The organism is Microcystis sp. BLCC-F210 (assembly GCF_042134685.1).
GTDB classification, from domain to species: Bacteria; Cyanobacteriota; Cyanobacteriia; order Cyanobacteriales; family Microcystaceae; genus Microcystis; species Microcystis aeruginosa_D.
Map to the genome: position 1 here is coordinate 1489616 of NZ_CP169647.1, position 230686 is coordinate 1720301.

The 230686-nt window shown below is 42.1% G+C and carries 196 protein-coding genes, 3 tRNA genes and 35 pseudogenes (2 of these 234 cut by a window edge); 106 read left to right on the forward strand and 128 right to left on the reverse strand.

The features are described from left to right. The 3 genes from ACE3JL_RS07100 to ACE3JL_RS07110 all read left to right on the forward strand — a co-directional run. Nucleotides 1-238: the 3' portion of a restriction endonuclease gene (locus ACE3JL_RS07100; RefSeq protein ID WP_375329163.1), read on the forward strand. It extends 863 nt beyond the left edge of the window; only the last 238 of its 1101 coding nucleotides appear in the window; the start codon falls outside the window, past its left edge; its stop codon occupies nucleotides 236-238. Next, nucleotides 222-1988: a DNA methyltransferase gene (locus ACE3JL_RS07105; RefSeq protein WP_375329164.1), complete on the forward strand. Its 1767-nt coding sequence runs from the start codon at nucleotides 222-224 to the stop codon at nucleotides 1986-1988. The genes ACE3JL_RS07100 and ACE3JL_RS07105 overlap by 17 nt, the downstream gene beginning before the upstream one ends. Nucleotides 1989-2103: 115 nt before the next feature. Beyond that, nucleotides 2104-2520 (forward strand): RidA family protein, encoded by a 417-nt coding sequence (locus ACE3JL_RS07110; RefSeq protein WP_002762767.1) that lies wholly within the window; start codon nucleotides 2104-2106, stop codon nucleotides 2518-2520. A 40-nt stretch (nucleotides 2521-2560) separates the two neighbouring features. Here ACE3JL_RS07110 and ACE3JL_RS07115 read toward each other — a convergent pair whose 3' ends face one another. The 3 genes from ACE3JL_RS07115 to ACE3JL_RS07125 all read right to left on the reverse strand — a co-directional run bounded on the left by ACE3JL_RS07115 (nucleotide 2561) and on the right by ACE3JL_RS07125 (nucleotide 7774). Then, on the reverse strand, nucleotides 2561-4441 hold the full coding sequence (locus ACE3JL_RS07115; RefSeq protein WP_271989172.1) for a DNA-directed RNA polymerase subunit gamma: 1881 nt from the start codon (nucleotides 4439-4441) through the stop codon (nucleotides 2561-2563). A 180-nt stretch (nucleotides 4442-4621) separates the two neighbouring features. Then, a complete protein-coding gene (locus ACE3JL_RS07120) occupies nucleotides 4622-6151 on the reverse strand; it encodes a hypothetical protein (RefSeq protein WP_375329165.1) in 1530 nt (509 codons plus the stop codon). Between the two features lie 42 nt (nucleotides 6152-6193). Further along, the gene (locus ACE3JL_RS07125; protein ID WP_271989175.1) at nucleotides 6194-7774 is read right to left on the reverse strand and encodes a photosystem II high light acclimation radical SAM protein; all 1581 of its coding nucleotides are present in this window, start codon (nucleotides 7772-7774) and stop codon (nucleotides 6194-6196) included. 309 nt (nucleotides 7775-8083) lie between these two features. Here ACE3JL_RS07125 and chlP point away from each other — a divergent pair, with 309 nt between their 5' ends. Both chlP and ACE3JL_RS07135 read left to right on the forward strand, forming a co-directional pair. Then, nucleotides 8084-9301 (forward strand): geranylgeranyl reductase, encoded by a 1218-nt coding sequence (chlP, locus tag ACE3JL_RS07130; RefSeq protein WP_002735532.1) that lies wholly within the window; start codon nucleotides 8084-8086, stop codon nucleotides 9299-9301. A 322-nt stretch (nucleotides 9302-9623) separates the two neighbouring features. Continuing rightward, complete coding sequence (locus ACE3JL_RS07135; RefSeq protein ID WP_375329166.1) at nucleotides 9624-10745, forward strand: three-Cys-motif partner protein TcmP; 1122 nt, start codon at nucleotides 9624-9626, stop codon at nucleotides 10743-10745. On the opposite strand, the gene ACE3JL_RS07140 is transcribed toward ACE3JL_RS07135, so the two are convergent. Together ACE3JL_RS07140 and ACE3JL_RS07145 are read right to left on the reverse strand one after the other, a co-directional pair. Next, the gene (locus ACE3JL_RS07140) at nucleotides 10735-11511 is read right to left on the reverse strand and encodes a DUF5131 family protein (RefSeq protein ID WP_375329167.1); all 777 of its coding nucleotides are present in this window, start codon (nucleotides 11509-11511) and stop codon (nucleotides 10735-10737) included. The genes ACE3JL_RS07135 and ACE3JL_RS07140 overlap by 11 nt on opposite strands. Before the next feature lie 256 nt (nucleotides 11512-11767). Beyond that, nucleotides 11768-12709: a hypothetical protein gene (locus ACE3JL_RS07145; RefSeq protein ID WP_375329168.1), complete on the reverse strand. Its 942-nt coding sequence runs from the start codon at nucleotides 12707-12709 to the stop codon at nucleotides 11768-11770. An 89-nt stretch (nucleotides 12710-12798) separates the two neighbouring features. Here ACE3JL_RS07145 and ACE3JL_RS07150 point away from each other — a divergent pair, with 89 nt between their 5' ends. After that, on the forward strand, nucleotides 12799-13620 hold the full coding sequence (locus ACE3JL_RS07150) for a sulfotransferase family protein (protein ID WP_375329169.1): 822 nt from the start codon (nucleotides 12799-12801) through the stop codon (nucleotides 13618-13620). Between the two features lie 90 nt (nucleotides 13621-13710). On the opposite strand, the gene ACE3JL_RS07155 is transcribed toward ACE3JL_RS07150, so the two are convergent. From ACE3JL_RS07155 to ACE3JL_RS07170, 4 genes and pseudogenes are all read right to left on the reverse strand, one after another. Beyond that, on the reverse strand, nucleotides 13711-13911 hold the full coding sequence (locus ACE3JL_RS07155; RefSeq protein WP_271989183.1) for a hypothetical protein: 201 nt from the start codon (nucleotides 13909-13911) through the stop codon (nucleotides 13711-13713). Nucleotides 13912-14306: 395 nt separating this feature from the next. Further along, nucleotides 14307-15305, reverse strand: coding sequence for an Npun_R2821/Npun_R2822 family protein (locus tag ACE3JL_RS07160; RefSeq protein WP_375329170.1), 999 nt, complete (start codon nucleotides 15303-15305; stop codon nucleotides 14307-14309). 201 nt (nucleotides 15306-15506) lie between these two features. Continuing rightward, nucleotides 15507-15713, reverse strand: a pseudogene (locus ACE3JL_RS07165) (transposase); the annotation flags it as partial. A 153-nt stretch (nucleotides 15714-15866) separates the two neighbouring features. Further along, complete coding sequence (locus ACE3JL_RS07170; protein WP_375329171.1) at nucleotides 15867-17372, reverse strand: hypothetical protein; 1506 nt, start codon at nucleotides 17370-17372, stop codon at nucleotides 15867-15869. A 128-nt stretch (nucleotides 17373-17500) separates the two neighbouring features. On the opposite strand from ACE3JL_RS07170, the gene ACE3JL_RS07175 reads away from it, so the two are divergent. Continuing rightward, a tRNA-Glu gene (locus tag ACE3JL_RS07175) sits at nucleotides 17501-17573 on the forward strand. Nucleotides 17574-17583: 10 nt separating this feature from the next. Here ACE3JL_RS07175 and ACE3JL_RS07180 read toward each other — a convergent pair. Continuing rightward, a complete protein-coding gene (locus ACE3JL_RS07180) occupies nucleotides 17584-18942 on the reverse strand; it encodes a cell wall metabolism sensor histidine kinase WalK (protein WP_271989789.1) in 1359 nt (452 codons plus the stop codon). Between the two features lie 533 nt (nucleotides 18943-19475). Here ACE3JL_RS07180 and ACE3JL_RS07185 point away from each other — a divergent pair. Continuing rightward, nucleotides 19476-19787 (forward strand): annotated as a pseudogene (locus ACE3JL_RS07185) (transposase family protein); the annotation flags it as partial. 4 nt (nucleotides 19788-19791) lie between these two features. Here ACE3JL_RS07185 and ACE3JL_RS07190 read toward each other — a convergent pair. Next, a pseudogene (locus ACE3JL_RS07190) lies at nucleotides 19792-20974 on the reverse strand (IS630 family transposase). Between the two features lie 60 nt (nucleotides 20975-21034). Here ACE3JL_RS07190 and ACE3JL_RS07195 point away from each other — a divergent pair. After that, a pseudogene (locus ACE3JL_RS07195) lies at nucleotides 21035-21521 on the forward strand (ISNCY family transposase); the annotation flags it as partial. 756 nt (nucleotides 21522-22277) lie between these two features. Here the strand turns inward: ACE3JL_RS07195 and ACE3JL_RS07200 are convergent. The 6 genes and pseudogenes from ACE3JL_RS07200 to ACE3JL_RS07225 form a co-directional block, all read right to left on the reverse strand. Then, on the reverse strand, nucleotides 22278-23075 hold the full coding sequence (locus ACE3JL_RS07200; protein ID WP_375329172.1) for a formylglycine-generating enzyme family protein: 798 nt from the start codon (nucleotides 23073-23075) through the stop codon (nucleotides 22278-22280). Nucleotides 23076-23507: 432 nt separating this feature from the next. Next, nucleotides 23508-24917 (reverse strand): IS4 family transposase, encoded by a 1410-nt coding sequence (locus ACE3JL_RS07205; RefSeq protein WP_375329566.1) that lies wholly within the window; start codon nucleotides 24915-24917, stop codon nucleotides 23508-23510. Between the two features lie 511 nt (nucleotides 24918-25428). After that, a pseudogene (locus ACE3JL_RS07210) lies at nucleotides 25429-27480 on the reverse strand (SUMF1/EgtB/PvdO family nonheme iron enzyme); the annotation flags it as partial. Between the two features lie 314 nt (nucleotides 27481-27794). After that, nucleotides 27795-29043 (reverse strand): annotated as a pseudogene (locus ACE3JL_RS07215) (ISNCY family transposase). A gap of 397 nt (nucleotides 29044-29440) precedes the next feature. Then, nucleotides 29441-30295: pseudogene (locus tag ACE3JL_RS07220) on the reverse strand (formylglycine-generating enzyme family protein); the annotation flags it as partial. Further along, nucleotides 30292-30693 (reverse strand): annotated as a pseudogene (locus tag ACE3JL_RS07225) (MoxR family ATPase); the annotation flags it as partial. The pseudogenes ACE3JL_RS07220 and ACE3JL_RS07225, both read right to left, overlap by 4 nt. Nucleotides 30694-31093: 400 nt before the next feature. Between ACE3JL_RS07225 and ACE3JL_RS07230 the strand changes: the two are divergent. After that, nucleotides 31094-32342, forward strand: a pseudogene (locus ACE3JL_RS07230) (ISNCY family transposase). 302 nt (nucleotides 32343-32644) lie between these two features. Here ACE3JL_RS07230 and ACE3JL_RS07235 read toward each other — a convergent pair. Both ACE3JL_RS07235 and ACE3JL_RS07240 read right to left on the reverse strand, forming a co-directional pair. Then, nucleotides 32645-33235: pseudogene (locus ACE3JL_RS07235) on the reverse strand (AAA family ATPase); the annotation flags it as partial. 6 nt (nucleotides 33236-33241) lie between these two features. Next, nucleotides 33242-34747, reverse strand: a complete 1506-nt coding sequence (locus ACE3JL_RS07240) for a hypothetical protein (protein ID WP_375329173.1) — start codon at nucleotides 34745-34747, stop codon at nucleotides 33242-33244. A gap of 158 nt (nucleotides 34748-34905) precedes the next feature. Here ACE3JL_RS07240 and ACE3JL_RS07245 point away from each other — a divergent pair, with 158 nt between their 5' ends. Together ACE3JL_RS07245 and ACE3JL_RS07250 are read left to right on the forward strand one after the other, a co-directional pair. Beyond that, the gene (locus tag ACE3JL_RS07245; protein WP_036400907.1) at nucleotides 34906-35088 is read left to right on the forward strand and encodes a hypothetical protein; all 183 of its coding nucleotides are present in this window, start codon (nucleotides 34906-34908) and stop codon (nucleotides 35086-35088) included. Between the two features lie 63 nt (nucleotides 35089-35151). Next, nucleotides 35152-36267 carry a fatty acid desaturase gene (locus ACE3JL_RS07250; RefSeq protein ID WP_375329174.1) on the forward strand — a complete coding sequence of 372 codons (1116 nt, stop codon included), beginning with the start codon at nucleotides 35152-35154 and terminating at the stop codon, nucleotides 36265-36267. Nucleotides 36268-36447: 180 nt separating this feature from the next. On the opposite strand, the gene ACE3JL_RS07255 is transcribed toward ACE3JL_RS07250, so the two are convergent. From ACE3JL_RS07255 to rpmI, 3 genes are read right to left on the reverse strand one after another with little or no spacing between them, the layout of a single operon-like run. Next, nucleotides 36448-37404, reverse strand: coding sequence for a PhoH family protein (locus ACE3JL_RS07255; protein ID WP_375329175.1), 957 nt, complete (start codon nucleotides 37402-37404; stop codon nucleotides 36448-36450). 13 nt (nucleotides 37405-37417) lie between these two features. Next, nucleotides 37418-37765 carry a 50S ribosomal protein L20 gene (gene rplT, locus ACE3JL_RS07260; RefSeq protein ID WP_002739593.1) on the reverse strand — a complete coding sequence of 116 codons (348 nt, stop codon included), beginning with the start codon at nucleotides 37763-37765 and terminating at the stop codon, nucleotides 37418-37420. Nucleotides 37766-37796: 31 nt separating this feature from the next. After that, nucleotides 37797-38000 (reverse strand): 50S ribosomal protein L35, encoded by a 204-nt coding sequence (rpmI, locus tag ACE3JL_RS07265; protein WP_002740108.1) that lies wholly within the window; start codon nucleotides 37998-38000, stop codon nucleotides 37797-37799. Nucleotides 38001-38208: 208 nt separating this feature from the next. On the opposite strand from rpmI, the gene ACE3JL_RS07270 reads away from it, so the two are divergent. Then, the gene (locus ACE3JL_RS07270; RefSeq protein ID WP_271988973.1) at nucleotides 38209-39384 is read left to right on the forward strand and encodes a transaldolase; all 1176 of its coding nucleotides are present in this window, start codon (nucleotides 38209-38211) and stop codon (nucleotides 39382-39384) included. A 129-nt stretch (nucleotides 39385-39513) separates the two neighbouring features. Here ACE3JL_RS07270 and prfA read toward each other — a convergent pair whose 3' ends face one another. Further along, on the reverse strand, nucleotides 39514-40614 hold the full coding sequence (gene prfA, locus ACE3JL_RS07275; RefSeq protein ID WP_375329176.1) for a peptide chain release factor 1: 1101 nt from the start codon (nucleotides 40612-40614) through the stop codon (nucleotides 39514-39516). Then, complete coding sequence (locus ACE3JL_RS07280) at nucleotides 40575-40772, reverse strand: hypothetical protein (RefSeq protein ID WP_375329177.1); 198 nt, start codon at nucleotides 40770-40772, stop codon at nucleotides 40575-40577. Before ACE3JL_RS07280 ends, prfA begins: the two co-directional genes overlap by 40 nt. A 381-nt stretch (nucleotides 40773-41153) precedes the next feature. Here ACE3JL_RS07280 and ACE3JL_RS07285 point away from each other — a divergent pair, with 381 nt between their 5' ends. Then, a complete protein-coding gene (locus ACE3JL_RS07285) occupies nucleotides 41154-43307 on the forward strand; it encodes a polyribonucleotide nucleotidyltransferase (protein WP_271988682.1) in 2154 nt (717 codons plus the stop codon). Between the two features lie 138 nt (nucleotides 43308-43445). Here ACE3JL_RS07285 and rpsN read toward each other — a convergent pair whose 3' ends face one another. After that, a complete protein-coding gene (gene rpsN / locus ACE3JL_RS07290; protein WP_271988681.1) occupies nucleotides 43446-43748 on the reverse strand; it encodes a 30S ribosomal protein S14 in 303 nt (100 codons plus the stop codon). A gap of 281 nt (nucleotides 43749-44029) precedes the next feature. On the opposite strand from rpsN, the gene ACE3JL_RS07295 reads away from it, so the two are divergent. Continuing rightward, a complete protein-coding gene (locus ACE3JL_RS07295; protein ID WP_375329178.1) occupies nucleotides 44030-44569 on the forward strand; it encodes an NUDIX hydrolase in 540 nt (179 codons plus the stop codon). Here the strand turns inward: ACE3JL_RS07295 and ACE3JL_RS07300 are convergent. Then, a complete protein-coding gene (locus tag ACE3JL_RS07300) occupies nucleotides 44562-44744 on the reverse strand; it encodes a hypothetical protein (RefSeq protein WP_002743955.1) in 183 nt (60 codons plus the stop codon). The two genes, ACE3JL_RS07295 and ACE3JL_RS07300, sit on opposite strands and share 8 nt — an antisense overlap. Nucleotides 44745-44930: 186 nt before the next feature. Here ACE3JL_RS07300 and ACE3JL_RS07305 point away from each other — a divergent pair, with 186 nt between their 5' ends. Together ACE3JL_RS07305 and ACE3JL_RS07310 are read left to right on the forward strand one after the other, a co-directional pair. Further along, nucleotides 44931-47156, forward strand: a complete 2226-nt coding sequence (locus ACE3JL_RS07305; protein WP_375329179.1) for a glycosyltransferase — start codon at nucleotides 44931-44933, stop codon at nucleotides 47154-47156. 170 nt (nucleotides 47157-47326) lie between these two features. Beyond that, nucleotides 47327-48907 carry a hypothetical protein gene (locus ACE3JL_RS07310; protein ID WP_375329180.1) on the forward strand — a complete coding sequence of 527 codons (1581 nt, stop codon included), beginning with the start codon at nucleotides 47327-47329 and terminating at the stop codon, nucleotides 48905-48907. Between the two features lie 6 nt (nucleotides 48908-48913). Here ACE3JL_RS07310 and ACE3JL_RS07315 read toward each other — a convergent pair whose 3' ends face one another. After that, nucleotides 48914-49660 carry a DUF4079 domain-containing protein gene (locus ACE3JL_RS07315; protein WP_271988676.1) on the reverse strand — a complete coding sequence of 249 codons (747 nt, stop codon included), beginning with the start codon at nucleotides 49658-49660 and terminating at the stop codon, nucleotides 48914-48916. Nucleotides 49661-49967: 307 nt separating this feature from the next. Between ACE3JL_RS07315 and ACE3JL_RS07320 the strand changes: the two genes are divergently transcribed. Then, nucleotides 49968-51464 (forward strand): UDP-N-acetylmuramoyl-L-alanyl-D-glutamate--2,6-diaminopimelate ligase, encoded by a 1497-nt coding sequence (locus ACE3JL_RS07320; RefSeq protein WP_271988675.1) that lies wholly within the window; start codon nucleotides 49968-49970, stop codon nucleotides 51462-51464. Nucleotides 51465-51801: 337 nt separating this feature from the next. Here the strand turns inward: ACE3JL_RS07320 and ACE3JL_RS07325 are convergent, their stop codons facing one another. From ACE3JL_RS07325 to ruvA, 5 genes are all read right to left on the reverse strand, one after another. Further along, complete coding sequence (locus ACE3JL_RS07325; protein WP_271988673.1) at nucleotides 51802-53463, reverse strand: NAD(P)H-quinone oxidoreductase subunit 4; 1662 nt, start codon at nucleotides 53461-53463, stop codon at nucleotides 51802-51804. A 124-nt stretch (nucleotides 53464-53587) separates the two neighbouring features. Continuing rightward, nucleotides 53588-54289, reverse strand: a complete 702-nt coding sequence (locus tag ACE3JL_RS07330) for an ABC transporter ATP-binding protein (RefSeq protein WP_271988672.1) — start codon at nucleotides 54287-54289, stop codon at nucleotides 53588-53590. A gap of 309 nt (nucleotides 54290-54598) precedes the next feature. After that, on the reverse strand, nucleotides 54599-55336 hold the full coding sequence (locus tag ACE3JL_RS07335) for a septal ring lytic transglycosylase RlpA family protein (RefSeq protein WP_271988671.1): 738 nt from the start codon (nucleotides 55334-55336) through the stop codon (nucleotides 54599-54601). A gap of 908 nt (nucleotides 55337-56244) precedes the next feature. Further along, nucleotides 56245-58599 (reverse strand): GH116 family glycosyl hydrolase, encoded by a 2355-nt coding sequence (locus ACE3JL_RS07340; RefSeq protein WP_375329181.1) that lies wholly within the window; start codon nucleotides 58597-58599, stop codon nucleotides 56245-56247. Nucleotides 58600-58826: 227 nt separating this feature from the next. Beyond that, nucleotides 58827-59456 (reverse strand): Holliday junction branch migration protein RuvA, encoded by a 630-nt coding sequence (gene ruvA, locus ACE3JL_RS07345; protein WP_271988667.1) that lies wholly within the window; start codon nucleotides 59454-59456, stop codon nucleotides 58827-58829. A 63-nt stretch (nucleotides 59457-59519) separates the two neighbouring features. On the opposite strand from ruvA, the gene ACE3JL_RS07350 reads away from it, so the two are divergent. Continuing rightward, nucleotides 59520-60749: a site-2 protease family protein gene (locus tag ACE3JL_RS07350; protein ID WP_375329182.1), complete on the forward strand. Its 1230-nt coding sequence runs from the start codon at nucleotides 59520-59522 to the stop codon at nucleotides 60747-60749. A gap of 184 nt (nucleotides 60750-60933) precedes the next feature. Here the strand turns inward: ACE3JL_RS07350 and ACE3JL_RS07355 are convergent, their stop codons facing one another. Next, nucleotides 60934-62082, reverse strand: coding sequence for a substrate-binding domain-containing protein (locus ACE3JL_RS07355; RefSeq protein WP_375329183.1), 1149 nt, complete (start codon nucleotides 62080-62082; stop codon nucleotides 60934-60936). A 238-nt stretch (nucleotides 62083-62320) separates the two neighbouring features. Between ACE3JL_RS07355 and ACE3JL_RS07360 the strand changes: the two genes are divergently transcribed. After that, nucleotides 62321-62923, forward strand: a complete 603-nt coding sequence (locus ACE3JL_RS07360) for a chromophore lyase CpcT/CpeT (protein ID WP_375329184.1) — start codon at nucleotides 62321-62323, stop codon at nucleotides 62921-62923. Nucleotides 62924-62934: 11 nt separating this feature from the next. Here the strand turns inward: ACE3JL_RS07360 and ACE3JL_RS07365 are convergent, their stop codons facing one another. Beyond that, nucleotides 62935-63108, reverse strand: coding sequence for a hypothetical protein (locus tag ACE3JL_RS07365; RefSeq protein WP_002739017.1), 174 nt, complete (start codon nucleotides 63106-63108; stop codon nucleotides 62935-62937). A 153-nt stretch (nucleotides 63109-63261) separates the two neighbouring features. Here ACE3JL_RS07365 and ACE3JL_RS07370 point away from each other — a divergent pair, with 153 nt between their 5' ends. Both ACE3JL_RS07370 and ACE3JL_RS07375 read left to right on the forward strand, forming a co-directional pair. After that, a complete protein-coding gene (locus tag ACE3JL_RS07370; protein WP_375329591.1) occupies nucleotides 63262-63630 on the forward strand; it encodes a hypothetical protein in 369 nt (122 codons plus the stop codon). Nucleotides 63631-63673: 43 nt separating this feature from the next. Then, nucleotides 63674-65485, forward strand: coding sequence for a sodium:solute symporter family protein (locus tag ACE3JL_RS07375; protein WP_375329185.1), 1812 nt, complete (start codon nucleotides 63674-63676; stop codon nucleotides 65483-65485). Between the two features lie 264 nt (nucleotides 65486-65749). Here the strand turns inward: ACE3JL_RS07375 and ACE3JL_RS07380 are convergent, their stop codons facing one another. Next, nucleotides 65750-67117: an ATPase gene (locus ACE3JL_RS07380; RefSeq protein ID WP_375329186.1), complete on the reverse strand. Its 1368-nt coding sequence runs from the start codon at nucleotides 67115-67117 to the stop codon at nucleotides 65750-65752. A gap of 446 nt (nucleotides 67118-67563) precedes the next feature. Here ACE3JL_RS07380 and ACE3JL_RS07385 point away from each other — a divergent pair, with 446 nt between their 5' ends. Next, entirely contained in the window at nucleotides 67564-67950 is a 387-nt protein-coding gene (locus ACE3JL_RS07385) for a hypothetical protein (protein WP_271988660.1), read from the forward strand. 717 nt (nucleotides 67951-68667) lie between these two features. After that, nucleotides 68668-69102, forward strand: coding sequence for a hypothetical protein (locus ACE3JL_RS07390; protein ID WP_052275445.1), 435 nt, complete (start codon nucleotides 68668-68670; stop codon nucleotides 69100-69102). 59 nt (nucleotides 69103-69161) lie between these two features. Here ACE3JL_RS07390 and ACE3JL_RS07395 read toward each other — a convergent pair whose 3' ends face one another. Together ACE3JL_RS07395 and cynS are read right to left on the reverse strand one after the other, a co-directional pair. Then, entirely contained in the window at nucleotides 69162-69359 is a 198-nt protein-coding gene (locus ACE3JL_RS07395) for a hypothetical protein (protein ID WP_002761095.1), read from the reverse strand. Between the two features lie 419 nt (nucleotides 69360-69778). After that, nucleotides 69779-70216 (reverse strand): cyanase, encoded by a 438-nt coding sequence (cynS, locus tag ACE3JL_RS07400; protein ID WP_002764858.1) that lies wholly within the window; start codon nucleotides 70214-70216, stop codon nucleotides 69779-69781. 185 nt (nucleotides 70217-70401) lie between these two features. Here cynS and psbA point away from each other — a divergent pair, with 185 nt between their 5' ends. From psbA to ACE3JL_RS07445, 9 genes and pseudogenes are all read left to right on the forward strand, one after another. Next, nucleotides 70402-71484: a photosystem II q(b) protein gene (psbA, locus tag ACE3JL_RS07405; RefSeq protein WP_012264511.1), complete on the forward strand. Its 1083-nt coding sequence runs from the start codon at nucleotides 70402-70404 to the stop codon at nucleotides 71482-71484. 89 nt (nucleotides 71485-71573) lie between these two features. Further along, complete coding sequence (locus ACE3JL_RS07410; RefSeq protein ID WP_002750830.1) at nucleotides 71574-71789, forward strand: hypothetical protein; 216 nt, start codon at nucleotides 71574-71576, stop codon at nucleotides 71787-71789. Between the two features lie 5 nt (nucleotides 71790-71794). Further along, nucleotides 71795-72076, forward strand: coding sequence for a type II toxin-antitoxin system YafQ family toxin (locus ACE3JL_RS07415; protein WP_375329187.1), 282 nt, complete (start codon nucleotides 71795-71797; stop codon nucleotides 72074-72076). Between the two features lie 37 nt (nucleotides 72077-72113). After that, nucleotides 72114-72347: pseudogene (locus ACE3JL_RS07420) on the forward strand (IS630 transposase-related protein); the annotation flags it as partial. Between the two features lie 190 nt (nucleotides 72348-72537). Beyond that, nucleotides 72538-72864: pseudogene (locus tag ACE3JL_RS07425) on the forward strand (IS630 transposase-related protein); the annotation flags it as partial. A gap of 288 nt (nucleotides 72865-73152) precedes the next feature. Continuing rightward, nucleotides 73153-74401, forward strand: a pseudogene (locus tag ACE3JL_RS07430) (ISNCY family transposase). Nucleotides 74402-74723: 322 nt separating this feature from the next. Then, a pseudogene (locus tag ACE3JL_RS07435) lies at nucleotides 74724-75026 on the forward strand (transposase); the annotation flags it as partial. 290 nt (nucleotides 75027-75316) lie between these two features. Further along, nucleotides 75317-75523 carry a hypothetical protein gene (locus ACE3JL_RS07440; protein ID WP_375329592.1) on the forward strand — a complete coding sequence of 69 codons (207 nt, stop codon included), beginning with the start codon at nucleotides 75317-75319 and terminating at the stop codon, nucleotides 75521-75523. A gap of 2 nt (nucleotides 75524-75525) precedes the next feature. Next, nucleotides 75526-75813, forward strand: coding sequence for a type II toxin-antitoxin system YafQ family toxin (locus ACE3JL_RS07445; protein WP_375329188.1), 288 nt, complete (start codon nucleotides 75526-75528; stop codon nucleotides 75811-75813). A 51-nt stretch (nucleotides 75814-75864) separates the two neighbouring features. Here ACE3JL_RS07445 and ACE3JL_RS07450 read toward each other — a convergent pair. Continuing rightward, a pseudogene (locus tag ACE3JL_RS07450) lies at nucleotides 75865-77362 on the reverse strand (AAA family ATPase). 419 nt (nucleotides 77363-77781) lie between these two features. Between ACE3JL_RS07450 and ACE3JL_RS07455 the strand changes: the two are divergent. Continuing rightward, nucleotides 77782-77961, forward strand: a pseudogene (locus ACE3JL_RS07455) (ISNCY family transposase); the annotation flags it as partial. Between the two features lie 16 nt (nucleotides 77962-77977). Here the strand turns inward: ACE3JL_RS07455 and ACE3JL_RS07460 are convergent. From ACE3JL_RS07460 to pheS, 5 genes and pseudogenes are all read right to left on the reverse strand, one after another. Next, nucleotides 77978-79196: pseudogene (locus tag ACE3JL_RS07460) on the reverse strand (ISAs1 family transposase). Nucleotides 79197-79582: 386 nt separating this feature from the next. After that, nucleotides 79583-80831 (reverse strand): annotated as a pseudogene (locus ACE3JL_RS07465) (ISNCY family transposase). Nucleotides 80832-81354: 523 nt separating this feature from the next. Next, nucleotides 81355-82482 (reverse strand): NAD(P)/FAD-dependent oxidoreductase, encoded by a 1128-nt coding sequence (locus ACE3JL_RS07470; RefSeq protein WP_375329189.1) that lies wholly within the window; start codon nucleotides 82480-82482, stop codon nucleotides 81355-81357. A 328-nt stretch (nucleotides 82483-82810) separates the two neighbouring features. Further along, on the reverse strand, nucleotides 82811-83155 hold the full coding sequence (locus ACE3JL_RS07475) for a DUF4870 domain-containing protein (protein ID WP_271990414.1): 345 nt from the start codon (nucleotides 83153-83155) through the stop codon (nucleotides 82811-82813). A 13-nt stretch (nucleotides 83156-83168) separates the two neighbouring features. Further along, a complete protein-coding gene (pheS, locus tag ACE3JL_RS07480) occupies nucleotides 83169-84173 on the reverse strand; it encodes a phenylalanine--tRNA ligase subunit alpha (protein ID WP_271990416.1) in 1005 nt (334 codons plus the stop codon). 241 nt (nucleotides 84174-84414) lie between these two features. On the opposite strand from pheS, the gene ACE3JL_RS07485 reads away from it, so the two are divergent. Together ACE3JL_RS07485 and ACE3JL_RS07490 are read left to right on the forward strand one after the other, a co-directional pair. Continuing rightward, nucleotides 84415-84708, forward strand: coding sequence for an RNA-binding protein (locus ACE3JL_RS07485; RefSeq protein WP_150978388.1), 294 nt, complete (start codon nucleotides 84415-84417; stop codon nucleotides 84706-84708). A 112-nt stretch (nucleotides 84709-84820) separates the two neighbouring features. Further along, complete coding sequence (locus ACE3JL_RS07490) at nucleotides 84821-84985, forward strand: hypothetical protein (protein WP_002733784.1); 165 nt, start codon at nucleotides 84821-84823, stop codon at nucleotides 84983-84985. A 204-nt stretch (nucleotides 84986-85189) separates the two neighbouring features. Here the strand turns inward: ACE3JL_RS07490 and ACE3JL_RS07495 are convergent, their stop codons facing one another. Continuing rightward, nucleotides 85190-87886 (reverse strand): CBS domain-containing protein, encoded by a 2697-nt coding sequence (locus ACE3JL_RS07495; protein WP_375329190.1) that lies wholly within the window; start codon nucleotides 87884-87886, stop codon nucleotides 85190-85192. 113 nt (nucleotides 87887-87999) lie between these two features. On the opposite strand from ACE3JL_RS07495, the gene ACE3JL_RS07500 reads away from it, so the two are divergent. Both ACE3JL_RS07500 and psbZ read left to right on the forward strand, forming a co-directional pair. Further along, complete coding sequence (locus ACE3JL_RS07500; RefSeq protein ID WP_375329191.1) at nucleotides 88000-88455, forward strand: CopD family protein; 456 nt, start codon at nucleotides 88000-88002, stop codon at nucleotides 88453-88455. 363 nt (nucleotides 88456-88818) lie between these two features. Then, the gene (gene psbZ / locus ACE3JL_RS07505) at nucleotides 88819-89007 is read left to right on the forward strand and encodes a photosystem II reaction center protein PsbZ (RefSeq protein WP_002732865.1); all 189 of its coding nucleotides are present in this window, start codon (nucleotides 88819-88821) and stop codon (nucleotides 89005-89007) included. 66 nt (nucleotides 89008-89073) lie between these two features. Here psbZ and ACE3JL_RS07510 read toward each other — a convergent pair whose 3' ends face one another. Then, nucleotides 89074-89247, reverse strand: a complete 174-nt coding sequence (locus ACE3JL_RS07510; RefSeq protein WP_375329192.1) for a hypothetical protein — start codon at nucleotides 89245-89247, stop codon at nucleotides 89074-89076. 27 nt (nucleotides 89248-89274) lie between these two features. Between ACE3JL_RS07510 and ribH the strand changes: the two genes are divergently transcribed. The 5 genes and pseudogenes from ribH to ACE3JL_RS07535 all read left to right on the forward strand — a co-directional run bounded on the left by ribH (nucleotide 89275) and on the right by ACE3JL_RS07535 (nucleotide 92241). Then, nucleotides 89275-89820 carry a 6,7-dimethyl-8-ribityllumazine synthase gene (ribH, locus tag ACE3JL_RS07515; protein WP_271988921.1) on the forward strand — a complete coding sequence of 182 codons (546 nt, stop codon included), beginning with the start codon at nucleotides 89275-89277 and terminating at the stop codon, nucleotides 89818-89820. Nucleotides 89821-89849: 29 nt separating this feature from the next. Continuing rightward, a pseudogene (locus tag ACE3JL_RS07520) lies at nucleotides 89850-90238 on the forward strand (hypothetical protein). Nucleotides 90239-90309: 71 nt separating this feature from the next. Beyond that, nucleotides 90310-90381 (forward strand) — tRNA-Gly (locus tag ACE3JL_RS07525). 170 nt (nucleotides 90382-90551) lie between these two features. Further along, complete coding sequence (locus tag ACE3JL_RS07530; RefSeq protein WP_271988919.1) at nucleotides 90552-90983, forward strand: hypothetical protein; 432 nt, start codon at nucleotides 90552-90554, stop codon at nucleotides 90981-90983. A gap of 10 nt (nucleotides 90984-90993) precedes the next feature. Continuing rightward, nucleotides 90994-92241, forward strand: coding sequence for a glutamate-5-semialdehyde dehydrogenase (locus ACE3JL_RS07535; protein WP_271988918.1), 1248 nt, complete (start codon nucleotides 90994-90996; stop codon nucleotides 92239-92241). Between the two features lie 86 nt (nucleotides 92242-92327). Here ACE3JL_RS07535 and ACE3JL_RS07540 read toward each other — a convergent pair whose 3' ends face one another. Then, nucleotides 92328-93611, reverse strand: a complete 1284-nt coding sequence (locus ACE3JL_RS07540; protein WP_271988917.1) for a flotillin family protein — start codon at nucleotides 93609-93611, stop codon at nucleotides 92328-92330. 264 nt (nucleotides 93612-93875) lie between these two features. On the opposite strand from ACE3JL_RS07540, the pseudogene ACE3JL_RS07545 reads away from it, so the two are divergent. Then, nucleotides 93876-93968: pseudogene (locus ACE3JL_RS07545) on the forward strand (PEP-CTERM sorting domain-containing protein); the annotation flags it as partial. Nucleotides 93969-94024: 56 nt separating this feature from the next. Here the strand turns inward: ACE3JL_RS07545 and ACE3JL_RS07550 are convergent. Then, nucleotides 94025-94819, reverse strand: coding sequence for a Uma2 family endonuclease (locus ACE3JL_RS07550; protein WP_375329193.1), 795 nt, complete (start codon nucleotides 94817-94819; stop codon nucleotides 94025-94027). A gap of 257 nt (nucleotides 94820-95076) precedes the next feature. Between ACE3JL_RS07550 and ACE3JL_RS07555 the strand changes: the two genes are divergently transcribed. Continuing rightward, on the forward strand, nucleotides 95077-95847 hold the full coding sequence (locus tag ACE3JL_RS07555; RefSeq protein ID WP_375329194.1) for a PEP-CTERM sorting domain-containing protein: 771 nt from the start codon (nucleotides 95077-95079) through the stop codon (nucleotides 95845-95847). Between the two features lie 110 nt (nucleotides 95848-95957). On the opposite strand, the pseudogene ACE3JL_RS07560 reads toward ACE3JL_RS07555, so the two are convergent. The 4 genes and pseudogenes from ACE3JL_RS07560 to ACE3JL_RS07575 all read right to left on the reverse strand — a co-directional run. After that, nucleotides 95958-96790 (reverse strand): annotated as a pseudogene (locus tag ACE3JL_RS07560) (Uma2 family endonuclease). 61 nt (nucleotides 96791-96851) lie between these two features. Beyond that, nucleotides 96852-97262, reverse strand: a complete 411-nt coding sequence (locus tag ACE3JL_RS07565; RefSeq protein WP_002749763.1) for a type II toxin-antitoxin system VapC family toxin — start codon at nucleotides 97260-97262, stop codon at nucleotides 96852-96854. Then, nucleotides 97259-97468, reverse strand: a complete 210-nt coding sequence (locus ACE3JL_RS07570; protein ID WP_002749765.1) for a hypothetical protein — start codon at nucleotides 97466-97468, stop codon at nucleotides 97259-97261. Before ACE3JL_RS07570 ends, ACE3JL_RS07565 begins: the two co-directional genes overlap by 4 nt. 46 nt (nucleotides 97469-97514) lie before the next feature. Next, nucleotides 97515-97940 (reverse strand): annotated as a pseudogene (locus tag ACE3JL_RS07575) (Uma2 family endonuclease); the annotation flags it as partial. Between the two features lie 597 nt (nucleotides 97941-98537). On the opposite strand from ACE3JL_RS07575, the gene ACE3JL_RS07580 reads away from it, so the two are divergent. Then, nucleotides 98538-100052, forward strand: a complete 1515-nt coding sequence (locus ACE3JL_RS07580) for a SagB/ThcOx family dehydrogenase (RefSeq protein ID WP_375329195.1) — start codon at nucleotides 98538-98540, stop codon at nucleotides 100050-100052. 94 nt (nucleotides 100053-100146) lie between these two features. On the opposite strand, the gene ACE3JL_RS07585 is transcribed toward ACE3JL_RS07580, so the two are convergent. The 9 genes and pseudogenes from ACE3JL_RS07585 to ACE3JL_RS07625 all read right to left on the reverse strand — a co-directional run bounded on the left by ACE3JL_RS07585 (nucleotide 100147) and on the right by ACE3JL_RS07625 (nucleotide 110640). Continuing rightward, nucleotides 100147-101064 (reverse strand): TauD/TfdA family dioxygenase, encoded by a 918-nt coding sequence (locus tag ACE3JL_RS07585; RefSeq protein ID WP_271992513.1) that lies wholly within the window; start codon nucleotides 101062-101064, stop codon nucleotides 100147-100149. Further along, nucleotides 101061-101822 (reverse strand): bifunctional 2-polyprenyl-6-hydroxyphenol methylase/3-demethylubiquinol 3-O-methyltransferase UbiG, encoded by a 762-nt coding sequence (locus tag ACE3JL_RS07590; RefSeq protein ID WP_271992512.1) that lies wholly within the window; start codon nucleotides 101820-101822, stop codon nucleotides 101061-101063. Before ACE3JL_RS07590 ends, ACE3JL_RS07585 begins: the two co-directional genes overlap by 4 nt. Before the next feature lie 26 nt (nucleotides 101823-101848). Beyond that, a pseudogene (locus tag ACE3JL_RS07595) lies at nucleotides 101849-103246 on the reverse strand (cupin domain-containing protein); the annotation flags it as partial. A gap of 154 nt (nucleotides 103247-103400) precedes the next feature. Next, the gene (locus tag ACE3JL_RS07600) at nucleotides 103401-103550 is read right to left on the reverse strand and encodes a hypothetical protein (protein WP_375329196.1); all 150 of its coding nucleotides are present in this window, start codon (nucleotides 103548-103550) and stop codon (nucleotides 103401-103403) included. 521 nt (nucleotides 103551-104071) lie between these two features. Next, the gene (gene dndE, locus ACE3JL_RS07605) at nucleotides 104072-104470 is read right to left on the reverse strand and encodes a DNA sulfur modification protein DndE (RefSeq protein ID WP_271992509.1); all 399 of its coding nucleotides are present in this window, start codon (nucleotides 104468-104470) and stop codon (nucleotides 104072-104074) included. Nucleotides 104471-104760: 290 nt separating this feature from the next. Then, nucleotides 104761-105198, reverse strand: a complete 438-nt coding sequence (locus tag ACE3JL_RS07610; RefSeq protein WP_271992506.1) for a pentapeptide repeat-containing protein — start codon at nucleotides 105196-105198, stop codon at nucleotides 104761-104763. A 114-nt stretch (nucleotides 105199-105312) separates the two neighbouring features. Next, nucleotides 105313-106785, reverse strand: a complete 1473-nt coding sequence (locus ACE3JL_RS07615; protein WP_375329197.1) for a BCD family MFS transporter — start codon at nucleotides 106783-106785, stop codon at nucleotides 105313-105315. A gap of 233 nt (nucleotides 106786-107018) precedes the next feature. Beyond that, a complete protein-coding gene (pyk, locus tag ACE3JL_RS07620; RefSeq protein WP_271992503.1) occupies nucleotides 107019-108794 on the reverse strand; it encodes a pyruvate kinase in 1776 nt (591 codons plus the stop codon). A 151-nt stretch (nucleotides 108795-108945) separates the two neighbouring features. After that, nucleotides 108946-110640, reverse strand: a complete 1695-nt coding sequence (locus tag ACE3JL_RS07625; RefSeq protein WP_271992501.1) for an iron uptake porin — start codon at nucleotides 110638-110640, stop codon at nucleotides 108946-108948. 635 nt (nucleotides 110641-111275) lie between these two features. Here ACE3JL_RS07625 and ACE3JL_RS07630 point away from each other — a divergent pair. The 3 genes from ACE3JL_RS07630 to ACE3JL_RS07640 are packed head-to-tail and all read left to right on the forward strand — an operon-like array spanning nucleotide 111276 to nucleotide 113161. Continuing rightward, nucleotides 111276-112097, forward strand: coding sequence for a Ycf66 family protein (locus ACE3JL_RS07630; protein ID WP_375329198.1), 822 nt, complete (start codon nucleotides 111276-111278; stop codon nucleotides 112095-112097). 12 nt (nucleotides 112098-112109) lie between these two features. After that, the gene (locus tag ACE3JL_RS07635) at nucleotides 112110-112646 is read left to right on the forward strand and encodes a biopolymer transporter Tol (protein ID WP_271992496.1); all 537 of its coding nucleotides are present in this window, start codon (nucleotides 112110-112112) and stop codon (nucleotides 112644-112646) included. Then, nucleotides 112643-113161 (forward strand): TolB family protein, encoded by a 519-nt coding sequence (locus tag ACE3JL_RS07640; RefSeq protein ID WP_002789939.1) that lies wholly within the window; start codon nucleotides 112643-112645, stop codon nucleotides 113159-113161. Before ACE3JL_RS07635 ends, ACE3JL_RS07640 begins: the two co-directional genes overlap by 4 nt. 339 nt (nucleotides 113162-113500) lie before the next feature. Here ACE3JL_RS07640 and ACE3JL_RS07645 read toward each other — a convergent pair whose 3' ends face one another. Beyond that, complete coding sequence (locus ACE3JL_RS07645; protein WP_271992848.1) at nucleotides 113501-114598, reverse strand: patatin-like phospholipase family protein; 1098 nt, start codon at nucleotides 114596-114598, stop codon at nucleotides 113501-113503. 263 nt (nucleotides 114599-114861) lie between these two features. After that, nucleotides 114862-116151: a glucose-1-phosphate adenylyltransferase gene (locus tag ACE3JL_RS07650; protein WP_271992849.1), complete on the reverse strand. Its 1290-nt coding sequence runs from the start codon at nucleotides 116149-116151 to the stop codon at nucleotides 114862-114864. A gap of 206 nt (nucleotides 116152-116357) precedes the next feature. On the opposite strand from ACE3JL_RS07650, the gene ACE3JL_RS07655 reads away from it, so the two are divergent. The 3 genes from ACE3JL_RS07655 to ACE3JL_RS07665 all read left to right on the forward strand — a co-directional run bounded on the left by ACE3JL_RS07655 (nucleotide 116358) and on the right by ACE3JL_RS07665 (nucleotide 119694). Then, nucleotides 116358-117722, forward strand: a complete 1365-nt coding sequence (locus tag ACE3JL_RS07655) for a collagen-like protein (RefSeq protein WP_375329593.1) — start codon at nucleotides 116358-116360, stop codon at nucleotides 117720-117722. Between the two features lie 157 nt (nucleotides 117723-117879). Further along, nucleotides 117880-118866: a tRNA dihydrouridine(20/20a) synthase DusA gene (gene dusA, locus ACE3JL_RS07660; protein WP_375329594.1), complete on the forward strand. Its 987-nt coding sequence runs from the start codon at nucleotides 117880-117882 to the stop codon at nucleotides 118864-118866. 15 nt (nucleotides 118867-118881) lie between these two features. Further along, on the forward strand, nucleotides 118882-119694 hold the full coding sequence (locus ACE3JL_RS07665; protein ID WP_375329199.1) for a DUF362 domain-containing protein: 813 nt from the start codon (nucleotides 118882-118884) through the stop codon (nucleotides 119692-119694). Nucleotides 119695-119950: 256 nt separating this feature from the next. Here ACE3JL_RS07665 and ACE3JL_RS07670 read toward each other — a convergent pair whose 3' ends face one another. From ACE3JL_RS07670 to ACE3JL_RS07695, 6 genes are all read right to left on the reverse strand, one after another. Next, a complete protein-coding gene (locus ACE3JL_RS07670) occupies nucleotides 119951-120301 on the reverse strand; it encodes a Rieske (2Fe-2S) protein (RefSeq protein WP_002731942.1) in 351 nt (116 codons plus the stop codon). Nucleotides 120302-120309: 8 nt separating this feature from the next. Continuing rightward, nucleotides 120310-120891 carry a DUF1997 domain-containing protein gene (locus ACE3JL_RS07675; protein WP_375329200.1) on the reverse strand — a complete coding sequence of 194 codons (582 nt, stop codon included), beginning with the start codon at nucleotides 120889-120891 and terminating at the stop codon, nucleotides 120310-120312. Between the two features lie 762 nt (nucleotides 120892-121653). Further along, on the reverse strand, nucleotides 121654-122826 hold the full coding sequence (locus ACE3JL_RS07680; RefSeq protein ID WP_375329201.1) for a hypothetical protein: 1173 nt from the start codon (nucleotides 122824-122826) through the stop codon (nucleotides 121654-121656). 764 nt (nucleotides 122827-123590) lie between these two features. Continuing rightward, nucleotides 123591-123986 (reverse strand): DUF5615 family PIN-like protein, encoded by a 396-nt coding sequence (locus ACE3JL_RS07685; protein WP_375329202.1) that lies wholly within the window; start codon nucleotides 123984-123986, stop codon nucleotides 123591-123593. Further along, on the reverse strand, nucleotides 123983-124357 hold the full coding sequence (locus ACE3JL_RS07690) for a DUF433 domain-containing protein (protein ID WP_375329203.1): 375 nt from the start codon (nucleotides 124355-124357) through the stop codon (nucleotides 123983-123985). The genes ACE3JL_RS07685 and ACE3JL_RS07690 overlap by 4 nt, the downstream gene beginning before the upstream one ends. A 199-nt stretch (nucleotides 124358-124556) precedes the next feature. Beyond that, nucleotides 124557-125024: a hypothetical protein gene (locus tag ACE3JL_RS07695; protein ID WP_375329204.1), complete on the reverse strand. Its 468-nt coding sequence runs from the start codon at nucleotides 125022-125024 to the stop codon at nucleotides 124557-124559. A gap of 71 nt (nucleotides 125025-125095) precedes the next feature. Between ACE3JL_RS07695 and ACE3JL_RS07700 the strand changes: the two genes are divergently transcribed. Then, a complete protein-coding gene (locus ACE3JL_RS07700) occupies nucleotides 125096-126094 on the forward strand; it encodes an IS630 family transposase (RefSeq protein WP_375329205.1) in 999 nt (332 codons plus the stop codon). A 382-nt stretch (nucleotides 126095-126476) separates the two neighbouring features. Continuing rightward, a pseudogene (locus tag ACE3JL_RS07705) lies at nucleotides 126477-126764 on the forward strand (response regulator); the annotation flags it as partial. Here the strand turns inward: ACE3JL_RS07705 and ACE3JL_RS07710 are convergent. After that, nucleotides 126765-126947, reverse strand: a complete 183-nt coding sequence (locus ACE3JL_RS07710; protein WP_002763844.1) for a hypothetical protein — start codon at nucleotides 126945-126947, stop codon at nucleotides 126765-126767. Nucleotides 126948-127125: 178 nt separating this feature from the next. Here ACE3JL_RS07710 and ACE3JL_RS07715 point away from each other — a divergent pair, with 178 nt between their 5' ends. The 6 genes and pseudogenes from ACE3JL_RS07715 to ACE3JL_RS07740 form a co-directional block, all read left to right on the forward strand. Further along, complete coding sequence (locus ACE3JL_RS07715; RefSeq protein WP_271992862.1) at nucleotides 127126-127881, forward strand: TVP38/TMEM64 family protein; 756 nt, start codon at nucleotides 127126-127128, stop codon at nucleotides 127879-127881. Nucleotides 127882-128223: 342 nt separating this feature from the next. After that, nucleotides 128224-129771: a mercuric reductase gene (locus tag ACE3JL_RS07720; protein ID WP_375329206.1), complete on the forward strand. Its 1548-nt coding sequence runs from the start codon at nucleotides 128224-128226 to the stop codon at nucleotides 129769-129771. 1 nt (nucleotide 129772) lies between these two features. Next, nucleotides 129773-129922, forward strand: a complete 150-nt coding sequence (locus ACE3JL_RS07725) for a hypothetical protein (protein ID WP_375329207.1) — start codon at nucleotides 129773-129775, stop codon at nucleotides 129920-129922. After that, nucleotides 129906-129992 (forward strand): annotated as a pseudogene (locus tag ACE3JL_RS07730) (DUF2887 domain-containing protein); the annotation flags it as partial. The gene ACE3JL_RS07725 and the pseudogene ACE3JL_RS07730, both read left to right, overlap by 17 nt. A 390-nt stretch (nucleotides 129993-130382) precedes the next feature. After that, the gene (locus ACE3JL_RS07735; RefSeq protein WP_271989103.1) at nucleotides 130383-130523 is read left to right on the forward strand and encodes a hypothetical protein; all 141 of its coding nucleotides are present in this window, start codon (nucleotides 130383-130385) and stop codon (nucleotides 130521-130523) included. A gap of 245 nt (nucleotides 130524-130768) precedes the next feature. Continuing rightward, a pseudogene (locus tag ACE3JL_RS07740) lies at nucleotides 130769-130954 on the forward strand (transposase); the annotation flags it as partial. Between the two features lie 278 nt (nucleotides 130955-131232). Here the strand turns inward: ACE3JL_RS07740 and grrA are convergent. The 7 genes and pseudogenes from grrA to ACE3JL_RS07775 form a co-directional block, all read right to left on the reverse strand. After that, complete coding sequence (gene grrA, locus ACE3JL_RS07745; RefSeq protein ID WP_375329595.1) at nucleotides 131233-131607, reverse strand: GrrA/OscA1 family cyclophane-containing rSAM-modified RiPP; 375 nt, start codon at nucleotides 131605-131607, stop codon at nucleotides 131233-131235. Nucleotides 131608-131621: 14 nt separating this feature from the next. Next, nucleotides 131622-132521 carry an extracellular substrate binding-like orphan protein GrrP gene (gene grrP / locus ACE3JL_RS07750; protein ID WP_079208976.1) on the reverse strand — a complete coding sequence of 300 codons (900 nt, stop codon included), beginning with the start codon at nucleotides 132519-132521 and terminating at the stop codon, nucleotides 131622-131624. A gap of 88 nt (nucleotides 132522-132609) precedes the next feature. Next, nucleotides 132610-133779, reverse strand: coding sequence for a PQQ-dependent sugar dehydrogenase (locus tag ACE3JL_RS07755; protein WP_375329208.1), 1170 nt, complete (start codon nucleotides 133777-133779; stop codon nucleotides 132610-132612). A 73-nt stretch (nucleotides 133780-133852) separates the two neighbouring features. Continuing rightward, complete coding sequence (locus ACE3JL_RS07760; RefSeq protein WP_375329209.1) at nucleotides 133853-134812, reverse strand: NodZ family protein; 960 nt, start codon at nucleotides 134810-134812, stop codon at nucleotides 133853-133855. Between the two features lie 24 nt (nucleotides 134813-134836). Next, entirely contained in the window at nucleotides 134837-135901 is a 1065-nt protein-coding gene (locus tag ACE3JL_RS07765; RefSeq protein ID WP_271989109.1) for a sugar transferase, read from the reverse strand. Nucleotides 135902-136199: 298 nt separating this feature from the next. Then, nucleotides 136200-136631 (reverse strand): annotated as a pseudogene (locus tag ACE3JL_RS07770) (restriction endonuclease); the annotation flags it as partial. A 168-nt stretch (nucleotides 136632-136799) separates the two neighbouring features. Next, nucleotides 136800-137471: pseudogene (locus ACE3JL_RS07775) on the reverse strand (type I restriction endonuclease); the annotation flags it as partial. Nucleotides 137472-137667: 196 nt separating this feature from the next. Here ACE3JL_RS07775 and ACE3JL_RS07780 point away from each other — a divergent pair. Both ACE3JL_RS07780 and ACE3JL_RS07785 read left to right on the forward strand, forming a co-directional pair. Next, nucleotides 137668-138117 carry a DUF29 domain-containing protein gene (locus ACE3JL_RS07780; RefSeq protein WP_375329210.1) on the forward strand — a complete coding sequence of 150 codons (450 nt, stop codon included), beginning with the start codon at nucleotides 137668-137670 and terminating at the stop codon, nucleotides 138115-138117. 12 nt (nucleotides 138118-138129) lie between these two features. Beyond that, the gene (locus tag ACE3JL_RS07785; protein ID WP_287673557.1) at nucleotides 138130-138879 is read left to right on the forward strand and encodes an amino acid ABC transporter ATP-binding protein; all 750 of its coding nucleotides are present in this window, start codon (nucleotides 138130-138132) and stop codon (nucleotides 138877-138879) included. Between the two features lie 196 nt (nucleotides 138880-139075). On the opposite strand, the gene ACE3JL_RS07790 is transcribed toward ACE3JL_RS07785, so the two are convergent. The 4 genes from ACE3JL_RS07790 to ACE3JL_RS07805 all read right to left on the reverse strand — a co-directional run bounded on the left by ACE3JL_RS07790 (nucleotide 139076) and on the right by ACE3JL_RS07805 (nucleotide 146694). Next, a complete protein-coding gene (locus tag ACE3JL_RS07790; RefSeq protein WP_375329211.1) occupies nucleotides 139076-140641 on the reverse strand; it encodes a cation:proton antiporter in 1566 nt (521 codons plus the stop codon). A 160-nt stretch (nucleotides 140642-140801) separates the two neighbouring features. Further along, complete coding sequence (locus ACE3JL_RS07795) at nucleotides 140802-144104, reverse strand: efflux RND transporter permease subunit (RefSeq protein WP_271989116.1); 3303 nt, start codon at nucleotides 144102-144104, stop codon at nucleotides 140802-140804. 6 nt (nucleotides 144105-144110) lie between these two features. Then, nucleotides 144111-145310 (reverse strand): proton extrusion protein PcxA, encoded by a 1200-nt coding sequence (locus ACE3JL_RS07800; RefSeq protein ID WP_271989117.1) that lies wholly within the window; start codon nucleotides 145308-145310, stop codon nucleotides 144111-144113. Between the two features lie 250 nt (nucleotides 145311-145560). Beyond that, nucleotides 145561-146694, reverse strand: coding sequence for a glycosyltransferase (locus tag ACE3JL_RS07805; RefSeq protein WP_375329212.1), 1134 nt, complete (start codon nucleotides 146692-146694; stop codon nucleotides 145561-145563). Nucleotides 146695-146992: 298 nt separating this feature from the next. On the opposite strand from ACE3JL_RS07805, the gene ACE3JL_RS07810 reads away from it, so the two are divergent. The 3 genes from ACE3JL_RS07810 (at nucleotide 146993) to nblS (ending at nucleotide 149670) form a co-directional block, all read left to right on the forward strand. After that, nucleotides 146993-147172, forward strand: coding sequence for a hypothetical protein (locus tag ACE3JL_RS07810; protein ID WP_002738058.1), 180 nt, complete (start codon nucleotides 146993-146995; stop codon nucleotides 147170-147172). 75 nt (nucleotides 147173-147247) lie between these two features. Further along, nucleotides 147248-147595, forward strand: coding sequence for a DUF4359 domain-containing protein (locus tag ACE3JL_RS07815; RefSeq protein ID WP_150977035.1), 348 nt, complete (start codon nucleotides 147248-147250; stop codon nucleotides 147593-147595). Between the two features lie 92 nt (nucleotides 147596-147687). Next, nucleotides 147688-149670 carry a two-component system sensor histidine kinase NblS gene (gene nblS, locus ACE3JL_RS07820; protein ID WP_375329213.1) on the forward strand — a complete coding sequence of 661 codons (1983 nt, stop codon included), beginning with the start codon at nucleotides 147688-147690 and terminating at the stop codon, nucleotides 149668-149670. Here the strand turns inward: nblS and ACE3JL_RS07825 are convergent. Together ACE3JL_RS07825 and ACE3JL_RS07830 are read right to left on the reverse strand one after the other, a co-directional pair. Continuing rightward, the gene (locus ACE3JL_RS07825) at nucleotides 149659-150018 is read right to left on the reverse strand and encodes a hypothetical protein (RefSeq protein ID WP_271989121.1); all 360 of its coding nucleotides are present in this window, start codon (nucleotides 150016-150018) and stop codon (nucleotides 149659-149661) included. The two genes, nblS and ACE3JL_RS07825, sit on opposite strands and share 12 nt — an antisense overlap. Before the next feature lie 149 nt (nucleotides 150019-150167). Continuing rightward, nucleotides 150168-150575, reverse strand: coding sequence for a hypothetical protein (locus tag ACE3JL_RS07830; RefSeq protein ID WP_150977029.1), 408 nt, complete (start codon nucleotides 150573-150575; stop codon nucleotides 150168-150170). Between the two features lie 44 nt (nucleotides 150576-150619). On the opposite strand from ACE3JL_RS07830, the gene ACE3JL_RS07835 reads away from it, so the two are divergent. From ACE3JL_RS07835 to folE, 3 genes are all read left to right on the forward strand, one after another. Then, nucleotides 150620-151525: a hypothetical protein gene (locus tag ACE3JL_RS07835; protein WP_375329214.1), complete on the forward strand. Its 906-nt coding sequence runs from the start codon at nucleotides 150620-150622 to the stop codon at nucleotides 151523-151525. Between the two features lie 335 nt (nucleotides 151526-151860). Continuing rightward, complete coding sequence (locus ACE3JL_RS07840; protein WP_271989125.1) at nucleotides 151861-152589, forward strand: SDR family oxidoreductase; 729 nt, start codon at nucleotides 151861-151863, stop codon at nucleotides 152587-152589. A 49-nt stretch (nucleotides 152590-152638) separates the two neighbouring features. Further along, on the forward strand, nucleotides 152639-153337 hold the full coding sequence (folE, locus tag ACE3JL_RS07845) for a GTP cyclohydrolase I FolE (RefSeq protein WP_271989126.1): 699 nt from the start codon (nucleotides 152639-152641) through the stop codon (nucleotides 153335-153337). Between the two features lie 146 nt (nucleotides 153338-153483). Here folE and ACE3JL_RS07850 read toward each other — a convergent pair whose 3' ends face one another. Continuing rightward, nucleotides 153484-154122: a phosphoribosylanthranilate isomerase gene (locus ACE3JL_RS07850; RefSeq protein ID WP_375329215.1), complete on the reverse strand. Its 639-nt coding sequence runs from the start codon at nucleotides 154120-154122 to the stop codon at nucleotides 153484-153486. A gap of 120 nt (nucleotides 154123-154242) precedes the next feature. Here ACE3JL_RS07850 and psaK point away from each other — a divergent pair, with 120 nt between their 5' ends. Then, nucleotides 154243-154509, forward strand: coding sequence for a photosystem I reaction center subunit PsaK (psaK, locus tag ACE3JL_RS07855; RefSeq protein WP_002736399.1), 267 nt, complete (start codon nucleotides 154243-154245; stop codon nucleotides 154507-154509). Between the two features lie 243 nt (nucleotides 154510-154752). Here the strand turns inward: psaK and ACE3JL_RS07860 are convergent. The 11 genes and pseudogenes from ACE3JL_RS07860 to psbD form a co-directional block, all read right to left on the reverse strand. After that, nucleotides 154753-155967, reverse strand: a pseudogene (locus tag ACE3JL_RS07860) (ISL3 family transposase). Between the two features lie 331 nt (nucleotides 155968-156298). Beyond that, nucleotides 156299-156601: a type II toxin-antitoxin system RelE/ParE family toxin gene (locus ACE3JL_RS07865; protein ID WP_002765934.1), complete on the reverse strand. Its 303-nt coding sequence runs from the start codon at nucleotides 156599-156601 to the stop codon at nucleotides 156299-156301. Then, nucleotides 156558-156785 carry a hypothetical protein gene (locus tag ACE3JL_RS07870; protein ID WP_002765933.1) on the reverse strand — a complete coding sequence of 76 codons (228 nt, stop codon included), beginning with the start codon at nucleotides 156783-156785 and terminating at the stop codon, nucleotides 156558-156560. Before ACE3JL_RS07870 ends, ACE3JL_RS07865 begins: the two co-directional genes overlap by 44 nt. Nucleotides 156786-157381: 596 nt before the next feature. Next, complete coding sequence (locus ACE3JL_RS07875) at nucleotides 157382-158344, reverse strand: hypothetical protein (protein WP_375329216.1); 963 nt, start codon at nucleotides 158342-158344, stop codon at nucleotides 157382-157384. Between the two features lie 19 nt (nucleotides 158345-158363). Further along, a complete protein-coding gene (locus tag ACE3JL_RS07880; RefSeq protein ID WP_375329217.1) occupies nucleotides 158364-159266 on the reverse strand; it encodes a hypothetical protein in 903 nt (300 codons plus the stop codon). A gap of 205 nt (nucleotides 159267-159471) precedes the next feature. Next, nucleotides 159472-159681 (reverse strand): DUF2283 domain-containing protein, encoded by a 210-nt coding sequence (locus tag ACE3JL_RS07885; protein WP_271989764.1) that lies wholly within the window; start codon nucleotides 159679-159681, stop codon nucleotides 159472-159474. After that, nucleotides 159678-160055 (reverse strand): DUF4258 domain-containing protein, encoded by a 378-nt coding sequence (locus ACE3JL_RS07890; RefSeq protein ID WP_271989765.1) that lies wholly within the window; start codon nucleotides 160053-160055, stop codon nucleotides 159678-159680. Before ACE3JL_RS07890 ends, ACE3JL_RS07885 begins: the two co-directional genes overlap by 4 nt. Before the next feature lie 108 nt (nucleotides 160056-160163). Next, nucleotides 160164-163019 (reverse strand): ATP-binding protein, encoded by a 2856-nt coding sequence (locus ACE3JL_RS07895; protein WP_375329218.1) that lies wholly within the window; start codon nucleotides 163017-163019, stop codon nucleotides 160164-160166. Nucleotides 163020-163388: 369 nt separating this feature from the next. Then, nucleotides 163389-163616: a hypothetical protein gene (locus ACE3JL_RS07900; protein ID WP_271989768.1), complete on the reverse strand. Its 228-nt coding sequence runs from the start codon at nucleotides 163614-163616 to the stop codon at nucleotides 163389-163391. Nucleotides 163617-163878: 262 nt separating this feature from the next. Next, nucleotides 163879-164406 carry a DUF3011 domain-containing protein gene (locus tag ACE3JL_RS07905; protein ID WP_271989769.1) on the reverse strand — a complete coding sequence of 176 codons (528 nt, stop codon included), beginning with the start codon at nucleotides 164404-164406 and terminating at the stop codon, nucleotides 163879-163881. A gap of 146 nt (nucleotides 164407-164552) precedes the next feature. Beyond that, nucleotides 164553-165608, reverse strand: a complete 1056-nt coding sequence (psbD, locus tag ACE3JL_RS07910; RefSeq protein WP_002737445.1) for a photosystem II D2 protein (photosystem q(a) protein) — start codon at nucleotides 165606-165608, stop codon at nucleotides 164553-164555. A gap of 672 nt (nucleotides 165609-166280) precedes the next feature. On the opposite strand from psbD, the gene ACE3JL_RS07915 reads away from it, so the two are divergent. The 4 genes from ACE3JL_RS07915 to ACE3JL_RS07930 all read left to right on the forward strand — a co-directional run bounded on the left by ACE3JL_RS07915 (nucleotide 166281) and on the right by ACE3JL_RS07930 (nucleotide 170824). Next, nucleotides 166281-167069, forward strand: coding sequence for a peptidoglycan-binding protein (locus ACE3JL_RS07915; RefSeq protein WP_375329219.1), 789 nt, complete (start codon nucleotides 166281-166283; stop codon nucleotides 167067-167069). Between the two features lie 64 nt (nucleotides 167070-167133). Further along, the gene (locus ACE3JL_RS07920; RefSeq protein ID WP_375329220.1) at nucleotides 167134-167904 is read left to right on the forward strand and encodes a peptidoglycan-binding protein; all 771 of its coding nucleotides are present in this window, start codon (nucleotides 167134-167136) and stop codon (nucleotides 167902-167904) included. Between the two features lie 278 nt (nucleotides 167905-168182). Continuing rightward, the gene (locus ACE3JL_RS07925; protein ID WP_375329221.1) at nucleotides 168183-169397 is read left to right on the forward strand and encodes an ISL3 family transposase; all 1215 of its coding nucleotides are present in this window, start codon (nucleotides 168183-168185) and stop codon (nucleotides 169395-169397) included. Between the two features lie 236 nt (nucleotides 169398-169633). Beyond that, on the forward strand, nucleotides 169634-170824 hold the full coding sequence (locus ACE3JL_RS07930; protein WP_375329222.1) for a hypothetical protein: 1191 nt from the start codon (nucleotides 169634-169636) through the stop codon (nucleotides 170822-170824). A 498-nt stretch (nucleotides 170825-171322) separates the two neighbouring features. Here the strand turns inward: ACE3JL_RS07930 and ACE3JL_RS07935 are convergent. Then, nucleotides 171323-171577: pseudogene (locus ACE3JL_RS07935) on the reverse strand (helix-turn-helix domain-containing protein); the annotation flags it as partial. Nucleotides 171578-171829: 252 nt separating this feature from the next. On the opposite strand from ACE3JL_RS07935, the gene ACE3JL_RS07940 reads away from it, so the two are divergent. From ACE3JL_RS07940 to ACE3JL_RS07950, 3 genes are all read left to right on the forward strand, one after another. Then, a complete protein-coding gene (locus tag ACE3JL_RS07940) occupies nucleotides 171830-172462 on the forward strand; it encodes a 2OG-Fe(II) oxygenase (protein ID WP_271989563.1) in 633 nt (210 codons plus the stop codon). 27 nt (nucleotides 172463-172489) lie between these two features. Next, nucleotides 172490-173269, forward strand: coding sequence for an ABC transporter ATP-binding protein (locus ACE3JL_RS07945; protein WP_375329223.1), 780 nt, complete (start codon nucleotides 172490-172492; stop codon nucleotides 173267-173269). A 142-nt stretch (nucleotides 173270-173411) separates the two neighbouring features. Further along, on the forward strand, nucleotides 173412-174803 hold the full coding sequence (locus tag ACE3JL_RS07950) for an MlaD family protein (protein ID WP_375329224.1): 1392 nt from the start codon (nucleotides 173412-173414) through the stop codon (nucleotides 174801-174803). Nucleotides 174804-174830: 27 nt separating this feature from the next. Here ACE3JL_RS07950 and ACE3JL_RS07955 read toward each other — a convergent pair whose 3' ends face one another. From ACE3JL_RS07955 to ACE3JL_RS07965, 3 genes are all read right to left on the reverse strand, one after another. Beyond that, entirely contained in the window at nucleotides 174831-175190 is a 360-nt protein-coding gene (locus tag ACE3JL_RS07955) for a DUF5615 family PIN-like protein (protein ID WP_103113049.1), read from the reverse strand. Next, a complete protein-coding gene (locus tag ACE3JL_RS07960; protein WP_002750711.1) occupies nucleotides 175187-175519 on the reverse strand; it encodes a DUF433 domain-containing protein in 333 nt (110 codons plus the stop codon). The genes ACE3JL_RS07955 and ACE3JL_RS07960 overlap by 4 nt, the downstream gene beginning before the upstream one ends. A 146-nt stretch (nucleotides 175520-175665) precedes the next feature. Next, nucleotides 175666-176256: a choice-of-anchor C family protein gene (locus tag ACE3JL_RS07965; protein ID WP_375329225.1), complete on the reverse strand. Its 591-nt coding sequence runs from the start codon at nucleotides 176254-176256 to the stop codon at nucleotides 175666-175668. A gap of 372 nt (nucleotides 176257-176628) precedes the next feature. Between ACE3JL_RS07965 and ACE3JL_RS07970 the strand changes: the two genes are divergently transcribed. From ACE3JL_RS07970 to ACE3JL_RS08005, 8 genes and pseudogenes are all read left to right on the forward strand, one after another. Beyond that, a complete protein-coding gene (locus ACE3JL_RS07970; RefSeq protein ID WP_375329226.1) occupies nucleotides 176629-177060 on the forward strand; it encodes a DUF29 family protein in 432 nt (143 codons plus the stop codon). Nucleotides 177061-177067: 7 nt separating this feature from the next. Then, nucleotides 177068-177304 (forward strand): annotated as a pseudogene (locus tag ACE3JL_RS07975) (DUF5678 domain-containing protein); the annotation flags it as partial. After that, complete coding sequence (locus tag ACE3JL_RS07980) at nucleotides 177290-177691, forward strand: retropepsin-like aspartic protease (RefSeq protein WP_371413478.1); 402 nt, start codon at nucleotides 177290-177292, stop codon at nucleotides 177689-177691. The pseudogene ACE3JL_RS07975 and the gene ACE3JL_RS07980, both read left to right, overlap by 15 nt. Before the next feature lie 117 nt (nucleotides 177692-177808). Next, a complete protein-coding gene (locus ACE3JL_RS07985; protein ID WP_375329227.1) occupies nucleotides 177809-178822 on the forward strand; it encodes a WD40 repeat domain-containing protein in 1014 nt (337 codons plus the stop codon). Nucleotides 178823-178868: 46 nt separating this feature from the next. Continuing rightward, nucleotides 178869-179441 (forward strand): Uma2 family endonuclease, encoded by a 573-nt coding sequence (locus ACE3JL_RS07990; RefSeq protein WP_185238150.1) that lies wholly within the window; start codon nucleotides 178869-178871, stop codon nucleotides 179439-179441. A 16-nt stretch (nucleotides 179442-179457) separates the two neighbouring features. Continuing rightward, complete coding sequence (locus tag ACE3JL_RS07995; protein ID WP_375329228.1) at nucleotides 179458-180273, forward strand: Rpn family recombination-promoting nuclease/putative transposase; 816 nt, start codon at nucleotides 179458-179460, stop codon at nucleotides 180271-180273. Between the two features lie 49 nt (nucleotides 180274-180322). Then, complete coding sequence (locus ACE3JL_RS08000; protein ID WP_185238151.1) at nucleotides 180323-180664, forward strand: hypothetical protein; 342 nt, start codon at nucleotides 180323-180325, stop codon at nucleotides 180662-180664. A gap of 33 nt (nucleotides 180665-180697) precedes the next feature. Beyond that, nucleotides 180698-180952 (forward strand): annotated as a pseudogene (locus ACE3JL_RS08005) (DUF4351 domain-containing protein); the annotation flags it as partial. A 6-nt stretch (nucleotides 180953-180958) separates the two neighbouring features. On the opposite strand, the gene ACE3JL_RS08010 reads toward ACE3JL_RS08005, so the two are convergent. After that, nucleotides 180959-181765 carry an MlaE family lipid ABC transporter permease subunit gene (locus ACE3JL_RS08010; RefSeq protein WP_271989569.1) on the reverse strand — a complete coding sequence of 269 codons (807 nt, stop codon included), beginning with the start codon at nucleotides 181763-181765 and terminating at the stop codon, nucleotides 180959-180961. A gap of 430 nt (nucleotides 181766-182195) precedes the next feature. On the opposite strand from ACE3JL_RS08010, the gene ACE3JL_RS08015 reads away from it, so the two are divergent. Continuing rightward, complete coding sequence (locus tag ACE3JL_RS08015; RefSeq protein ID WP_043998011.1) at nucleotides 182196-182474, forward strand: BrnT family toxin; 279 nt, start codon at nucleotides 182196-182198, stop codon at nucleotides 182472-182474. Continuing rightward, the gene (locus ACE3JL_RS08020) at nucleotides 182461-182742 is read left to right on the forward strand and encodes a BrnA antitoxin family protein (RefSeq protein ID WP_375329229.1); all 282 of its coding nucleotides are present in this window, start codon (nucleotides 182461-182463) and stop codon (nucleotides 182740-182742) included. Before ACE3JL_RS08015 ends, ACE3JL_RS08020 begins: the two co-directional genes overlap by 14 nt. A gap of 168 nt (nucleotides 182743-182910) precedes the next feature. On the opposite strand, the gene ACE3JL_RS08025 is transcribed toward ACE3JL_RS08020, so the two are convergent. The 3 genes from ACE3JL_RS08025 to ACE3JL_RS08035 form a co-directional block, all read right to left on the reverse strand. Continuing rightward, nucleotides 182911-183123, reverse strand: coding sequence for a type II toxin-antitoxin system HicB family antitoxin (locus ACE3JL_RS08025; RefSeq protein WP_002765615.1), 213 nt, complete (start codon nucleotides 183121-183123; stop codon nucleotides 182911-182913). Between the two features lie 236 nt (nucleotides 183124-183359). Then, nucleotides 183360-184808: a GUN4 domain-containing protein gene (locus ACE3JL_RS08030; RefSeq protein WP_375329230.1), complete on the reverse strand. Its 1449-nt coding sequence runs from the start codon at nucleotides 184806-184808 to the stop codon at nucleotides 183360-183362. 18 nt (nucleotides 184809-184826) lie between these two features. After that, on the reverse strand, nucleotides 184827-185303 hold the full coding sequence (locus ACE3JL_RS08035) for a hypothetical protein (RefSeq protein ID WP_375329231.1): 477 nt from the start codon (nucleotides 185301-185303) through the stop codon (nucleotides 184827-184829). Nucleotides 185304-185376: 73 nt separating this feature from the next. Here ACE3JL_RS08035 and ACE3JL_RS08040 point away from each other — a divergent pair, with 73 nt between their 5' ends. Beyond that, nucleotides 185377-185523 (forward strand): hypothetical protein, encoded by a 147-nt coding sequence (locus ACE3JL_RS08040; RefSeq protein WP_155726675.1) that lies wholly within the window; start codon nucleotides 185377-185379, stop codon nucleotides 185521-185523. 67 nt (nucleotides 185524-185590) lie between these two features. Here ACE3JL_RS08040 and ACE3JL_RS08045 read toward each other — a convergent pair whose 3' ends face one another. Beyond that, entirely contained in the window at nucleotides 185591-186568 is a 978-nt protein-coding gene (locus ACE3JL_RS08045; protein ID WP_375329232.1) for a phosphate ABC transporter substrate-binding protein, read from the reverse strand. Between the two features lie 106 nt (nucleotides 186569-186674). Here ACE3JL_RS08045 and gpmI point away from each other — a divergent pair, with 106 nt between their 5' ends. Together gpmI and ACE3JL_RS08055 are read left to right on the forward strand one after the other, a co-directional pair. After that, nucleotides 186675-188273 carry a 2,3-bisphosphoglycerate-independent phosphoglycerate mutase gene (gene gpmI, locus ACE3JL_RS08050; protein WP_375329233.1) on the forward strand — a complete coding sequence of 533 codons (1599 nt, stop codon included), beginning with the start codon at nucleotides 186675-186677 and terminating at the stop codon, nucleotides 188271-188273. Nucleotides 188274-188301: 28 nt separating this feature from the next. Next, nucleotides 188302-188502, forward strand: coding sequence for a hypothetical protein (locus ACE3JL_RS08055; RefSeq protein WP_150976985.1), 201 nt, complete (start codon nucleotides 188302-188304; stop codon nucleotides 188500-188502). Nucleotides 188503-189078: 576 nt separating this feature from the next. Here ACE3JL_RS08055 and ACE3JL_RS08060 read toward each other — a convergent pair. The 16 genes from ACE3JL_RS08060 to ACE3JL_RS08135 form a co-directional block, all read right to left on the reverse strand. Continuing rightward, nucleotides 189079-190710, reverse strand: a complete 1632-nt coding sequence (locus tag ACE3JL_RS08060; protein ID WP_375329234.1) for a metallophosphoesterase — start codon at nucleotides 190708-190710, stop codon at nucleotides 189079-189081. A 256-nt stretch (nucleotides 190711-190966) separates the two neighbouring features. Continuing rightward, nucleotides 190967-191449 (reverse strand): hypothetical protein, encoded by a 483-nt coding sequence (locus tag ACE3JL_RS08065; protein WP_271989544.1) that lies wholly within the window; start codon nucleotides 191447-191449, stop codon nucleotides 190967-190969. A gap of 200 nt (nucleotides 191450-191649) precedes the next feature. Continuing rightward, nucleotides 191650-193392: an ABC transporter ATP-binding protein gene (locus ACE3JL_RS08070; protein WP_271989543.1), complete on the reverse strand. Its 1743-nt coding sequence runs from the start codon at nucleotides 193390-193392 to the stop codon at nucleotides 191650-191652. 58 nt (nucleotides 193393-193450) lie between these two features. Then, entirely contained in the window at nucleotides 193451-193588 is a 138-nt protein-coding gene (locus ACE3JL_RS08075) for a hypothetical protein (protein WP_271989541.1), read from the reverse strand. After that, nucleotides 193589-194008: a DUF6338 family protein gene (locus ACE3JL_RS08080; protein WP_334311257.1), complete on the reverse strand. Its 420-nt coding sequence runs from the start codon at nucleotides 194006-194008 to the stop codon at nucleotides 193589-193591. Between the two features lie 609 nt (nucleotides 194009-194617). Continuing rightward, nucleotides 194618-195313 carry a phosphatase PAP2 family protein gene (locus ACE3JL_RS08085; RefSeq protein ID WP_375329235.1) on the reverse strand — a complete coding sequence of 232 codons (696 nt, stop codon included), beginning with the start codon at nucleotides 195311-195313 and terminating at the stop codon, nucleotides 194618-194620. Beyond that, complete coding sequence (locus tag ACE3JL_RS08090) at nucleotides 195310-195690, reverse strand: hypothetical protein (protein ID WP_271989538.1); 381 nt, start codon at nucleotides 195688-195690, stop codon at nucleotides 195310-195312. The genes ACE3JL_RS08085 and ACE3JL_RS08090 overlap by 4 nt, the downstream gene beginning before the upstream one ends. 409 nt (nucleotides 195691-196099) lie before the next feature. Next, the gene (locus ACE3JL_RS08095; protein WP_375329236.1) at nucleotides 196100-197182 is read right to left on the reverse strand and encodes a sulfate ABC transporter substrate-binding protein; all 1083 of its coding nucleotides are present in this window, start codon (nucleotides 197180-197182) and stop codon (nucleotides 196100-196102) included. 453 nt (nucleotides 197183-197635) lie between these two features. Next, nucleotides 197636-197875: a hypothetical protein gene (locus tag ACE3JL_RS08100; RefSeq protein ID WP_375329237.1), complete on the reverse strand. Its 240-nt coding sequence runs from the start codon at nucleotides 197873-197875 to the stop codon at nucleotides 197636-197638. Next, entirely contained in the window at nucleotides 197872-198156 is a 285-nt protein-coding gene (locus ACE3JL_RS08105; RefSeq protein ID WP_375329238.1) for a hypothetical protein, read from the reverse strand. The genes ACE3JL_RS08100 and ACE3JL_RS08105 overlap by 4 nt, the downstream gene beginning before the upstream one ends. A gap of 92 nt (nucleotides 198157-198248) precedes the next feature. Continuing rightward, nucleotides 198249-198422: a matrixin family metalloprotease gene (locus ACE3JL_RS08110; protein WP_375329239.1), complete on the reverse strand. Its 174-nt coding sequence runs from the start codon at nucleotides 198420-198422 to the stop codon at nucleotides 198249-198251. A 175-nt stretch (nucleotides 198423-198597) separates the two neighbouring features. After that, nucleotides 198598-198876 (reverse strand): YgiT-type zinc finger protein, encoded by a 279-nt coding sequence (locus tag ACE3JL_RS08115; RefSeq protein ID WP_002767595.1) that lies wholly within the window; start codon nucleotides 198874-198876, stop codon nucleotides 198598-198600. Next, nucleotides 198815-199132 (reverse strand): DUF4258 domain-containing protein, encoded by a 318-nt coding sequence (locus tag ACE3JL_RS08120; RefSeq protein WP_334311271.1) that lies wholly within the window; start codon nucleotides 199130-199132, stop codon nucleotides 198815-198817. Before ACE3JL_RS08120 ends, ACE3JL_RS08115 begins: the two co-directional genes overlap by 62 nt. After that, the gene (locus ACE3JL_RS08125) at nucleotides 199125-199349 is read right to left on the reverse strand and encodes a hypothetical protein (protein WP_271992812.1); all 225 of its coding nucleotides are present in this window, start codon (nucleotides 199347-199349) and stop codon (nucleotides 199125-199127) included. Before ACE3JL_RS08125 ends, ACE3JL_RS08120 begins: the two co-directional genes overlap by 8 nt. 93 nt (nucleotides 199350-199442) lie before the next feature. Next, on the reverse strand, nucleotides 199443-200336 hold the full coding sequence (locus ACE3JL_RS08130; RefSeq protein WP_271992814.1) for a prohibitin family protein: 894 nt from the start codon (nucleotides 200334-200336) through the stop codon (nucleotides 199443-199445). Nucleotides 200337-200576: 240 nt separating this feature from the next. Then, nucleotides 200577-201209 carry an HAD-IB family phosphatase gene (locus ACE3JL_RS08135; protein ID WP_271992816.1) on the reverse strand — a complete coding sequence of 211 codons (633 nt, stop codon included), beginning with the start codon at nucleotides 201207-201209 and terminating at the stop codon, nucleotides 200577-200579. Between the two features lie 86 nt (nucleotides 201210-201295). On the opposite strand from ACE3JL_RS08135, the gene ACE3JL_RS08140 reads away from it, so the two are divergent. Then, complete coding sequence (locus ACE3JL_RS08140; RefSeq protein WP_271992818.1) at nucleotides 201296-202114, forward strand: carbon-nitrogen hydrolase family protein; 819 nt, start codon at nucleotides 201296-201298, stop codon at nucleotides 202112-202114. Nucleotides 202115-202128: 14 nt separating this feature from the next. On the opposite strand, the gene ACE3JL_RS08145 is transcribed toward ACE3JL_RS08140, so the two are convergent. Both ACE3JL_RS08145 and secG read right to left on the reverse strand, forming a co-directional pair. Continuing rightward, nucleotides 202129-202887 (reverse strand): peptidase, encoded by a 759-nt coding sequence (locus ACE3JL_RS08145; protein WP_271992819.1) that lies wholly within the window; start codon nucleotides 202885-202887, stop codon nucleotides 202129-202131. Then, on the reverse strand, nucleotides 202888-203121 hold the full coding sequence (gene secG, locus ACE3JL_RS08150) for a preprotein translocase subunit SecG (protein WP_002736485.1): 234 nt from the start codon (nucleotides 203119-203121) through the stop codon (nucleotides 202888-202890). 204 nt (nucleotides 203122-203325) lie between these two features. Between secG and rpsD the strand changes: the two genes are divergently transcribed. The 4 genes and pseudogenes from rpsD to ACE3JL_RS08170 all read left to right on the forward strand — a co-directional run bounded on the left by rpsD (nucleotide 203326) and on the right by ACE3JL_RS08170 (nucleotide 208152). Further along, nucleotides 203326-203934: a 30S ribosomal protein S4 gene (gene rpsD / locus ACE3JL_RS08155; protein ID WP_002798058.1), complete on the forward strand. Its 609-nt coding sequence runs from the start codon at nucleotides 203326-203328 to the stop codon at nucleotides 203932-203934. A gap of 235 nt (nucleotides 203935-204169) precedes the next feature. Then, nucleotides 204170-204928: pseudogene (locus ACE3JL_RS08160) on the forward strand (RNA-guided endonuclease InsQ/TnpB family protein); the annotation flags it as partial. Nucleotides 204929-205309: 381 nt separating this feature from the next. Beyond that, entirely contained in the window at nucleotides 205310-206551 is a 1242-nt protein-coding gene (argJ, locus tag ACE3JL_RS08165; protein WP_271955332.1) for a bifunctional ornithine acetyltransferase/N-acetylglutamate synthase, read from the forward strand. A 266-nt stretch (nucleotides 206552-206817) separates the two neighbouring features. Next, nucleotides 206818-208152: a pentapeptide repeat-containing protein gene (locus ACE3JL_RS08170; protein ID WP_375329240.1), complete on the forward strand. Its 1335-nt coding sequence runs from the start codon at nucleotides 206818-206820 to the stop codon at nucleotides 208150-208152. A 336-nt stretch (nucleotides 208153-208488) separates the two neighbouring features. Here ACE3JL_RS08170 and psbM read toward each other — a convergent pair whose 3' ends face one another. From psbM to ACE3JL_RS08185, 3 genes and pseudogenes are all read right to left on the reverse strand, one after another. Then, on the reverse strand, nucleotides 208489-208596 hold the full coding sequence (psbM, locus tag ACE3JL_RS08175) for a photosystem II reaction center protein PsbM (protein ID WP_002745897.1): 108 nt from the start codon (nucleotides 208594-208596) through the stop codon (nucleotides 208489-208491). 113 nt (nucleotides 208597-208709) lie between these two features. Then, a pseudogene (locus ACE3JL_RS08180) lies at nucleotides 208710-209971 on the reverse strand (universal stress protein); the annotation flags it as partial. A gap of 186 nt (nucleotides 209972-210157) precedes the next feature. Then, a complete protein-coding gene (locus ACE3JL_RS08185; protein ID WP_375329241.1) occupies nucleotides 210158-212851 on the reverse strand; it encodes an efflux RND transporter permease subunit in 2694 nt (897 codons plus the stop codon). A gap of 913 nt (nucleotides 212852-213764) precedes the next feature. Here ACE3JL_RS08185 and ACE3JL_RS08190 point away from each other — a divergent pair. From ACE3JL_RS08190 to ACE3JL_RS08220, 7 genes and pseudogenes are all read left to right on the forward strand, one after another. Next, nucleotides 213765-214684 (forward strand): annotated as a pseudogene (locus ACE3JL_RS08190) (Rpn family recombination-promoting nuclease/putative transposase). A gap of 168 nt (nucleotides 214685-214852) precedes the next feature. Next, complete coding sequence (locus ACE3JL_RS08195) at nucleotides 214853-215098, forward strand: UPF0175 family protein (RefSeq protein WP_002770627.1); 246 nt, start codon at nucleotides 214853-214855, stop codon at nucleotides 215096-215098. Beyond that, nucleotides 215095-215592, forward strand: coding sequence for a DUF3368 domain-containing protein (locus tag ACE3JL_RS08200; RefSeq protein ID WP_375329242.1), 498 nt, complete (start codon nucleotides 215095-215097; stop codon nucleotides 215590-215592). The genes ACE3JL_RS08195 and ACE3JL_RS08200 overlap by 4 nt, the downstream gene beginning before the upstream one ends. Before the next feature lie 156 nt (nucleotides 215593-215748). Continuing rightward, a complete protein-coding gene (locus ACE3JL_RS08205) occupies nucleotides 215749-216039 on the forward strand; it encodes a DUF4347 domain-containing protein (protein ID WP_288140838.1) in 291 nt (96 codons plus the stop codon). A 233-nt stretch (nucleotides 216040-216272) separates the two neighbouring features. Beyond that, complete coding sequence (locus ACE3JL_RS08210; RefSeq protein ID WP_375329596.1) at nucleotides 216273-216479, forward strand: hypothetical protein; 207 nt, start codon at nucleotides 216273-216275, stop codon at nucleotides 216477-216479. 36 nt (nucleotides 216480-216515) lie between these two features. After that, nucleotides 216516-217043 (forward strand): hypothetical protein, encoded by a 528-nt coding sequence (locus ACE3JL_RS08215; RefSeq protein WP_375329243.1) that lies wholly within the window; start codon nucleotides 216516-216518, stop codon nucleotides 217041-217043. Nucleotides 217044-217165: 122 nt separating this feature from the next. Then, the gene (locus tag ACE3JL_RS08220) at nucleotides 217166-223819 is read left to right on the forward strand and encodes a Calx-beta domain-containing protein (protein WP_375329244.1); all 6654 of its coding nucleotides are present in this window, start codon (nucleotides 217166-217168) and stop codon (nucleotides 223817-223819) included. Between the two features lie 159 nt (nucleotides 223820-223978). Here the strand turns inward: ACE3JL_RS08220 and ACE3JL_RS08225 are convergent, their stop codons facing one another. Then, the gene (locus tag ACE3JL_RS08225; protein ID WP_375329245.1) at nucleotides 223979-224314 is read right to left on the reverse strand and encodes a hypothetical protein; all 336 of its coding nucleotides are present in this window, start codon (nucleotides 224312-224314) and stop codon (nucleotides 223979-223981) included. Nucleotides 224315-224448: 134 nt separating this feature from the next. On the opposite strand from ACE3JL_RS08225, the gene ACE3JL_RS08230 reads away from it, so the two are divergent. Further along, a tRNA-Cys gene (locus ACE3JL_RS08230) sits at nucleotides 224449-224519 on the forward strand. 49 nt (nucleotides 224520-224568) lie between these two features. Here the strand turns inward: ACE3JL_RS08230 and mtnB are convergent. Then, the gene (gene mtnB, locus ACE3JL_RS08235) at nucleotides 224569-225186 is read right to left on the reverse strand and encodes a methylthioribulose 1-phosphate dehydratase (RefSeq protein WP_375329246.1); all 618 of its coding nucleotides are present in this window, start codon (nucleotides 225184-225186) and stop codon (nucleotides 224569-224571) included. A 240-nt stretch (nucleotides 225187-225426) separates the two neighbouring features. Between mtnB and ACE3JL_RS08240 the strand changes: the two genes are divergently transcribed. Next, nucleotides 225427-225807 carry a hypothetical protein gene (locus ACE3JL_RS08240; protein WP_271990470.1) on the forward strand — a complete coding sequence of 127 codons (381 nt, stop codon included), beginning with the start codon at nucleotides 225427-225429 and terminating at the stop codon, nucleotides 225805-225807. A gap of 10 nt (nucleotides 225808-225817) precedes the next feature. On the opposite strand, the gene ACE3JL_RS08245 is transcribed toward ACE3JL_RS08240, so the two are convergent. Beyond that, nucleotides 225818-226060: a hypothetical protein gene (locus ACE3JL_RS08245; RefSeq protein ID WP_002738501.1), complete on the reverse strand. Its 243-nt coding sequence runs from the start codon at nucleotides 226058-226060 to the stop codon at nucleotides 225818-225820. 102 nt (nucleotides 226061-226162) lie between these two features. Then, on the reverse strand, nucleotides 226163-227596 hold the full coding sequence (locus tag ACE3JL_RS08250) for a TM0106 family RecB-like putative nuclease (RefSeq protein WP_271990468.1): 1434 nt from the start codon (nucleotides 227594-227596) through the stop codon (nucleotides 226163-226165). 571 nt (nucleotides 227597-228167) lie between these two features. Here ACE3JL_RS08250 and ACE3JL_RS08255 point away from each other — a divergent pair. The 3 genes from ACE3JL_RS08255 to ACE3JL_RS08265 all read left to right on the forward strand — a co-directional run. Continuing rightward, nucleotides 228168-228641 carry a tRNA (cytidine(34)-2'-O)-methyltransferase gene (locus tag ACE3JL_RS08255; RefSeq protein WP_375329597.1) on the forward strand — a complete coding sequence of 158 codons (474 nt, stop codon included), beginning with the start codon at nucleotides 228168-228170 and terminating at the stop codon, nucleotides 228639-228641. Between the two features lie 252 nt (nucleotides 228642-228893). Beyond that, nucleotides 228894-229481: a prepilin-type cleavage/methylation domain-containing protein gene (locus ACE3JL_RS08260; RefSeq protein ID WP_375329247.1), complete on the forward strand. Its 588-nt coding sequence runs from the start codon at nucleotides 228894-228896 to the stop codon at nucleotides 229479-229481. Between the two features lie 117 nt (nucleotides 229482-229598). Continuing rightward, nucleotides 229599-230686, forward strand: the 5' portion of a protein-coding gene (locus ACE3JL_RS08265; protein WP_375329598.1) for a TIGR03279 family radical SAM protein. It continues 265 nt past the right edge of the window; the window shows 1088 of its 1353 coding nt (coding positions 1-1088); the start codon lies at nucleotides 229599-229601; the stop codon falls past the right edge of the window.

Below are 230686 nucleotides of genomic sequence, written 5' to 3' on the forward strand. Positions count from 1 at the left end.
TACTACTAACAGTGTTGTAGAAAGGAAAGGAAAATTGGCTAGAGATAGACGAGAAATTTTAAACAGACAGCACCATAAGGTTGCTTATGTAGTTGATGGAGCGGGAAATTTTGACAGAAGTTCTTTTATACAAGACTTAATTGATTTTAGTGACTGTGTTGTTAACTTTAGTGAAAATGATCTTAAGCGTTTAGCTAAAACTATGGAGGATTCAATTAAAAATGAGCCACAAAAGTGAAAATTGTCTACCACTAAAAGTTATTGAAATACAGCCCTCTGCGTTAGAAGATAATTATCAAAATATAGGCAAAAACTCTAATGTCTATTTTCTTCATCTTCCGACTATTAAACAATGTAAAATTAAAGAAATATCTAATCTTAAAGATTACTTAATTAGTTTTGCAAATGAATTAGATGATAAAAGTGTATTGTGTATATTGTCCAATGCAGAAATTGCCTGTCAAGTCATATCGTTTTTAGAAAAATCTACATATTTTAAGCTATGGGTTGCTATCAAAAGAAGTCAAGCATTAATGGATGAGAGCTATATGTTAGACAACCATGTATCTTTGACGATGTTTACTAAATACCGTTCACCTTTAAAGCATAATAAAACTTTAATTCAGTATTCTTATTGTCCCTCCTGTAATAAAACGACAAAAGATTATGGAGGTAAAAAACATTTATATAGTCCATTGGGAACATTAATGTCAGATGTGTGGAGGGACATAAGTTATTCTCATCAAAAAATACCTCAAGATATTCTTGAAAGAATAAAGGATCTTTTTGGGTTAGAACCATATCAATTTGTGTACTATATAGATCTACAAAATTATTTTGCCACCATCGACAATAATCAAAAAATAAAACCTCTAGAAAATACAACTAATAATGTCATATACAAACAGCCAATTAATTTGATTAAAAGCAATCTACTAATTAATGATGATTGCTTAAATTATCTACGATTATTACCCAATAATTCAATAGATTTTGTTTTTGCCGATCCTCCTTACAATATCCAAAAAAAATATGATATATGGAATGATTGTCAGGATAATAATCAATACATAAAGTGGTGTATTGAATGGGTCAATGAACTGGCTAGAGTATTAAAGAATGGAAAAACTCTAGCACTCCTCAATATTCCTATATACTTGGCTAAATACTATGAATTTAGCCAAGGAGTTTTAGAATTTCAAAATTGGATAGTTTGGGAAAGTCTTAGTCTTCCTGTAAGACAAATAATGCCTTCACATTATGGTATTTTGTGCCTAGGCAAAGGTGAACCAGAAATTAAAAAAATTAGTAATGAAAGTATTTATGATTATAATTTTTCTTTAAAAGAATGGTATTGTATTAGAGAGCAATGTATCAAAAAAAGAAATAAAGATAAAACAGTAGATAGAGAACCGTTAACTAATATATGGTGGGACATTCATAGACTAAAGCATAATTCAAAACGTGTAGATCACCCATGTCAACTACCTCCAACACTAATGAAACGTATTCTCACTATATTTACCGAGGAAAATGATTTGGTATTAGACCCCTTTAATGGCTCTGGTACAACTACTCTGGTTGCCTCTATCATGAACAGACGATACATTGGCATTGAAATTTCTGAGCAGTATCATTCTTTAGCTGAACAAAGACATATAGAGTTAGAAAATGGTGTTGATCCATTTTCTAAAAGAGATATTATTCCTAAGGCTAAAAATAGTAGAGTTAATCGTATTAAAAAACAAAAATATGATGTTTCTAAAAAAACTTTACAGCTAGAAGTGAGAGATATAGCGGTAAAAATAGGACGAAAACCAACCAGAGAAGATATAGAAAAGTACAGCCAATATCCTTTCAGATACTTTGACGAATATTTTGCTGATTGGGGAGAAGTTTGTGGTGCTGTCGGTGATAAGGGTATGCAAGAAAACAAGGACATAGATAACTACCCAAACTTTAAGCAGCTTGAGCTACCATTTGAGTGATTCTTGATAATGTTGACTTATTTCTCAAACGATCGCTTAGTCAAAATTAAACCCCCTAACCGGTGAAAATTAACTACAAGCGATCGAAAAACTGGGAAAATATTCAATTAATTCAATGTCATCTTTTTTAACTATCCTGCCCATGAATAATCAGGTCATCCGTACTGATAAAGCTCCAGCCCCTGTGGGTCCCTATAATCAAGCGATCGCCGCTCCTGGTCCTTTTCTCTTTGTTGCGGGACAAATTCCCCTAGATCCCGTCACGGGTGAAATCGTCTCCGGGGAAATTAGCGCCCAAACCGAACAAGTTATGGCCAATCTAGAGGGCATTTTAACCGCTGCTGGGGCTAATTGGTCAAATGTGGTGAAAACTACCGTTTTTCTCTCGGATTTAGCCAATTTCGGGGCGATGAATCAAGTTTATGCCCGTTATTTCCCCCCGGAAACCGCCCCAGCCCGGGCCTGTGTGGAAGTGGCCCGTCTTCCCAAAGATGTCCTAGTGGAAATAGAATGTATTGCCGCTTTAGCCTAAAAATTAAGGTGGGCAATGCCCACCCTAACCTAATCTCTCTCTAGACCACCAAAGCTTCTAGAATCGTCTTATTGTAGATAATTCGCCCCACTGTAGTACGCACATACTGAGCAATTATCTGACCATCCTTCTCGCGGGTTTTGCGTTCCCGATAATATTTCCAGATGCTGCCATCGGGGAGAGTTTCCGTTTCCAGGACTTCCTCATCGGGTTTATTGGTTTTCACCTTTTCTCCCACCGGTAAACGCAACCACACAGAAGCGTGCAGATCCACCAATCCCTGATCAAAAGAGCGAATAGCGTCATCCATGCTGGCGAAATAACGACCCCCACCCTTTTGGGCCTTGGGATTTTCGGCCGTGAGATAATAACAACCCAAAACCATATCCTGAGAAGGGGCAACAATCGGGCGACCGGTCGCCGGTGAGAGAATATTATGACAAGCTAACATCAACAATCGCGCTTCCGATTGTGCTTCCAGGGAGAGGGGAATATGTACGGCCATTTGGTCCCCGTCAAAGTCAGCGTTAAAAGCGGGACAGACGAGGGGATGTAACTGAATCGCCCGGCCCTCCACTAGGATCGGTTCAAACGCTTGAATGCCCAAACGGTGCAGGGTAGGGGCGCGATTTAACATCACCGGGTGTCCCGTGATTACTTCATCCAAGACGTGCCAAACATTAGCATCCCCCCGTTGGATCATTTTCTTGGCTGCCTTGATATTATTGACGATGCCTAATTTAATTAAACGATGGATAACGAAGGGTTGGAACAATTCGATCGCCATTTCCCGGGGTAAACCGCATTGATAGATCTTCAATTTCGGACCGACAACGATAACCGAACGTCCCGAATAGTCCACCCGTTTGCCGAGGAGATTTTGACGGAAACGCCCCTGTTTACCCTCGATAATATCCGATAAAGACTTCAGGGCGCGATTATTGGCCCCCACCACCGTGCGACCGCGACGACCGTTATCAATTAAAGCATCGACGGCCTCCTGTAACATCCGTTTTTCGTTGCGGACGATAATTTCGGGAGCGAGAATTTCTTGCAGACGGGATAAACGGTTATTGCGGTTAATCACCCGACGGTAGAGATCGTTCAGGTCAGAGGTGGCAAAACGGCCGCCGTCCAACTGCACCATCGGGCGTAAATCGGGGGGAATCACGGGAATTACGGTTAAAACCATCCATTCTGCCTGAGAACCCGTGGCGACAAAGTTATCGATTACCCGGAGACGTTTAATTAATTTTGCCCGTTTTTGCCCTTTACTTTCGACAATTTCCGTCCGCAGTCTTTCCGCTTCTTCTTCCAGGTTAATTTCCTGTAAGAGTCTTTGGATAGCCTCGGCCCCGATACCCACTTCAATACCGACTAATTCCGAATCCTCCGCGTAGATTTCTTCTTCGATCTCTAACCATTGATCTTCGCTGAGGAGTTGTTTATAACTAAGATTGCCGGCATTGCCCGGATCGAGAACCACATAGGCATTAAAATAGACGATTTGCTCCACGTCCCGCAGGGGCATATCGAGCAGGATACTGAGATAACTGGGAATACCTTTGAGATACCAAACGTGGGTGACGGGGGCAGCCAGTTTGATAAAACCCATGCGATGACGACGTACCCGGGACTCGGTGACTTCCACCCCGCAACGTTCACAGACAATTCCCCGGTGACGGACGCGTTTGTATTTACCGCACCAACATTCCCAGTCCTTCGAGGGGCCAAAAATTTTCTCGCAGAATAACCCATCCATTTCCGGTTTGAGAGTCCGATAGTTGATCGTTTCTGGTTTGGTTACTTCTCCGACGACTTGACCGTTAGGCAGGTTTCTTTCTCCCCATTGCCGAATTCTTTCGGGGGACGCTAAACCGATTTTGACGTAATCAAATCTTTGATCTGTTGGAGTCTTCATTCTGAATTTTTTACTATGGGTAATGATTCTGGGATAAGCGATCGCTCGCGCGTTCTCGATGCCCCGATGACAACTATTAGGCAGAAACGACGGTTAACTCAGTCACTTTTTCTTGGGGTCAAACTGGCCCGATCGAGTCCGGGACATTACATTATACAATTTTTCCAGTTCGATCGACCATTAAGTGATATTTTCCCAGATGATGATGCTACCGTCGGCCGCAGCCGCTGCTAGGTGACAATAATCGGGGCTGAGAACTAAACTGGAGATCGGTGACGATCGCCCATTGTCGGTGCTAAGAGTTGCGATCGCCTGTTGAGAATTGGCTAACCAGATTTTAATCTCTCCGTCGGTTCCCCCGGTAAATAACCACTGACCCTCCTCTGCAAATACCAAGCTTGTCACCTGACCATTATGGGCATTGATCACCCGAATTGGCGCAAAATGACCGCTTTTCTCCGGGTCGTATTGCCAGATTTTCACCGTCCCATCCACACAACCGGCGGCAATAATCTGACTATCGGCAGCGATCGCCAGACTCTGCACCGAAGAAACGTTACCGGATAGGACGGCGATTTTTGCTCCCGATCCCAATTGCCAGAGGGTGACAGTGCCATCACCTCCAGCTGCGGCGATAAAATCTTGATTAGGAGCCACTGCTAGGGCATAAATTGCCCCTAGACTGTCATAGGAGCTAAATTCTTCGTTTTCCTGCTCTAAATTCCACTGTTTTAGGGTTTGATCGTAACTACCGCTCACCAAAAAATGCCAACGGGGGGCAAAATCCAGGCCATGAATCGAACCGAGATGACCGAGGAAAATTTGATTTAATTCCAGACTACTGCCATCGCTGGCTAAAGTCCATAATTTAACGGTTTGATCGAATCCTCCCGTCGCTAGATGATAATCGCCGTTTCCGGTCACTGCTAGGGCTAAAATGCCCTGATCATGAGCTTCAATCGTATTAATCAGGGTTCCTGTGGCAAAATCCCAGATTTTTAGGGTACGATCCCAACTAACGCTAATTAAAAACCGTTGATCCTCGGTAATTGCGATCGCTGTAATCATTTCCCGATGGGCGCTCAGACGGCGATAATAGTGCCAATGGGGGATAGGGGGGGAAGTGGGAGTTAAATTAAGGGTAGGTAGGGTGATTTGTGGCTCATTTTCCGCTTTTATGGGGTTAATATCCGCCGATTCTTCCTTAATCGGCAAAATTTCTCTTTGTAAGCGACTGTAGGATTTTTCCAGATGTTCGATGCGTTCGAGCAGGCCGTTACGGTTGATATATTGAATAATTTGATTGTAGGACTGTTCGAGGGCGAGAATATTTTCCTCTAATTCTGCGATCTCGCGTAGCGAGCGCGTTGCGACCGCACGATCATTACCCCTGGCCGCTGCGGGATCGAGGGACTGTATTTGGGCCGATAAAGCTTCTTTTTCTTCTTCCCACTGACTCTGTAAATTACCAGTTATCTCGGTTAAGCGTTGAAGTTGCCTAGTTCTTTCTCGGAGACGATTGAGAATATTCAACCCGAAAGTCACGACTAGGAGGAACAAAGGCAAAAACCCCGCACCCATGGCCATAAGGGTAAGCAGGGTTAATCCTAGGGCGATATATTCCGCTAATTCTAGCCAATGGGGGCGATGGTCGGTCATTTTGCAGTTACCGGTAAAGGGATTTTGATCATCTCCTGATTTCAGACTCATGGTAACGCTAATTGCTGCCTTGGGATTGACTAAAATGAATTTTTAAGCAGGAGTTAAGACTTTTCCCTTAGTTTCTATCGGTGCGGTTAAAGCGGATTCTAGATCGGCCTTCCCTAGTCTTGCTTCTAAAATTTTCAGCACTTCCCGTCCAAAATCATCGGGATTTTGTCGCCATGCTTGCAGACAAACTTCGCCAAAGAATGACCCCAAAGGTTCAGGATTCCAGAGCAATTTTTTGGCTGTCCAGGGCATTAAACTCATGGGATCATAGCTGGGTTTAATAATCTCTTTTTTGAAGGCGTATTCTTCTAGATGTGTGTGGGGTTGTAGTCCAATAAAAAAGATAGCTGGTTCCACTTTATCGACTCCAAAAATATTTTCTAATTCCCGATGATAGGTGATAGTTTGACGAATAGTTTCTAGGGTTTCATCAATGACATTAAAGGAATAATTTACCGAAACTAGATCATTAAAACCCGCCGCTTTTAAGTCTCGACAATTTTGCAAAACTGTCCGCAAATTATAGCCCATACGCATTTTTCGGACTAATTCCTGAGAACCACTGGTGATGCCAATTTCAAAGTAGTTCATGCCTGTTTTTACCATTAAATCGCACAGTTTCGGAGTAAGATTATCGGCACGAATATAGGCAGCCCAACGGATATCTTTCATCCCAGCATCGAGGACTTTTTCTAATAGTTCTTCCACATCATTGATAAATTTTCTGGTGGGGATAAATTGGGCATCGGTAAACCAAAAATTGCGAATGCCGCGGTCGTATAATTGGCGCATTTCCTTAACTACTTCATCTGCGGGATTAATGCGTACTTGTTTGCCTTCAACGACGGTATAGATGCAGTAGCAGCAGTTATGGGGACAGCCGCGCTTAGTTTGTACCCCGATATAAAAGTCGTTTTCTTGGAAATAGTAGGAAAATTCCGGCCAAATACTGGCGATGTAGTCGTAGTTACAAGCGGATTTTTCTAAGGGGGTGGGGGATTCGTGGATTAAACGCGGCCTGGGTGTGGTTTCTCCGACTACATAACAACGTTCATCGTTAAAGTCCCGGCCGGAGAGGAATTTTTCTAGCAGGGTTTCCCCTTCTCCCACTGATACAATTGTTCCTATGGGCAGTTTGGTTTTTAGTTGTTCGTAGAAAACACTGACGGCACCACCCCCGACGATAACTCGCGCTTCGGGATGGTATTTTCTGGCCCGCTGCAACCCGCGGCGAATTAGTCCCTGATTGCGCCATAATTCACCGTAGTAGGCGGTTGTCACCTTTAAACCTCCTAAAGCACCGCGCAGCTTGATTAGGGGGTTTTTGGCGTAGTAAAATTCAAAGGCGTTTTGTAGGGGATTACCACCGCGACCACCGACGGGAGCATATATTTGAATATCCCGCCAGGAGAATACTAGCAGGGTGGGCCGAAATTCGTCAACACAGCGATCGAGGGTCTGGTTAAAGTCTAAGGGGGGGACAGTCCCAAGGTCAAAAATCCTTTGTTCGATGTCGGGGAATAGTTTATGAACGTGGTCGGAAAGATAAACAACACCGATGGGGAAAATAGGGTTACAGGGGAGTCTAACGTAGAGGATGCGTTGCGCTTGCGGTTGAGTCATGAGATTTCTGAATGAGACGAGGACGCATTCTGAGTGATCTTAATATAACTTAACTTTGTCTGGCTTGTCTGGGAGAGGTGATAACCGTCTAGACTTACATTCATAAGTATTTTGACTTACCCCCTTTTTTTTTTGAGACTTTGTGACACCTAGGGTGCGGAATGTGGGATAAGATAAACTTTTGTAACAGAGGATGTTAAGCACTGTTGCAAGATCGGGCAGAATCGGAGAATCTCGTTCCTTTCGGCTAAACCCCTGTGGTACACTGCAAGGCGTACTCGCTCGTATAGTATGTAGGAGAAAACCTGAGTGTTAAGAGTCGCTGTTGTGGGTTCAGGGCCGGCCGGTTCTTCGGCGGCAGAAACATTAGCTAAAGCAGGCATTGAAACCTATTTATTTGAACGCAAATTAGATAATGCTAAACCCTGTGGTGGAGCGATTCCTCTCTGTATGGTGAGCGAATTTGACCTACCTCCTGAAATTATCGATCGCCGGGTGAGAAAAATGAAAATGATCTCCCCCTCTAACGTCGAAGTCGATATTAATCTCGATAATCAAGACGAATATATTGGTATGTGTCGTCGGGAAGTCCTCGACGGTTTTATGAGAGAACGCGCCCATAAATTAGGGGCGCATTTGATCAACGGAACCGTTTACGGTCTCGACATTCCCACCAATAGCACCGATCCCTATACCCTACACTACGCCGATCACTCCCACGGTAATTCCCAAGGGGAAATGAAATCTCTGAAGGTGGACGTGGTTATCGGTGCGGACGGTGCTAATTCTCGCATTGCCAAAGCTATTGATGCCGGGGATTACAACTATGCGATCGCTTTCCAAGAACGCATCCGTCTTCCCCAAGATAAAATGGCCTACTACGAAGACCTGGCGGAAATGTATGTAGGAAAAGACGTATCCCCCGACTTCTACGCTTGGGTATTCCCCAAATACGATCACGTCGCCGTCGGTACTGGCACAATGAAGGTCAATAAAGCCATGATTAAAGACCTACAGGCTGGTATTCGCGCTCGCGCGGCCCGTCGTCTGGAAGGTGGCGAAATCATCCGCGTGGAGGCTCACCCCATCCCCGAACATCCCCGTCCTCGTCGTGTAGTTGGTCGCGTGGCACTGGTGGGAGATGCTGCGGGAACCGTTACTAAGTCTTCGGGAGAGGGCATCTATTTCGCCGCTAAATCAGCGCGGATGTGTGCGGAAACCATTGTCGAAGTCACCAACGGTGGCCAACGTATTCCCACAGAGGACGAGTTAAAACTCTACCTCAAGCGTTGGGATAAGAAATACGGTATGACCTATCTGGTATTAGATATCCTGCAACGGGTTTTCTACCGTACCGATGCCACCCGGGAAGCTTTTGTGGAAATGTGTTCCGATAAGGACGTACAAAAGATGACTTTTGACAGTTATCTCTATAAAACCGTTGTTCCCGCTAATCCTCTCGTACAGATGAAGATTACTGCTAAAACTATCGGTTCTCTTCTGCGCGGTAACGCTTTAGCCCCTTAAAATCAATTGATAACCAGAAAACCCAATCTCCGGCGGTGGTTGGGTTTTCTTTTGGGTTGTTTCTTCCTGTCTTCTCTAATTGAAACAAAAATAAGGTATGTTACATTTGATTAACGCATCCGACGAGAGCGACTTGCTGCTACCTAGCGCCTTCGGCATCGTAACTATTGATATAGCTTATGACTGAAAATTCCTTCTTCAATGAGCAAAAAGCAGCAATTCTCATTTTAAGGTTTCATGACATTAAAACCCTTGCACCCAGAGGGGTTAATAATTCTTAACGAATCTCTAGATCGCTGAAACAACGCAAAATCGTTTCAAAATGAGAATTGCTGAGCAAAAAGAACAGTCCTTGATCAAAGCTAGGATTGTTGAGAAATATTTCTGGGCTTGGGCAAAAGTTATAATTTCAAAAGTTAAGAAGGGATCGTCTTCAAACCAGAAAATCGCTTATGTTGACCTTTTTGCTGGTGCAGGACGATATAAAGATGGCTCAAAATCAACCCCAGTAAAGGTTCTAGAAACTGCCATCGCCGATCCAGATATGCGAAATATGTTGGTATCGATCTTTAACGATGCCGATGTCGAAAATGTTAATTCTCTTCAACAAGCTATAGATTCAATTCCGGGCATAGAAAATTTAAAATACCGCCCTCAAATATCAAAATACGAGGTGGGAGAGGACATAGTTAAAACCTTCCAAAGCATGAAATTAGTTCCCACTTTATTTTTTGTTGATCCTTGGGGTTACAAGGGGCTATCTCTTCAACTTGTTAATTCGGTCGTCAAAGATTGGGGTTGTGATTGCATCTTCTTCTTCAATTACAATCGCATCAACATGGGTTTAAATAATGATGCAGTCAAAGAACACATAAATGCGCTATTCGGACAAGTAGGAGCAGATCAACTCCGCAAACGATTGAAAACATTTACACTTACTCCACAAGAGCGTGAGTTAACCGTTGTAGAATATATCTGTGAAGCCTTGAAAGAAATGGGGGGTAAATATGTTCTTCCATTTCGTTTCAGACATGAAATGGGAAATCGTACTAGCCATCACCTAATTTTTGTAAGCAAGCATCCTAAAGGCTATGAAATTATGAAAGAGATAATGGCTAAAGAGAGTTCTGAACAGACCCAGGGCGTACCATCTTTTGAGTATAATCCTGCAACTCTTCAACAACCATTACTCTTTGAGCTAACCCGTCCTCTCGATCAACTGGAATCTATGTTGTTGGACAATTTTTCAGGTAAAACTATGACGATGGCAGAGATTTACGACCAGCATCATCCGGGAAAACCGTACATTAAAAAGAATTACAAAACTGCCCTTAGCAATCTTGAATCTCAAGAAAAAATCACAGTACATTCACCCGAGGACAAAAAACGGCGAAAAGGAACGTTTGCGGATGGTTTAAAGGTTACATTTCCAGTTAAGCAATAAGCTCTAATTTTTCTGAACGCCTCGCTGATTTAAGTGGGACACTTCCCCATTTTTGGATATGCTGATTCCAGGCATTAGGCATCTCGTCCCAGATTTTATCATCAAGTAATCTACCCCCTGCTTTCGGTGTCCTTCCCCCAACTTGTTTGAAAAAAAATGCTACCCCTGAATTTTGACATTGATTGCGGATATCCCTTGCCCAGTCAAGTTTCATCTGGCGATGTTTTTGCCCGGATTCTCCGCCGACAATAACCCAATCAATGCCAGTTAAATTAAGTTCTAGGGGTCCTAAAAGTGGCTCACATGAAATGAAACGCACTGAAACAGGAACTGTCCGAAGATATTCAATCCGATCTATGTGGTTTTGGTTCTCGACAGATACACCTAGCCAAATGTTTTCTGGAAAATCTAATTTAGACGCTAAATCACCTAAACGGCTTTGTCGCTTTGTTAAAATCTGATATATATGCCAAGGTGTTGAATGAATAACTGAGAAAACTTGTCTGATAAAGTCGAGAGGCACATCATCATGAAAAAGGTCACTCATTGAGTTGACAAAAACTCGACTGGGAGTGCGCCAACGTAAGGGTTCTTCCAATCTTTCTGGATGCAAAGTTAAGCTGAATCCATTGGGAAAGTTTTTGGGAAAACGCTGTGTAATAGCTTCGGCATAACAATGCAGACAGCCAGTGCTAATTTTATCGCACCCGGTTGTTGGATTCCACGTTTTATCAGTCCACTCAATACCAGTGTTTATACTAGACATATTTTAACTCCACAATCTATACCTATGACAGACGCTACCTGCCGATAATTAGCAATTTACTTGTACTATATCATTGTTTGACAAGTACAATTGTCGCCGCACTCACTTTCTACATTACGCAATCGTCAATGAGTTGCGGTGTACACAAAATATTACATCGTTTAACGGAAACAACAGGTCCTTACGAGGTTATAACTGTTACTATGAAATCTAAGCAATGATCGCCTCACCTCAAATCTAGAGAACTAACGCTCTTTTAATACCATAATTCGGGTATCAGGTCATAATAACCAGCTTGGGGCGGTGGGTAAATACCCGCTTCGATTTTTTCGATAATAGTCGGCCAAGCTTGCCTAAAAGCTGCAGAGCGCTCGTTGGGGTGCAAAGTCCAACCCTTGGCATTGGTGAGAGTGGCGCGATAGTAGTTGCTTTGTTCTAGGGAGCGAGAAACCATAATTTCCCAAGAGTCGAGTTTTCCTTTCCCAGTCAAAATATTGCCCCAAGCTTTTAAAGCATCGGGTAGATAATCGAAAAAGGTATTTTTATAAGAGCGCCAGAGGGGGGTGATCGGTAAAAGGCGATCATAGCGACGACAATTAAGTAAATAGGCACGGCTGCCAAAAAATTTAAATTGATAGAATCCGTCGGGATTTTTCGTGTGGGGATGCTGAGAATCAATCTTACCATCGGGCCGGGGTGGACCGGACAAAGGACGCACAAACATCATTTCTGGATGGGTTTCCATTAACTCAATCCCTTCGCGGATCCAACTGTAATCCGGTTCTTGGTAGAGCATCATGTCACTGTCATAATGAACCATATAGTCGCTGCGACATGACTCGATTTTGAAGATCGAGCCAAAAATCGGATAACCTTTGTAGTTATGGGTGGAACGGAGGGGACTGCCGAAATGCTTTTGATAGATACGCTGACGATAGCTGGGATCATAGTTAAAATCCACTAGGCGATCGATTATGCCATCTTTAACTAATTTTTCAGCACAGGCTCTTAACTCCTCCATTGTACCCAGTCCGGGGCGATTAACCTTTTCCCCGCTTAAAGGGGCCGTGTCAATAGCGAGTACCTTTTCCTCGAAGGGAAACTGACTCATTTTGACTAGATGGGGGATAGTGTTGATCATAAACCACACATCGGTTCGCGCTGTAAAAAACCAGAGCGAACAACTTGGCAATCCCATTTTGTATAAACCTCACTTTTGTTTGGGTCTTAAATGGGATACATTATAAGGGAATCTTAGCGGCAAGTTGACACATTCTTTATTAACCTATGACTATAACCCTTGATCGTTTACCCCAATCTTGGCAGGGTTTAACCCATCGTTTAACTTATAAGTATTTTCAGGCACGCATTGATATACCCAAAGACCCCTATAAAATCCTCTTTCGTCCCCAACCCTATCAGGTTTTATTTATTCTTAGCCATATGCGATCGGGTTCGTCTTTATTGACCCATATCCTCAATTCTAACCCTGAAATTATCGGTTTTGGCGAAACTCATCTAGTTTATGAGAATGAACAGGATTTTAAAACTTTAATGTTTAAAATCTACTGGCGTTTGCAAGATTTAAACATGAATCATAAATATATTTTAGATAAAGTTCTTCACGATCAGAAGTTTTTAGATTACAGTTTTTTGCAAGCTGATGCAGTTAAGACCATATTTTTACTACGAGAACCCCAGCGCACGTTAGCTAGTATCCTAGATATTAAACCCCATCAAAATGAGCAACACGCTCTAGGCTATTACACTGGTCGTTTAGCCACCTTAGAAAGTTATGCTCGATTGATTAATAGCAAAGAAAAGAGTTTATTTATCACCCACGATCAGGTATTAAATCAAAGTCAATTGGTCTTTAATAGTTTGCAGAGTCATCTCGATACTAAAACGGGATTTTCTGAAGAATATCGAGTTTTAAAAACCACTGGCAGCCGTGGTATAGGAGATTCTTCCGAGAATATCAAAGCGGGTAAAATTATTAAACAAGCCAGAAAATTAAATATAGAAATTTCCGACACTGTTTTAATCCAAGCCCAAAAAGCCTACGATCAATGCTACGAAACCCTCAGCAATTATTGTCATTGTATCTAATTGGGGATTAGTAATAGCCTTGATTCTTTCCTCTGATTGCCAGGAAAATCCCCCTAACTCAACTCTAAGTTGAGCATTTAAAAGGTCTGATTAGCCTTCAATATTAGCAATTGTAAAGCCCATCTGACACTCGTAGAGATTGGGCTGTTGGCTTCCTCCTTTGCCCAAGGAGTGACCACAGCCTAGTTTACCCTCTCGCCACCGGGGTTGCCCCTGCTGGTTGGCTAAAAGACAGCCCTGACAGACAGAACTCGTATCGAGAATGTGTTCGTCGGTTAAAATCACTAACATGACGTTCACCCCCTTTGATCTCTGATTTGTCTCTATTGTAAGAGGTTTTTTCTGAGATGTAGTGGCGCGTTATACATTCCGCTACTTTTTCGCTTTTTTTCGCCTGGACTCTTCTTATGCAGAAGATTAGACCTTGAAAATGTATAGTCATTTCGGATAAGTCTGATACGATTCAATCTGGCTCTTCGTTACTTGTTATGGTTCGATAGGGGGGCATAAATCGACAAAATCTTTATCTGGTAAGGGATTTAATTGATTAGTTCGCTTTAGATAAAAAACAATTGACAAAAATCGCCCAATGTCTTTCTCTATAAGGGTTCCATCCCTTATAACCCCCGTCCATTGCATAAGACAAACCGAAGAACCTTCAATCTTAATTGAAATGACTATCATGATTATTTTCCTAGTCCGAGTTTTCTGGTTACTTTTTGCCAAAAGGTTGGGGTCGGTGGTTGATAGGGTTTGGGACTACCTGTAAATATAGGACGTTGACTAGGTTCGTAGAGATAACGATAGTGCAAAAAAATATCTCGATAGGGAAAATCGAGATTTTCACCGCTACAAAGTCGCGTGAATAGAGAGGAAGATAAACCAATGTAGTGAATGTATGTCAAGCGTTTGCCCTGATCGTAAAGAATATTATCTAAAGCCTGAAAATGGGGAGAGGTGACACAGCAGCCGGTGCGTTCTTCTTTAGGCAATTGAAGAGCTAGATTATATATAGAAAAATTTGAGCGCATCATCATATAATTTAACAGAGGTTGATCTACTGCCATAGGATAAACTATTTCTGCTTCTCCTGCTCGCAATTGTTCGATTAGCCAATTACGGCGTTCCCCGTCAAATAAACCTTTTTTTGAGCCATAAAAACCCGAACAGAAAATTTCTTGGTTAAGACGTTCTTGGGGAAAGATTTCTAATAATTTTGGGGAAGTAACTTCATAAATGTGGGTGATATCTTTGTGCTGAAAATCGTAAACCACACAATCATAATTATCTAACTGTGCAAAAACCCGATCTAAGGAACTCATCAAGAGGGTATCACCATCCATGTAGATAAAGCGATCGAAGGGCCCATCAAAGGCACAATAACGACGATGGGTACCAAAACGATGATAACCTCTACTACCAGCCTTTAACCAGCGTTCTTTAGCCGTAGGATGGGGTTCCCAAGCAGATTTAGCGAAATTATCCCAGAGATCGATCACTTCCCGATCATCAAATAACTCTACATTAGGACGTTGAGCAATTTCCGCCTTGATACGTTCGGTGTTGTCATCGTAGGGATAGACACAAACAGGAAGAGCTTTTCCTCCATTGACCTCGATGCTGTTGAGTAGGGCGACTAATTGATCGTAAATGCGATCGTTGGCTAAGGTACAGATACCGTCCATAAGTAATCCCAAGGAAAAAATCAAAACCTATTATCTTTGCCGTTAGTTTAGCTTATTTTTGTCGTTGACATCCTCACCGCCGTAAACGGACGGTGATTCCTCACCACGCCACCTTTTTAGGATGGTCGCGTCAATGGGGCTTCGGCCGTGAGCTCAGCCGAACGGTTGACGCTTCACAGGACGCTGCTTCTTTAACAGAAGTCTTATGCTGTAGTCTGATATGGCACGGGATAACTTACGATTTTTAACCATTCCTGATGTGTTTAAATCCCCTAAAATTATCGTTTGATTTTCACGCACAACTCTAGGGGATAGTTTATTCAAAAAATCAGTGCGATTGTCCTTAATCTTTGCGTGGATTTTAGCCACTCGTTTTCTGGCTTTTTCCCGTCGTTTACTTCCTTTTTCATCTGATAACTGATAACTTCCCCACTGATAACTTACCCACTGATAACTTACCCACTGATAATTTACCCACTGATAACTGATAACTGATAACTTACCCACTGATAACTGATAACTGATAACTTACCCACTGATAACTGATAACTGATAACTGATTTAGCGTTTGCGTTTGAGTAATTTAGAAATGCGTCGATCGTACCGCAACCAACGCCAAATTTTAATGACTAATTCCTCCACCCATAAAATAATCGCATCTAATCCCTCTAAAATCCGTTCTAAGGGGTGTTTAACGTAACCGACGGGGGTTGATTCGGTTTCTAACCATTCTTCGTTAATTGGTTGAATTATCTCCCTAGCATAGCGGGGATCTAATTGGGTGGCGGGGGGAGATTCTCTGGCAGTAATTTCAGCGGCAGCCGGGGGGATTTTTTGTAAAGATTTATTTTGTTTTTCTTGACTAAAAGCTCTTTTTGTGCTGTCAGACTCGGACGGAGTGACTAGGGATTGGGGAAGGGAATTAGCGGGGTTAAGGCGGGGCTTTTCGGAGTCTTGAGGAGAAATAGCCAATATATCGGCGGATTCTAGCCAAGGTTGCTCGCTGACGGCGGAAAATGTTAGGGATTGGCGAGAGGAAAAAAAGTGATTGATCGCCGCTTGGATGAGTTTGCCGAGCGTGAAGGGATCCGCTTGGGTTTGTTTTTCTAGCCAATCCTGGAGACGTTGCTTGAAGGTGATCAGCAGAGAATTAGGAAGACTTAGGGGATATTTTGCGGATAAAGCGGCTGAATCGGCACTATATTCTAAATTGTTCTTTTCTTTTACCCAGAAATGCTCGATCGCCGCATAAATTAACCAATAAAGTCGCCAGAGATAGGAGGAATTTTTCTCCAGATTCGGGGACTGGTTAAGGAGATCGGAAGGGGGGTTAGAGGTGTAGCTCAAACTGCTGGGGATCGCGGGGGAGACAGCGAGAAATTTAGCCTCGAAAATCGCTAATTTTTCGTCAATAACTTCTAAAATCCCTTGAGAATTTAAATTAGGCAGTGGTAAGGAGAGTGGTGTCGAGGTTTTGACGAGATGGGATTCCTGAAAGAGATTTATGGCGATCGCTATTTGTCCCTGTTGTTCCCAGCGTAGTAGGTCCCAAAACCAACGGATCGGAGGCAAGACAGAATTTTTATCGGTAAAATTTGGTAATAAAGGCGGATACTGAGGATTTAATCGCTTAATTCTCCGTTTTTCCAGGGCGTAGTTAGCCAGTGCCGTCCTAATTTGTTTTTCTATTTGTCTTTGGGTTTGATTATCGGTGATTTTAACAGTCTGGTGATCGTTAGTGACGAAAACAAAAGCTTGATCCTCTAGATCGGCTGCTATGCCAATAAATGCCGTTTCTTGGTCGGATAAGCTCTGGAGAAATTCTGCGATCGCATCCGTTCCATCCTTGCCGGGGGGTGATAATTGTTTCTGGAGACTGTTCCCCAATTGATTAGCCGTCACCCGCAGCGATTGTACCAGTAAATAGACGGGATAGATAGCTATTTGCAGGGCAAGAGCGATCGCATTTTGACCGCGACGGGAAACGCGGCCGAGGTTATCTTTCAGACGGATCAAACGACGGTTGATCAGGTTGAACAGTCGGCTTTTATAGGGATCGGCAGCCATGGATTTTGGGCGATAACATCTTCATTTAGACTATCCTATTGTGCAAGGGCGGGATAAAAAAAATTTTTTGCCAAAACCCTTGACTCCCAGAAAGATTATTGTTATATTTAAAAAGGTCTGAAATCCAAGCCCCCATCGTCTAGTGGCCTAGGACACCTCCCTTTCACGGAGGCGACAGGGATTCGAATTCCCTTGGGGGTATCAAAAAAGGTCAGAAGCTTAATGCTTCTGACTTTTCGGTTTTTTTCTCCCGTTGATGGCTTTTTGGTAGGGTGACGGTGAAAACTGTTCCTCGCTCGATCTGACTTTCGACGCTAATTTGTCCATGATGACTGAGGGTAATCGCTAAAGCGATCGCTAATCCTAATCCTGTTCCCCCGGAAGTGGCGGAATTTTGCCGTGCGGGATCGAGACGATAAAAGCGATCGAAAATATGGGACAAAGCAGCCTCGGGAATCCCGATTCCGTTATCTTTGATGCGTACCAGTAACACCGATTGTCGATCGCGTTTACTTTTTTCCAATTCCACTGCCACATTTTTAGGCTCAGATTCGGGCAAAAAAGCGTGTTTTAGGGCATTAGAAATTAAATTTGTGAATAAACGAGCTAATTGATCCCAATCTCCCTCCATAGTAAACATTTCATCGCTGTAGGAAAAATCCTCTTGGTCCGGTTCCACAATCGACAGAGAGAGGCAAATTCCCTGCTTATCGGCGATTAAACGCTGTTCTTCCACCACTTCCATCAATAAAGCATCCAAAGGTACAGCTTGCTCGATCGGTTGGACGATGCCACTATCAGAACGGGCTAAAAAGAGCAGATCATTGACTAAATTGCCCAATCTTTCCGTTAAACGCTCGATCACCCGCAAGCGTTGATCGCCAGTTTGGGGATAAGCGATCGCCATTTGCACGTTAGTTTGGATAGTGGCGATCGGATTGCGTAATTCATGGGAAGCATCGGCGGTAAATTGTTTTAAACTCTGATAGGACTCTTTTACTGGTTGAATGGCTAAACCGGACAAAAACCAACCAATCCCAGCGACACTGGCAATCATCAGGCAAATTCCGACGATTAAATCCAATAATAGCTGTCTAATTGGTTTTGTCACCTCAAACCAAGGATGACTTACCCGCAGATATCCCAAAACATAATGATCGATTTCCACCCTTTCGGTTATTTGTCGCAGCAGACGATCATCGGATAAGTGAATAGTTTCCCCCTGACGGTGGGGATGGAGGGGAATATCTAAGGATTCGGCCAGAGTTGACCAAACTAGATTACCTTGGGGATCAAACCATTCCAAATCTATATGATCGTCCTCCACGGATTTACCCTGACTGGGAAAACTTGCGAGGGGATCGACGCGATAACGTCCTTGGTTCGGGGGAATCGATTCGATCACGAGGGAACGATTTACCACCTCAATGATGTGTTTGAGGGTATCATCAATGCGATCCACTAGGGTATGGCGCACATAAAAATACATTCCCGTAGCGAGAAAAAGCAGTAGTATGGCAGTGACAACAGTGTACCATAAGGCTAAACGGCGGCGAGTGGCTTGGAACACCGATAATCTATGGATTGGCTAGAGATTTTTAGGGCAATGTATCCTATTTTACCGCTTATTTGAGCGATTTAATTTTTCTTATTGCGCTGACTAATTATTATAAAGGAAAACAGATTTCCATTCAATTAATTTCTAAGCGCAAGTAGAGATAGAAAAATAGTTTTAACTGAATTGTATGGCTAATTCATGAATTAGCCATACAATAATTTCTCATTCAATTAATTTCTAAGCACGAGTAGAGAGAAAACCGACTCTATGTCTGCGAACTATGCCCTGATCAGTTTCTAGCGAGTAGAAAGGCTATTGTTAGCAAGTAGAATGACAATTGTTATCACTTTAACAAAAAATTTAGGGCTTTTCGGGAATTGTTATGCAAATAATTAACTTAAAATAAAATTCGATGAGAGCAACTACGCTTAAAAGTAGCTGAAATTCATACAGGAAAGGACTTAAGGCACAAATAAATTAATACCAAAAGATAGACAATTGAGTTAAGATTTGATATAATAGCCAAAAACGAGATTATTTTACTTATGATACTGGACAAATTTTTGAACCTACAAGGAACCTGTATTCAAGGCTATCGACACCTAGAAAATATCGATATAGTTTGACCAGTCGAATCGAAAAATCAAAAAGCAATCTGTCCTCGTTGTGGGTTAGAGAGCGATAAACTCCACCAAAATCATCGACATTTAGTCAAAGATTTACCGCTCTCAGGTCAACCAGTGTACCTACAAGTTAATCGTCGTCAATTTAAGTGCGATAATTGTCGAAAACCCTTTAGCGAAGAGTTAGATTTTGTCGCCAAGAAACGAACCTATACAAAAAGACTAAGCTGTTCGTAATTTAAATTGCGTTAACAGAATTACCCTTGTTTTTCAACTTGCGATCCCACTTAATAATTAAACCTCCTTCATTTAAAAGTTGATGTAAAAGAGATTCTAACTCTTCAACTGATTTAAAAAGTCGATGAGCGATAAATTCTTTTGCCGAGTGCCAGACCAATTCAATAATATTTAAATCTGGGCTATAGGTGGGTAAATACTCTAAAATTAAGTTGGGCATATTTTCAGCAATTTTACCAACAACATCTGTTTTTTTGTGAATACTAGCATTATCGAGAATCAGGATAATCTTTGGACCCTTCTCTCGAAAATCCTCCTCTTTATTTCCCGCTTCCACCCATTCTTTTATGATTTCTGTATAAAAAACTTTTACCACTTCATAAAAAGTTTCTGAATTTCCTTTTTTTATGAATTCCACAAATCTTTTTTTATCGGAATATCTCACTCCTCCCATCGCATTTACTCGACCACTTCTTCTTTGTCCGCTAACTTTTTTTCTTTGGCTTTTTTTCCCCCATATTTTTCTTCTAATGACTCTTAAACTAAATCCACTTTCGTGAGGGGCTGTGTGGCGAACCTGCGTCGCCACCTTGAAAGCCCCGTCCCAAAATCATACCTGTAGCTTATTTGGCTCTTCTTTTGCTATTTTTAAGTATTCGGCTAATTTTTGTTTAAATTCTTTTCTTTTTTCAGGATCTTGTCGATATTCTAAACTATATTTAGCCCAAATATAAACATACTTCTTTTTTTTTTAAATGTTCGTAACTTGAGAACTACTTAATTCTATACCTGTCTGTTCTGTCAGACTTCGGCGTGAGCTCAGTCGAACGCTAAGTGGCTAATCTTTTGGCTGTCCAGCGGCCAAACTCATACCCCATTTCTTGAGGCTCTTTGTCAATTGTCTCTAACAATATTTTGATATACTCATCCGTCGCTTTTCGATAATTTCCCTCCATTCTCTTGTCTTTCAAGCTATCTAAATTATTGGCATCTCCATGAATACACCAATAAGAGACTGTTCGCAGTGAACACCCAATGAGTTTGGAGATTTGGACTTGAGTTTTCCCGTCATTTAACAACAACAATATCAAAACTCTTTCTCTAATGTAAGGATTTTCTTCTTTTTTTAGTGCTTTTTGTAACTTTTCTTTTTGTTCGGAATTCAAGTGATTAGGGGCTGGCATAGCTATTGATATTTGAATAGGTTACTGTTTCTATTATACGCTATTTAGATGCTGAACAGCTTAGAATTTTTAGAAAAAAGTGGCGAAGTTAAGACCGTTGAAAAGAAACAATGGGATGGACGAAAAAATCTAATTTATCGTTATCGTTATGCTTCTAGAGTTCCCTTAAGAGAGGGGGACTCAAGTCTCGAAGTTAATTGGTGTGAAGTGACTGTTATTAATGAAAAAACCCAGAAAACTATCTACCAAAATAATTGGATAACTAATCATAAAATCAAGGAAAATAATGTCGAAGAAATTGTCAAAGCTGGACGCAGCAGATGGAAAGTTGAAAATGAAGGCAATAACGTTCTTAAAAATCACGGTTATAATTTAGAGCATAACTTTGGTCATGATCAGAATCATTTGTGCGAGTTCTTATTGTCTTTGAATTTACTAGCTTTTTTATTTCATACCGTGTTGGATTTAGTTAATTACACCTATCAAAAGATTCGTGAGCTATTAGTAACTCGGACTTCTTTTTTTAATGATATTCGTACCCTATTAAAATTTATTTGGTTTAAGAATTGGTCGGAATTTTTCTCATTTATTCTGACCGAATATGTCCCATTTAAAAAAGTAAATTCTAGTTAAAAATGTCAGAACTCTTGAAGGAGAAAAAGAAAATTGTTTATAAAAAAACTAAAAATTTTGTTAGAATTTCATCCAGATTTATGAGTTGAAATCGATTTTTCGTGGACAAAGTTCTTAAAACCTGTCTATCTCCAGCGTTGGATGATAATTATCTGTCAAAAAATAATGCTTCTACACAAGTTCTCTATTTAAATAAGAGAATTTTATCTGATTTTTTTCAAAATGAGAATTGCTGCTATAACTCTCTTCTGTCAGTCTTGAAAATTTTAACGAATTTACGTCGTTTCAGGCTAGGAGAAATCAAGGTTGCAACCCACTTTGACAAAAGAGAGATAAGCTAAGACGCATTTAAACCGCTTATTCTTAAGATTAGCCGAACTTCCCCCAATCCCTTTACTATTGCCTCTTGTCTCGTCTCAACAAGCAATTTATACCCCACAGAAAAAGGGTTTCTCCGAGAAACCCTTTTTCTACTCATACTAAATCCAGTTATTAAAAACTGATTATTTATTCCCCCTTTTGCCTCTTGCCTTTTGCCTATCCTGATATGTTACCTATACTCAACGGATTTAGTATCAAGATAATTCTCTCAATCCTTTTATAGTACATATATAGTACATTTGCTCAAAAAAATCGAAAAAGGGTAAAAAGGGTAAAAAGAGAAAAAGGGTTACAAAGTCCTCCCAGCACCGCACACCACCCGAAAACCGTAGTCGTCGTAGTAGTCCCGGCGGTAGTAGTAGTAGCGGTAAGCAGAACGGCAGTAATCTGGATTGTTGTACCAAGAACCGCCCCGCAGAGCTTTATATGCTTGATTTTGCTGTTTTTTGCTCTTTTTTATCTCCTCATAATTTTCGCACCAATCATCTTGACACCACTCCCAGACATTTCCGTGCATATCATATAAACCAAAGTCGTTGGCGTAGAATTGCCCAACAGGGGTAGTTTTTTGGAGATTGCCATTATAGTTGGCTAAATCTGGGGTAAGAATTTCCCCAAAGTGGTAGGGGGGGTAGGTTTCTCCTTTATCGAGATTTAAGGGTTTGGTTTGCGCTCGACAAGCGTACTCCCACTCAGCTTCCGTTGGGAGCCTATATTTTCTTTTACTTAATTTAGATAGCCTTTGGCAAAATTCTACGGCATCTAACCAACTTACCATTTCAACGGGGTTTGTGCTGCCTTTAAAATGCGATGGCTCTGGTTCTAAATCTTGCTCTACTTTTAAATCTTCTCTTTGGGCAATATATAACCATTGAGCTTGGGTAATGGGATAAATACCCATCAAGAAGTTTTTCAGGGTGACGTTGTGTTGGGGCTTTTCACTTTTATTACTACTTTCTTGTTCTGAAGAACCCATTGTAAAGGTTCCCGATGGTATTTTGACTAATTCTATTTCTAGGTCATCGGTGAGTTTTTCTCTATAGATTAAAAGACGTTTTTGGGTCTTTTGGATGATTATTGTAGGCATAAGTAGGGTTGGCTGAATAAATGTGAAATATAGACGAGGTAAGGGTTTTAGTGTTCTGTATCGGCCCGCGTCCCGTAGGGGCGAAGCATTCGGGCATAACCTATCGGTGAAACCGTAGATTTTCTATCCGAATGCTTCGCCCGTACTTTTTCAGCAAGCCCTAAGTAAGTGATTATAATTAAATTAAAAATTGATTGTAGGGTTGATTCATGAATCAACCCTACCTTGATAAGGGGGGTTTTGATCCCCCCTGCCCCCCTTGATAAGGGGGGTTTGATCCCCCCTGCCCCCCTTGATAAGGGGGGTTTGATCCCCCCTGCCCCCCTTGATAAGGGGGGTTTTGATCCCCCCTACCCCCCTTGATAAGCTATCCATTAGTCACATCTTTCTTAACATAAAATTTGACAAAAAGAGAAAAGTGTGCAAGATGGCTCAAGGGGGTTCTATGGGGGGACCAATTTGATGAGATAGTTTCCAAGTCTGGCTGATATCATGTAACCTTCGCAGTCCCAACCAAATAGTTTTAACACCGGGTTCACCGTCACCTTTTCTACCTAAAAACCCCCCAAGAGAAGCAATCATTCTGACCGCTTCCCTAAAGGAGGGCGGCTTTTCAGGCGGCGGACTCTTTTTATGAATAGTGGCACACAAAGATTGCCATTCATGTTCTTCCAAAAAACTTTCACAACTCTCCTCTCCGTGTAAGCGTGCTTGATAAGTTAACCAGAGTAATCTCCAGGCTACAATTGAATAGGTAGCTAAAGCCATCTCAATTCTCCGACCCGTTTCTAATTGCAGTTTTTCTAATCCACAACCACTTTTTAAAACAAAATGATAGCGTTCTATCAACCAGCGATAACTATACCAGCGCACGCAGTTTATCGCTGATTCAAAGCTACTAATGTCTAGGCTAGTTAAGAGGAGCCAACTGATAGGATTAACCCCGGGAGGCGGATTTTCTTCTTCAGCTAAAATTACCTGTAATTTGACCGGTTGACGAGGGTTCGCTTTCGAGTGATGGCTAGGTACTTGTATTTCAAAACTGGCAAATCTAACTGTTAGTTTAGCTAGTCTAGCCTCGTGATTAGGATTGCGTTTTACTTGCACATCTAGGCTACCACAGGCTTTGATTTCTCTGATGGATTGATGTAAATATTTAGTCTCTGGATGCCCTGACCTTTGCTTGTCTTCGAGATAGTTAACTTTTCGGTTATGAGTTCCTCGAATTAATAAATGAGAGTTAGGACTTCTTGATTGGGCAAATAAATCAAATATGTCTGCCTCACAATCTCCGATTGTTACTACTTGAACATCTTCGGGTATTTGTTGTTGTGTTTCTGATACAGAATCTAACCATCTTTGACTTTCTTTTTCTTGGGTTTCTCTTTTTTTTCGCTGCTTGGCAATCCCTAAATTCTTTTCTTCTCTTGCCCAAACATATTGATTAATCAGTCCTAAAGGTATTCCTTGCGGTGACACTCCTAAGGTGGTATGAACTTTGAGTCCAAAGGATTTTTTATAATCTAGATAACCCATTCCTTTTTTGGCTTTTTGGGTCGTAAAGTCTAAACTTGTTGTGTCTTGCACTGCCAAAACTATTGGATGTTCTTTGATTCTTTCTACTGTACTTTTGGCCTGGGCGGCAATTATATCTGAGGGGTGAAAATAGGGGGAATTCCAAAAGTCGTAGGTGGCACTCGCTGCGGCTAGATTTCCCGAAGCTTGTGGCACACTTGTACTAGGTTGGCTGGCCAAGTTTTCCACGATACTGATTAACCTTTTCTTTCTTCTGGTGTCCCCTAGGTCTGCATACTGTAATTCTTGGGCTGCCCATTTCTCCATTTTTTTGCTTACCTCCACCTTAATTCCTTCTTTCAAAACTATACCTGTCAATCGTTTCCCCTTTTTTTAAGTTTCTTCTCTTTTTGTTAAGAAAGATCTGACTAATGGATAGCTTGATAAGGGGGGTTTGATCGGGAGCATCTCACCTTTGCAATAAGCATAAATACTTAGTATAAAAATAGGCTTTTCGAGGGTAATTCTTGTTTTAATTCTCCATGTACGCGGTCTTTAAAAGCCTCTATTTCGTTCCAAGACACGATTAAGAGTGGCTTTTAAGCTAAGTATAATTACTCATCGCGTAAGTGAGATGCTCCCGGTTTGATCCCCCTTGCCCCTAGGTTTGATTGTAGGGTTGATTCATGAATCAACCCTACCTTGATAAGGGGAAAACCTAAAACCCGTCTTCAATTTAATTATAACCAGCTACTGATCAGCCAACCTCATCTAGTACATTTGTTCAAAAAAATCGAAAAAGAGAAAAAGGGTAAAAAGGGAAAAAAGAGAAAAAGGGTTACAAAGTCCTCCCAGCACCGCACACCACCCGAAAACCGTAGCTGCGGTTGCTGACGCGGCGGCTGCTGCCGAAGCGGTAAGCGGAACGGCAGCCATACGGATCGTAGTACCAAGAACCGCCCCGCAGAGCTTTTTTTGCCTGATTTTGCTGTTTTTTGCTCTTTTCTTGCCAAGCACTACCATCCCTAGGTGCGCCTTGATAATTTTCCCAGAAGTCATCCTGACACCACTCCCAGACATTGCCGTGCATATCATACAAACCAAAACCATTGGGGGGAAATTGCCCAACGGGGGTGGTTTGCTGGCGATATTCTCCTGCTGGTTCCTTAGCAAAGCGTTGCGTACCATTGTAGTTAGCTAAATTTGAGGTGAGGGTTGCTCCGAAGTGGAAGGGGGTGGTGGTTCCAGCACGACAAGCATACTCCCATTCCGCCTCACTGGGTAGCCGATACTGTTTCTTGGTCATTTTAGAGAGCCTTTGGCAAAATTCTATGGCATCTAACCAAGATACATTTTCAACGGGGTTTGTGCTGCCTTTAAAATACGATGGCTCTGGTTTTAAATCTCGCTCTACTTTTAAATCTTCCCTTTCGGCAATATATAACCATTGAGCTTGGGTAATCGGAGTTTGACTTAGGTAAAACGGAGCGATTTTTACTAAATGTCTGGGGGATTCTCCTTTGAACCAATCCCCCCCCCCGTATTTTTCCCCTAGCCGCGCTATTTCCTCCGCTTCGGTTCCCATCCAAAACTCCCCCGAAGGAATATAGAGCATTTTTAAGCTAGGGGGATTTTCTTCAAAGTAGAAGGCTCTCACGGGTTCCTTGGCGGTAATTTGTCCCGTCTCATCCACAAAAACGGTTTCAGACTTGAACAGGGTTAGGTTAAATTTCTGGGTGATGATTTCTTCTTCTGTGTTATCCAAGACTTCCCTAAACTGGACTGGCATTGTCTCGGCGGTTATTTCTTCGCTTGCCAAAATTTTAAGCTGCTCAGGGGTTAAACGAAGGCGCTGATACAGTTCCCCATCTTCTACGCTGAAATCCTTAAGTCTATCCTTGAGCAGTTGAAACAATATTTCCTCTCCTCGCGTAAGCTCTTTTACCTTAGCTATGGTTACGGTTTTATATTTCCTCAGCCACTTTTCCTCAACCGGTGGGGGTGGAGGTGAGTCAACCATAGATTGCAGCTTTTGGCTAATTTCTTGGTACTTTGCTTCCCCTAGCTTTTGGAAAACCTTAGCAGACACCTTGGCAAAGGCGCGAACTAGATTAGCTGCTTCTTTGCCGAGGAGAACTTGGGGATTGGTAAGAATAAGACCAAAAAAGGTGGTGGTACTCAGGTTGAGTTTTTGGGCGATGTATTCCGAGAGGACAAAAATTACCTCTAAGGCGCGGCTATTCCCTAGTTCAGTGAGCAGAAGCTCTCTGTCCTCATCATCAAATTCAAAATCTAGGCTGTTGGGGGGAGTATGAAAGTTAAATTTACCTCCTTTGTCCCACTTCACTGGTTCCCCTCCTAGATAGACTTTAAGAAAACCGCTAAGGATGACTTCTGCTATGTTTAGGGGGTTAGAGGCGCTTAAAAGTTGGCTTTGGATAAGACGGATGATGGGAAGATTTACCGGGGCTGCGGCTAATTTTTTCAGTAATTCCCAAGCTAGAGGTGAGGCGGTACTAGCGAATAGTTCTAGAGCTTGTTTCCTAGACATCTCCGGAGAAATAGTTGCGGGTATTTCTCTGTTTTGGGGGGATTTTTCTAGTAGTACCCCCGCACAGGTGGCGTTGCTGTCACCACTGACAACGAGCGCCCAAGCTTTTAAGGATGAAGGGGTTAGGGAGATGGTGGGTAGGGGAAAGTAGGTTTTTTGGATTGTTTCTCTGAGAATATGTTGATTTTCCTCTTCGTTCTCAATTTGTAGTAGCAGGGGGATAGAGGTAAATCTCCAGTTTTGTGAAGGTTTCCGGGGGGTTTGGTTGACTAGGGAGACGAACCAACCTCGACTAAGGGCGGTTCTTTCCCACATTGCTTCCGGGAAGGGAGCAGCAATTCTCATTTTGAAAAAAATCAGATAAAATTCTCTTATTTAAATAGAGAACTTGTGTAGAAGCATTATTTTTTGACAGATAATTATCATCCAACGCTGGAGATATACAGGTTTTAAGAACTTTGTCCACGAAAAATCGATTTCAACTCATAAATCTGGATGAAATTCTAACAAAATTTTTAGTTTTTTTATAAACAATTTTCTTTTTCTCCTTCAAGAGTTCTGACATTTTCAACTAGAATTTACTTTTTTAAATGGGACATATTCGGTTAGAATAAATGAGAAAAATTCCGACCAATTCTTAAACCAAATAAATTTTAATAGGGTACGAATATCATTAAAGAAAGAAGTCCTAGTTACTAATAGCTCACGAATCTTTTGATAGGTGTAATTAACTAAATCCAACACGGTATGAAATAAAAAAGCTAGTAAATTTAAAGACAATAAGAACTCGCACAAATGATTCTGACCGTGACCAAAGTTATGCTCTAAATTATAACCGTGATTTTTAAGAACGTTATTGCCTTCATTTTCAACTTTCCATCTGCTACGTCCAGCTTTGACAATTTCTTCGACATTATTTTCCGTGATTTTATGATTAGTTATCCAATTATTTTGGTAGATAGTTTTCTGGGTTTTTTCATTGATAACAGTCACTTCACACCAATTAACTTCGAGACTTGAGTCCCCCTCTCTTAAGGGAACTCTAGAAGCATAACGATAACGATAAATTAGATTTTTTCGTCCATCCCATTGTTTCTTTTCAACGGTCCTAACTTCGCCACTTTTTTCTAAAAATTCTAGCCATTCATATAAAGTTTTATGCGACGTTTCCAAACAAACAAAAATAAAATTATAACCTTGTTTTATCGCTAATTCACAAACAGGTTCGTGAGAATATAAGTCGTCTCCTAAAAGAGTTACAGGATAACCATACTTATTTTTATGATTCCTATTTAACCATCTTTTAACGGCCGCATTTTCACAGTCTTGTTTTTGATGTCCATCTTGTTTTTTAATGAATTCTGGCTCTAAATTAATTACTTGTTTTTGCTTAGGAGAAACTACTATCGGTGTGACACAGCCATGAAAATAAGTTGTAGTTCCATTTCGATGATTACGACAGTTACAATGAGGGCAATTAATTTTCTTGGATGAGAAATATTCTGTGCCATCTAACGCCACTAATATTTCTCCATCTAAGTAGAGAAACTTTTTCAAAACTCCCTTTTCTTTTAACCATTCATAGACTTTTTGAAAAGTCCTAGAGATATTAGATGCTGGCACTGGATCTAGCAAATTTCTTATTTGATTATCCCCAGGAATTTTTTTAATTGAAAATAAACTTTCAGCATTATCTTTTCCCTTATTGCTTTTCATTAAACGTTGATGGTCTAAAAAAGACGGCGACTGAGTAAAAAAGACTGAAAATGCAGCCATCACGGCATCTTTTATCTCATATTTTCTATTATTTCCAGGTTTCCTCTCATCGGGTAAATCATCTAATTCTTGATGTAAAAATTGCATTAATTCCGAAATTTCTAGGGTTGCCGCTTTTTGAGCCATCTTGGAATAATTTGACGTGCTGGTGGATTTCTATCTCACCCATTTTACCTTAGCTGACAATAATTATAAATTTTTATTTCCCTTGAATTCTCTAAGTACCTAAGCAAAATTAATTACACATATCTAACCCCCTCTTGCCTTTTGCCTCTTGCCTTTTGCCTATCTTTACTAGGAAATTAATTTTGCACGACTACTTATTCTAAAAACAGAACTATCTTCCTGATTTAACCCCGTTCGTTCTCAGCCAACCTCTTTGATTGCTTGAGTATTTATACTTAATTTGTCTAGCCAATTGTTTTTTTTATTGTTCGCCTCTTCTAGAAAATAGTTGCTTTGTACTATATTTTCCCTGCCAAAATCGGGGTTAATGCTCTATTTATTTCAAAATGAGAATTGCTGGGAAGGGAGAAAGCAGGGTGACGATTTGGTGTTTTCCCCAGTCCTGAAGAGCTTGGTTATAGCGTCCTTGATACCAGTCTGGGGAAGTACAATCACTGTAGAAGAGGATAAGTCTTTCGCCGCGAGGATGGATGAGATCTTTTGGGTGAATTGAGCAAGTATCGTTAGAGTAGGTACGGATGGCTAAATTTTGCCTGTCTTCGTCCCATCCTATGCGGTAGAGTTTGACATCCCGAAAGGCCCCGATTTGTTCTAGCCAATCGCGGATTTCCCCGGCCATTTCTTTCCAAAAGACCATGGAGGCCCATTCTTCAATCAGTAAAACCACCTCTAGGGAACGGACTTTTTGGGCTTGGTAAACGGGTATTAGGGCTAAACTGCCATCTTTCTTGCCGATGCTATACTCGGCCGATTTCTGTACGGTGCTGTTTAGGTTTATTTGTCTTTGGGTGGCTGAGTCTATCTTTTGGATGAGGGGACGCACTGCCCGCCCTAATTTTAGGGTTTCTCGCCAGAATTTGGCATCGGGGATGCTAATGGGTAGGGTGTCTGCGCCTATCTTCTCCGGCTGTTTTTGTGCTTCTGTCTCGCGTATTAAGGGAACTTCATCGGATGGGGCTGCTGGCTCTTGGGTTTCGTTTTTACTCTCCTGGGGGGGGTTTTTAGCGGGAGGGGTTTCTTCCTTTTCTTCCCTAGGCTCTGGACGGGGTTGGGGTTTTCCTTCCTCTTCTTGGGTGAGAACATACCACCATAAACTATCAGCTATCTGGTAACTGTCTAGGTCCCATCCCCTGCCCTTGACAAAGGTGATAAATTTATCAATCAGTTCTGGTGTGGGAGGGGTTTGGGTCATGTATTGCCTGTGTCGGTGAGGTAGGTAAATAGTAGGTTGGTAAGGGACTTTAATTCTGCACCCGTGGGTTTATTTTCGCCCATGCTCATAAAGACGGCGTTTAAAAGCTGGTCCGTTGCTAGTTCCCCTTTTTCTCGTTTTTTAACATATTCTGCGATCGCGTCTTCTATTTTTTTACTTTCGGGACTGGCTTCTTTATAATCAAAATGGCTTTTTACTATCTTTTTTAGTTCCTCTGGGGTGGGGTCGGGAATTTCTAAGAGCAGACATCTACGTTTAAAGGGTAGGGGAAAATCCCTCTCGCCGTTGCTCGTCATAATCACTATGGGGAACTGGAACTGTTGGCAGCTTACCTTACCTTGGGGGATGGATTCCCATTCACCGTCATGGGTTTGTACTCAGCAATTCTCATTTTGAAATAAATAGAGCATTAACCCCGATTTTGGCAGGGAAAATATAGTACAAAGCAACTATTTTCTAGAAGAGGCGAACAATAAAAAAAACAATTGGCTAGACAAATTAAGTATAAATACTCAAGCAATCAAAGAGGTTGGCTGAGAACGAACGGGGTTAAATCAGGAAGATAGTTCTGTTTTTAGAATAAGTAGTCGTGCAAAATTAATTTCCTAGTAAAGATAGGCAAAAGGCAAGAGGCAAAAGGCAAGAGGGGGTTAGATATGTGTAATTAATTTTGCTTAGGTACTTAGAGAATTCAAGGGAAATAAAAATTTATAATTATTGTCAGCTAAGGTAAAATGGGTGAGATAGAAATCCACCAGCACGTCAAATTATTCCAAGATGGCTCAAAAAGCGGCAACCCTAGAAATTTCGGAATTAATGCAATTTTTACATCAAGAATTAGATGATTTACCCGATGAGAGGAAACCTGGAAATAATAGAAAATATGAGATAAAAGATGCCGTGATGGCTGCATTTTCAGTCTTTTTTACTCAGTCGCCGTCTTTTTTAGACCATCAACGTTTAATGAAAAGCAATAAGGGAAAAGATAATGCTGAAAGTTTATTTTCAATTAAAAAAATTCCTGGGGATAATCAAATAAGAAATTTGCTAGATCCAGTGCCAGCATCTAATATCTCTAGGACTTTTCAAAAAGTCTATGAATGGTTAAAAGAAAAGGGAGTTTTGAAAAAGTTTCTCTACTTAGATGGAGAAATATTAGTGGCGTTAGATGGCACAGAATATTTCTCATCCAAGAAAATTAATTGCCCTCATTGTAACTGTCGTAATCATCGAAATGGAACTACAACTTATTTTCATGGCTGTGTCACACCGATAGTAGTTTCTCCTAAGCAAAAACAAGTAATTAATTTAGAGCCAGAATTCATTAAAAAACAAGATGGACATCAAAAACAAGACTGTGAAAATGCGGCCGTTAAAAGATGGTTAAATAGGAATCATAAAAATAAGTATGGTTATCCTGTAACTCTTTTAGGAGACGACTTATATTCTCACGAACCTGTTTGTGAATTAGCGATAAAACAAGGTTATAATTTTATTTTTGTTTGTTTGGAAACGTCGCATAAAACTTTATATGAATGGCTAGAATTTTTAGAAAAAAGTGGCGAAGTTAGGACCGTTGAAAAGAAACAATGGGATGGACGAAAAAATCTAATTTATCGTTATCGTTATGCTTCTAGAGTTCCCTTAAGAGAGGGGGACTCAAGTCTCGAAGTTAATTGGTGTGAAGTGACTGTTATCAATGAAAAAACCCAGAAAACTATCTACCAAAATAATTGGATAACTAATCATAAAATCACGGAAAATAATGTCGAAGAAATTGTCAAAGCTGGACGTAGCAGATGGAAAGTTGAAAATGAAGGCAATAACGTTCTTAAAAATCACGGTTATAATTTAGAGCATAACTTTGGTCACGGTCAGAATCATTTGTGCGAGTTCTTATTGTCTTTAAATTTACTAGCTTTTTTATTTCATACCGTGTTGGATTTAGTTAATTACACCTATCAAAAGATTCGTGAGCTATTAGTAACTAGGACTTCTTTCTTTAATGATATTCGTACCCTATTAAAATTTATTTGGTTTAAGAATTGGTCGGAATTTTTCTCATTTATTCTAACCGAATATGTCCCATTTAAAAAAGTAAATTCTAGTTGAAAATGTCAGAACTCTTGAAGGAGAAAAAGAAAATTGTTTATAAAAAAACTAAAAATTTTGTTAGAATTTCATCCAGATTTATGAGTTGAAATCGATTTTTCGTGGACAAAGTTCTTAAAACCTGTATATCTCCAGCGTTGGATGATAATTATCTGTCAAAAAATAATGCTTCTACACAAGTTCTCTATTTAAATAAGAGAATTTTATCTGATTTTTTTCAAAATGAGAATTGCTGGTTTGTACTGGTATTGGTTGGTTTTTGGTATCTTTAGCGAGTCGGGAAAGTTCGGTGATTTCAAATCTTCCCTCTTCAAAAAGGTTTAAGAGGTCGTTGGGTAAGTCGATGTCACTTTTATCTATCTCATCGATAAGCAGTACCCGGGGATAATTTCTCGGACAGAGGGCTGTCCCCAAGGGACCCAAGCGGATATACTGCCCTATGTCTTTTTTTTCTTCTAATTGGTAATCTTGCAAACGTGCGATCGCGTCGTAGTAGTATAATCCCTCTTGTAGGGTAGTGCGGGTATTAATTGGCCAGACTAATACTTCTCCTAAGTCTAATTCGTAGGCGATTGCGTAGGCTAGGGAGGTTTTCCCTGTACCCGGTTTCCCTGTGACTAAAATAGGCCGGCGTAGGTGAATGGCTGCGTTTACGGTTTCGATGGTTTTATCGTTAACTATGAGTTGTTTTCCCCGCTCCTCGGATTTGTTGGTGGCGAAGCTTCGCCAAGGTGGGATTTCTGGCCAGGTAATCTTATCCCTTGAGCGTTTTTCATGATTGCCTTGAAAGATTTTCCATGAATTCATAGTTAGTTAACCTAGGTGCTGAGATGTTAAGTAGTGGAAGGGGGGCATCCGATTAGGGTCTTCTAAAAAGCATAATAGATGATGTCCTAGATGTTCTGGTTCATCTTCTAAATTATCTGATGATTGTCGCCTCACCTCTTGAACTTTTGTGGACAATTGATTGATTTGAATACCCTGTAAGAGTGTATTAATTTGTGTTCTGTGAATTGCTTCCTGAGCATGACAGCGCGACCCAACGGCTAAAGGTATTCCATATTTTAAGCTTCTTTTAAAGAATTGCTCTAAATCCTCTTGAGTTGAAGCGCAAAGATTGCTCCATAGAGTTGTTTCTTGGCATAAATAGGACTCGCTGTTAGTAACTGTTTGTGTATCTATAGAATTTGTTGTTAATCTCTCCCATCTACTTTTCCAATTTTTATAAACTGGTTGATTCCGATATCTATTCTCCAATCTCATAAGAGAGCGAACATTAACAAAATATACTCTCTTAAGTTGAGTTAGGCTATCAAAGCAATTGTATTCCCAAGATTCAAAGTTAGTATATAGTAGCTTACCATCGGTGAAAAATTCAATATTTAAGTTTGCACCTCCTCGCTCATGACAATCTTCAATAATTTTTGTTAAAATGTTCGTTATATCTTTTTGGGTATAAACATCTTTGCTAACGCTACTATCTACAGGAAGAGGTATATAATTATTTCCTTGACTTTGAGATATATTTAACTGTAGAAACCACGCAGCAAATTTATATTCAGGGGAAGTATTTACTTGACTTTTACTCTCATCTATTTTGATAATTAGATAGTTGTTAATATTTTCTCGATTGTCAGGTTCTGGATTAATTGCTGGTATCTCTGCTATCCAAGCATTGTAATCTGTGTCAGTAATATTTAATAGTTTCTTTAACTCCTGTATTGTTTGTTCAATGTATGAGCGATTGTAGCTATTAATTCTGCTATCTTGAGTAAGTCTAAAAAGTATTCTTAATAAATCTTTATCATCTCGAATATTTATGATTTTATCGATGATTTCTTCAAAATTAGCATTGTCATTATCTGGCAAGTACGACTTTATGATCCGATTCAGTTCTGATTGTTGTTGTCCAGACAATTTATTTTTAAGCTTTGTAAATATATCAATTTTTGTCTTGCTTTTAACAAAACTATTTTCTACAGAGATACCCTTGTTATCGATAGCATTCCAATGCTCAATTAATGTAATAAAATTGGTCTTTTGAACTTTTATAGGCGTTTTCATAGCTTCTGTGAGAGCTTTAGAAATCAAGGGAAATAATTTTTTATTTGCTTCTTTCCTAAGATTTTCTGAATTTAAGTAATTTTTCTCTGCTATATCATCATAAGTTAAACCTTGACGAAATCCATTTACTAAGATTTTTTGTATATCAGATAATCCCTTATTATCTACTTTTATAACTAACTGCATTACAATGCCCAAAAAATCTGATTCATTCAGATCACTTGGTTTTTTAGACTTAGGTTTTCTATTTCCCATTTGTACTTGTGGTTCTCCTTTTAAGAATACAATTCACAAAATGCTACTTTTAGCTACTTAATGATACTTTGGCAAATTGACTACTAAATGCTACAAAAACCACCTCGACAATTAAAAGGGCTAGAAATAAGCTAAAAGTGTAGTCTAATTCAGAGCTTATGTACATCTCAAACTACCAGATTAAATCACTAACCCAGAGGCTAAAAAATCGCTTGGGGTATGTACCCAAAGAAGCTTGGGTAATTAATCTCGCCATCGAGATAGAAATCTCTCCAAAGCCGTTTTTTAGTGATGGGCAATTAGTCCAGCACTATCGAGAAATCGAACAGCTGCACAGCTAATAAAACCGCCTGAATTTGGTTATTTAACCATTTTCAGGACAGTACAACTTATTTTCTACTGTCATGATACTCAAAAAAACCACCCCAACACAAGCATCGGCTTTAAGGGATAATCCACGCCTAGGGATGCTCCAAATCAGCGATAATCGTCTCGTACAAGCTTTCTTTGACTGGCTAACAGGCTACTACCTTGCTCCTCCTCTCTGGAAAAGCACCCCCTCCTTAGAGCTAATCTATGGCATACTCCAGTATATAGGCGGATTAGCGATCGCTCTTAGCCACTGGCAATTAATCCCCCTAGGATGGGTGTTATCCGTAGCTGGAGCGGCTCAATTGCAGGAAATAGCCCACTTTTGCGCCCACAATGCTTTTTTCCCTCAATATCCCACTTATAACCATCTTTTAGGTTGTTTACTTACCTTAATTACCGGGAAAAAGCCCTTTCCATTGTTCAAAAAAGATCACCTATTAATTCACCACCCGCCGAAAAACCTAGCTACCATGAATGACAAGGGGAACACCCCCTACCTAGTAGAAGAGTTAGGTTTTGAATTTGGGGAAGAAGAGGCCTTCTATTGGCAAAATTTGGGCAAGTTATTACTCTCTCCCAAGTTTTACGGAGAAACCTTCCTTTCTCGTCTGACTAATCTCCTTAAAGCTCCCATTAACTATCAAATAGCTACCCTGATTGTGCTTTTCTTGGCCTCTATTTGTGCGGGTTTAACCCATTCTTGTTTAAGCTGCTTACTCTGGGCGCTATTTACCCAACTCGGAACCTATGCAGCCGCACTCTTGCAACAGCTACCGGAGCATAATTGGGCCTATGAAACCGATGATAATGAGGGAGCGAAATCTCAGGTAATTGGTAAATCTTTTGCTCTATATCTGGGTGCTTACCCTCCGCGCTCAGACCACTGGTTAGAGTGGTTAAAGTGGTCCACGGAATTAGTGGGAGCAGTCTTTATTCGGGTCATCATCCTTCCAGTTAGCCTAGGGGCGCACTGTGTTCACCATGCTACACCAAACGATCACAACTGGGCTAATCAACTATACACCCTAAGAGCTTTTCAGACTGGCTCGGTGAAAGGATGGCAGCGTTATCAATTCCTTGAGGTTTGGGGATACCGAAACGCCTTAAACTACGTCTTTGTCGGTTTTAGTTTAAGGAGAAAAAGCTAAATTAAACTCGGTGTGCAACTATATTTTTACTCTTGATTTACAACAAGGCTTTCAGAAATCAGCAGAGATAAAGTATCCTCTGGAACCCTGATTCTGTCGTTTTTAGTTGCACATCGCGTTAAATTAACCTAATTCTATACTCTCTCGCAAGAGTACAAGAGCGACTATCTCAACAATCTGTTATTTTTCGTGCTGTTCGTAGGCTGAGACGATTTTTTGTACTAAGGGATGACGCACCACATCGGCCCGGGATAGGTAACAAAAAGCGATCCCTTCTACTGATTTGAGGATTTTTTGAGCGGCAATTAACCCCGATTCCTGTTGTTGCGGTAAATCGGTTTGGGTGACATCTCCAGTTACTACCATGCGCGAACCGAATCCCAAGCGTGTTAAGACCATTTTTAACTGTGCTGGGGTGGTATTTTGGGCCTCATCAACGATAACAAAAGCATTAGCTAGGGTTCGTCCCCGCATATAAGCTAAGGGAGCGATTTCGATTTTACCCCGTTCCATCAGGTCGGGAATTTTGGCCGCTTCGATAAATTCGTATAAAGCATCGTAGAGGGGACGCAAAAAAGGATCGACTTTTTGCTGTAAATCCCCCGGGAGAAAGCCTAATTTTTCCCCCGCTTCCACGGCCGGCCGGGTGAGGATAATCCGTTCTACTTTATCTTCTAATAGAGCTTGTACGGCTAAAACGGCGGCTAAAAAGGTTTTCCCCGTGCCGGCAGGTCCAATACAAAAGGTGATATCGTGACTTTGAATCGCTTGGATATATTGACGCTGACGGAAGGTTTTTGCCCGAATTAGCTCCCCGCGACGGGTACGAGCGAGAATATCCTGCTGTAGTTCTTTATACTCGCTAGAACGCCCCGTATCGAGGGCATGGATAGCCGTCATAATATCGGCTTCGGCGATTAACTTGGCCTCTTGCCATAAAATATTTAAGGAGCGCACAATCGCTGTGGCGCGCTCCACCGGGGTTGGTTGCCCCGCAATCCGCAATTCCATCCCTCGGAGGACTAAATTCGCCCCAGTTTGCTTGGCTATCAATTTGAGGTTAGTTTCTTGATGACCCGCTAAAGCGATCGCACTTTCTGAACTGGGGAATTGAATCGTTTGCCAAGTTTCCGTCATGCTTGGGGCTAAATTATCCTTTGGCTGTTTCTACCACTTTAGCAAAAGCGACGGGATCGAGGACAGCTAATTGGGCTAACATTTTCCGGTTGAGGAGAATATTAGCTTTCTTTAATTGTCCGGTCAGTTGGCTGTAACTGATGCCCTGTTGACGAGCAGCGGCATTAATGCGGGTAATCCAAAGACGACGAAAATCGCGTTTACGTTTGCGACGGTCTCTATAGGCATTCCGCAAGGCCTTCATTACCTGTTGGTTAGCGGTACGGAATAAGCGCGAGTGAGAACCGCGAAAACCTTTGGCTAATTTGAGAACTTTTTTGCGTCGCTTGCGGGCGACATTCCCCCGTTTTACTCTAGACATGATAATCCTTTAGACAATTTTTCTGGAAAACTTACAAATAGGGCAACATTAAGCGCACTTCCTTCTCGTCGCGCTCGTCCACTAGGGTAATCTGGGACAAACGACGGCGCTTGCGTTCGGCACTTTTATGATCGAGTAGGTGATTTTTGAAGGCTTTGCGACGTTTGATTTTTTTGCCGCTTCCCGTGGCCTCGAATCGTTTGGCCGCCGCCTTTCGCGTTTTTAGCTTGGGCATAAACTCCGTTTTGTTAAATCGACACAATCACTAATACTATCACAAATAAAGGACTTTGGGCAAGGAGTGGCCAAAAGATTCCCAGCTTATCCCGACTTTGGCCAGGTCTGTGGGTAGGAATTAAATCAATCGGGAATTTTCCCCTTCCTCTCGATCGAATCGCTAAGATGTGGATGAAGTCTCGTGTTAACACGCATCTGGAGAAGTCATGGCTAAAACCTTACTAGAACAATTACGCCAATTTACAGTGGTTGTTGCCGATACCGGCGATATCCAAGCGATCGAAGCTTTTACTCCCCAAGATACCACTACTAACCCCTCCCTGATCACGGCTGCGGCCCAAATGCCCCAATATCAGCCGATTGTCGATCAAACTCTGCAAGCGGCCAGAAAAGAATTAGGAGAACAGGCCACCCCGGAAGATGTGGCCAAATTAGCTTTCGATCGCCTAGCGATCAGTTTTGGACTACAAATCCTGCAAATCGTCCCTGGCCGCGTCTCCACCGAAGTGGATGCTCGTCTTTCCTACGATACCCAAGCTACTATCGACAAGGCCCGTTATTTGATTTCCCAGTATGAACAAACGGGGATATCTAGAGAAAGAGTCTTAATTAAAATTGCCTCAACTTGGGAAGGGATTAAAGCCGCAGAAGTCCTCGAAAAAGAGGGAATTCACTGTAATTTAACCCTATTATTCGGTTTTCATCAGGCGATCGCCTGTGCGGAAGCGGGAGTAACCTTAATTTCTCCCTTTGTCGGTCGGATTCTCGATTGGTATAAAAAAGAAACTGGTAAAGACTACGTTGGCGCTGAAGATCCCGGAGTCCAATCCGTTACCCAGATCTATAACTACTATAAAAAGTTTGGTTATAAAACCGAAGTTATGGGGGCAAGTTTCCGCAATATCGGTGAAATTTGCGAGTTAGCTGGTTGTGATCTTTTAACCATTTCTCCGAAACTGCTCGAACAATTACAAGAGACAGAAGCCGATTTACCCCGTAAGCTCGATCCAGCATTGGCTGCAACCCTTGATATTGTCAAAATTACCGTGGATAAAGCGACTTTTGAGAAAATGCACGCCGAAGATGCCATGGCTTCTGAAAAACTAGCGGAAGGTATTCAAGGTTTTACCAAAGCTTTAGAATTATTGGAACAATTGCTGATTCAACGTTTAACCCAGTTGGAAGGTCAGTCAACCCTAGAACACGCCGCCGAAGATATTTTCCGAGTCTATGATCATGATGGGGATGGTTTCATCACCCGGGAAGAATGGGCGGGAACCGATGCGGTATTCGATGCGATCGATATTAACCATGATGGGAAAATTTCTCCCGATGAGATCGCTGTCGGTTTAGGTGCGGCTTTTCGTTTAGTGGAAGCATAGAATTGGTTGTGAGTTGAAGGAACCAGCATCAGTCCCCACCCGCACTCACCCCTACCAGTGGGGAAAGTGTAGGGAGTGGGGAGTTTTTTACTGTTCACTGGTAACTGATCACTGACCACTGATCACTGATTAAGCTGTCTCTTGGGCAGCGGCTAATTCCTCCAGTTTTCCCTGTTGATCCTTGGCGATACAGGATTGGATCACCTCTTCGATGTCGCCGTCTAAAATGCGATCGAGGGAAAAATTCTGATTTAAGCGATGATCGGTGAGACGATTATCCTTATAGTTATAGGTGCGAATTTTTTCCGAACGGGAACCGGTTCCCACCTGAGAGCGCCGCATGGAACTGACCGCTTCCTGTTGTTCCTGTAACTTTATATCGTACAGTTTCGCCCGGAGAATCTGCATAGCTCGTTCCCGGTTTTGCAATTGCGATCGCTCTTCGGTGCAGAAAACCCGGATTCCCGTGGGTTTATGGATTAAATCGACGGCAGTTTCCACTTTATTGACATTTTGACCGCCTGCACCCCCGGATCTAGCCGTGGTTAACTCAATATCCTTGGGATCGATATGCACTTCCACATCGTCCACTTCTGGCATAATCGCTACGGTAGCGGTGGAAGTGTGAACGCGACCACTTGCTTCTGTCAGAGGAACCCGCTGCACCCGATGGACTCCCGCCTCAAATTTCAGCTTACTATAGACGTTATCGCCTTTAATCTCTAAAATTGCCTCTTTAAATCCTCCCATATCCGCCGGAGATTCACTCAAAAGGCTAACTTTCCAGTTTTGAGTTTCGGCATACTTTGAGTACAAACGCACTAAATCTCCCGCCCAAATACTGGCTTCATCACCGCCAGTGCCGGCGCGAATTTCTAGCATGATATTCTTTTCATCGAGAGGATCCCGGGGCAGCAGTAGAATGGTTAATTGGTCTTCCAAAGTGGCGATTTTTTCCTCTAATTCTGCCACTTCTAGGGCGGCGATTTCCCGTAATTCGGGATCGCTGGCGGATTCTTTGAAGATTTGTTTCGCACCGATTAAATCCTCTTGACTTTTTTGCCAAATTTCGTAGGTGTTGACCGTTTCCTCTAGGGAAGCGCGAGATTTGGCTAGACGATGCAATTCACCCGGATTACTGGTGACATCGGGATCTGCTAGACGACGGGTTAATTCTGTGTAGGTCTGTTCTACAGATTGCAGTTTGTTGAGTAAATAACTTTCAGCCATGATCGATAGCCACAAATAGGGGTAAACGGGGTTAATTTGAAGATAACCCGCAAATTCTTTGGATTAGAAGCGTCTGACAGATAATAGAGACGCAATCCTTTTAATTGTCTTAATTTTCTTTGTCTGGAGTTCTGCGAGCTAGGAAAAATCCCGCTCAACTGCTGACAGTCAGTCAGTTTTGCTAATACTTAGAAATATTTTTAGGCCAGCAAGCGGCAAGGGAAGACATTTTTTTCTTAACCAGATTATTCCTATATCTGAAAGTATCATTTTTTGGACGGTTTGAGCAAGTAATCTTAAATTCTGTTTAAAAGCAGGGAAGTGGGGAATTGGGGTGTGGGGTGTGGGGTGTGGGGTAGTGGGGTAGTGGGGTGTGGGGTGTGGGGAGTTTTCTCAGTGAACTGATCACTGATAACTGATAACTGATAACTGATAACTGATCACTGATCACTGAATGCTAAACCTTTCGGAAAGGGGGACAAAAAATGCTAGGATTGCCACAGCACAGAGAAAAGTGAAAGAAAGGAATATAACTTTACATGGAAGAGTTTGACAAGTCAATATCCTTTGATGGCAGGGATATTCGACTAAAAATAGGGCTTTTAGCCCCCCAAGCTGGCGGTAGTGTTCTGATCCAATCGGGAGAAACGGCGGTTTTAGTGACAGCAACCACAGCCAAAGCCAGAGAAGGAGTAGATTTCCTGCCCTTAACCGTTGATTACGAAGAAAGATTATATGCCGCCGGGCGCATCCCGGGAGGATTTTTGCGTCGTGAAGGTCGTCCCCCAGAAAAAGCAATTCTGACCGGTCGTTTGATCGATCGCCCCCTGCGGCCCCTATTCCCCAGTTGGCTACGGGATGATATTCAGGTGGTCGCTACGACCCTCTCGATGGATGAGGAAGTCCCCCCGGATGTTTTGGCCGTTACCGGGGCTTCTGTGGCGGTTTTGTTGGCGGGGATTCCCTTCCAAGGGCCGATGGCAGCGGTGCGCGTCGGTTTACTGGGGGATGAATTTATCATCAATCCCACCTACAAGGAAATCCATAACGGAGAATTGGATCTAGTGGTGGCCGGTAGTCCCGAAGGGGTGGTGATGATCGAAGCGGGAGCCAATCAGTTACCGGAACGGGATATTATTGAGGCGATCGATTTTGGTTATGAAGCAGTGCGCGACCTGATCACCGCTCAACGGGAATTGATCGATCAGTTGGGTATTCCCCTCGTCACCCGAGAAGCGCCGGTAGTAAACGAAACCGTGCATAATTTCCTGAAAGAACAAGCTAAAGAGGAAATTAAACAGATTCTCGGCCAGTTTACCCTCAGCAAAACCGAACGGGATGAGAAATTAGAGGCGATCGAAAATCGGATCAAGGAAACTATAACCGCTCTCCCCGATGAAGATACCTTAAAATCTCCAACGTTGGAAGAACCGAAGTTAATCGGTAATCTCTTTAAGGATCTGACCAAAAAACTGATGCGGGCCCAAATTATCGAGGATGGGGTGCGGGTTGATGGTCGTAAACTGGACGAAGTACGGCCGATTTCTTGCCGGGTGGGAGTTTTACCCCGTCGGGTTCACGGTAGCGGTTTGTTTAATCGCGGTTTAACCCAGGTGCTTTCGATCGCCACCCTTGGCACCCCCGGTGATGCTCAGGATTTGGGGGACGACCTCCATCCCGAAGACGAAAAACGCTATCTTCATCACTACAATTTTCCACCCTTTTCCGTCGGTGAAACCCGTCCCATGCGTTCTCCCGGCCGTCGAGAAATCGGTCACGGTGCTTTAGCGGAAAGGGCGATCGTACCTGTCCTTCCCCCCCAAGAGGAATTTCCCTATGTGCTGCGGGTGGTGTCGGAAGTCCTCTCTTCTAATGGTTCCACCTCCATGGGTTCCGTGTGCGGTTCTACCCTAGCGCTGATGGATGCCGGTGTTCCCCTGAAAAAACCCGTTAGCGGTGCGGCCATGGGTTTAATTAAAGAAGGGGAAGAAGTGCGGATTTTGACCGATATCCAGGGTATCGAGGATTTTCTGGGAGATATGGACTTTAAGGTGGCTGGTACTGATTCTGGCATCACCGCTCTCCAGATGGATATGAAAATCCCCGGTTTAACCATGGAAGTGGTGGCCAAGGCGATCGAACAAGCTTTACCGGCCCGCAAACATATCCTCGAGAAGATGTTAGCGACCCTAGAAAAACCCCGCACGGAATTATCTCCCCACGCACCCCGGTTATTGACGATCAAGATCGATCCGGATCTGATCGGGTTAGTCATCGGGCCAGGTGGTAAGACGGTTAAAGGGATTACTGAACAGACCGGCACGAAAATCGACATCGATGACGATGGGACTGTCACCATTTCCTCTACCGATGGGGAACAGGCCGAAAAAGCTAAACGACTGATCTACAATATGACCCGCAAACTTAATGAGGGTGAGGTCTATCTCGGTCGCGTGACTCGCATTATCCAAATCGGCGCTTTTGTGGAAGTTTTGCCGGGGAAAGAGGGAATGATCCATATTTCCCAATTGGCCGAGGGACGCGTCGGTAAGGTGGAAGATGAAGTGGCCGTAGGGGATGAGGTGTTAGTTAAGGTACGCGAGATCGATAGTAAAGGTCGTCTCAATCTCACCCGTCTCGGTATTCATCCCGATGAGGCTGCCGCTGCCCGTAAGGCTGCTACTGTAGTCTAGGTGAATTTTTTGTTCATGGTTAACTCTCGATCGCTCGATCGAGAGTTTTTATTTTATCGCTAAAATTACCTAAAAACGGCAATAGAGACGCAAAAAACACGCCTCTATCCCGGTATTTTCCCTAGATATTGTTTCTGACTACCAGCTAGACTTGACCACACCGGGTAAGAGTCCTTGGTGGGCCCATTCGCGTAAAACGTTGCGGGATAAACCAAAATCGCGATAGTATCCTCTCGGTCTGCCGGTCGTTAAACAACGGTTGCGGTGACGACTAGGTGCGCTATTGCGGGGTAATTCCTGTAATTTTTGGTGAATTGCCAGTTTTTCTTCAAAATCTTCGGCGGTGCGGAATTGTTCTTTTAGTTCCGCTCTTTTAACTTCGTATTTTTGTCTGAGACGAGCGCGTTTTTTCTCGCGTTCTACCATCGATTTTTTTGCCATGGGGTTTCTCGAAAAAGATTTAACCTGTAAAGACAGCATCTTTCATTATAATACTAAATCCGTTGAGTAACGCACAGAAAACGGGTTTCTCCGAGAAACCCGTTTTCTACTCATGCACTCATGCAAAAAGGGGAATGAATAATCAGTCTTTAATAACCAGATTTAGTATAACTTTAATCTCTCCTTGGCTATCAGACGATAATTCTGCCCGCTTCCTAACACTGGTGACAAAGGTGACATTTGTTGATATTAATTCTTAAAGTCCTAGTTGAAAATTTTCTATGTCTGAACCGCCTCAATTGCTCCAACAACGTCTTTTTTATCAAGGTCGCGTCTTTCAATTTGAAGTCTCGAAACTGCGTTTACCTAACGGTGTCGAGGGAGAATGGGAATGTGTGCGTCATCCGGGGGGTGCTTTAGCAGTTCCAATCACCAAGGAAGGTCAATTAGTTTTAGTACGTCAGTATCGATTTAGTTTGCAAGCTCGAATTTTGGAATTTCCCGCCGGAACGATTGATGAAGGAGAAGACCCTGCTACGACGGTAAAACGAGAATTAGAGGAAGAAGCGGGCTATCGGGCGCATAATTGGCAATCTTTGGGTAAATTTGCCCTGGCACCGGGTTATTCCGATGAATATATCTATGCTTTTCTGGCCCGGGATCTGGAAAAATTAAGCTTGCCCCCCGCTCAAGATGCCGATGAAGATATAGAAGTGGTTTTTATGAGTTTTGAGGAAATGGAATCAGCGATCGCCCGGGGAGAATCGATCGATGCTAAAACTATTACTAGCTTCTATCTGGCCCGTTTAGCTCTTAATTAATCTTTTCAATCACCGCTTGTCCTAGTTGAATCAACTCAAAACCGATAAAAAGGCTTAAAATCACAGTGACAGCCTGATTAAGTAGGGGTATATTGCCTTTGCCTAGAACAGAAGCGACGAATTTGACCACAACTAAAACGAGAGCGCTAACAATGGCGATTTTGACGGCTATCATAGATTAATTTTTCCTCACGGTTAACCGAATTATACTATTTCCAGACTTTTTCTGGCTAGTTTCATCTTGGGTTTGATACAAAATTTAGCATTTTGGTGGAGAGCGCTCCTGTCATTGCCAAAAATGCCCAGGTTTTTGTTAAGAATTGTAAAATGTAGTTAGATTTATTTACTCATAAGGGGATTCATGTCTAACCAAGAATCGATTTTTCTATTCCCTCAAAAACCAGTGTATTCCTCCCTATTCAAGTCTATTTTAGCGATAATATCAGTTATCTTAATTATGTTAGCAGTGATCGGCGGGCTAATGATGGTCAGTTTATCATTATGTTCGCCAGAAGACAATATTTATCGATTACTCCTTGGCTTAGTAGAAGATTTTTTTAACCCCTTTGCTTGGATCAAAGTTCCCACAGTTGCTCATAGCTATCAATTATTATTACCCACGGTTATCCTGCTAATTTTTACGCAGTTAATCATGTTCTTGTCTCCGCGTCCGCAAGTTTGGTCAAGATTAGTCATTATTTCTATCACTCTCGCTATCACCCTGCGCTATCTACTCTGGAGGATTCTGGAAACTTTAAATCTTTCTACTCCTCTCAATGGCTTTTTTAGTTTACTGCTTTTAGGCGTTGAGATGATAGTTTTAAGTGGTAGCATAATTCAGTTAGTTTTAGCCTTAACCACAAAAGATAGACGCAAAGAAGCTGATTTTTATAGCCAAGCGGTAATCGATAAACAGTATTTGCCCACGGTAGATATTCTGATTCCCACCTATAATGAGCCAGCCTTCATCTTAAAAAGAACTATTATCGGTTGTCAAGCCCTTAATTATCCCCATAAAAATATTTATATTCTCGATGATACCCAGAGGCCAGAAATTCATAAATTGGCAGAAGAATTAAATTGTCATTATCTGACTCGTGAGGATAGAAAAAATGCTAAAGCAGGTAATTTAAACCATGCTCTCAAACAAACCCAAGGGGAATTAGTGGTGGTTTTTGATGCAGATTTTATTCCTTGTCAGAACTTCCTAGAAAGAACTGTTGGCTGGTTTCAAAACCCTAAAATTGCCTTAGTGCAAACTCCCCAAAGCTTTTATAATGCCGATCCTATCGCTCATAACTTAGGTTTAGAAAATATCGTTACTCCCGACGAAGAATTATTTTATCGTCATATCGAACCAGCTAAAGATGGGGTGGGTAGTCCTGTTTGTGCTGGCACTTCTTTTATTGTCAGGAGAAAAGCCTTAGAGGAAGTGGGCTACTTTAATATAGAATCTATTAGTGAAGATTATTTCACTGGGATTGCTATATCTGCCAAAGGTTATGAAGTTATTTACTTAAATGAAAAACTCAGTGCTGGTTTATCTGCTGAAAGTTTATCAGCTTATTTACGGCAAAGATTGCGCTGGGCAAGGGGAACTTTACAGGCCTTTTTTATCAAAGCTAATCCCCTAAAAATTGCGGGACTAACCCTACCCCAAAGATTGGCACACTTAGAAGGAATATTATCTTGGTTTTCTCCCTTAGCTCGTTTATTTTCTCTGCTTATTCCTCTCCTTTATACCTTTGGTTATATAGTACCTTTGAACATTACTATCGATGAGACAATCTATATCTTTTTACCCTACATGATGCTGCAGTTAGCCACTTATCACTGGTTAAATTCTCGCTCGCGCTCAATTGTTTTTTCTGAAGTATTATCGATGATTATTTGTGTACCTACATCCCTAACAGTTCTCCATGTTCTTTGGAAACCCTTTGACAAAGGATTTCAGGTGACACCGAAGGGACTTGCTCGCCAAAATTATCAATATAATTGGCACTTATCCTACCCATTGCTGTTTTTTATCACTATTACCTTAATTAGTATTTTCTTTAATTTACACCATCACAATTATCAAGAAAGTCCCCTAAATTTTGGCTTGATTTTAGCTATATATAACGTGGTTATTATCATGACTGCTCTGGTGGCTTTATTGGAAGCTCCCCTCACCCTAGAAACTGAATACCAACTGCTGGAATCTCCTGTTAACTTGATCACAGAAGCGAATATAATTGTACAGGGCAATTTAAAAAAACTTTCGGAAATAGGAGCAGAAATTCACCTAAGGGAACCCATCTACTCAGAAAAGTTACTCCTAGATATTTTAGGAGAAGATTTGCGCTTATCCGCTCATCTAGTCAATCTAGAAAAACGAGGCAAAATCTGGCAAGCGACCCTTAAATTCCAGCCACTTACCCTATCAGAGCAGAGAAAGCTAATTACTTTTTTATTCTGTCGTCCCCAGCGCTGGCAACCGAAAAATACGGCAGGAGAATTACAATCTTTTTGGTTGTTAATTATCAGCTTTTTTCGGGGGATAGGCTTAATTTGGCAGGCAATTTTGAATCGAAAAACAGCCCTTTAGTTAAGTCAAAAGTCGAAAATACTTAAGTAGCTGGTTATAATTAAATTAAAAATAGATTTTAGGTTCGATCCCCCCTGCCCCCCTTGATAAGGGGGTATCCATCTTCAATTTAATTATGACCAGCTACTTGTTATTATAATAGAAGTAACCATTCTTAGATGAACTGGTCTATGAACAATCTTTTATACCTTCACCTGATGGCCAATAAGGAAAAAGGGTTTGCCTTGCCCCTTGCCTTGTTGATTGGACTTATCCTGATGGTGACAGGAATGACTATGATGATGCGCGCCCAAGGAGACCAATCGAAGGTAATTGCCCAAAGAGTCCGGTCTGATAGTTTAACCAGTTCCGAAACAGGGGTAACTCGCGTGCGGGATCTACTGAATAGCGTGCGAGTTATGGCGAGGTTTAATAGTAATTGTGAATCTGGGGAAGACTGCTGGCAGACCGCTGAAGTACCTAGTGGTAATCCCAGTACCAACTCTTTTTTACAAAGAGATTTAAAAAAATTAGCCATTGCCACCGCCTGTGGTAATCCCAGTCGTAATAACGAAATTGCCGACAAAATCCTCGCACCCACAGAACAACGAGCAGCAAATCCAGGATTAAGAGATTTGGCCAGTGGTCAATGGTTTGATCTCGGTAATAACCGTTATTATCGCGTGGTGGGATACAGGTTCGATCCTACCAATCCCCCCCCTGACGGTTTGGGTTGGGGAGTTCTCACCCTCGAAGGACTTTCCCGCACAAGTGCCGCAGAAGACCTAACTAACATTAATATCGATAGAGATACTGACGATAACGCCGCCTCCCGTAACCGCGTAGTGGTAACTGTCGGTATTTTTAATTCCCCTACCCCCGCATTTGACCGCAATACGGTTCCAGCTTTATGGATAAGTGAAGGAACGGCGGACGATGGTGCTAGATTTCAAGGGGATGTGGTGGAGGAGGTGGTGAGTCCAGAATGTGAGGCTGAACAAGATAAGATTCAACAGCCCACATCTGATGCACCCAATCCCCCCTATAAAGCGCAAGTGGGAAAGACACTCGGTGTGTCTTTCCCCGATCTACCGCCGATTCCCACTGGCCTTCCCTCTGGTCAGATAGACCTGGAACTTACCGATAGTCTTCCGCTTGCTCAGAGAACTTTTCCCAGAAGAGATCAGTATGGCGCAATTACTGATACCTCTTCTACCCGCACGATTAACGGTCAAAGCGTACAGGTGTACGAGTATATCGTTGATAATATCAACTTGAGTAGCGTTAACATCACCATTGCTGCGGGGCGACGAGTAGTTTTTTATGTTAAAGGTAATATTAACGGTGCGATCGAACACAATTGTGGTGCTGAAGCGGGCTGTAGATCGGGCAATCTACAGATTTATGCCTATAATCTATCAGGTTCCGCCAATCCGCAAATTTGTCTAAGAGGAAACCAAAGACTAGAAGCGTTTATCTTTGCTCCTGACTATTCCCTCGGTAAAACTGGTACTGGTATTTTCATCGGTGCTGCCTGGGGTAAAAATTGGGGTCAAATTACTACCTGTGACTCAAATAGCGGCGCAGTTGCTGTGACCCAAGGGGTACAATGGACTGAATTAATCCAAGACTTGAGACCCCAAAAACTTCCCCAACTTGGTAAGATTGCCAATTGGTGTCAGGAACCCATACCGGACGATGGTGATACCCCCACGGAGCCATCTAAGTGTGTACCCACTTTCTCAACTCCTTCACCCTCTCCCAGTCCCTAAAAAAGTTTAACTTATCGGGTTGATGAGAGGGGTTGAGGATTTCGGTTCAGGACAGGTTTTATTGGTGAAATCACAGCGATAAATTGCTGGTTTTTGCCAACTGAGGGGAATTTCCAGCAAATCCCTCGAACCGGTCATGGCTTGTCCCAGAAAGAGAGCCAGAGCGATACAATTGAGGACTGTATGGGCAATGCGCCAACGATGGGAACGGTCTTTATAGATATCTTCGACAATGGCCAGAGAGAAAATCATCAGTAATGATGCCGCCATGCCGATATAGTAGTGGGACCAGTACCATTGGGCCGAGAGTCGCCAGACCCCATCCTGAGAACCGATAATAATTAAACCGATGCCAGTCAAGGTGGCAAAAATTCCGCGCCAGAGAGCTTGTCTAGCGCGGTAGAGACAGACTAAAGATGCAATGGTGACAAAAAACATCAAAATCACAAAAATGACCTGAAAGGAGTCTAATTTTCCATCTTTTTGTTTATCGACAAAACCATTAAAACCGTAAACGACCGAGTAAGCTAGTGCTAACAGGTTCACCCCTACCACTGTACCCGTTAACCAGCGGCCTAAGCGTAGATGTTCTGGCCCGACCACTGGCGGAATTTTACTTTTATTTCCCGCAGCGGTTTCTAGACGACGTTGACGGGTTTGCCAAGCAAAGTTAACTACGAGGCCGATAATAGGGAAAACAAGCACTATCGCTAGGACAGGATGAATGAGAGTCAGAAAATCGACGAATTGCATATAAATATCCCGAAAATAGTCAGCAGAAAATCTTCAATAGTTGACAAGCTATAGCCTTGTTTTTTTAGCTTATCGCAGATATCAGGAGGCAAAAGGCAATAGGCAAAAGGTAGGAGATAGGGTTTTGGGGTGATGGGGTGATAGGGTTTTGGGGTGATAGGGTGATGAGACAGCTTCTCCACTCCCCAATTCATAATTCATAATTCATAATTTATAATTTCCATCTCCCCACTTCCCACTTCGGCCTAGGAACCTCTTTGATTATCGGCTAATCTAAAAGCAGCAATCCCTAGATTCAATCCTGACTATGAAACTGCAAGAACTTTTGACAAATATCACCCCGGTTTCCCCGATTTCCTCTCCTATCGCTTCTATTACCGAGATTACAGGAATTTCCACCAATTCCCATGCTTGTCAACCGGGAGATCTATTTATCGGTTTACCCGGTACTCGCGTCGATGGGGGCGAATTTTGGCGTTCTGCTTTGGAAAGCGGGGCCCTAGCGGCGATTATCTCCCCGGCAGCCGCAGCTAAATTTCCCCCCCCGGAGGATGCTTGCGTAATCGTTGTGGCAGATTTAGTTACTGCCACTGCTGCGATCGCTGCTAAATTCTATCATTATCCGGCCCAAACCCTAAAATTAATCGGTGTGACGGGAACCAACGGCAAAACCACCACCACCCATTTAATTGAATATTTTCTCAGTCAAGCAGGGATTTCCACCGCTTTATTCGGGACTCTTTACACCCGTTGGCAAGGATTCCAAGAAACTGCTAATCATACCACCCCTTTCGCTAACGAGTTACAAGCCAGTTTAGCCAAAGCAGTGAGCGCTGGCAATGAAATCGCCGTCATGGAAGTTAGTTCCCATGCACTGGCCCAGGGACGGGTACAGGGTTGTACTTTTCCGGTGACGGTGTTTACTAATCTCACCCGGGACCATCTCGATTATCACCTCGACATGGAGGATTATTTTGCCGCTAAAGCTAAATTATTTAGTCCCGATTATCTGCAAGGTAAGGCGATTATTAACGTTGATGATGCCTATGGTCAACGTTTAGCGGCCTCCCTCTCTCCCCAACAGGTTTTAACCTATAGTGTGTCCGATGCTCGTGCCGATTTTTATACTAAAGATTTACACTATCAACCCACGGGAGTGGAAGGGGTAATGGTGACTCCCCAAGGGGAAATAGCCTTTGCTTCCCCTCTGGTGGGTCAATATAATCTGGCTAACCTGTTAGCGGCGGTGGCGGCAGTGTTAGAATGTGGTGTAGATTTAGAGACAGTAATCGGTCAAATTCCCCAGTTTTCAGGAGTACCGGGACGGATGGAACGGGTTAGCATCGCTCCTGACCAAGATATCAGCGTTATTGTCGATTATGCCCATACTCCCGACAGTTTAGAGAATGTTTTAAAAGCAACACGTCCCTTTATTTCCGGTCGGATGATTTGTGTTTTTGGTTGTGGCGGCGATCGAGATCGGACAAAAAGACCATTAATGGGGAAAATAGCTGCAGAATTAGCAGATTTAGCCATAGTCACCTCGGATAATCCCCGCACAGAGTCTTCCGAACGAATCCTTGAGGATATTATCGCTGGCATTCCTCCAGAAATTACTGTTCAGGTAATTAGCGATCGCGCTTTGGCCATTGACACCGCTATTCAAGCAGCACAACCGGGAGACGGAGTAATTATTGCGGGTAAAGGTCACGAAGATTATCAAATTTTGGGGACGGAAAAAATCCATTTCGATGACCGCGAACAGGCCCGGGCTGCTTTGATGAAAGGGCAAGATGAGAAGTAGAAAGTCACCAAATTAGCTTACACTTAATCTTGATGAAAAAGGCTGTAATTAGGGTTTGCTGAATAATGGTAAAAACCTTTTAAAATAAGGCTTTTGACCTGTTAAAATCCGATGTTAGTGCCAGAAAATAGGATTAAGACCCTCAAAAACCCAGTATTATCCTTCTATTAGTACATAAATTGGTACAAAAAAGAAGGCAACAAAGACTGAAACAACCCACAGCCGAAGTCCAACCCCACCAACAAACTTTTTGCCGCAAACCCTAATTATCTCCTAGCAAAAAAATCAGGAGCAGAATTTCTACTCCTGATAACCTATTCACTTTAGACTTGCCGATTTATTGGAATATACTGGCAACTTTGGCGCTCACGTCCGGTTGAGTTTCAGCGTAGATATTTTGACGAGTAGCGGCGATTTCTGTGTAAGCTTGACGCACTTCCGAGTTAACTGCCACCGTTTTCACATCGTACATACGGGTAGCCAATTGGGGATAAAAACCGATAGAAACAATCAAAGCTAGGAAAGAGACAGCGATAAAAATTTCTCTGGGTTTAGCGTCAATATATTCTGATTCATGGGGGAGGACACAGCTAGTACCGAAACAAACTGCTTGTTCGTTGCCTTTGTTGGGGAGAATGTTAGTGATATCGCAGGAAGAACCATCTCCGTAGAAAACTTGACGAAGCATGGAGAGTAGATAAATCGGAGTCAGGATTAAACCAACGGAAGCGAGGAAGACAGTCACAACCCGGAAGGTTTGACTATAAACGTCACTGCTAGTGACCCCGATAAATACGGTAATTTCGCTGGCAAAACCGCTCATTCCGGGTAACGCTAGGGAAGCCATAGCACCAGCAGTAAAGAGAGCGAAGACTTTCGGCATCGCTTGGGCAATCCCACCCATCTCGTTTAAAGCTAAGGTATGGGTGCGGTCGTAGGTGACACCAGCAAGGAAGAATAAGACGGCGGCAATTAAACCATGGGAGAGCATTTGTAACATAGCGCCGCTAATACCCACATCGGTAAAGGAAGCAATCCCTAAAAGGACGAATCCCATGTGTGAAACCGAGGAATAGGCGAGACGGCGTTTCATGTTTTGTTGACCGAAGGAAGCGAAAGCACCGTAGATAATATTAACGACACCGAGAATCGCTAGAATCGGAGCAAAATAGATATGTGCATCGGGTAGAAGCCCCATATTAAGGCGGATTAAACCATAACCACCCATTTTGAGGAGAACACCAGCAAGAATCATCGATACAGGTGCAGAAGCTTCACCGTGGGCATCGGGGAGCCAAGTATGGAGGGGGAAGATGGCGAGTTTGACCCCGAAAGCGATTAATAAACCAGCGTAAAGGACTAATTCTAAAGCGAGGGGATAATCTTTAAATCCTAATTCCGCCATATCAAAGGTCATGGCACCACCACCGTAGAGGGCCATGGCTAGACCAGCAACGAGGATGAAGATAGAAGCGGCGGCGGTGTAGAGTAAGAATTTAGTGGCGGCATAACGACGTTTTTGACCACCCCAGATGGAAACAAGTAAATAAACGGGAATTAACTCGATTTCCCACATTAAAAAGAATAATAATAAATCTTGGGCAACGAAAACACCAATCTGAGCGGCGTAGAGCAACAGCATCAAGAAGTAGAATAAACGGGGTTTGCGGTCCACTTGCCACGCAGCCAAGATAGAAAGGGTTGTCACCAATCCTGCTAATAAAACTAACGGTGCCGAGATACCATCCACCGACACCGCCCAACTTAAACCAATTTGGGGAACCCAATCCATTTTTTCCACTAATTGTAGGTTGGGGTTGCTTAAATCATATTTTTGTAAAAAGACGTAGCACATTAATATAAAGTCTGCTAGTCCGACTCCAAGAGCGAACCAACGAACAGTTTTTCCTTCTTTATCGGGGATTACAGGGATTAGGAAGGAGGCAAGCAAGGGGAGCAAAATGATGGCAGTGAGCCAGGGGAAGTTAGCCGTTAGCATGGCAGTAAGAAAAAATACCTATTTCGTTATGTGTTCATTTTATGCGACTTTGTAAAATTTTGTGAATATTTTTTGGCCTACCTTTACCATAGAATTTTGTCTATAGTTGCCGTCGCATCATCGATTAACCTAAATAAGCTTGTTTGACTCGCTCATCCTTGAGTAAATCCCCTGCTTTTCCCGCAATAGTCAAGCGTCCCGCTGCCAAAACATAGCCGCGATTGGCAGTTTCTAGGGCTAAATTGGCGTTTTGTTCCACTAATAGGATAGTTACTCCCGATTCATTTAATTTACGGATAATGCTGAAGATTTCTCGCACTATCTGCGGCGCTAGTCCTAAACTGGGTTCGTCTAGTAACAATAACTTGGGACGACTCATTAAAGCTCTAGCGATCGCAAGCATCTGCTGTTCCCCACCGCTTAGGGTTCCCGCTAACTGCTCTCGGCGCTCCGATAGTCTGGGAAAAAGTTGCAACTGCTCTTCGATATCACTTTTTACCCCTAGGCGATCGCTCCTCGTATAAGCACCTAACTGCAAATTTATCAAGACTGTTTGACGAGCTAAGATTCTTCTCCCTTCCGGACTATGGGCAATTCCCCGTTTAACGATTTCATGGGGTGGTAAATGGGTAATGTCTTGACCCTGATAGATTATTCGCCCCGTCTTTGCCGTTAAAATCCGAGATATCGTCTTTAGAGTCGTCGTTTTTCCTGCTCCGTTCGCTCCAATCAGGGTGACAATTTCCCCCGTTTCTACCCTTAAACTAACCTGCTGTAATGCCTTTATTCCGCCATAATTAACCGATAAATCGCTAATTTCTAACATAAACCCCGTCAAATCCCAATAGGATCACTATAGCAGTTACCAGTTACCAGTTACCAGTTACCAGTGATCAGATGTGAGTTTTTAGTTAGGGATAAGGAATAATTCCGATCATTTGTACTAAATTTTCCAAGACGCATTATTGAGTGAGGGGTACTAAACAGCATTAACAGTGCTGTCTTTTCACTGCTTAGGGACTTGCCCTTTGATAATGTACCATCTGGCTGGTCTGGTTCTTCTACAGAGCGATTTTCTGGCTGGGATATTATTCCTACGCAAGTCCCTTACTGTTTACTGATAACTGATAACTGATTATCTGCCTAAAACTTCCAAGACCACTGGGGCAACTCCCGACTGGAAGACACCGATAATCGCTGCCGCACCTCTGGAGAGGTCGATGACGCGACCACCAGTAAACGGACCGCGATCGTTAATTCGCACCACCACCGAGCGCCCATTACGCAGATTAGTTACCCTAACCCTAGTGCCGAAAGGCAGATAGCGATGAGCAGCAGTTAAACCACCAGAGTTAAAAGTCTCACCACTAGCGGTGCGACGACCGTGGAAACCAGGACCATACCAAGAGGCCATTCCCTGTTTACGAGGCCGGCTGCTGGTTTTTGTCCCTTGGGTTGTTTTTGGCTTCTCTGGCGGTGTGACTGAAGCAGGATTGCTGGCCGGGACCGGTTTGACTTGATTGGGTTGTGATTGGGGTTGTATCGTCGAAGGAATGGCCTCTTGGGTTCGGGGTGTAACGCTTGCTGGGACGGTATTTTCTTTGTCCACTAGGGACTCCAAAGTTTTTAGAATTTCGTTAGCATTATCTTGAACCGAACGTGATACTTTAATATCTGAATCAGTTGTTCGACTATTAGAAAAAGCGGGCAGAATGGTTTGAGTAGTTGACTCGATGACAGTTTGACGAGCTACGCTAATATCCGTCAAGCTGTTGCTGTGTCCTGCTGTCTGGGAACAAATTATCGAGGCTGTAGTCCCCACTATGGTCAGCGCGGTTACGGCTTGTAATTTGTTGATCAGTTGTTTATTCATAGACTTTCTTATTGTGCGTTAGCAAGTTCCCAATGCAAAGCTGAAGGAATTTGCTAACATTCCTTTTTGCTTGCAGAGCTAACTTGACTGCGTTCTGTTCAACCGTATCACGGAAAATTGGTTGGTCATTACGAGAATTTATATCGTTATCGGGCAAGAGAATCAAAAATTTAAATAAAGGGTTGACGTGCGCTAAAAACCAGGTTAGGATAAAGGGTTTTTATTTTTTTGTGTCCTAGAGGGGGTCAAGGTTAGGAAAACTTGGGGAATTAGTGAAATGTCGAGAGGTAATAACGCTAGTATTGACAAGGCTTTCAAGGATCATCAGCCTCCCTCGATTTCCCTCTATAGCAGCAGATAATAGTTAATAAAACTGTTTTCTTCGCTACAAAAAACCAGATTTTTAATATCAATGTTAAATCGGACTACGAGTCAAAGATTAAAAATTATAATAGGGGCTTGACAAGGAACTAAAAATAGGTTGTTATTAGCCAAACTTAACAATGCAATCAGAAATGCTAATACAGGATAATAATAAATCCTGTTTAAAAGGGATAGGGAAGTGGGGAAGTGGGGAGTATTTTGCTGTAAACAGTGAACTGAAAACCCGCATCTGAATACTGAATACTCACTCCTAACCCCAGGAAAGGCTTTTTCGGCAAACCCTATATAACTGAACTTCCCCTATACATATATACCATAATAGCCGAAAACCCTTATCCATCAATGGATGCACCCCCTTAACTTTAGAGGAATTTTAACCAACTCGAAAATCAAGGAATTAGTAAAACCCATAGAAGGATTAGACTATATTACTGGTTTAACTAAGCCTCAAATTCGTAAAATGGCTGAGGTAGAAGTGATTCAATTAGGATTAGTTGAGAAAAGCAGGATATCTCTAAGAAAATTTATCCCTGAAATTCCGTTAAAACCCCATAGATAGCCCAGATAGCCATGGCGCGCAAATAATGACAGGCGCGAAAAGTTCCCACCGATGTTATTGCTTCTGGGGTGCGGAATTGTAGGCCATTTTCATAAATTTGTCGCACCACCGCTTCCGTAATTTGCCATCCTTGCTTTTCCATTCCCATTTGCAGTAAAAAAGCCACCAACCCAAAATTAATTCCTACCCAAACTTCTAAGGGATGAGTTGCCTGGGGATTTTCGGGAGTACCATCGGGTTTTAAACCATTGGCCGCCCCAAATTTTCCCCCATGAAACTTGAGAAAACAGGCCTCATAAATCTTACTTAAAGCTGATTGCGTGTATTGATTTTCTACCACATCTGGTAAACTCAATAAACGGGCATAAAATTGACCGCATAATTGGTCAGTCATCACCACATCGGAACCACTGCCACTATCTAAATTATAATATTTTCCATTCCAGAGAGTATCATGATAAATAGCGCGAGATTGCTGTAACCAACTGGTAAAAATTGCTGTATCTTCTCCAAGAATTGCTCCAATTTTAAGCGCCGCTTCTAGTGCTGCTATCCACAAACCACCACAATAGGCGCTAATCCCCTGCAAACGCCAATCATCAAAGGTTTGGTCCGGTGCGCCGGAATTTTCGGGGATGCCATCGTTATCAAGGTCAAAAGTTTTTAAATATTGCAAAGTCAGGACAATTGACGGCCAACATTCCCGCAGAAAATCCTCATCTTTAGCACCCGTTAATAAATAATCCCGATAGACTAATAAAACAAAATCACTGCCTAAATCTTTCCAGAGATTACAATCTTGATAACTAGTGTAATTACTCTTTTGCCAAGGGTGTTCATTGGGCGCACCTAAATCGTGGGGAGTGGCATTTTTAGCCTTACGAATGGCAGTAGCTTGATTATAACCGATAATCCGAGGAGTGTCGTCACTGCTGGGAATTGCCCTAGCAAAAGCTTCCATGACGGCCTTTTCTAAGCGCGGCCATAACATCAATAACCCAAAGGAACCATAGAGACGGACATCCAGACTTTCATACCAACGATAATCAATACATTCTAAGACCCCAAATTGACCGATAGGATCCTGTTCCGTGGCTGCTGTCCAGAGAGTGCCGCCGTCAGTTAGGAGGTATAATTCATTAAATAAAGCCATTTTAAACCAATCGGCCAGATCGCTGCGTTCTAGGATCGGTTTTTGCCAGTTAATAATATTTTCTCGCCATGTGTCGCCGTGTTTTAAAGCCGTGCGTACCATCGCCCAAGCATTTTGACCATTGCGACCGAAAAAGTCCGTATAACGACGATAATAGTTAATTGCTTGGGCAAATTCGGTGACGGGTAAATCCCAAGCTAGAATAAAAGGAATTTTGCGAGTTTTCCCCGGAGGAATGGTAAAACGAATCGCCATGGCCGTGGCCGTTTGTTCCCCTTTTTCGGCGGGGGTTTCGTCCTCAATATCCGGTAAAGAGCCATTCATGGCGAAATAATCCCAAACTTCGCCCCCATCGCCAGCAGGGTTCCATTTACCCAGATAGAATACCTCTAGACTCGGATTAGTAATACTGGCAATCGCCATCTGTCCATCTCCTTCCCCGGGGTTTTCGTAATCTCGACGCATCAGACAGCCAATGCGGAAATTATCGACAATCCATTGATTATAATTACCCTCACTTTCCCCCCATTTTGATTGATATTCATAGACGGGACTACCATCATCTCTCACTTTAACCACTGGGGATTTAATCGCGTTAGTAAACCAACCGATTGTATTTTGCCAAGTCAGCATAATACTAATAGTAATCGGTTTATCGGTGGGATTATGGGCTGTCCATTCAAATAGGGCAATAGGATAACTACTTTCTTGATAATTATGCGCCCAAACCGGTGAGAATTGTTCGCAAATTAATTGAGTCTGAAAAACATCTTTGTACTCGTACCAACTGCGGGGATAAAGGGCCGAATAGCTTCCCTTTTCGGCTGGATACCACGACCAGCGCGATAATGTTCCATCCGTGGGGCTTTCCGTCGCCATAGCGTAGGCTTGGGCGCTTCCGTCTTCTGTTTGTTCAAAAATGCTAAATTGACAGGCAGCAAGGCTATTAAAACTGTGTTCACCGCCGTCCAGATGCCAGAGGTTAAAGTCACCTTTGGGGGAACGTCCGATGCAACCGGCCCCAAATCCTCCCAGGGGCATCCCATGCCAAGGACCATCATCTAAATTGCTGGCATAGCGGACGCTGTAGGGTTTTTCCCAACCTTTGCCCAGAGGACGTTTCCAAGCAGCGGTGGGAATTTCTGGGAGGGAAACGAGATTAAGCATAGATGTTGTTAAGTGGGGATGGGGTATAGGTATTTTACACAGATGTGAGTAATCACCAACAGGGGCGAGAGAATCAAGATAAGGGATTTAGGGGAGCATCGTCAAAGACAAGGCTAAAGAACAAATATCTCAAGCAGTGATCTTGCATCGTGTCAGAGCATCTACCTAATTTGTCAACACCGCAAGCTATCGGATTGGCAACGGAGTGCCGGACTCTTGAGCTCTGTTTAACCTAGCCAATTAATTGCCCGTTTAATCCAGTCTTCTGGCTGAGTATTTTTACTAAATAAAGTATCTTGACTAAGGACTGCTATGGCTCGATCGATCTCCTCTTGGCTGTATCCTAAAGCTAAAAGGGTCATCTGCACATCTTCAAGGATTGCCGCTGCCGGTAGTATTGCCGTGGTTGTCGTCGTCGCTTCTCTTAGTTGTCGCCATGCTGCCAATTTAGTTTTTAACTCTAAAGCGATTCTTTCTGCTGTTTTTAAGCCGACTCCGGGGGTTTTGCTCAAAATTTTGGTATTTCCTGTCACTATCGCCACCACAAGTTCCTCAATCCCCAGGGTATCGATTAAAGCTAGGGCTAATTGCGCCCCAACTCCATTGACGGAAAGCAGTTGACGAAACAGATCTCGCTCTGGAGCCGTGCCGAAACCGTACAATAAAGGCTGATCCTCGCGAAGGAGTAGGTGAGTAAAAATCTGACGACTATCATTGTTATCTTTGCCGATGTCTAGGGCTAATCGTGAGGGAATTTGGATTTCGTAACCGATCTGGTTTACGTCTAAAATCAAGATCAGTCGGTTATTGGGGGTTTTGATCACCTCGATCGCTTGTCCCCGTAAATAATTAATCATTGATTTAATTCTCCCACGAAAATAACCGAACCACAGTGATGACGGTTTTTACTCCCTGAAGGAATGCCGGGGAGATTTTCAGTTTTGTTACAATTGTTAACAGAAGTGAATGGCGCAATTGATAACCTAATTTTCTTGGCGTTAGTCCCCCATAATTGGAGAAGATACAAAATGAATGGCAACATTAGAGTCGGGAATCTCTTTGGAATTCCCTTTTATATTAATCCTTCTTGGTTCTTTGTTCTGGGGTTAATTACCTTAACCTATGGGGGAGAATTAAGTCAGTTTCCCCAGTTAACGGGAATTATGCCCTGGCTCTTGGGATTTTTGGCCGCTATTCTCCTATTTGCCTCCGTGGTTGCCCACGAATTAGGTCATAGTTTTGTTGCCATCGCCCAAGGTATTGAAGTTAAATCAATTACCCTCTTTTTATTCGGTGGTTTGGCAACTCTCGGCAGAGAATCGAAAACTCCCCTAGAAGCTTTTCTAGTGGCAATTGCTGGCCCTTTAGTTAGTTTACTGCTTTTCGGTATCTTCCTAATTATTGGTCTTAATATTAGCTTAAATGCGCCCATGGCGGCGATTCTTTCTCTGCTTGCCTATATCAACCTCGCTCTGGGTTTATTTAACCTGATCCCCGGTTTACCTTTAGATGGTGGTAATATCCTTAAAGCTATCGTTTGGCAAGTAACGGGCAATCCTAATAAAGGGGTTTTATTCGCTAGTCGTTTCGGTCAATTTTTTGGTTGGTTAGCGATTGTCATCGGTGCGCTATCAATTCTCGGAATCACTCAATTTGGCAGTTTTTGGACGCTATTAATTGGCATTTTCCTCCTACAAAATGCTGGCTTTTCCGCTCAATCAGCTAAGGTTCAAGATTTCCTAAGTCGCTATACTGCTAAAGATGTTATCTCTCCTAATAGTCCTGTAGTGCCGATTAATTTAACCCTGCGGGATTTTGCTAATAATTATGTTATCGGTAAACAACAATGGTCTAAATTCCTAGTTACCGATAGCGAAGGTAAACTATTAGGGGTGGTTAATGTAGAGGATCTGAAAACGATTCCCACTTCCCAATGGACAGAGGTAAATATCGGCCGGTTATTACAAACTAGCGAAAGTCTTAAACTGGTTTTGTCTCATACTTCCCTCCTAGATGTGGTGAAAATTTTGGAAGGAGAAAATTTATCTCAAGTGACAGTGGTAGAAGAAAACGGCACGGTTTTGGGGTTAATTGAGAAAGCTTCTATCCTTACTTTTCTCTCCCAAAAAAATCAAAGTCAACCCGCTTAATCAGTTATCAGTGAGCAGTTATCAGTTATCAGTTATCAGTTAGGTAAATGTATTTTTAACCTCAATATTCTCACAGAATTTTTCTAGTATCTCCTGATACCAAATCCAGTTATTAAAGACTGATTATTTATTCCTCCTGTTGCCTGTCCTCATAAGTAGCCTGTACTCAACGAAGTTAGTATGACTATACTGACTGTCGCATTGCTTGCCACAACTGCTCGTATTCTTGCTCAGTTTCTGGCGATAAAGGGTTTAAAAAATCGCTTTTTTTGATCGCTTCCGGATTGACAAGTAAAGGATTATTTTTAATATCTGGGGAAATTTGGTCGGGATTTTCAGTGAGAATTAGGGGAGATAATCCGGAGGTAAATAAAGAAATTTTAGTAGCGGATTCTGGTTGCCAACAAAAATCAATCCATTGCTGGACAAGAGAATTAGGAGTAGTTAAAACTGGTTTTACCCACACATCTGACCAAAGAGAAGTTCCAGATTTGGGGACAACAACTTTAATTTTATTATAGCGATCACTCACTGGTAAAATATCATTAGACCAACCCACAGACAGCCAGGCATCACCGAGTATTAGGGGTTGTAAATAATGTTGAGAACTATAAAATCTTACCTGTTTTTGTAAAGCGAATAGCTCGTTTTTAAGTGCCGTCACTTGCTTTAAATCACTGGAATTATAAGAATAACCCAATTTTTTTAGGGTTAAACCGATGACTTCGCGACGATTATCAATTAGGGCAATTTTACCAGTTAATTCTGGTCGCCATAGATCAGACCAATCCTGTGGCCGCCAGTCAAATTGAGCGAATTTTTCCTCATTATAGGCAATTACTGTCATTCCCCAACGGTAGGGCGCACCCCAGACTTTACCCTCTGTTTGCGGTTGTCCTTGGCCATTGCGAGTCATATTTTCTTGCCAACGGGGGGGCAGTTTTGACCAATTAGAGAGTTGAGAAGTATCTAGGGGTTGAATTAAACCGTTAGTAATCGCTTTTCCTAGCCAAGCATCCCCTAGGGTGACTACATTACCCATCGCTGGGTTCTGTTCCCTAAAAGGGATAGGAATCGGAAATTGTGAGGCTGGTTGATCCTGATTTTTTAACCATTTTTCCAACAATTTTAATAGCTCTTTCAGCTGCCTTTCCGACTGAAAATTGACTTTTTTTTCGGCAATAGTTTTCCGAAAATCTGTTAGTAATCGCGGCGGAATCGAACCGGATAGGAGAAAAATGCTCAGATTGCCGCTTCCAGAAGCGCAGCCACTTAAACCTCCCGCTAAGGCGATTGTACCTAATCCTTGCAAAAAAGAACGTCTATTTAACATATCGCCCGCCGATTTTCAACTTCAACATTAATAATTGTCAGTTTCTAGCCTTAAATTATTATAGGACGATTTTTAACGGTAAATTTGACCTCAAGCGCTGGCTGGGAATCTTGGTACAATCAAGGGGAAATAACCCAGTTTAAGCGGGTTCCGGTGGACTGAAGGTTATTTTTGTCAAAAAAGTGATTTCTATGGGTGTTATGATTGATTTTGAGGCAATACGGAGATTTTTTTGGCTATGACCCCTGAATTAATCACTTTTGGTCGGTATCTCGCAGGTGAATTTGAAAATCAACGGCAAGCACAAGCAGAACCGGTGTGGTACGTTCACCTGCGTTTATGGTTGCGTCCGTTGCCTTTATTTCGGGAAGACAGCATCGCTCTTTTTGCCGAACAGGCCAGTATAATCAATTTAGACCAACCCTACCGACCGCGACTGTGGCGATTAACGCACTCGGAATCGGGAGGGTTAGAGGTTAGGCATTATATGTTTAATGACCTGAAATCCGTGCAAGGTGTGGGCAAAAATCCCGATATTCTGCGAAAAATTAGCTTAGAAGACCTAACTTTCCTGCCTACTTGCACTTTAGCGGTCAAAGTCCATACCCTCGCTGATCATCAATACCAGTTTATCGCCCAACCGCAACCAGAACAGCGCTGTCAATTCACCTATGAGGGTACAACCTATCAGGTGTCTTTAGGTTTCGAGGTGACGAGTCATAGCCTAAAAACCTACGATAAAGGTCTAGATCCCAGCACCGGTAAGGGAATTTGGGGCGCTCTGCTCGGTCCCTATCAATACGAGAAAAAACAGGATTTTTCGGCAGAATTGGAGGTGTGAGGAAGATTGCATCACATTAGATCAAAATGACGGCAGATAACACCGCAAACAGCCGCTAAAGCGGTAATTCCTAAAGCTGTACCGATGTCTTGTCCTTGATTGACAGCAAAGGAAGTGACGATTCCCGCACCTAAACCGGCTGTGATTGCCGCTCCGAGAAAATCTTTATCTGAGTTTTTATACATAGAGATAAGGCCAAATTTCCACAAAATCGTGTTTTTCACCTTATCATCCTCTTTTGAGCAACTAATCACCCGGGGGCGGAATTGCAATCAAGCTTTAGATTTAGCCACGTTTCTTAACATTAAGTCGGGTCAGATAGATAGGGGGTAAAATCGATTAAATTAGCTAAAATCTCTTTTTATGGCTTTTTAACCCTGATTATCTCCCTTTTGCTAATACTGAGTTTTGTTAATGCCAGCCAGGCCCAATCGGATACGGCGGTAAGATCGGAGTTAATTAGTCTCCGCAATCGCGTCGAGCGCCTTGAAAGTCAAGTCCGAGGAATAACCATCCGCGGGGAAAATGCCGATCCCATTCCCCAACGGCGATCGGGAACGGGTATAGTAAATGGGGAAGTAGTCGGGGAAACTGACCCACTGTTCCAGCGTTTGGCCACTTTAGTAATTGAATTAAAGGAAGATTTAAAAAAGCTGGAGCAACGGGTGCAAATCTTAGAAAAAGAAACCGTTAGCCAGAAATCGTAGTCAATTGATGCTATAACGATCGAAAGTTAAATTGATTTCAACTATGCAGTTAATTGATTATGTAATTGTGCTGCTCTATCTGGCAGGAACCCTAATAATCGGGATTATAGCCGAGAAAAAAGCTTCTCAAGGTCTAGAATCCTACTTTTTAGGTAATCGCAATTTGCCTTGGTGGATGTTAGGGGTGTCGGGAATGGCAGCTAACACCGATTTAGCGGGAACTATGGTCATTTCTGCCCTAATTTACGCTGTCGGCCCCAAAGGACTATTTATCGAAATCCGCGGCGGTGTCGTCCTAATTATGGCCTTTCTCATGGCTTTTATGGGCAAATGGAATCGCCGGGCCCAAGTTATGACCATGGCGGAATGGATGAAATTTCGCTTTGGACCGGGAAAACAGGGAAATTTTGCCCGAATTATTAGTGCCGTCGCCACTCTCTTATTCTCTATCGGTGCGATGAGTTATTTCTCCGTTGCGGGGGGGAAATTTTTAGGGCAGTTTTTGGGTATGGATGATCGTCTTGCTTCGGTGATATTAATTCTTTTAACCTTAATTTATACGGTGGCCAGTGGTTTTTATGGTGGGGTAATTACCGATTTATTTCAAGGGTTTCTGATTTTTGTGGCGGTAATTTATGTATCGACAGTGGCCTTTTTTACCGTTAATCTTCCCGATAGTTTCACGGTAGCAATTCCGGGGGCAGCAGAGCCAAAAACTTGGAATTTAAGCGACTGGTCTAGTATTTTCCCCTCCCTGACGTTGGATTTACCCGGAGATTATGCCATCTTTAATTTGTTTGGTGGGGTGATTTTCTTTTATTTAGTTAAAACCATCATCGAAGGTTGCAGCGGCAGCGGTGGTTATATGTTACAACGATATCTAGCCGCCAAAAGCGATCGAGATGCCGGTTTATTATCTTTATTCTGGATTATTTTGCTTTCTTTCCGTTGGCCTCTAGTCACAGCTTTTGCGGTTTTAGGTATTCACTACGGTTTAACTGAAGGCACGATCACAGATCCAGAAAGAATTCTGGCCACAGTGATTACTCAATATATTCCTGTGGGGATGAAAGGGTTATTAATTGCTTCTTTTTTAGCGGCAGCTATGTCCACTTTTAACGCAGTTATTAACGCTAGTGCTGCCTATTGGGTAAAAGATATCTATCAAGCTTTTTTGAAACCGAATGCGGGAGAACAGGAGTTAGTTTTTCAAGGTCGTTTAGCCTCGATTTTTGTGGTCGCAATTGGCTTAGTTTTGAGTTTTAATATTGAAAATGTCAATGATATTTGGGGTTGGTTAACCACGGGATTAGGGGTGGGATTAGCAGTTCCTCTCCTATTACGTTGGTATTGGTGGCGCTTTAATGGTTATGGTTTTGCTGTGGGAACTTTAGCGGGAATGATTGCGGCTATTGCCTCACAAGCGATAATTTTACCTTTCTTTCGTCACAGTCAATATCAGGAAATTATTCTCTTTCTTGTGCCGAGTTTGTTCGCTTTAGCTGGCTGTGTTATCGCTACTTTGTTAACTCCTCCCACCGATAGTTTAGTCATGGAAAATTTCTATAATGTTACCCGACCCTTTGGCTTTTGGGGAGAAGTCCGTCACAGTGTTAAACCTAACCTACAGGCAAAAATTAAAGCGGAAAATCAACGGGATATCATCGCCGCTTTTCTCACTGTTCCTTGGCAATTAGTCCTGTTTATGATGGGGATTGTTTTAATCATCAAGCAGTGGCAAAGTTTGAAGATTTTGGCTTTGGTTTTTCTTTTGCTTTCCATCGGTCTCTATTTTACTTGGTATCGACATTTATCTAAGGAAATTACCGTCACTAAAGACCGAGATTTAGGTTAGGCAGTTCAGGAGACAGGAGACAGGAGGCAGCTATCAGTTTTTTTCCTGCTCCCCCTGAATGGTTACTCTGTTTCTAGTTGATAATCCTGTCAATTTATGGAAAACCTGAAAATTTAAATTTTTGAATCGGAGAGTTATATTATGATTAAAATATCTATTTTAAATCTCAATATTATGTTAGGATTGTTAAATGCAAGTGTAACTATTTGACAGTCGTAGAATTTCGTAAACTATTATGATTGCGATAAAATTTTCGACTCAGCCCTAGATTTGATGATTAATTACATAAGCTTTAAAAACAGGATTCAAACATAATAAAGCGTTTTCATCTTTTGCCACTATTATTCGTCTGATTAGAGATTGAATGACTTTCAAAGAATCTGTATAAGCTAGAGAAGTTTGGTCGATCATTTCTTTAATAGAAATAGGTTGATTAAAATTTGCTAATTCTGTTAGCATTAGTTTCTCTGATTCTGTTAAATTTTGTAAAATACTTAATAAAGTCTGCTCTAAAGTTTCCTCGGCAATCGGGTATTTAATCTCCAAAAAGTCAGCCACCTTACCTAAAAATGTCTCTTGAATAAAACTAGCAACTAATTCTAACCAAAGAGGATGACCTTGATAACATTTAATTAAGGCTTCCCAACTGTCTTCATTTAATAGATTATGATGGCGCAAAATTTCTATGGCATCTTCTCCTAAACCTTCTATGATTAATGTTTTAATGAATTTATTTTTCTGCCCATAAAAAGTCGTATCAATAGGTTTTTCTTGACTCAACAACAGTAAACAGCCTTGATGATTGACTTCAGCAATGCTGTTAAACAATAGTTGATAATTTTGGTACTCTTTTTGATAATTACCTGCCAGTTTTTTAGAATCAAATAGACTTTGTAAATCATCAAGAATAATCAAGCATCGATGACTTTTCATTAATTGTAAGAACAAATTTAATTGCCTTTCAAGACTTTGAGAAAGCTTCAATTGAGGATTGATAGATTGTAAAATTTCACTTAAAAGTTCATCTAGTTTTGGACAAAAATACAAACTTCTGCGAATAACATAGTTAAAATTATCTTTGATTTTATCAACCAGTTTCAGAGAAAGTGTAGTTTTACCAATTTCTTTTAAACCTAACACATTAACCAAGCGGTATTTGTCTGCAACTATACAAGTTTGCAGGTTATTTAATTCGGTAATTCTTCCATAAAATTGAGTTATTTCAGGAGTATGACCTAAGTCTAAATAGGGTTGATCCTGCGTGATTTCAGACGGATGATTATTCTTGAGGGAGGATGGATTATGATCACAAATATGAACATTATTAAAAGAGACTAAATCTCGTCCCATATTATTATTTATGAAACTATGTTTCTTTAAAACTGCTCTAATATTTGATTTAGTAATATCTTCCCCTAAAACCTCTGACAAAATCTTCCATAATTCTGAAGCAGTATCTCGAACATGACCTTCACTAAGATGAGATTCTTTGGCAACTTCTGAGTATTTGTAACCTTCTAAAGTCGCTTCTAAGATAGTTTTTTGAAGATAGTCTAGATGTTGATCTGTTTTGGCAAAAACCAACTCATCTAAGAGATTTAACACCGTATTAGATAGATTAGCTTGAAACATGGACTATAGATTAGGTATGTGAAGGTAGAGCAGACAGTGATGCAATTCAGACTTGAATTGGCGAGTTTTTACGCGATGTGTAACTAAAAACGACAGAATCAGGGTTCCCGATGATACTTTATCACTGCTGATTTCTGAGAGCCTTGTAAATCAAGACTAAAAATATAGTTGCACACGGGGTAGTTTTTTACTTATTCTAGCTGACATTTCCGATATTTCAGATCAATTGTTTGGCTGTAAGTTCCGACTTTTCCGACTTACTAAACTCAAGACTGCGATGTATCCTAAGTAATTAAGCAGTTTCAAGGCTTTATTTAGCCAATCTAAAGAAAATGTGAAATAGTACAGGTTCTAGCATATCACAGTCAGGATGCTTAAGGTGGCTTTAGGCAATGTAGCCCGGGCCGCACGATCAACCAGTACACAAATCAAACGGGGAGGAAAAAATGACATCAAGTTCTAAAGAAAATGTCTTAGTTGACAACTGTTTTGGTATTGTAACGAACAAAAGACTTACCTATATGGCGAAGAAAAGCTGGTTTAGTGGTGGACGAAGAGAAGATGTTCCTCTCAAGCAAGTTGTTTCAGTTCGATATGAAATGGATAGGAAAGTTGTTGGGGGACTATTCCTTGTTGTTTTAGGAATTGTCTTGATAACTGTAGTAGTGGGTATTATTCCCTTGATTTTTGGTGTTCTATTGATGTGGGGATCTCCAACGGTAAGTGTGGTTACGGCCGGAGGAACAGCAACTCCTGTCACTGGATTGCCATGGCAAAAATCAGAAGCAGAGGCGTTTGTAAACGCTGTCCACAGTCAATTATTTGGTGAGTAAATCGAGGGACACAAATTGTTGAAATTTACTCAATCTTGCTGATACTTTTATAACTTCGGAAAATTAAAAAGTTAGCTGGAGAATTTTTTATGGATTTGGCAAATCGTTTGCTAATAATGCCTCATTACTTGAGTTGTTTAATTTCATATTTCTTTTTCGGCTCTTCTCGGCTTTGTGTGATAATTTTTGTTTATGGAATCGTGAAATGCTTACTGGACAAAACTTTTAAGACTATTTTACGGATATTCTATCAGTATAGACCTCGTTTTCACACAGAAACCAGAAGAGCCCTTTTTCTTCTATGGTGTATTACTTGCTGTTGTTGGGTTATTTGCACGGGAATTAGTTGCCCAAGTCTTTCTAAATTGGCATATACTTATAGTAATATTTTTTCAGTTTCTTTTACAGATGTTTTTAAACCAATCATCACAGGAACAACTTCTGATGACTTTGGCCAGAGACATTGCATTATTGGCTTTCGGAATGTTACCAAGTATAGTGCCTACCAGTAATTTTCAAGAGGGTCTTCTCGTTTTTGTAATTTCGGGATTTTTTATGGTCGGAATCCTTGACTCAGAAGTAGTTAAGAGTTGTGGTACTTTCGAGCAATTGCTTGAAATGTTTGGTCGCTAAATAATATAGATTTTTAAGATTTACTCAATCTTGCTGATACTTTCATGACTTTAGAGATTTACAAACTTAGCTGGAGAATTTTTTATGGATTGGGGAAATGCTTTGAGAAATGTTTACGATGGGATCGTAAAAGCTGTCTCTGTTGGGTTTTCATTGATGGCGATTTATTTGGGATTTTGGGGATTTTTTGCACAAGATGCTGGAGCAATATCCCTACTATTTATAGTAGGTACTAGCTTGACTATTCTAAGTTATGCTATAACACCTGTACTAGGCTTAAGTTTAGATATATCTGCAATTTTAACTGATTTATTGCTTGTTATAGTATCATATTTTGTGGCACATCTTTTTTTATCTGGTGCTTCTTCATATTTCGGAGTTCCCTATTCACCATTTCTTGTTAATATAATGTTTTTTGGAGCTATCGTTATGGTTAATCTTCGCCGAATAGCGGAGGTAACTTGTTTACCACAACTTGCACAAATATTCAGTTTTTCTATTAATCATTGCCTACGCTAATTTTTTTATGACGAATATTTATGTATTCTAATGATAATAAAAGCTCCATATTTAAGGCTTTAACTAAAGATTACTTTGTTATAAACATCTGCCATCTCTACCTCAATCCTCAAAGATTTTAAAGGAACAATAATGTTGGTTTCATAAGCGGTAAAAAAACAGCGATCTCGCAGAGATCCGCTTTGCGGTGCGCCTTCTTCTTGAAAATGTTCAATATAACATCGCCAATTGAAGTCTGAATTGGCAGTTATAGTCATTTCAATTAAGATTGAGAATATCAATGCTAGAGTTAATCAGGGTTTCATCGGTCTAGAGCGTATCAGACTTATCTGAATTGGCAGTTATCAGTTTACTGTCTTCCCACTCCCCAATTCATAATTCATAATTCATAATTCCCCAAACCCTCACCGCTCAAGGAATTAGAAGTTTCACAGCATAATTAGGAGAGATCCCTTGACTTTTGCGGCGGCTTGGCTTATGATTTTCTTATAATGGGACTTTTGTGATCACATTTAAGTTGTTATATTTCCATTATTAGTAAACTCTTTTAAAAATATTGTCCCAAAATCTGCCAAAAAAAGCAAGCAAAATTTTGCCGTCAATTGTTAAGTTTGGTTAAGAAAAATAGCAAGAGCGGCAAGGAATATAAATCCCTTACCGTTGACTTTGGCCGGACTCACCACTTCTTATAGGGTAAAAACTTACCCGACATGGTAATTTTAACGCGATCGCCTTTAGGGTCTTCCTCCTTATCCACGTCGAGGGTAAAATCGATCGCACTCATAATACCATCGCCGAATTTTTCATGAATTACCGATTTTAGGGGCATTCCATACACCTGCATGATCTCGTAGAAACGATAAATCAGGGGGTCAGTGGGGACAACCGGACCCAATCCCTTGACAGGATACTCGGTTAAGGAGGGGATGTAGGCTGGTCCCAGTCCCAAAGCTGCCACAATTTTCGTTGCTTCTTCTGGGGAAGCGCTCGCTTGCCGGTAAAAAACAGCGGCAATCCACACCTCATCTCGTCCTAGAATCGCTTCTAGGTCAGCGAAACTGAGGCCTTTTTCCTTCTTCGCTTCCAATAGTTTTGCGGTAATTTCGGGTATCATTGCTTATTTTTGCAGAATTTGTCTGCTTCTAGTTTACCTTAACATCAATTATATAAGTAAAAGTTATGACGTTGATAAAAAAACATTCCTTAAAACCCCTTTACATAACTATAAAAACCCGATAGTATTGATTCATGTCAAACAAAGAACCTTGACAATTAAATACATACAGAAATCATTCAACCATGACCACCACACTACAACAGCGCGAGAGCGCTTCCCTGTGGGAGCAGTTCTGCCAGTGGATCACCAGCACCAACAACCGTCTATACATCGGTTGGTTCGGTGTCATCATGATCCCCACCCTGCTCACCGCCACCACCTGCTTCATCATCGCCTTTATCGCCGCTCCTCCCGTAGATATCGACGGTATCCGCGAGCCTGTAGCTGGTTCTCTACTCTACGGAAACAACATCATCTCCGGTGCAGTTGTTCCCTCCTCCAACGCGATTGGACTCCACTTCTACCCCATCTGGGAAGCAGCTTCCTTAGATGAATGGTTATACAACGGTGGTCCTTACCAGTTAGTCATTTTCCACTTCTTACTAGGTGTCTTCTGCTACCTCGGTCGTCAGTGGGAACTGTCTTTCCGTTTAGGAATGCGTCCTTGGATTTGTGTAGCTTACTCTGCACCTGTATCCGCCGCTACTGCTGTATTCTTAATCTACCCCATCGGACAAGGTTCCTTCTCTGATGGTATGCCTTTAGGAATCTCTGGAACCTTTAACTTTATGTTCGTGTTCCAAGCAGAACATAACATCCTGATGCACCCCTTCCATATGTTAGGCGTTGCTGGTGTGTTCGGCGGTTCCTTGTTCAGTGCCATGCACGGTTCCCTAGTAACTTCTTCCTTAGTGCGTGAAACCACTGAAATCGAATCTCAGAACTACGGTTACAAATTCGGTCAAGAAGAAGAAACCTACAATATCGTTGCCGCTCACGGTTACTTCGGACGTTTAATCTTCCAATACGCTTCTTTCAACAACAGCCGTTCTCTGCACTTCTTCTTGGGTGCATGGCCGGTAATCGGTATCTGGTTTACGGCAATGGGTGTTAGCACCATGGCGTTTAACCTCAATGGTTTTAACTTCAACCAGTCGATTCTCGATTCTCAAGGTCGTGTAATCGGTACTTGGGCCGATGTGTTAAACCGCGCTGGTATCGGTATGGAAGTAATGCACGAGCGCAATGCTCACAACTTCCCCTTAGATTTGGCTAGTGGTGAACAGGCTCCTGTAGCTCTGATTGCTCCCGCTATCAATGGTTAATTCCTAGTCTGAACGAAAAGGCACTCCCGCAAGGGGGTGCTTTTTTGTTGTTAGAATAGAAGGTGGTTTTTTGGGTTTGAGGTTGAATTATGATTAGTTTAGAACAAGCTTTAAATACTGTTGAGCAACTATCTTTAGAACAACAGGAAATGTTATTAGAAATTTTACAAAATCGTTTACTTGATATTCGCCGTCAAGAAATTGCCAGAGATGCTAGGGAGTCAATTAATGCTTTTCATCAAGGAGAATTTAAACCTCAACCCCTAGAAATTATTCTGAGAGAATTGAGAGAAACTTTAGAATAGATATTATGAGAGAACTGGTTTTAACGCCTAAATTTAAGCGGACTTTCCATAAGTTTGTTCTCAGAAATCCTCAACGACAGAAAGCGATTGAGAAGACATTGGCACAAATGAGGGAAGATATTTATTTTTTGAGCTTGGGAACTCATTCATTAAGAGGGGAATTATCGGGACTTAAAGCTTGTTCTTGCGGTTATGATTGTCGGATTATTTTTTCTATAAAAATTGAGCCAGACACCCAGAAGGAAGTTATAGTCATTTCAAATAAGTGTGAGACGAGGGAAAAATAAGGTAAAATGAAGAGAAACGAGCAATCCATACAGAAAAATGTCTTATAGCCTAGACTTGAGAAAAAAAGTGATCGATTATGTAGAGAATGGGGGAAGCATAACCAAAGCCGCCGCTCTATTTAATATAGGAAGAGCGACGATATATAGATGGCTAGGTAGGGAAAAACTGGAAGCAACAAAGGTAAAACACCGTCAGAGAAAGCTGGACTGGAAAGCACTGTCAAAAGATGTCCAAGAAAATCCCGAGGCAAGATTAAGAGACAGAGCCGAGAAGTTTGGGAGCATCTCACTTACGCGATGAGTAATTATACTTAGCCTAAAAGCCACTCTTAATCGTGTCTTGGAACGAAATAGAGGCTTTTAAAGACCGCGTACATGGAGAATTAAAACAAGAATTACCCTCGAAAAGCCTATTTTTCTACTAAGTATTTATGCTTATTGCAAAGGTGAGATGCTCCCAGAAGTTTGGAGTGAGACCAAGTGCCATTTGCTATGCCTTAAAAAAAATGAAAATTACCAGAAAAAAGAAGGAACTTCGTTATAGAGAAAGAAACCGAGAAGAAAGAATGAAATACTACAGAGTGCTGAGAGAATTGATTAAAAAATATGGAAGTGAAAGCCTTGTATTTATTGATGAGTCAGGGTTTGAAGAATTTCAAGCCTGCCTTTATGCTTGGTCAAAAAAAGGTAAGAAAGTATTGGGAGATAGACAAGGAAAACGAGGAAAAAGAGAAAACCTTGTCGCCGGGAGAAGAAAGGGAAAAAAAGACTTTATTGCACCAGCAATTCTCATTTTGAAATAAATAGAGCATTAACCCCGATTTTGGCAGGGAAAATATAGTACGAAGCAACTATTTTCTAGAAGAGGCGAACAATAAAAAAAACAATTGGCTAGACAAATTAAGTATAAATACTCAAGCAATCAAAGAGGTTGGCTGAGAACGAACGGGGTTAAATCAGGAAGATAGTTCTGTTTTTAGAATAGGGAATTCAAGGGAAATAAAAATTTATAATTATTGTCAGCTAAGGTAAAATGGGTGAGATAGAAATCCACCAGCACGTCAAATTATTCCAAGATGGCTCAAAAAGCGGCAACCCTAGAAATTTCGGAATTAATGCAATTTTTCCATCAAGAATTAGATGATTTACCCGATGAGAGGAAACCTGGAAATAATAGAAAATATGAGATAAAAGATGCCGTGATGGCTGCATTTTCAGTCTTTTTTACTCAGTCGCCGTCTTTTTTAGACCATTAACGTTTAATGAAAAGCAATAAGGGAAAAGATAATGCTGAAAGTTTATTTTCAATTAAAAAAATTCCTGGGGATAATCAAATAAGAAATTTGTTAGATCCAGTGCCAGCATCTAATATCTCTAGGACTTTTCAAAAAGTCTATGAATGGTTAAAAGAAAAGGGAGTTTTGAAAAAGTTTCTCTACTTAGATGGAGAAATATTAGTGGCGTTAGATGGCACAGAATATTTCTCATCCAAGAAAATTAATTGCCCTCATTGTAACTGTCGTAATCATCGAAATGGAACTACAACTTATTTTCATGGCTGTGTCACACCGATAGTAGTTTCTCCTAAGCAAAAACAAGTAATTAATTTAGAGCCAGAATTCATTAAAAAACAAGATGGATATCAAAAACAAGACTGTGAAAATGCGGCCGTTAAAAGATGGTTAAATAGGAATCATAAAAATAAGTATGGTTATCCTGTAACTCTTTTAGGAGACGACTTATATTCTCACGAACCTGTTTGTGAATTAGCGATAAAACAAGGTTATAATTTTATTTTTGTTTGTTTGGAAACGTCGCATAAAACTTTATATGAATGGCTAGAATTTTTAGAAAAAAGTGGCGAAGTTAGGACCGTTGAAAAGAAACAATGGGATGGACGAAAAAATCTAATTTATCGTTATCGTTATGCTTCTAGAGTTCCCTTAAGAGAGGGGGACTCAAGTCTCGAAGTTAATTGGTGTGAAGTGACTGTTATTAATGAAAAAACCCAGAAAACTATCTACCAAAATAATTGGATAACTAATCATAAAATCAAGGAAAATAATGTCGAAGAAATTGTCAAAGCTGGACGTAGCAGATGGAAAGTTGAAAATGAAGGCAATAACGTTCTTAAAAATCACGGTTATAATTTAGAGCATAACTTTGGTCACGGTCAGAATCATTTGTGCGAGTTCTTATTGTCTTTGAATTTACTAGCTTTTTTATTTCATACCGTGTTGGATTTAGTTAATTACACCTATCAAAAGATTCGTGAGCTATTAGTAACTAGGACTTCTTTCTTTAATGATATTCGTACCCTATTAAAATTTATTTGGTTTAAGAATTGGTCGGAATTTTCTCATTTATTCTAACCGAATATGTCCCATTTAAAAAAGTAGATTCTAGTTGAAAATGTCAGAACTCTTGAAGGAGAAAAAGAAAATTGTTTATAAAAAAACTAAAAATTTTGTTAGAATTTCATCCAGATTTATGAGTTGAAATCGATTTTTCGTGGACAAAGTTCTTAAAACCTGTATATCTCCAGCGTTGGATGATAATTATCTGTCAAAAAATAATGCTTCTACACAAGTTCTCTATTTAAATAAGAGAATTTTATCTGATTTTTTTCAAAATGAGAATTGCTGTTATCGCACCGATGGTATTTACGAGAAGCCTGAATGCCGAAGGTTTTGAAGGGTGGTTATCTTTATATTTATTGCCCTCTCTAACCATAACATCAGTATTAATTATGGATAATGCACCAATTCATCGGAAGACAGTCATTAAACAACTGGTAGAAGAAGCAGGTCATCAGGTAGTGTTTTTGCCAAAATACTCTCCTGATTTAAATGATATCGAACATGATTTTAGTGCATTAAAGAGGGCAAGAATGTATGCTCCTGTGGGGACAACCCTTGATGAAATTATTCGTACTTATTGTGTCGCCTAGTGTCTCGTTCTTATTTGAAATAACTATATCATTTTACTTGACATTGGTACTCATGATGAAGTGTATTGATAAAATAGGAAAAACTAGAAAGCGATCCTGCGGGTTTCGGCGTTGCGGTACACATATATTTATAATAAGATAAATTTGGCTCTCTTAGGTTTGGTGGGTAAAATGTATTCTAAGATACAGTCCTGGTAGGACACAAAGATTGATCGCTCCTATATAAGTTAAACTGATCACACAAAGAATAAGAGATCCCAGGTTTTTATCGAGAGTTAAGAGGTAAAATGATGACTTTGCAAGAAATGATCAAATCTTTTGAGAATTTATCAGAGGATGAACAAGAGTCATTGTTAGAGATTTTGTGTCAATATAGAGCCAAAGCAAGAGAAAGAGAAATTTTAGCTAATTTTAAGGAATTGAAACAGGCGATCGCTGCTGGAACGGCCAGAAGGGGAACCGTAGAAGATTTGATTGCTGATTTGAATGAGGATTAACAATGGATCTAATATGGAGTGATGGGTTTAAGCGTTCGTTTAAGAAGCTAATCAAGAAAAATTCCCAGTTAAAACCTAAAATTTTCGATGTACTTAGAAAACTGGCAGAAGACCCATTTACACTGTCTTTAAAAACCCATAAGTTAAGTGGTAATTTAGAAGGGTTATGGTCTTGTACTGTAGCTTACGATTGTCGAATTATTTTTAGTTTTTCGGAAGATGGAGAATATTTAGAAGTTATCATCTTGTTAATTGATATTGGTAGTCACGATCAGGTGTATAGAAAATAGGATATACTGGAAAGCTATCCTGCGGTTTTCTGCGTTGCGGTACACATATATTTATAATAAGATAAATTTTTCCCAATCGTTAGGATTTATTTTAAGATAGGATTTAAACACAGGATTAATAGGAAAATAGGACGAGGTTTCTGATGGTAATTTATCCATTAAACAGCGTCTCATTAATGATTGAATAGCTGCCCAAAATTGGGATTGAGAAAGGTCAAGATTAGCAGTTTTGGGAAATTTTTCTACCGCTTCAGTTTGATTAGCTAACCAGTGCATCACCTTTTTTTCTGTTGCGGATAAACGCTGTAAATGACATTCGATCGAGTTTTCTATAAGTAGTCGTGCAAAATTAATTTCCTAGTCAAGATAGGCAAAAGGCAAGAGGCAGGAGGCAAGAGGTGGTTAGATATGTGTAATTAATTTTGCTTAGGTACTTATCCCCTAAATAAATTTCATTGTTCATTTGTTCTAAAAATAAGGATACTTCTCCATCAAATAGTTCAATAATGGTTGAGGAGATGATATTTAACCAGTTAGGATGACCTTGATAAAGTTCCCTCAGTTCTGTCCATTTATCCTCGTTTTTTAAACCGTATTCTTTGAAGATTTCTTCAAATTCTGTTATTAAACCTTGCAGGTATAAAGTTTTAATTTTATCGGATTTTAAGGTGACAAAATCTCTGGGAAGTTCCCAACTAATTAAAATTAAACAATTTTGATGAGATGTGGTAGCGATTTGCTGAAAAAATTTATGATAATCCTGACAGTCGCTTAAATATTTACCTGCTAATTCCCCCAGTTTAAAAATATTCTGCACATCATCAAGAATAATTAAACAACGATAGGAGCTTAGATAATCTATTATATCGGGTAAGGGGGTTGATAGAGATTGGTTGAAAAACTGTTTTAGATCATCTTTGAGAGCGATTAATTGAGGAATATTTTCCAGACTGCGATAAATAATATAATCAAATTGTGTGGCAATTTCTGAAATTAATTTAAAGGTTAAAGCTGTTTTTCCAATTCCAGTTAACCCATAAATAGTAATTAATCGAGTTTTATTATCTAGCCATTCTTTTAAGGTTGATATTTCTACCTTACGTCCATAGTTATACCTTAATTCTGAGGCTTTTGTTAGGTCAATTATTGGGTATTGATGATCATTATCTGGAAAATTTGAAGACTTTTTTAAGTTTTTTTCTGAGTAAGGGTTATTTTCTCTACAGATATTAATGCGACTGTTACTAATGTTATTACTGTTAGGAGAGTTAACAAAGTGATAAATAATAGATGAAGCTTTATTTTATAAAATAGAACGAACATTAGACTTTTTTATATCTTCTTCAAAAACATCTGATAGCAGTTGCCATAATTTCCATGCTTCTTTTTTTATATGGTCATAACTGCGCTGATTATCTTTGGCAATTTCTTCGTAATCTTGATGTTCCCAAATACCCTGTAAGATGGATTCTTGCAATGAATCAAGATGTTTACCGGTTTTCTCTAATACCTGTTTATCTGTCCATTCTAAAAGGGTTTGAATATCCATATAAGTAAGTGGTAGAACATTTATATTGCTGGTTGGTATAAGGGAACATATTTTAGGTTTCTTGTTTTTTTATCAGACTAATAATCATTTTACTTCCCTCTTGCAAGAGATCAATGTATTGCCCAGCAATTCTCATTTTGAAATAAATAGAGCATTAACCCCGATTTTGGCAGGGAAAATATAGTACGAAGCAACTATTTTCTAGAAGAGGCGAACAATAAAAAAAACAATTGGCTAGACAAATTAAGTATAAATACCCAAGCAATCAAAGAGGTTGGCTGAGAACGAACAGGGTTAAATCAGGAAGATAGTTCTGTTTTTAGAATAGAGAATTCAAGGGAAATAAAAATTTATAATTATTGTCAGCTAAGGTAAAATGGGTGAGATAGAAATCCACCAGCACGTCAAATTATTCCAAGATGGTTCAAAAAGCGGCAACCCTAGAAATTTCGGAATTAACGCAATTTTTACATCAAGAATTAGATGATTTACCCGATGAGAGGAAACCTGGAAATAATAGAAAATATGAGATAAAAGATGCCGTGATGGCTGCATTTTCAGTCTTTTTTACTCAGTCGCCGTCTTTTTTAGACCATCAGGGTAAGAGCATCTCAATTAGGCTTGACAAAAGGCTTTCAGCACAGCCATCATATAGTTATTATCCATGGCCGCCCGTTTACTTTTTTGTGCCAGACTACGTCGGTAAGTGGATTCCTGGTTAAGAGCGTTAAGTGCTACTCGTCTCAAGAAGGCTCCCATTACGAGGGCTGTGGCCCGAGCGAATCCGACATTTATCTTCATTAAAAGTAACATCTAAAATCCAATGAGCCTGATTTTCAATGCCCCAATGTTTACGAATAGCATTACCTATTTTTTGAGCATCAGCAGGGAGAGAACTGAGATAGAATTGGACTTCACAAGTGGTTTTATTCCAAAGATGACGAACTCGTTTAACCATGATAATACTTTGAAGTCCTTGCCATTGAGCCTGTTGATAAAGACCGCCGAAAGCTTCTAAGGGTACAGCCCAACACCAACATTTTTCGAGACGATGATGACCCTTTTCCAGACGGTAATCATAACTAAATTGAATACCATCAAATTGATGTGCTTGAGCTTGCTCAAACCAGTTTTTGACCTGAGTATAAAGAGTCGGATGATTAGCTTTAAGGGCGACAACGTAGTTAGCTTTTTTGGCTTGAATATGATTAATAATCGCCGTTTGAGTTCCCATAGCATCAAGGGTGATAATTGCCCCTTGAAGGTCTAATAGTTCTAATAAAGCGGGAATAGCGGTAATCTCATTGGATTTATCTTCCACCTTGACTTGTCCTAAAACTAATTTCTGCTCCCCCGCCCAAGCCGTCACTAAATGCAAGGCTTTAATTCCTTGATTACGGTCGTAAGAACCTCTGAGACTTTTCCCATCTATGGGAACTATTTCCCCCGAAAGAGAACCGATTAAATGGGGCAGCCATTGAGACAAAACTTTGGTCAAAGCTTCCGGGTTAATCCGTTCAAAAACCCGCCGAAAAGTATCATCAGAAGGAATGCCATTAGGTAATTCTAAAAACTCAGATAACCAAGACTGCTTACTGAGTCCATAATTTTCCATATCTTCCCAACCTTCGGCTCCTGCTATAACTGCTAAAATAGCAATGACTAAAATATCGGTTAATAAATGTTTTTGGGTTCGGGACACTCTCGGGTCAGGAATATCTTGAAGATAAGTCAATAAACTAGCTTGAATTTCATTGATTGATGTTAAAGGAAGCTCAGGTTTTAGTTGAGCTTTATTTCCGGTGGGAAGAACGGGAGCAAAACCTTTCCCCATGAGCTATTTCCTCGCTAATTTTCATGAACAACAGTGAGACTAAGGCTAATTATAAATTATACAGACAGCAATTCTCATTTTGAAAAAAATCAGATAAAATTCTCTTATTTAAATAAAGAACTTGTGTAGAAGCATTATTTTTTGACAGATAATTATCATCCAACGCTGGAGATATACAGGTTTTAAGAACTTTGTCCACGAAAAATCGATTTCAACTCATAAATCTGGATGAAATTCTAACAAAATTTTTAGTTTTTTTATAAACAATTTTCTTTTTCTCCTTCAAGAGTTCTGACATTTTTAACTAGAATTTACTTTTTTAAATGGGACATATTCGGTTAGAATAAATGAGAAAAATTCCGACCAATTCTTAAACCAAATAAATTTTAATAGGGTACGAATATCATTAAAGAAAGAAGTCCGAGTTACTAATAGCTCACGAATCTTTTGATAGGTGTAATTAACTAAATCCAACACGGTATGAAATAAAAAAGCTAGTAAATTCAAAGACAATAAGAACTCGCACAAATGATTCTGACCGTGACCAAAGTTATGCTCTAAATTATAACCGTGATTTTTAAGAACGTTATTGCCTTCATTTTCAACTTTCCATCTGCTACGTCCAGCTTTGACAATTTCTTCGACATTATTTTCCGTGATTTTATGATTAGTTATCCAATTATTTTGGTAGATAGTTTTCTGGGTTTTTTCATTAATAACAGTCACTTCACACCAATTAACTTCGAGACTTGAGTCCCCCTCTCTTAAGGGAACTCTAGAAGCATAACGATAACGATAAATTAGATTTTTTCGTCCATCCCATTGTTTCTTTTCAACGGTCCTAACTTCGCCACTTTTTTCTAAAAATTCTAGCCATTCATATAAAGTTTTATGCGACGTTTCCAAACAAACAAAAATAAAATTATAACCTTGTTTTACCGCTAATTTACAAACAGGTTCGTGAGAATATAAGTCGTCTCCTAAAAGAGTTACAGGATAACCATACTTATTTTTATGATTCCTATTTAACCATCTTTTAACGGCCGCATTTTCACAGTCTTGTTTTTGATGTCCATCTTGTTTTTTAATGAATTCTGGCTCTAAATTAATTACTTGTTTTTGCTTAGGAGAAACTACTATCGGTGTGACACAGCCATGAAAATAAGTTGTAGTTCCATTTCGATGATTACGACAGTTACAATGAGGGCAATTAATTTTCTTGGATGAGAAATATTCTGTGCCATCTAACGCCACTAATATTTCTCCATCTAAGTAGAGAAACTTTTTCAAAACTCCCTTTTCTTTTAACCATTCATAGACTTTTTGAAAAGTCCTAGAGATATTAGATGCTGGCACTGGATCTAGCAAATTTCTTATTTGATTATCCCCAGGAATTTTTTTAATTGAAAATAAACTTTCAGCATTATCTTTTCCCTTATTGCTTTTCATTAAACGTTGATGGTCTAAAAAAGACGGCGACTGAGTAAAAAAGACTGAAAATGCAGCCATCACGGCATCTTTTATCTCATATTTTCTATTATTTCCAGGTTTCCTCTCATCGGGTAAATCATCTAATTCTTGATGTAAAAATTGCGTTAATTCCGAAATTTCTAGGGTTGCCGCTTTTTGAGCCATCTTGGAATAATTTGACGTGCTGGTGGATTTCTATCTCACCCATTTTACCTTAGCTGACAATAATTATAAATTTTTATTTCCCTTGAATTCTCTATTCTAAAAACAGAACTATCTTCCTGATTTAACCCTGTTCGTTCTCAGCCAACCTCTTTGATTGCTTGGGTATTTATACTTAATTTGTCTAGCCAATTGTGGCTCTTCGGGACTTGGTATGGTTCGATATGGGAGCATAAATCGACTAAATCCTTATCTGGCAAGAGACTTAATTGATTAGTTCGCTCTAGATCAAAAATAATTGACAAAAATCACTAAATGCCTTTCTATATAAGGGTTCCATCCCTTATAACCCCTGTCCATTGCATAACAGAAACCCAAGAACCCCAATTGTTTTTTTTATTGTTCGCCTCTTCTAGAAAATAGTTGCTTCGTACTATATTTTCCTTGCCAAAATCGGGGTTAATGCTCTATTTATTTCAAAATGAGAATTGCTGAGAAAAAAGCCGAATACTGACTTCTAACCCCATCAACAAACTTTTTCAGCCAACCCTAACTTACCGCTTAACATTTCCCTGACCATTTGAGCGGTAGCAGGGGCCAATAAAACCCCGTTACGGTAGTGTCCCGTGGCCAGAATAACGTTATCGTATCCGGGCAAATATTCGATGATGGGAGCGGATTTTTTCTCCGGTCGCGGTCGCTTACCGGACCAAGTACGCACGATCGCCCCCCCGGCCAAAGAGGGACAAAAAGCGATCGCTTTTTGATACACTTGTTCTAACAGGGCAGTATCGGGGATAATTTCGCCCTTTTCGTCCATAAATTCCACCGTTGCCCCAATCCAGTATTCCGCTCCAGCCAAAGGCAGAATATGCAGGTCATTTCCCGTTAAAATCGGCTTAAAATCGGAACTTTCTAAAGCTTGCGTTAATTTTATCTGCAAAGCCTGCCCTAAAACCGGTCGGATCTCCACTGGATGGCTAAGAGTTTCGGTTAAAGCAGTGGAACCGATTCCCGCAGAAAGAATCAAAAAGTCGCTTTCCTCTATACCATTGAAAGTATAAACGTGGGTGCATTGCCTCAAATTAGAGCCTTGAAGCTCTGTTTTCCCCAAATTTTCAACTTTTAACCCAAATTGACATTTAACCCCCCTTCTTGCCGCAGCATCGACGAGAGCCTCCGTGAGCAGGGCCGGATTAATTTGATGATCCCTGGGAGAATAGATAGCACCATGGAGATGCTCGCTGGCCACTTGGGGACATTTTTGGTTTAAAGTCTCTTTATCCCAAATTTCTAGACAATATCCCTGTTCTTGGCGGATTTGCGCTAACTTGCGCCAATTTTCTTCGTCTTCAGCACTCGATCGCAGGAGGACAATGCCATCACGGTTACAAGGAATAGTCAGTCCGGTGAGGGATTCTAGCTCAGGAAGGAGGGTTTCGTAACGTTTTAAACTTTCTTGCCGCAGTTTCCAGGCTCTACCTTTAGTTTTATGGCTGATAATCCCCATTAAAATCCCTAAAGCTGCCCCGGTTGCTCCTTGTCCCGGTTTTTTTTCATCGATGAGGGTAATTTCTAATCCTTCGATGGCGCTTAATTCGTAGGCAATAGTGGCTCCTACTATCCCCGCACCGATGATGACAATTTTAGTCATAAACTCCAGAGGCTATTTTTCTAGCAGCAACAGGACTAAAAAAGGGTTGAGGCTGCATCTCATATTTGCAGAAATACGGACAATCAGCAATTATCAGTGATTCTTAAATTATCACAGATATATCAGCAGCTGCGTGTAAGCATCCCACCGAAAAACTAATGCGCTCCGGGGTTTGGGGGGTAGAACCACCCAAAGACTTGGATTGAGTGATAAAATCGGAAGTAATGACCAATTTTAGAAGACAGTTTACATTTAAAAATCCCAACTCAACAGATTGACAAAAATGAGATGCACCCAGGGTTGAACAGATTTCAACCCCGATAATTAATTACAGAACCCGGAAAATAAAAGGATAACGGAAAACCTTATAAGCATCGTTCCAGACTTGCAGGATAGCAAGAATGGGGAGAACAATATTCACCACAGCAAGAATCGCTAAGATCAAATAACCGATTAAAACCCAAAGTAGAATCCCAGCAATTAGGTAGTATAACCACATATTCAGGTGAAAGTTTAAAGCTTCTTTGGCGTTTTCCTTCACTGTTTCATCATCAGAAATGAAATAAATAGCTAAGGGAATTCCCACCGATACCAGCGTAGCACTCAAAAAGATCGAAGCATGACAAGCCACGGATAGGAGTCTTTTTTTGGTTAAATTTTCACTCATGACCATCGGGTTTATCCCCCTAAAATTGTCGTAGAAAGCGGATATCGCTATTATAACAACGGCGAATATCGTCTATCTCATGTAATACCATAGCAAATCTTTCCACGCCAAAACCAGCAGCAAAACCCGTATAGATTTGGGGGTCATAACCGACTGCTTTTAAAACATTGGGATCCACCATACCACAGCCCATCACCTCCAACCATTTGCCTTTCCACTGTACATCTACCTCGGCCGAGGGTTCGGTAAAAGGGAAGTAGGAAGCGCGGAATTTAACCGGTAAATCGGCCCCAAACATTTGCTTAAGAAATTCTTTAATTGTTCCTTTCAAATCCGTAAAAGTTAATCCCTTATCTACCGCTAATAATTCCACTTGATGGAAAACCGCAGAATGGGTTGCATCCACGGTATCACGACGATAAACCCGGCCCGGGGCCACAATCCGAATCGGGGGTTCGTGACTTTCCATGTAGCGAATCTGCACCGGGGAGGTATGGGTCCGCAATAAACGACCATCCCTCAAGAAAAAAGTATCCTGCATATCCCGGGCCGGATGGTCAGCAGGGATATTTAAAGCCTCAAAATTATAATAATCGCTTTCTACCTGTGGTCCAGTGGCGATGCTGTAACCCAGACCGACGAAAATATCGATCATGCGATCAACTGTGCTATTTAAGGGGTGAATTCGCCCTAAAGGACGGCTAAGAGCAGGTAGGGTGACATCGAGGGTTTCCGCCGCTAATTTCGCTTGAATTTGGGCATTATTTAGACTTTCTCGCCGGGATTCCAGCAGCGATTGTACTAATTCTTTGACCTCATTAGCGATTGCACCGAGGTGAGGTCTCTCTTCGGGGGTTAATTTGCCCATTTCGCGTAAAATCTGCGATAATTCTCCTTTCTTACCCAGATAATTCACCCTTAGCTGTTCTAAGTCTTCTAGGGTTGTTGTTTCTTCGATGGAATTTTCCGCTTTCCCGGCCAGGGTTTTTAGGGCAGTTTCGATCGGATGGGGGGATAAACTCATAATTAGGGCATTTTCTAGGGCAGCATTCTAGTCTAGTTTATCTGCTCCCGTGGCGAGACAGGCAGAATCGATCAAAGCTAATAGCTATGTGCTAGGATGGAGGTTGAGAATAAAAGTCGGCACTGCGGCTCGTTGTCAGTATTAATGGTCAAAGCGTTTCTGTTTAGTATTGGTTCAGCTAGTTCCCGAAATCTTGGTTCTCTACAAATCTGTTGTTTTTATCTGTGCAAGGATAGGTTTTATGTCAATTTATGTTGGTAATCTCCCCTTCGAGGTTGACCAAGACGACGTAGTTGAGGTTTTTAACGAATACGGTAAAATTAAGCGCGTTCACCTCCCCATGGATCGGGAAACGAAAAGAAAACGCGGGTTCGCTTTCGTGGAAATGGAAACCCCAGAGGAAGAAGCGAAGGCTATTGCTGCTCTTGACGGCGCTCAATGGATGGGACGAGAATTAAAAGTCAATCAAGCTCGTGAAAAAGAACCCAGATCTTCTTTCGCTGGTGGTGATCGCAATCGAGATCGTCGCTACTAATCCCTGATCGTAACCATTCTAGGCTATGATTACCTAACTTGTTTTCATTGTCAACAGGGGAAGCGATCGCTCGTTTCCCCGCTTGTCTATCTAATATCCCAAGGAGATTCTTGTGGCTAAACGTCGTAATTTGAAAAAAGAAAAAGCGGAACGCAACCGTGCCTACGCTCGTCAATTCCGGGCTGCTTCTAATCGTACCACCACCAGAGGAGGTAGAGGCGGTTATTCCAGCGATCAAAGACAATCTTCGGAAAATGAAGGGGCAGCCGATACCTAATCTGTTGACTTAGTTAGGGTCTGCGGCAAAAAGTTTTTCGTGGGGACAGGGTGTAGGGTGTGGGGTTTTACCGATTCTCATCTGGTCAATTACCTAATTTTCAGAGAAAAAGTCCCAGAATTTTCCCCCTATCTCTCCCACAACTGGTACTTTTTGATTGACAAAAAGTCTAAAAGTCTTACCCAATAAGGTTTTTAGATTTATTCAGCAAGCCCGAGTTAATCTAGCAATAAAAGCCATAGCTTCGCTTTTATTGCTGACTATTCCATCTAAAGTCGCCCCCAACACCGCCGCGAGTAACAATTTAAACTGGGGACCCGGTTGATAACCCAAAGCTTTTAGGTCATTGCCGTCGATAGGAGCCTCAATCTGCGACCATTTAGTTAAATATTGCCAGATTAAAGCCCGCATCCTAGTCTGACTCCTCACCGCCACCAATAACAAACTAGGAACCTGATAACCCTTGAAAAAGCTGACAATTTGACTAACGGGTTGATCATAAGCAAAATTATTGCTAATCTCCCTTTCCATAACTTCTAGTTTTTGTAAACGCTCCACACTATCTTTGGGCAATTGTAAATTATTAGCGATCGCTATTCTTTCCCCCACAGCCAGAGAAGCGATTAATAATTCCAACCGCATTAACCAGGCATTCACCGGCAATTCCAGACTTAAACAATCTAACCAACGACTGAGACAGCGCAATTGTCGCCATAAAGCCCGATTTAAACTTAAATCCCCGTGTAAACAGTGCAAAGCCCCCAAATCGGCCAACTTTTCTAAGGCACTTTCCCAGTAATCCGCCTCTAAAATATAATTCAACTCCGCTTTTAAACGGGACTGTAAAGCGGGTGCATTCTGATTTTCTTGCCGCGACCGATCATAAACCCCACTTTCGATCGCATACCTAATATAGTTTTCTGTCAAGGGTTCAATAACAAATCCTAACCGAGTAGCAAAACGCACCGCTCGATAGATGCGCGTCGGATCCTCGATAAAACTATTAGCGTGTAAAACCCGGATTTCTTGAGCGCGTAAATCCAACATACCGCCAAAAAAGTCGAGTAATTCCCCCTCTTTCGGCGAAGTTAGGCGAATTGCCAGAGCATTAATTGTAAAATCCCTTCTATACAAATCCTGTCGAATCGAACTAGCTTCCACTTGGGGATTACTGGCAGGATAGGGATAGAATTCCGTGCGTGCCGTGGCGATATCCACCCATAACGAGCCAAAACGCTCATCTTTGTGCCATAACAAAGCCGCCGTCTGAAATTCCCCGTGAATCGATAACCGGGCCTCCGGATAAATTTCCTGTAAACAATTAGCCAACTCTACCCCCGCACCCACACCGGCGGCACGATGGCAGCCATCCACCACTAAATCGATATCCTGTAACAATAAACTATCCCTTTCTGTGGCTAACAATAAATCCCGCACCGCACCCCCAACCAGATAGAGATGCCAACCGCCTTTTTGAGCGGCAGCGGCAGCAGCTTGCAGGAATGACCATAAAATCGGCTCTAAACGCTCTTTAATCGCCGGTAAAAGACAAGAAACCAAAGCAACCCCTTCAAAACGCACCCGCTCATTTTGATGAATCTGTCTTAATACATCTGTACGAGTGACGATACCGACTAACTGCCCATTTTCTAGTACAGGTAAACGCCCCAAATCATACGTTACCATCAGCGACTCGATTTCCTGAAGAGAAGTGTCGGGGGTAATAGTTTTCGGATTACAAGTCATGTATCCCTTCACGGGAGAGCGAGAAAAGCCGTGATGGAGAGCTAAATCGAGGTCACGACGAGAAATCACCCCAACTAAGCGATCCTGCTCATCTACCACCGATAACCCCGAATGGCCGTAACGGAAAAGGATGCGCTCGGCTTGAGATATGGAAGTATCGGGACGAATTGTCCGCACTGGAGAAGACATTAAATCCCTAGCAGTGGGAGAAGGGGGAATTTGAGCAATTAAGTCCCCCAGCAGTTGATTTAACTGTTGAACTGGCTGAACATTGCGAAAACTCACCGAAGCGGCCTGAGCATGACCACCACCGTTATAGGGGGAAAAAAGCTGATATAGATTCACCCCATCGATTCTAGAGCGACCAATCACAGTTAAACGCTGTCGGGATTTATCTTCCTCGTCTTTACTATAACTATGACCAAAAAGTAGCGCATCACTATCGGATAATTCCAGTAGGCGCTCGGCCACACTAGACAAACCCGGGATAAAATCGGCAGTATGGAGGAGAACGTGGGCGATTTTACGGTCATGGATCGTTTTAATCTCTAGATTTTCCCAAGCAAGGCTAAATAACTCCTGTAAGCGCGGAGAAAAACTCGGTTGACAGTATTGGGCGATCGTTTTAATGTTAGCAGCACAGGTCATTAACCAAGCCAAAGCATAGGCATCCCTGGGGGTACTACCGGCAAAAGTCAGGGAACCCGTGTCAACATGAATACCGAGCGCCATTACCGTCGCTGCCATCGAGTTTGGTTTAATCTGGGCTTTTTGTAAAGCTTCAACAATTAAAGTCGTGGTGGCTCCCACCGCTTCTAAATGGACGCTAGAGGCATGAATATCGCTTTCACTATCTAAATGATGATCATACAATTCGATCGCCTGTAAATGCCCTAAATCGAGCCACTGGGAGGCTTTTCCCAGACGCTCTCGCCACTGATTATCAACGATAATTAAAGAGCGAATACTGGCCAGATTGACACTACGCATTTCAATCAAAGCGAACTCATCCCGATGCAGGGCCAAAAATTCCCTCACCGTCGGGTGCGCTCCCCCCGTTAACACAATACGACTACCCGCTTTCAGCAACGATAAACCCACCGCTGCCCCCAAAGCGTCAAAATCCGCCGTTTGATGACATAAAATTAAATCCATGTTTTTTAGTAAGGAGAATACATCGAGATTTTTTCTGTATCTATTGTTACCGAATACTCGGAAATAGCCTAGTCAAGGACTATAAGTTAGCAAATCATGACCGAGAGAAACCCATGTTATTCAAAATTTTAGTAATTCTCCACACCCTAGGGGCGACCGTCTGGGCCGGTGGACATTTATTGTTGGCAGTCACCGTTCTACCCCAGGCCCTCAAAAACCGAGAAGCAGACCGAATTCGTCAATTTGAGCAATATTTTGAAGGTTTTGGGTTGTCTGCGCTATTGTTGCAGGTAATAACAGGCCTAGGACTGACTTGGATTTATTTGCCCAGTTTTCGTGATTTTTGGTCATTTGATAGTTTTTTGTCGGTTTATATAGGAATTAAGTTAGCTTTACTGCTATTAACTCTCATCTTGGCCCTTCATTCCCGCTTTTTTCTCCTTCCTCAACTGAGCGAGGAAAACTTAAATTTCCTCGCCCTGCACATAGTCGCCGTCACCACTCTAGCAGTATTACTCGTCATTTTCGGTGCCGGCATCCGTTTGGGGGGCTTGACCATTAGCTTTTAAGTAGTTTAGCAGTCTGGAGACCTTTCTAGGCTAGGTTTGGCGAAAACGCGAAAATAGGCTAATCTGGGAAAGGGATCACAGAGAGTCCCTTTCCCCACCTAACCCTTGCCCTGCTGCTGTTGGCAAGGATAGACAATGGAAAAAAGTTTTCAGCCCCCCTGCGGCTAGGTAGTCACTAGCAGTAAAATTAATATGCTCGAGGATTCGGTCTGACGGGCATATCTCCTTGTAAACCCTGATTCGGGGAGGACTTAGAGAAAGGATCGTCCAGTTAAGTTGAGTGGAAGCGAGTATCTTCCCTACAAGTATCAAATCTGGGAGAATTATCTAGATAAAGATCAACTGCTTTAGGAGAACCCAATCATGTCTATTGTTTTTCAATTTTTTCTCATTGCCCTAGTTTTATTTTCCTTGCTGATGGTGATTGGTGTCCCCGTTGCCTATGCTTCCCCCCAAAACTGGGATCAATCGAAACCTCTCCTCTATGTGGGTTCGGCAATTTGGGCGATTTTAGTCGTTGCCGTCGCTATTTTAAACTTTTTAGTGATTTAGTTTCGATCAGGGGAACGGGAGTCAGGAGGAGGTAGGGTGATAGGGTTTTGGGCTTCGGCCGTGAGCTCAGGCTTCGACGGTGAGACTTCGGCGTGAGCTCAGTAGTTCGACAGGCTCACTAACACGAACGCTCAGCCGAACCGCCGAACGGGTGATAGAGTGATGAGACAGCTTCCCCCACTTCCCCACTTCCCCACTTCCCCACTTCCCCACTTCCCCACTTCCCAATTCATAATTCATAATTCCCACTCCTAACCCCTTCTACCTATGACTGTTTTTGAGGGAAATTTTACCGAAGATATATCGTCCTTGCGCTTTGCGATCGTGATTGGTCGTTTTAATGATCTGGTCACTGATAAACTGTTATCAGGCTGTCAAGATTGTCTCAAGCGTCACGGGGTTGATGTCAATCCCGATGGCACGCAAGTGGATTATATCTGGGTACCCGGTAGCTTTGAAGTGCCAATGGTAGCCCGTCAAGTCGCCCTTTCCCACCGTTACGATGCCGTTATTTGTCTAGGGGCAATTATTCGCGGACAAACGCCCCATTTTGATTACGTTGCCGCCGAGGCCGCTAAGGGTATCGCCGCGGCCGCTTTTCAGACAGGTGTTCCCGTTGTCTTCGGTATTCTCACCACTGATACTCTACAACAGTCCCTCGAACGGGCCGGTATTAAAAGTAATTTGGGCTGGAATTATGGTCTATCTGCCCTAGAAATGGCTAGTCTCATGCGTCAATTGCGCCCCCGGAATGAAGATAAACCCCTAGAATTATTGCAAAATAATCCCCAACAGGCACTGATAGAAGGCTAAGAAAATTCCCCCGGCATTTGGAATTTTAGTTGTCCCCACTCCCCGCTCTCGAGAGAATCAAGACTCTGGAATTAGATTTAGAACCAGAGGGGCGGATTACGGCAGCTTTTGACGCTATGGAACCAGCAATTCTCATTTTGAAACGATTTTGCGTTGTTTCAGCGATCTAGAGATTCGTTAAGAATTATTAACCCCTCTAGGTGCAAGGGTTTTAATGTCATGAAACCTTAAAATGAGAACTGCTGCTATGGAACGGCATATAGATGAAAAATTCGCCGCAGTGGATGAAAAATTCGCCGCCATTGACAAGCGTTTTGATCGCTTGGAACATCAGTTCAACCGACTAGAGGCTAAGATAGAAGTGGTTATCGAGGCTATTACCGGTTTGGGGGATTGGCCAGAACATGAATTATTGTAAAAAAATGCTCCAAACCACTTGACAAATGTTCTGAGATTTGGCATGATTGGGGAAGTGTAAAAAAACGGCTTGCGGGCATAGCTCAGTGGTAGAGCGTCACCTTGCCAAGGTGAATGTCGCGCGTTCGAATCGCGTTGCCCGCTTAGAAAAATCATAAAATAGACCTTAAGATTGGGATGAATAACACAGGGATATCCTTTAAGATGAGAGTTATCCGTGGGCAATAGGGTTGAGGATTTTCTGCAACCGTTGAATCCCTTAGCTATTGACCACGCACGACTAAAAACAACTGTTTATAAACAAAATTTAGCTTGTGCGACCGCATAAATATACCAAAATCGACCAATACCAAGACTACCCGTGTCCCTGTCGTCGGAAAGGGACATTATGCCCGATTTTATTGACCGATGCCTTTGGTTGCGATCGCTGCCAACAGATATTTGTGCTACAGGAAAACGGTCAAATTATCGAACAGTTAGCCCCCCACTATCCCTACAAACGTAGTTGGCGCTGGACGGGATTTCGTTGGGTGAGTACCAATCAGCGCCTTGGACAAGAGGTGTTACCCCTGATGGTGGGGATAATTCTGTTATTATTGATCGTTTGGCTACCCTTAATTTTAAAATCACCGCCCCTTCGACTTGGCTCAGGGCAAGCGGGGGTAAGTGTGATTTTTGGGGCAATTCTAGTTATGCTATTAGTTGTTTTGCCCGCGTTAATCTTTTGGTTAGCCTATCGACGCTAGACAAGAATCTATGATCGAAAGTTCCCCGAAAAACCCCCTAACGATCTTTAAGCAAGCATATAATGCTTTTCTGGCTCTAGGTCAATTTAATGGCAACGAAAGAAATCGTGGAGTAATTGCGATCGCTAATGCCATTAAAACTGGCTTTGATCGTATTTTAGAAGCCAATACCCTCGATTTAGAAGTCAGTCGAGAGATGGCTGTCTCAGAACAAATGATTCGCTGGTTACGATTAACTCCCGAACGTTTAGAGACGACGGTGGAGGTATTACAACAACTAGCGGAAGCATCGGATCCGCTGCAACAGGTAATTAACGCGGCCTATCAACTTAATCCTTCCCAAACTTATTGTCAAAGGATGCCTTTAGGAGTGATTGCCTTCGTCTATGAAGGTTTTCCCGAATTAGCAATGGTAGCGGCGGGATTTTCCCTAAAAAGTGGCAATAGTTTGATTATTCGCGGTTCCAATGCCTCTAGTCATTCCGATGGGGTGATTACGGAAATTATCCAAGAAGCATTAGAAGATGTAGGTTTACCGGTGGATTGTGTCAGTGGTTTACCCTGTGATTCTAGTCCCTCCCTAGAGGAGTTGCTGACCCAGGAAAATTATGTTAATTTGATTATTCCCTACGGTCGGCCTAGTTTAATCGGTCGGGTGAGTCAATTGGCCACGGTTCCCGTTTTGCGTGCGGCCATGGGAAACTGTTATTTGTATTGGTCTCCTAGTGGCGATTTGGAGTTAGCTCGTCAGGTAATTATCGATAGTCATGGCAGCATACCGGATCCAGTTAACGCGATCGAAAAAGTTTTAATTAGTCCCCATCAGAATTCTTCGACTTTAAGTCGTTTGTTTAAAAGTTTGCAGGAAAAGGGCTTTAAATTGCGGGGAGATACCCGATTAGCGGCGGATTTTCCCGATCATTTAACCATTGCTACCGATAATGATTGGCAAAGACCCTATTTAGAAAAAACGGTGGCCTTTAGGTTAGTGGATACCCTTACTGATGCGATCGCTTGGATTAATAAGTATAGTAGCGGTCACGCGGATTGCATTGTCACCGAATCCTATCGAGAAAGTCGTCAATTCGCCATGGAGTCCGATAGTGCTTTAGTTTATATCAATTCTTCACCTCGATTTGATCGCAATCCCAAACAGGGAGAATCGGTATTTTTGGGCATTTCCAACCAAAAAGGCCAGCGCCGGGGGTTAATCAACCTAGAAACCTTTACCACCCTTAAACAGGTGGTGCAGGGCTAGTTTTTTTGAAGTTGGGGTGATGGGATGATGGGGAGAATAAATAAAATAATCTACTGAATCCTTACTCCTGTCTCCTGATCACTGCTTCAAGAGGGCAATTGTTTAAAATCAAAATTTGTCTCCTTACCCTTGACAGATGGCTCGGTTTGTGCTATGCGATTGGCCATTTGTACCAGATCCACTCCGGTAGCTTGACGCAATTGTTCAGCAAAGGCAGTCATTTTCGGGACAAGATTACTATCACCCCCGTCCACTACCGTCACCGTTTGCACCTGCACTTCTGGCACACTGGCGGCCATTAATTTCAGTAATAACTCCAATTTTTGATATAAAAAGATGTTTTTAGCGTTATTTCCTGCTCCTTGCCAAGAGGCTGCTAATTTTTTGGTTCCTTCCGCTTGCGCTTTCCCCTGTTCGATAATTTTGGCCGCTTCCCCCCGGGCTTTTGCGATCGCTTGTTGACATTCCGCTGCTGCCGGGGCGATCACATCTGCTTGTAATTGCTGTTTCACCTGCTTAATTCGGGCAGTTTGTACGGCCACTTCTGCCTGTACCTTAGCTAAATCGGACATAACCACCGATTCTACCTCAGCAATCATGGCGCCGCGTTTAGTTTGAGTGTCGCGCACCCGTTTTTCTGCGTCAGCTTTGGCTATTTCTAAATCTTTTTGGATACGACGCAAAGCGGTTAGACGTAGATTCTCGGAATCCTTGATAATCGATGTTTTTCGGGCTTTTGCTTCGGCTATCCGGGCATCTCTCTGTAATTCGGCTTTTTGCTTCCGTCCGATCGAATCCAGATAACGCACCTCATCGGAAATATTCTGGATCTGCAAACTATCCAAAACTAAACCCAATTTTTCCAGATCCTGTTCCGCTTCTTCTAGGAGACTTTTAGCGAAAGCAATCTGATCGGAGTTAGCTTGTTCTGGGGTTAAATTCGCCAAGACACCGCGCAAATTCCCTTCGAGGGTTTCTTTAGCCAATTGTTCAATTTCCTTGCGTTTCTTGCCCAATAAACGCTCGATCGCATTATGAATAATCGGTTCTTCCCCGGCAATTTTAATATTCGCCACCCCAGTGACGATCAACGGCACACCGCCCTTAGAATAGGCATTAACCACCCTGAGATCGATGATCATGTTGGTCAAGTCCATTCGATACACTTGTTCTAGCATCGGTAAACGAATACTGCTGCCCCCTTTTACCAAACGATAACCGATGGTTTTGCCCGTGGCCGTGGGACGACGACTACCGGCAAAAATTAAAACTTCACTCGGTTGACAGATGTGGTAGTAGTTACGGATGACTAATAAACCCGCACCTGTCCCTAAACCGAAAACTCCCAGTAAAACAGCGATAATTTCCATAGATTTTATTACGGTCGATGCTCGGATCAAATTAACTAAATTGTATCCGTCAATTTTCAACTTTGACAGACCAGTAGTCTAGTAGGGTGTAGGTACATCGAAAATTAAAGTAAGTTAATGATAGAGTAAAATCCCCTAGTTTTATCTTGAATTCAATCAAATTGCTTCTAAAATCCACACATAACTTTATTCGTAGAGCAAATTATTCAATGATATGAATAATCTCAAAAAATCTCTCGGCATTTGTTGACCGTCGCTTCTTCTGCTGTGGGTGTCCCTGAACCTACGAGTGTTCTTAGTTATATCCCACTGGGCGGTTTAATGCTAGGGGGTGCTGTCCGCAAAGCGAGAAAATAATGTCCCAGAGAGAGGAGGCGCGGGTTTCCTCTCTCTTTTTTGGGGGGGTTTTAGCTTCAGGTTTCAGGATCTATCCCTAATTCCCGCAATCGTGCCGCTAGTTGTTCTGCTCGTTGTTTAGCCGCAGAAGCCTCTTGTTTAGCCGCAGAAGCCTCTTGTTTAGCCGCAATTAACTCCTCATCGGCAAGAGGAATCAACTCTCCCTCCAGCGTCAACCAGCGCAACCATAGCCGCTCAATCCCCCGATAGGAACCTTGCCACAAACCCAAGCTCAATTCCAGTTGAGGAATCGGTAAGCGTCCCTCCACTAAGGTCACGGGTTGGTAATGACCGCCTACCAGTTCAAACGCTTGAAGTTGGTTAGTATAGCGGCTAAAAACTACATAGTAGGGAACCTGCAAAATCTGTTCATAAACTGTCCACTTAGTTGGCGGTTCTTCTGGTTGGCGTAGTTCTTCTCCTAAATCTTGATTTTCCGTACCTGGAGACAATAATTCCACCACAATCCCAGGGGAAACCCCTTCCTGCCAAATCACATAACTTAAGCGCAGGTCATGGCCATCGTAGAGACGAGGAACACCAACCACCCCAAACCAATCAGGACGCTTGTACCATTGAGGGTGTCTGACATCGTAGTAAAGGTTAAGGTCAGCGGCGCTAAAAACTAGCTCTGGTTCCCAGTTGGGAGGCTGAAAAGTCAGCAGTAATAACTGAGGTTGTAATAGGTGAAATTCGTCAGGCAAACCGGGTTCAAGTGGATTATCACTAGGTAAATCGTACATCGTCGGCAGGGATTGCCGGGGGGAAAGGGAAGGGTCAGATTGGGGAATGGTGAAGGTAGGTGTAGTCATTTCAGTTATCAGTTATCAGTTATCAGTTACCACTCAGACCTCTCAAACATTGTAACTGTGATTACTGTAGCGGCGTCAGCCCCTGGGGAAAAGAATGTAAATATTTATTAAATTGTAGCTTTTGATACAACGCGGGGGGGGAAAGTGTGTACCCTCTTGAATGTTAGGTTCGCTGGTCATTGTTTTGGGTTGCCCTATTGCTTAACCCAAATCTAAATGTCCTAAGCACTCAAATCATCTACCATTAACCCTTTGTTATGAAATTACAACTCGGCATTGTCTCCGCCGGGGTTGCCCTGGCAACTCTGGGAACCAGTGCGGCACAAGCTGCTTTCGTGGTCGTCCCTACTGACTTGGCTCCTGGCGATCAGTATCGTTTGGTGTTTGTGACTGCTGGCACGCGGGATGCCCAGTCCCTCAACATCGACGACTACAATACCTTTGTCACCAATCAAGCCACAGGAGGAACCCCAGGGATTGATACGGCTCTCGATACGGCTTTAAATGGGGCAGGATTTGACCTTAGTACGATTACTTGGAAGGCGATCGGTTCTACGAGCGCAGTCGATGCTCGTGATAATACAGGTACTAATCCATCGAGCACGGGTGTTCCCATCTACCTGATAGATGGCAACCGGGTCGCCAACAATAATGCCGATCTCTGGGATGGGTCTCTCCAACACCCCATAAATCGAAATAACCTGGATGAAATCTCCTCTCATAACAGAATCTGGACAGGATCTAACGAAACGGGCCAGCGGACGAATTTATCTGGTTATGCTGCGTATCTGGGGTCGGATAGTACGCTGGGCGTTCGGACGGGGGACCGCTCCCTTACCGATTCGGGTTGGATCGCCAGGAGCTCCTCGCTCTTTTTTAGCTCGTGGGGTTTATATGCGATGTCGAGTGTGTTGACCGTGCCCGTCCAGCCTGAGCCTGTAACTGTCCCCGAACCCTCGAGCCTTCTTGGTTATATCACACTGGGCGGTTTAATGCTAGGGGGTGCTGTCCGCAAAGCAAGGAAATAATGCCTACAAGGGAGAGGAGACGCGGGTTTCCTCTCTCTTTTTTTGGGGGGTTTTTAATTCCTGGTTCCAAGGCTCTGCCTTGGAACCAAACATTTAGGCTCTGCCTAAATTTAAAAGTCAATCTGAGGAATAGTTTCAGGATCTATCCCTAATTCCCGCAATCGTGCCGCTAGTTGTTCTGCTCGTTGTTTCGCCGCAGAAGCCTCTTGTTTCGCCGCAGAAGCCTCTTGTTTCGCCGCAGAAGCCTCTTGTTTCGCCGCAATTAACTCCTCATCGGCCAGGGGAATCAACTCTCCCTCCAGCGTCAACCAGCGCAACCATAGCCGCTCAATCCCCCGATAGGAACCTTGCCACAAACCCAAGCTCAATTCCAGTGGAGGAATCGGTAAGCGTCCCTGCACTAAAGCTACGGGTTGGTAATAACCACCTACCAGTTCAAACGCTTGAAGTTGGTTAGTATAGCGACTGAAAACCACATAGTAGGGAATCCGCAGAATCTGTTCATAAACTGTCCACTTAGTTGGCGGTTCCCCGGGTTGGCGTAGTTCTTGTCCTAAATCTTGATTTTCCGTACCTGGAGACAATAATTCCACCACAATCGTCGGGGAAACCCCTTCCTGCCAGATCACATAGCTTAAGCGCAGGTCATGGCCATCGTAGAGACGAGGAACACCAACGACCCCAAACCAATCGGGACGCTTGTACCATTGTGGGCGTCTGACATTGTAGTAAAGGTTAAGGTCAGCGCCGCTAAAAACTAGGTCTGGTTCCCAGTTGGGGGCTGGAAAGTCAGCAGTAATAACTGAGGTTGTAATAGGTGAAATTCGTCAGGCAAACCGGGTTCCAGTGGATTGTCGCTAGGTAAATCGTACATCGTCGGCAAGGATTGCCGGGGGGAAAGGGGAGGGTCAGATTGGGGAATGGTGAAGCTAGGTGTCGTCATAATTTTATTTGAGAAAACGGGTTTCTGAAATAAACCCGTCTTTTGGGGAGCATCCTGCACGCTAGGGTAATTTCTGAAACCCGGCTTGCAGGAAATGATTATCTAAGCTGAGAGCCGTGAAAATGCGGCGGTTTTCCATCACGATAAATGAGAGACAATCAGTCAGAGAGTAAGATTTATCTTGATATTTTTGAAAATATTGCCAACCTCGGTCGAACAAATCTCGGTCAATTTCTATTAATTCGATGTCGGGACTTTCCCGCAGCCGCTTCCCAATTTCAACCGCTTTACCGTGAAGATTTCTACTGTTAAAAAAGGTGACAGTTTCATCAAAGACATAAGTGGTAGTCACCAAAAAGGGTTTAGACAGGGCGAGAGTAAGCCAGTTTTGTAGGACTTGCTCATGAGCATCTTCATTTGCTATTTCTAGGGCAATGATATAGCTGGTATCGAGGAAATAGCTCTTGTTCATTGTCCGTAGAGGTAGCGGTCGTGGTGAATTGCCCCGTCTTTGACCTCACATTCGACCGGATTCTTGCCTAAATCCCAGATTGAGGTCTGGCGGGGGGCGGGGGTAATAATAATTTGACCTTCTTGTTGAATTAATTCGACTTCTTGGCTTTCGCCCAATAATTCTTTAGGAATTAGCAATCCTTCCTCTGTGACTTTCAATTTCATCCTATTCTCCTTTTCGGGTTTGATAATAGCTTGATTTTGACATATTAGTTGGCGGTTCCCCGGGTTGGCGTAGTTCTTGTCCTACATCTTGATTTTCCGTACCTGGAGACAATAATTCCACCACAATCGTCGGGGAAACCCCTTCCTGCCAGATCACATAGCTTAAGCGCAGGTCATGGCCATCGTAGAGACGAGGAACACCAACCACCCCAAACCAATCGGGACGCTTGTACCATTGCGGGTGTCTGACATTGTAGTAAAGGTTAAGGTCAGCGCCGCTAAAAACTAGGTCTGGTTCCCAGTTGGGGGGCTGGAAAGTCAGCAGTAATAACTGAGGTTGTAATAGGTGAAATTCGTCAGGCAAACCGGGTTCCAGTGGATTGTCGCTAGGTAAATCGTACATCGTCGGCAAGGATTGCCGGGGGGAAAGGGGAAGGTCAGATTGGGGAATGGTGAAGCTAGGTGTCGTCATTTCAGTTATCAGTTATCAGTTATCACTCAGACCTCTCAAACATTGTAGTTTTGTAGCGACTGTCTTGATTGTCAAGGGGTAACTCAAAAAACAATCAAGGAGTTGCTGTCGAACCTAAAATCTCAAGCCAGAAAAAAGCGCAGCAAAAACTAAGTCGCTCAGGTTAAACCAAAGCAAGCGCAACCCTTGATCAGCAGCAATTCTCATTTTGAAACGATTTTGCGTTGTTTCAGCGATCTAGAGATTCGTTAAGAATTATTAACCCCTCTGGGTGCAAGGGTTTTAATGTCATGAAACCTTAAAATGAGAATTGCTGTTGATTCATAAATCAACCCTACCCGAAATCGTAGAGCAGGGGGGGTGGGAAAGGGGAGTATTTAGAAAACGGGTTTCTGAAAGAAACCCGTTTTCTAGGCAGCAATTCTCATTTTGAAACGATTTTGCGTTGTTTCAGCGATCTAGAGATTCGTTAAGAATTATTAACCCCTCTGGGTGCAAGGGTTTTAATGTCATGAAACCTTAAAATGAGAATTGCTGTTTTCTAGGGGTGGGAGTATGTCAAACTAAAAAGTAAAGCTTAGACAGCCTATCTTTATCATGCCAGATCAGCCAATCTCGATCGCCCAATACTACCACGAGCGGACCAAATACGACCCCCAGACGATCGCCTCAAAAAGTAAAGGTCTTGATTGGAGTCAACAACCCTATCCCTTCAAAGAATACAAAATCGGTCAGACTTTCGATCTCAAACCCTACCTCTCCCGTCAAGCAGTTCCCCAAAAAGGAGACTTTTGGCGACGTATATCGCGAATTTTGGGCTGTAGCTATGGTTTAACTGCCAAAATCGCCACTATGGGTAGTCCCTTGTACCTGCGTTCCGCACCCTCTGCTGGTGGATTATACCCCGCCGAGGTTTATCTGATCTCCCGTGGTACGGAATTTTTACCCGCCGGTCTCTACAGTTATCAAGGTCAAAGTCACTCGCTGCTTTTATTCTGGGAAAGTGATGTCTGGACGAACCTACAATCTGCTTGTTTCTGGAATCCTGTTTTAGAAAATACCGATATCGCTTTAGTTACCAGTGCCATTTTTTATCGATCCGCTTGGCGCTACGAAGATCGAGCTTATCGGCGTATTTTCCTAGATACAGGGCATTTATTGGGCAATATTGAGCTATCAGCCTCGATTAATGACTATCGCGCTCATTTAATCGGTGGTTTTAACGATAGTCAGATGAATGAATTGCTTTATCTCGATTCCGAGAAAGAAAGTGTCATGACGGTGATTCCTTTGGCAGATCTGCTCAATATCCAGCAAAATCTCCCCCCTAGTACCACGGCACTCCCTTCGGCAACCACGACTCTTTATCCCAAAATTGCCGAGGGAGAATTATTAAACTCTCTACACCGAGCGACTATCATAGCCACAGATGAGAAGATAGAAGCAAATATTACCCCCTCTAATTGGGAAGATAAATATAATTTTCCTTTTTGTCTAAAAGTTTCCGTGACATCCCGTCCCGTCAATTGGGGGGAAGATTTAATCGATCTGGAAAGTACGATGCTTAAACGCAGATCTACCCGCGCTTATAGTGGTGCTAGTCTCAGTTTAGACGAATTGCGAGCGCTGCTGCATTTTACCTATCAACCCCAAGATTATACCGACCAAAATCTCGATCCCAATCCCGATTATTTTGATCTAGACTTATTGGAAACTTTTATCGCTGTTTCGGCAGTAACCGGATTAGAGGAAGGCTGTTATTATTATGCTCCTAAAGCTCAAGAATTGCGGCAAATTCGCTTTAAAAATTTCCGGCAAGAGTTACATTATCTCTGTTTAGGTCAGGATTTGGGACGGGATGCGGCTGCTGTGGTTTTTCATACGGCGGATCTGTCAAAAGCAGTGGCTAAATACGGCGATCGAGTTTATCGTTATCTTCATGCAGATGCGGGTCATTTGGGACAGAGATTAAATTTAGCGGCTATTCATCTGGGGTTAGGGGTTAGTGGTATCGGTGGTTTTTTTGATGATCAAGTTAATGAAGTGTTAGGAATTCCCTCCGATGAAGCAGTTATCTATATCACTACTTTAGGCCGACCGAAGGTTTTTTAGGGTGAGTTTGAACCACTGAAGGGATGACAAGGAGGCTGAGGTCGTAGTAATCTGTACCTTGACGGATGCACTTTCTCGCTGGGACGTATTTTGTTTAAAGGTTAATCCAACTACGCACCATTTGTCGAGGTTTTCCTGAATTTTTAAAAGCGGTTCTATTGTGGCATAAAAAGCGATTATTAACGTAAAATATATCACCTTTTTTCATTTTGAAGCGGACTGTATTTTCTGGTTCTGAAAAAAAGTTGTCGATGATGTCAAGTGTTTTTGTGATAGCTTCTGGTTGCGCTATTTCTAGTTTGGAGTAAGCAACTTCAATCCAGTACCGCATATAACGAAAAACCAGACCCCGAGAATCTGTTGAGAATAAGGGGAAATTATTATTTTGAATAGCTTCTTGAGAATTAATCTCTCCCGGGGTAATCACATCCCGCGCCAAAGGTTCGTAGAGACAGGGAACTAGGTCTGTATGGTTTTGCCAGAAATATTGATACAAATTGGCGGCGTTTACTACCAGGGAATCTCCTCCCTCATCCGCGGCAGCAAGACAGAGTAAGCCAACAATATCAGGGAAGTAGTTTTTGTCTGTACTATCGGTATGATAGCCAGTTTCTGCATTCGTCATCGAAACGGGTATAGCTTCTTTAGTGTAATCCATTCCTCGATCGATTACATCAAAAAAATAGCCATAGCGGTGGTTTAACAGTCCAAAAATGCAAGAAATAAAAGCATAAATTAACCGCATTTCTGTTTCTGTTAATGCTGAATCTAATCGAAAAAAAATTATTCCTGGTTCCTGGAGCAATTTCTCACGAAACGGTAGAAACAAATCAAGATTTTTATTTACTATTTCCCGTCCTATTTCGTTGGGTTTTTCAAGCCATCTCTGATTGCTTGTTTTTAGTAAATCCAAGACTAATGATTTGGGTAAACTAAAAAATAGTTGAGAAGGATCGGGCAATTTTTTCCAAGTCAGTAATGAAATATTAGAATCGGAAATTGGTATAATCATTTTTGAATTTTGAAGGCAACGTGAAGGGGAAGGTCAATAAGCGGAGTAAAAAATTCTGGGTCTAGTTCTAAATGTTTCTGATTAATTTTTAGTTCATAAACTTCTGGCATTTTTGTGAATGTTGCTAAACGAAGAGATGTGAAGTAATCTTCCATAGTTTTATGAACACATTGCACGGCGACGGCTTTTCTATCTCTACGCCAAATCTCACCAGGGAATAATTGATCGCGTCCAGAAAAATAGCCAGCTTCCGGTTTAAAATAAAAGGGAAACTTATCTTTTTTCAGAAAAGGTAAAGAGGGATGGGGGACAGCGAACAGGAAATACCCACCCAACTTTAAAAGTTGGTAGGCTTTCTGCATCGTGCTAATAGTTTCTGAAACATTTAAGTAGTTGAACAGGAACATAGCCAGAACTAAATCGTATTGTTCGGACTCAGTGACCAGAAAATCACGAATATCACCAGTTTCATAAGAAGCATTAGTAATCTGATACTCGTTTTTTTGAATTAAGGCCTGCTCGATCATTTGCGATGAAATGTCAATCCCATGAACATATTGAGCGCCTCGGTTAATTAACTCTCTTCCTACATAACCTTCCCCACAGCCTATATCTAATATATTCTTGTTGACAATCGGTTCACATAAATCAATGACAAACGGACGCGCAGAGTAATCAGAAAGCAAAATCGGTTCTACTCGTTTCCAGTCTGCTGCGCTTTCGTCGTAAAGTTTTTTGGTTTCTTGTGTTGCTTTCATACCTATCTAACGGGATAAAATTTGCACTAATTTTGTTTTAGTCTAGCACTGTGTAAGTAATTACCCATAAAACTTTTGCCAGTTAATCCGAAATCAGCTATCGCCAAGAAAATTAGCTCTTCTTCTCCTAAGTTCACACATTGATGCACACACCAACGGGGAATAACAGCAAAAGTACCCGGTTCGACTTCGTTTTCGTATTGATCAACAATAACCTTTCCTTGACCCTGAAGAAATACAAATACGGTTTCATGTGCGTGTTTGTGCATTTCATTCGCCTTTCCTGGCTTGACTATAACTAGGCGTGCATCTAAAACTTCTAGAGCAAATGGCAGCCGAAATACGTTAAAATCAATATTAAGTTTATCAACCTTGTTGTTGTACAAAGCTTCTAAGTTGCTGGCGCTGATTGTTGAAATAAGCTCTTTACCTTCTCGGACATAAGTTAAGCTTTTTTGTTGATTAATTTTTTCGGTCAATGCTCCTAGTCGCAGCGTTTGAAAATCATGGTAAAGTTGTGATGCAAGCCTTAATATTGTTGGAGAGCATTGGCATTCACCAGATGGATCCACAAGCCAATCTAACAAGTTTATAACTTCTTCCCTGTGCTTTTCCCTTTGCATCCCGTATAGCAAAAGTGAACTCAATCCGGGTAGTAGTTTTTCCACTGGAACAGTAGATAAGTCTGCCGTCAATCCAATCCGCGCATCATTGATTTGATGCAATAAAAGTTCCCGTTCCTGATTAGACAGCTTTTTGCTTTTAATTATTTTAGTAAAAAGCGTAACAATCCTGAGTTGGTCTGATGATGTCAAAGATTTATCTAGTGCCAACGCACGTTCATACATATTGTCCCAGTAAGCAGCACGTAGATTTAAGGCTTTTAACATTCCTTTCCGTAATTCCAGAACAGCCTGTTCGCTTTCACTGGCTAATTCCTTAGCAATCTCAACTAAAGTTAAGCTGTGTTCATCCTCCACTTCTGTGTGTAAAGGAAAAAATACATATTGCTGCAAGGATAATGATGTATGGTTTTTAATCGCTTTAATAATGTGTTTGTAGATAAATTTAACAATAGATTCAGTCCCTAAACCTATCGCTCCAATAGCTTCGAGTGAACTTCCATTCTGGAGCAGTGACAAGAATGATTCACGCCAGATTTTTGCTTCAACACAAGGCGTTTGCGTGCTATCTACTCCCATAGCTTCTTGAAAACGCTTGAATAACTTTGGGTGAGGGATTTCCTGTACCCACTCATCCTTAATACCTAATTTACGGATTGCTTCCAGATCTTGATCGTATAGATGTCCGTTTTCTTCAGCTAAGTTCTTGAGCAGATGATTTCGATGAGCGGGATTTTCTAGCTTTGATATTACTGCTGTTAAATAGCGGGAAAACCACTCACTATAAGCTCCGTATTGGGAGCATCTCACTTACGCGATGAGTAATTATACTTAGCCTAAAAGCCACTCTTAATCGTGTCTTGGAACGAAATAGAGGCTTTTAAAGACCGCGTATATGGAGAATTAAAACAAGAATTACCCTCGAAAAGCCTATTTTTCTACTAAGTATTTATGCTTATTGCAAAGGTGAGATGCTCCCTCCGTATTGACTGGCAAAATCTTTCAAAACTTCATCAATATGTTGAAATTCTCCTTTTTCTAAAGCCAGTAAATACGGGTGATTAATTGCTCGATGGTTTAGTGCTTCCTTGATTAAATTTTCCATTTTTTCTCATTCCCCGATAGCCCCTCCTTTTTAGGTAATATCACAAAACTGGCCAATTGTCGATAGCGTTTCAGATGCGCCAGCAATTCTCATTTTAAGGTTTCATGACATTAAAACCCTTGCACCTAGAGGGGTTAATAATTCTTAACGAATCTCTAGATCGCTGAAACAACGCAAAATCGTTTCAAAATGAGAATTGCTGCAGATGCGCTTACCCTCGGTTAAATGGTTCTTCGGTTTGTATTATGCAATGGACGGGGGGTATAAGGGATGGATCCCTTATATAGAAAGGCATTTGGCGATTTTTGTCAATTGCTTTTGATCTAGAGCTAACTAATCATTTAAGTCTTTTGCTAGATAAGGATTTAGTCGATTTATGCCCCCCTATCGAACCATACCAAGTAACGAACAACCGGTTAAATATAGCCAAGCTGACAGTTTTCCGTCAGGTTATCTTAGAAGGACTAAGGATGAACCACACAGGCACAAAGAACACAGAGAGGAAGATAGATCATTCTTGATTAAGATTCTCTGAGACTTTCCCTCTCTAATTCGATTAAATTATCGATTTTCTTTAGCTTGGTATCCCCAGCAAGATAACCGATCCCGCGATGTAAATGTAAGCGAAATTGTTGAGTTAGAGTTTCTTTATCGGTTCCTAATCCGTCTTGATGACAACGTTGTTTAAGGGCAATTAAGAAAATATCGGCCATTTCTCCCCCGAATATTTTCCAGGATAATTCTACATTGCTATCGGCAGGAATGGGAACGGGAGAGGGGAGACTCGGTTCAGCAAGGGAACGACAAAAAGCCCAACGACAGAGAATATTCCATTGGTCAATTTTCGTGTAGCGTTTTAATTTTATGAGGCTATCTTTGGCAGTTTGAGATAGTCGAAAACGTTCGATCGGTGATTCCATAATCTACAATTTTACCTAGATCTGACTGATGATAAAATAGTTAGTCATTCTCAATCCTGTTTAATAAGAGAGTGGGAAGTGGAGAGCTTTTTTTTCAGTGTTCAGTAAGCAGTAATCAGTTTACTGATTACTGTAGTTTATGAACGTATTTCCGCGCTTTTATCGCTGTTTCTTATGTAGGATGATGACGTGGGGAGGGAGTGCCGGAGGTGGTAGCGGGGAGAAAAAAGCGGCCGTAATCATCATAAGCCACGACCGAGGCGCAAATACGAGATACACCCCAACAATACCTAGGGATTCTCACCACCCACAGCGATGCCACTACCATAAGTCTGAGCATTTGTCAAGTTAATTCTCTCCATTGATGCACCCGTCACATCAGCATCATAGATCATGGCACTGGTGAAATTAACGCCATTGAGATTAGCTTGATTTAAACTGGCATTAGTCAGAAAAGCTGCGGTCAAATTTGCGTCTTCTAGGTTAGCATCGGTCAAATCTGCGCCTTCTAAGTTAGCTTCCTCTAGATTAGCTCCCTGCAAATTCGCTTTTCTCAAATCTGCACCGATTAGATGCGCCCCTCTTAAATCTGCACCCCGGAGATCACAGCCCGGACATTCCCGCGTATTCAATAATTGTTGCACTTGTCGGGGATTTTCCGCACCGACGGGGTTAATTAGCAGTAAGGAAGCTAGGGAACCTAGGGCAATCATTAAAGTCCGTTTCATCGTTTTAGCCTCCTCTTTCATTTTCTTCTCTACTTTTAGGATAGGAAAAAAGCTGCTAACCAACTTCCCCCGATCGGGCTAATTCTCCTTTTATCTCAATTTTTCTTGCTTTTGCTAGTCGATCTCTCCTTTTATTACTGTTGCGATCGCATCTCGGGCATTTTCCTTAAATTCCTTGACATCAACGCGACTTAATAACCAAACTGCTAGGATCATTCCCAATGCTTGCACGAGAAAAACTAAGCCATAGGCTAAAACCGGACTAGAAAAGATAACTTTACCGATATTTAAAATCGTACCCCCTAAAACCGTGGCTAATCCCCGTGCGATCGCTTGTGATAATCCCCAAGCGCCGATAAAAGTTCCCGCAGTTTCGGCAGCGGTTAAATCTAACATTAAACTGGTAGCTCCAGCGGTAATCATTCCCGAAGCTAAACCGAAAAAGAGCAAGCTTGATTTTAATAAACTTTGACTAGCAGAAAAGCCAGCAAAAATCAACAAAATAAAACAAATTGTTGCAAAAATACAGCCATATTTAGTGGTTTTTTGTTTACCGACGCGGGGAATGAGCATAAATCCCGTGGCAGCGATACCAAAAAGGGTTCCAGTTCCCCAAAAAGCGTTTAATTGGGTGGTTTGGGCGATACACATCCCAAAAACCTCGCCCCCAAACGGCTCCATAATTGCATCCTGCATAAATAAACTCAAAGTCATCATCAGCAGAAAGGTAAAAAATAAACCGGTTTGCCGACTAGCGGTGAGAACCTGTAACGCATTCTTGAAGGTAATTTGATCCTCTCTTTGCACAAGAGTGGACCGACTACTAAAACGAGAATATTTGTTTTCTACGCCAAAAGTCGCTAAAATACAGAGAAGGAAAACGATAGCGGGCATAATCGTGAACACAGGGTTAATTGTCGCCTGTAGTTGCGGAATATTGGCTATAGGGGCTGATTGAGTTGGATCATAGGTCAAAATATTTGTACCGCAGATATTGGGAGTATCCAGCAAACGAGAACTAACGATCGCCCCGACGACAATTCCCACCATTAGCATTGACCAAACTATACCAACTAATTGCGATCGATTATCTTCATCGGACACATCCACCAACAGGGCAGCAAAAGGGGTAGAACTGGCGCTTAAAGCGAGTCCGTAGAGGGCGAAAATTAAGGCTAAGAGGGCAATCCAAGCATAGGAAATGGTATTCCATCCCGAAGTTTGAATACTAAGTCCCAATTGCCAGACTACCTGCAAAGCAATAAAAGCTAAAGCGGTAAAAACTGCCGCCCCAATCCAGACATAACCGCTGCGATGATGACCAAAAATAGTTTTACCGTCGGATCTTTGTCCAAACCAGATGCGTGCTGGACTAACAAACTGGTGCATAGCGATCGCAGCTGCGGCAAGAAAGGGTAAAACTTTTAACTCATCGATCATAATCCGATTGAGAACCCCCAAAGTCAGCAGGGACATAATACCTAGTCCCATCTGAAAGAGTCCTAAGCGAAACATGGTGAAAAGTCCCAGTTTTGGCAGAGGTTTTGGGGATGAGTGAGCAGAATTGGAGATATCGCTAGTAGCCATGGTTAAATCAATACGGGAAAAAAGCCAGTATTTAAAAATTTAACGCAGGACGAGCAGACATCTTCTGGGGATTTGAAGTTTCTATCTCCGTTGACACTCCCCGGACACTGAGCGCGAGGAATTCTTGGTTCATCAACTTTCCTCAACCGGACAGGACGTATGCAACCAAAGCTGAAATTTCCCTATCCCCCTGAATCCCCATTTCCCTACCTCTCCATTTTCCGAATAATCAATTAGTTTTTCATAATCGCCGCGCCATTGCCAATACCAGAATAAATCAAACCCCGTTGAGCATCGAGACTAATAATCACCCCTTCGCGGATAATTTTCGTAGCATCTTTAACCCCGACAATAACAGGAATACCCAATTTTAAACCGATAGTAGCGGCGTGATTGTTCATCGCATTATCTTCGGTAATAATTCCGCCCGCTTTCCGCATCATATCCACATATTCGGCGCTGGTGGTGGGAACGACTAAAATCTCCCCACTACTAAAACTACCCACTTCCCGGGCATTATGAGCCACTCGCGCCCGGCCACTAGCCATACCCTGGCCGATACCCGTACCTTTACCCAAAAGGGATTTTACCACTTCCACCTTAATTAAATCCGTGGAACCAGCCACCCCTTGCAGAGTTCCCGCCGTCATCACTACTAAGTCACCATCCGCGAGGAAGTTATTTTCCTGGGCAAGATTCATCGCCACTTGAAAAGTTTGGCTAGTGGAGGGTAAATCGAGCAATAACATCGGTTTTACCCCCCAAACTAGCTGTAACTGCTGTGCCACTTCCCGATGGGGGGTAACGGCTAAAATCGGGGTTTTGGGGCGAAATCGGGAGACATTACGGGCAGTAGAGCCAGTTTTTGTCAGTGTAATAATTGCCGCTGCCCCCAATTGTTCGGCAATTTGACTGACTGCCGAGGAAATAGCGTTAGGAATCGATTGTTTATTGTTAGAGCGAGCGGCACTATTGATCGGTTCCCGTTCGATCCTTTCGGCAATGCGGGCCATGGTTGCCACCGCTTCGATGGGATAATGACCCACAGCCGTTTCATTGGAAAGCATGACCGCATCAGTGCCATCTAAAATCGCATTAGCCACGTCCGAAACCTCGGCGCGGGTGGGACGAGGATTACTGGCCATACTGTCAAGCATTTGAGTGGCGGTAATAATCGGGATGCCTAGCTGATTAGCAGTATTAATCAGGCGTTTTTGCAGGATTGGCACGTCTTCGGCTGGTAATTCTACTCCTAAATCCCCCCTAGCCACCATCACACCATCACAGAGGGATAAAATTGCCTCCATTTCCTCGATCGCTTCGTGTTTTTCAATTTTAGCGATCACGGGGATAGATTTACCCGCACTGGCGATTAATTCTTTAATTTCGAGGATATCTTGGGGATTACGCACAAAACTAAGGGCGATCCAATCCACATCCCACAGCAGTCCGAACATTAAATCCTTTTTGTCCTTATCGGTTAAAGCTTTCACCGACAGATAGACGTTGGGAAAATTTACCCCTTTATTACTGGATAAGACACCCCCAACCACCACGCGACAGGAAAGATCACCTTTCAAACGATCCACTGATTCCACCCGCATTTCGACTTTACCATCATCGAGGAGAATTCTCGAACCTTCTGGGACTTCTTGGGCCAGCGAGGGATAGCTAATGGAACTGATTTCCTGATTACATTCCACATCCCGAGAAGTAAGGATAAAGGGTTCCCCCGGTTTTAGGGTAATCGACCCACAGGCAAATTTACCTAAACGAATTTTTGGACCCTGTAGATCCTGAAGGATGCCAATCGGTTGATTGAGTTCAAAGGCTAACTGACGGATCAGGTTAATGGTGTGACGATGGTAATCGTGATCGCCATGGGAAAAGTTTAATCTAAATGTCGTCGCCCCCGCCTTGATCATCTGACGTAATGTTTCCTTATTTTGCGAGGCTGGGCCAATCGTGGCCACAATTTTAGTGCGACGGGGGAAAGACAGAGAGTGCATAGATAAGCAACTAAATAGGCGAAGTAAATATAGCAGCGTTTGGGACGCTTCGCCCATCTTCTCATAAATGGTTATATCCAGTGAAAAGTTAAAAGCAAAAAAACGGTGAGATCTACAAATCCCACCGTTTTTTCAAGTCCGTCAACTTAGCTTAGAAACGGAAAGTTGTCCGGAGAACACCGACAAAAATGGTGTCGTTATTACGGTTATTAGCATTGAAGATCGCATAAGCACCGGGGGTAATCAAGATGTTTTTGGTGACGGGGAACTTATACTGAGCTTCTACCATGTAGGAAGTGCCATCTTCCTTGTCGGAACGGGGTACTTGACCCCCACCGAAAGAAAGGGCTGCACCTTCGGCAAAGAGGTCGAGAACGGAAAGGTTAAGGTTCCAAGACCAGATGCTAGTGTTATCATCTCCGATCGCATTATTGACACCAGTGGCCGAGGCATTGGCATAACCCCCCCAGGCTGCTATGTTTAAGACTCCTGGGATAACCTGGGCGCTCGCTTGAAGACCGAAACGGTCAGCAGTAGTACCAACGTTGCCGAAGGGACGCTCAGTCAGAGGGCTGCTGACGTTACCGAATAAACCTGAACGAATATCGGCAGCAGTTTGATAACTGCGAACATAGACGAAGTTAATATCGGCAAATTTGATGAAGGAGAAACCTACTTGCGCGCCAGTACTGAAGGAACCGTTAAATAAACCGCTACCAGGGTTAGGATTGCTGGCACCATTAGCGCCACCATTAGCTAGGTAGGTTCCTGTGACTTGGAAAACATCCCCGATCTTAAATCTGACCGCCGCACCAACACCATCCGGACCGCGGAAGACGATGTTATTGTAGCGTTGACCGCGAGATAAAGCACCTGTACCGCTATCGGAAAGGAAAGGGTTAGCAGTGATGAAAACGTCATCTAGGTTTAACTCGTTAGCACCAACCCAAAAGGTGATGTTACCGAAGGGAGTGGCAATGGGAGCCCTGTACCATAGGTCATCGATGGTGATATCGTTGTCCCGACCGTTATCGTATGCCAGACGGGTCATGTTGGTTCCCGTCGGACCGTTTTGGTTGAAAGTGGTGTTAAAGTTACCTGCTTGTAAACGGGTTCTTAACAAATCTTTACCAGTGAAACTGGTTTCAAAGTTGAGTCGTACCCGGTTATTAAACACTGCTTGAGTTTCATCTCGATTGCTGCCATCAGTCACTGTACCGTTGGTATTAGTAACGGAAGCTTGACCACCCCAGCTATCGGCGATACTGAAGATCACCTCACCTCTGAGTTTGGTGGTGGTAGAAAATTGATTGTTTTCCAAGAAAGAAACCCGCTGTTCGAGGTTATCTACTCTAGCCCCTAAAGCCGCTAGTTCGGTCTCAAATTCTTGAACAAGACGTTTTAATTTATCGATATCTTCTCTGAGTACACCCACACCATCTTGAATTAAACGTTCCATGACGTTTAAACAAGCGTTTAAACCAGCGGCAAATTCCCAACGAGTGGTGGCGCGATCACCGCGGAAGGTACGGTCAGGAAAACCCACGATACAACCGTAACGTTCTACAAGGCTTCTTAAGGCTTCGTAGGCCCAAGCGGTGGGGGATACGTCCCGCAGTTGGTTAACGCTAGTCACCTGGGACATGGAACCCTGATAAACACCCGTATTAATCTGCTGACTATTTTGGGCGCGCTGAATACGATCAAGTTGCTGCTGCGCAGCTGGATCAACTTTAAGTTGAGGTGTACCGGGCATAGTTTGAGCCACTGCGCTGCCAGCAGCCGCGACGGAAGCACCTAAAACTAAAGGAGTTACCTTGACTAAATTCTTGAATAGCTTTGACATGGGTCAATCCTCACACCTTATTCTATGGATTGAATGGACTATGAATACAAACAGACTATGTGTTTAGCCTGAATTATACTCACATTCTATGCTAATTCCCTCTTGGCTAGGTTAAGTTAATTTTATGATATGACAGAAAAATTTCTGTCTGATCTTATTAAAATTGGAACTTACGCACTTGACAAATTAACTATGATGTGCCTTAGTGAAAATCCCTTCTTTCACTTCTGGCGATTAACTTCCCAACGATAGCGATCGCTCAAAAGCCATCCAGAAATCACGTTACAATGTCCAAAACCTCTCTTTCACATTTAGTCAATCCTGTCAATAGGCAAATTCTAAAGATTTTGTTAAAATCGCAGCCGTCAGCCTTTTCAGTGATCAGTTATCAGTGATCAGATGTGAGTTTTCAGTTGACTGATTACTGTTTACTGATCACTGATAAAATCTCCCCACCTCCCTAAAAATAGTTGTTTAAACTAGGCTTGATCGAGTAAGTTAGAATCGAGGATGATAGATGGAGTTAGAATATAGCTCGACTCTAGAAGTTAAAAACAGCAGGATTGCTTGTGAAAGCTGACGGCTATAGATGAAGACTCGATTATTGAATTTAAGCACCGAGAAGGGAGATAAAGATGGTCAATTTTGGGCTGAATTCGGCCAGTATCTTAGGAATTTTTCTGGCAGTGGCCGGAGCCGGGTTATACTTCCTGCGCTCGGTGCGGCCGGAACTTTCCAGGGATCATGATATATTTTTTGCCGCCGTTGGTTTACTGTGCGGTTTAATTCTACTTTTTCAAGGGTGGCGACTGGATCCGATTTTGCAATTCGGACAATTTTTGCTGACTGGGGCAGCGGTGTTTTTTGCCTTCGAGACGGTAAAACTAAGGGGTTTAACCACGGAACAGGCCCGCCGCGGCACGTCTTTTGTGGATGAACGTCCTGTGAGTCGGGAATATCGGGCCGAATTGGAACCCCTCGACACCTACGAACCAGAGGAACGTTACGAAGATAATCCCCGTTTACGCGGTTACGAGGATCCCCGCTCTTCGCGCACTTCTACTTCTAGTTATCAGGATGAGGAACCCCGTAGCACCCGTACCCGTCGGCCGGCCGATACTAGCAATCGCAAAACCAGTAATCGTCGTCCCCGCAATAGTTCCCCCACTAGCGATCGAGATGTTTATGATCAGCGCCGTAGCGGTGATGATTGGGAAGAAACCAGTTCCCGTCCCCGTCGTCGTCCCGCTAGTGAAGAGACGAGCAGTAAACCGCCCCGCACTAGCCAAAAACGTCGTCCTCGCCCAATAATTGAGGATGATCCACCATTTAAAGGGGAATACGTCGATTATCAACCGATCGATCCTAGCGATACGAGCGATCGAGAAGATTGGCAGAGACCGGATAATAGTGAACGGGAGTCGAGTAATGATCATCCGACTAGGTTTGATTATTAAGGAGTAGGTCCGATGACCAAAGCTCCCTTTTTCCTGTTTATCTGCTTGTTTTTAGGGGTTATAGGCGGTTGTAATCTCAATAACCCCGGTTTATCTACAGGAACCCTCAATAGTCGCTATAATGACGAAAAACCTGCCCTGAGCGGTGATGGTCGTTGGCTGGCTTTGCTGTCTAATCGTCGCGGTAGTAATCAGATTCTGCTGTATGATTTGCAGACAAAACAATACCAAGACCTAGGGGGATTATATACGGGTCAAGAAATTACCGATAGCCCTAGTTTAAGCCAAACGGGGCGTTATCTGGCTTATGTGGTGATTATTGAAGGTCGTCCCGTCATCGCTTTATATGATCGCATTACCGATCGTTCTGAGTTATTGAGTCAAAATTATCGCGGTTGGTTGCGAAATCCCCGTCTTAGTCCCGATGGTCGTTATCTTGTCTTTGAGTCAGCTCGTCGGGGACAATGGGATGTGGAGGTTCTCGATCGCGGTCCGAATATCGAGTTAGATCTTCCCGATGGCAGTCCCGTTGAAAGTCCCAAACCGTGAAACGTTATTTTTTTATTAGTCTTGTTGCTGTCATTAGTTTGTTAACTGGATGTGCGGGTTATCCCAGTTTATTGTCTTTTCCTTTCGATCGAGGGGGGAGAAGTTTAAATAGTGCTGCTAGTGAATTAACTCCCTATCTTGCCTCTCGCTATCTCGTTTTTGCCTCCGATCGCAATGGTTCCCAAGCTATCTATCTTTTTGATGCCATCGATCGCCGTTTATTGCCTTTACCCGGCCTAAATTCTCTCGATCAGATCGCTTCTAGTCCTTCCATTAGTGAAGATGGTCGTTATATCGTTTTTACTGCTAGTCGTCAGGGAAAAACGACTATTTATCTGTATGATCGACAAACTCAACAGAGAAGGGAAATTGCTCCCGATCTCCTCGCGGAAGTACGCAATCCGATCATCAGTGCCGATGGTTCTAAAGTGGCTTTTGAAGCGGCAAAAAATGGGCAATGGGATATTATGATTTACGATCTATCCGGACGGGTATTAGTCAATGAAAATCAGTGATTATGGCTCTTCGTTACTTGTTATGGTTCGATAGGGTGGCATAAATCGACTAAATCCTTATCTGGCAAGGGATTTAATTGATTAGTTCGCTCTAGATCAAAAATAATTGACAAAAATCGCTAAATGCCTTTCTATATAAGGGTTCCATCCCTTATAATCTCCGTGCATTGCATAACACAAAACGAAGAACCGTGATTATTAAGTAATAGGACAAAATTAACTTCTTAGTTAGGAAAGGCAAAAGGCAAGAGGCAAAAGGCAAAAGGTAGTTAGATATATATAACTAATTGTGTTTAGCTACTTATCACCGCCACCAAGAAGAACTTTTTTTAGCAAACCCTATCTTAAACCCATAGCTTTTAGTCGATGTTCTAGAAACTGTTTTCCCTGTTTTTCGCCGTCAGCGATCAGACGCTGGATATTGGCAGGAGAGCGATCGAGTTTACTTTCATAGTTGAGACTATTGGCTAATTCCGCCGACATTTCGATCATAGGAATATGGTAATTCTGATCGGTATCTTCTGGGAAAGATTTAGGAATTTTTAATGGTTCTGTTAATCCGATCTCGCTCAAAAATTCCTCTTTAAAGGCTCCTTTGAGAAATAATTGATTGATCAACTCAATCTGATCGAGACCTTGAAATAGGGAAACATTGCCTTCTAATTCATTACGGCGATCAGCAATATCATCGGATTGCACGGGGATCTTGTCTCTGGAGGTGGGATTAATTTTAATTACCCAAATTTCATCGGGAATATTTTCGATTCCAACAAATTCACGGCGAATTAAAGAACGGATAGGGGGATTATCAGAAAACAGTCCATCCCAGTAGGCCATAGTTTCAATAGTGACAGCAGGAAAAATGTTAGGAACACAAGCAGAAGCTAGGATATGTTCAATTTTAACTGCTTCTTGGCGCGAGTTAAATTTACTTAATTTTCCTGTTAGGACATTACAGGCCCCAATTAATAAAATTGGGGGTTCTGGTTTAGCTCCCCAAGTGGCTAATTCCGAGAAGTCAATATGCGCTCTTAGTAACTGATCAAAGTTGGTAAAGCGACTGCGTAAACCGTAGGTAGCTATAGAAAATAAGGTTTTAGTAATTGGAGAGGAAGGACTGAGATTATACTGGGGAATTAATCCTTTGCTGGCTAATTCTAGAGCTTTAATAGCTGAGTCATTAAATAGTTGTTCTTGGGGAGTTCCAGCGCTATTATCTTCCCAAAAATCAATCATTCTTTTCCAAACGACGCTATCACCTTTTTTGAGAGCATACCAAGTGAAAAAGGCACAGATAGCACCTCCAGAAGTACCACTGAGACTGACAATATTAAAGTAATCTTGCACTTTATTGTCAAATAATGCTTTCAAGGCGCCGGCAGTAAAAGCAGTTTGACTACCACCTCCCTGACAAGCGATCGCGATTTTGGCTTTCATAAATATCCTTGTCTCCTGAATGGCTTCTATCTAAGTCCTAGGACTTTAATTTAAGGTTAACTGAAAACCTAGAATCGGATGCAAAAATATAGAAATTTTTCTGATTTTCAGAAGAGCTGATCGGGAGATTTTGCTATCACTTCTAGAAAAGGATAGGATTTCAAGGGAATTGTCTAGGTAATTAGCTGAATCCATCAGCCTGCGGCTATATCCAAGCGATAATAACTAGAAAAACTGATAACTGATAACTGATAACTGATAGATTAAATTACCGTCCCGTCGGGAATAGTGGCATTTTTGAAAATAACCACGATGCCGCTGCGAACATAGAAACCTAAATCTTCGCGATTAGATTCTTCCACACGATCTTTGTTAACAATTAAAACATTGGAACCAATGCGAGCATTTTTGTCCACAATTGCCCGACGAATAGTGGAACCGGGGCCGATACCCACGGGAATTTTGCCATTTCCGATCAGACTTTCCCGTTCGGGGAAAGACTCATAAAAGTCCGATCCCATCAGCATTGTATCCTCGATCGTGCAGTCTTTGCCCACTCGACTACGAATACCTAAAATCGAGTGATGGATGCGAGATTCTTTAAGAATACAACCTTCAGAAATCATCGATTCTGTCACCGTACAATTGAGCATTTTTGTGGGTGGCAGATAGCGAGAACGGGTATAAATGGGTGCTTTTTCGTCGTAGAAACTAAAGGCGGGATTTGGTTGTTGGGTCAAGGCGAGATTCGACTCATAAAAGGCTTCAATCGTCCCGATATCTTCCCAGTAACCCTTAAATAAATAAGCCTGGAGATTGTAATCTTTAGCCGCCGAGGGAATAATTTCCTTGCCAAAATCGGTCTGTTCTTTATTGGCATCGAGCAGATCGATTAAAACATTCTTTTTAAAGACATAAATTCCCATGGAAGCGATGTAGGGACTTTGACGAGCTTGGTCGGGACTTAAGCCTAAAATCGTCGTATCTACCCGCATTCTTTCCAATTCTGCCCCTTTGGGTTTCTCATAAAAATCGACAATTCGCCCCGAATCATTGATTTTCATCACCCCAAAAGCGGAGGCGCGACGTTCATCGATGGGAACCACCGATAAAGTGATATCGGCGTTAGTTTCCCGATGGCGTTCGATGAACTTGCTGTAGTCCATGCGATAGAGATGATCTCCGGAGAGAATGAGATATTCATCGATATCCCAATCCTTCATCGTCCAGATATATTGTCGTACTGCGTCGGCTGTGCCTTGGAACCATTGAGGATTCTCCATGGTTTGTTGAGCCGCCAAAACTTCCACGAAACCATCACTAAAACCCGTAAAATTATAGGTACGATTGAGGTGACGATTGAGGGAAGCGGAATTAAATTGCGTCAACACATAGATTTTGTCAATCTGGGAGTTAATACAATTGCTGACGGGAATATCGATTAGGCGATATTTTCCCGCTAGGGGGACGGCAGGTTTGGCCCGCAGTTTCGTTAACGGATAAAGGCGAGTTCCAGCCCCGCCACCCAAAATAATAGCTAATACTTTTTTCACGCGCGTAACCCTCGCGATTGGCTGTTTCCTTCTCAAAGTAAGTGTAGGATGATAGCGCACCTTATTGATAGAGGGGAAACAAAAATCTAGATCTAAAAGTCATCAAGAGGGAATTGATCGGAGTCTTTGCGGATAAATTCGCTAAAATCATGAATTTTTGGGCTAAATCATTAATATTCACCTTTTTTCTCCCTTTACCGTACCTGGTGACTGCCACGGTGACGGGCGATCGCTGTTCTTGGTTAGCCCAAGGTTCCGATGTACAGACTTTCGGTAAACAGGGCCAAAGCGGGAAAGCTGGCAAGGTCGGCGGCCAAGGCAAGAATAGTGACAGTTTAACCCTTTTTCTCGATGGTTCTCCCCTAAAACTCGATATTTCAGGACAAAAAGGGGTCGATGGTGAAAATGGCAGCAACGGCAGCGATGGTAACTGTAGCGGTCAACCTAGCAACGTCACCAGAAATCTTCAGGCTGCCGGTGGTGGCAACGGTGGCAATGGGGGTAATGGTGGTGATGGGGGCAATGGCGGCGCTTTAACCCTCTATGCTACTAATTTAGATTTTTTAAGACAAGTAACGGTCAATGCGGCCGGAGGTGCTGGGGGTTTTGGGGGTCAGGGAGGTCAAGGGGGCAAGGGTTGTCGCTGTTCCCAACCTTTCTGGACAATTCAAACCTGTAGCGGTAGGCCAGGGGATGCCAATTATAGCTGTACCACCAGAGAATTTAGCTGTCAGGATGGTCTGGATGGGGCGACGGGTAATAGTGGTCGTAACGGTCGCGAGGGACGTTTAGGACAGTTAACTTTAATTCAAATCGATCGCCCTTTAACTGCCGATCAACCGAGCGCAACTGTTCCCCTTTCGGAGTTAAAAGAACGGGGTTATATTCTCTCTAAAAATAGTTGGGAAACTCGCACCGGGGCAATGTCTTTATTTTCTCCCGGTTCCCTGATCGATGATCAATATCGGATTTTAGTAGATCGAGTGGAACGTTCTTTTATTTTAATTTGGAATGCGCCCCAGGAGTTTAACCGATTTGCTAATCAGCGTTTTACTTTAACCCTTGATTCTCAAAAGGAAATGAAGATAACTGTCCCCAGTGAATTGTGGATCGAGGGAACCACTCAAAAACGCAATAATGTTACGGAATTTGTCGTTTACAATGCTGTTTTTGAACGAGATGTCACCCAATTAGAAGCAAAAGGTATTACAGGAAATGGTACTGATTTAAGGCTTTTTCTCGAAGATAAAGCTTCCCAATCGAATTTAATTGGCACTAAATTTAAGGTGCGTTATCGCGTCACTCGTTGGCAAGCAGACGACCTGCAAACCAGTCCCAGAACTGATTTTGTCACTCGCTACGAAGGAGATATGCCTGCTAATTTAGTCCGACAGGAGGGCAATCAATTTATTCTGGATATCGGTCAATTACCTTTACCTGTGGAATCTTTGCGATCGGGTACGGGGGTAGAAATCGAGTTACTTGCTACTCGTTCTTTTGCTGGTTATTCCAAAGAACAAAAAATCGTCATCCGCGACACGATTAGAGGGGCAAATATACCACGGAGATAAGTCAAAAAAGTCCTCTTCTCCTTTCTCCGGTGCAGTCTTAACCAGTAATTTAGATAGTCAACTTACCAAAAGGCTCTAAAATATCTTGAGAGGAAGACTGGTTATTTTCTGGGGTTCACCAGAGAATGTCCCGATCAGCGAAAAAATCAAGGGAAAGATGGGCAGTATTTTAAGTGTGGCGCCGATGATGGATTATACCGATCGCCATTTTCGCTATTTTTTGCGACAAATTAGCCGTCGTCCCCTTCTCTACACGGAAATGATCACGACGATGGCGATTAAACACGGCGATCGCTATAAGTTGCTGGGGTTCTCCCTAGCAGAAAAACCTCTAGCTTTGCAGTTAGGGGGTGATAATCCCTATCTTTTGGCAGAATGCGCTAAAATAGCCGAAGATATGGGTTATGACGAGGTAAATCTCAATGTGGGTTGTCCTAGTTCTCGGGTAAAAGAGGGCAATTTCGGTGCTTGTTTGATGGCTAACCCGGAATTAGTCGCGAGGGGAATATCGGCAATGAATCAAGCTGTATCGATTCCCGTGACTGTAAAACAGAGAATTGGCATTGATGATCAGGATAGTTACCAAAATATGGCCAATTTTGTCCGTATTGTCGCGGATGCGGGTTGTCAACGTTTTACCATCCATGCGCGGAAAGCTTGGTTACAGGGATTAAGTCCCAAGGAAAATCGCACTGTCCCCCCCTTACGTTACGATGATGTTTATCGCCTAAAAAATCAGTTTCCCCATTTGTTTATTGAAATTAATGGCGGTATCATTAATTTAGAACAGGCTAAACAACATTTACAATTAGTAGATGCAGTTATGATCGGTCGGGCAGCCTACGATAATCCCTATTTATTTGCCACAGTCGATCGAGATTTTTATGGGGAATCGGTTACTCCTCCTACCCGGGAAGAAGTAATCAAAAAAATGCTTCCCTACATCGATGAGTGGGTGAGTAAAGGTTATAAATTACACCAGATCAGCAAACATCTTTTACAGCTTTTTGCCGGTCAGCCAGGAACTAAGGCCTGGAAGCGTTATATTAGTGAAAATAGCCATTTTCCTGGGGCCGATTCTGGGCTAATCTGGCAAGCTTTACAGCAGGTAAATTCCCTAAATGATCTGGCCAATTCCCATTAATTTATTTTCTTTTCTATGATTACCCAATCCTCAATTACTGCCGGGGTAAAAAATTCAGCTATGGCGGATTTTGTTTATCAACCTCCCCCGGCAGCTATCACAGCTAAACGTATTTTAATTAAACCTAATTTAGGTTATCCTGTGCCACCACCGGTAACGGTTAGTCTGCCGGTATTAAGTCAAGTTTTGCGAGGATTGAGAGGGGTAAATCCTGGGGCAGAAATCATCTTATTAGAGGGAGTTTGTTCTGCTATTTCTTTGAGAGAAATTATCGATATTTTGGAGGTAAAATCTATTCTCGATACTGGAATAACCATCCTTGATGCTGATAGTTTACCCCAGCAAGAATATCCGAATCTTTCTCCTTTTCCTGTGCGTTTTCCCTCGATGTTTGCCCCTAAAATTATCGAAGAAGTGGATTGTCGGATCACCATTGGAACCTTAAAACGCACCCATTTAAAGGATAAACCCTTGATTTCTGCTTCTTTAAAAAATCTCTATGGACTCTTTCCCCGTAGTCATTATAAAGCGCGTAGTCCTAACTCCCGGGGGCAATTACATCGCCCTTCCGTACCGCTAATTTTACAGGATGTTTATTTTTGTATTGGTCATCTTTTTGATGGGGCAGTGGTGGACGCTAATCTCAAATATTTTAGTAGCAATTGGCGCCCAGATCGAGGAAAATCTATTCCTCTCGGTCAAGTGTTTTGGGGTGATGATATGATTAGCGTGGATCGCAGTGCTTGCCTGTTAGGTAATGAACCAATGCCAAGTTATTTAGATGCGATCGATTTGCTTCGTTCTCAACTTTTAAACGGAACTAATTAGGGTTTACTGAAAAAGTTTGTTGGTGGGGTTAGGAGTCAGGAGCCGGTCGTCAGGAGGGGAAGTCAGAATAACAGAATGACCTCGCGCAATCCTGTTTAAAAAATATACAGGAGAGTGGGGATCACCGGAGCGGGGGGAACAATCCATAACTGGGTTTTTACGGAAGCGAGCGAGGTGCGTTTGGCATTCTCCTAGATTAACCCATTGTCGAGTGAACTACTCTTTACCTTGCCCAAAAACCCCCCTCGGTGAGCGGTTATGCGTCTATCCAGATGCTGCCGTCTTCGATGCGAAGGGGATAAACGGGTAAAGCTTGGGGTTGAGAAACTGCCGCCATCGCTTTGTTAACCACAGGGGGCCAGGTAATCCAGTCTTTGACAGCACCACTACAGAGATCAAACGAACTACGATGCCAGGGACAAACGATCGCGCCGTCCTCGGTAATTTTGCCCTTCGTCATCGATAATTTTAAATGAGGACAACGGTTGCCGACGGCGTGGAATTGACCGTTATTATTAATCAAGAGAATGGAATTTTCCCCCACTTTTACCACTTGACGGGCGCCGGGGGCAAGGGAATCTACAGATAATACTTTTGTCCAACTCATATTTTTATTTAACCAAGGGAGAGATCGAGAATGGTTTCGGGGTAATTTTGGGCAATAATGTCCTGTTTAGCCCATTGTTGGTAATCTTGCAGCAATTGACTCATTAAACGCTGTTTAATCCGCAATAAAACCCCTTTTAAGAGACTATTACCGGCGATTTCTAACAGCGGACGCGGGGTTAACCATAATGGTGGTGGTAGGGCAACTTTCACCTCAAGATTGGCTTTTCCCGCTAGATAGGTTTGATTATTTTTTTCCACAGGAGCGAGTTTGCCTTTAACATTGAGGCTAAAGCGATCGTTGATATAATCAATACCTTTGATCTGACAGTCTTCTGATTGCAAAAATATCGTCCCCCCAGAGGTAGCCCAGACATTGAGGATAACCGTGGGCTGAAAATAGTACAAATCCAAAAAGTTTAGGGGACGCATTTTCAGTCGAAACCTATGCTCAGACAAGTGTTCCGTTAAGCTATTCTCAACGATAGCCTGTACTAATCTTTGCGGTTGACGCAGATAATGCTGAATCGGGATGGTTTGTTCAGCAACAACAATTTCTAGGGATTCGGCAGCGGTAAAAGTTACTTCCATACGTTGGTTATCTTAAATTTGTCTCCCTTCTTAATTTTACTTTACAAAACTTATGCTTTTCGACGATCCAGATGTAGAAATTTTACCGCTAAGAGGGGACACAAACCAGATTTTTGCCCAAAGTTGGGCTTTTTTCAGTGATCAGTGATCAGTGAGGGGTTTTAAGTCAAGAGTGGGGGGGAGCGGGCAGCAATTCTCATCTTAAGGTTTCATGACATTAAAACCCTTGCACCTAGAGGGGTTAATAATTCTTAACGAATCTCTAGATCGCTGAAACAACGCAAAATCCTTTCAAAATGAGAATTGCTGCCCCAACTAGGCCTACAAGAGCGGCATCGCACTTTAACCCCACATTCCGCACCCTAGTCGTTGAAATCAAAAGTTGCTCTAGCCCTTGTATAGTAAGACTTTTAGCGATTACTAAGAATTATGAAGTGTCACACTCTAGTCAGCGATCGCCAGCTTAATGAGAGTTTATCTCAATAATTTGGTATCAGAGCTATCAGATTTTTAGGGCTAATTGTGCATCTGCTAGACAAACAAATTAGCCTGTAATTCAGAGCCAGCAATCGTTTTGACGATTTGGATAAAATTTTCAATGTGACACTTTAGGGTGCGGAATGTGGGTTAAACCCACAGCTTCAGTCCATGGGCATGGTGCGTTCCCCAAAATCGATCGCTGGAGCGGTAGGACTTGCATTAGGGAACGCACCCTACAAGATCGGCGATTGCGCTGAATACGGTCGGTGTGCAACAGTATTGTTAGCCTTTCGGTCGAACTATAAATTGCAGCAATCTATAAAGCCATCCAACCACATCAGGAAGAATTTGCTCCCAAAGTTTCTTAAAAACTTCAGCAATCAATTGCCGAGTTTTTTTAAAGGAAAGTATGAGAACTACAATTGATATTGAAATTCCTAGTAAGAAGCTAGTAATCGGACTTGAAAACAATTTATGAATGAAGTTAACAACTTGATTAAAGCTAAAATCACCTCCGATTCCCTCAGATTCTGGTTTAGAGTAATTTTGCTTTAAGAATTTAATGTTGTCCAATACGTTAGAGGACTTGAGCGTTTTATCATTGATAAGATGTATTAGCTTACTCTGTCCAGCTTTGACTATAAGACCGTAACTTTGATCCTTCAGGTACTTGGGATATACATCGTAATTATTTTTAAGAACACTATCTGTCTCCAAAATACCTTTTAATATAATGTAGTCGCTACCATAAGCTCCTAATAAATCGCTCTTTAATGCAGCAATCGCTTCAGGCCGAGACTGATAAGATTCCAAACTTTCATATCTTTTGTCTTTAACAAGCCAATCATAAGTAGTGGTTCCTGAGACTACTCCAACCTTCAAATTTCCCAACTCTGCCTCATTTTGAGAAACTTTTTCAAGGTTATCCTTTTTTGCTAATAAGCTTATACCTGTACTAAAAAACGGATCTGAAAATTCAACTTCCGTATTATATTGAATTGAATTCGCACCACACTCAACATCTATCAAACCTTTTATGACACCATCAAATCTCTTACCTTGAGATAAATTGACAACTTGAGTCTTAGTAAGAGAAATGGCATTGACTTTGCTATCTATTTCTAGAGGAGAAAGGTTTTGATTTTTCCGAAATTCTGATTTTAGATGGTCTTTCAGGTCTGCAAAAATTTGATCGGCAAAAGTATTACAGAATCCATTGTAGGTTTTTGAAGTGGGAAGAACTGAATTTGGGTCTATAAAGCTGATTGGATATGATTGTACTCTGAATCCAATCCTTAGCTCATTTTTTCTTCCGTCAATAAAATCTTTGATTATATCAGCACTTGGATTTGTTTGTGCCAGTAAAGTATTGTCAATAACCGAGTTAGCAATGATACAAAACAAAACCGTTAAAATTAAAACTCTTGAGAATTTAAAATACATGGCTTTAAGCATGAGTCAATAGTTAGTGTATCGGTAAAAATGACTTTCTAGAGTATCTCGCTCAGATGAATAGTCCTTAGTGCGTTACCCTGCTAAAACTTGAAGGCTAACTACATATTATAGGTCAACTTTCTGTATAAAACTCTGCAGCGTAACGATATGGCTCTTCTGGTTTCTGTGTGGAAACGGGGTCTATACTGATAGTTTGTTCAGCAAAATAGTCCTAAAAGTCTTTCCAGGTAAATATTTCACGATTCTAAGTACCTAAGCAAAATTAATTACACATATCTAACCCCCTCTTGCCTTTTGCCTCTTGCCTTTTGCCTATCTTTACTAGGAAATTAATTTTGCACGACTACTTATAAGCAAAAATTATCACACAAAGTCGAGAAGAGCCACGATATGGGTCAACTTTCGGTATAACAATCCATTTAGGCGCAATCGCCGGAACTTTTCCCTATATCACCCCCAAAAGCCTGTTAGCCAGATTAGCATATTGCCAAAAACCTTGTTTAACTAAATTCCTGACAATTTAGGCTCATTCTAGCGATAATTCCTCTGTCTGACCACACCCCTTGACAAAAATTTATAATTATTCGACCTTTAGCGATCGCTATCAGGGGATAGTTGTTTTTTGTTACAGCAGTGGGGAGAAGGGAGCGGGTTTTTCAAGTGGGATTGGCAGTTAATCATACTATTAAAAACCGATTCAGTATAATGAACCCGTTATGCCGTGTCCCTACAGATAGAATTCAACGGCTCTAGCATTCGGCGCGTCACGGAATAAAAATGCGTCTTGCGCCTTGATAATCTTCAATATCAACTACAATATCAACCAAACGGTTAACGCAACGATCGCGATAATCTGGCTCGGCAAGTAGTCGCTCAATATTACCGATTGTCACGACGGGTAATGATGTGGGGGTATTTTCCTCCCGCATCACTTGCTCCAGGGAATCTTTGCCTTTCATGCTTCGGTTAGCGGTGATCAGGATCATCTGATTGGCTTGGGCATACCGCCAAACAACGCGATCATCGCTCGTGACAGCTAACCCAACTTCTTCAAACAGAATAAAGCGAATCGAGATCAAGTCAAGCCAACCACTCGCAGCAAGGCTCCCGGCGAGGACAACAGAATGTCCTCGTAAGTTATGATCAACTAGAAAATTCATGCCCGTGATGCAAACTTGGCTTTTTCCGCTTGAAGTTTTGCTCGAATGGCTTCTGTGCCTGGTTTTGGCGGCTTAGCAGCAATACGGGCAACTCGCTCACGATTTTGTTCTTCGTAATACTGTCGCAATTCTTCGGCTTCCTTCAGGACAAGCTGATACTCTGCCTCAACTTCCGCACGGTATGTCTCAATATAAGATAGCGCAGCATTTACCTGCTCATTAGTAAGATCAAGCATGGCACGGATAAACTTTGGTGGATAGTGTTCCGTTACGTAATCCATCACATCGTAGAGGGTGATGCGAGTACCTGCGATCGTTAATCCTCGCTCTGTACGAATGATATCAGTTTTTCCATTAGATGCTGGAGCCATAGCCAAAGCCTCCTAATATCTGCGTTCACTGACTTGTATTCTATCAAAAATATAAGGGTGAGCTACGCCCACCCTTACACTGGTCGCTCAAACACCCGAATTAACAGGTTTGGTCAGAATGACTCAGATTTATCGAGAATCGTTGAATATCGGCAAATACGCCTACAAAAACGCATAAACGCTATCCCTAATTATACACTTATTCAAGTGCTCGTCCAAGTGTCATAAGCTCTTCTGCATCTGAAGGCTTTTGAACTGGTGATATGTCTATCACAATAATATGAGGAGAATTATCATCTGCTGGCGGCAATGCCCTCACTTGGGCTTGGATTTTTCGAGATGCGATTACCCGTCGGATACTTTCAGCTATTTTTAATGCTTTTTCGTCAATCAGTCTCTGGAAGAACTCTTTTAGCCGCCTGTGAAGCTCGCTATTTTTATAGCCATCACTGAAGGATTCCCCAATTGTCTTGTCCAATACGAAATAGCCAACCGCTGCGATCAGCCCAAAGAGTTCAAGAGAACCTGGACGAGCCGATTCTAACAACAATCGTTTATGTCGATAATGTCTGAGCCTCTCAAGACAGGCATCTCTTTCAACTGACCTAATTTGCAATGCTGTTGCAGCCCGTATGACATCATCTCGATCTGAGTCATAAGTAGTCATGCAAAATTAATTACCCAAATAAAAAATTAAGAAGTATAATACATGAAAAAACGAAGTAGCAGGAAAATACAATGAGATTGATTAGAGACCTAAACCCCGAGAGCCAGAAAATGCTAGAGAGAATTTATCGAGCTAGTAAACATCATCAAGTAAGAGAGCGAGCGAAATGTATACTCTTAAGTTTTCAGGGAACCACGATAGAAGAATTGAGCGGAATATTTGGAGTTACGAGAAAGACCATCTATAATTGGTTGACGAACTGGGAGGATAGAAAACTAATTGGTTTTTATAATCGTCGAGGAAGAGGGAGAAAACCTAAATTGACAGAAGCCCAAGGTCAACAAGTTATTGACTGGGTAAAAGAAGAACCGAAAAGCTTAAAAAAAATCCAGATCAAAATTGTAGAAGAATGGAAATTAACCATAAGCAAAGACACGATAAAAAGACTAATAAAAAAAATCAACATGAGGTGGAAAAGGGTGAGAAGAGGGTTGGGCAAAACCCCTGATGAGTGGGAGCTTGAGGTCAAACTACCTATTTTAGAAGAACTCAAAAAACAGGAAAAAAGAGGAGAGATTGAGATAGGATATTTGGATGAAATGGGATGGGATTCAAAGCCTTGTATTCCTTATGCTTGGCAAGAAGAAAAAACCATGATAAAGTTACCAACAATTGAAGGTAAAAGACTAAATATTTTAGGAATAATGAAACGAGATAATCAATTATTTTATGAGACACAGGTCGGAACGGTTACTAGCGAGATAGTTATCAATTTTCTGGATAAATATTGCCAAAATATACAGAAAAAAACTGTCATAATAATTGACCAAGCTTCCATTCATACCAGCGATGCATTTATCGAGAAACTTGAGGAATGGGAAAAGAAAAACTTGAAAATATTTTGGTTGTCCACTTATTCACCTCATTTAAATTTAATTGAAATATTATGGAGATTTTTAAAATATGAATGGATTGAATTTAGCGCCTATAAAGACCGAAAAAGCCTCCTCGCTTACGTTAAAAAAGTGCTGGACAATTTTGGAGGCGAGTATGTAATTAATTTTGCCTAGGTACTTATACCGCAGACTCAACCACATCTAATAATTTCAGCACATCCCCAGAGTCAACTAACCCTTCTTGTTGCCTTCCTTGAAAGTGAAGTTGAATTTGTATATCAAATCTTGATGCCATCGTCACCTACAAAGATTTAAGAAACGTATCAAATTTGGTCACCGATAAAATGTATTTGCATACGCCCCCAGTAGTGGGTTAAGCGGCTTAACGCTCCCCCTGAGCGGCAGGCAGGAGAACTGAAGGCGAAACTGAGCGTTTTGGGAGGCCTGTCCACTGGGCTTATTCTAGCGATGATTCCTCTGTCTGACCTCCCCCTTGACAAAAATTTACAATTATTCGACCTTTAGCGATCGCTATCGGGAGATAGTTGTTTTTTAGGCGATCGACTTGGCGAAAATTTATCAATCAGATGTAATTATTTTAGATATAGGGATGCCTGTCTTAGATGGACACAGCGCCGCTATTCAAATCAAACAATTCTACCCTTATATTCGCATTATCGCCTATAGTTCCTTGGCAAAGCTTCCAATGGAAAAAAATAATCAAAGTACAGCTTTTGACCTATACTACCCTAAAGATATATCTTCCCAAGCTCTGATCAAAGCGATCGATGACTTGGGAAAATTAGCACAATCGGACAAAGATCAATTCCGTCGAGTCGGATAGTTAACTAAGTTTTTCTTCAGGAAAAGTTGCTTGAAACTCATCGAGTAATTCATCCAACTCCTCAAGAGCTTGATTAACATCCAATCTCAGTCCCCCAATGTCGGGTTTATCGCGCAATTGCAGTAAATAATCCCGTTTATTAGCCATTTGTTGCACTTTATCGATCAAGCTGGTTTTATCCATAATTCACCCTCTGGTACTGACTGCGATTATATATCAGTCGGCCTGGATCAGTAATCAGCTATAGAAGGACGCTACGGGTGCTAAAAAGAAAAAGAGAAACTGGGGACAAACCCTGATATTCTAAACCCGCAAGGCTCCTAAACTCATACCTCTTTCATTCTCCCTTGAGGGACTTGTGATGATTATTTCCCAATCCAGCAACGGGAAAAAACTGGTTATTTCCCGTTATTTCCCCTTAGTGATCGCCTTTAGTGCCAGTTTGCTCCTGACTACTCCCCCTGCTTTTGCTGTTGAATCCATGACCTCCACAGGTTTTAATCCTCAAACTATTCTTTTCAATGCCTTAACTTGGGTGGATAGTTTGGGGTCTGTGGGAGCGATCGCGTTTATAATTATCTATATTCTGGCTACTGTGGCCTTTTTTCCGGGTTCAATCCTGACTTTAGGGGCTGGTGTGGTTTTTGGCGTGGTTTTAGGCTCTTTTTACGTCTTTATCGGGGCAACTATCGGCGCCGCTGCTGCTTTTCTGGTGGGACGTTATTTAGCTAGAGGTTGGGTGGAAAAAAAAATTCAAGGTAATCATAAATTTCAAGCTATCGATGAAGCTGTGGGGAGAGAAGGCTTAAAAATAGTGCTTTTAACCCGGTTATCTCCCGTATTTCCCTTTAATCTCCTCAATTATGCCTATGGTGTTACTGGGGTTTCTCTGAAAGATTATCTACTAGGTTCCGTGGGTATGATTCCGGGGACGATAATGTATGTCTATATTGGTTCTTTAGCGGGCAGTCTTGCCACTATCGGCACTGCAACACCAGCCACTAACCCAACTTTACAATGGACTATTCGCCTGATCGGTTTTATCGCTACCGTTGCTGTCACCCTCTATGTCACAAAAATTGCTCGTCAGGCCCTGGCATCAGTTATCAGTGAATAGTAATCAGTTATCAGTCGGGGGTTGGGGAAGTGGGGGAATGGGGAAGTAGGGTGTAGGGTGTGGGGAGAAAAAAGCCGCCTCCTGACTCCTGAATCCTGACTCCTCAAAACCTAAGACTCTGCACCTCACAACTATGGGAATTGCTATAACTGCTTTAATAAACCTCTTGCATAATTAATTTTTCAGGGTTCAAAAACGGCAAAAATAAGAATTAAATTGCATAAAATCTGTAAATAGACCATTTAACTGATTATCATTCATTCTTAATTCTCCTGACTACTGACTACTGGCTACTGACTCCTAACCCTAACAACAATTTTTGATTTTTACAAGAGGTCTAATATGTTTGAAAATAGCTCTAAAAAAGTTGATGTTCTCCCCATGGACAAACATAATCAAAAATTAGTTAATTATGTTCATCCTGCCGATTGGCTCAATCCACAACCCCAAGATTGTTATGATTTAGTCGTCATTGGTGCGGGTACTGCGGGTTTAGTCGTAGCGGCGGGGGCGGCGGGTTTAGATATAGGTTTAAAAGTGGCTTTAGTGGAAAAACACTTAATGGGGGGCGATTGCCTCAATTTTGGTTGTATTCCTTCTAAATGTCTGATTCGTTCCTCTAGAATTATCGGGGAAATTGAGAAAGCCAAAAAATTAGGAATTGATATTGGGGATACTAGAGTAGATTTTGCCAGAGTAATGACCAGAATGCGGCAAATTCGCGCCGATATTAGCCCTCATGATTCGGTGCAACGTTTCCAAAAACTAGGTATCGATGTCTTCTTGGGTAGCGCTCGTTTTTTAGGACAAAATGCCGTGGCAGTGGAGGGAAAAACCCTCACTTATAAAAAAGCCGTTATTGCCACTGGTGCTAGGGCCTTTCATCCCGATATCCCCGGACTACAAGCGGCGGGATTTTATACCAATGAAACAATTTTTTCCCTCACAGAATTACCTCCCCGATTAGCTGTTATCGGTGGCGGGCCGATTGGTTGTGAATTAGCCCAAGCTTTTCAAAGGTTAGGCGCACAGGTGATTTTATTTCATAATCATTCCCATCTTTTGAATAAAGAAGACCAAGAAGCAGCCGAAATTATTGAGAATACTTTCCTGCGGGAAGGAATGCAATTAATTCTCTCTTGCCAAATTGAACGGGCAAGAAAAAATGAGCGGGGTAAAACCATTGAATACACTAGCAACGGTCAAGGAGCAACTATCACCGTTGACGAGATTTTAGTCGCTGCTGGCCGGGAGCCTAATGTGTCAGGATTAAATTTAGAAGCGGTGGCCGTGGAATACGATACTCGTCGGGGAGTTAACGTCAATGATTATCTGCAAACTACTAACCCGAAAATTTATGCGGCCGGTGATATCTGTATGGATTGGAAATTTACCCATGCAGCCGATGCAGCCGCCCGTATTCTGATTAAAAATACTCTCTTTTCTCCCTTCGGTTTCGGACGCGATAAGCTCAGTAATTTAGTTATGCCTTGGGTCACTTATACCGACCCAGAAATCGCCCATGTGGGTATGGATGAAACCCAAGCACAGACCCGGGGATTGGTCAGTAATACTATTAAAATTCCTTTGAGTATAGTCGATCGAGCTATCACTGATGGGGAAACGGATGGTTTTTTAAAAATTATTCACAAACAAGGTTCCGACCAAATTTTAGGGGCTACTATCGTCGCTGCTCACGCTGGTGAGATGATTTCCGAAATTACCACCGCTATGGTTGCCAAAATCGGACTGAGTAAACTCTCTACTGTTATTCATCCCTATCCCACCCAAGCAGAAGCGATTAAAAAGGCCGCCGATGCCTATCGTCGAACTCTCTTGACTCCTAATAGTAAAAAACTCTTGGAATTGTTGAGTAAATTATCGCGTTAAAATGAATGATTGCCACCAGACAGAACTACGGCAGAACTTTGAACAATTCTGGCGGGAAGCAGCCGCGCAGTTGGGAAACCCCCAATCCCTCACCGAACGGGGGTGGGGTAAATGGCAAGAGTACCAGTTGGAGAAATACCAACCGCTTTGACTCAGTGGAAGTCAAACCACTTTCCTTTCGTCTTGATGGAGTCTTTCTGCTTCAAAATAATAACCCGAGATTTTATCGTAATACTAAATCCGTTGAGTATAGGTAACATATCAGGATAGGCAAAAGGCAAGAGGCAAGAGGCAAAAGGGGGAATAAATAATCAGTTTTTAATAACTGGATTTAGTATAAAACCGGGGTTGGGACGAGGATAAAGTTATCCCCTCACCCAACCTTGTATATTGAGAGAGCTGGTAGACCGTCCCAACCTTGGTCGGAAAAGACCGCTTCGTAGCAAGGGTCACCACCATAATCTCCCTGACAAAACTCGAACAGTCGCCGGGGTCGTGGCGAAAACAATCAATTGTTAAGCTAAGAGACCGTATCGGGCAAGGATGAGTAAAATCAAGGGGATGCTCTCCAAAATAACCATCAATTCTGCTTGCTTTAGTTAGGTTCAATCATGGAAAATATCTCTCAATGGGTAGGCATTGACATTAGTAAAGCGACCCTAGATGTTTACCTCCGTCCGATGGGTAAAGCGATGAAAGTTGCTAACACAAAGGAGGACATATCTAAACTGGTCGAAACCCTAAAATCTTAGGCTCTTCGGTTTGTGTCATGCAATGTACGGGAGTTATAAGGGATGGAACCCTTATATAGAAAGGCATTTAGCGATTTTTGTCAATTGTTTTTTATCTAAAGCGGGCTGATCAATTAAGTCTTTTGCCAGATAAGGATTTAGTCGATTTATGGCCCCTATCGAACCATAACAAGTAACGAAGAGCCAAATCTTACACTGTCAACCTCATCGTTCTGGAAGCGACAGGAGGTTTAGAAACTGAACTGGTGATTCAATTACAAGAAGCGGATTTACCTGTAGCCTTAATTAATCCCCGTCAAGGAAGAGACTTTGCTAAAGCCACTGGTAAATTAGCCAAAACCGATGCCATTGACGCTCAAATTTTAGCTCATTTTGGCGAGGCAATGCAACCACAAATATTAGCGGTTGAGTCGGAAGAATCTCGTCAATTGGGCGACTTAATTAGTCGTCGCCGGCAACTTGTCGAGATGCGGACTGCCGAAAAAAACCGACGGGAACGCGCTCGCGGTAAAACTTTGGCCGATATCGAAGCCCATTTAGAGTATCTCGATAACTGCCTCGAAAAACTCAATCAAGAAATTGAGGAAGTGACCCAAGCTAACCAACAATGGCTCGAGAAAGTTAATTTACTAAAAACCGTGCCGGGGATTCGACAGCAACTCCTTGATTGTTTTTTGAGTTACCCCTTGACAATCAAGACAGTCGCTAATTACCAACGATTTAAGAAACCGCCACCATTACCCCAGCGCGGTCGGGAATTAAAGAAACCGCCACCGTCAGACCAACCATTACGCCAGGGCCGCCCATTAACGAAACTGCCACCGCGCCCATCTACCCAACCACCAGCACGACTATTCCCCCAACCGCGACCGCGACCATCTCCCCAGCCTAAAGCTTGTAAACTGGGATCGGCAGTACCTTCCGGCAGTTTGTTAACTCGTTCGCGTACAGCGCTAGATAGACGACTTAAACGCGCCTCAATGGGATTAGCCTCGTCTGAGGCGGCCTGGGCGGCACTAGTCAGACCGAAGGCAGATAAAGCGAGAAGAAAGCCGACTAAACCAGTTTTATTGCTGATATTCACCTGAATTTATGCTCCTATTTGGCTTCTTGGGGATTAATTTGGGCGTGTTCGATAACTTTGAAGGCAAAAAACCCTTTTAATAATTCTGGGGGGATGGGAACCATGCCTTGACTACCGAACCAGCGGTCGATTTGACTAACGGTAGCCGTATCATTGGTGATGTAATCCTGCATCATTTTAACAATGGCATAGTTGACATCATCCAAAAAAGTAGAGTTATTTTCAGGAACCATGCAAGCAATGCCAAAATTAGCTAGAGCTTCTTCGGGGACAATTTCGTAGATTTTAGGGTTATCTCTGAGGATTGTTCCCGCTAAAGAAATGCTATCCCCTGCTATTGCGTCGATTTTACCGGTTTTTAAAGCTTCGATCGCTTCTTCTACGGTGCTGTAGGTAGTAACAATTGTCGCTTGCGGTTGTACTAATTTAATCACATCCACGGCCGCGGAAGTGGGAACCAAGGCGATGCGTTTACCGATTAGGGATTGAGGAGTGGAGAGATTGCTTCCTTTTTTGGCTAAAATCCTAATCCCAGAAATGCTGTAACTGATGGAAAAATCGACCACTTTCGCCCTTTCCCAAGTAAAAGCCGTACTACAAGCGATATCTATTTCCCCGCTACGAATGAGATTAATTTTCTCTCCAGGTTGGTTAGCTTCAATCATTTGCAGGGTGACGGGACGACCGAGACGAGTTTCCAATCGTTTTCTAATTCGTTCCAACACATCCATAGAATAGCCGACTAATTCCCCCTTATCATTGATGTAGGAGTAGGGAATTGCATCAAAACGGGTTCCTACGGTCAAAAATCCCGTGCGAGCCACTTTTTCCACCACTGTTTCCGCTAAACTCGCACTGGCGAGGAACATAGGTAATATACAACCTAGTCCCACTAACTGTAAAATTTTCTTCATAAATCGAGTGCTTACTCCCGTACAAACATAACTATACTAGAAGTCGCTAAAAAATCTTCAAGGTTTCCATAATAATTTCTGTGAACTTTTACAAATTAGATGGCGGTTCAAGGCGAATTAATTGGCCGTTACCTTCATCGGTGAGCAGGTATAAAAATCCGTCGGGACTTTGACGCACATCCCGCACCCTCTGACCGATGGGAATCACTTCTTGATTGATAATTTCACCCGATTTATCCACTTCCAGACGGCGAATATCTCTGGAAACTAAGCCACCGGCGAATAAATTTCCCTGCCAATTAGGAAAGCGACTACCAGTATAAAAGACCAATCCCGAAGGAGCAATCGCTGGTGTCCAAATTATTTTCGGATCGATCAAACCAGGGCGAGATTCTTCGAGGGAAACTGGGTTATTAGTGCCGTACTCTTGACTAGCAGAAACCACTGGCCAACCATAATTTTTACCTTTTTCAATTAAATTTAATTCATCCCCTCCTTTCGCTCCGTGTTCTGTTGCCCAGACTCTTTTAGTCATTGGATCGAAGCTGATTCCTTGAATATTCCGATGACCATAACTCCAAATTTTAGAACCACCAAAAGGATTATCTTTCGGTATAGAACCATCGTCATTGATGCGGATAATTTTACCTAAATGACTTTGCAGATTTTGGGACTGTTTTCTAATTAAATCTCCCCCTAATTGTAGGGGAGGATTACCCCCGTCCCCAATCGCTACCAATAAAGTGTCATCCGGTAGCCATAATAACCGCGAACCGAAGTGTTGAGAGCCGGTTTTTGTCTGGGAAACTTCAAAAATAACCCGCAGATCTCGCAAACTTGCACCATCATAAACCGCACGAGCGACGCGGGTACGATTAGCCTTCTGGTCTCCGTGGGCATAAGTTAGATAAATCCAGCGATTTTGGGCAAATTGGGGATGAATTGCCACATCCAGCAGTCCTCCTTGTCCGACGGCAAAAACTTCGGGAACTCCAGGGATGGCTTTTGGGTCTAATTTGCCCTCTCTAACCACTCTTAAACGACCGGGGCGCTCTGTGATCAGGATTTCCCGGTTAGGTAGCCAAACCATCGACCAAGGATGCTCTAAACCCTCGATTACGGTCACTTTTTGCCATTGATTTCTCTGGGAATTATTGGCAGAAGTTAATACACTTGAACCTTGACAACTGGAGATAATTATGGTAAGGAAAACGCTAGATACTAAAGGCGAGAAAATGCGATTGAGAGAATTAAGCATGAGTTGGTAACTTCCCAAGTTTGCCATGGCATAGACATCATTAAGGTTGGTTCGGGTTAATTGCTCGTACAAACTATTTGACAATACCTCTAATTTTAGCTTTTACTTTTTCAATGAATGAAGAAGAATTCACATCGTGGAGATGTTGCTTCCTCGCTTTACTTAGGATTGATGCCACTAAACCAAAGGAGGACTGAGAAGAAAAAATCAAATCATTGCAACTGGCTAACAAATACATATCCATTAATGCTTCTATGCCATTTTGAACGCGATCGGGACACTGATCCCAGTTCTGGTGCATTCTTTCTCCCGATGGTGGAAACCATTTTGGTGTGGTGATAATATTTGTGAATTCCTGTTGAAATTTCTCAACAACTTCTTGAGAATCTGTGGACAAGAAAATGCTGTTAAATTTATTGTTTTTGTTGATTTTTTTAGTAGTACTAATTAGCTTATCTAAAGGAATCTTCATATCTGTATATCTGACATGAACGCCTAGGGTATTCACTCCCAAGCGAGATGATTTAAAATCTTCAATAGGCTGAACAATTTCAGGTTTCAGTCTTAGATGAGAGTTTAATACCTGTTTGATAATAGTACGATCATCCATTTTTGCCAAGTAATCGAACTTTCCATGAAAAAGTTGTCTCATCTGGTTGATTTTATGAGTATAGGCACAGAAAACCAGAATCTCACTCTCATAATTTGTTCTAGATAATTCAACCGACATAGATTGATCCGAAATCCTTAAATCTTTTCTTAGTCCACCAAAAGATTGATCTAACTTATCAATCCATATCTCAGGATAGACAGACTTGCTATCAGGTATAGATTCTACTGAACTTGTCTTTGGACAGTTAAAAAATAGAGGGAAGGAGTTGATATCGTCATGACAATAAGTATTATCTCGCCAATCAATAACTAACTGGCGATTACTAATTTCACTATAGATTATTGCACCACAGGCGGCCAGAATTCGGTTTCCCATGCCAGAGGAACCTTTACAAATCAGAAACTTTCTAGAGCTATTCATATTTTCTATTAAGTATCTACTAAACTATAAACCTAGGCGACGGCGAGTTTTTTTGAAACTAAAGGGGGAGTGAACCATAAATAGCTTCACAAATTCTAGTCGACTTTGAAGGTCATGATATTTTTTCAGGTAGTAAAATAGTGCTTCTAAATTAATAGAAATGCCCTTTCGATACAGGTAATGCGCTAATTCTACCCCACTAATCTGATTTTTTAAGAGGTCAATTAACTCAAGACTGGTAGGTAAGCTATTGGGGCGGAATGAGGAACTATAGGCAGAGTTTACCCATGATGGTTCTTTACCTTTGTAATTTTTAGATTCTGGGTGTCCAAAACCAATATTATAGATCAAAGAAGTTTTGGGAATGAGATGAACCCGATTTTGATACAAAGATGCAAGAGTAAGAGTAATAACCCAGTCAGTTTGCTCATTTCTCTCTAGCCAGAATTGGTTTATTATAGTCATTTTTGTTTGCACGGTGGCGGGTATATTATAGAACTTTCCAAAAGGATTATATTGTTTTGGCTGATTGATGAGAGCGATATCATTCCAGCGATCGGCCCAGATACCGAATCCCCAAGAAAAGACTCTATGAGAGAGGGCAAAATCCTCTTCGATCAAATGATATGCTTGTTCTGGAAAGGCTGCATATCCGCTAATCGAAAAGATTTTTTTATGTTCACGGTATGCCTCTAGCAGACGGCACATACTATCATAAAAATATGGATTGGGAAAGTTATCATCTTCCAAGTAAACAACAGATTCATAAGTGGATAGTACTTCTGTTAAAGACAAAATGATATTTTGATCACAGCCCAAATTTTGTGGTCTTAACCTTATATCTACTGGAATTTTACTAGAGAACTCTTGCAGTAAAGCAATTGTTTGATCGATCAGGGGTAGATCCCGTTCACTTCTTGGCCCATCCACATAGGCAATGATCTGACGAGGAGATAGAGTCTGTTGGGTTAAACCCTTTAAAACTTCCTTGAGTAGATCGGGACGAGTAAAAACTATTAAAATAACTGGTGGCAAAGAACTAGGTAAAGGCACTTCATCAAGAGACATTGCTAAACTTGTTAAATTCATAGACTACCGCAAAATAAAAATTTCAACATCTGCACAAATCATGCCCAATATGGTAACACCTTAATTTGAGTTTGTCAAGCTTAATCACACTTCGATAACTCCCAGCTAGAATTTTTTGACCTTAACTTGAGAGAACACTTTTATTATAATGTTCGGATATTCTATCTCCTTTTCATGACCACTTATTAACCGTAACTTCCTATCCCTAGATAAAATTTTACAACCATAATCAGCGATTACTAAAAATCATATCCTTAAAAACCCCTATCGGTCATTAAAGAGATAGGGGCTAATTATTTTAGATACTTTCCGTTTTTTCTGACTTGCTTTTATAAATATCTTGAGTCAGATAGCGGATACGAGATTTCAGAAATTCAGCGACTCCATAAACTTCATCAAGACTGTCTATATTGGTGGTTGCTTCTTTACCAGTTTCGACGTTATCGGGAATACTGATTGATTTCTTGCCAGTTTTTTTGAACCACAGACGACAGACTGTTTTGGTTACTTTTCCATCTAAGTTGATACCAAAATAACTTCTAGTGTCTTTGTATTGAATGCGTGCGGTATTGATTTCTTCCCGTAGAATTGATTTAATAATGTAAAATACTTCCAGTTTTTCGGGATTAATTTCAGGTTCCTCTGGTTTTTCTGGTGGAGGCTCTCGTACTACTGATGTATTAGCAGAATTTGGTTCGGGTTCTTTTCCTAAAACTTCCTCAAATTTTTCTGGTTCTTCCGAACTTACACTGTAGAAAATTCCCCAAGCTCCCTCTCAGTCCAGCAATGCTCTAAAGTTGATAAATATCAATCTAACAAAAACTCAAAGCCCTATTGTACAAGCTTTACAAGCATGAGTTGTTGATATTTTTGCATGACAGGTTCGGTAGAGCCATTTTTCTTTGATGATATCATTGATATACTCTTTGAGAGAACGCTTAATAATTTCTTTGAATTTTTTGACAACCGATGCAGTTCTCACCCCAGAATACACATGACTAACAAAAAACTTAACAAATTCGGGGGAAGGATCATTTAATTGCTGGGCAATCACTTTTTTAATGCGAGCAGCCTCTTTTATTGCGTCAGGATCGAAGTTAGTAGATTTAGAAAATCGTTTTAATTCGTTAACAGAAGATTCGTCAAAGTCGAGAATGTTAAACTCAAAAAATGGCTTATCGTCCATGATATTATCCTTGACGATATCCGTATAAAACCGATAGATAATCCCATTAGTTAAAACTCCAAAGTTAGCTCCAGTTGCGATAAAATATCGATGCAGTTGGGAACTATGTTTAGGATGCTCAAGATTTTGATGACAGCTTTTACATTCCATCAAAATAATCGGTTGATTGTCCAAACAAATAGCATAATCTACTTTTTCCCCTTTTAATCCAGTTAAATCGGCACTATATTCGGGGTGAACTTCCATGGGATTGAATACATCGTAACCCCATGCTTGCAAAAAAGGCATAATAAAAGCTGTTTTGGTTGCCTGTTCGTTTTGGATTTGAGAACGAGAGGTTTCAACTTTTTGAGCAATTGCTTTGAGTTTATCGATTAAATCCATGATAGCCTCATTATCTAGGATGTGTGGGTTCTCAGCCTAACCATAATTTAACCTTTTTTTTACCTCATGGTCAAGCATTTTTGACTGTCATCATCATTGATTCACAAATATTTACACTAATCAACTGCATCTTTTATGCTATCATTCCTAGATACGGGTTATTTTTAATAATAATGTCGCCATTTGCTCAAAGACAATGCTTGCTTTAGAACAGCTTTATGAACGGGAGTACGATCGCTGGTTAAGCGAGACGATCGAGTTATTAAAAAATCGTCAGTTAGATCAGTTAGATTACGAACATTTAATCGAGGAGTTGGCAGCTTGGGGACGAAGGGAAAAAACTGCTGTTAAAAGTTTAAGTTTACAAATAATAATCCATCTCCTAATCTATCAATTTTGGACAACAGAAAGAGAAAGAAATAGTAATCATTGGGCGGCAAAGATGATCACTTTTCGAGTACAATTAGAAGATAAGCTCACCACCGATTTAAGCAAATTTCTAGAACTAGAGTTAGAAAATATCTATGAAAACGCTCGCTTAATTGCCGAAAAAAAGACAGGATTAAAAAATTTACCGATAATTTGTCCCTACTCTCTGAGACAAATTCTTGAGAAACAGTGGTTTCCCGATACAGATAATCAATAAACTCTCAAAAATATGGACTCTCACAACAGTGAACCGATTATAATTGCCGAAGCGGTGGAAAAATGGTATGATAACCGCTTTCATGCTTTGCGGGGAGTGAATCTCACCGTTAATAAACAGGAAGTTGTCGTGATTATGGGGCCGTCCGGTTCAGGAAAATCCACCTTTATTCGCACTTTTAACGGGTTAGAATCCTATCAAAAAGGCCGCATTATTATTGACGGAATAACTGTGTCCCACAACCTCAAAAATATCGAGGCAATCCGTCAGGAAGTCGGCATGGTTTTTCAACAATTTAACCTCTTTCCCCATCTGACGGTATTAGATAATGTCACCCTTGGTCCCATCTGGGTGCGCGGTTGGAAAAAAGCGCAAGCGGAGGAAATAGCGACAAAACTCCTCGAAAAAGTTGGTATTCTCGAACAAGCGCTTAAATATCCCCCTCAGTTATCGGGAGGACAACAGCAGCGGGTGGCAATCGTTCGCGCTTTAGCTATGCAGCCGAAGGTGATGTTATTCGATGAACCGACTTCAGCTTTAGACCCAGAAATGGTGCGAGAAGTCTTGGAAACGATGCAAAGTTTAGCCAAATCGGGGATGACCATGGTTTGTGTCACCCACGAGGTAGGATTTGCGCGAGAAGTGGCCGATCGAGTGGTATTTATGGATCAGGGTTTAATTTTGGAAATTGCTCCCCCAGCAGAATTTTTTAATCATCCCCAATCCGATCGAACTCAGCAATTTTTAGCAAAAATTCTTTGATTTTCCATGACTTGATGAGGCTGCATCTCAATTTTGTCGAAATATCTATATTAGATTTGGGCGCACGCGATGCGCCCCTACCATTGGTGCGATAATATTATTATCGGGGCGAATTGCCTTCGCGCTCTTTTAATAACTTCTACTGCTCACCTATAGGTGACAGAAAGTCACCTATAGGTGATGCAGCCCTTGATCATTAAACCATCTCTTTTTCTTCTTCTACCTCCACTAAAAGGGGAACGAGATTTTCATTTAAACGACCAGCTCGAATTAATTCTGCGTAGGTATTAGCTTCGATATCGAGTAAAGTATCTTGAAATTGTTCGGCGACCACATCTTTTAATTGTGGGTGTTCCTGTAGTAATTTTTGCAACTGATCCTCCAGGGACTTTAATTGTCCTTCCACCAGAGTTTTTTTGTCGCGATAAAATTCGGGATCGATATCGGGAAAACGTTCTGGTTGTTGCAGATAATTAGACACCCTAGTTAAAGCAATTTGACGAGCAATTAGGGCCGAATATTCGGTGCGAATCGGTTGATCACCAATAAGATTGAGGAAATTTAACAGCCATTGTATAGATAATCCTTGCACCAATAAAGTAAATAAAACCACTCCAAAAACCACGTCAATAATTTCTTGACGGTAGGGGATAGACGTGGGAACACTTAACGCTAGGGCGATCGAAACCGAACCGCGCAATCCTCCCCACCATAACACCGTTCTTTCCTTGAAACTGATCTTATTACCCGTAATTAGGTTACTAATTCCCCCTAGTCCAAAAATTGAGAACAGACGGGAAACCACCATAGCGGCGATCGCTATTAAAATCCCGGTTAAGTGACTACCGAGACTCTCAAAACGGGTTTGATCACCGATCAGTAAAAAGATGATGGAATTGACAAAAAAGGCGATAAATTCCCAAAATTCGCTAACTACCAAGCGCGTGCGGGGACTCATACCAATGCGCGAACCGAGATTACCGAGAATAATCCCGACAATTACCACCCCAATCACACCAGATCCGCCTAATTTTTCCGTGACGAGATAGGTTCCGTATGCAGAAACTAGAGTCAGAGACTGTTCCACAAAAGGCAAATCAAAGCGTTGGGTAAGATAGGAAATGCCGAAACCGATCACGCAACCCACACCGATGCCAATCCCCACAAAGGTGCAGAAACGAGCGATCGTCACGGGGACGGAAAAGGTATCGACTCCCAAGGGAATACCCACCAAGAGGACGAAAGCGACCACAGCGACCCCATCATTAAAGAGACTTTCCCCTTCCATCAGGATCGTCAGTTTTTTACTGGCCCCCAATTCTTTAAATAGGGCAATCACAGAGACGGGATCGGTGGCAGCTAGGGCAGCACCCAACAGAAAAGCGATCGATAGGGGTAAATTAGCAAAGATATGTAGGGGATAGGCGACGCCCAAAACGGAGATAATCACCCCGATAACGGCAAAAAGGACGATAGTAACCCAATATTCCTTTAATTTAGCCCAGGGAATATTCCAAGCGGCTTCAAAAAGGAGGGGAGGCAGAAAAATTTCCAGAATTAATTCCGGGGAAAGATTAACTAGACGCAAATCTAAAAAAGCTAAACCCATACCGACAATAACTAACAGCAGGGTGTAGGGAATTTTGCGGAGGAAGGCAACGGTTCTCGATAAAGTGGCGACACTCAAGGAAATAGTCAAAACCAGCAGGAATTGCTCTAAATTATGAGCGATCGCTTCGTTAGCAGTAGATTCTAGACTCATTAGTTATCAGAGATGGGTGTGGGAATTATGAATTATGAATTATGAATTATGAATTGGGGAGCGGGAATTAGGAAGTGGGGAAGTGGGGAAGTGGGGGAATTTCAACTAATACCCCAAAACCCTAAAACCCCAAAACCCCAAAACCCCAAAATCTAACACCCTAGTCATTCCCCGACTGAGGAGAGATTTTCAAAGAGGAAATAGCTCCTTCTTCTATGGGGGTTTCTGATGTATTTCTTTCCCCACCCAGAGAGGGAGTTTTACTATTGCCAGAACCGCCACTTTTCGGGGGTTTCGAGGAGAGGAATCGGGCCTCGAACTGTTTGATCAGCACATACAACACTGGGACAAGAAATAAACTCAACACCGTCGAAATCAGATAACCGCCTAGGATTGCAGTTCCCAGGGACCAACGACTCATCGCTCCGGCGCCGGAAGCGATAACCAAGGGCAGGAAACCGACTAAACCGGAAATAGCCGTCATCAGAATTGGTCTTAAGCGTTCCGTCGAGGCCCGGGCTGCCGCATCGGGAATACTTAAACCCAAAGTACGGGACTGGTTAGCGAATTCCACGATTAAAATCGCATTTTTTGCCGCTAAACCGATTAACATGACCAAAGCCACCTGAGCATAGATATTATTATTCACCGTCGGGAAGAGACTACCTGCTTGCAGGAAATTCGCCCGCAACAGTAGGGCCCCCATGGCACCCAGGATCGCTAGGGGAACGGTAATCATGATGATAATCGGGTCAATGTAGCTTTCGTACTGGGCCGCGAGGACAAGGAAAACCACAATAAAGGCTAATCCGAAGATAACTGGGGCAGCCCCGGCGGAAGTTTTTTCTTGGAAAGCTGTACCCGTCCAAGCGTAACCGAAACCGGGCTGCAGGACTTTCCGACAGACATCTTCCATCGCAGCGATCGCCTGTCCCGTACTAAAACCGGGAGCGGGATTACCCTGAACGTCAATCGAGGGATAGAGGTTAAAGTTAGTGATAATCGGTGGATAGGTGAAGCGTTTGACGCTAACTAAACCCGATAGGGGAATATTGGCCCCGGTACGGGAACGGACGTAAAGACGGTTAATATCTTCGGGATTAGAACGATAATCCGCTTCTGCTTGGGCAAAGACTCGATACAAGCGATCGCCTAGGACGAATTGGTTGACGAAGTTGGAACCGAGATAGGTTTGCAGGGTACCGAAAACGGACTGCATATCGACGTTTTGGGCCTGTAGCTGGTTGCGATTGATGGAAAGTTCCAGCATCGGCGTGTCGGTGGTAAATTGGGTGAAAATTCCCGATAATTCCGGTCTTGTTCGAGCCTCGGCCATGACGTTATTAGCGTTGGCAATCAAAGAGTCCATGGGAAAAGAAGCGCGGTTTTGGATATATATCTCGAAACCGCCAGTAGAACTTAATCCATCCACGGGGGGCGCATTAACGGCGAAAGCGCGAGCATCTCGGATTTTAGTGGCTAATTGTTGGTTAATTTTCCTGAGAATGCCGAAAACTGACTTATCTTCCCCGGGCCGTTCCGACCATTCTTTTAACTTGACAAAAAATAGGCCTTGGTTGCTGCCACTTCCGGCAAAACTAAAGCCCGCCATACCGACAAAGTGTTCCACTTCTTCGATACCGGCGAGAATTTCTTCGTTAATCTGACGGATAACCCGGTCGGTGTAGCGCAGGGAAACCCCAGCGGGTGCTTGCACCAAAACGAAGGCATAACCTTGGTCTTCTTCGGGGATAAAACCCTGGGGAGTGGTATTGTAACTCCAAGCTGTGAGAAAGAGGGCGGCGATAAAGAAGGGTAAGACTAGAAACCGAACTCGGATCAGAAATTCGATCAAGCGTCGATAACCTTCTTTAACTGCGTTGAAACCCCGATTAAAACCCTCGAAAAACAGTCCCAAGGGTCCGCGGGTGGCTTGGGGCGGTTTCATGATAATCGCCGACATGGTGGGGGAAAAACTGAGGGCGTTAAAGGTGGAGATCAGAATTGAAGCGGAGATGATCACGGCAAATTGTCGATAAACGATCCCCACCGTACCAGGGAAGAAGGTGACGGGAATAAAAACCGCAAATAGTACAAGAGAACTAGCAATTACCGCCGAGGTTAACTCACCCATGGCATCGAGGGCAGCTTGAAATGGCCGCATCCCCTGCCGTAATTTTTCCGATACCGCCTCTACAACCACGATCCCGTCGTCCACCACTAACCCGGTGGCTAGAATGACGGCAAACAAGGAGAGGTTATTGAGAGAATAGCCTAAAGCGAGGGCGACGGCCATGGTTCCGATCAAAGATACGGGAATAGCGATCGCTGGAATGATCGTGGTGCGCCAATTCTGAAGGAAGATAAAAATGACTAGAATAACCAGTAAAATCGCCTCCACCAGAGTGCTAAAGGCTTCTTCAAGGGAAGCGGCAACAAAGTCGGTATTATCGAGGGTGATGGCAATATTTAACCCCGGGGGGAAACTTGGTTCTAGTTCCGCTATTTTCTCTTTTACCAGTTTGGCAGTATTCCAAGCGTTGGAACCGGGCAACTGATAGACCACATAGACGACGGCGGGGGATTTGTCGAAATAGGCGGCAGTACTGTAGCTTTCCGCTCCGATTTCTGCCCGTCCCACGTCTTTAATTCGGATTAAATCGCCATTTTCCCCGACTTTGACGACAATATTTTCTGCTTCCTCTCCGGTGACAACCCTACCAACGGCGCGAATGGCGATCTGGAATTGCTGATCTTCGGGACTGGGATCACCGCCAATTGTCCCCGCACCCACCTGAATATTCTGTTCTCGGATCGCTTGTACTACTTCATCCGCCGATACACCCCTAGCGGCTAAAGCATCGGGATTAAGCCAAAAACGTAGGGCGTAGTCGCTTCCCCCGATGATGGTTGTACTACCAACCCCCTCGATCCGGAGAATCTCAGCATCGATAACCCGATCGACAAAGTTACTTAAAAAGACTGTATCGTAGGGATAATTGCCGTTTTCGTCCGGTTTGGCGGCAATACCGTAGGCAAGGGTAATGCTGGGGGATTGGGTATTGGTAGTCACCCCCTGCCGGTTCACTTCTTCCGGTAAACTGGCGGCGGCGGTACTGACGCGGTTTTGTACCAAGACCTGGGCAATGTTTCGATCCATTTCTACCGGGAAAGAGACAGTCACTGTACTTTGTCCAGTGTTAGTACTTTGGGACTCCATATAAACAATCTGTTCTGTCCCGTTAATCTGGCGATCGAGTACCGTGGTAACGTTATCCTGTACGGTTTTGGCATCGGTTCCCAAATAGCTGGCATTCACCGCTACCTGAATAAATGCCAACTGGGGCAGTTTTTCTAGGGGTAAAAAGGGAATAGCGATCGCACCGATCAAAACGATTAAAATCGAGCAAACCGTGGTCAGAACGGGTCTTTTAATGAAAGTATCGGCAATACTGAGGATCATAGGGCGTTACTGATTCATCTTTTCTAGGATAGTTGCGGCGGTGGGAGATTTACGAGTTAGGTAATTAAATATTAATAGTTTAAAGATGGTATCTAGGATAACGGGAACAGTGGCCACAAACAAGCTGATAAATGTAATATTCTCGCGCCAACCAAAGTGCCGGAACAAAGTTTCTAAGATTACCGTCCAACCCTCCGCTGAGTGAAACCCGACAAATATATCGGTAAAGAGGATAAAAATAAAGGCTTTGGTGATATCATTTAAGCTGAGAAAATAACGACTAACATAAGCCCGCGTAATCGCCAATTGTTGACGACCAAAAATTAAGATGGCAATAAAGGCTATTAATCCAGTAATATCGGAGAGTAAGTTTTTCCAACCATCTTGACTTTCATAACCCGCTTCTCTGAATAATTCTTGCACCTGTTCCCGAAAGGTTTCTTCTGATTCATTCCCTACTTTTGCTACTCCTAAAACGTGCTTGATTTCTTCAATTTCTTGAAGTCTAGCAAATTCTCTGAGATATTTTTCGCCAATTTCCTGAGAAATATAAACTTCTGATATTTTCGCTCTATCCACCCCGAAATAGTTTAAAACAGGGCTAAAAATAAAGTTTCTACTGATAACCTGTACGGAGAGAGGAACTAAAATAATAATCAGGATAAAACGGATAGCGATACGCTGCTGTTGTCGCAGGGTACGGAGTTGTTTGATGACAGTTTGTTCGTATTCGGGGGTTAATTCTTGTTGGAAGTTAAAAAATTTATTACTGGTTGTAGGAGAAATTATCTGGTTAGTTTTATCGCTAGGGGTATCACTGGTGAGATTGGTATTAGGCAAATTTGGGGTTTGATTATTCGGTAATGGGGGCAGCAATTCCCCTACATCTAGACGATATTTACTGATAATATCCTCGATCGCATTTAAAGTCTCTAGGATGTTATTATTTTCTGGGTTAGTTTGCGGATTGATAAAATTACCCAGACGCACTTGAGTTAAATCGAAACGTATCTGTAATAACTCTCGCTCTAGGGTACTTTGAAAGTAATCATAAACACTTTTTCCTCCCACGGCAGCCGGGGAAATTTTTTGTCCCCCAAAATGCTTATCTTCGATCGCTTTAATTTTCAGCGCTTTCTGATAAGCTGATTCTAAGGCCCCTAAAGAGCGTTTTTCTACCCATTGATTAATTCGATTCCAAGGCACGGCTATAATCCTCACTTTTCTGTTATCACAATCACCATGGTAAGATATCAGCGTTGGCTAGATATCCACTTTCGAGAAATATCCATAGTATTACATTTTAGGGTGCATTGGCTGCATCTTCACCATTGGGCAAATACAGCATTTCTCCTTAAGATGAAGTGTAAGCTAATTGGTTATCAACAACCGATGACTAACTTCCTAAAACGAAAACCTCGTAGCTCTCCATTAAGATAACTTAATTTAATTAAACTTAGCAATAATTTTTATATCTTGAATGCTCCTCAACAAATAAACTATAGTTACCTTGAAAGATTTCAGGAGTAAATCTATTAGCTTGTTGCCGACAACTTTCTGAAGCAATTTTATCACCGTGATCCACAAAATATTTAACCGCTTCTACCAAAGATTGGGGATTTTGTTCCCCAAAAAGTAATCCTGTCCCCTGGGGAAAATTTTCCCGCAGATCCCGCACAGTTTCTAAAGCACCTCCAGCAGCAAATGCAATCACGGGAGTACCACAAGCTTGCGCTTCCACTAAAGCAATACCAAAATCTTCACAGGCAGCATAAATAAACGCTTTGGCTCTCGACATATATTCTGCTACCATTCGATCAGAAACTGCACCTAAAATCTGAATATTATCCCTGGCTAACTGTCGAATTAAAGTCATCTGGGGACCATCTCCAATAACCACTAGGGGTAATCCCAATTGATTAAATGCTTCCACAATTAAAGGGACTTTTTTATAACTAACCAAACGAGAGACGACTAAATAAAAATCTTCCTTTTTCTCTTGGTAAGAAAAGCGCTCGATTTGTACGGGAGGATAAATCACTTTTGCCTCCCGTCGATAACAGCGCCAAATTCGTCTAGCAGTGTGGTGGGAATTAGCCAGAAAATAGTCCACACGATTAGCAGAAATCACATCCCACTGACGCAAACCATGCAAAAGATAACGGGTGAAAATACCGGGTAATCCCTGTCCTAACTTGCTATTAGCTAGATAGTCAAAAGTTAAATCCCAAGCATAACGCATGGGAGTGTGACAATAACAAATGTGAACCTGATCCGGTCGTATTAAAACCCCTTTAGCCACACAATGGGAGGAGGATAAAATTACATCATAATCCTCTAAATTTAACTGCTCGATCGCTAGGGGAAGAAAAGGTAAGTATTTTTGTACGCCATTTCTCGCTTTCGGGAAATTTTGCAGAAAAGTTGTCCCGATCGAGCGACCATAAAGATAACTATCGGGATTAGTGGACTCAAAATCGATCAAAGCGTATAAATCCGCCTCTAGACATTGTAAAATCTCCCTAACCACTAATTCCGATCCCCCCGTCGCTTTTGGGGTTAACCACTCGTGAACCAGAGCGTACTTCATAGGATAATCAATAATCTCAGCCGTAATTATAGCAGTAAGGGATCAGCAGTTTAAAAGTTCACTTTCCGGCTTTCTCTTCGCCAAAATTACCGACACCTATCCGATCACGGTAAAAAACACTAGAAAGAAATTATTAAATTTTTCAAGAAAAATTGCAAAGTTTAGTAAAAATTACTAGCCAGATCAGATTATCGACTCTATACTACAATGGGGATCAAAGAAAAAATAGGTTTAAACCGATTGGGAGCAAGAAAAACTAGCTTTACATACAAAAGATAACTAATTAATGAGGTTTGCTATGATCACCCTGCAACAAGTACGCTGTCCTAATTGTGGAAATTTTGCCGAAAGACAGCATATTTTAGAACACCATCTCGTTAGTACCGCCTGTTCTCACTGTGATTATCTGTTAGTTAGTTGCAGTCTCACAGGAAATGTACTAGAGTGCTATGCACCCGGTATTGGTTTAAGAAATTAACACCGCTCCCTAGCCAGATCGAAAATGTCTTGTCAAAATAGAGTGGAGAAGACAAAATCAAGGAGCTAAGTGGCTATGGGGGGTAATTTCTTCAAGGGAGCGATCGCCCTAGGGGTAGTAGCGGGGATTATGGGATTTACCAATCCCCCCCAAGAACTTTACAGCGAATACGCCGCCGAAAAACTCCTCGCTCATGCCGACAAAATCGCCTGCGAGAAAATCAGTCTCTGTGACTCGATCGATTCTTTGCCGGTGGCAGCCAGAAATGTGATCAAAAATCAAATCTTAAAACCAGCGATCGAAACCTCTAGTCAACGGCAAAATTTAGGTGTGTTCAGTATTTACACCACAGAATTACCGGGGGTAGCTAAAATTAGAACTATTGGCGCTTTTGGGCATTTCTTAACTTTCTCGGAGACTTAGGCTTTGATTAGTGCTAATGAGTTAAGATAATCATATTAACCCGCGATTTGAGCGATAGAATCCCCAAGAACACCGATTAATCCTGCCTAACCGTGTTTAATTTTCTGCCCAGTCTCCGAGAAGCGATCGCCCATTGGTGGTCTGAATTCACTCTCCAAACTAAATTAATGGCTGCGGCTACTTTAGCCGTTTCCTTGTTGATGAGTGGTTTAACCTTTTGGGCAGTTAACACGATCCAGCAGGATGTACGTCTCAATGATACCCGTTTTGGCCGGGACTTAGGGCTGTTATTAGCCGCTAATGTCTCCCCTCTGATTGCAGAGGACAATTTAACCGATTTGGCCCGTTTTTCAGCCCGTTTTTATAGCAGCACCTCCAGTGTGCGTTATTTGATCTACGCTAACGAGGAAGGTCAAATATTTTTCGGCATTCCCTATTCTACCGCCGAAGTTAAGAACTCCCTGACCATCGAGCGTCGCATTCAATTACCGGAAAATTATGGCAAAAATGGGGAAACTCCCCTCATCCGTCAGCATAAAACCCCCGACGGTGAAGTAACCGATGTCTTTGTTCCCTTAAATCATGAAGGCAAATATTTAGGGGTATTAGCGATCGGGATCAATCCTAACGCTATTGTGGTGGCTTCTTCTAATCTAACCCGTGATGTTACTATTGCCGTTTTTGTCTCGATTTGGGCCATGGTGATTCTCGGAGCAGTTTTTAATGCTCTAACTATCACCAAACCGATCAAGGAGTTATTAGTCGGGGTCAAAAATATTGCAGCGGGAAATTTTAAGCAGCGCATTGATTTACCCCTGGGAGGAGAGTTAGGAGAATTAATTCTCAGTTTTAATGAAATGGCGGAAAAGTTAGAAAGATACGACGAACAAAATATCGAAGAAATGACCGCCGAAAAAGCCAAGCTAGACACGTTAATGTCCACTATTGCTGATGGAGCAATTCTCTTAGATACTAATTTTCAATTGTTATTAATCAATCCCGCAGCTCGAGAAATATTTGGCTGGGAAGATCAGGAAATTATCGGTCAAAATGTTCTACATCTTTTTCCTTCCGAGTTAACGGTTAAACTAACTAAACCTCTCTATCAAATTGCGGCAGGAGAAACCTTGCAACCAGAAGAATCCGCTAATCAAAATCAGAAAAACTCTGTTATTGATCAAGAAAATAATAACTATTCCCCCGCAGAATTTAGATTATCTTTAACTAACCCGAAACCCTGCACAATTCGCATTTTGTTAACTCAGGTATTCGATCAATATCGTGAAAATGTTCGTGGGATTGCTATGACGCTACAGGATATCACCAGAGAAACAGAATTAAATGAGGCAAAAAGTCAATTTATTAGCAATGTTTCCCACGAGTTAAGAACCCCTTTATTTAACATCAAATCTTTTATTGAAACCCTAACAGAATTCGGTGAGGATCTCAGCGATACAGAAAAAAGAGAGTTTTTAGAAACCGCCAATCATGAAACCGATCGCTTAACTCGTTTAGTTAATGATGTTCTCGATCTTTCTCGGTTAGAATCCTCCCGTAACTATAACTTAGATGCGATCGATATCGGACAGTTAATCGAACAAACCCTGAGGACATATCAACTTAATGCTAGGGATAAAGGACTAGAATTAAGCTCGGAAATTGAAGCCAATTTACTACCAATTTTAGGTCATTACGATCTACTTTTACAGGTATTAACTAATCTAGTCGGTAACTCCCTAAAATTTACTCCCGCTGGTGGAAAAGTGGTGATTCGTGCCTATAAAATAACTAGAGACAATCCCCAAGAAACTATCAAAATTCGCGTGGAAGTATCCGATACTGGTATTGGCATTGATACCGAGGATCAAAGTGCCATCTTTGATCGCTTCTATCGCGTAGAAAATCGCGTTCATACCCTAGAGGGGACGGGATTGGGATTATCGATCGTCAAAAATATTATTGAAAAACACTATAGTCAAATTAATTTGATTAGTGAAGTGGGAATTGGCACAACTTTCTGGTTCGATCTAGATCCATATCAAGGTGTGATCGCTGGTAAACAATTAACGACGTGAGTTGATAAAAGCTAGGGTAATGCTGCTCAAAATTAGGGCTAATAATAGCAATAATCCCCTATTTCTGAGACACCAATTTTTAAAAATCCTAGGTAGAGGGAGAGGAGGAATTTTTTCTACTATTATTTGGCTATTTTTGTATAAGGTGCAGCTGGTAGCGTAGGGACGTTGGGGAAAATTACAGCTATCATCGCCATGATACAGACAAGTTTCACACAAAAACCCGCCGGTGACAGCTTGATGCAGGGTCATGCCGGGATGACCATAAGCCTTTAAAATACTAGAACAGTAGGGACATTGTAAGGCTTGACTATCGACCTTGTGCTGACAACGAGGACAGGTAATCATAATCGCTAAACTTTCCCTTTAAGGATTGTCATTGCTCCCCCGCCTATCGGCACCCCCCTTATCAAGGGGGGCAGGGGGGATCGAACCCAAAATCCATCTTCAACTTAATTATAACCAGCTACTTAGCAAAATCCCCAGGCTTTTTCCGGTTATCTCACTAAATAGCTGCGCCATTGGGAGGCAACTTCTTCGAGTAAACGCCAAGTTTTTCCTTCGATCTGTCTTTGTAAATAAAGATCAAAATTGTTGTGTTGTTTGGTATCTTTTTGATGGGGCAATTGTAGAGTTAGATCGTAATCTCCCTGCAAGTGATAAGCGGGCAAATTGCCCACATAAATCGGTTCCAGACTGGTGACATTAATTTTAGCAATTTTTACCGACGGCTCATCGATCTGTAAAGATTGACTAAGGCGATCGGATGTGTGACGAAATTGTAATAAAAGGGCTTTGGTGACGATTTCTCCGTCAGGGGCAAATTCTTGCGGAGGAGTGACACTACCACAAGCAGTCAGGAGGATAAGGAAAATAATGGTTAAAAAACCGAGAAAACGGCGCATACAATGATATTTTGAAAAAGAATGGCAGCGAGTTAAGAAAGATTATGACTCAACCAAATGAGCGAGAGAATTTCAGCCAAGCAGAAACGGTGATCCGACTACAAGAGGCGATCGAGCAATTAAATTTGATCGTTTCCCAACTTAACACGGGAACGGGGACAGTGTTACCCCCAAAAGTTGCCGTTGATGATCTTCTTAACTCAACGCAACAGTTAGCCGCTGCTTTAAAACTAGATGAATTTGCGGAAGTTGAGCAAAGTCTAACCCCAGATTCTCCCATCGAAGCAGCGGAGGGAATCGACGACATCTTACCGGATTTCGAGCAGGTGGAAGGGTGGTGGACGGCAATTTTAAACAAAATTCGCCGACTTTTACCTGGGGGAATTAGCGAAAAAATTCCCGATTGGTTAATCACTGGCTTGTTAACAGGAAGTTTAGTCACTATCCTCTTAGTAGCCGTGATCAGTTTACCGAAAAATCCGGCTGAAATTGCCGAAAATATGCCTGAAGTTGTCTCTAGTTCTTCAGCGGCTGCTGGGGAAATTATCGCAACTTCCCCAGAATTAACCGCACCAGAGGCACCGATTCCCGTCCCGATTACTAAAGCAAAACCGCGATTAACTCCCGAGCAAAGTTTAGTCGCAGCTATTCAAGAGGAAATTACCGATTTAACTGCTCGTTATCCGGCCGGGATTATTTCTACTATAGAAGCGGACTTTTTGGCTAGTCGTCTAGTAGTTATTTTGGACGATAATTGGTATAGTATCGAGGCATCACAACAGGATAAATTGGCTAATTCGGTTTTTCAACGTTGCCAAAGTCTCGATTTTCGGCGCTTGGAAATGAAGGATAACGAGGGAATTCTCCTCGCTAGAAGTCCCGTTGTCGGCGATCGAGTGGTGATTGTCAATCGCACTCAACCCACCGCTGCTATCTCCCCCGGTGAGTAGTTTTCAGCGCAGGGGTAGGAAGTTTCAAGGCAGCCTCAACAATTTTCGCCAACCAGTCCAGTTTTTCCCTCGCTGGTTAGATATTTGAATATACACAAAGATTAGTGATCCCTGACTTAACAGTGCTATAATTAGCTAGGTAAAATTTTGTAACGATTCTTAATCTTGAACCTACCTGATAGTCAATGCTCCCCTCCACCCTGGGTGGTGGCAGTCGTTTTGGTGCGAGAAAAATTTCTCCGATCCAACCCAATCCCCTTAAACCTTTCTAGGGTTCCCCCGACCGCCAAAATTTTGACCTAACTACCCAGAATTAAGAGACTTCAGATCATACCATGAACTCTGTTATTCGTCAACAGCGAGCACTGATCACTGGAGCCAGCAGCGGCATCGGCAAAGAAACCGCCCTCGCTTTCGCCAAGGCGGGAATTAATCTGGTTTTAATCGGTCGCAATCAGCAAAAATTGGCAACCGTGACGGCAATGGCGGCAGATTTAGGCGTATCAGCCCAAGCTTACCCCTTAGATTTGGCAGATATCCCGGAAGTAGCCCCTAGGATCGCTAAAATCGCCCGAGAATCCGGACCGATCGATATCCTGATCAATAATGCTGGCATGGGTTACACAAATCCCTTAGCTGACACACCTTTGTCAGACTGGCAGCGGGTGATCGACCTGAATTTAACCAGTGTTTACCAGTGTGTGCAGGGGATTTTACCCGCCATGCGTCAACAGGGGGGAGGCACGATCATTAATGTTTCCTCGATCGCCGCCGATAATTTTTTTCCTGATTGGGGGGCCTATAGTGTCAGCAAAGCTGGATTAGTGGCATTTTCTCGCATTCTAGCGATCGAGGAGCGGGCCAACGCCATTCGCGTCACGATTATCACCCCCGGTGCTGTCAATACTCCCATCTGGGACGGCGATAGCGTCAAAGCAGATTTCGATCGCTCGGCCATGTTAACCCCGGATATCATCGCTCAGGCAATTCTACAAGCGGTGTTACTGCCTAAACAGGCCGTAGTGGAAACGATGACCATTATGCCCAGTGCGGGGGCATTATAACCCGAAATACTTCTATTTATCAATCAATTCGCCTACAGGCATCTTCATTATGACCATAGCTTCTTCTAACGGTTTAAACGGTAATTTAACCGACGCTATTCAAGCACGCGTGACCACTCGCCCCGATCGCAACACCCACAATGGCAAAACCGCTCAAATTCATCCAACTTCCGACGAAAACAAAGAACAGATGATGGATGCGGTCAGAAATATCCTGATCTCGGTGGGGGAAGATCCCGAAAGAGAAGGTTTATTAAAAACCCCCAAACGAGTAGCCGAAGCGATGCAGTTTCTCACCCAGGGTTATCAACAATCCCTAGAAACCCTCGTTAATGGTGCGATCTTCGATGAAGGTCATAATGAGATGGTATTAGTGCGCGATATTGACTTCTTTAGTCTCTGTGAACATCATATGTTACCCTTCATGGGGCGGGCCCACGTTGCCTATATTCCTAACCAAAAGGTAGTCGGATTAAGTAAATTGGCCCGCATTGTGGAAATGTATTCCCGTCGTTTACAAGTCCAAGAGCGTCTCACCCGTCAGGTTGCCGAAGCAATTCAAGAAATTCTCGACCCCCAAGGGGTTGCGGTAGTCATGGAAGCAACCCATATGTGCATGGTGATGCGCGGGGTGCAGAAACCGGGATCCTGGACTGTCACCAGTGCCATGTTAGGAGTCTTCCAAGACGAGCAGAAAACCCGCGAGGAGTATCTTAACCTGATCCGTCATAAACCTAATTTCTTCTAGTCAGGGAAATGGGGAAATGGGGAAATTCAACTAAAACCCCAAAACCCCCCGCAACGCGCACGCAGTGACCACCCCAACACCCCAACACCCCAACACCCTAAAACCCTAAAACCCTAAAACCCCAACAACCAAAACCTTCTAACTGATCACTGATCACTTAATTTTTGCAGTCGCTCTAACAAGAGGGCGACTTTTTTCAGGTCTTTATCACCCGGCGATCGCTCAACGCCGCTAGACACATCAATGCCATCGGGGTGCAGCCGAGTTAAAGCTTCACCAATATTATCGGGGTTGAGTCCTCCGGCGAGAAACCAGGGCAAGGGGGGCGAAAAACTGGCCAAGGCTTGCCAGTCTAAGGTATGTCCCGTACCGCCGAGCAATTGGGGATGGTAGGCATCTAAAAGCAAAGTATCGACGCTATTGAAGTAAATTGCCGACTTTTCCCAACTTTCTCTGTCTTTAATCCGCAAAGCTTTGATAATTTCCCGGTCGGGTAATAATTGCCGCAACCTTTGGCAATATTCGGGAGATTCGCTACCATGTAACTGCACACTTGTCAAGGGGGTTTTAAAAATTATTTGCTGAATAATTTCGGGTTGCTCGTCGGCAAAAACCCCGATAAAATCGATTTTGTCGGGGATTGCGGCGATAATAGCGTTAATTTGCTCGATGTTGACGTAACGAGGCGAACTCGGTACGAGGATAAAACCTAAGGCCGTAGCTCCTAAATTAGCGATCGCTTGTCCTTGGTCTGGTTGGGTAATGCCGCAAATTTTAATTCGCATTTAATCTTATTCGCAAAACGTTACAAAAACTGTTAAGTATTCAAACAAAAAGCAGTTTCGGGTCAAGAGCTTTTTATAATGCCCTGTGATTAACAAAATCTTATCAAGACTGGAGCGCCAATGATCCCTTCCACCTTACTTTTAGCCACCGCTCAAACCATTCCCTGGAATTTATCCGTTGGCATTACCATGACCTTAGCTAATCTAGTAGCCTTCGTTATCGGTTATTTTGCCATCCAAAATACCGGGGCCGGCCCTGCTTTACCCTTACCGCAGTTAGCCTCGAAAAAAAGCTTCGGTCTGCCAGAATTATTAGCTACCATGAGTTTTGGCCATATTCTCGGTGCGGGACTGGTTCTCGGTCTTTCTAACGCGGGTATTCTCTAATCAGTAATCAGTAATCAGTGACCAGTAAACCTCAGATAGAGGAGCCAGTAGTCAGGCTTCGGCCGTGAGCTCAGCCGAACGGAGAACTAAGCATAAAGAGATTCTAGGCAACTTCATCCCTATTTTCCCATTTTTGAACTCTCAAAAGTTAATTATGCCATAAGTCTAGTAATCGTCCAGATCGGTTGATTATTCTGGCTGCTGGCGAGAAAATTAAGGCTCTTCGTTACCCTTTATGCTAAATCAACAGACAAGATGCCAAGACAACATACTTCTAACCCAAAAATTCCGAAAGTTTCTAAAGCCATAGCCTCTCCGTTTTATTAGTTTAAGTTTATTGTTGATTCCCTCGACCACCCCATTTGTTGTCCTTTGCTCGAAATAACTAATTATTTCTCCAAACCAGTTTCGGATTGTTTGACAACTCTTAGTAAAAACACTGGAGGATTTTGCCAACCATTCCGAGATGGATAGCATTCCCTCTGTCGGATTCTCTGAGGTTTCATAAATCTTTCTAAATTCTTCCTTTAATTCCTGCATCTTTTTCAAATTTGGAAAATTTTCTTTGATAGCTTCTAGTTTGATTTTTTGGGTTTCCGTTAAATCTTTTTCATTTTTTAACAAGCTATATTTACTTCGCTTTAAAACTTCTAGCTTCGCTTCTTTTTCCGCTTTCTGTTTTTTATTTTTCTGCGCTTCTACGGCTCTTTTTTCTGCTTTTCTCTGTTCGTCTAACTCTTGATTAATTTGTTTCATTACATGGAATCTATCGGCGACTACCTCGGCCGATGGCATCAATTCTTTCACCAAATTTTTATAGGGCAACCAAAGGTCTATGCTGACTTCTTCAATTTGCTCTAATACCTCTTTTCCCCACCCCGTAAGCGTTTCCCTCAATTCTTCTTGTGTTCGCTTCTCTAGAATAGCTATTAGTTTTCTCGTATCTAAATTTACTAAAACCGCACAGTAATTTTTTTGTCCTTTGACTAGAGCGATTTCATCAATTCCTAGTCTTTTTAATTTCGATAGGTCTGTCTCTGTAATTTCTTCAGCTATGTCCTCTATCATTCTTTGAATCTCTTCTTCCGTTACGTCATTTCTTCGGCTAACATTTAAAATATCTCCTGATTTTAATTGTTCGAGTATATTCTCGGCTAGTCTTTTCGTATAGGTTCGTTTCTTGGCGACAAAATCTAACTCTTCGCTAAAGGGTTTCTGACAATTACCGCACTTAAATTGACGACGATTAACTTGTAGGTACACTGGTTGACCTGAGGGCGGTAAATCTTTGACTAAATGTCGATGATTTTGGTGGAGTTTATCGCTCTCTAACCCACAACGAGGACAGACTGCTTTTTTATTTTTCGATTCGACTGGTCAAACTATACCGATATTTTCTAGGTGTAGATAGCCTTGAATAGAGGTTCCTTCTAGGTTCAAAAATTTGTCAAGTATCATAAGTAAAATACTCTGGTTTTTGGCTATTATATCAAATCTTAACTCGATTGTCTATCTTTTGGTATTAACCAGTTTGTGCCTTAAACCTTTTCCTGTATGGGTTTCAGCTATTTTTGGGCGTAGGCTCTCTCATCGAATTTTATTTTAAGTTAATTATTTGCATAACAGTTACCGAAGAGCCAAAATTAAGAAAGCAGTGGCCCAAGTTGAAGCTGGAGACTTTGCTGACGAAGAAAAAGCAGTATTGGCTAAATTAACCCATGAAAGTTAGATGGCTGCGGAAAGCAGTATCGAAAATAATTGGTAAATCCGAACGTTGCTAATCGCTTAATTAATCGTAAATATTGCCTCTAAAGTTAATCTCATAAATAAAGATTTCGTCTGTCTCCTTGCCGATTTCAAAAATAACTCGCATTTTGCCAACAGGAATTCTGGAGAATCCTTTTAACTCACCTTTAAGTTTTTTGATATCAAGTTCTTCAGGGGGATAAACGTTTTGAGTTTCAAGGCAGGTTTTGAGAATACCAATTTTAGTTAAAACAGATTTTCGGCTATTGGCATCTAGTTTCTCCAAAAATTTATTGGCTGATCTACTGATCCTGATCTTCACGATTAAACCAGCCTGTAATATCAACGAAGCCGTCGTCTTTGTAATCAACAGGATTAAAGTTTGCTTCTATGTCAGCTTGTTCTATATCATCAACATAGGGAATCAGCATCTCGAAGAATTTAAACCACTCTTCCCGCATAACTTCGCGGACGCTTTCCTTGATGATGGTTTTGAGCATTAGAGCATCTAAGGTGTTTGCCGGCTCCATATATTTTCCTCCAATCTACTCAAGAAAACGGGTTTCTTACAGCAGTTATCTTAATGATCAGGGCTCTTCGTTACTTGGTATGGTTCGATAGGGGGCATAAATCGACTAAATCCTTATCTGGCAAGGAATTTAATTGATTAGTTCGCTTTAGATCAAAAGCAATTGACAAAAATCGCCAAATGCCTTTCTATATAAGGGTTTCATCCCTTATAACCCCCGTCCATTGCATAAGACAAACCGAAGAACCATGATCAGGTAGGCAGTTTTCGTTTTGGGGAGTCGGTGGTCGATACCAAATTAGGTTACACTTCATCTTGATGAGCAATATTGTAACAATTTTTTGAGGCTCAACTAAGTCATTAATGTAAATTCTCAGAAGTAAAATGTAGGCTGCGTTATACGGCGACAATCTTGGCTTTTACTTAGGAATAACAATCCGTCGTAACGCACCAACGACGAGACATATTAAAAGTAGAATAATACCTAATTATAGATAAAAATCGGGCTAAAGCCTCGACAACGAACCTGATTTTATGACAAGGTTTGTAGTTGCGCTCCCCTCGCTAAACTTTGGATGTTTGAACAAGAAATTAAGGTTATGAATTACCTCCTAACGAGTCTAAATATCGCTGATAGGCTTGTAGTTGTTCTTCCTCTGAGAAAAACTGTAAAGCCGGATTTTCGGTTAACCACTGGTCAAAAGAGAGGATATTAACTCCTTTAGATTTTAAGTATCTTTGATAAGCTTCTCGTTGTTCTTGTTCGGAAAAGTGCTGTAATGCAGGGTTTTGATTAACCCATTCTTCAAAGCTTAATACTTGGGATGTGCTAGAAGGAGGTTGTGGCTTGGGGGTTGGAGTTTGAGGAGTTGGATTAGAAAATGATTGGTTATTGCGATGATCTTCCTCTGTGTAAGAATACCAGTAAGCTTGTATTTTTCCTTGAGGTAAGGTGATTTTATTCCAGTCTAGCCACATATCCTCTGCTTCAATTTTAGCTCTAATTTCTGCCATTGACCGACTTTTTTCAGTATAATTAAACCCATGCCATTCTTGGCTCAAAGTCTGTGCCATATAAATTGCCTCTTTTAAGTTAGTTCGATTAGGAAAACCTCTGATATCACTGTCTGTTTGGAGATGTTTCACCAAAGCAGCAGTGGCAGCGTCATAAACCGGATTCAAAGCAAAACTCATAATAGTTCCCTGTTTTTTTGACGGGAGAAAATCTAATCCGAATCTATCTAATTCCTGAATAACATTCTGTAAAATATAGACAACACCTTCAGGATATTCGGTTTTCAGTGCTTCTTTTATGCTTCTACGATATCCATAAGCAATCTTTTTTTTTGCATCTTCTTTTCTAAATGAATTTAAGGAAATAAAAGGACTTGCTATACTCAAAAATAATAAAATTATTGCTATAGCTTTACTTAGACCAAAGGGAAGATAAAACAAAAGTAAGGCAAATGGAGTAAGTACAATAATACTGAACGCTGGGAAAATAATGTAGATAATTCCTGTGCCATCAACGATGGTATGTTTAATTACTTTGTTCTTCATACAAAATACCTGTCTTTATTTAGGTAGGAGAATAATCATTTTGGTATTTTCTTCTTGTTGATGATTCTGGTGTTGATGGTTTATAATCTTCTAAATCATCATTATTAGCATCATCTTCTGGATTATCATTATTGGCATCATCAGTAGCTTCTTCATCAGTTACTTCAGACTTTGATGGTTTAGAATCTCCCTCATCAGAATCTTCAATTTTAGAACCTGGCGATGGTGAAAAATCTCCTGGTAAACCACCTCTATCAGTACCTCCTTTTTTAGTGCTTTTATCTTTGTCTCCTTCTTCCTTTCCTTTATCTTCGTCTCCGTCTTCCTTCTCCTCATCAGTTGGCTCATTTTCGGGAGTCTCAGATTGTTCTGATTCCGATTGTGCCACAGACTCCTCATCTGTTGATTCATTTTCGGGAGTCTCAGATTGTTCTGATTCCAATTGTGCCACAGACTCCTCATCTGTTGATTCATTTTCGGGAGTCTCAGATTGTTCTGATTCTAATTGTGCCACAGCCTCCTCATCTGTTGATTCATTTTCGGGAGTCTCAGATTGTTCTGATTCTAATTGTGCCACAGCCTCCTCATCTGTTGATTCATTTTCGGGAGTCTCAGATTGTTCTGATTCTAATTGTGCCATAGACTCTTCATCTGTTGATTCATTTTCGGGAGTCTCAGATTGTTCTGATTCTAATTGTGCCACAGACTCGTCATCCGTTGGCTCATTTTCAGGAGTCTCAGATTGTTCTGATTCCAATTGTGCTAAAGCCTTCTCATCAGTTGATTCATTTTCGGGAGTCTCAGATTGTTCTGATTCTAATTGTGCTAAAGCCTTCTCATCAGTTTGTTCTATTTCTGCTGAATTTTCTAAACTTTCAGAAGACTCTTGACTTTCTGTTGTCGATCTGCTTTCGATATTCATATAATTTTTAAATTTTGGTTAATAAATTAATAATTTAGGGCTCTACCGAACCTGTCATGTAAAACTATTAACAACTCATGCTTGTAAAGTTTGTATAGTAAGGCTTTGAGTTTTTGTTAAATTGATATTTATCAACTTTAGAGCATTGCTGGACAGAGAAGGAGCTTGGGGAATTTTCTACATTGTAAGTTTGGAAGAACCTAATTTAGGAAGGTTTAGATGATTGGATAACGTAACTGATAGCTTGAGGATTATCAACTCGTTGAGAAGCATCAAGAATTTCAATACCCACTATTTTCCCCTCATCATTATAGTCAAAAATCATGCCGTTTTCGTCTTCATCACTTTCTGCGATTGTAGTTTCACAAAAGATAATGTTCATGATATCTACTTCTGGATCATAAATAATTTTCATGGCTTTCCCCAATACTTATTAATTTTACTGGTTCGGTAGGCTGTAATCACTTCTATTGGTTCTCGATCGCTCTCAACAATAAGTCGTAAAAGGTATTCTTTACCGTCTCCAAAGTCTAGGCGAGATTGATAAACCTTTCGATTATTATAACCCGATACTATCTGTTCTGGATTGTTGAGTACCGATTTTACTAATTCTGGGGGAATATCCCGTTTTTCCATTTCTTGTAAAACATGGTCTTTCAATATATATTCGGTTTCTTCTAGTTGAGATTGTTCTTGTTCCCATTGTGCTAAAGCTTCATCATCATTTTGTTGTATTTCCGTTAAGTCTTCTGGATTTTCCGAAGCATCTTGACTTTCTATAATGCTCATAGGCTGTTACTTCCTCGTGAATCAAACATCTCTGATATGCTTGTTGTTGTTCTTCTTCTGATAAAACCTGTAAGGCAGAATTGTGATTAATTTATGCTTCTCTATTCTTCATAAATAAATTACCTCTTTAAAAGACTTGATAAAACTATTTTTACGACTTTGATTAAGAGCATTGATTCCACATCGGTATGCTACTTCTTGGGTATAACACCAAGCCTTATCCAAATAATTCTCCTCCCGAACATTAGTTACAGTTAAAACAAGTCTAGCAAGATTTTTCATAGCATCAGTCTTAGATTGAGCCTTTCTGAACTTTTCCCAAGCCTCTTTAAACTCATCCTTGGTTTCCTCCACTAACTTAATAATATCATCCCGATACTCACAGCGATCTGTACACAAAGAACAATTAATACTCGATTCCTTCCCTACACTAAACTGACTCATATAACTCCGCACTTCTTCATCAGACTGCTGCGGACTAAAATTCTCATCAAATCCTCGATAACGATTCTCTATCGAAGACTTACCCTCATAAGTCGGTGGTACAGGATCTTTATACACTGGGACATCAATAAAAGTCGCCTTCTGTAGTCCAGTATAAAATATTGCTGCCCTCCCTGTCTCGCATTTTCCGAGAAAATCCCGCTGCTCCTCACTCATAATCATAGCATTGGCGATCGCCTCTCGATCATGAGTATCCCGCAACTGATGAGCAATTTGTACATTAGTATTTCGCATCGCATCTCGCGCTAATTTTTCGGGACTTTGATCAGCAATAATTAACCCTTCTCCATAAGCTCTGACCTCTGCTAACATATTACAAAATGATTGTACTGCTTTAGCTTTGACATCCGATGTCCCTCCCTCTTCACTCCCCTTAGAAGCCACATTTTCTAGAACATTGTGTGCTTCTTCTACTAAAGTAATATGGGTTAATTCCTTACTAGGATTTAATTCTCGATATTCTCGTAACATAGTTAAAAAGAACATCACCAACAAAGACTTATCTTGCTCATTGAGATCATTAAGTTCTAAAATAACTGGATGACCAAATAACTCCTCAGCACTTGGCTGAGAAATAGGACGACTAAACATTAACCCCTTACTTCCCATCAGTAATGGTTTGATTCTCCCCTTAATCGATGCTTCTAGATTACTTTTAACCTCTCCTTGATACCCCCTTTCTTTTAACACCTTTTCTACAGCAAGATAAAAATCCTGCATCGTCGGAAACTGACGAGGTTCTGCTTCAGTATTTCTCCCTTTATCAGTTAATTTCCAGCCTTTTTGTTGATAGATAACCTCCAATCCTTCCGCAATGACAGAAGGTAAAGGACCCACATGGGGTAACGCTCCCTCAAAACAGGTTTGTAGTTTAGCAATATGTGCTTCCACCCTAACACCTGGCATTAATTGAAATGGATTAAATCGCAACGGCGAAACAGTTTCATCTCCTAATGTATAAATTCTCAATTGATTCTTGAAAATATCTACTTTGCGTAAACCTCGATATTCTTTCTTTGCTGATTCAATCACTAAAAAAGGAATCTGAAACTTGCGCCAAAATTGATCCAATAAATACAAACAAGTGTTACTTTTTCCACTTCCGGTAAACCCCGTAATTAGCGCGTGTTTAGTAAAGGCATTTTTCGAGAGAGTGGCCCTACCTCCCACATGAAAACGCCCCAAATCAATATTATCAGGAGGAATTTCCTCATTGCGCGGTCCTGGATGGAAATCTGGGGGACGCTGTTTAACCGGAATTCCTGGTACTCCCCCTTCCACCGAAACCGGAAACCGAAACGCCGAAGCAGCACCTCGGCCATCCATCAAATAGCGCAATCTTCGCAGAGAATCATGAGGCGCATTTTTACTGTGTAAATTGAGGATAAGAGGGCTAAAATCGAGTAATTTACAGACAGCTTGTAGGTAGGAACAATTGGGATAGGGAATCACTTTTGCTCCCGATGGGATAGGTTCTGTTTCTCCTAATGGGGACTCATAAGCTTGTTCTTCCCGCAAGGTACTTGCTAACGCTGAAGCAACTTGTTGAGCGACACTTTCATCATGGGAAAAGCAAAAAATTGTCGCCAAAAAAGGATGAGTAAGTCGGCGTAAATTTGCCGCATATAGCCTCGACTCCCAACGCAACTGAGGATCAGTTTTACTTTGGGAAGGGTTAACTTGAGCATTGCCAAAATTTGTCCCTCTAGTTTGCATTTGGGCTAAACTTTCCGCTTGTCTGGCAATATCAGCAATTAAGTTTTTTTCTTCAGGTTTAAGTTGAGTTGGACTGAGGAGGATACAGATACTCATCGGTAAATTTTGTGATGCAATCGCATTAAAAGGAACAAGAAATGTTCCTCCCGCGCCCCACCAAGGACGAATCCCGTAAAGTTGTTTTTCTTGCTCAGAATAAATCAACTCTTTGGGAATCGAAAATTCCGCCTCAGTAGCAGAATTTTGAGGATTACCCGTAATCGGAGTATCTTGTCTGATAGGAGTTTTAACTTCTTCCTGGCAAACTTCAAAACAATAGTTGTAATTATAATTCTCTGACAACTCTTGTAATTGTGCTTGATTCAGGACTTCTGGCTCAAAACCAAAAGATGCTAACATTCTCCTTAAATCTGTAAGCAGAATATTCGCTTGATTTTCTCCTTGGGAACTTTTAGGAGTGCGTAACCGCCCTAAAATATAACTATCAATACGTTTATGAGTCTGATTGAGATCAAATCTAAGAGCATAAGTCACATCACCACTGCTGCGCCACAACCCAGAGACAAATTGTGTCCAGCGACGACAATATTCCTGGATGCGTTCCGGTGGTTCTTTTCCTAATAGAGTATGATCGAGGAGGAAATCAGGTAAAAAGAGAATTTGCAATCCAAACAAAAATCCTTTAGCAGTATCTTGTTTGGGGTTTAGGTAGAGTATATTTGAATAAGAATCTGTTGATAACATGATGGTTTAGTGGCGATTCGTTCCCGTCCAATTTTAAAGGCGAAAGCCTGAAACCTAAATGGATTAACCAATATTATAACCTGAACTTTGCTTGTCGGCCGACACTGCAATAAAATGTAGGGGGCGTTAGACAGCGACAATCTTGGCTTTTACTTAGGGCTAACAATCCGTCGTAACGCACCAACTACGAGAGCTATTAAAAATAGAATAATGCCTAATTATAGATGAAAATTGGACTAAAGCCTCGACAACGAACCTGGAACGCACTAACCACGAAATATATTAAAAATAGAATAATGCTCGCCAATTTTAGTTAAAACAGATTTTCGGCTATTGGCATCTAGTTTCTCCAAAAATTTATTGGCTGATCTACTGATCCTGATCTTCACGATTAAACCAGCCTGTAATATCAAGGAAGCTGTCGTCTTTGTAATCAACAGGATTAAAGGTTACTTCTATGTCAGCTTGTTCTATATCATCAACATAGGGAATCAGCATCTCGAAGAATTTAAACCACTCTTCCCGCATAACTTCGCGGACGCTTTCCTTGATGATGGTTTTGAGCATTAGAGCATCTAAGGTGTTTGCTGGCTCCATATATTTTCCTCCAATCTACTCAAGAAAACGGGTTTCTTACAGCAGCTATCTTAAGGATTTTAGTTTTCTCAAGCCATTGTTCGAGGCAAGTCAAGAGATTGGGAGAGATTCAGGTAATCTAAGGATAGACGGTTAAAGTGCATCTTAGCTTACCTGATAACGTTCTTAAAATCTATCAGTCGCCAAAGTTACTCATTTTAGCTATCTGGCTATATAAATAAGTAACTTCAAAAGGTTTTAGATAGGGTTTTGGTTTCTATATTTAACCCCGATCCTCACAAACAAAGTCCACTACTCGATCGATTTCTCGGGATGAGCGGATACGACGACTACCGCTGCCGAGTTCGCCACCACGACAATTGGCCCACCAACGCTCGCGACTGCCATTAACGATCGCATCAAATTCTCTAATTCTGCCACTATCATAATAACTGCGGCGATCAACGACAAAACGACCGATATTGGGGAGGCGAAATTCTTCATAAACATTACCGTCCCAACCGCCACCAGAATTACCGTGATGGTCGTCGGTGCGTACCTCAAACTCGCCCCGACAACCATTTCTCACCACAATATTGCCGTTTTCGAAATCCCAATTACCCTCACAGGGAGCAGCGGAGCGAGTACGGATTAATCTGACTTGGGCCCATCTAGCGTTCACAGGACAGCGAGTAGTGCGGCCGCTTTGACTTTCACAATTAACTCTCGTGGTTCTGGCCGCTGCTGGCTCGCTCCCTAGGGGATAAATTAGCAACAAACTGAGACTAGATAATAAAATTTGGCGAAACATTGTCTCTATCTCCAAGAAATTCTCTAGTTTATCTTACAGGGGTATCAAGAAAATGAGTAGTAGTTGCTTGAGGTGCGTTAATCAACAAAAAAGAAGGGTGATTTAACTTCACCCTTCCCCCTATTCGGTAAATTTTCTTGCCATCTTTAGAGAGCGTTACCGCGAGGTAATACTTCTTCAGGGAAGATAAAGTTTTCGTGGGGTTGGTCTTGGGGAGCCATCCAAGCTCTCAGACCTTCGTTAAGCAGAATATTTTTAGTGTAGAAGGTTTCAAATTCCGGGTCTTCGGCCGCTCTCAATTCCTGAGAAACGAAGTCATAGGCCCGTAGATTAAGAGCTAATCCAACCACACCCACAGCACTCATCCATAAACCAGTCACGGGGACAAAGAGCATGAAGAAGTGTAACCAACGTTTGTTAGAGAAAGCGATGCCGAAGATTTGCGACCAGAAACGGTTCGCAGTCACCATGGAGTAGGTTTCTTCCGCTTGGGTGGGTTCAAAAGCTCGGAAAGTGTTGGAACCTTCACCGTCTTCAAACAGGGTATTTTCTACCGTCGCTCCGTGAATAGCACAGAGAAGCGCACCACCGAGGATACCAGCTACACCCATCATGTGGAAGGGGTTAAGAGTCCAGTTGTGGAAGCCTTGGAAGAAGAGAATGAAACGGAAGATACCAGCCACGCCGAAGCTAGGGGCAAAGAACCAGCTAGACTGACCGAGGGGGTACATCAGAAAGACACTGACGAACACCGCAATCGGGCCAGAGAAGGCGAGGGCGTTGTAGGGACGAATGCCGACTAAACGGGCGATTTCAAACTGACGTAGCATGAAGCCAATCAAGCCGAAAGCACCGTGGAGGGCGACAAAGGGCCATAAACCGCCGATTTGACACCAACGGGTGAAGTTACCTTGGGCTTCCGGTCCCCAGAGAAAGAGGATGGAGTGACCGAAGGCATCGGCGGGGGTGGAGACGGCTACAGTCAGGAAGTTGCCGCCTTCCAGGTAGGAACTGGCTAACCCGTGGGTGTACCAGGAGGTGACGAAGGTGGTGCCGGTTAACCATCCACCTAGGGCCATGAAGGCGCAGGGGAAGAGTAGTAAACCAGACCAACCGATGAAGACGAAACGGTCTCTTTTGAGCCAGTCATCGAGAGCATCAAACAGCCCTCTTTCTGGGGCGCGTCCGACAGCAATGGTCATAGGGGTTTTCTCCGAAAAATGTATATTATTGCTAAGATTCTGCGCTCTCTTCTCCATCTATCCGAGCAGGCCAGCAGATGTGTAGAAGAATTGTGAGAAATCTTTACTTTTCTTAACTTACACCATATTGGGAAAAATGGCCAAGATTTTTTAGGTCGATCTTAAAAAAATCTAAAATTTTTCGGGGAGACCACTTCTTGCGCGACGTTCGGCGAAGCTCAGTCGAGCGGACGGTGAGCTTGTCGAACTGCCGTTGCGGGGGGAGACCACTTCGTGCGCGTTGCGGGGGGATTTGGGGAGATGTGCCACCTCAATTGCTTGGTATTGTCGTCTTCACGTCCTTAGTGGGATGCTAGACCCCTCTGTGCGGCAATTATCCCCAAATTGAGGTGATTAAACCCCGCAGTGCGCTATTAAGTCTTATTAAGGAGTGTTAGACCGATGGAAGTGGGATAGTAGGATAAAAGAACCACCATTTAAGCTAAACATCGCCAGGTGTTTAGGGACTTGCGTAGGAATGATATCCCAGCGCAAGTCCCTTAGCTTAAGTGGACTTGTTGAACTAAGAATCCCTCGCTAAGGAAGAAATTTATGGTGACAGTAACGCAAGCTGGGACTACAAGCTGTTCCACGACAGTGGTTAGGGGACTAGATCGGCAACTCATTGCTCAAATGAATCGACTTGTCTCAGGTGCTTTAGTTGATTTTTCTTCGCCCAGGATCAGGCTTGGACAAGCAGTTTGGCCATTCTTACAACCAGCGGCTAAACGCGCCCTAGATCGGGCAGTTGCCAATCGAGGCCAGACTCTGATTGTCAACTCCGCTTATCGGACTATTGCCCAACAACTACTTCTTTTTCAACAAGCTCAGGCGAATCGATGTGGCATTCCTATCGCTGCTGAGCCAGGAAAGAGCAACCATCAAAGTGGATTAGCTCTCGATATTGAAGATCATGCAGGCTGGCGACCTTTCCTAGAAGCTCAGGGCTGGAAGTGGCTAGGTCCATCAGATCCGGTTCATTTTGACTTTAAAGGTGCTGGGGTTCGTGACATCCGCTCAACTGCTATCCTGGCGTTCCAGCAACTGTGGAATCAAAACAATCCCAATGACAGGATTGCAGAGGATGGGCAGTGGGGTCCAAATACCGCCGCTCGTCTCGGTAAATCTCCTGCTAATGGCTTTGCTAATGGTCCGACTCTGGACACACCGATTGGTAGTGGGGGTAGCGTTGAACTAGGAGATCGCTTATTGCAACTCACGCGCCCACTTTTGGAAGGAGATGACGTGCGCCAAGTTCAGCAAGCATTAGTCCGCAATGGCTTCCAGTTAACAGTTGATGGTTTCTTTGGTCCAAAGACAGAAGAAGCAGTTAAAGCATTTCAACAACAGAAACAATTGCAACCGGTTGATGGCATCGTTGGACCTGCCACGCTTGCGGCGTTGGGACTCTCATCTTCCTAAAGGCAAACTGACTTCAATAATCCTGAAAACTAGCAAAAAACAAAATGCAAGGAGAATTTGCACAATGATCGGTCCAACCTTACGTTTATTTGACGGATTTGACCACACTTCTCCTCAACTTCGAGACGAAGTGATGGAACTGCAAGAACTGCTCAATGCCAAAGGAATTGCTGTCGTTATTGATGGCTTCTTTGGACAGGCAACCGAAATAGCTGTCAAACAATTTCAACGCTCTCGTGGTTTGGATGATGATGGAATTGTCGGTCCGCTGACTTGGGCAGCCTTATCGGACGAGCAACCTCCCAATCTTGAACTTGTGTTTGCCACGACGATTGCTCGTAATGATGCTTCCATGCTCAGACAATTAGAAGCCGCTCAACAGTTCAGAGCTTTTATTGAAGAAGGAGCTAACAAACACGGCTTTCCCATTGCTGTGATTGCGGGCATTGGTTCGCGAGAATCTCACTGGGGATTACTCTTAAATCCACCCGGTCCCTCTGGTACAGGAGATTTTGGTCACGGCCGGGGACTGATGCAAATTGATGACCGTGCTTTTCCTCAGTTTACCTCTACTGGTAAGTGGAAAGATCCCAGAGAGAACATTCTCCTTGGCTGTAAAGTTCTTGCTGACAACCGAGCTTTTATGCAACGCAAGACTAATTTGCAAGGCAAAGAGCTTATCCGTGCCGCTTTAGCTGCATACAATTCTGGACCTGGAAATGCACTAAGAGCTTTGGGCGATCGCGGAGATGTTGATTTCTTCACTGCTAACCGGAATTATGGCAAAGATACTCTCAGTCGAGCCGGATGGTTCCAGTTACATGGTTGGAGTTGACTAAAAAAGTAAGTAGAGTTGTTGCATGAGCTAAATTATTGGCAACAACTCTATACTTTAGTTCAAAGATTTAAACAATTTTATTGCTGAGATTTTTGGCTCTTCGGTAACTGTTATGCAAATAATTAACTTAAAATAAAATTCGATGAGAGAGCCTACGCCCAAAAATAGCTGAAACCCATACAGGAAAAGGTTTAAGGCACAAACTGGTTAATACAAAAAGATAGACAATCGAGTTAAAATTTGATATAATAGCCAAAAACCAGAGTATTTTACTTATGATACTTGACAAATTTTTGAACCTAGAAGGAACCTCTATTCAAGGCTATCTACACCTAGAAAATATCGGTATAGTTTTCCAAATCGAATCGAAAAATAAAAAAGCAGTCTGTCCTCGTTGTGGGTTAGAGAGCGATAAACTCCACCAAAATCATCGACATTTAGTCAAAGATTTACCGCTCTCAGGTCAACCAGTGTACCTACAAGTTAATCGTCGTCAATTTAAGTGCGGTAATTGTCAGAAACCCTTTAGCGAAGAGTTAGATTTTGTCGGCAAGAAACGAACCTATACGAAAAGACTAGCCGAGAATATACTCGAACAATTAAAATCAGGAGATATTTTAAATGTTAGCCGAAGAAATGACGTAACGGAAGAAGAGATTCAAAGAATGATAGAGGACATAGCTGAAGAAATTACAGAGACAGACCTATCGAAATTAAAAAGACTAGGAATTGATGAAATCGCTCTAGTCAAAGGACAAAAAAATTACTGTGCGGTTTTAGTAAATTTAGATACGGGAAAACTAATAGCTATTCTAGAGAAGCGAACACAAGAAGAATTGAGGGAAACGCTTACAGGGTGGGGAAAAGAGGTATTAGAGCAAATTGAAGAAGTCAGCATAGACCTTTGGTTGCCCTATAAAAATTTGGTGAAAGAATTGATGCCATCGGCCGAGGTAGTCGCCGATAGATTCCATGTAATGAAACAAATTAATCAAGAGTTAGACGAACAAAGAAAAGCAGAAAAAAGAGCCGTAGAAGCGCAGAAAAATAAAAAACAGAAAGCGAAAAAAGAAGCGAAGCTAGAAGTTTTAAAGCGAAGTAAATATAGCTTGTTAAAAAATGAAAAAGATTTAACGGAAACCCAAAAAATTAAACTAGAAGCTATCAAAGAAAATTTTCCAAATTTGAAAAAGATGCAGGAATTAAAGGAAGAATTTAGAAAGATTTATGAAACCTCAGAGAATCCGACAGAGGGAATGCTATCCATCTCGGAATGGTTGGCAAAATCCTCCAGTGTTTTTACTAAGAGTTGTCAAACAATCCGAAACTGGTTTGGAGAAATAATTAGTTATTTCGAGCAAAGGACAACAAATGGGGTGGTCGAGGGAATCAACAATAAACTTAAACTAATAAAACGGAGAGCCTATGGCTTTAGAAACTTTCGGAATTTTTGGGTTAGAAGTATGTTATCTTGGCATCTTGTCTGTTGATTTAGCATAAAGGGTAACGAAGAGCCAGATTTTTTCTAATTATGCCATTTACCGCCAAAGTCATTACCACAGCCGAATGGGGAGCGAGACCGCCAAAACTGGGAGTTTCCTCTTAAAAGAACAGTTCCCCGTTATGTCATCATCCACTATTTTTGTAAAAGGAGGTAAAAGCCACAATTAAACTTAAAACTCCATACATCGATCCAGTTTTATCCCCAAAAAAGAGGTAAATGAAAATGAAAAGATCAATTGTTAAATGGATGCTTACTGCATTACTAACTACTGTTTTTGTGACTTTTGCCTATGGATTAGTTACCAACGTCTTAGCTCAAACCCCCTCCCCGACTCCTGCTGCAACATCTTCCCCTCAAATCCCCTCCCCGACTCCTGCTGCAACATCTTCCCCTCAAACCCCCTCCCCGACTCCTGCTGCAACATCTTCCCCTCAAACCCCCTCTCCGACTCCTGCTGCAACATCTTCCCCTCAAACCCCCTCTCCGACTCCTGCTGCAACATCTTCTTCTAAAACTGAACCTGGGACTCCTGCGAAGTTCTCTGGCCAGGCGTTGGTAATAGCATTAGGGGGTGTTTTGGGTTTCTATACAATTACTGTCTGGTGGGTAAGCTGGGATAACAAATATAATTTTCCTAAATTATGGATTAAGCCCGTAGCTTTGACAGCAGGACACCTTGGTAAAGCTAGTCTTTCTAATTTTCAAATTTTTGGTTTCACTTTAGTGGTGCTATTTCGACTTCTATACACTCTGTCCAATGAGAAAGAACTGAGTGGGCTATCAAATGATATTCTTTTACTACTAGGTATCAGCGCTGTTGGCACAACTGGTTCCAAGGTTGTAGCATTGGGAAACAAACGACTGACATTCTCTAATTGGGCCTGGTTGCGAAATCATGAATGGCTGACCATTGGTGAAAAAGGTTACGAGAAAAAACCAGAATTAGAAGATGCAAAATGGAGCGACCTAATCAAAAGCGGTGGTTCATTTGATGTTTACAGCTTTCAACTAGCAGGTTTTAGCTTGTTGGTAGCTGCTAGCTTATTTTTAGGTGTTTTCGGTACTGGTTCAGATCTGGCGACATTTACTTTACCGCCAAACTTTCTTTCTATTCTTGGACTGAGCAACGTTGTCTATCTAGGAGGGAAAGTTACAGATCCAAATTCTTACGAAGAACTCAACCAAAAAATTGATGAATTACGGACAGAAGAAACAGACTTAATTTCTCAATACCCTAATATTCAACCTGAAAGTTATGGAAAGTATATTGCCAAAGCGCGTATTGTTGCAGAGATGCTAAGGTCATTTTACGGTCAGAAAGGAACTTTTGGCGGTGAGTCTACCATTGAATTTAGTAAACTGATACCAAAGATTCCTCAAAAAGATCCCCAATTTCAGCCAGCAATCACTTAATGGCAAAAGTGCGATCGCCAGAGAGCGATACTAACACGTCGCTGCAACGGACTGATACTATAGACCTCTTGCAAAAATCAAAAATCTTCCGTTAGCGATCGCCGATCTTGTAAGCTGCGTTCCCCACGACAACTCCTAATTACTCCGCCAATAAATTCTTGGGAACGCACCAAGATTTGCCAGCGATCTCCTTATCTATTCATGTCATGATTATTTTGTATTCTGGTCAGCCTAGAAATAGGTATCGGTTATGAACACATTTACTGCTGTTGTAGAAAAAGGGTTCTTCGGTTTGTCTTATGCGATGGACGGGGTTATAAGGAATGAAACCCTTATAGAGACAGACATTAGACCTCTTGCAGACCTCTTGCATAAATCCGAAAACAAACGATAGAAACAATAATGGGAGGGACTTTCAGTTAATTATTTATTAGTAGTTGATAATCTTCAAAAATGTTGCTGTACAAGGATCGACTTAAGACTTTTGCAAGAGGTCTTATGATAATCTTTCAATCCCTTTTTCACCAACTTTAAGGCCGACTCGCTGACATTTTTAAAGAGTTGTTTGGCATTTTTGGTGTGCGTCTCGCTTTCAGCTTGTGCTGTGTCAGGTAGATAGGAGCCGAGGGAACTTTGATTCCTTCTTAATTCTCGTGATATCGTGCTTTGATGACATCCGAGCTAGAGGGGCATTTGCCGTTGAGATAAATTTCCCTCTTGACTAAGTTGGTAGAGCAAGTTTCTTTGTTCTATGTTAAGATGTTGGGGGCTTCGTTTTTGGGTCTGATTTGTTTTTGTTGATGATCAGACATTACCTGATGAGCCTCTCTTTATCAACTCTTGGGGTTGATAAGTTTCATTTTTGAATTGCTGCTATTAATCTACGGACTACAAGTTACAAAAGCTGATTCTGAATAAACCTGTATTAGGGAGCGGCAAAAACTCTGATTTTGTGTTTGACTAAAAATGTATCCTAAAGATTGCCCTCCTGTTCTGATTCTATCCGTGTCTTACTATTCCCAATATCCCGACGCTTTCACTCCCAGTTATCTGAGCGAACTACAAGGGCAGATTCTCGCTTGTCCCCACTTCACAGTTAACAATTTAAATCGAGATTTCGTTAAAACCAAAGGCTTTTCCATCGCTTTTCGACGCACACAAATCAGCGAAGTCGAACGAATTTTTCCCTATTTTAAACCCTATCTTGATCGCAGTTTACAAGCTGACTGCAACGCTTTTTATCTTAACCCCTTACTCCTACAAACCGGTTCACGAGTTGATCCCCATATTGATCGCTCCCTGCGCTCCTATTGTAAAACGATCAATCCCCCGCTCCTAGTTAGCGTCCTTTATGTGCAGGTTCCTAGGGATATTCAAGGGGGGGAACTGGTACTAGCAAACCGTAATCGTTCCGTGGCCCAGATTCGTCCTTGTGCTAACACCCTGATCCTCTTTCAAGGAGATCTCACCCATTCAGTTAATCCCGTTAGCTGTTCTGGTATTCGTCTCAGTCTTGTCTGCGAACAATATCGTTTAGATGCGGAAGAATTGCGAGAGATTCCCGAAATGCAGATAGAATCGCGAACCATAAAACCAGAAAAGAAAAAAAAGAAAGATCGGGTCGTTGCACTACAATAAAAGGGCATTTTTGTAAAGATATTCTAGATGGTGATGCGCGAACCGATCGTCGAATTAAGGGGAGTAACTAAAGCTTTCGGCAAGAAAGTAATCTTAAATAACGTCGATCTGAAAGTGTACGAAGGGGAAGCGATCGGCGTGATCGGTCCATCGGGGACGGGAAAATCGACCATTTTACGCTTAGTCGCCGGATTACTGGCCCCCGATCGAGGAGAAGTGTACATATACGGTACAAAACGCCAGAGAACCGTAGAACAGGGGGAAGATCCCCTCGGTGTTGGTCTAGTTTTCCAACAATCGGCTCTTTTTGACTCCCTCACCGTCGGGGAAAATGTCGGTTTTGCTCTCTATCGCTACTCAAAGCTAAAACCAGCCGAAATCCGCGATTTAGTGGAAGAAAAACTAGATTTAGTCGGTATGGCTGGTTCCTACGACCTCTATCCATCTGAAATATCCGGAGGGATGCGAAAACGCGTCAGTTTAGCTAGAGCAATTATCAGCGATCCCTCGATCGCCGCCGATCGACCGAACATTCTCCTTTACGATGAACCCACTGCTGGACTGGATCCGGTTGCTTCTACCCGCATCCAGACGGTAATTATGGAACTTCTCAAGCTAAAAAAAGCCTGTGGGGCCCATCTCATTGTCACCCACGTCCACAGCACCATCGAAAATACCACCGATCGCATCGTTTTTCTCTATAAAGGTCAATTTCAATGGGTTGGACCGACTCAAGAGGCTTATCACTCCGAAATCCCCGTACTCAAGCAATTTTTTACCGGCAGTATCCACGGACCAATTCAGTGATCAGTAAACAGTAAACAGTAATCAGTGAACTGATAACTCGCATCTGATCACTGATTACTGATCACTGATAACTGATCACTGATAACTGAAATCCCCCGATTTCTCCTGTAAGATACTGTATAGAGATGAGGAGTAATTATTTATGGAAGCTGGCGGTTCACAACAGGGGATTTCCCCAACTCTGCGGCAAAGTGGTATCGGTTTAATGTTACTAGCATCGGGGGGAATATTAATCTGGTTAATCGCCTGGTTAAGTAATTTTAGCTTCGGGGGACGCAGTTATCGAGCCACCTTCCTTTTTCCCAATGTGGGTGGCCTGATGGTGGGAACCCGCGTCGGTTATCGGGGAGTGAGAATCGGACAAGTGACGGCAATTACCCCAGAACCGGAGGGAGTCGCCGTAGAAGTGGAGATTTCGCCAGCAGATCGCCTAATTCCCAGTAATTCCCTCATCGAAGCCATTCAATCTGGTTTAGTGGGTGAAACCACGATCGATATTACTCCCCTGCAAGCTTTACCCGTCGGTGGTGTTAAAGAACCCCCCTTGAGTCCTAACTGCAATGGGGAAGTGATTATCTGTAACGGTTCCCGTTTACAAGGTCAATCGGCGCTAAATGTCAATACCTTGATCAGATCTTTACTGAGAATTTCTAATCTAGTTAGTGATCCTGATATGGTGGCCGGATTTCGTTCCTTTACCCAACGCGCTGCTAATGCTTTGGGGGGACTCGATCGCTTTAGTGGTGAGGCAACCACCGCTTTAAGCGAGGTACGTCGCAGCGGTACTCTCGGTAAAGTTAATTCGGGGATGAGATCCCTAGAATCCTTACCGCAAGTATCCGGTTCCCTCGATCGCCTTTCTAGTGATCTTTCCGGTGTCGGGGGATTGAGTCAGGAAGCGACTACTTTACTGAGAAGTTTACAGGGAAGTGGCGGTCTGAAAAATTTAGACGCTACCCTAGTAGAGGCCCGAAAAACGCTGCTTTTGGTGGGACAAACTACGGAAGAACTGCGGGTTTTTTTGGCAGCTAATCAAAATCGTTTAATTGCTACTCTCGATAGTATCAAAACTACCAGCGATCGCCTACAAACTACTCTCGCTGCTTTGGATCCGATTCTGACGCAAGTGCAGAAAAGCCAAATTATTGAGAATTTAAACACTATTTCGGCAAATGCTGTTAAATTAAGCGAAAATTTGGGTAACTTTACTGCTTATCTCTCCGATCCTGCCACTGTTGTCACCCTACAGCAACTCCTCGACTCCTCTCGCGCTGCTTTTGCCAATCTTCAGAAAATCACCTCCGATGTGGATGAAATTACCGGTAATCCGCAACTGCGACAGGAAATTATTCGTTTAATTCAAGGTTTAAGTCGTTTGGTTTCTTCTAGCGAACAACTACAGCAGGAATTCGCCCAAGGTCAAGCAATGACAAGAATGGCCGCCCAAATTGCGACAATAGCCCCAAATCCCGCCCCTAATACCCCAGAAAAAGACCCTAAGAAACCCAGAAAAAGCCCCGAAATAAATGATTAAATGTGTTTGAAAAATCACCTTAGTTCCTCATAAAGGAATCCAATCTAAGCGATCAATCCATTCTTCAGCTTCTGTTAATTCCCAGATTAAAATCATTGATTCAGCCCATTGACTAATTGTACCGCTAGGGCGTAACCAAATAATTCCCCAAGTGTGACCTCCCGTGTTCCAATGATCTTTTAAATGATTGGGTATGGTACTTCTATTGTCAGTGATTAACAGTCTCTGGGATAATTCTAAATATTGCAATAAATTAGGATCAAGTGTCCCTAAAAGAGGTGCATCCGCATCACCAACTCGCAAAATATCTATAGTAGAATTGATACGTTGAACCGCTATTTTTAGCTTAGGAGATAAATTTTCATCCAGCAAAAACCGAATTTTCATGCTTTTTGTAAATACTCCTGCTCCTTTTTAATTTTTGCTTTTCTTAAACGATCAATTAAAGGAGATGATGTTTCTAGCCACTGTTGATAATGTTGTTCCCGTTGTCTTTCTAGCTTGACAAGATAGAGATCGATTTGTGCTTGATTGTGATAATAATAGGTCAAAGTGGCATAAATTTTTTCTAAATTTAGAGTTGGTAATTCTTGGAGAATTTCTTGAGGACTATAACCTTGTCGATAGTATTTCAGTACGTCCTCAATGCCAATACGATGTCCTTTTAATTGAATATTATCTACTGCTACAAATTCAAAATAATCTTCTAACTGCATAGGTTGTTACCTCCTAAAACATCAATACTATCCTAGCATATTATTAAAAATGTGCCGCAAAATTCAAATTATTCACCGATTTTAAGCCTATCTGAATATTCAATTTAACCCACCTAGTTTAGATGGGTTAAAAAGATAAAAAGAGATTAAGATTGACGTTTTAAAGCAGAACCAATTCCTAATACTCCTAAACTCAATAATCCTAGCATTGATGAAGGTTCGGGAACAGCTATCACTGAGACATTATCCAACGCAGGACCAGCAAAGCTATTAGTTAAACTGATAAACTCAAGGGTAGTGGTTGTACTGTTAGCGGTAAAATCCCAAGATTTTGATAGCCATCCCATATTTGTAGTGCTTTTTCCTGTTATATCAAAAGAAAAATTAGCAGAACTTCCTGCCGCACTAATCCTCATCTGTTTAATAGTAGGACTTGTGTTGGGATTACCCGCCAGATCAAAAGTCACCCGATAAGTCTTACCGACAGTTGTGTTAAAGGTTTGCTTAATTCCACCAGCATTCTCTCCAGATAAGTCCAGACTTCTAGAACCATTAGAAGCTTGCCATAATGCACCTATGTAATCGATTGATCCTTGGCTAACCGTCCATCCTGTAATTGCTGTGGAACCAGCACCAAGTCCTATAAAAGAAGCACCAGGGTTGACGTTAGCCGTCTCAAAACTGCCATTTTGAACCAAATTTGCTGCTTGTACAGGGGTGACTATCAAAGCACTCACCGCCAAGACAGAGGAAGCAATTGAGAGTTTTAATAAGCTGTGCTTACCCCCCCCCGAAAATCAATTAGTTTTTCTAATCTTTGAGCCATGACTAAAAACTCGACTTTTACAAGAACGGCTTCATCATAGCAGAGAAAAGCTTATAAAATAAATGAAAAAATGATTAACTTTTTGGCTCTTCTCGACTTTGTGTGACAATTTTTGCTTATATAATAGCGATCGATCTTTGTGTCCTTTGTGTCTCTGTGGTTCGTTCCACTCACTCGCCCGCAAGAATGTATCTTAGAATACATTTTACCCAATAAACCTGGGATATCCGAGAGACTTGTGGCCAGATATAATTAAGGGGTATTTGGGGGAAGAAATTGGATTATGGAAGAACTTTTAGAATTAAAAGCTTTGCTCTTAAAAGGTGATATTAAAGGTTCACTGGCGATTCTAGAAAACCTTGAAGATATGGGCAAAAATGGTATTATTACCACTATTCGTACTTATGCTGTTATCTTATTACTACATTTAATTAAACAACAGGCAGAAAACCGAACCACTCGTTCTTGGGATGTCTCCATTCGCAATAGTGTCCGAGAAATTCAACGCCACAATAAACGCCGAAAAGCGGCAGGATATTATTTAAGTGATGAGGAATTAACAGACACTTTAAACGATGCTTATCTTAATGCTTTGGATGCCGCTTCTCTAGAAGTCGAAGCAGCTTGTTATCAATCGGAGCAAATAGAAGCTATAATTGACAAAAACAAACTGATTAGCGATGCTTTTATTTTAATCAAAACCGTCTCTCCTTAGAAAGATTATGACAGACTCAATCTCTCAAGAACAAGCCCAAGAAATGTTACGTTGGTTAAACAAAAATCGTGACACCGTGCTTGATTTGTATAAAAATCAATACATTGCCTATAATGAAAAAGGAGTGATTGCTCACGGTGAAAATTTACAGAATGTTCTGGAAGAAGCTAACACAACCAATCAAGAATTTGTCATTTATCTTGTTCCTCGTTGTCGTTATTCTATTCAAATTTTACCAGTTCAATTTCGCTCCGTTGTTCGTCATAATTGGCAACCAAGCTATTTGGTAAAGTTAAAACATAACCAAATTGAAATAAAGACAATAATGTTAGTCGATTCTGGTGCAGAAGTTAGCCTAATTTCTTATAAAATCGGTCAAGATTTAGGTTATCAACTAGCAGATGCAGAGTCAACTTTAGTCGCTGAAACCATTGGCGGTAATGTAGAATATGTATTGCGTAATCTAGAAATAACGATTGATAATCATCAACTAATTGCTCCTGTTGCTTGGCTACAAATGCCCATAGATACAGAACAATTATTATTAGGAAGAGAAGTGGTTTTTGATAAATTTAACATTGAATTTAGACAAGCAGAAGAAACAATTATTTTTTCATGGCGAGATAATTAAATTTAACGATTTATCCAGTAAAATAGTCTCTGGTAAATCGGGCTTAAAGTAGAATTCAATTCCAATGAACCCAAATCCTGGATTATCATCTAATTTGACAGACAACGGCAAAATTCTATGAAAATAACCCTTTATCAACCGACATTATCTTTATTATTGCTGCTCTTGCTATCCGGTGGTTGTGCAGTCAATCAGGAAAAAGGCAAAACCACCACTCCGCAAGCACCTCCCCTAGCAGAAATCGTTCCTTGGCAGACCGTCGAACGGGTTACTATTTTAAAAGCCGATCAGGATCCCATCTATGCTTTAGCTATTAGTCCCGATAACTCCAGGCTGCTGAGTGGTAGTTTTGACGGCACTGTTAGGGAATGGGACCTAAAAACCCAAAAACCTCTCAGGACTTGGCAGCTAGGAGATACTGTTAACGCTATCCAATTTAGTCCCGATGGTGAGAGTTTCGTAACTGCCGATGCCGGGGGAAAAGTGCAACGCTGGAATACGCGCACGGGAAAATTAGAAATGAGCTATCCTGGCCATGCTTTTCTCGTTACTGATGCCGCTATTTCTCCCGATGGCAAAATTTTGGCCACGGGTAGCTGGGATCGTACTGTTAAACTCTGGGATTTTCAGACGGGTACACTGTTAAAAACCCTGCGCGGTCATAATCATCCGATTCAAGCGATCGCATTTAGTCCCGATGGTAAAGGAATTGTTAGCGCCGATTACGATGGCTTCGTTAAACTGTGGAAAGTGAGTACCGGTCGCTTTATTCGTGCCTATGCGGGTAATTTATTCCCGGTTTATCGGGTGCTTTTTTCTAAGGATGGTAATACCGCCGGTACTGCTAGTCAAGACGGTTCGATCCGTGGTTGGCAAGTGAAAAGCGGCATCGGCACCACTACTATTCTCGCCCATAACGACGCTGTTACCGATATGGCCCTGCTGGATGGGGGTAAAGTTTTGGCCAGCACTTCCGGGGATGGAACCGTTAAATTTTGGGATGTTAATACCCGTCGGCATTTGAATACTCTCAAGGGAAACGTCATCTTAAGAATGGTTGCCAGTCGAGATGGTCGTTGGTTAGTCACTGGAGATCGGGACGGTGCGATCGCAATGTGGCGGGGAATCTAATTGACTATAATTAAGACTAGAGTGTTTTCTAGGGCGAAATATAGCTATGGCAGCAGTGATTTTAAACTTAGATACAGTCAATCTCAGCGATGAGCAGTTTTACCGTCTCTGTCAAGTTAACCCAGATTGGCAGCTGGAAAGAAACGTTCAGGGAGAATTAATTGTGATGCCACCTGTTGGGGGAATTAGCGGCAACCGAGAAGCCGATTTTATCATTGACTTAGGTATCTGGAATCGTCAAACCCGATTGGGTAAAGTCTTTAGTTCGGCGACGATTTTTCGTTTACCGAAAGGCGGATATCGCGCTCCCGATGCCGCTTGGGTGAGTTTAACTCGTTGGCAAGCTCTCAGTCGAGAAGAACAGGAGAAATTTCCGCCTATTTGTCCCGATTTCGTCATTGAACTGCGCTCCCGTAGCGATTCCCTCCCGGAAATTCAAGCTAAAATGCAGGAATATCTCCACAGTGGTTTGCGATTAGGTTGGCTAGTTAATCCTCAACAACAACAGGTGGAAATTTATCGTCCTCAGCAACCCGTAGAAATTATGGAACTACCCGCTAATTTAAGCGGAGAGGATGTCTTACCAGGCTTTAGTCTATTTATCTCTATTTTTGAGTAAAATATAGTCAAGACTAATGTATGATTCTACTTGTAAATTTATCGCCCTGGAATATTCGAGAGATTTAGCCACTTGGTTATTAGGTAAACCTTTAGATTTAACCGAAATTAAACCCTCAGAGTTGTCATTGGAGCCGATAAGAGCCGATAGTTTAATCTTTTTAGAGTCAGAAGAATTAATCTTACATATTGAGTTCCAAACCGACCCTAAAGAGGATATTCCCTATAGAATGCTCGATTATGCCACAAGACTCTATCGACGCTATCAAGGCAAACCTATCTATCAGGTAGTGATTTATCTAAGGAGAAGTACCTTACCCCTAGTCAGACAGAATGACTATCAACAGGGAAAAACTTATCATCAATTTGAGGTGATTAGACTATGGGAACAACCCTATCAATCCTTATTGCAAGCACCTGGACTATTGCCCTTTGCTATACTAGGTCAAGCTGAGGAGCAAGAGAATTTACTGCGGCAAATCGCCCAAAAAATCGAACAAATCAGCGACAGTCGAGAACAAAGCAATCTGGCTGCCTCCACCGCAATTCTCGCCGGATTAGTATTAAACAAAGACATCATTCAACAATTGTTGAGGAAAGATATTATGAAAGAATCTGTCATCTATCAGGAAATCAAAGGGGAAGGAAGACAAGAAGGAGAGGCTAACCTGGTTTTACGTCTATTAAATCGGCGTATAGGTGGCATTTCTGCCGAATTATCCGCCAATATCCAAAGTCTTTCCCTAGAAAATTTAGAAAACTTAGGAGAAGCTTTATTAGATTTTCAGTCAGTAGAGGATTTAGAACAATGGCTAGAAAATGAGCGTTTTTAACTAATTTACTGCGGTTATTTTTATTCTATTAATTCCCTCTATTATCATTATGTCAGATCATCAAGCTAGTTATGCCGTCAATGCAATGTTAGGTCGATTGTATTTGAAAAATAAGGCGTTTCAGTCCCTAAGTTTTGAAGAACAACAGTCTATAGTTTTGGACATAATTAAAGAATCATTCCTTTGCGATGTCAATATCGGCGAAATTCTCAGTAATGAGTGTTTTTCTGATTTTGACGATGTGGAAGAACAGAGAACGATAGCAACGATATTTCAAATTTGTTCCTGCTGTCGTCAAGCATCAGCTAACGTACAAGACTATGGAGATGATTTTAGCAAAGCAGGAATTTGTTCCGCTTGTCTTGCTAAATATTTCCCCGATGGATATTAGAGATAATTTAATCTCAACCTAGGGATAATCAATATTCAACAATTGTTGAGGAAAGATATTATGAAGGAATCTGTCATCTATCAGGAAATCAAAGGGGAAGGAAGACAAGAAGGAGCCGTCAACTTGCTTCTACGTCAATTAAATCGGCGTATAGGTGAAATTTCTGCCGAATTATCCGCCAATATCCAAAGTCTTTCTCTAGAAAATTTAGAAAACTTAGGAGAAGCTTTATTAGATTTTCAGTCAGTAGATGATTTAGAACAATGGCTAGAAAATGAGCGTTTTTAACTAAAATTACTGTCCAAATAAAACCGAACTATTGCCAGATCCTTGGAACAAGATCCAAGTCATCAGCAGATTAGATACAAAAATCGCTAAGAGCATAGTGACTACGGCCGCGGTCGTAGCTTGGCCGACTCCCTTAGCACCGCCATCGGTCGTTAAACCCCAATTACAGCCGATAATCGCGATTAAAGCCCCAAAAACCACCCCTTTAACTGGTCCACTCAGCACATCTCCCACGCGCAGGAAACCGCGAACCGAGTCGAGAAAAACGGAATTAGCAATCCCGTATAAACTTTGGCCGACCAGCAAACCGCTACCTAAACCGATCAGCAACGCCATAATACTCAAAGCGGGAACCATCAGACAACAGGCAATTAAACGAGGCAGCACCAGATATTCCACGGGATCGGTTTTGAGCATATAGAGTGCGTCGATCTGCTCTGTCACCTTCATGGTGCCGATTTCCGCCGCAAAAGCCGATCCTACTCGACCGGCTACCACGATCGCCATCATAATCGGACAGAGTTCCCGACCGAGAGCAAGGGCCAAAATTCCCCCCACCATACTGCCAGCACCCAAAGCTTGGAACTCCCGGGCCACTTGGATAGTAAAGATCATCCCGATCACCGCAGCCGTGATCATGGCGATAATCAGCGAGGCGGGCCCAGCTGCCACCATTTGTTCTTGAGTGACGCGCCAATCGGGTTTGCGTGTGAATAGGAAGTAAAAAACCCTGCCGGTTAAGAGTATCGCTAACCAACAGCGCCGAAACCAAGAGCTTAATTCCTTGCTAAAAATTGCCAATAAATCCTTCATGACCCTCAAAATCGATCGGACTAGAGAAAAGTCTATCCTGTTTTGTCTTCTAACTCCCATTCCCATGCTATGGATAGTGCAGAATTTTTGTACTAGACCTCTGGCAGAAATCAAAAATCTTCCGTTAGGTGAGGAGTAAGGCTTCGGCCGTGAGCTCAGCCGAACGGAGCCAGTAGTCTCGGAGTCAGGAAAATTAAGAATGAGCATTAATCAATTAAATGCTCTATTTAGTGATTTTAGCCAATTTTATGCCTATTTTTCTCATTTTTGCCCTCTCAAAAATTAATTATGGAAGAACTCTAGTATAGACCTCGTTTCCACACAGAAACCAGAAGAGCCGAATAGATCAATGAATTACTTTTCATTCCCAGAAAAAGCGATTGATCAGATGCTTTGATCTTGTACGCACAAAAATGTATATATTGATGATATGGTCTTCGACTGGGACAACAATAAAAACCAAAGCAATCTCATCAAACACGGTATCAGTTTCGAGGAAGCGATCGCTATATTCGCTGATCCTTCTATCCTGACCTTTGAGGATACCCGATGCAACTATGGGGAAACGAGATTTGTTTCAATAGGGAAAATAACGCTTGCCACCCAAGAAAAGAAAGTGATCATCGTAGTTATTCACACTCAAAGCATTCGTCTCATATCAGCCAGAAAAGCCAATGAACGGGAGAGAAAACGCTATGAGCAACCCTGAATTTTCCCTTGATATGCCTCTTAAAGAGCGACAAGAGAAATTTATGCAAATGTCCGATGAGAATATTGATTATTCAGATATTCCTCCCCTAGATGATGAATTTTTCAAGAATGCTAAACTGGTCAAACCAAATCCAAAAACAGAGCAAATTAGTATCAGGTTGGATTCAGAAATCCTTGAGTGGTTTAGGAATCATGCTCAAGAAAAGAGCTATCACGACCTAATTAATGATGTATTACGAACCTACGTCAAACATCAATCGCAATAGCCGATTATCTGCCGAGTAAAGAACCTCAAGAAGCGGTTATAAATGGCAATGATTACAATATCAATTGTAGTGTTTGCCTAAATTCAACCTCAAATGTCGGATTTTGCAAAAACTCCGAAACACCTTATATGCTACGATTCACAAGTCGCAGCGAGAGAAACTTTATCATTAGGTAAATAATAGTCGTCCTTTTGGTTCAGGAATGATTCGTTCTAGTTGTTTGGCAGTTTCAATCCATTCTTGAATAACAAGTTCAGCATTTTGTACAGCTTCTTGATAGGTTTCTCCATCTGCCATACATCCTGCTAATTCTGGAACTTCAACAATAAAAGCTTGATCTTCCTCACTCCAATAAATAATTAATTCATAGCGAATTTTCATCTTTCCTTCCTAATTTATATTTTAAAATTAGATTACGAATTTGTTTGATTTGATAAGTTATGTAGGTTGGGTTGAACAGAGTGAAACCCAACAATTATAGGCTTTGTGTTGGGTTTCGTGCCTCAACCCAACCTACTACTACTTTCGGAATTTTTGGGTTAGAAGTATGTTATCTTGGCATCTTGTCTGTTGATTTAGCATAAAGAGTAACGAAGAGCCAAAGCTTTTGCTGTGAGTTAAGGTGAAGATCGACAAGTTCCAAGGCGTGCGAACATCCAAGAAAGAGGATTACCTGCGTTACTAGGAGCACTCACTAGATACCACCAAGGCAGAAGTCGCCATCCTGGAAGATGTCCTGTAGGAGCATTTTCTTTAAACGTTAGTTGATGATATTCCAAATATTTACCATTCTTTATCTTCCAGCCAACTCGTTCTGCAAAAATTTCATCAAGGTTTTGTAGTCCAATTTCATTAGCCATTTTCAGCCAAATTTGCTTTTGAACACTAATTCCAAACTTTTTTCTAGAATAATCAACCCAAAGCTGGTCAATTATATCTAAATCATTGCAGGGAAAGTTATTAATATCTTGCATATCTAAATAACCTTTTTCTATTGCTCCTGCTGCCCTAAGCAGTAGTCCCTCGGTTTCGTGATCTGCCTCTTTCCATTTCCTTGCTGCTAGTAGGTCTCGCAGACTGGTATAATTCACTCCTGTTGACCTCGAGATGAGGGGCGGTTGCGGTTCGGTGGGCGGATTTGATGGTGTTGGTTTCGGTGGCGTAAGCACGGGAGGTGATGGACTGGGTTGGGGGGATACTACGGCTATAGATGAGCGAAAAACAATATCTCCCCGATTTAAGTTAACATCTAGAATCGTCCCAAATTGAGGATGTTGATTTCCCCTTGTTAAATTGGGAAGATGTTGCGTCAAATAAAGACCTAATTCACTTCCCGTTACATACCCATCTTTTGTATAATCAGCCTCCCCTTCTAATGCTCTCAAAAATAGCGGCGTAAATACACTTTTTGCAGGAACTTTTTCATTCGCATCACCAGCCGTTAAAAATTGCCTCACGGGTTTATTCATCACATCTCGGATATAAGCATTTCCCGCATCGTCTCCATTAGATCTTTGTTTAAAAATCGTTCCCGAGAAGCAACTATCAAACACAAATAAAACGTGCTTTGCTTCCATTTGAGTTGCCCAAGAATTAATCTGTTCCATTGACAATGCCGCTTTCAGAAAGCCCTGTTCATCAACAATCGGATCGGGTGCATCAACGGGAACTAAATATCCTTTGGTCTGCTGACGAGTGTAACCATGCCCTGCAAAAAAAATCACTAGACGATTATTCTGTCGATAACCATAATCATCGATAAAATCCTTGATCCCATTACTCAATTTAGTTCGATTGGGATTGGGAATTTCTCTAACCTGAAATCCTTGTTTTTGTAGTGCCGTTACGACCTCTTTCGCTTCATATTGAAGGTTATTTAATTTTCCCCAATTTTTATAATCTCCAGCCCAAATAACTAAAGCATGGCTTTCTTGATAAACAATAACTTCTTTCCCATTAGCATCTTTTACGATCAAGGAATTACGCTGAGCTTGTGCTATTTTTATACCAACAAGACTAGCTGTTATTCCCGTTAATGCCAAACATCCCCAAAAAGCCTTTTTCATTACCTTACTCCTTCCACATCATTTTATTAATGGGGTTAGTGCTTGGATGAGTTCGGTTGCCTTTGGATCGTTTTTTTCTCTAAAAATTATCTTGACTTCATTACCTTGATCGATAATAATTGTCCCTCGTTCTAAATTTGCATTGTTTTCGATTAACAATTCTCCTTTTTTGTTTTTACGGACAATAACTCCTCCATATTTAGTATCTTTATAAATTTCTAATAAAGTTGTGGCAATCTGCCCCAAAGCAACTGCCCCAATTAAAATATAAATAACGGGTAATCCCCGATCATCTGTTATCGTTGACTTGTCTGGAATAACTTGCCCTTCAAAGTTCAATTCTTCCCGAACAGTGTTCACCTGTTCTGCGGGAACGCGCCACTGAATGTTGACTGATTGACTTTCCTGCGCTGAAACGCTTTGGTTTGAGAATCGATGGAAAAAAAGGCTCAAAACCAAGCCAACCAAAAATTTGCGCCGTTTAATGATAGACATCAATACCACCTTAAGCTCGTCTTTTTTCTGATTTTAACAGTAGAATCGCCGATGGGAATGAATAACTTAATTTATGACTCCATTCGTCTCACCTGAGAAATTTCTAATTTCATATCTACCGAAAAAGGCTCCCCGGTTGACCATTCCCGTGGCGATCGTTTATGAAAAAGATAATGGTGTTCAGCTAACCATTCTCAATGCTTCCCCGTCTCCACGGTAAAATAGGCAATGCTCACCCTAGTCATGCAAGGCGTAAAATTTCCCAGATTTTCAGATATTCTCGCTAACTACCTTTGTAGGTCTTCATTGGCCCGAAAAATCGCTTCTTGACCATCACTAGAGGCCACAAAACCCATAAAAGCTTTGACCGCTTCACTAGCAGGTTCTTTGTAAACGTAGTAAAGGGTACGCTGCCAGGGATAATTAGGTTCACTGGCTGAAATTCCGTCCACAGCGAGCGCTCTGACGGTTTTTTGGTTGGCGATTTGGCCATAGGTTGCGTAACTAATGCCATTCAGTCCTAAAACTCGCAAAATCGGGGTGGTGGCATCCCTCTCCATCATTTGAAAATTAGTTCCCGTACCAAATTCTCCCCCTTGCAGCACTTCCTGACGAAAACTTTGATAAGTGCCACTAATAGGGGGACGATTAATCACTTGAATAGTAGCTGCAGAACCGCCCACCTCCGACCAAGAGGTGATTTTTCCGGTAAAAATATCTTTAACTTGGGTAGTGGTTAACCCCCCCGCAAAGGGGTTTTTTACTCCCACCACAATAGCGATCGCATCTCGAACGATCGGACTAGAAGCCAATCCCTGAGAGCGTTCTGACTCGGTTAAAGGTCGTGACACCGCCGCAATATCGATCGCCCCCCGGGCCAATTCCTCTAATCCTCTATCAGATCCTTGAGCATTTGTCAAGACCTCTACCCCCTGAAATTTGGCCGTTAAAGCGGCTTTTAAGGCTTGATTAATCTGTACCATACTGGTAGCGCCGTTAATGCGAATTGTCGTGCCACTGGGGATAGAAGTCGGTGGGACAAAACTAACCACTTCCTGGGGGGAAGGGGGAGGGGGTAGGGGAGAGGAGGCACTTTCCGATGTGGGGGATTTTTGCGGACTTTTACCGCTGCCACAGAAAAAGAATTCTTGACCTGCGGCACATTGACTTTGTAGCCAGAAGTAACCCCCACCTAAAATGCCCGCAGTGGCTAAAAGAGCGATTATTAAAGCAGTTGTTTCGTTTTTTTGAGACATACCCATCATTTGCTGACATTAGGGGGTCGATCGCCCCGACACCGGTGATCAATGGAAGTTTCGATGATATTATCTTAGTGCATGGAAATCCACTCTTAATTTAGGACTGTATATCATGACCCACGCACCTATATCCCCAGTCGTACTGGTTATCCTTGATGGTTGGGGTTATCGCCCGCAAAGGTCGGATAATGCGATCGCAATGGCGAAAACCCCGATTATGGATAGTCTCTGGGAAGTTTATCCCCACACCTTAATCCGCACCTCCGCTAAGGATGTGGGACTACCGGAAGGACAGATGGGTAACTCGGAAGTTGGCCACCTCAATATCGGAGCGGGGCGAGTTGTACCACAGGAATTAGTACGGATTTCCGATGCGATCGAAGATGGTTCGATTCAACAAAATCAGGCTTTATTAAAACTCTGCGACGAGATTAGCCCTAAAAAAAGCAAATTACACCTGATTGGTTTGTGTTCTGAGGGGGGAGTCCATTCCCATCTCGATCACTTACTGGGATTATTAGACTTAGCGAAAGTGCAAGGGATTAGCGATGTCTGCATTCATGTCATCACCGATGGTCGCGATACCAATGTCACCGACGGAATGCTCGCTATTAAAAGAATTCAAGAACATATTAATAAAATCAATCTCGGTCGCATGGTGACTCTCAGTGGCCGTTATTATGCCATGGATCGGGATCGCCGATGGGATCGGGTGGAAAAAGCCTATAACGTGATGACCAGTGATCAAGGTATCGACGGGCGATCGATCACTGAAGTATTACAGGCATTTTATGATCAAAATATTACCGATGAATTTATTCCCCCCACCAGAATTGCACCCGGGGCGATCGAAGCGGGCGATGGGGTGATATTCTATAATTTCCGTCCCGATCGAGCCAGACAGTTGTGTTATGCCCTGACTATGCCCGATTTTGAAGATTTCGATCGAGATTTAATTTCTCCCCTCAGTTTTGTCACTTTTACCCAATACGATCCGAAATTACCGGTAGATGTGGCCTTTGCTCCCCAGAATTTAAATAATATTTTAGGACAGGTGATCGCTCAACAGGGATTAAAACAGTTTCGTTGTGCAGAAACCGAAAAGTATCCCCACGTCACCTACTTTTTTAATGGGGGATTAGAAAAACCTTTTGAGGGAGAAGTGCGCGAATTAATTCCCAGTCCGAAAGTCGCCACCTATGACCAAGCACCGGCTATGTCGGCGGCCACGGTGACAGCAGCGGTCTGTGGGGCGATTGAACAGGGGATCTATAGTCTTGTGGTGGTCAATTACGCTAACCCTGATATGGTGGGTCATACGGGCATTTTAGACGCGGCCATGAAAGCAGTGGAAACGGTGGATCTATGCTTGGCTAAGTTGTTAAGTAGCATCAATAAATTGGGGGGAACAGTGTTAATCACTGCCGACCACGGTAACGCGGAAACGATGGTGGATGAGTCGGGTAATCCTTGGACTGCCCACACGACTAATCCCGTTCCTTTAATTTTAATTGAAGGGGAAGGGAGAAAAATACCCGGCCACGGTGGCGATGTGCAGCTGCGGGATGATGGTCGTTTAGCTGATATTGCCCCCACTATCCTGGAAATTCTCGCTATTCCCGTCCCAGTAGAAATGACCGGGCGATCGCTGATTAAACCGGCCGAAGTGGAAATTAAAGCCAGTCGCACTCCCGTCCGAATCTCGCTTTAACGAGTAAAAAGTCAATAAAGGGGATTTTATGCTGAAAACCATCGAAGATGTTTATCGAGATGGACAAATACACCTAACCGAGTTACCCAATGATATTAGCGATCGCTCACAAGTGCTGGTGACTTTTCTCGATCAAATCGATCCTATAGCGGTCCTAAATTATTTTCAAAAAAGTGATAAGACAATGCCGGTTTTTCGGTTTATGTTATGCAATGGATGGGGGTTATAAGGGATGGAACCCTTATTTACTGGAGTTTAGACTAAATGCTTGCTTAATCTGCGATCGCCAAATCTGAAGTTTATCCCATAACAAAATGACTCAGCCATCAAAAAATAGTTAAGACTTGTAAGTACCTAAGCAAAATTAATTACACATATCTAACCCCCTCTTGCCTTTTGCCTCTTGCCTTTTGCCCATCTTTACTAGGAAATTAATTTTGCACGACTACTTATAAATTATGTCCAAGTCGATTATTTCCCCCTTTTTTCTGGGAACTTTTTCTTTTTTTAACCGCTGGATGTGGAAGGAACCACAGAGACACGGAGGACACAAAGATCGATCCTCTGTAAGCTAAACTTATCGCACAGAACCTAGAAGAGCCAAGTCACTCCATCTTTCCCATTGATGTGGTGTACTTAGTGCTGGCTGAATAATGGTAAAACCCTTTTAAAATAAGGCTTTTGACCTGTTAAAATCCGATGTTAGTGCAAGAAAATAGGATTGGGACTTTCAAAAACCTTGCATTATCCTTCTTGCAGTACATAGATTGGTACAAAAAACAAGGGCAAGTATCCTTTGATTTTATTATACTTCACCTATACTAAAAAGGTCAAATTCATCAAATTTAATTACCTCGGAATCAGGATAACGAGTATCAAAACGATAACTGCTAACGGTTCCTTTTTCTGTATCTAAAATGCTAAAAACCGTCACATCATTACTAGCAATATAGGGTAAAGGTTGATTAACCCAATCCACTAGAGGGGCAATATTCGGGATAATTGCTTCTAATCCATTGGGATTACCGATCGCCGCATAATTTCTATCGAGAGGTACAGGACGTTTTTTATCACCTAAATAAGCACCATAACTATTACCAACGTTAGAAGATTCGAGAAAATTCATCCCCTTACGACTAAGAAAACGATTCCATAAATGAGAATGACCATAAAAAACCAAATTAACCTTAGCTGACTCTAATAAAGGAATTAAATCACGAATAATATAATCATTTTCTTGGGGATAATCATAGCGTACCGATGTAACTTTTCCCGTGGCATCCCGTTCAATTGTCTGCACGGGATCGGTGTAAGGTGGAACGATATTTCCTCCTAGGGTATGGGGAGGATGATGAAACATAACTACCTTATATTTAGCCTCTTGAAACTCTCGACTATTTAACTCTTTTTCTAACCATTGATATTGAGGACTACCCTGGGCAATTGGCTCAAAAATATGCTGACCATAACCCCAGCGTTCTGGTCTATCTAAGTCTCTTTGCTTTTCGTAATATCTTCCCCTTGCATTGGGTTCTAAATTGGGATTTCTCCAGATATTAGTAATATATAAAACCACTAAATAAATATCACCAAAGGTGAGAGAATAATATTTATTTTGAGGCAAAGAAAAAATTTCTTCGTAGGTTTCTGTGTTGAAAGCATGATTTTTTAACCAGTTTTCATTAATTGCTGCTATATCCTCCGCTAGTTTTTTAGCAATAAATTCAGGAATAGCATCTTTAAACTGTTCATTTAAATCTATAGAAGTAGAAAATCTGCCCATAACTTCATGATTACCAATAGCAGGAAATAAGGGAGCATTTTGAATAATTTCTCCCCCTTTATAAATAGTCTGAATACCATTCTTGGTAAGAGGATAATTAGCACGACCTTGTAAACAGGGAAAGAATGCCCCACCGCGACTATCATCAAACCATTCGGAAGCTCGATCGGGTATATTAACTAAATCTCCTGCTAAAAAAACTGCATCTACCTGTCCAATAGTTTCGCTAACTTTTTGTAAATTAGCGGCAGTCATGGGCATTAATTGATGATCGGAAGTGAGCAGAATTTTGAGATTAGTTCCTTTTTTTGGTCTTGGGGTAAGGGTATAAATATTGCTTCTAATCGCTGTATTTTCCTGAAAACTGGTGACTTGATAGGGAATCTTTTCTCCAGGATTTAAATCAGTAATTTCTGCCTGATGTCGCCAGATTTCTCGATCGGTTAAAGATTGATAAGCTTCAAGGGTTCTCGATTGAGCATCTTCTCTAACTCTAGTTAATTTGCTAGTGCGAGCGGGTGCTATTTTCTCTAGTTTTTCCCCGTAGCGTACCTGATGACGAGTGCCAAAAAATTCCGTAAACCAAACCACTTGTATTGATGTTTCGGTGGGTAATTGTAAAAAAGGTTCGCTTAAAAGTTGATTCTTGTTCATTGTTGCTCAAAGATAACTAATTATAATTAAAAAAGCTGGGCTCTTCTCGACTTTGTGTGATAATTTTTGCTTATATAATCGTGAAATATTTACCTAGAAAGACTTTTAGGACTATTTTGCTGAAGAAACTATCAGTATAGACCCCGTTTCCACACAGAAACCAGAAGAGCCAAAGCTAGGTTAATATAACAACCAGCTTTTGAGATACTCAAATTAAAGAGGACTAACAAAACTTTTAACCCATCTTCGGGTAGTTTTAGTGACAGACTCCCGTGAAAGAATCACCACCATGCTTAACTGTAATGGTACGAAGATTGTTTTCTAGGGTAAAACTAACCGGTGTTCCTGCTTGACTTTTTCCGCTAAAAGTATTTCTACCTTGGTAGGTAGTGACAGCTAATCCTACCGGCCGCATTTCCGGGGGAGTTGCGGCAGCAAAATTATCAATCGTTACGGTGTTATCGTCTTTGTTAACTACCAAAATTTGCCCTTCCACCACATCGCTAACTGGGGAAACCATTGTCAGTGTCACCGGTTCTTTTTTGTTGATTGAGTCGTCATCAATTTCAGAAGTATAAACATAGAGTTTTACTCCTTGGGCGGTTTTGCCAGTTGCCGTACAGATGATACCATCTCCTAGACTAGGCATTTGGGCAAATGTCGGCTGAATTAAGACGCTAGGGACACCGATCAGGGTAGCAGTGGCCAAAAGAGCGGTTTTCGTCAGATTTTTAAGCATGAATTTCTCGGTGCAAGTGAACTTCTCTGAGGTTTTTAGCACATTACCTGTGCTACGAGAAATCAAGATAACACAAAAATTAGCTAGAAATTTTTGTAAAGTGTTGAGTGAGATTCTTGGCTTTTACTGCCATTAAATCGACAAAATAGCGATAAATCAGGGTTAAATGGTACTAACCAGAAGATTGCCCATTTTATCAGCTAATGTAAAACCTGAGACTCTAACTGCTGCTGTTGCCAGAGATTTTGATAGACTCCGGGGATTGCGATTAACTCCTCGTGGGTTCCCATCTGGACAATTTCTCCGCGATCCATGACAAAAATGCGATCAGCAGTGGCAGCGGCCGATAATTGATGAGAAATAAAAATCACGGTTTTTTGGCTCTCTTGGGCGAGATTTTCTAAAATAGCCGTGGCAGTTTGATTATCGACGCTAGATAGGGCATCATCAAGGATTAAAATCGGTGCTTGGATGGCTAAAGCGCGCGCTAAAGAGGCCCGTTGACGTTGACCACCGGAAAGAGTAATTCCACGTTCTCCCACTAAAGTCCCGTATTTTTGCGGGAAATTCTCGATTTCCTCCTCAATTCTCGCTTGTTTGGCCGCCGATTTCACTGCCGAAAAATTCAGCAGCGGATCACCATAACGGATATTATCTTCAATGGTGGTACTAAATAAAAAACTTTCTTGGGGAACATAAGCGATCGCTTTTCGCAGGTCTTCAAGGGCAATTTGAGTCACATCTTGATTATCAATAAATAACTGTCCCTCGGCAATATCCAAAAGACGGGGAATAGCGTTAGCAAGGGTAGATTTTCCCGATCCAATCGCACCTACTACCGCTACCATTTCCCCAGGATTAATGGTAAAAGAAAGAGATTTTAAGGCAGGTTTCTTAGCATCAGGATAGAAAAAAGTCAAGGCTTTGGCGGTAATTTTTCCTTGAATATTTTTTAAGTGGATACAATCAGCATTGTCTTTAATTTTAGCCTCAGCTAATAGGATAGTTTCTAGACGATCAATACTCACTTCTCCCTGTTGGTAGGCAGTAATAGTGAAACCTAATAAAGTAGTAGGAAAAACTAATCTTTCCGCCAAAATTAACAGAGCAATAAAGTCTCCAATGGTGATATTACCCGCTATAATTTGTCTAGTACCAAGAGCAAGCAAGGCCAATAAACTCACATAGGCCAAAGCTTCGACCAGAGGAAAAAGAAAGTTACGAGTCTGGACTAAATCTAAATTAGCCTGTAGTAATTCCCGATTTCTTTGCTTAAATGCTAGGCACTCGTTAGCTTCTTGAGCATAGATTTTAATCAGAGTAATACCACTCATATCCTCTTGAATTAAATCGCTCAGATGCGAGAGTTTTTCTTGTACTGTTTTCTGTTGCCGTTGCAGACGACCACTAAATAACTGAACAGCAATTAACATCAAAGGATAGACAGAAATAGCGGCGATTGAAAGGGGAATATGAATCGCTAACATCACGGGTAAAGTTAACCCATAGGCAAAAAAAGTATTAGCCAAACTGAGCAAAGCAAAACCCACCAGACGACGGATATTATCCACATCGCTAGTGGCCCGATTGATTAAATCTCCTGAAGTTTGTCGAGAAAAATAGGCGGGTTCAAGGGTTAATAAATGCTGAAAGATTTTTTGTTTAAGATCGAACTCTACCTGACGACCGATCCCGAATAATAGCACTCTGGAAATCATGCGGATAAACCACATAATCGAGGCTAAAGCGACGATGACAATCACATAGTAAATGATTTTTTGAAAGTTAAAGGATTTACTCAAATCATCGATGCTATCCCGGATTAAAAGCGGTATATAAACACCCAAAAGATTAACAATAAACAGAGCAACTACCCCCCCAGTGACTATTTGCCAATGGGGACGTAGATAATTTGCTAGTTTTTTAACGCGAGAATAAGCCATATTTCAGTTATCAGTTAGAACAGGGAACGGGGAAAAGGGGGAATAGCCCCCCAAGATTTTATTTTTTCTCCTTGTCCTGATTTGGTGGTGGTTTAACATTAGAACCACCCTGGGGCGGTTTACCGGGGGGTTTATCAATTTTAGCTTGATAGCCGCGCTTAAATTTATCATATCGTCTTTCTTGTTTATCCGACATTTAAGTTACCTCTGTTTGATCCTGCCAAAATTCAATATAGCGAATTTCCCCTGCATTAATCAAAATTCCTGCGCTTCTGGGGACTGGTTGCCAAGCATCATCTTCTAATTTATACACCAGTTCTAGATAAATATCTCGCTCTGATGATTCTGACGAAGCTAAAGAGTTTTTTCCGAACCATCCCGCTATCTGACTGCTATCTTTAAGAGTGATTAACACCCATACAGGCTCTTCAATGCGACTAAAAGAATAATCCCAAGCAGAAGGAAATCCTGTAATCGTTTTAAATCCTAAACTAGATAGTCCTCGTTCTAATAACTGTTTTTGGTTAACATATCCTAAAGTTAACCCTATAAGTACTGGACTAATAAAAATAATGATAATAAAAGCAAAGGCTAAAAAACTAGGCTTTTCTAAAATGCTCCGATTCTATGGCAGCAGATAAACGGATATCTAAGGAACATAATTGAGACAACTTAAAGTAAGAAATCTTAATAAAATTAGAGTAACTTGCTGGGATTTATTATAAAAAAATCTTGATAATGTTAGGTCAATTAAAAACCCTGGAACCAAAAAGCAAATCGTATAAACAACAGCATTAAAAGTGTTCAAGGTCAGACCAGGAGAGGATTGAGCTAGAATAAGGGCAAACATAAACAATGATTAATTCAATAGGCAACTTTTTTGCTTTTTACCGATGCTAATGTCGTTTTCAATCTAATCGTTAATATTATGATTTTGACTGTTCGCTGACTTAAGGCAGTCACGACCACTATTTTTAGCCTGATAGCCGTCGTTTTTCTAAACCCGTCCTTCTTGTTTATCCGATATTTAAGCTACCTCTGTTTGATGCTGCCAAAGTTTAATATAACAAATTTCCTCTGCATTGATCAAAATAGGCTATCCAAGCATCAAAATTGGTCTAGTTCGATAAGGGAACACCAGAACACCGCAACAGTAAGAGTTATCGGTTCTTCGTTACTTGCTATGGTTCGATCAGGTGGCGTAAATCGACTAAATCCTGTTGTATTATACCTCATCTTTATGAGAAGGGCTGTAATTATTCATTTCTCCTTGTTTTCCTATCACCTTTGGTGTTTCTAATAACTGTTGCCACCAGATATGAACTAGGATAGACCAAGCGATCGCTAAAAGCCAAGCGGCAAGAATATCGCTAGGGAAATGAACTCCTAAATAAAGACGAGTCCAAGCAATAACCAAAACCAAGGGAATCCCCAGTAAAACTACCCCTAAAAACCAGCGCGTTCTCCAAGATAGGATCAGTAAAGAAACCACTAACAGGGAACTAAATAGAGCATGACCGCTAGGGAAGGAAAAATCGTCGGGTAAGGGATAAAATAACTGCCAAAATTGCGGGCGATTTCGATGAAAAAAAATCTTGAGATTATAACTAATTGCCCAACCTCCCGCCATGGTTACAAGGAGATAAGCGAACCCATACCAGTATTTTTTTAGGGCAAAAATCAGCATTGAAATTGTTAGTATCGGAGCCACTCCCCAATAAGTACCTAATCCCGTTAGTTTTAGGGCAAAAAAATCTAGGTTTAAATTAGTGGTTTGATGAATAGATAGCATCAGGGATTTTTCCCAAGCAAATCCTTGAGGATGCTGACTAATAGCGATCGCTAAATCCGTAAAACTTAGGGATGTTAACAAGATGGCTAAGAAAATTAAGCTATTGTTTAAGTAGGTTTTGACCATCACGGGGAAAAAGTAGCGATCGAGGATAACAGGGGCATTTCTAATACCTGAAAATGAATTAAGACCAGAATAACTAATGTATAAGCAGTCGAGGAAAGTAATCCATTTCTTAATTCTTTTGGCCAATTGCGTTCTTCTTTCTCTCTACCGATTAATTCTTTCGTTCCGAATTGCATCAGTAGGATTCCCACAAGATTAGATAACCAATAACCAATCATGGCTGCAGGTAGAAAAAAATCGGCGTGTAAGCAAGCAATTAAACGACCAAAACTGTAGGCGATCGGCAGATTAAAAATTAGATCGTTCCACCAACACAGGGGCGATAATAAGTAACCAATCAATACCAAGCTTCCGTTTTTGATTTTGTCAAGTAGATACATCTTTTTTTAGTTACTAACTATCAGTTTTGTTGTTTTTGCCATCAGCAATCAACTAAGTAGTCGTGCAAAATTAATTTTCTAGTGAAGATAGGCAAGAGGCAAGAGGCAAGAGCGGGGTTAGATATGTGTAATTAATTTTGCTTAGGTACTTATCTCTGCTATCTAGGGTTTGCTGAAAAAGTACGGGCGAAGCATTCGGGCAATAACCTATCGGTGAAACCGTAAATTTTCTAACCGAATGCTTCGCCCCTACAGGACGCGGGCCGATGAAGACGCAAGGTTTTGAACGACGATTCTCTTAAAGTCTTGCACCTGTTTCGCAAGAAAAGCCACAAAACCCTTACCTTGCCCACATTTCACATTTATTCAGCAAGCCCTATCTAGCTGACAACTGATGGCTCACTACTAATTAACGCTGAATTTGGTCAAAAATCGCTCCATCAGCGAAGAATTTTTGCTGGATCGCATCCCAACTACCGATCGCCGTATAGGAGAACAGATTCGGCACTTTTGGGTATTGTTTACTAAACTCTTTAGCCACATTAGCATTAACCGGACGGAAACCCACCTTGGCGAATTCCCGCTGCGCTTCGGGAGTAAAGAGAAATTGGGCAAAAGCTGTCGCTACTTCCCGGGTTTTGCGTTTATCAACTATTTTATCCACTACGGCCACGGGCGGATCGATCGAAACATTGACTGGAGGAATAGTATAGGAAAAACCGGTTTGTCCCTTTTGACGGGCCAAAATTACCTCGTTTTCGTAGTTAAGCAGCACATCCCCCTGATTCTGTTTAAAGAAGACATCGCTGGCTTCCCGGGCATCTTTGGGTAGTACAGGCACGTTTTTATAGACACTGCGGACGAAATTGGTCGCTTTTTGTTCGTTGCCGCCGGTCTGAGTTACCGCTCCCCACAGGGCCAGAAAATTCCAACGGGCCACCCCAGAGGTTTTCGGGTTGGCAGTAATCACTTTAATCCCCGATTTGGCTAGATCCGGCCAGTTGCGGATTCCTTTGGGATTGCCCTGACGAGTAACTAAGGCTACCACGGAACGAGTGGCGATGGCGTTATTGGGGAGTTCTTTCTGCCAACCGGGGTTAACTAAACCCGCTTTTTGCAGGCGTTCCACATCGGAACCGATAGCCAAATTTACCACATCTGCATCTAATCCGTCGATAACAGCGCGAGTTTGAGAACCAGAGCCGCCATAACTCTGTTTAATCACCACATCCTGTTTTTTCTCTCTTTTCCATTTGTTGACGAATAGAGGAATGATTTTTGAGTAGGCCGATTGAGTCACTGCGTAGGAAACCAGGGTGATTTCCACGGTTTGTTGTTTAGCTTGCTGTTTATCCGGACTTGCCAGCAGATTACTTGATGCCGATAGGGGACTAGAAGCTAGTCCGATTCCCGTTGTGACGACGGCAGCCGTAGCTAGAGAAATAAAAGGTAAGAGGGTTTTCGGTTTTTCGGGTCTAGGATCAGGGATCACGATGTCATCGGCTCCTTTGTTTATTTATGGGAGATTGCTAGGTATTTTCTCTCGAATTGTATTCTATACGAAATAAAAAACAATTTCAATACATCGAAGAAAAAATTATACTGTTTGGGTTAGACGCAAAGAAATTAAGCCATTAATGGCTTGATTAGCTGAAAAAACTGTAAATATTCGATTTATACGGCTTAAATGTGCCTTTAAATTCGCCTGAAGCCTCTTTATGCTTCCAGAATAGAGATTTTATTGTCTTTATCGAGAAGAAAGAATTTTTTAGCGATCGGAAAATCTCTCTCTATATGGGTTTAAATCTCCACATTTCTGGTTAATTTTGTCCCTCCTTCTCTCATCTCCCTCACTCCCCACTTCCTTATCCCAACAAGTAATACTAAATCCAGTTATTAAAAACTGATTATTTATTCCCCCTTTTGCCTTTCTTCACTAGGAAATTTATTTTGCACGACTACTTATTGAGTTAGCTAACTCATCCAGTCGCTTAATTCCTTTAATCTTGTTAGCACGTAACAACTCTCGACGCACCTCATAATCAGCAATTTCTGGAAGAATAACCCTAATACCTGCTTTAATTAGCGTTTGTAGCCAACAATTACAAGCTAGACTTTTAGGCGATCGCTTAGGATTAGTAATTAAACCGATAATTCCTGTATCTAATAAAACTACTCTATTCACCAAGTTACTCCCTTTAATTCAGCCGGAAATAAAGGACGCTCCGATAAACGATCTTGATCGAGCGCTTCGATTAAATATTCGCCTGTTTCTTGTTGTTCCTGTTCATCTTCTTCATCAATCCAAGACTGAAGTAAATTAACCAGTTTAGTCTGTTTTTCTTGTTCTAAAATGGTATCCTTGAGCAACTTGAGGAGATAAGCTTCTAAAGAAAGACCTTTCTCTGTCGCTTTTTGGCTGAGATATTGTTCGATTTCTGATGTTAAATTAAGAGTTAGTAGCATGGTCTTGACTTGAATCAATTTATCGTGTCTTTAACTATTATAATCCCAAAAAAGCAATCGCACTTTATCAATAAAGTGCGATTGCACTAAAATTATTCTTCAGTCTTATATCTGCGAATAGCACTGTTCATCAGGTTAATCTGCTCTGCGTGAAATGAAGGGGGCATGGCACCATGAGTCGTGTAGTCTAATCCATCGTGCATGATATCTGTTGGCAATGCAGAGTGATCTAAACCTAAGGTATGACCAATCTCATTAACAGCCAATCCCTAATCTCTCAATAATAGATATTCACGAATCTCAAAAAAGTTGTCCCATTAAAACGCTATGGTTTCGTTTATTCTAACACCAAAAAACGCAATCACACTCTAAAAACATAGCGAAATCGCCCCTAATTTAAGACTTCAATTGTTGCTCGATTTGCCAGTTTTCTATTAAACCCTAACTAGCAAAGTCAAATACTGGTGTTTCAATTACCCGTTTTGGTCGCTTATTTTCCCAGATAATTTCCTGCAAGCGTTCGACAGTTTCTGGTGCAAAAAAACGCTCTCCCGTTTCTACACAGACTCTAGCGGGGACATTTTCTATAATAAAAAAATTGCCATTGATTTCAAGGGTATAAGTAACTTCTTGTTCAATTAAGATTTCTTGTCTAGAATTAGTTGACATCTGGTGTTCTCCTTGATTTAAAATCAATCCATAAATTTGGATCGGGTTCATATAGGGTAATAATTTTCAGCAAAGGGCGAGAGGGATAGCTACAATGAATGTGTAAGGCTCTATTAATTAGAGTAAATCCCAAAAGTAAACAGCTTGCACCATACTTATCAGCCGGATAATCTTCAATAATTTCGCTTTGTTCCATCGCCTCCCGTAATTCTTGAACACTGATCTGACGCAGGATAGTTTGATTGACAGCGTGTTGAGAAAATTCAAATTGGTTTTGTCTAACTTTTTGACGAATTTCCTCAATCATTTCTGTCATAGCCGCCTTTAATTTGAGCGTAAATATCCGTCGCTGTCATTTCGCCAAATAACTGATCTTTAATTTCTAAATAATTTAGAGGTTGGGATGACGTTTCTCTTAGAAAGAAGACCGCTTTAGCAATTTCCAATCTTTCTACGAGAGCTTTAACTCCCTCTTTTCTAATTTCCTCAATCTCAGGAATCGTCAAATCTGTTGGAACTTTCATAGTAATTTTTCTCAATTCAAGCGTTGAAAATAATGGCGACAAACTCCAAGCGAGGTCTATACTGATACCAACGCTAATGTGAGTTGTGCATGGCTACTTATCGTCAGTCAGCATTAACGGTAAAGTTTTTTGCCCGCCACCAAGAATAATGATCTTACTATTGGGAGATTGCCCTAACTTTTCCGTTGCTTCAATAGTTTTCAGTTGGATAATTTTATCCGTTAAACCTTCCGATAAAATCTTTTGAGCATTGGCAGTTCCCCTCGCTTCAATTAATTTAAGTTCCGCTTCTTTTTTGGCTTTTTGGATTTCTAAATCAATTTTTTGGCTTTCCTGTTCCGTGGCCACTTTCGCTTGAATACTGGCCTGAATATTATCGGGCAAAATAATATTGCGGAGTAAAGCTTCTTCGACAATAAAACCAAGGGGCTGGAGTTGAGTGACCATACTTTGTCTCAGATTTTGGGCAATGATAGCCCTTTTTTCTCCATAAATATCGGTTAGGGGATAATTCGCTGTAATCTGACGAATCAACGAGCGAAAACGGGAAGTAATAATTTCTTTTTGTTGCTCAGGACTGCCAATTTTTTGGAAAACCTCTGCTGCTTTAGTGGGATCAAGACGGTATTGTAAACTCACGTCCACTTTAAAACCTAGCCCTTCCTTAGAGGTAGTATCAACGGTTTCCTTGATGTCCCGTAAACGGGTGGAATAGGTAATGATATCGGCAAAGGGATTCACAAAATAAATGCCAGGGGATAGGGTTTTTTGACCCACTTGACCCAGGGTTTCCATCACACCCACTTCCCCCGCTGGAATGACCACCGCAAAACGGCCTATTATCTGAAATAAAAAGACAGCACTACTTAACAGTCCAATCAACAGACTCAAGGGCCGAATGAGGGGATTGGCGTTTTCCTTGAACTTAACAGTAAAAAACAGACTCCAACTGATCAGAGCGGCGATCGCCGAGAGTATCCAGGACATAATCAGACCTAAGAAATAACTACCGATCCGATGATAACAGTGCGCTTTTAAGAAACGTTTAAGAAATTACCGGCCTGCCATGTCCTCTCTCTTTGATTAGTTTGCCAACTTCTGGTCTGTAGGGACTCTGACCACAATTTACGGGTCAATACCGAAGAGCGCATTCGCCAACTCATTGATCCCAAAACTTGGCAAGCCTTATCAGTAAGTAGTTATAATTAGATTGAGGCTAGATTTTGTCTAATCTCTCAATAACAGATATTCGCGAATCTCAAAAAAGTTATCCCAAGGAATATAGGGTTGATTTTCCGCTTGTAGATAATCGATTAAACGATCCCTAGCAAAAACTAGATCAGCCTTTCTAGCCATGGTAATATCGGTAACGGAATCACCGATCGCAATAGTTTCTACTCCTGAATATTTGGCCATGATCAAGGCTTTAGCCACTAATTCCGTCTCATTTTCCCAATCGGAATGAACTTGCAGATATTCCCCTTGAGTATGAAGATTTACCCCATAAATTGCCGTCACTTTATCTAATAGTCCCTCCCGTTTTAAGACCGTTTCAATCATGCCTTGGATACCACCGGAGATAATAATAAAAGGGATGGCTCGCTCCTGTAAAAAAGCAAGGAATTCGGCTAATCCGGGGCGAATTGGCTTGCTTTCGGCATAGGCAAGAATATCGGCGTATTTTTGGCTCGGTATCGACTCTAGCAGTTGACGGACACCCCGGCGCAGACTGAGAGTCCTGGCGTACATTTGCGGCATAATTTGAGCCGATAAATCGGGGGCGAATTCTTTGAGCATACCCGCAAAGGTTTCCACGGCGGTGATAGTGCCATCAAAGTCACAGAAAACGATTTTACTCATGGGGTGACAAAATATCTGAAATTGGATATAATCGAAGGTTATGATTAATTTTACAGAGATTATCTGATTCTAGAGCTTCAACCCCCATGAAATCCTATCTCGCCGCCGCCATTCAAATGACCAGTCAGCCAGATCTAGAGAAAAATCTCGCTGCCGCTGAAGAATTGATCGAACTTGCCGTGGGTAAAGGGGCGGAATTAATCGGTTTACCAGAAAATTTCGCCTTTATGGGGGCAGAAAGCGATAAAATCGCCCAGTCCGAGACTATTGCTCTTAAAGCCGATAAATTCCTCCGCACCATGGCCCAACGGTTTCAAGTGACCATTTTAGGGGGTGGTTTTCCGGTGCCGGTGACGGGTATTGCCGATAAAGCCTATAATACCGCTATTTTAGTTGATGGCAACGGTGCGGAATTAGCCCGCTATCAAAAAGTCCATCTCTTTGATGTCAATGTCCCGGATGGTAACACCTATCAGGAATCGAGTACAGTCATGGCAGGGATCGATTTACCGCCGATTTATGGCTCCGATAGCCTGGGCAAAATTGGCCTCTCGATTTGCTATGATGTGCGTTTTCCCGAACTCTATCGCTATTTATCGCGGCAAGGAGCCGATGTTTTATTTGTACCCGCGGCGTTTACAGCTTTTACAGGGAAAGATCATTGGAAAGTTTTATTACAAGCGCGAGCGATCGAGAATACTTGTTATATAATAGCTCCTGCTCAAACGGGCAATAATTACGAACGCCGTTACACCCACGGTCACGCTATGATTATCGACCCTTGGGGTGTGGTTTTAGCCGACGCAGGGGAAGAAGCGGGAGTGGCAATTGCCGAAATTAATCCCCAACGTCTGCAACAAGTGCGACGACAAATGCCTTCCCTGCAACATCGTGTTTTTGTTTAAGATTTGATCGAAAATTACGACTTTTCTCGCAAAGGTGAAGTATAACCTAAACGGAAACTTTGTACCTCACCATTGAGCAGCTTATCCATCTCCCAACCTAACTTAGTTGGCTGCTGATAAACCTTTTTTAAAGTGTTCACATCCCGGCTAGAAATCGGGGGAATATCCCTAGTTTGAGCGAAATACATCACATCCGTCTCCAGGGGACTATGACCCCAAATTCCCAAAGCGTGACCTAATTCGTGCCGTGCTGCCGCTAAGGCCGACCGATCGGCTAAATTAGGACTAATCTGGATACTCATCCGATGAGTTAAGCGATTTTCCTTGACAAAAATCTCGTATTGTGTTATGGCAGAACGCACCCGGGGCAGTTCTAACTTACCGGTTTCGGGATTAAAACGGACTCCCGACGGCGGTAACTCCTGTTTAATGAGGATATCAGCCAATTCTGCCCGATTTACCAACTCGATCGGCAAATACTGCCCCCATTCAGCGATCGCCTCTTGTACCAAACTCAGCCAGGAACTGCGATCGCTCTGAATATAAATCTTCACGGGAAATTGCGACCAAATCAACGCTCCCACGGGACTGATTTCCACAGCATCAAAATAATCCCCGGGTTGGTTTTGCTCTTGCCATTGGGCTAAATTAGCAGGTAAAGGATGAGTTTTTAACTCTGGCAGCGATCGACTGTCGGCAATCAGAGAATAGGAAAACAGCAAAAGACTCGCCAAGGCTGCGAGTCCTAGAAAAGAGAACCAACCTCGTAGCATTTAGCGATTTAACCAGCCGGCGCTCAGTACAATAGTTAGGGTGATAAATACCGTCCCCAAAGCCCAAGTCACCTGATTTAAGGTTTTTTCCGCCGTTTTTGCGCTGGTAAAAATCTGTGATTGACCGCCAATACCGCCAATACCATCCCCTTTGGGACTGTGCAATAACACCAAAATCGCCAGAAAGGCCGCCGCCAGCGCCCAAATAATCTGTACTACCAGCACCACTGTCATGATCATTACTCTCTATTTTCCATCACTAAAGTATAGCAGTTATCAAGCCGCCAGCTTTGAATTAGTTATCAACCAGCAGCAATTCCCAATTCGGAATGTAGCCAAAGATACAGAAAAACCAGAAAGCCTATTCGGCACTAAATTACTCAATTTGTGCTACGATAATAGTTTTGGGATAAATTTAAATAGGAGCAGACTGTCTGTATGTCTCGTTATAGAGGACCGCGCTTGCGCGTTGTGCGTCGTTTAGGGGAATTACCAGGCTTAACCCGTAAGAATGCCCGTCGTGCCTATGCACCTGGGCAACACGGCCAGGCCCGCAAAAAACGTTCAGAATATGCCATTCGTCTAGAAGAAAAACAAAAACTGCGTTTTAACTACGGTGTCAGCGAGAAACAATTAATTCGCTATGTCCGCAAAGCTCGTCGAGCTACTGGTTCCACCGGTCAGGTGCTGCTGCAACTCTTGGAAATGCGTCTGGATAATACCGTTTTCCGTCTCGGTATGGCTGGGACAATTCCGGGGGCGCGACAATTAGTCAATCACGGTCACGTCACCGTTAACGGTAGAGTTGTGGATATTGCCAGTTATCAGTGCCGTCCGGGTGATGTGATTGGAGTCAGAAATCAAGAGCGTTCCCAGGATCTAGTCAAAAGAAATATGGAATACCCCGGTTTAGCCAACCTGCCGAGTCATCTGGAATTTGACAAAAACACCCTCGTGGGCAAAGTGAATGGCGTTGTCGAAAGAGAATGGATTGCCCTCTCGATTAATGAACTGTTAGTAGTGGAATACTACTCTCGGAAAGTCTAGGAAAAAGTCTTTTCCAGATACCTTGAGGACGCAAGTGGCAGCGTCCTTATTTTATTGGCTAAATTGAGTATTTTTGATTATATATAGGGTTTGCTGAATAAGTCTAAAAACCTTGTTGGATAAGATTTTTAGACTTTTTTTCCCTCAAAAAGTGCCAGCTATTGCGGGGATCGGAGGGAAAATTCAGGTACTTTTTCCCTGAAAATTAGGTAATTGACCACGGCTCGACTGAGCTTCGCCTGATAGAAAGAAAATAACTTTTACAGACAAGAAAAACATTGGCACAGTTAAACTAAAAGGAACTAGAGACTTAAACTTTTACCCTCTAGACCAAATTAAATGAGTTAGGATTGTTAAACGAGCAGATGGTTATTATATCCAATTCTGTTTTAGCGTTGATATTCGGGAATATGCAAAACCGCTAGAACCGACTAAAAGATGTGTGGGATTGGATGTCGGTTTAAAATTTTTCTACGCTAACAGTGATGGGGAAACGGTAGAAATAACGCAATACTATCGCAAGGCAGAAAAAAGATTAATCCATCTGAATCGGAAGAAATCTAAAAAGTTTAGAAAAGGTCAACTCCAATCAAACAACTACCAAAAAACTAGAAAGAGATATGCTAGAAAGCATTTAAGAATAAGTAGGCAACTTAAAGGCTTTGTCGAAAAAGAAGCATTGCGCGTCATTAAATCTAACGATTTCATCGCTCAGGTCAACTTAAATATTCAAGGCATGGTAAAAAACTCTAGACTAGCTAAATCTATTAATGATGTTGCTTGGTCAACACTTCTACAAAGCTCAGTGTTAACTTTTCGACAAAGGTTAGAGTATTTTGGTTTTAAATATGGTAAAGCTACGGTAGCATTAGCCCCCCATAACACGAGTCAAAACTGTTCTAATTGTGGTCAAAAAGTACCTAAATCTCTATCTACAAGAACCCGTATTTGTCCTGACTGTGGCTATGTAGAAGATAGAGATATTAACGCCGCTAAGTAGTCGTGCAAAATTAATTTCCTAGTAAAGATTAGGCAAAAGGCAAGAGGCAAAAGGTAAGAGGGGGTTAGATATGTGTAATTAATTTTGCTTAGGTACTTATCAATATTCTCAAAAAGGGACTAAGTACGGTAGGGCATACCGAAACTAATACGCTTGGGGAGAGATTCCCTCTGGTTTGCTTAGATACGTCCTGCCAGATTAAGGAAACTCGATGAACCAAGAATCCCTCGCATGAGCGCGATGGGAGTGTCAACGCCATCAATTAGACCTGCTGCCCACTAACTCCTAACTAACCACGACAATTTTTGATTTTTACAACAGGTGTTTTTTACTTGCTATAATCGAGTGTCGAATTTGAGTAGGAGACGGGAGAAAATGGCCGATTGGCAGGAAATAGAGGGGGGGATCACCGCCCCAAAAGGATTTAAATCCGCAGGGATGGCCGCGGGGCTAAAACCGTCCGGTTTGCCCGATTTAGCCCTAATTGTCTCGGAAACAGATGCGATCGCCGCTGGAGTCTTTACCACCAGTCAAGTGCGGGCAGCTTGCGTCGATTATTGCCGTCAACGCCTCCAAACTAAAGCCAGCGCCAGGGCGATTTTGTGTAATGCCGGCCAAGCAAACGCCGCCACGGGGCAAGCTGGATGGCAGGATGCTCTCGATAGTGCCGCCGCCTTGAGCCAAGTTTTAGGGATTCCCGCCGATGCAATTTTGCTGGCTTCTACGGGAGTGATCGGGCAACGGATTCGCATGGATGCGTTAACCGCCGCTTTACCGACCTTAGCGGGTTTATTGTCGGAAAATGGTGGCGAAAGCACGGCCCGGGCGATTATGACCACGGATCTAGTCCCCAAATCGATCGCCTTGCAAACCACCATCGATGGTCGTCCGGTCACAATTGGGGGAATTGCCAAGGGATCGGGGATGATTCACCCGAATATGGCGACGATGCTCTCCTTTATTACCTGTGATGCCGCAGTATCTACAGTTCTCTGGCAAAATATGTTAAGTCGGGCGGCTAATAAAAGTTTTAATCAGATTACGGTGGATGGGGACACCAGTACCAATGACAGTCTGATCGCCTTGGCTAACGGTCAATCGCGCACCACGGCGATCACAGAAATGGGCCGGGATGCCCAAAAGTTAGAGGCCATGTTAACGGAAGTTTGTCAATACTTGGCCAAAGCGATCGCCCGGGATGGGGAAGGAGCCACCTGTTTAATAGAAGTGCGGGTTTCGGGGGCGGCTGATGATCAGTCCGCTCGTCAGATTGCTCGCACCATTGCCGGTTCTTCCTTAGTAAAATCGGCGGTTTTCGGTCGAGATCCCAACTGGGGACGAATTGCGGCGGCCGCGGGCCGGGCCGGGGTTGTCTTCCATCAAGAAGACCTACAAATTAAGTTAGGCGACTTTGTGATGATGGAAAATGGTCAACCTCTGGCGTTCGATCGAGCTAGTGCCAGTAATTACCTGAAAGCGGCAGCAAGCGGGGCTTATTTACGAGAAGATACCGTTTTAATGTCTATCTGTATCGGTAACGGTTCAGGAACAGGTACGGCCTGGGGTTGCGATCTTAGTTACGATTACGTCAAAATTAACGCCGAGTACACTACTTAAAGCGATCGATTCTCTAAACAGGCTCTCTTGTCCTTGCTGGATTGTATCCCAACAGCTTGATCAAAGGTTGACGTTAGGCTCTAGTCTATACCGACAATCTCGATGATCGATCCTGTTGATCACACAGCATCGGAGAGAGCCGATTACTCGATTAACAGATAAACTTTAATGGTTGGATTTTACTCTCTTTCAACCAACCTCGAAAACAGTTTTGTCAGTCCCTCAGTTTCTTGGCAAAATCCATCTATTGGCGGGGAAAACACTGCATGGTTCCGAAAAAATCACCACGAATTCCTTTAGAATTGCACCAGATTAAGGCTCACGAGTTTTATCAAAAACGGCTGGCATCGGGTAAAGAAGGCAATGAGATAGATGACTGGCAGCAAGCGAAAGAATATTTGAGCCAACATCCCAGAGCGATTCTTGCTTGGAATCTAAAGATGCCCTATCGCCGGGGAAAAAGGCTAATTAAAAGATTGTTGCTATCGCTCCAGTCTCTTGTCAGAGTTGCTTGGAAACTGCTAATCTTTCCCTTCTGGCTATTTCAGCAAATACCGGGGCTTTTTGCCCGTGAAGATAAAGACAGCCGCACCTTTGCCATTGATGTGGTCAAAACGATTATTTCTGCCCTGGGATTAATTGCTACCCTTTTCGCAGGAATTGGGCTTTTTGTCAATTATCTCAATTCTCAAGCAGAAATACAACTGACTCAGCAACGTCTCATCACTGAGCGCTTCTCGAAAGCCGTCGAGCAAATCGGTAATCCTAAAGAGGAGGTGGTAATTGGCGGCATTTATTCCCTAGAGCGAATTGCCAAAGATTCTCCCAAGGATCAATGGACAATTATGGAAGTGCTGACTTCCTACATTCGTAAAAATTCCCCCATTCCCTCGAATATTCAACAACTGAAGCCGGCGGCAAGAGAGAAAGCCCTAGAAAAGCTTCCTTCCGTGAGTATTCCAGTTCAGGCCGCTTTAACGGTAATCGGCCGGCGTAAAGTTGAGAATGACCAAGCTGGGGATAATTTAGCTGAAACAAATGACCCTAATAAAATTAAATTTCTTGATTTAAGTGGGACAAATTTGAGGGGAGCCTTCCTCTACAGAGCCGACCTCAAGGGAGCCATCCTCATCGAAGCCAACCTCAACGGAGCCTTCCTCTACAGAGCCGACCTCAAGGGAGCCAACCTCATCGAAGCCAACCTCAACGGAGACAACCTCATCGAAGCCAACCTCAACGGAGCCAACCTCTACAGAGCCATCCTCAACGGAGCCATCCTCATCGGAGCCAACCTCAACGGAGCCAACCTCAACGGAGCCTACCTCATCGGAGCCATCCTCGACGGAGCCATCCTCAACGGAGCCATCCTCAACGGAGCCAACCTCAACGGAGCCATCCTCAACGGAGCCAGGGGTCTTCATCCAGAACAAATTAAATCGGCCTGCTTTTGGGAAAAAGCAATACACACGGAAGCCAAGTGGGATGAAGATAAACAATTATGGGTGGCTGAGGACTGGAAAGCCAATCAACGAGAAATCGAGAAACTCAAAAGGGACAAAAACTCAGAGCCGCCAAATCCGATCGATTGTACTACTAAATAGGGTCTGCGGCAAAAAGTACGGGCGAAGCATTCGGATAGAAAATCTCCAGTTTCACCGATAGGTTATTGCCCGAATGCTTCGCCCCTACAGGACGCGGGCCGATGAAAACGCAAGGTTTGGAAGCACGATTCTCTCAAAATCTTGCACCTGTTTGGCGAGAAAAGCCACAAAACCCTTACCTTACCTACTTATCCAGCAAATCCTAAATACTTTAACTTTTGGCGATTTAGGATCAGGTGACGAAACTAGCATTTTCCCCTAATTGAAGCGAAAAAACCCCGCATGACTTCAAGAAATCACCGGGGTTTTTAGGAAAAATAGGGATAGGGAAGGGATTTAACCCTCGGTTTCCTCTCTGGTTTGGATAAACAGAATCAAGAGGAAAACAGTGGGGACTAGGACGAATAGGATACTAGCGATAAAGCCGAGATTATTTACCTGCATGAGTTAACTCCCTTAAGTGACAACGGATTTGCATTAAAGATTAACTCCTAGAATATCATCCCAGAGGGCGTTGCTGATTTGAGAGGGGGAGTGGGGAAGTGGCAGAAAGGTAGTCACCTTTTCACCCCCTTGGCCGGCGCGTCTTTAACTGGTACTTTTGGATCAGTGGCGATGATGTGAAGATCGATATTTTTCTGCCAGATCAGACGCATGAGTTTTTGGGTGAAAGAACCTTTGATTAAATGCTTCCAGCGCGATTGACGGCTCTCCCCGATCACAATCTGGGTGATTCGTTCCTGTTCGGCCACTTCGGCGATCGCTTCGGCCACCTGATAGCTTTTAACCCGTAAGAATTTCCCCTCGAATTCCCGACATAAACGTTCGCAGGTTTCGATATGTAAAGCCTCCTCTTTGGTGAGAAAGCGCTCGGGTTTATCATCGCTGCCGCCACCTGATAGCTTTTAACCCGTAAGAATTTCCCCTCGAAGTCCCGACATAAACGTTCGCAGGTTTCGATATGTAAAGCCTCCTCTTTGGTGAGAAAGCGATCGGGGTTATCGACGAAAATCACAAAAAATTCCGCGTTCATATACCCCGCTATCCGCTTGCAGTGAGCTTGTCGAATCTGCGCTCCTCGACGCAATAATCGTAAAGAGTTGGGATAGGTGGAAACACAAACTAATACCCGTTCGTGAAAGGGACAGAATTGACCGATAAATGTTGAATTACTCGCTTCTTCTTCTACTGTATCAGCCACTTCGCGCAGGGCGAGTTCCCGGAGAGCGATTAAATTACGCCGTCGAAAGAAATTATTTAAAGATGGTTGGATCTTTTCGGGAGCGTAGATTTTTCCCGCTAATAATCTTTCCTCTAGGGTTTCAGCGGTAACATCTACCACGATCACTTCATCAGCTTCCTCCAAAATTCGATCGGGTATTCGCTCTCGCACCACCACCCCAGTGATTCGGGCAACCAGATCGTTTAAACTCTCGATATGCTGGATATTCACGGTCGAGTAAACATCGATTCCCCGGGATAAAATTATCTCCACGTCCTGAAAGCGTTTCTCTCGCTCCGAACCCGGTGCGTTCGTGTGGGCCAATTCATCAATTAGACACAGCTGCGGTGAGCGATCGATAATCGCTTCCGTATCCATTTCCGAGAGAGTGAATCCCTCTTTCTCTAGGATTTTTCTAGGTACGATTTCCAATCCCTCGGCCTTTTCAGCGGTCTCTTTTCTGCCGTGGGTTTCGAGAAGTCCGATTACCACGTCGGTTCCCTGTTTTCTGAGACTATGCCCCTCCTCCAGCATCTTGTAGGTTTTCCCAACTCCTGGGGCCATCCCGATAAAAATTTTATGTCTTCCCCGTCGCATGATCGTCTCCTTTTTTGTAATTATCGAGAGCGTAAGGCGATATCAAAACACGAAGACTTGAACCTCGAAAATTAAAGGTATCGTGAAATATTTATCGTATCCGACAATCTATTGTTCTTAACAGCTTTCGATTCCGTTTTGCGGTGTGCGAGTACCTATTGCACTGACTAATTAGGGTAAAGTTAGCTACTTTTTCCAAGCTTTAATCTGGTTCCAAACATCCTCTAAACTTAGATATAACACAGGCACAACAATTAAACTCAACAGGGAAGAAGTGACTAAACCTCCCACAATTACCATCGCCATGGGTTGCCGTAATTCCGCACCAGTACCCAATCCCAAAGCGATCGGAATCATGCCTAAAATTGTCGAACAGGTGGTCATTAAAATCGGTCTTAACCTAATCATTCCCGTTTCTAAAACCGCTTCTTCCCGACTCCAACCCTGTTGACGCAATTGGTTAGTATAATCCAGCAATAACACAGCGTTCTTATCGAGTAATCCTAAGAGGAAGATAAACCCGATCAGAGAAATCATACTAAACTCACTACCCGTTACCAATAACCCCAACATTGCCCCCACAATCGCTAAAGGTAAACATAAAGCGATGACGATAGTTTCTAACAGTCTTCTGAATAATAACCATAAAACTCCTAACATTAAAATTGTCGCTAGGATTAAAGTACGACCAAAACTGCCCAAAACATCGCTACTTTGAGAAGAAGTACCCCAACGCTGTAAAGTTATCCCTTCCGGTAAAGGAATCGCTTCAATTTTAATCGCCGCATCTTCTAATCCTAAATCCGGACTGAGATTAGCACTGAGAAAAATCGCCTGTTGACCATTTAAACGCTCGATCGCCAAAAAATCCCCCCGCTCATTTAATCTAGATGATAGGGAAATATCCTTCAAACCGGCGATTTTAGCAGCCTCAACCCGCAATTTCTCGGCACTATCGCGCAATAGCTGCAAATTATCGCTTTTAATCGCAATTTGGATTGGCTTTTCCGCTTCCGTCTGCACAAAAGGAATGTCCTCGATACTGACATTCACCCCTCTAATTGGCGGTAAAATTTGCCGAATCCGTTGCTGCACGGCACTGGTGTGAGATTTACGATCGCCCTTCAGTGTAACGTGAATTTTGCCCCGATTCGGCTCACCGCGTAAACCGGCGATCATAAAAGTCGATTCCACTTCCCCATCCCGTAAAATCGGCGCTTCTAATTTGCTGCCATCGCGGATAGTGCGACGCAGGAGAAAACTTTCGGGAGAACTCGCTAACTGGGAAATCCAAGCGAAACTATCGCTAGAACTCTTAGCCGTCGGTTTATTCTTGCCCCCTTCGGCTTGGCTCAGGGCAAGCTGAGCTAGGCCGAAGGGAGGACTAATTTGCGTTATTTTCGGCAAAGGAGACGTATAAACCAGATTAAACTCGCCGCGATCGAGTCGGGGAATAAATCCCCTAGAAATAAAAGGAATTAGGGCAATACCCGCCAGAAAGGTAATTAGGGCAATAGCAATGACCAGCAAACGATGACGCAGTGACCAGTTTAAAAGCCTTCGATAGGCGTTCTCAATCGGTCGCTTTTGTTTCGTCATTTTTGCCTGTGACTGCGGTTTCAGCCAATATACTGCCAAAACGGGCGATAAAGTTCGGGCGATCAACAGAGAAAAAATCACCGCAGCCGAGACAGTTAAACCGAAGGGTTGGAAAAACTGTCCCACCGCACCCCCCATAAAAGCCACGGGTATAAACACGGCAACAATGGTTAAAGTGGAAGCAGTCACAGCTAATCCAATCTCCCTTGTCCCCTTGAGTGCCGCATTTTTCGGGGTTTCCCCCGCGTCGATTAAACGGGAAATATTCTCCACATCCACGATCGCATCATCCACGACAATGCCAATCACTAAAGCGAGAGCCAGCAGTGTCAGGGTTTCCAGATTAAACCCATAGATGGCCATGATAATGAAAGTCCCCAAAAGAGATAGGGGGATAACCAGAGCAGAAATGATTGTAGCGGCGAAACTGCCTAAAAATATCAATATAACCAGCACCGACAGCAAAACTGCCAAAAGTAAATCATCTATCGTGCCTTGTAGGGCAGCGCGAATGTATTCCGCTTGGGTTTCAGCTAAAATTATCTTGACATCGGGCAGTTTTTGTGCTATGTCTTTAACCAGTTTTTCTGCTTGAGCGGCCAGATCGAGACTATTGGCGGCACCTTTTTTGATTACCTGCACAGCGATCGCTTCTTGACCATTAAAGCGCACCAGCGTGGGTAATGGTCGGGTTAAACTTTTATAGGGATTATCTTCCCTAACTGTACCTTGACCGAGTAAATTAACTTTAGCCGTACCTGGGAGAGCTTTTAAGGGCGGAATTAAATTATCTTGGGCGATTTGGCTTAATTCTTCTAGAGTTTTCTGCTCACTCACCAGCGCATAGGTAACTGTTGCCGACTCATTTAAATCAACGGGGATAACTTCTGTGGTAGCTTGAGAGGGTAAAGGGACTTGCGAGATAGCCTGTTTAACTGCTGCGGTGGCCTTGTCTAAATTTGTGCCAATTTTAAAGAAAATGCTGATTACTGACTGTCCGGCGGAAGTAGTCGAGGAAATATCACGACGACCGGGGAGAGAGAAAAGAGGATTTTCTAGGGGTTTAGTTAATTGCTGTTCTGTGGTGATAGCAGTAGCTAAATCCGCTTGGGCGTTAATTATTACGACTGGAAAGCTGATATCGGGGAAAAGAGCGTATTTTAAGGAACTAAAAGCCAAAATTCCCGCCATGGCCACCGCTAACCAGAAGGCAATGGTTAACCTCGGTGCATTAATCGCTATTCGAGAGATATTCAGACGTTCTCGCCATGATTCTTTCATCTTTGTCTAATAACTGGGAAGTAGGGTGTGACCCTCCCCAACCCCCCCGACATCGGGGGGGCAGGTGGGGTGTGGGGTGTGGGGTGTAGGGTTTTAGGGTTTTAGGGTTTTAGTGGAAATTACTCTATCTCCCCATTACCCTATTCCCCCATTTTCCTATCCCCTTCTCACTGATAACTGATAACTGATAACTGACTCCTAACCCCATGGTAGATGTTGGATTTTTGCAGAAGTTCTATTTTCCGACAAATATAAGCAAAAATTATTTATTGACTGCAAAGACTTGACAATATTTAAATTAACATTTCGCAATATTTATAAATTCTTAAGAATTAATTGAGAAAGATTTTTATTTAACAACGACGTTATCATGGTTACAGCGATTTGATAAAATTTCATAGTGGGTCATTTTGTGCTTTTTTGGGCAGCAATGGTTGAAACCCTTGCCACACCTAGAAGGTGCTCCTAATTAAGACGGGTAAATCAGTCATTTTCACTTACAACGATGATCTTTTTTTTATGTAGTTTTATTGCAAAAAAAAAGTTTTTTTGACAAAAAGCACAAAGTATGATATGGGAGAGGGGAATTATGAATTATGAATTGGGGAGAGTGATTGCCTTTATTTAGAAAACGGGTTTCTTCGAGAAACCCGTTTTCTTGTAATAGTTGGGCTAAAACTGTTAGCAATAAACCTTTGCAGTTAGTGTAATGACTTCTTCTCTTTTGCCGTTCTTTCCTGCCGTTTACGATCTTTTGTTCGATTTTGCTCAATCTGATGGCTTTTAGGCAAATTTGGCAATCGCTGTAGGTTAAGGGGGTGAGGTCATAACAATCCGTTGCCAAAACCGACTTTTCAGAATACAATAGAGAAGAGTAGTCATTCATCGCTCAGATTAGTTAAGATGATATTACATGACTAATAATATTGACCATGATCGCTTATTTAAGGAGTTAATCTCCACCTTTTTTGTCGAATTTATCGAGTTATTTTTTCCTCAATTGATGGATTATTTAGATAGGGACTCGATTACTTTTTTAGACAAAGAAGTATTTACCGATGTCACGGAAGGAGAAAGGTATGAAAGCGATTTAGTCGCACAAGTTAGGTTTCGAGGAAAAGAATTTTTTTTCTGATTCATGTAGAGGCGCAGGAAAGTTCCCGCAAGTGGTTTAATCGGAGAATGTTTACTTATTTTGCTCGCTTTCATGAGAAATTTGTCTTACCGATTTATCCGATTGTAATTTTTTCTTATTCAAAGCCAAAAAGAGAAGCGATTAGTCAATATGTAGTCGATTTTCCAGATTTTAAGGTATTAGAATTTAACTATCAAGTAGTGCAGTTAAATCGATTAAATTGGCGAGATTTTCTCAATCAACCGAATCCAGTTGCTTCAGCTTTGATGGCGAAGATGAACATTGCCGAGAAAGAGCGAGCCAAGGTAAAAGCAGAATGTCTACGCTTGTTAATTACTTTAAGGTTAGATCCAGCGAGAATGCAATTAATTTCCGGATTTATTGATACATATCTCAATCTAAATCCAGTGGAAGAGAGACAATTTCAAGAAGAGATTAGCACATTTAGTCAACCCGTACAGGAGGGAGTTATGCAAATTACCACCAGTTGGATGCGTCAAGGTATTGAACTAGGTATTGAACGGGAAAAGACATTGATTCTTCGTCAACTTAAACGCAAGTTAGGGGAGATTAATCCTTCATTGGAAACTAAAATTATGGAGTTAAGTATTGATGATATAGAAGCATTAGCAGAAGCTTTATTCGATTTCTCTAAGGTTGAAGATTTAATCAATTGGTTAAATACTTTAACTGCCTAGTTTTGACGTTAGCGATCGCATCTTCGCCATGACAAGGGGTAAGATTGCTTCGGAGAGGGAATTTCAGTTAACAGTTAACAGTTAGAAGTGAGGTCTGCCAAAGGGAATTGACAGACCGCAAAACATAGGATAGCATTTGTATAATTCTTATCAAAATACGGAGAAAATATGACTCTAGTTATTTCCCAAGAAGTGATTAAAGCAAGTGGTTTATCAGAGGATGAACTGTTGAAGGAAATTGTTGTTATGTTATTCCAACAAGATAAGATTAGCTTAGGAAAAGCAAGTGAGTTATTAGGTATTAATCAAATCAAGTTTCAACGGCTGCTTTCTGAACGAGGAATTTGTATTCACTATGATGTTGCTGAGTTTCAGGAAGATATTAAGCATTTAAAAGAGAAAGGTTGGCTATGATTATTATTAGCGATACTTCTCCTCTCAGCAGTCTTGCTCTTGTTGGTTATCTGTCAATCTTAAAAGATATTTATACTAATGTTGTTATTCCCCAAGCAGTTGCTAATGAATTAGCCAATTTAACTGAGGAAGATATCCGCATTAAAGCGATAATTTCTCTGAACTGGATACAGGTTAAACAAGCCGCTAATTTGGAACTTGTGGCTTGTTTGAGCAATGAATATAATTTAGATCTTGGCGAAGCAGAAGCAATCGCTCTTGCCTTAGAATTAAAAGCAGATGAATTGTTAATTGATGAGCGTCTTGGACGGAGGGAGGCTGTGCGTTTGGGGCTGTCAATTACGGGGGTTCTAGGAGTTCTTTTAATCGCTAAAAATAGAGGATTGATTGCTAAGGTTCAACCCATAATCGATGCTCTAATACTCCAAGCAAATTTTCGCATCAGTCGTCAACTTTATCAGGAGGTTTTGCAAACGGCAAATGAATTAGATTAAGTTGTGATTTTAGAAAACGGGTTTCTTCGAGAAACTATTTAGAAAACCCGTTTTCTTTGAGAAACCCGTTTTCTGTAAATTTTTGTTATATCCCCCTTGAAAGATTGGGGATTGTTGGGCTAAAACTGTTAGCAATAAACCTTTGCTGTTACCGTCATGACTTCTACCCTTTTGCCGAGCCTTCCTGCTGTTGACGATGTTTTGTTCAATTTTGCTCAATCTGATGGCTTAAGTCAAGCTAATCAGGTGAATAGTGCGAGAAATCAGCGTTTAACCGCTACCGTAGTTTTCCTCGATGCTGGTGTTGCCGATTATCAAAGTCTCCAAGCTGGGGTAATTCCAGAAGTCGCCACCGTTATTCTCACTCCCAATCAAGACGGAATCGAACAAATATCCGCTTTTTTACCACAAAATCCCCAGATTACCACCATTCACCTCTATTATTAAATCGGTGCATTACGCTATCGCGCTTCACAGCCTACGAGTAAGCAAACAACTCAAATGAACCCAACAACCGCCAATTATGATGAACCCTGGAAAGAAGCATTAACCGAGTATTTTGGCTCTCTTGGATTTGGTGGGTAAAATGTATTCTAAGATACAGTCCTGCCGGCGAGGGAGTGGAAGGAACCATAGAGATACAGAGGACATAAAGATCGATCATTATGTAAGTTAAACTTATCACACAGAGCCTAGAAGAGCCGTATTTTGAGGCGTTTTTACATTTCTTCTTTCCTGAAGTTCACCAACTGATTGATTGGACAAAAACTCCCGAATCCCTAGAAAAAGAACTCAAACGGATTACCGCTTCAGCAAGGACAAAAAAACGTTTCGCTGACAAACTCTATTCAGTTATCAGTTACCAGTTATCAGTTATCAGTGACTAATTGGAAGCAAGTAGCAATCCCTTTGCTATAATAGTCATGGCACACCTGAAAACAAAAGCGACTACCGAGAAGCTGCCAGAACGGGAACAGTGGAAATGGAAGTTAATCAGAGGATTATATGAAAAGGAGTTCGAGAGGGAACAAATAATTAAATTATTTGAAATCATCGACACAATGATGACTCTATCAACTAAATTACAGGAAAGTTTAGAGAGTAAAATTAAACAATTTGAGGAGGAAAGAACCATGCCTTTAATGAGTAATATGGAGTTACGAGGAAGGAAAATTGGTGAGGAAATTGGGGAGTTACGAGGAATAGAACGCGGTAGGGAAATCGGTAAGGAAATTGGTAAGGAAATCGGTAAGGAAATTGGCGCGTTAGAAAAAAGCCGCGATGCCATAAAAACAGTTTTAACCGTGCGGTTTGGACAGATTTCTTCAGAAATTGAAGAGATAATCGGCAAAATGACTAACCCTACTATCTTAGAAGAGCTACTAAAATTAGCAGCTACTGCTCATTCTCTCGCAGAATTTAAGCAGTCTTTGGCAAAAATCAACATCTAGAAACCCGTTTTCTTTGAGAAACCCGTTTTCTGGTAATCAATGTTAATTTATGTTATAGTACCCTTGAAAAATTGGCGATTGTTTGCATAAAATAGTCGCAGTAAACCCTTCTGGTGAATATCATGAATTCTTCCCTGTTGCCGATTATTCCTGCTGTTGACGATATTTTGTTTAATTTCGCTCAATCTGATGATTTTTATGCTAATTTGGCAACTGCTTTTGGCACAAGTTATGATGTGGTTAAGACAACAGAATTACGAAATCAGTGGCAAAGTCGCAATTTCAGTCAACTTCCCCCAATTGAGGTACTCAGTGGCGAAGTTTTAGGGACAGCGAAGGGTGCTTATGCGGTTAGCACTAATAAAATTTATTTATCAGAGTCTTTTTTGAATGTTGCTGCCTCAGAATCGCTAGTTAAGGTAATTTTAGAGGAAATTGGGCATTATGTGGATGCTCAAATTAATCCGGTGGATAGCGCGGGAGATGAGGGTGAATATTTTGCTAAGGTGGTATTAAATCAACCGTTGACTGAAGCAGAAATTACCCGCTTAAAAACGGAAAATGACCAGGCTGTGGTGGTGATTGATGGACAATCAGTACAGATTGAACAGGCTATTACTTTAGTCGGGAGTTATAATACTTCTGGCTTGGCTTCGGATGTGCAAATAGTCGGTAACTATGCTTACGTAGCTGATTATTATTCAGGACTACAAATCATCGACATCAGCAACCCCGCTGCACCTACTCTTAAGGGTAATTATGACACTTCTGGCTATGCTCAGGATGTGCAAGTAGTCGGTAACTATGCTTATGTGGCTGATGATTGGTCAGGACTGCAAATCATCGACATCAGCAACCCTGTTGCACCTACTCTTAAGGGTAATTATGATACTTCTGGCTATGCTAATGATGTGCAAGTAGTCGGTAACTATGCTTACGTAGCTGATGAGGATTCAGGACTGCTAATCATCGACATCAGCAACCCCGCTGCACCTACTCTTAAGGGTAATTATGATACTTCTAGCTATGCTAATGATGTGCAAGTAGTCGGTAACTATGCTTACGTGGCTGATAGTGGTTCAGGACTGCTAATCATCGACATCAGCAACCCGACAAATCCCACCCTCAAGGGTAATTATGATACTTCTGGCTTTGCTCAGGATGTGCAAATAGTCGGTAACTATGCTTACGTAGCTGATTGGTATTCAGGACTGCAAATAATCGACATCAGCAACCCCGCAACACCTACTCTTAAGGGTCATTATGATACTTCTTATGCTTATGATGTGCAAGTAGTCGGTAACTATGCTTACGTAGCTGATGAGGATTCAGGACTGCTAATCATCGACATCAGCAACCCCGCTGCACCTACTCTTAAGGGTAATTATTATACTTCTGGCAATGCTCAGGATGTGCAAGTAGTCGGTAACTATGCTTACGTGGCTGGTGGTGTAGATGGCTTGCAGATTCTTGATGTTAGTGACTTTACTAACCCATCTACTTCGACTATTACCCTTGCTGTTTCTCCCACAAGTGTCACTGAAGACGGGACAACTAACTTAGTCTATACCTTCACTCGTTCTGGTGTAACAACAAATGCTTTAACCGTTAACTATACTCTTGGTGGGACAGCTACCCTTAATACCGACTACACTCGTACAGGGACTACCAATACAGTCACCTTCGCAGCCGGTTCATCCACTGCTACCGTAACCGTTGACCCCACTGCTGACACAACAGTTGAATCTGATGAAACTGTTGCTTTAACTCTCGCGACCGGGACAGGTTATACAGTAGGTACGACTACCGCAGTGACGGGAACAATTACCAATGATGATACCAGTATCACTCTTGCGGTTTCTCCCACAAGTGTGACAGAAGACGGTACAGCTAACTTAGTCTATACCTTCACCCGTAGTGGAGTAACCACTAATCCCTTAACTGTTAACTACACCATCGGTGGGACAGCTACCAACGGGACAGACTACACATCTATTCCCACCAGTGTCACCTTTGCTGCTAATTCAGCGACTGCGACTGTAACCGTTGACCCTACTGCTGACACTACAGTTGAATCTGATGAAACCGTTGCTTTAACTCTTGCGACCGGGACAGGTTATACAGTAGGTACGACTACCGCAGTGACGGGAACAATTACCAATGATGATACCAGTATCACTCTTGCGGTTTCTCCCACAAGTGTGACAGAAGACGGTACAGCTAACTTAGTCTATACCTTCACCCGTAGTGGAGTAACCACTAATCCCTTAACTGTTAACTACACCATCGGTGGGACAGCTACCAACGGGACAGACTACACATCTATTCCCACCAGTGTCACCTTTGCTGCTAATTCAGCGACTGCGACTGTAACAGTTGACCCCACTCCTGATACTACAGTTGAAAACAATGAAACCGTCGCTTTAACTCTTGCGACCGGGACAGGTTATACAGTAGGTACTCCTAATACAGCTACGGGAACAATTAATAATGATGATACCAGTGTCACTCTTGCTGTTTCTCCCAGTAGTGTGACAGAAGACGGGACAGCTAACTTAGTCTATACCTTCACCCGTTCTGGTGTAACAACAAATCCCTTAACTGTTAACTACACCATCGGTGGGACAGCTACCAACGGGACAGACTACACATCTATTCCCACCAGTGTCACCTTTGCTGCTAATTCAGCGACTGCGACTGTAATAGTTGACCCCACTCCTGATACTACAGTTGAAAACAATGAAACCGTCGCTTTAACTCTTGCGACCGGGACAGGTTATGCAGTAGGTACGACTACCGCAGTTACAGGGACTATTACTAATGATGATACGACTAATACGAATCAAGCACTTTCTTTTGATGGTGTCGATGATTATGTCACCAATGACAACCTTTTCCCTACTGTTAGTGGAACTTTCACAATGGAATTTTGGGTGAACCCCACCGCTACAAGGGATACTACTCCTGAAGAAAATTCAGGAATTTCGGGGGGAAGCGGTCAACGCTATGCAATTTTTCCTACACATGGAGAAGCGAGTAATCTTGGTTTCAACCATTTTGGTGCTGGTGTTTCTGTAGGAACGAATGGAATTAGTGTTTTTGAACATACGGCTTATTATTTACCATCCTTATTAGTTTATGACACTTCCCTATCGGATTGGAATCATGTAGCTATTGTTTATAGTAACAACACTCCTAGCCTTTATCTGAATGGACAGTTTATTAAAACAGGTCTAACAAGTACCGGAATTGTACATCCTAGTGTCGTCTCTTTAGGGGGTGGAGATACAGGTTACGGAACATTTCAAGGTTCATTAGATGAAGTTCGGATTTGGGATACTGCTCGTACTCAAACGCAAATCCAAAATAATTTATACTCTCAACTTAATGGCAATGAAGCCGGTTTAATTGGCCACTATAATTTTAATGAAAGCTCAGGAAACATTGCAGAAGATGGCACAATTAATAATAATGATGGTGAGATTGTCGGTCCGGTCCGAATTGATTCTAGTTTCACTCCTATCATCACCCTTGCTGTCTCTCCCAGTAGTGTGATAGAAGATGGGACAGCTAACTTAGTCTATACCTTCACCCGTAGTGGAGTAACCACTAATCCCTTAACTGTTAACTATACAATCGGAGGGACAGCTACTCTTAATACCGACTACACTCGTACAGGGACTACCAATACAGTCACCTTTGCTGCTAATTCAGCGACTGCGACTGTAACAGTTGACCCCACTCCTGATACTACAGTTGAATCTGATGAAACCGTCGCTTTAACTCTTGCGACCGGGACTGGTTATACAGTTGGGACAACTACCGCAGTGACGGGAACAATTACCAATGATGATGTCACCCTTCCTAGTATTACTCTTGCAGTTTCTCCCAGTAGTGTGACTGAAGATGGGACAGCTAACTTAGTCTATACCTTCACCCGTAGTGGAGTAACCACTAATCCCTTAACTGTTAATTACACAATCGGTGGGACAGCTACCAACGGGACAGACTACACATCTATTCCCACCAGTGTCACCTTTGCTGCTAATTCATCCACTGCTACTGTAACAATTGACCCCACTGCTGATACTACAGTTGAATCTGATGAAACCGTCGCTTTAACTCTTGCGACCGGGACTGGTTATACAGTTGGGACAACTACCGCAGTGACGGGAACAATTACCAATGATGATGTCACCCTTCCTAGTATTACTCTTGCAGTTTCTCCCAGTAGTGTGACAGAAGACGGGACAGCTAACTTAGTCTATACCTTCACCCGTAGTGGAGTAACCACTAATCCCTTAACCGTCAATTACACCCTCGGAGGGACAGCGACTCTCAATACCGACTACACTCGTACAGGGACTACCAATACAGTCACCTTTGCTGCTAATTCATCCACTGCTACCGTAACAATTGACCCCACTGCTGATACAACAGTTGAATCTGATGAAACCGTCATTTTAACTCTTGCGACCGGGACTGGTTATACAGTTGGGACAACTACCGCAGTGACGGGAACAATTACCAATGATGATGTCACCCTTCCTAGTATTACTCTTGCAGTTTCTCCCAGTAGTGTGACTGAAGATGGGACAGCTAACTTAGTCTATACCTTCACCCGTAGTGGAGTAACCACTAATCCCTTAACTGTTAATTACACAATCGGTGGGACAGCTACCAACGGGACAGACTACACATCTATTCCCACCAGTGTCACCTTTGCTGCTAATTCAGCGACTGCGACTGTAACCGTTGACCCTACTGCTGACACTACAGTTGAATCTGATGAAACCGTTGCTTTAACTCTTGCGTCTGGGACTGGTTATACAGTAGGTACGACTACCGCAGTGACGGGAACAATTACCAATGATGATACCAGTGTCACTCTTGCTGTTTCTCCCAGTAGTGTGACAGAAGACGGTACAGCTAACTTAGTCTATACCTTCACCCGTTCTGGTGTAACAACAAATGCTTTAACTGTCAATTACACCCTCGGGGGGACAGCTACCAACGGGACAGACTACACATCTATTCCCACCAGTGTCACCTTTGCTGCTAATTCAGCGACTGCGACTGTAACAGTTGACCCCACTGCTGACACTACAGTTGAATCTGATGAAACCGTTGCTTTAACTCTCGCGACTGGGACAGGTTATACAGTTGGGACAACTACTCCAGTGACGGGGACTATTAATAATGACGACTTTTCCCAACTCTCCATCAATAATATTACCGTGGTCGAAGGCTTAGATAATAATGCCATCCTCACCGTCACAGTTGATAACCCCAATCCGCAACCAATTACCTTCAATTATACCACTGCACCGATTAATGCTACCGCCGATGTAGATTACACTAGCAAAACCGGAACTATCACCATTGCTGCTAATACTTCCACCGCTACTATTAGCATTCCCATCTTAAATGATAACCTTAATGAGGCAAACGAAACTTTTGCCATTAACCTCAGTAATCCCATCAATGCAACTCTTACCAATAACAAGGGAATTGTCACCATCAGCGACACCTTAACCGCTAATGTCACAACTACCCTACCCGCTAATGTGGAAAATCTGACCCTAACAGGAAGCGCAAATATTAATGGAACTGGTAACAAATTAAATAACATTATCACCGGTAATAGTGGTAACAATATCCTTAATGGTGCAACAGGAATTGATACCCTCATCGGTGGTTTAGGGAATGATACTTATCAAATTGATACTACTACCGACACCATTACGGAAAATGCCAACCAAGGGACAGATACTGTTCAATCATCGGTTACTTATACCCTGGGTAATAACCTAGAAAACCTCACCCTCACTGGGACTACAAATATTAATGGAACTGGTAACACCTTAAATAACATTATCACCGGTAATAGTGGTAACAATATCCTTAATGGTGCAACAGGAATTGATACCCTCATCGGTGGTTTAGGGAATGATACTTATCAAATTGATACTACTACCGACACCATTACGGAAAATGCCAACCAAGGGACAGATACTGTTCAATCATCGGTTACTTATACCCTGGGTAATAACCTAGAAAACCTCACCCTCACTGGGACTACAAATATTAATGGAACTGGTAACACCTTAAATAACATTATCACCGGTAATAGTGGTAACAATATCCTTAATGGTGCAACAGGAATTGATACCCTCATCGGTGGTTTAGGGAATGATACTTATCAAATTGATACTACTACCGACACCATTACGGAAAATGCCAACCAAGGGACAGATACTGTTCAATCATCGGTTACTTATACCCTGGGTAATAACCTAGAAAACCTCACCCTAACTGGGACTACAAATATTAATGGGACAGGTAACACATTAAATAACATTATCACTGGTAATAGTGGTAACAATATCCTTAATGGTAGTGATGGGAATGATACCTTGATTGGTGGTACTGGAATTGATACCCTAACAGGGGGTGCAGGTGGCGATCAATTCACCTTCAACAACCGCAATGAAGGGATTGACACAATTACTGATTTCCTCTCCAGTCAGGGGGATAAAATTACTGTCTCTGCTGCGGGTTTTGGCGGTGGTTTAGCCGCAGGAGTTGCGATTACAGCCGCTCAATTTGTGTTAGGAACAACTGCATTAAATGCCAGCAATCGCTTAATTTATAATACAATCACTGGAGGACTATTCTTTGATGGGGACGGGACAGGTACACTAGCAGCCATTCAAATTGCAACTCTTAGTTCCAAACCCACTCTTACCGCCTCTGATATACTTGTATTAGTTTAATCTTAATACAGCTTGTCGGGTGCGTGTTTGCGGTTAAAAAGGTCTGTAAGCGTTTTCAACACCCTGGGAGAGGGGAAAGGGGGATTATGAATTATGAATTATGAATTGGGGAGAAGGGAGAGAAAAAGCTGATAACTGTTTACTGATCACTGATAACTGCTATTCGTACAAAATCTCATCAAAACAAGCTTCTCCCACACTGGATAAAGTTCTAGCGGCAGCTTTATCGGTTTTCGACTTCTGCACGAGGGCGCGGAATTGCTGTAGATTGTAACGAGCCTGGAATTTTTTAATCGTGCAGTCGCATAGATCCTTTGCCACATCAGCAGCTAATCCCTCCCCACGCGCTCTTTGTAAACATTCTTGACGATAACTGTCGAAAGTAGGGGCAGTATTAGAACTTTGGCTAAGGTAAACGGCATTATTAGCCTGTACTGGCAAGCATAAAGCCAATAAACCGATAAAAGTTAGTAAATATCTTTGATTTCCCATCATAATCGCTTTTTTAAGCCTAAAATCCCCCACTAGATTAGAGAACCGCTGCCTAAATTATAGATCGATCGCTTGACCCTTGGGTTCCACTCTTGGCAAACTGTCATCTGTTATGCTAAGATGAACAATGATTGATCGGCGCCATCGCCAAGTGGTAAGGCAGAGGTCTGCAAAACCTTTACCCCCAGTTCGAATCTGGGTGGCGCCTTGGCAAATATCGGCAGTTTTTTTTCTGATTGCCTTGACTAAATGAAGGTTTACCAAGGTTTTACTTGATAGGCTGCCACTAGATAGCGAAAAATATACTCGACTATCTCTAAATAATTCTCGGTAGTTTCTAGAGACTCACCCCACACCGTTACACCATGGTAGGAAATCAGTAAAGCGGGAATTTCTGGGGGGAAGGTTGACAATCTACTTTCTATTTCTGCGGCAATTTTCGGCACATCGAGATAGTTAGTAAAAACCGGCATAAATACTTGAGGATTTTCTACCCAAATACCTAAACCTTTCAACATTTCTAAGGGAGGTAAAGATAACTTGTCCTCGCGAGCAAAACGGGAAACTAAATTCGCTTCTACTGAGTGGACATGATAACAAGCTTGCGCTTGGGGAAAGAGACAATAAATCACCTGATGAATGCTAGTTTCTGCCGAAGGACGATTATCCCGATGAGCTAATTCCCTGACTTTTCCCGTCAGATCCACGCGCACAAAATCCTCTTCTGTGAGTTTACCTTTACTTTTGCCACTGGCAGTAATCCAAAAACTATGATCATCAACTTTAGCGGATAAATTACCCGCCGTGCCAAGCATCCAACCCAGTTGATAAAATCTTCGGGCAGCTGCCACTAGAGATAGACGAGGATCACTCATGATTTTTAGAGATATGGTGGATAGGCAGTAACTATTATAACAAGTTGAAGCCAGCAGACTACCCACTCCTCAGCATAGCGGGTTGAGGTAGTTTATTCCGGATAATCTCGCTCAAAACTAAACCCAAAGCAGAAGAGAGCGAGGAACCGGTGAGCAAAAAAGAAAATTTAACCGTGGCAATGTGTTGGGGATGTGTTAGGTTAAAGATAATTGCAGCTTTGATGAATCGAGGGTTGAGCCGTGAATAACAACTTTTTCCGCAGCTATTCTGTCAATGATTCTGGTTTGGGTTGTTTCTTATCTTTGATTTTAGTCGGATTGTTGTTAGGCTCGATCGGACTGGGTTGGTTAGTCAATAGTTTTTTAATTCTCGTGGCATTCTTGATATTTTCTCCTGTGATTGCTTGGGGGATTTTTCGCTGGTGGTTACGACGCAATTTAGTTGAAGATAGCTGTCCCGTCTGCAGCTACGAATTTACGGGTTTTAATCGCACGGAATGTCAATGTCCTAACTGTGGTGAACCGTTAAAAGTGGCAGGGGGTAAGTTTATTACTCTCACCCCTCCCGGTACGATCGATGTACAAGCGATCGAAGTGCCTACCGGACAGTTGGAAGATTAGGGTCAAACCATCACCATCTAGGCACGCGCACCAAGCTGAAAGCGGGGGTTCTGAATTTTAACAATAACAGCAGTCCCAGCAAGTGAATTGACCAATGAACGAGAACTAAGCCCCAAATAATTGCAAAAATCAAACTACTAACGGCAAGAGCTTTAAAAATATCATTATCGGTCTTTTGATACCAGAGAAGACTAAGGAAGGAAAGCAGTAGGAGTAGAAGGGGAAAAAGTGGGGAGAACATGGGGATCACCATTGGGTGAGGGGACTGTCTTCACATCCATAGCCTATCATTTTCCCTTTGCCGTTACGGGTAGCAGCGGTTACATTCTTCCCTATTTGTCATAAATCTTTAGAATCAAATTAAAAAGTTTACAAGCCAGTCTTTTAGCCTAAAGGTGGCGCGACAATCATCCTCATTGTAACGTAGAATAGCCGCCAATAAAGTCCGATCTCCTGTTTTTAACCACTGGTCATACCACCAAACGCATTGATCCCCGCTTACTCCTCGATCGCGCCATTGAAAACCAATCCAGTTAGCGAGGGATTTTAAAGAATAACTTTCCACGGGAAAAGTTACCGAGTTAACTACCTGATAGTGCAGATCAACACAGCGAGAAACTAACTGATTAATCAAAGAAGAAGGGGTTTTATAAAGATAACCTAATCGTTTAATTGTTTCTACTTCGTACTCAGAAAAGTGAAAAATAGGTGCTTGATAATCCTGTATGACTAAGGTTAAGAATTCCTGCCAAATTCTGCCTTCATCTTCCGGCTTTTCTGCCAAAAACGGATAAAATTGCTGGGTATTACCACGATAATCGACCCGTAAAATCCCCAAAAGATAATCCAAATTCTGTTCTGGTTCCGCTTCGATATCAAAATAAAATTCAATCTCGGCCTTCGGTAGGGGAGACAAATAAGCAGTTTTCCCGTTGCTTTTGCGAAAGGCCCGATTTTCAATAATTGCTTGGGCCTGTAATTGTAACTGATTAGCCACCTCTACCCCCATCCCCTCCCCCATACGGGTAGGACAGGTAAGAGCCAGAGATTCCATAGTGGAAACCCCCAAAGACTGTAAAAATTGGTAACGACTGGGAGTCACCCCTGGAACTAAAGAAAGATGTTGACTCGCTTGGGCGATACTATAACAGTGACTATACCAATGACATAAACTACAACGCTGACGGGAGATAAAAACTTCTGGTTCTTGGTGATTAATCACCATTTCGCCGAACTTTTTGATTATTTCCTCTAGTTTAGTTAACCAGAGATTCAATTCCACTCGATAGCGATTATGACGACGTAGGACAATTTCCGCGTAATTGGGAAAAACTCCCTGCATACCAGCCAATAAATAGGCGTAAAAAGTAGCCAGCATCTTATATTCAGGCTTAGGACGGCGACCGAGTTGAATATTGAGGGGATAATAAACCCAATCACCAAATTTTGACTTTCCTGCCTGTTTAATTAATAAATGCGGGGAACCGGTTAAAGAGACGGGATAGCCAGATTGTAAGAGGACTCCGTGATAAATACAGGATACCCCCTGACCCATCAAAGCTTCCGTTTCCCTGGCGGCGGCTAAAATATCAGTGCTGGGGGTAGTCAGGGAACAATAATCGGGATAGGAGTCTTGCAGGACTTTTTTAACGTGACTTTGACTCTCCTGGCGCAATTTAAGCAAAAAATCTCGCTCAGGGTCTTTTTCTTGGCTATTGCCGTAGAGATTTAAAAACCCACGGCGTTGACAACGTTGGTAGTCTAGAAGTAGATCATCGGTCAGTAGCATTCTATCAAGGAGAAAAGTTGAGCTTTCCTAGACCAGTGAGGTGAAAAATAATAAACTAAAAAAAGGAAACATTTCCAAGTGTGTTTCCTCTACTTTAATACTATTGTGACAATTGCGACTTAATCCGTCGATAGAATTCAGCTGTCAGTCTTGAATCAGTGATCAGTGCATCTCGTTTTTGCAGAAATAGCGACGATCAGCAACTATCACAGATAAACTGTACTAAATTTAAACTGCGTATTGAAAATTTTAGTACAAACGCTCGAATGACTTCTCCCTGCTCCCCTGCAATCTGAACGATTAATTTAGATAGTCAACAGCTTATTTGATCAAGAGGTGAGTAATCACCAGCAGGAGTGAGAGAATCAAGATAAGGATTATCGTGAAAGACAATGCTAAACAACAAATATCTCAAGCAGTGGTCGTGCATGGTTTCAGGCCATCTACCTGATTTGTCAATACCGCAAGCTATCGGATTGGCCACTGGGAGTTTTGGCCTGGTCATGACCAAATCAAGCAGCCTGACTCAGGTTCTGATAACTCATAACTGATAGCTGATCAATGATAAATGATGACTGAACCGATTTTAAGAGTGGTTTTAATTAATCCGCAAATTCCGCCAAATACGGGGAATATTGCCCGTACTTGCGCCGCAACTAAGACAGAATTGCATTTAGTTGGTCCCTTGGGTTTTGAAATTAGCGATCGCTATCTCAAGCGCGCCGGCCTAGACTACTGGCCTTATGTAAAACTTGTGTACTACTTGACAATTGATGACTTCTGTGCATATCAAAAAAAGAGCGGGGGACGAGCGATCGGGTTTACTGTGCGCGGCAGCAGTAGTTATCTGGAATACACCTACCAAAGCGGAGATTGGCTACTTTTTGGCAGTGAAACCGACGGTATTCCAGCAGATTTATTAGATCAATGTGATCATACGGTTTATATTCCCATGGCAGAACCGGGAGTGAGAAGTTTAAATCTTTCCGTTAGTGTGGCCATCGGATTATTCGAGGCCAGACGACAATTGGGATTTATTCATTAGTGGGACATTTTGCTACATAAACAGAGCAAATAGACCAAATTGACCAAAAAATTACCTAAAATACTTTAATCTAGCTTATTTTTGCCTAAAAATAACTATAACTTTTTTTTGCCCGTGTCAGAAAAATAGAGATGACTGTCAATCTTGTCCGTAATAACAGCAAGAAATTATGTGTATTATCTTGGCGCAAATTAATTGTTGCTCCTTTCCAATCACATAATCTATTGAAAATAAAAAGGCAAGATCAGTCTCATGAATATCTTAGACCTTTCTTCCAAGACTTTCCGCCATCTACAGCTTTTTAATCGGCAAAAATCCACCTCTGGCTTAACTCAAGTCGAGATGTTAGTTACCATCATTTTATTAGGAATTCTCTTAACCATTGCCCTTTCTGTTTATCATCGTTTAATGGCTTGGATTCGCTTAAATATCGCCACCTTTGAAATATCGCAACAGTGGAAAACTACCCGTTATCAAGCCACGGGAGGAGGTTCTCACCCCCTATCTTTGTGCATGGCAGAAAGTGAAAACCAACAGATTCAAGTGGCACAAGTGCAAGGGAACCAGTGTGAAAATGTCACGGATTGGACTCCCATTACTCGCGGTGTTAGCATCGATACTGCTAATTCGACCCTACGCCGAGTTAGCGGACCGGCCGGCAATCAAGGTACAATTTATCGCGCCAGTTGGGCCGATACAAGGAGGGGTTTAGGGGGTTCTTGGGGACAGTTAGGCAGAATTACTTTAGTTGCTTCCGGCGCACCCGACAAACGCTGTTTATTTTTATTCCGCGTTGATGGTAGTTGGGATATTCGCCAAGATAATAGATGTGTACGTTAAAATAGTGATAAAATAGGACGATAGGAGCTTTGTCCCTTGATAGTATTGATAAATATAAGATGCAGCCAATGTCCCTCGGGAAAACGCAGTTAAATGATTGGATGGCGACCTAAAAACATGAGTGAATTAACTATTCGTCCAGCTAAAATTAGTGGTGTCATCCCAGATTCGATCGCCGCCGAGGTGGGTTTTGAAATTGGGGATGAACTCGTCTCTATCAATGGTAATCGTCCCCGGGACTTAATCGATTATCAATTTTTATGTGCCGATGAATTTTTAACTCTGGAAGTGCTTGATAATCAGGGCAAAACTCACCAAGTAAAAATCGAAAAAGATTATCATGAAGACTTGGGTTTAGAGTTTGAAACTGCTCTTTTTGATAGCTTAATTCAGTGTAATAATAAATGCCCTTTTTGTTTTATTGATCAACAACCAGAGGGCAAAAGAGAAACTTTATATCACAAAGATGATGACTATCGCTTAAGTTTTCTTTATGGCAGTTATTTAACCTTAACTAATCTTACTTCAAAAGAATGGCAGCGGATCGAAAAGATGCACATATCACCGCTTTTTGTGTCCGTTCATGCCACGGAACCCGATCTGAGAATTCGTCTCCTCAAAAATTCCCGCGCTGGTCAAATTTTAGACCATTTAAAATGGTTACAGGCTAGACAATTACAAATTCATGCTCAAGTGGTAGTTTGTCCCCATATTAATGATGGAATTCATCTCGAAAGAACCCTGTTAGATTTGGTTTCTTTTCATCGGGGAGATATTCCCTGTGTGGAGTCGGTTGCCGTGGTTCCCGTGGGATTAACCCGCTTTCGTCCCCAAGAAGATGAATTAATTCCCGTTAGCCAAGAAAAAGCGCAAGAAGTGATTGAACAAGTCCAAACTTTGCAAAAACAATTTCGTCAAGAATTTGGCAGTAATGTGGTATGGTTAGCCGATGAATGGTTTTTAATTGCCCGAGTCGATTTACCACCTCAATCTCACTACGAAGACTATCCCCAAATCGGTAATGGAGTTGGCTCAATTCGTCAATTTATTAGGGATTTCCAAAAGACAGCCAAGAAGTTATTACCTGCTCAAATTACTCCCTCTAGACGGTTGACATGGGTAGTGGGAAATGCGGTAGAACAGGCTTTTCAACCCTTAGTTAAACAGTTAAATAAGGTGCGGGGTTTAACTGTGGAATTAGTGGC

Coding starts and splice junctions, on each gene's coding strand:
- ACE3JL_RS07105 (WP_375329164.1), top strand. CDS start 222: ATGAGCCACAAAAGTGAAAATTGTCTACCACTAAAAGTTATTGAAATA.
- ACE3JL_RS07110 (WP_002762767.1), top strand. CDS start 2,104: ATGTCATCTTTTTTAACTATCCTGCCCATGAATAATCAGGTCATCCGT.
- ACE3JL_RS07115 (WP_271989172.1), bottom strand. CDS start 4,441: ATGAAGACTCCAACAGATCAAAGATTTGATTACGTCAAAATCGGTTTA.
- ACE3JL_RS07120 (WP_375329165.1), bottom strand. CDS start 6,151: ATGAGTCTGAAATCAGGAGATGATCAAAATCCCTTTACCGGTAACTGC.
- ACE3JL_RS07125 (WP_271989175.1), bottom strand. CDS start 7,774: ATGACTCAACCGCAAGCGCAACGCATCCTCTACGTTAGACTCCCCTGT.
- ACE3JL_RS07135 (WP_375329166.1), top strand. CDS start 9,624: ATGAGAATTGCTGAGCAAAAAGAACAGTCCTTGATCAAAGCTAGGATT.
- ACE3JL_RS07140 (WP_375329167.1), bottom strand. CDS start 11,511: ATGTCTAGTATAAACACTGGTATTGAGTGGACTGATAAAACGTGGAAT.
- ACE3JL_RS07145 (WP_375329168.1), bottom strand. CDS start 12,709: ATGGGATTGCCAAGTTGTTCGCTCTGGTTTTTTACAGCGCGAACCGAT.
- ACE3JL_RS07150 (WP_375329169.1), top strand. CDS start 12,799: ATGACTATAACCCTTGATCGTTTACCCCAATCTTGGCAGGGTTTAACC.
- ACE3JL_RS07155 (WP_271989183.1), bottom strand. CDS start 13,911: ATGTTAGTGATTTTAACCGACGAACACATTCTCGATACGAGTTCTGTC.
- ACE3JL_RS07160 (WP_375329170.1), bottom strand. CDS start 15,305: ATGGACGGTATCTGTACCTTAGCCAACGATCGCATTTACGATCAATTA.
- ACE3JL_RS07170 (WP_375329171.1), bottom strand. CDS start 17,372: ATGGCTGCCGATCCCTATAAAAGCCGACTGTTCAACCTGATCAACCGT.
- ACE3JL_RS07200 (WP_375329172.1), bottom strand. CDS start 23,075: ATGCCTACAATAATCATCCAAAAGACCCAAAAACGTCTTTTAATCTAT.
- ACE3JL_RS07205 (WP_375329566.1), bottom strand. CDS start 24,917: ATGGAGAAATGGGCAGCCCAAGAATTACAGTATGCAGACCTAGGGGAC.
- ACE3JL_RS07240 (WP_375329173.1), bottom strand. CDS start 34,747: ATGGGAAATAGAAAACCTAAGTCTAAAAAACCAAGTGATCTGAATGAA.
- ACE3JL_RS07245 (WP_036400907.1), top strand. CDS start 34,906: ATGTACATCTCAAACTACCAGATTAAATCACTAACCCAGAGGCTAAAA.
- ACE3JL_RS07250 (WP_375329174.1), top strand. CDS start 35,152: ATGATACTCAAAAAAACCACCCCAACACAAGCATCGGCTTTAAGGGAT.
- ACE3JL_RS07255 (WP_375329175.1), bottom strand. CDS start 37,404: ATGACGGAAACTTGGCAAACGATTCAATTCCCCAGTTCAGAAAGTGCG.
- rplT (WP_002739593.1), bottom strand. CDS start 37,765: ATGTCTAGAGTAAAACGGGGGAATGTCGCCCGCAAGCGACGCAAAAAA.
- rpmI (WP_002740108.1), bottom strand. CDS start 38,000: ATGCCCAAGCTAAAAACGCGAAAGGCGGCGGCCAAACGATTCGAGGCC.
- ACE3JL_RS07270 (WP_271988973.1), top strand. CDS start 38,209: ATGGCTAAAACCTTACTAGAACAATTACGCCAATTTACAGTGGTTGTT.
- prfA (WP_375329176.1), bottom strand. CDS start 40,614: ATGGCTGAAAGTTATTTACTCAACAAACTGCAATCTGTAGAACAGACC.
- ACE3JL_RS07285 (WP_271988682.1), top strand. CDS start 41,154: ATGGAAGAGTTTGACAAGTCAATATCCTTTGATGGCAGGGATATTCGA.
- rpsN (WP_271988681.1), bottom strand. CDS start 43,748: ATGGCAAAAAAATCGATGGTAGAACGCGAGAAAAAACGCGCTCGTCTC.
- ACE3JL_RS07295 (WP_375329178.1), top strand. CDS start 44,030: ATGTCTGAACCGCCTCAATTGCTCCAACAACGTCTTTTTTATCAAGGT.
- ACE3JL_RS07300 (WP_002743955.1), bottom strand. CDS start 44,744: ATGATAGCCGTCAAAATCGCCATTGTTAGCGCTCTCGTTTTAGTTGTG.
- ACE3JL_RS07305 (WP_375329179.1), top strand. CDS start 44,931: ATGTCTAACCAAGAATCGATTTTTCTATTCCCTCAAAAACCAGTGTAT.
- ACE3JL_RS07310 (WP_375329180.1), top strand. CDS start 47,327: ATGAACAATCTTTTATACCTTCACCTGATGGCCAATAAGGAAAAAGGG.
- ACE3JL_RS07315 (WP_271988676.1), bottom strand. CDS start 49,660: ATGCAATTCGTCGATTTTCTGACTCTCATTCATCCTGTCCTAGCGATA.
- ACE3JL_RS07320 (WP_271988675.1), top strand. CDS start 49,968: ATGAAACTGCAAGAACTTTTGACAAATATCACCCCGGTTTCCCCGATT.
- ACE3JL_RS07325 (WP_271988673.1), bottom strand. CDS start 53,463: ATGCTAACGGCTAACTTCCCCTGGCTCACTGCCATCATTTTGCTCCCC.
- ACE3JL_RS07330 (WP_271988672.1), bottom strand. CDS start 54,289: ATGTTAGAAATTAGCGATTTATCGGTTAATTATGGCGGAATAAAGGCA.
- ACE3JL_RS07335 (WP_271988671.1), bottom strand. CDS start 55,336: ATGAATAAACAACTGATCAACAAATTACAAGCCGTAACCGCGCTGACC.
- ACE3JL_RS07340 (WP_375329181.1), bottom strand. CDS start 58,599: ATGCTTAATCTCGTTTCCCTCCCAGAAATTCCCACCGCTGCTTGGAAA.
- ruvA (WP_271988667.1), bottom strand. CDS start 59,456: ATGATTAATTATTTACGGGGACAAGCGATCGAGGTGATCAAAACCCCC.
- ACE3JL_RS07350 (WP_375329182.1), top strand. CDS start 59,520: ATGCCGGGGAGATTTTCAGTTTTGTTACAATTGTTAACAGAAGTGAAT.
- ACE3JL_RS07355 (WP_375329183.1), bottom strand. CDS start 62,082: ATGTTAAATAGACGTTCTTTTTTGCAAGGATTAGGTACAATCGCCTTA.
- ACE3JL_RS07360 (WP_375329184.1), top strand. CDS start 62,321: ATGACCCCTGAATTAATCACTTTTGGTCGGTATCTCGCAGGTGAATTT.
- ACE3JL_RS07365 (WP_002739017.1), bottom strand. CDS start 63,108: ATGTATAAAAACTCAGATAAAGATTTTCTCGGAGCGGCAATCACAGCC.
- ACE3JL_RS07375 (WP_375329185.1), top strand. CDS start 63,674: ATGCAGTTAATTGATTATGTAATTGTGCTGCTCTATCTGGCAGGAACC.
- ACE3JL_RS07380 (WP_375329186.1), bottom strand. CDS start 67,117: ATGTTTCAAGCTAATCTATCTAATACGGTGTTAAATCTCTTAGATGAG.
- ACE3JL_RS07385 (WP_271988660.1), top strand. CDS start 67,564: ATGACATCAAGTTCTAAAGAAAATGTCTTAGTTGACAACTGTTTTGGT.
- ACE3JL_RS07390 (WP_052275445.1), top strand. CDS start 68,668: ATGGATTGGGGAAATGCTTTGAGAAATGTTTACGATGGGATCGTAAAA.
- ACE3JL_RS07395 (WP_002761095.1), bottom strand. CDS start 69,359: ATGACTATAACTGCCAATTCAGACTTCAATTGGCGATGTTATATTGAA.
- cynS (WP_002764858.1), bottom strand. CDS start 70,216: ATGATACCCGAAATTACCGCAAAACTATTGGAAGCGAAGAAGGAAAAA.
- psbA (WP_012264511.1), top strand. CDS start 70,402: ATGACCACCACACTACAACAGCGCGAGAGCGCTTCCCTGTGGGAGCAG.
- ACE3JL_RS07410 (WP_002750830.1), top strand. CDS start 71,574: ATGATTAGTTTAGAACAAGCTTTAAATACTGTTGAGCAACTATCTTTA.
- ACE3JL_RS07415 (WP_375329187.1), top strand. CDS start 71,795: ATGAGAGAACTGGTTTTAACGCCTAAATTTAAGCGGACTTTCCATAAG.
- ACE3JL_RS07440 (WP_375329592.1), top strand. CDS start 75,317: ATGACTTTGCAAGAAATGATCAAATCTTTTGAGAATTTATCAGAGGAT.
- ACE3JL_RS07445 (WP_375329188.1), top strand. CDS start 75,526: ATGGATCTAATATGGAGTGATGGGTTTAAGCGTTCGTTTAAGAAGCTA.
- ACE3JL_RS07470 (WP_375329189.1), bottom strand. CDS start 82,482: ATGACTAAAATTGTCATCATCGGTGCGGGGATAGTAGGAGCCACTATT.
- ACE3JL_RS07475 (WP_271990414.1), bottom strand. CDS start 83,155: ATGGTCATGAGTGAAAATTTAACCAAAAAAAGACTCCTATCCGTGGCT.
- pheS (WP_271990416.1), bottom strand. CDS start 84,173: ATGAGTTTATCCCCCCATCCGATCGAAACTGCCCTAAAAACCCTGGCC.
- ACE3JL_RS07485 (WP_150978388.1), top strand. CDS start 84,415: ATGTCAATTTATGTTGGTAATCTCCCCTTCGAGGTTGACCAAGACGAC.
- ACE3JL_RS07495 (WP_375329190.1), bottom strand. CDS start 87,886: ATGGATTTAATTTTATGTCATCAAACGGCGGATTTTGACGCTTTGGGG.
- ACE3JL_RS07500 (WP_375329191.1), top strand. CDS start 88,000: ATGTTATTCAAAATTTTAGTAATTCTCCACACCCTAGGGGCGACCGTC.
- psbZ (WP_002732865.1), top strand. CDS start 88,819: ATGTCTATTGTTTTTCAATTTTTTCTCATTGCCCTAGTTTTATTTTCC.
- ACE3JL_RS07510 (WP_375329192.1), bottom strand. CDS start 89,247: ATGAATTATGAATTGGGAAGTGGGGAAGTGGGGAAGTGGGGAAGTGGG.
- ribH (WP_271988921.1), top strand. CDS start 89,275: ATGACTGTTTTTGAGGGAAATTTTACCGAAGATATATCGTCCTTGCGC.
- ACE3JL_RS07535 (WP_271988918.1), top strand. CDS start 90,994: ATGATCGAAAGTTCCCCGAAAAACCCCCTAACGATCTTTAAGCAAGCA.
- ACE3JL_RS07540 (WP_271988917.1), bottom strand. CDS start 93,611: ATGGAAATTATCGCTGTTTTACTGGGAGTTTTCGGTTTAGGGACAGGT.
- ACE3JL_RS07550 (WP_375329193.1), bottom strand. CDS start 94,819: ATGACTACACCTACCTTCACCATTCCCCAATCTGACCCTTCCCTTTCC.
- ACE3JL_RS07555 (WP_375329194.1), top strand. CDS start 95,077: ATGAAATTACAACTCGGCATTGTCTCCGCCGGGGTTGCCCTGGCAACT.
- ACE3JL_RS07565 (WP_002749763.1), bottom strand. CDS start 97,262: ATGAACAAGAGCTATTTCCTCGATACCAGCTATATCATTGCCCTAGAA.
- ACE3JL_RS07570 (WP_002749765.1), bottom strand. CDS start 97,468: ATGAAATTGAAAGTCACAGAGGAAGGATTGCTAATTCCTAAAGAATTA.
- ACE3JL_RS07580 (WP_375329195.1), top strand. CDS start 98,538: ATGCCAGATCAGCCAATCTCGATCGCCCAATACTACCACGAGCGGACC.
- ACE3JL_RS07585 (WP_271992513.1), bottom strand. CDS start 101,064: ATGATTATACCAATTTCCGATTCTAATATTTCATTACTGACTTGGAAA.
- ACE3JL_RS07590 (WP_271992512.1), bottom strand. CDS start 101,822: ATGAAAGCAACACAAGAAACCAAAAAACTTTACGACGAAAGCGCAGCA.
- ACE3JL_RS07600 (WP_375329196.1), bottom strand. CDS start 103,550: ATGGAAAATTTAATCAAGGAAGCACTAAACCATCGAGCAATTAATCAC.
- dndE (WP_271992509.1), bottom strand. CDS start 104,470: ATGGAATCACCGATCGAACGTTTTCGACTATCTCAAACTGCCAAAGAT.
- ACE3JL_RS07610 (WP_271992506.1), bottom strand. CDS start 105,198: ATGAAACGGACTTTAATGATTGCCCTAGGTTCCCTAGCTTCCTTACTG.
- ACE3JL_RS07615 (WP_375329197.1), bottom strand. CDS start 106,785: ATGGCTACTAGCGATATCTCCAATTCTGCTCACTCATCCCCAAAACCT.
- pyk (WP_271992503.1), bottom strand. CDS start 108,794: ATGCACTCTCTGTCTTTCCCCCGTCGCACTAAAATTGTGGCCACGATT.
- ACE3JL_RS07625 (WP_271992501.1), bottom strand. CDS start 110,640: ATGTCAAAGCTATTCAAGAATTTAGTCAAGGTAACTCCTTTAGTTTTA.
- ACE3JL_RS07630 (WP_375329198.1), top strand. CDS start 111,276: ATGGTCAATTTTGGGCTGAATTCGGCCAGTATCTTAGGAATTTTTCTG.
- ACE3JL_RS07635 (WP_271992496.1), top strand. CDS start 112,110: ATGACCAAAGCTCCCTTTTTCCTGTTTATCTGCTTGTTTTTAGGGGTT.
- ACE3JL_RS07645 (WP_271992848.1), bottom strand. CDS start 114,598: ATGAAAGCCAAAATCGCGATCGCTTGTCAGGGAGGTGGTAGTCAAACT.
- dusA (WP_375329594.1), top strand. CDS start 117,880: ATGGGCAGTATTTTAAGTGTGGCGCCGATGATGGATTATACCGATCGC.
- ACE3JL_RS07665 (WP_375329199.1), top strand. CDS start 118,882: ATGATTACCCAATCCTCAATTACTGCCGGGGTAAAAAATTCAGCTATG.
- ACE3JL_RS07670 (WP_002731942.1), bottom strand. CDS start 120,301: ATGAGTTGGACAAAAGTATTATCTGTAGATTCCCTTGCCCCCGGCGCC.
- ACE3JL_RS07675 (WP_375329200.1), bottom strand. CDS start 120,891: ATGGAAGTAACTTTTACCGCTGCCGAATCCCTAGAAATTGTTGTTGCT.
- ACE3JL_RS07680 (WP_375329201.1), bottom strand. CDS start 122,826: ATGCTTAAAGCCATGTATTTTAAATTCTCAAGAGTTTTAATTTTAACG.
- ACE3JL_RS07685 (WP_375329202.1), bottom strand. CDS start 123,986: ATGAATTTTCTAGTTGATCATAACTTACGAGGACATTCTGTTGTCCTC.
- ACE3JL_RS07690 (WP_375329203.1), bottom strand. CDS start 124,357: ATGGCTCCAGCATCTAATGGAAAAACTGATATCATTCGTACAGAGCGA.
- ACE3JL_RS07695 (WP_375329204.1), bottom strand. CDS start 125,024: ATGACTACTTATGACTCAGATCGAGATGATGTCATACGGGCTGCAACA.
- ACE3JL_RS07700 (WP_375329205.1), top strand. CDS start 125,096: ATGAGATTGATTAGAGACCTAAACCCCGAGAGCCAGAAAATGCTAGAG.
- ACE3JL_RS07710 (WP_002763844.1), bottom strand. CDS start 126,947: ATGGATAAAACCAGCTTGATCGATAAAGTGCAACAAATGGCTAATAAA.
- ACE3JL_RS07715 (WP_271992862.1), top strand. CDS start 127,126: ATGATTATTTCCCAATCCAGCAACGGGAAAAAACTGGTTATTTCCCGT.
- ACE3JL_RS07720 (WP_375329206.1), top strand. CDS start 128,224: ATGTTTGAAAATAGCTCTAAAAAAGTTGATGTTCTCCCCATGGACAAA.
- ACE3JL_RS07725 (WP_375329207.1), top strand. CDS start 129,773: ATGAATGATTGCCACCAGACAGAACTACGGCAGAACTTTGAACAATTC.
- ACE3JL_RS07735 (WP_271989103.1), top strand. CDS start 130,383: ATGGAAAATATCTCTCAATGGGTAGGCATTGACATTAGTAAAGCGACC.
- grrP (WP_079208976.1), bottom strand. CDS start 132,521: ATGAAGAAAATTTTACAGTTAGTGGGACTAGGTTGTATATTACCTATG.
- ACE3JL_RS07755 (WP_375329208.1), bottom strand. CDS start 133,779: ATGCTTAATTCTCTCAATCGCATTTTCTCGCCTTTAGTATCTAGCGTT.
- ACE3JL_RS07760 (WP_375329209.1), bottom strand. CDS start 134,812: ATGAATAGCTCTAGAAAGTTTCTGATTTGTAAAGGTTCCTCTGGCATG.
- ACE3JL_RS07765 (WP_271989109.1), bottom strand. CDS start 135,901: ATGAATTTAACAAGTTTAGCAATGTCTCTTGATGAAGTGCCTTTACCT.
- ACE3JL_RS07780 (WP_375329210.1), top strand. CDS start 137,668: ATGCTTGCTTTAGAACAGCTTTATGAACGGGAGTACGATCGCTGGTTA.
- ACE3JL_RS07785 (WP_287673557.1), top strand. CDS start 138,130: ATGGACTCTCACAACAGTGAACCGATTATAATTGCCGAAGCGGTGGAA.
- ACE3JL_RS07790 (WP_375329211.1), bottom strand. CDS start 140,641: ATGAGTCTAGAATCTACTGCTAACGAAGCGATCGCTCATAATTTAGAG.
- ACE3JL_RS07795 (WP_271989116.1), bottom strand. CDS start 144,104: ATGATCCTCAGTATTGCCGATACTTTCATTAAAAGACCCGTTCTGACC.
- ACE3JL_RS07805 (WP_375329212.1), bottom strand. CDS start 146,694: ATGAAGTACGCTCTGGTTCACGAGTGGTTAACCCCAAAAGCGACGGGG.
- ACE3JL_RS07810 (WP_002738058.1), top strand. CDS start 146,993: ATGATCACCCTGCAACAAGTACGCTGTCCTAATTGTGGAAATTTTGCC.
- ACE3JL_RS07815 (WP_150977035.1), top strand. CDS start 147,248: ATGGGGGGTAATTTCTTCAAGGGAGCGATCGCCCTAGGGGTAGTAGCG.
- ACE3JL_RS07825 (WP_271989121.1), bottom strand. CDS start 150,018: ATGATTACCTGTCCTCGTTGTCAGCACAAGGTCGATAGTCAAGCCTTA.
- ACE3JL_RS07830 (WP_150977029.1), bottom strand. CDS start 150,575: ATGCGCCGTTTTCTCGGTTTTTTAACCATTATTTTCCTTATCCTCCTG.
- ACE3JL_RS07835 (WP_375329214.1), top strand. CDS start 150,620: ATGACTCAACCAAATGAGCGAGAGAATTTCAGCCAAGCAGAAACGGTG.
- ACE3JL_RS07840 (WP_271989125.1), top strand. CDS start 151,861: ATGAACTCTGTTATTCGTCAACAGCGAGCACTGATCACTGGAGCCAGC.
- folE (WP_271989126.1), top strand. CDS start 152,639: ATGACCATAGCTTCTTCTAACGGTTTAAACGGTAATTTAACCGACGCT.
- ACE3JL_RS07850 (WP_375329215.1), bottom strand. CDS start 154,122: ATGCGAATTAAAATTTGCGGCATTACCCAACCAGACCAAGGACAAGCG.
- psaK (WP_002736399.1), top strand. CDS start 154,243: ATGATCCCTTCCACCTTACTTTTAGCCACCGCTCAAACCATTCCCTGG.
- ACE3JL_RS07870 (WP_002765933.1), bottom strand. CDS start 156,785: ATGGAGCCGGCAAACACCTTAGATGCTCTAATGCTCAAAACCATCATC.
- ACE3JL_RS07875 (WP_375329216.1), bottom strand. CDS start 158,344: ATGAAGAACAAAGTAATTAAACATACCATCGTTGATGGCACAGGAATT.
- ACE3JL_RS07880 (WP_375329217.1), bottom strand. CDS start 159,266: ATGAATATCGAAAGCAGATCGACAACAGAAAGTCAAGAGTCTTCTGAA.
- ACE3JL_RS07885 (WP_271989764.1), bottom strand. CDS start 159,681: ATGAAAATTATTTATGATCCAGAAGTAGATATCATGAACATTATCTTT.
- ACE3JL_RS07890 (WP_271989765.1), bottom strand. CDS start 160,055: ATGAGCATTATAGAAAGTCAAGATGCTTCGGAAAATCCAGAAGACTTA.
- ACE3JL_RS07895 (WP_375329218.1), bottom strand. CDS start 163,019: ATGTTATCAACAGATTCTTATTCAAATATACTCTACCTAAACCCCAAA.
- ACE3JL_RS07900 (WP_271989768.1), bottom strand. CDS start 163,616: ATGGAGCCAGCAAACACCTTAGATGCTCTAATGCTCAAAACCATCATC.
- ACE3JL_RS07905 (WP_271989769.1), bottom strand. CDS start 164,406: ATGTTTCGCCAAATTTTATTATCTAGTCTCAGTTTGTTGCTAATTTAT.
- psbD (WP_002737445.1), bottom strand. CDS start 165,608: ATGACCATTGCTGTCGGACGCGCCCCAGAAAGAGGGCTGTTTGATGCT.
- ACE3JL_RS07915 (WP_375329219.1), top strand. CDS start 166,281: ATGAATCGACTTGTCTCAGGTGCTTTAGTTGATTTTTCTTCGCCCAGG.
- ACE3JL_RS07920 (WP_375329220.1), top strand. CDS start 167,134: ATGATCGGTCCAACCTTACGTTTATTTGACGGATTTGACCACACTTCT.
- ACE3JL_RS07925 (WP_375329221.1), top strand. CDS start 168,183: ATGATACTTGACAAATTTTTGAACCTAGAAGGAACCTCTATTCAAGGC.
- ACE3JL_RS07930 (WP_375329222.1), top strand. CDS start 169,634: ATGAAAAGATCAATTGTTAAATGGATGCTTACTGCATTACTAACTACT.
- ACE3JL_RS07945 (WP_375329223.1), top strand. CDS start 172,490: ATGGTGATGCGCGAACCGATCGTCGAATTAAGGGGAGTAACTAAAGCT.
- ACE3JL_RS07950 (WP_375329224.1), top strand. CDS start 173,412: ATGGAAGCTGGCGGTTCACAACAGGGGATTTCCCCAACTCTGCGGCAA.
- ACE3JL_RS07955 (WP_103113049.1), bottom strand. CDS start 175,190: ATGAAAATTCGGTTTTTGCTGGATGAAAATTTATCTCCTAAGCTAAAA.
- ACE3JL_RS07960 (WP_002750711.1), bottom strand. CDS start 175,519: ATGCAGTTAGAAGATTATTTTGAATTTGTAGCAGTAGATAATATTCAA.
- ACE3JL_RS07970 (WP_375329226.1), top strand. CDS start 176,629: ATGGAAGAACTTTTAGAATTAAAAGCTTTGCTCTTAAAAGGTGATATT.
- ACE3JL_RS07985 (WP_375329227.1), top strand. CDS start 177,809: ATGAAAATAACCCTTTATCAACCGACATTATCTTTATTATTGCTGCTC.
- ACE3JL_RS07990 (WP_185238150.1), top strand. CDS start 178,869: ATGGCAGCAGTGATTTTAAACTTAGATACAGTCAATCTCAGCGATGAG.
- ACE3JL_RS07995 (WP_375329228.1), top strand. CDS start 179,458: ATGTATGATTCTACTTGTAAATTTATCGCCCTGGAATATTCGAGAGAT.
- ACE3JL_RS08000 (WP_185238151.1), top strand. CDS start 180,323: ATGTCAGATCATCAAGCTAGTTATGCCGTCAATGCAATGTTAGGTCGA.
- ACE3JL_RS08010 (WP_271989569.1), bottom strand. CDS start 181,765: ATGAAGGATTTATTGGCAATTTTTAGCAAGGAATTAAGCTCTTGGTTT.
- ACE3JL_RS08015 (WP_043998011.1), top strand. CDS start 182,196: ATGGTCTTCGACTGGGACAACAATAAAAACCAAAGCAATCTCATCAAA.
- ACE3JL_RS08020 (WP_375329229.1), top strand. CDS start 182,461: ATGAGCAACCCTGAATTTTCCCTTGATATGCCTCTTAAAGAGCGACAA.
- ACE3JL_RS08025 (WP_002765615.1), bottom strand. CDS start 183,123: ATGAAAATTCGCTATGAATTAATTATTTATTGGAGTGAGGAAGATCAA.
- ACE3JL_RS08030 (WP_375329230.1), bottom strand. CDS start 184,808: ATGAAAAAGGCTTTTTGGGGATGTTTGGCATTAACGGGAATAACAGCT.
- ACE3JL_RS08035 (WP_375329231.1), bottom strand. CDS start 185,303: ATGTCTATCATTAAACGGCGCAAATTTTTGGTTGGCTTGGTTTTGAGC.
- ACE3JL_RS08040 (WP_155726675.1), top strand. CDS start 185,377: ATGACTCCATTCGTCTCACCTGAGAAATTTCTAATTTCATATCTACCG.
- ACE3JL_RS08045 (WP_375329232.1), bottom strand. CDS start 186,568: ATGATGGGTATGTCTCAAAAAAACGAAACAACTGCTTTAATAATCGCT.
- gpmI (WP_375329233.1), top strand. CDS start 186,675: ATGACCCACGCACCTATATCCCCAGTCGTACTGGTTATCCTTGATGGT.
- ACE3JL_RS08055 (WP_150976985.1), top strand. CDS start 188,302: ATGCTGAAAACCATCGAAGATGTTTATCGAGATGGACAAATACACCTA.
- ACE3JL_RS08060 (WP_375329234.1), bottom strand. CDS start 190,710: ATGAACAAGAATCAACTTTTAAGCGAACCTTTTTTACAATTACCCACC.
- ACE3JL_RS08065 (WP_271989544.1), bottom strand. CDS start 191,449: ATGCTTAAAAATCTGACGAAAACCGCTCTTTTGGCCACTGCTACCCTG.
- ACE3JL_RS08070 (WP_271989543.1), bottom strand. CDS start 193,392: ATGGCTTATTCTCGCGTTAAAAAACTAGCAAATTATCTACGTCCCCAT.
- ACE3JL_RS08075 (WP_271989541.1), bottom strand. CDS start 193,588: ATGTCGGATAAACAAGAAAGACGATATGATAAATTTAAGCGCGGCTAT.
- ACE3JL_RS08090 (WP_271989538.1), bottom strand. CDS start 195,690: ATGTATCTACTTGACAAAATCAAAAACGGAAGCTTGGTATTGATTGGT.
- ACE3JL_RS08105 (WP_375329238.1), bottom strand. CDS start 198,156: ATGCTACTAACTCTTAATTTAACATCAGAAATCGAACAATATCTCAGC.
- ACE3JL_RS08115 (WP_002767595.1), bottom strand. CDS start 198,876: ATGAACCCGATCCAAATTTATGGATTGATTTTAAATCAAGGAGAACAC.
- ACE3JL_RS08120 (WP_334311271.1), bottom strand. CDS start 199,132: ATGATTGAGGAAATTCGTCAAAAAGTTAGACAAAACCAATTTGAATTT.
- ACE3JL_RS08125 (WP_271992812.1), bottom strand. CDS start 199,349: ATGAAAGTTCCAACAGATTTGACGATTCCTGAGATTGAGGAAATTAGA.
- ACE3JL_RS08130 (WP_271992814.1), bottom strand. CDS start 200,336: ATGTCCTGGATACTCTCGGCGATCGCCGCTCTGATCAGTTGGAGTCTG.
- ACE3JL_RS08135 (WP_271992816.1), bottom strand. CDS start 201,209: ATGAGTAAAATCGTTTTCTGTGACTTTGATGGCACTATCACCGCCGTG.
- ACE3JL_RS08140 (WP_271992818.1), top strand. CDS start 201,296: ATGAAATCCTATCTCGCCGCCGCCATTCAAATGACCAGTCAGCCAGAT.
- ACE3JL_RS08145 (WP_271992819.1), bottom strand. CDS start 202,887: ATGCTACGAGGTTGGTTCTCTTTTCTAGGACTCGCAGCCTTGGCGAGT.
- secG (WP_002736485.1), bottom strand. CDS start 203,121: ATGACAGTGGTGCTGGTAGTACAGATTATTTGGGCGCTGGCGGCGGCC.
- rpsD (WP_002798058.1), top strand. CDS start 203,326: ATGTCTCGTTATAGAGGACCGCGCTTGCGCGTTGTGCGTCGTTTAGGG.
- argJ (WP_271955332.1), top strand. CDS start 205,310: ATGGCCGATTGGCAGGAAATAGAGGGGGGGATCACCGCCCCAAAAGGA.
- ACE3JL_RS08170 (WP_375329240.1), top strand. CDS start 206,818: ATGGTTCCGAAAAAATCACCACGAATTCCTTTAGAATTGCACCAGATT.
- psbM (WP_002745897.1), bottom strand. CDS start 208,596: ATGCAGGTAAATAATCTCGGCTTTATCGCTAGTATCCTATTCGTCCTA.
- ACE3JL_RS08185 (WP_375329241.1), bottom strand. CDS start 212,851: ATGAAAGAATCATGGCGAGAACGTCTGAATATCTCTCGAATAGCGATT.
- ACE3JL_RS08195 (WP_002770627.1), top strand. CDS start 214,853: ATGACTCTAGTTATTTCCCAAGAAGTGATTAAAGCAAGTGGTTTATCA.
- ACE3JL_RS08200 (WP_375329242.1), top strand. CDS start 215,095: ATGATTATTATTAGCGATACTTCTCCTCTCAGCAGTCTTGCTCTTGTT.
- ACE3JL_RS08205 (WP_288140838.1), top strand. CDS start 215,749: ATGACTTCTACCCTTTTGCCGAGCCTTCCTGCTGTTGACGATGTTTTG.
- ACE3JL_RS08215 (WP_375329243.1), top strand. CDS start 216,516: ATGGCACACCTGAAAACAAAAGCGACTACCGAGAAGCTGCCAGAACGG.
- ACE3JL_RS08220 (WP_375329244.1), top strand. CDS start 217,166: ATGAATTCTTCCCTGTTGCCGATTATTCCTGCTGTTGACGATATTTTG.
- ACE3JL_RS08225 (WP_375329245.1), bottom strand. CDS start 224,314: ATGATGGGAAATCAAAGATATTTACTAACTTTTATCGGTTTATTGGCT.
- mtnB (WP_375329246.1), bottom strand. CDS start 225,186: ATGAGTGATCCTCGTCTATCTCTAGTGGCAGCTGCCCGAAGATTTTAT.
- ACE3JL_RS08245 (WP_002738501.1), bottom strand. CDS start 226,060: ATGGTGATCCCCATGTTCTCCCCACTTTTTCCCCTTCTACTCCTACTG.
- ACE3JL_RS08250 (WP_271990468.1), bottom strand. CDS start 227,596: ATGCTACTGACCGATGATCTACTTCTAGACTACCAACGTTGTCAACGC.
- ACE3JL_RS08255 (WP_375329597.1), top strand. CDS start 228,168: ATGACTGAACCGATTTTAAGAGTGGTTTTAATTAATCCGCAAATTCCG.
- ACE3JL_RS08260 (WP_375329247.1), top strand. CDS start 228,894: ATGAATATCTTAGACCTTTCTTCCAAGACTTTCCGCCATCTACAGCTT.